Here is a 230,686-nt window from a genome sequence, read left to right as displayed (position 1 = left end):
CCATATATCTTCTCCAGCAAGTCACCCCATCTCATTCTGCTACCCAATCCGCTGTCTCCTGACCGCTCCTGATAACAAATATCCTTTTCTGGCTGCAATCCGATTCATGTCCCGAATTTGCCGAACTGCTGACCGCTGTGATCGATTCCACTGCGGGGAGCCAAACACGACCAATCCTGCAGGATCATCCTTCGAACGCCCTGCTCTGCCCGCCATCTGTACTAGTGAAGCTGCATCGAACAAGCGATCGTCTGCATCAAGAATGAATACATCGCTCATCGGTACCGTCACACCTCGTTCCAGAATCGTTGTCGTGACGAGCACACGAATGTTCCGTTCTCGAAATTGAATTACTTTATCCCCTCGGCTCTCATCAGCCGCTGACGTTCCATCGATATGGACACCGGGAATACGTTCGCGCAGCAGTCGTACAAGCGGATCTACTTGACGAATACGAGAAAGGAACACAAACAGCTGGGCACCTCTACTTACCGAATGATTCATGCGTGCCAGCAGTAGTGCTGGCAGCCCATGTGCAGATAAACACTGAGCAACCGAAGGCATTGTGATTCTCATCGGGATAGGAAGTGGATGACGATGGAAACGCACTGGCACCCTAGCATGAGAGAGCTTGCCTCTTCGAACATTCTGCTGCATCGCCTCTGGCGGTGTCGCGGATAAATAGACGAACACACCCCCGGGCGTACAAGCGCGTTCTGCTGTACGCTGCAGCATCGGATCATTATGATAAGGGAATGCATCCAGCTCATCGATAATAGCTAATTCGAAGGCCTCCTCGAAACGAATCAGCTGATGGGTGGTCGCGATAGTAATATCTCCATCTCGCCACCGTTCCGGGCTGCCTCCATACAACGTAACGACCTTCTGTGCAGGAAACGCCTTCTCTATCCTAGGCTTCAATTCCAGTACAACATCACGTCGCGGCGTGGCAATCAATACACGTCCACCATGTAGCAGCGTGTCCTCCACGAGCGGAAAAATCATCTCCGTCTTTCCAGCCCCAGTTACGGCCCATAATAAAAAGGCGCCCTTACGCAAATTGCCCCTTATTCCCTGTACCGTACTTCTATTTCCAGATGTATTCATCTCAGACAGCCTAGCAACTTGGTTCTTCGCACGAACTCCATCAATATAATCCAATGCCTGTCTACTCGCCTCTAACTGCGCTGGAGCAAGCCCCCATTTCTCCAACTGCTCCTCCCGATTCGAAATAAGCGCTACGGCACTATCGTCACCTCGATACAGTTTGCCAGCAATCAAAATAGCACAAGACCGGCAGCGCCCCACATTCAAGCATTGTGTACACGTCCAGCATTGTAAAGAATGGCAAGTCGAGCATGTGGAGCTGCTTAAACCCTCTGAACTCCCACAGCGTCCGCAGCAAATCGTAACCGAGGCTTTATAGAGGGATCGCATGACTCGTTTCAGCGGGGAAATACGGCTAGCAGTAGTAGGCAGCTTACCGCCGTCATCCCGGCGAGTAAATGACATCCCTGCCCTCAGCTCCACCCAGCCATGCAGCCACCCCCACTGGATGAGCGAATATCTGCTCGCAATTAAATGTTCCGCTCCCGCATCCCGCAGGAATTGAATCAATTCTTCATCCAAAAGCAATCGACCACAAATTCCATAGGCGATACGATAAGCATCAGCATGCAATGCGGACCATACTCCTGCCTGAGACACACCTTCCCCAAGGAAAGAAGCAGGCAGCCCAGATGAATTCGCATCCCATTGTGTTGTTGCATAGGCTACGGATTGTTCTGCAACCCGATACATAGGCTTCTGCTCTTCCATGACGAACAGCTTGGAGGTCGGCTCCGAATATGGCGCTTCGATAATCGCAACAGCTAGGTGCTCCTGCATCAGCCTCCGCTTAGCTTCTTCTTCTAACTCCTCCACACACGGGGAAAGAATATCAGCAAAATAACGAACCCAGCCCTGCTCTCCCCAACGCTCCATAGCTTCGCTTGGCTTGAAATGTTCCAGCACAGCGATGCCAACTTGAATCGGCAGCTGCTGATGCAAAACAACGAGTTTCGACCCACGGGATAGGCTCCCTTCCCCTGCTAACCAATAGCGTACATCAACACGCCAATCTACAGTGATGCCCGAGTGCCATCCGTACTCCGTGCGCACGGCATAAATTCTTACTTGCATGAATATTCCCTCTCCTTCGCCATACGGCTCACCGGAGCATGCTTGCTGCTTGATATCTGGATGCGCATCTGCTCAAATTACGCAAAAAAAGCACACCCCACCCGTGGAATCGGGTGGCATGTGCTTCATGCCCAGCGCCTTATCGTATTTGTATAAAATTGTATACGAATCGACGGATTCTGACAACCCTAAACTTCAGTAAACTCCCCAAATTTAACTGTATTTGTAGTGTTTATCGGTTTCAATATATTCCATATCTCCCCGAACAACACCGCTTACAAGGCACTTCGGGCCTTGAAGGGAATTTTCCGCCAATCTTCTGTACTCCGTGGCTCAATTACAATTAATGTCTCTTCCGCTGCTCGCTGCTTCAATCCTTGCAGTGTTGCCTCAAGCTCATTCCTTTGAATCACAAGTAAGTTCCAACTCACATCGTAGCCGCTCATTACACGTGAAGCAATTGGAAACGTAGCGTCCGTGGAACCGCTATCGACAAACGTGAAATGCAGCTTGCGTCCTTTCAGCCAAGCAAACCAACTATACGCACGAATCACCCATTCGATATGGCGTTCATCATTTTCCGTCACAAGCACGACATGCATCCAAGGCGCAGGTCTAGCGCCGCGTACGAGCTGCCTCCATTGATGAGCCAGATGAACGGCTGCTACCGCGAGTCCGAAGCATCCCACAATCCAACATAGCATTGCGATCATGCGGCCACCTCCTTACTACCAAGTGTATGCCGCAATAGATGCCGAGGTGACGGACAAACGCCAGCTAGCCTTGTGATTCAGTTCTAGGGACGGTATGCTATAAGGTTACCCAACCGTTCTTAATGGAATTGATGACCGCTTGGGTTCGATCATCAACCTCCATTTTCTGCAGGATGCTGCTGACATGATTCTTAACGGTCTTCTCACTAATAAATAGGAATTCACCAATCATCTTGTTGCTCTTGCCTTCCGCCATCAAGCGAAGTACTTCGGCTTCACGTCTTGTCAATGGATTATCTTCCGCAGCAATGAACTTCACGCCTGCATCTCTCGATTGACTGCTCACGATTCCGTTGCCGTCCAGCAGTGTCATCCGCCGAAGCTGCTGAATAAGCTTGCCCGTTACCTTCGGATGGATGTAAGCATACCCCGTTACAACCGAACGAATAGCATTAATTAAAGACTCAGCTTCCATATCCTTCAACAGATAGCCAGAGGCTCCTTTGCGCAGTGTTTCGAATACGTAGCTCTCATCATCGTGTATCGAAAGGATGATCACCTTTACATCCGGAAAAATATCACGCAATCGCTCTGTGGCAATCACGCCATTCTCAATCGGCATATTAATATCCATCAGAACAACGTCCGGCACTTCCTTATTGCAAAATTCCAGCACCTGAATGCCATCGCCGCATTCGCCGATGACCTCCAGATCGTCCTCCATATTCAATATACGCTTCAAGCCCTCACGAAAGAGCTGGTGATCGTCAGCAAGGAGTACTTTTATTGTTTCTATGTCCTTCTTACGATTCTCCATAAGGTTGCTTACTCCTCTCTCTTCTCCACATTCGTCGGAATTTGTATCACGATGCGAGTTCCACGGTTCTCCGCCGAATGAATTTCCATACGGCCTTCGAGCAGCTCCACCCGCTCCTGCATGCCCAGGAGGCCAAAATGAGCGTGCTCTTTCGATTTTTCTTCCAGGGACTCTACCTTGAAACCAAAGCCATTGTCACGAACGATCACGCGTACTTCCTCTTCGTCATACGTCAATTCACATGTAACGTAAGAAGGATGCGCATGCTTCGCTGCATTGGTGAAGGCCTCCTGGACCAATCGGTAAATCGCTGCTTCCATTGCTGAGCGCAGCCGGCGTTCAAGCCCTCTAACCTCGAATGAAGTCTTAATTCTGTGCTTGTCTTCATAGTCATGTATAAATTTGCGCAGAGTCGGTACAAGCCCTAAGTCGTCCAATGCCATTGGACGTAAATTAAAGATTACCTTGCGGATCTCTTCTAAGCCGAAACGAACCTGCGATTTTAAATCTACTATTTCGTTCTGCACCATTTCAAATTCCTGCTTATTTAGCATTCTTTCTACAATTTCCGTCCTAAGCACTAGATTAGCAAGAGATTGTGCGGGGCCGTCATGAATCTCACGCGCGATCCGCTTCCGCTCTTCTTCCTGTGCCAGAATGATCTTCAATCCGAGCAGCTGCCGAGTTTTGGCGGATTCCAAAATACGTGTTACCTGACTCAAATCACCGGATAAATATTCAAGCGCAACGCTCATCTGAGAGCCGATTGTCTCTGCTCGTTCCACAGAACCCTCAATCGCGCGCAATCGTTTCTGAATATCATCCCGCCGTGTCTTCAAGTAACCTTCCTTCTCCCGATACATCATCAGCTCAAGCTGCATCTGCGTCGCCTTTTCATAGGCCTGCTTGATATCTTCCTCGGTATACCGGACAAAATCACGGCTCACATCTGTCAAACGCAGACGAGCCAGACGATAGTTCCGCTCCAGCTCGTCCACCTTATCACAAATTTCAGCAGTCTGATCCATAACCATCTGCAGTTCTGCGTTCATAGCAATCGCTTCATTCCGAGACGAATCCAATATTTCATAAATCTGATATTTGCTCTCTTCCATCACTTTGATGGCGTTCTTAATGACGCGATCAATGACATCGACTTGATTATCCACTAACGTTCGGTCTCCTCGTTCATAAAAGGATGAATGGAATTTCAACCTTAATGATACCACATCAATGGATGGTAATGGACTTCGTATTTTGCTCCCATTTTACAGTTAGGCCTAATTGTTCCGATACAAAGCGAAGCGGGACTAAAGTCCGACCTTGTCGAATAATAGGTGCGACATCCGATGCAAGTCGAGAGCCGTTGCGAACGAATGCTTTTTGGTTCACGATCATTTCAAGGAAACGTTCACCGCGCATAATCGTGACCGTCTGCGCTGGACCATTCCAGAGTGCTTCGCCCCCAAATGCATCAAGCACAACTCGTACCGGAACGTAGGTAGAACCGTTCAGCACGATAGGTGCTACATCCAGGTTCTTCACAGTACCGTTCACCTTGGAAGACTTGCTGTTCACAGTCAAATTCATTGTAGCTGTAGGGAAAATATCCGATGAACCAGCAGGAAGCTGTGCGATCAGGTTATCAAATGCAACTGTTCCTTCTGTTGCACGTTCGTCCTGATCTTCCTTGAAGTTAACCAAATACATTCGTTTCAGCTTAGCCGGATAAGAAATACCCAATGACGATAAATCCGCTTCTACCGTCTTCCAACCTTCCCAATTTATCGATTCTACTACATTTACATAGTGAATTTTCTTATTCGCGTCATGGATCTCTAGTCGCAAATTGGTAAAGCTCTTGTCTCCATAGACGTCGAACTTCAGACCGCTAGTGCCATTAGGAAGTTCCATGCCTGTAGAACCATTCAATTCTGCATAGGCAAACTTATCAGCGCTGCCGCCCGCATTCATATCATAGGACAGCTTCAATACTTTGTCATTCGCACCGCGGCCGCCAAATCCGCCTTCGATGCTGACTTGCCCCTTCGTACTGCCCTTCGGCAATCCAGAGAAGGAGACACCCATATTTGTTTGATTGAAATTCTCTATTAATTTCTCCGATCCAAGTGTCAGAGGTATCATTGTTCTCAAGCCATCATAGCTTGCAATGGCATAGCCAATCTTCGTTCCTTCTGGGATCGAATTCACTTTAAGCACGCCATCCTCAACCTTACCGTTGAAGCCGCGAATCTCCCATTTCACAGCAGATGAAGGTACTGTCGCCTGATTGCCATTCAGCAAGGTAGCCTTCACGGGAACAGGAACACTTGCGCCGGCACTTAGTGGAGCTGAGCCGGTAGCGATTTGCAGGCTTGATAAGTCCTTCGCTCCGATGATCGTTACCTCTGCAGTCGTTTTCGCTCCTCCGGATGTAGCTACAATGGTAGCCTTGCCTGAGGATTGAGCGACGAATGCATCCTTATCCCACTTCATCTTGCCGTCCGCAGCGCTCCATTTCACATCTAAGTTAGAAGCATCTACCGGATTGTAATGCTCATCATAGGCCTTCATGCTGTATGTTGCACGCTGCCCGATAAATAGCGTTTTTTCTCCACTTAGGGTCATGCCCTTCACTTTGCCTGCTGGAGCTGTCGTGAACACACCAAGACCGTTGACAACAGAACGGACATTGTTACCTCCTTCTTTGGTTTCATGTGTCAGCTTCGTATCGAAATCGCCTAATGGCCGATTCGTCATCGTTGTGGAACCACCGCCGTCCAGGTTTACCGCTTTCCAGATACCTGCCTGTACAAGCGCCTGCTGGAATTCCTTCAATGTAAAGCCCGAGCTTACACTGTTCGATTCAGCTGTTACGATGTAAGCGTAACGACCATCCTTCGAGTAGCCGACTGCTGTACGAGCTGTTACACCACTGCCGCTAATGCCACTCGTATCACGCGTGAAGCTGGATGCCTTGCCGTTCTCAACGAGCATCGTATGACCGCTTATCATCATTTGGAAGGAGGACGGATCTACGGATTGGCCTGTCGACTGAGACAACAGTTTGTAATCAATCTTGAGAGATGTGCCTACCTGCATTGTGCGGCGCATGAATTCCGCAGCCTGCCCGTGTCCACGCAGAATAACGCCATCCTCAGGAACTTCCATTGGTAGCGCACCCATATCAGAGATTTGCTCTACGACCCCATTGCGTACAAGTACTTCGGTAGGCGTTGTGGTCGTATCATTTGGCCGCTTCGTTCCTTTCCAAGCGCTTGTGTAGATGTACATCGCATTGATATGACTATGCTGTTTCCCAGGCTCTTTATCATATTTCATCTTGTTGATGCCTGACAGCGGGAACGATTGACCGTCCGCCACGGCCACATTTCCTGTGAAGCGATACTGATCGATGGTAGGCGTACCATTCTTGGTGACGGCAAAGGCATACATGCCTGTCAGCTCTGCAGGGCTTGTAATCATGACTCCGTCCGAAATGGAGCCTCCCATTGGAACTTGGTCGGAGCCCATCATCCAATAGTCCCCGTTTACACCAGCAACTGCCCCAGTTTCCTTCGTCATCTTCGTGACTGGGTTCCCGGTAGCTGTCTTGCCGTCCTTCCCTGTCATGACATCCAGCTTAATATAGGGATTGCTTAAGTCGGCCTCAATCACATTCATTCGAGTCTTATACGTTTTCGTGCCTCGCTGCAGCGCGTATTGGTAGGTAACCAATCTAGCACCTGAGGTAAGTATCTCTTCGCTGAGCTTTTGCAATGAATTCAATGGTGCTGCATATGTATCCCCACTAGTCGAATCTATTGGTGCATCCGCATAAACATAGTTTCCCCATCCAAATGCAGGCTGAATGAACAGTGCGCTGGATAGCACGACTGCTGCCGCCTTTTTCCCCATCCGTCTTGTGTTGATGTGGCGGACAGTTTGATTTGATTTGCCCATGTGTCTCTCTCCCATTTCGTCCTATTATGTATAAATGTCAATATGTTCGCGTGTCAACTCTACTATTATATAGACTACCAAAATCGACAAAAAGTTGCGATTTTGTTACGTATTTGGTGGATTTTACGATATAGTCCCTGATCAAAGCCATGATGAAAACAAAAGAAGCCCTGCCTTCCCGGCTATTCGCCGTTAGTAGACAGGACTTCCTTCTTGTTATTTATTAATCCAACGTAATATAATCTACTTTTTTCAATAATCGAACTAGTAGAATGGCTGCCTGTGCACGTGTTGCTGAACCCTTAGGCTGGAAGCGGTTCGTGCTAACCCCTTGAATGAGTCCATCCTGTACGGCCTGTGCCACGATTGTTGCGCCTGCACGTGTAAATTCCTTATTGTCCTTGAATGACTTCAGCACATCTGTCGATGCAGCGGACATCCGATATCCTGCCGCTTGTGCAGCACGAACCATCATAAGCGTAATCTGCTCGCGTGTCACAAATTGCTTCGGCTTGAATGTTCCATCTGGGAAGCCCGTAATTACACCTGCACGGATGGCCGCACCAATGTAGGCTCCGGTCATATCTCCTTGATTCACATCGCGGAAACGCTTGACAGCTTCACTATCTGGTTCAAGACCTAGCGCTCGAGCAATCGAGACAGCAAATTCCTCACGCGTAATCGGCTTGTTCGGCTCGAACTTAGTTGTGCTGCGTCCACTCATAATCATTTTGGATACGAGGGCAGTCACATCCCCTTGTGCCCAATGTCCCTGTAAATCAATGAAGGATTGCTTCCCTACCGTAAAGAGAATAATCTTTGTCCCAACCATGTTTGTAATGGCTACGGTATCTAATCCTGCTCGAGACACCTTGGTTGGCAAGTATCCTAATTTCGAGTAATTCTTCATCCACTCTACTAATGCTGCCCGGCTGGCAGTTACTGACTGGGAAGACTTCATTTTTACAACGGTATCGATATTCAGCGCGCTACCAGTGCCATTGTTTACTACATTGAACAGCGCGAATTGATAAGCCTTCACCATTGCTGTCGCTTGTACACTTGCAAGCTCATTCGTAATCGTCGCTGTTTCATTGACCGAATCGATTTCAAAAAGAAGTGAAGAATTCGTGATTGATCCTTGCGTTCTTTGGATGATTTTGCTCATCGTATCGCGATTAAGCGATATTCCGTATACAGCTTCCTTATACTTCACGGTAAACCAGATCGCATCGGTTCGCGAATATGCCTTTTCAAAAGCTGCTAACGGCACTACGACCCGCGCGCCCGCTTCTGTGGATGGCACTTCGAATCGAAGCTGCTTATCCGAATCCAAAGATTGGCCAGCAAACTCAAATGCCGTCTTCACCTTAGTAGTATCAAGCGTATAACGATTGACCGTTACTCCGCTGCTTGTCCGGTCAGTAGTAATTTGAGCTGTATTCTGAAGCAGGACATACGCATAGTCTCCGAAGGAGCTGTCCTTGTCGCTTTTTACAAAGTAACTATCCAGCGACCCTGCTGTTGTTCCACCTGTTCCTGTACCCGTTGCTCCTACTTTTAAGTTGGAGAATGTCTTGATTTCGATTCCGGCCTCTGATTGAAGTGCTTTGGAACCTGTATTGTAGGTCACACTTAAGTTGCTTCCATCTGTTGGCGGGTACATTAACTCGATCGTCACTTGCGTTCCGCTGGCAGTTACTTGTTTAATACTCATCGCCTGATTGCCTGAAGTGACCAGAAACTGCGGATAATAGGACGCCGACATCGATTCAAGCCGCTTGTTAAACGTCAAGATGATTGAAGGGGACTTCCAGGTTATCGATTGGACAGTTGCAGCTTCACTATCTGTCGAATTCGAAGCAGATACAAGGTTCAAGTTGGATGCATAGTTGTAATTCCAATCGCGCAGCGGCGGATTTCCTCTTACATACGATACGGTTACATGATCTGTTTTCGATACCGCCGATTGCAGAGTCAGTTCCACTCGATTTTCCTTAATCTCAACCTTCGTGACGTAACGTGCCTTTTCATTCACGAGTACCGAGAATTGGTTCTTCATCGGAATGTTGTTCTTATCCATCGGTTTGTTGTACTTCAGAATCATCTTCGTTCCAAGTACCGTTACCTCTTTCAGTTCCGGCGGCTTATTGTCATAGCTGTTCCGTACGAAAAATTCATCGATTGTTCCTACCCTGCTGCCACGGGTATCCTCTAGTGGATAATTGCCCGGTGTGTAGCTGACCTTGACAATATCTCCGTTCGATACCGAACGGTTTAATGACAAGGTCACGGTAGACGAGCTGCTGTTATGCGATAGTTTATCAATTCCTACAGTGGAATCATTGTATGTGACGGTAAATTGACCGTCTGCATAGGAAGAAACACTTTTCAGAGAATCTGTAAAATATAAATACAAAGTAGAACCGGAAATATACCCATCTCGCAGCTTCGTTAATGTCGTGTCTACCTTGTTCTCTACCGCACGGGAGCTAAAGCTGGAAGCTACATTGCCTACCGTATCACGCACCGCGCGGAAGCGTGCCGCATAGCTAATCTTGACGTCTTGACCTACAGCAACGCCGCTCTCTAGCGATACATAGACATAATTGCTAGAGGTATACGCGCTGCTGACACGCCGCTCCTCGTTATTCACTAGTACGGTGAATTCGTTGGAAGGCGGATTCACGTTGCTGTCGAGCGTCTTGTTATATCGAATTTGAATTAACGAGTTGCTGTACATCGTTACATCTTCTACTGCTGGCGGATTCCGGTCCGTAATTGCCGTAGAAAACGACCATTCAGATAGACCTGCAAATTCATTGCCGGCTGTATCCTTAACGGCGCCCCTTGCAATGCTGACCGTATACACGGTGTTTTCCTGCAAGCTGGAGGCAGGATAAATCCACAGCTCCTTCGAATTGCGCACGTATACGCTGGCTGATTCTGAATAGGAGTAGGATTTGCGTCGCAAGTCAACACCTTTTCCCGTATACACAATTGGCTTACTAAAGGTTATAATTAACGTCTTGTTCGCCGGTACAGTCACACTGCCGGACGATGGATCGAAGCTGACAATCGTTGGCGCGGTTGTATCCGTTGATTGCGTACGGAACGACCATTCCGCAGCCTCCATCAGGTTTCCAGCAGCATCACGGAATGCTCCCTTGGGTATTGAGACTACATATGTGCGATTTGGTTCTAAAGACAGAACATTCGTGGACTGAATAACCGCAGAGCCGCCTCCCGTTATCGCTGAGGTAACAGGGAGCACAATATCTTGGCGTCCATCTGATTTAATCACAATATTGCCTGTTACTTGATAGACCGACTTATCGAATGTTAGTTCCAAGCGTGTCTGTGGGGGGACAGCTGTCCCATCCAGCGAGCGCTTTGTTATTTTTGGTGGATTCGTATCAACACCAGGCGTCGTTGTAAAGTTCCAGTACGTCTTGCCTGAGAAGCCTGCTACGGGAGTCCCGTCATCCAAATCCAAAAAGGCGCCTGCATCCATCGTGACATAGTACGCTGTTCCGGCTTCTAATCCATCCAATTTCATCGTTGCTGTAAGTCCATTCACTACGAAATCCTTCGCAGCGATTGTCTTCACGACACTGTTGTCACTGAACTTATTGATCTTGATGCTGCCTTGGCCCGCTTGGACAGGACGGTTAAACGTAATTTGTGCATCCGCAGGCAAAGCAATTCCTTGGCCTTGTGGCGAGAAGGATGCCGCTTCCTGCTGGGATTTAGTGGAAAATGCCCATTCTGCAGGTGTGGACAGTTCTTTAGAGGCTTCGCCCAAAAAGAGCTTTCCATCAACTTTTACAACATATCTTGTTCCAGCTTCAAAAGGCTGCAGCCCTTCCAGTTGGAATGTTACGTTATCAGCTGTTGCTATTTTTCCGACTCCATCCGCACTTGTTTCAGCAAAGCGCTGCTGTGCTCCTGTTTTTTCGTTCGTTACCGTAATGTACCCATTCGTCATGGATACTTTTTCGTTGAACGTAAATTGTATGCTTGATGGATTGATCGAGACTTCCTGCGCACCGTTAGCTGGCAATGAGCTGACTATCGCAGGAGGGGTAGCTGCGTGCACTTCGGGCACACCTCCCCATCCGAACACTCCTAAAAAAAGGACAAAGGCCATTGTGGCCGCAATCCATTTCTTCATTCTATATGCTCCTTTCATTCCGAAGACAGTTGTACTCTATTTGTCGGTAAAAAGGAGGAAATAGTTTAGATACATCACAACCGGTACGCAAAAAAGACCTCCTCCTAAGCCTGATAGCCCAGAAAGAGGTCTTGTATAAGCGCTCAAATAATAAAGGGTTAGATTATAAACCCGCTTGCTCACGCAGAGCATCTGCTTTGTCTGTACGTTCCCAAGGCAAATCCAAATCAGTACGGCCAAAATGTCCGTAAGCAGCAGTCTGCTTGTAGATTGGTTTGCGCAGATCAAGCATTTTAATAATGCCTGCAGGGCGAAGATCAAAATGAGATTGAATCAGTTCAACAATTTTTTCTTCATTTACTTTGCCTGTTCCGTAAGTATCCACGTTAATGGATACTGGAGTAGCTACACCAATGGCATAAGCCAATTGGATTTCACATTTGTCAGCCAAGCCAGCTGCTACGATGTTCTTCGCAACATAGCGCGCTGCATAAGCTGCAGAACGGTCAACCTTCGTTGGATCCTTACCGGAGAACGCTCCGCCGCCATGGCGTGCATATCCGCCGTACGTATCCACGATAATTTTACGCCCAGTCAAACCTGCATCACCTTGTGGTCCACCGATTACGAAGCGGCCAGTTGGGTTGATGTAGTACTTCGTCTTATCGTCGAGCCATTCACTAGGAACAACCGGAGTAATAACCAGCTCTCTGATATCACGTTGGATTTGCTCCAATGTTGTATCTTCAGCATGCTGTGTCGACACGACAATCGTATCTACACGTACTGGCTTATCTCCATCATATTCAATCGTCACTTGTGTCTTACCGTCTGGACGAAGGTAAGGCAATGTGCCGTCTTTGCGTACTTCGGACAAACGACGAGCAATACGGTGTGACAATGCGATCGGAAGTGGCATAAGTTCTGGCGTTTCGTTCGTTGCAAAGCCGAACATCAAGCCTTGGTCGCCTGCACCGATATTCTCGGTTTCTTGCTTGGCATCTTCAGTACGTGTTTCAATGCCAGCGTTAACCCCCTGAGCAATGTCTGGAGATTGTTCGTTAAGCGAGGTCAATACTGCACAGGTATTATAATCGAAACCATACTTCGCGCGCGTATACCCGATATCTTTGATCGTGTTGCGTACGATAGATGGAATGTCAACATAATCTGCCTTTGTGCTGATTTCTCCTATGACGAGAACTAATCCCGTGGCTACGGATACTTCACATGCAACCCGAGCATTCGGGTCGTTCGCCAAAAAGGCGTCCAATACCGCGTCCGAAATCTGGTCGCATATTTTATCCGGGTGTCCCTCAGTAACGGACTCGGACGTAAACAAGTGGCGTCCTTTCAATGACATAGGACTCGACCTCCTAACCTATAATATGGCTCTACCATGAGCAGCCTAAACAAAAAATGAACCTTTCCCGAATGGAAAAGGTTGTTATAGCAGCCTTCGAAAAATCATATTACTGTATTTGTCCGGTCATGTCAATGAAAGCGTCAAAAGTTGGATTACCTATTTTTGCTGCAGTGCTGTGGCAATGAGACGTTTTGTTATTTCTCCGCCTACCGAACCAGCATCACGCGAAGATAAGCTACCCCAATCAGCATGACTAGTCGTATGTTGAACCGGAACGCTGCCGAGTTCGGAAGCGAACTCTGTATCCATTCCAATATGCGCTCCATGATGAGAAACCGGAAGTCCGAACTCGGCTGCAATCTCATATTTCATACGGTGCAGGGCGTCTCTGCTGGCTGGCACTAACGTTTTTTTGCTCACGGTAATATCCTCCCTCGTTATATATGCATCAGTGATAATTATTGTGCCTCATTTGGGAGGATGCACCCGCAGGAAATGTTGCCCGCCCTGCCAGCTCATGTTAATTACTCAGTTTTTTGTACTACTGAATAGCCCCCGCGTACCATAACAATTAAACCATTCTCCTGCTGCGGATCTGGCATCACACCGCGTCCATCACGCGGGAACAACAACAAGTGGTTCGTCGCAACCGCTTGTCCGCTCTTGATATCTGTGCCTTCCGTTACATCCGGCACCCCATTCTCATCCGGGCTTGTGATGACAGCCTTTCCGTTGCGGACAATGACTTCAGTTCCAGCCTTAGCAATAAGCTTCTGACCACTTTTAACCGTTACGACTTTAAGTTCCGTATTGCTTGTTGTATCGCCCTCAGGCTGATCCTTCTTCGGGTTATCTTTGTCCTTGCTCGTAGTGTCATTGCCTGTATTGCCTTTCTTCATTTCAGCTTGAATAAGGGATTTAACTTGTTGATCCACATAACTCTTCGTTACAAGTGGATCTGAAGATGTTCCCGGCGTTGTATCTGCTGCGAATGCATTCACACCCAAAATAGAACCTGCCACAATCCCCCCTGTTATTAATGTTGTAGATAAAATAACCTTCGTAAATTTGTTCATTTTTTCCTCCTCCTACTTCTTATGCCAAAAACTCCCCTCTGCGAGGGGAGTTTTCTTTATTGTTTTAGTCCGCTGTTTTTGCGTTTCTAATGTTGTACGCACTACCATGGCTAGCTAGCTTGATCTTCTCTTTATCGAATACATCATACAAGGTTAGCTGGAAGCCACCGTTCTCGATTTTCTCAAAGAATGCGTCCGAAATAGAGGTTGAGAATGACTTATTCTTGCCTTCTGTAAATTCTTTAACAAAGTCAATCTCTTTTTCAAACCTCTTGCCACTTGAATCTACAATTTCAATGACTAACTTATGACCGTAGTCTCCCATGTTGTATTCCAATTGGCGAGCCATATCGTAAGAGAACTCGATAGACAAGTTCGATGATCTGTTAGCAGTCACGTAGAAATTGTATAAAGTCAACGAATAAGGGAATAGATCAAGATTTACAAAGTCTCGTTGAACCGTAGGCTGTACGACTTTCAAATCCATTGCTACTGCATTGATATATCCATCAGACTCACCCTTTGGAGGTGTCAGTTTATTCTCGGTAATTCCTTCACCGATAATAAGCTGCAAATCTGTTTTATTAACCGTTTTCGGTACTTTCACCCATGCCGTTACGACATTCAATCCTTGCGGACTCGTAGGGCCCTGCACTTGGGAAAGATTCGCTTTATAGTAACGTCCATCATCTGATCGATAGTATGCTACCATTTGAGATAAAATCGTCTGACGTTCTTCCTGGCTCTTCATAACGAGATCCGTGTAAATGATTTGTTCAACGGCACCTTCATATACCTTACTGTTCTTTACTTCAATATCCGCTTTGCGTCCTTGAGTAGTAAGATTGTATACTTTACCAAATTCAACGACAGGCAATTTGCTTAACTTGCCTCCATTCGTGAACTGAATGATTGGTGCACTATCCGTTTCCCCTATTTTCTCCATTAACGCCGTTTGGACTTGAGAGAAGTCCATATAACTTGGTACCTTCGTTACGATGTATACATCGACGACTTCCCTCGCTCCGATGATTAAAGCACCATTCGAGCTTATCACCTGTGTTTTACCAGATACACCGGAAGTATCCAATTTAAAGACACCTTCTAAAGCTGGCAATTGAATTGTTTTCGTTTCTTTGTTTTTAATTTTTAATTTTGCTGACAGTACATCCCCGTCTAACCAAGGTAGACGTTGTAGAGACTCTATTGTGATTCCAAGGTTGCCTTTGCTATGCTGCACATCGTATTCAATTCCCGTTTGATTACGCATGGATTGAAGATCAGGCAATTTATAAGTTCCTTCTGGGAACTTGAAATTCGAGTCCTTTTGATTCGTTTCGGGCTTCGTTGGATCCTTTTGTTCGGAATCTCCAGGCTTATTGAGTTGAAGTTTTAATTGTTCAAGAGGTACGTCAGTTGATACCATTGCACTCAATGTGATTGGTCGTTTCTCCATCGCTTTCAATGTCAAATTATCTAGTGATTTTGTGGGGATCGGCACGGATAATCCGTTTGGCCCTTTCAAAACAAATTCATATTTTGGTATCGTCACTGGACGATTCGATAAATTTTCAAATTGGAAGGTCAATGTAATATCATTTTCTTCAAAACTTTGGTTTGCCCAACCGTTCAAAATTTTAGTGCTTACCTTTGCCTTGTCGATCGTTATCACTTGCTCTTTATTCGCTGGAATAACAGAAGTGGCTGCATTCGAAGCTGGCAACTTTAAGGTTGCTACAGGCAGATTAATTTTTGCAGTCTCATCCTCTGTCAGTAGTTGAAGCTCCAAGTTTTTGATAACGACACTCTTAGGAATCGCCGTCATGAAATTCAATGTCTTTTTCTCGCTAGGCTGCAGCTTATACTCCTTACTTGCGCTATCTGGTACAAGAGGGTAACTGCTTCCGCTTGCTGTTTTAATTACGTATTTGTAAGTCGGATTCTCCAACGCTTTAAACCCTAAATTTTCTACATTTACTGCAACATTTACATAATTCATGTCTTCATTAAGCATCGAGGTTACTCGATCAATGCTTGTTTTTATAGGAATGTCATTCATTCGTACTGTGCTGCTTTTTCCAACTACAGTCGATGCAGTCATCCATGTAGGAATTTGAAAAGAACCCAATCTGTTTTCAAAACCAGCTTTGCTAAAATCCCACTTTATGATATCAAAAAATAAATCATTAATGGTAAGACCCTTCGCTACTTTTGCATAATAGGTAACACTCATCTCAGACAAACCTGGTACTGTTTTTTTCTCTTTATCCTTTGTAGTCAATACACTAGAATACACCGTACCACCTTTTGTCCGAACCTTCGTCCAGTAATCAATAAGAGGAACGCTGCGCTGCTCATTATTATAATAAGTTAACGTATACGTCAAAATATTACTTTCATCTTGTTTATACATGTTTACATCCGTCAGCTTAACTGCACTTTTAGCAGTCAAGCGAATTGGCTTTAACTCACTAATCGTATGTACTGGCGTCGGTTTAGCCGCAGGTTTTGTTTGCTTGCTCGTGCTTTGTTGTTTAGTAGCATTTTTTGTATCTGCAGCATAAATATTTGCCGTTGGGAAGGCTGACGCCCCTAAAATGAGGGACAACGATAACATTGTCGCAATGGCGGTTGTTCTTTTCAATCTACTTTCCTCCTATGCGTAGAATCTACATATATAGTATAACGCATAATGATAAGAGAAAGTTGCGATTTTCAGCAAGTTGGAGGGTTACATTGTTGTAAGCTTTGTATAAAAAAAGAAAGCCCCGAAGGGCTTTCTTTTTTTATATATTATTGCTGTTTAAATTGTGTAGATGCCCAGAAACCACTCATAGCAACATTGTGGTTTGTTGCATCAACAATAGCTTTGTATACATAGTTCTGTTGATCCAACAATTCAATTTGAACAGTATCTTCTTTAGTGAGCTTCTTGTCACCTGTCAATGTAAAGTTGACTGTCAGTACATTATCATTATTATTCTTAACATCAACTGTGCCAACAGTAGCTTTAACATCATCAGAACCGTTAATTTTCACAACGAAAATCTCTTTTGCTTTAGCTGCATCTTTTACTGTGATGTTTGTATTTACTGGAATGGAAGCAGTATAAGTTGCACCTGTAGCTGTTACAGTCAACGAGCTGATATTTGCTTCAGGACGTACGTCAGTGTTCTCGACATCTTTAGATCCTGTCTGAATTTTAACATTCAGCAAGTCTGCAGTAGTAGGATTCTCACGTACAAACAACTTAGCACCTGTCAAGCTAGCTGGCAAGATTGCATCATTAGTGAACTTAAGTGTCAAAACTGTGCCATCATTGCTCAACTCATAACCGTTAGGTTTGTAGTAAACAGTAGAATTAGCTGTTTTGATGGAGAAATCATCTTCACTTACATAGTTGATTTTTCCTGCAAACTCAACTTTAACTTCTTCACGGGAATTCGCTTTAACACTATTGATGGAAATGTGATTTGCAAATTTCTCTGCCACAGTACCACTGTACGTCAATGTGTAAGAGTTATCTTGCTTGATGTAATCGCCTTTAGCATTTTTAACTTGGCTTACAGACAGATCATTAACTCCATCTTTAATGCCCAGTTTACCTGCTTTAGCAGTAATGCGAACAGTGTCACCTGTCATCATAGAAATGTCATGATCTGTGATAGATTTACCGTTAAAGAGGTATTTCTCTTTAATCGTTACATCTCCATCTCCACTAGTAGCCATGTCTTCTTTGAACTGAACGAACAGGTTCTCTTCGCCACTTTCTTTAGTGATCCAAGCACGAACGATTCCGGATTTGGAAGTTTGCTTAGCTGTGAATGTTTGTGACCATGGTGCCATTGTGTTTTGCAATGCAGCAGTGTCACGGATACCAGTTACATCCAAGATGTAATCTGTTTGGTTATTCAATTTAGCATTCAAATTGATTGTAACCTTGTTATCCTTTTCATCGTAAGATGGTTTGGAAATTGGATGACCATCTCTATCTACACCATTGAAGTCTTTGTTTGTCAAGACTTTACCGTCTCTGTCTTTCAATGTGTAGTTTCTTACATTTTCAGCGGACTCTTTTTCAAGCTTTTTGTTGAATTCAAGAACCAACTGATGATTGTTAACTGCACCAACTTCTTTTACTTCGAACTTCACGATTTCTGGACGAGTTGTATCCAATGTAGGGTTTACTTTGATTTCACGGTCAGCTTTGTTACCGCTGTAATCAACTGCACCTTTTACATAGATCGTGTTGTCGCCGTTGTACATTTTGTTGCTGAATACAACTTTAACTTTGTTATCTTTGTACGTAATTTTACCAGTGTTACCGGAAGTGTTGTGGTACACTTTGTCAATGGAACGAACTGTTTCATTGAATTCAAGCTCAAGCTCATTCAAATCAGTTGTCTTTGCAGACACGATTTCAGGAGCTGATGTATCTTCAGCAATCGTGAATTCTTTGTCTGCTGGAATGCTCTTCAGACCGAAGAAGTCAGCAATGTTGCTTGCGCTCACTTTGTGAGTGCCAACGGACAAGTCTTTTTTCACGATTACTACATTTGGATACATGTAGTCAACGCTGCCGGATACGATTGCACCGTCAACTTTGTAGTTGCCAGATGCAACTGCATCGCCGCGCTTAACTGGCTCAGAGAATACGATTTTGAATGCTTTCGTTCCCAAACCAACAACTTCTTTGATTTCTGGAGTCTTCACATCAACTGGAGTGAATTTCTTTGTTTCGTTGAACGTTTTAGAACCATCTTCGTTCTTAACGTTTTTGATTTTCACTTCAGTTTCTTTTTGGTTCTTCAAATCGGAACCATTTTCTTCAAGCAAGATTGTGACAGAGTTTTTGTCTTTCGCCATTGTCACGCTGTCAATCTTCATATCTTTTACTTCATAGTTATTTTTGTTCTCAGCAGACTTTTGCTCGAGAGAACCGTCAAATGCGACAACGACTTCTTTCAAGTTTTCAGCTGTAACAGATTTAACGCTTTGAGCAGAAGTAATAGCGTAAGTAACTTTAGCTGTTACTTCTTTACCTTTATATTGGAATTTAACTTCAGTTTCTTTGTTAGCTTCCAATGCTTTTTCCAAAGTAATTTTCACAACTTCTTTGTCAGTCATTGTGAATTCAACTGTTTTGGAGTCGATTACTTTGTAAGATGCAACTTTAGGACCTTTAACGAGTTCGTCAGCTGCATATGCTGCTTCTACCAATTGAGTACGAGTTGCATTCGCTTTAGGGTTTGCATCTTTGGAGAACAAACCAGCGTCAACTGCCGCTTGGAAGAAACCTTTAGCCCATGAAGAAGCGTTGTTTTGAGCGTCTTTAACTTCTTCAAGTTTCAAAGCAGTAACCAAAGTTTTAGCTGCTTCTTCAACTGTGATTTTGCCGTTGAAGTCGAACAACTTCTTCTCCAAGTCTTTACCTTGCATCAAACCTTCAGCTGTTACAGCTTCGATGAATGGAGCTGCCCAGTTTTTAGCACCATAGTTTTTATCTTTGTAAGAATAAGTACCATTGATTTCTTTCAGACCGAACAATTTCACGAGTACTTTCGCGAATTCTGCACGAGTCATGTCTTTATCAAGGCCAGCTTCTCCATTTGGATAACCGTTAAATACACCTTGAGTTTTCAATGCATCAAATTTCTCTTGAGTTGTTTTAGCTGCGTCAGCACCGAAAGCTACGTTTGCGAACATAGAGAACGCCATAGCAACGGAAAGCAGAAGGGCCAATCTTTTCTTCATAACCTTTTTTTCTCCTCCTCTAAATTGCTTCGTTTGTTTAGTTTGTTGCGTAGAAGTTTGATAGTTCATTTCCCTCATTCGCCGATTCACCCCCTTCCTCAGAGTGAGCGAAATGTAATCTAAAAAGAAGTCTGCAACATAAGGACATGCCACAGAAACTAGTAATCGATTAGGAACAAATGAAAATAAATAGAAATGCTCATACCACTCTAGACATTATACAATGTCAACTGCCTAGCGTAAAGTATATTTTTGTGAAATACAGGGAACAATAATTAAATTAACCACTGTATTCGAGCTTCATCATATTAAACGCACAGGTTTCGAAAAAGTTGCGCTCTACGGAAAATTATTTTTAAATTTTTTCGCAGATTTCAGACAATGTCTTGCTCATTACATTCAGTAACGCATATACACGGATATGCTATACATATTGCAATACTTGAATTCATCTATATGTATGCATTAACGAATACATCTCCTAGTATAGCGCCAAGCTAAGAAGGAGTCACTGGCTAATGTTTTCCACTGAATGACAGATCACCCATGAATATGATCATAGGTAGATTCATTACATGTTTACCAGATCAATGATCCTAATAAAACGAATATCTTCTATTATATAAAGGAAGAGAGCCGCGCAAAATCGGCTCTCTCCTTATTACCCGAAGATCTACACGTTGAATCTATGTTACATCTTCGGCAACTTCTTCAAATCAATCATAGCACGCGCCATTATGAGAGCAGCATCGCCACGGAGCATATTCGCAGATGGCTGGAATACATAACCCTTCTTCGGATCAGATGGGTCAATCGGAACTCCTGTAATAAAGCCTTTCTTCGCGATAGCAAGCACCGCAGGCTGTGCATAGTAATCAATCTTATCCGCATCTTGGAAATACTTCAACAGATCCTTGCGAACTTTATCACGCTTCGTCTCAAGCTTCATATTCAATGCTTTCGCAAGCATAACCGCAGCATCCTGACGGATAATCGAGTAGTCCCCACCAAATTCATTCGGAGAAACACCACGAACGATACCATCACGTGCAGCCGTCTCTACATAGCGGAAGTCCCACAGCTGATTCACATTAATCGTATTCATCTTATCAGCCGCCGGTACAACGACATCATTGAAATGTTTCTTACCGTCATAATTCAATGGCATCTCTTTCGCACGAACAATCATACGAGTGAATTCACCACGAGATACATACATATCTGTACCAAACATGGAGAATGGATCAAATGGATTCATAACGCCTTTTGCAAATATCGTTTCAATGAAATCACGTGCATATGGATGTTGTACCACATCATGATAAGAGTAAGACATCTTACCAACAACATAGTATCCAAAGCGCGTAATTGGAACGGTTACGGTATGTTTCTTCGAATCTACAACACCGCCAATGTTTTCCCATTGCTGTAATTCCGAATCAAAACGGAAAACACTCACAGTGCGGCCACCATCATCAGTTACGTTTTTATCATAGCTCAGTGTTAATTTACCTGGTTTAGACATGATCAGTTCATTGCGCAGGTCGCGCTTATAGAACATCTCAATTGGCGAACCTGGATACTGATAAGGCTCAACACCATACTTAATTGGGTCATAAACAGACTCAGTCTTGATGTCATCCGCTTGACCTGGATCCATCCAAATAACTGGACCAGCCTTAATAAAGCGTTCAGGGAAGCTTGCTTCGAAAATGTTCTTTGCTTCTATCTTCGCCAAGTCATAGTTCGCTGGCTGATACTCAAATTCACGGCGATCTACTTCACCATCGAACGAATTCGCAATCGCGAACAGTAGGTTGTGACCACTAAATACTTGGTTTTTGAAGTTTTGCGGCACATTATAGTCGCGTCTTACGAGATTAGCACCTTTTTCGAACGTCAAGTTTACTATTCCTTCAAATACCTTATGTGATTTTTTCATTGGCTCCATATACTGAGCCCCTGGAATTGACGTAGGTACGTACTTCACCGTAATCGTATTTTTGAAGGTATCCTTGCCTCTTGAAATGGCAATTTCAATTTTATTGTCTTTATTTGCTTTAAGTCCTACGACAAATGCACGATACGCATTTTCGTATGGCTTTTGTGTCTTGTCATAGCTTGGGTAGTAAATAATTTTTTCTGCTGGAATTTTATTAATAACTACCTTTTCTGCACCTGGCGAGTCAATAATGACTTCAACAAAGTTTTGGTTAACCACTCGCTTTTCAAGCGCTGGCTTCAAAATCGTGTAAGGCACATCTACCGGCACAACTTCCAAACGGTATGTTGCACGAGGGCCACCTTCGCCACTGTTAAATACAGTCATGTTCATAGCGACAGGAGTTCCATCACCCGGAAGACTTATGCCCTTAATAATAAAGCTAAAGTATTGTTTATCATTATCGTAGTAAACAGAGATTCCGTTAACTACTGCACTCGAATTGTACGTATCCCCATTTTTGTCCGTGAACATATTCTCCAGTGTCCACTCGATTTTACCTAATGGGTTTTTGTCGTTTTTCAATACAGGCGATTGAATGACTAATTTATAATTTTGAAGCTCATTTTTTGTAGTACCACTGCCCCGCAAGCTAGTAAGCTTTCCTTCAATTTCAGCTTTATTTTTTCCGAGATCAACAAAGTCGAATGTACCGTATACATTCATCTGCGCTTCACGGGTCAGATAAACGCCGCCTTTTTTCTCAAAGCGAGGGTCATTTGGCTTCGGATCTGGATATGTTGTGCTGTATGGATAGATTCCGTCTGTCTCAGGTGCTGGAATAACCGGCAGGTTAGTCGGAATGAGCGTTACCGTGATTGTGTTCTCGTAATGCGATTTTTGGGAACGGAAAACAAATTTGATTTTGTTGTCTCCCATATACAACGCATTAAAGGCGTCTTTCTGGTTTACTAATTTGAACTTACTTTTGTTTGTTCCGCTTATTGGAGCCAGTTCCAAGGTTGTATTATTAATACTGAAAAATACCGTTTGATCTTTCCCTGAGTATTTAAGCTCTTCTTCGTTGGCAATATTGTAGATTTGACCCGCCAAGTCCTGCAATTCTTTCATGACTTGATCTTGACGATTAGCATCTGTTGTGTCCGTATAAATCTTTTGGCCATCAAATGCACCGTCGTATTTCACATATGGTCCATATAAAAGAGTAACCGTTGCCGTGTACGTTTCCGTAGAGCCATCCAAACCAAACACAATTGTTTGTTTCCCTGTGCTTGGCAGCTTGTCAATCAGGTATACAACCCGACTCATCGATGTCGGCACACCATTGATATTTTCAACTGTAACGTCCTCTGCCACAATCGTAGGATTTAAATTGTACGAACTCGTAGGTTGCGTTTTGCCTAACGCATCTGTTACAGATTTAATCGAAATTCTAGGACTGCTACCGTTAGGAACTAAAAATTGGATCGCAGCTGGCATGGAGAATAACTGCGCACCATCCAGCTTTCCGCCTTGCAACGCCACAGCTTCCCCAGGTGTCATTGCATTGTTATATCCGCTCAAGTAATTAGCAGCATAGATATATGGCTTGCCTGCATCCTTCAGCAATACGGAGAATCCGGACATACTCTGCAATGAAGGTGTAGACAAAGCATAGTTCGTTGAAGTCAAAGTAATGTTAGTACGAACATCTTGTTTAACAGCGCCTGGTATTTCAAATGAGTACTCCACAAATTTCGGATTCGAGGAAACCTCAACCACATTCGTTGCATTTCCGTTTGTTTTATTACCGCTACCCGTCTCAATCGTCTCATATGCGACACCAACGCTAGTCGGCTTAGCCTTGGTTGCATCGTATGGGATAAGAACGCGACCATAAATTACACCGTTAGTTGCGGCAGTAATCGTAGGACTTTGCGATAAATCATATTTTGTTGTTCCGCCACTTTCCTTCATGTGAACATCATGGAACGTCACATCACCATTGAAAAATGCCACTTCTCTTGTTGTTTCAACCGATTGTGTACCATTAAATACTTTAATCTTAACTAAGTTCCGGCCTTGCTCAATGGCAATTGGAGATGCAAAGAACGTCCAATCATTGCTTTTGGATACGCCGAAGGACCAGCTTCGTCCGTTCACTTCGATTTGTACCTTATCCGCATTCGGTGCTTTACCCGAGATGCTGACGTTCACCGATTTTTTCCCTTGGGAAGCATCGGAGTAAACAATTGTCGACTCATCTTCTTTCAAGTTATAGACATTCCCATCCAAGGATACGGACATGTCGTACATCGTTGGACCATTGCGATACTCGATGAAGATGGAATCATACACATCCGACATGCCTTGCAAGCCTTTGAATGTTACTTGGTTCAATCCAGGATACAACTGCAAATTATACAATTGGATTTTCGAACCATTGATCATAATGTTGGCCGTTTGGCCTTCACGTTTGTCGTTTTGATCCACTAAATACTTATCCGTCGCGTTTGGATCAGGATTTTTATTTAGCTTGTACACGCTATAAGAGATCGAATTTCCGTTAACGCCATTCAATGTTCCCTCTAGCGTCACACGTTCACTATTTGTTATACGTGCAGATGTAGGAGAATACTGTTCATTCGGAAATACGAAGTGGTTGGCGCTTGCTGCGAATGCCGTCGATACTGCTGTACCGAGTGATGCCGGGATAAGCGTAACGACAAGCGCGAGCGTCAACAGTATGGATACCAGTTTCTTCAACGCTAATAGCCTCCTTATTATAGAACCGTAGCTGAGTTGCCTCCATCGGCTCGTTCTTACTTGTTATTTCTGTTATCGGCTAATTTCGTCCTAAATTTTAGTCAAAACTCCGAAGTTTGTATTGAGAACAGACAAAGAGAAGGGAAAGGACACCTACTGTGGTGCTCGCGGAAGCAGAACTCTCAGAGGACTTTAGTTAAGAGGCACACATTGAGGGCAATTATTGAGCACTTACAGATGATAAAAAAAGAAGATTTAACAGACCTACTTACAAGATACTTGTAAAGGGTTCTTTTTGAGGTGTGTTTAAAAGGGAATAGCGAAGTAGTTGGATTGAATAGATTCACACTTCAATGGTTTACTAAAGAAGTTCATAACGATCCTATATGAGGTTGTTAAGAAAGAGGAAGAATAACTCTATAGAAGATAGGATTTTAATGGTTGATATAGAACCAGCAGCCCGACATAGAGGTACATATCATATTGAAATGCATATTGGACACTATAGACGAGTATAAAAAACCTTTGCCCCTAGTAGTTCAGGACAAGCCTGATCCACTCAAGAGCAAAGGTTCTATTTACAACATACATTATAATTACGTTCTTACTTCATCAAAGTCCCCATAAAAGACTTGTGGCTATCGTTATTTCGAACGTGATTCAGCGTGTACCTTCATGCGCAAGCGGTGCAGGATGTTCAGCATCGGCTTTCTTGTCTTACTTACGATACCAATCACTTCAGCCCCAAGCTGGAGCGATACGAGCAACACACAGATGACAACGAGCGTTACCCAGTTCGCATCATGCGATGCGGCTACGGATTGGATAACCGCCAGCAATCCGAAGAATGTAGCAATCCCGTAAATGATGAGCACTGTCTTGCGATGGCTGAAGCCCAGTTCGCGCAGGCAATGGTGCAAGTGACCTTTGTCTGGTGCGAAAATCGGCTTCTTCTGCAGCCAGCGGCGTACAATCGCGAAGAATGTATCGGACAGCGGCACACCAATAATAAGCAATGGTGTAATGAACGACATGATTGCAATCTGCTTGAAGCCCAGCATGGACAAGACAGCCAAGCTGAAGCCTAAGAACAAGGAACCGGAATCCCCCATAAAGATCTTAGCTGGGTGGAAGTTAAAGAAAAGGAATCCAATAATACTTCCAAGCAAGATCGCGCAGAGCAAGATGATTACCGGATTGCCCATAAAGATCGCCATGACGAGGATGGTAGCAATGGCAATAGCGGAAACACCAGCAGCCAGTCCGTCCAAGCCATCAATCAAATTAATTGCATTCGTCACACCAACGATCCAGAAGATCGTAAGCGGAATTGCAACCCATGTTTCAATAAATAAATATTTATCGCCAAACGGCACATTTACAAAGTCTACAGTTAAATCAAATCCGAATACCACGACACACGCAGCTACAATCTGACCGAGCAGTTTCGCTTTCGCGGACAGCTCAACACGATCATCCAGTGCACCAATCAGTATAATGATGGAGCCTCCGGCAAGCAGTGCCTTCACAAGATTCGCATCTCGCGATGAACCAAGCAGTGTATCAGGGATAAATAACATAAGTCCAAGCAGCGTCAGTACGAACGCCGCAAAAATAGCCAAACCACCCATGCGGGGCATGATGCGCGTATGCACTTTCCGCGCATTCGGTACGTCAACCGCACCTACTTTGATCGCGAACTTCTTCACTAAAGGCGTTAATCCTGTGGCAAGCAGCAGAGCTGCCAGGCAGCCACCAATTGCGTATACGGTCATCATCGGTAGTTTCAACCCCCATTTATGTTACCGGATCGAATTATACTCCGTTCAAAATGGAAACACCAATGCCGGATTCATGTGAAAACTTACGAAAATGAAAGATTAAGCGTCATTTTACTGCACTTTTGTGGGCTTATCTTTATCCCGCATCACTTTCCAAGCAAATTTAGGCAATGCCATCATTCGCATGAAGCGTTTCGGTTCCTTGACTAAGCGATACAGCCATTCAATACGCAGCTTCTGTACCCACATTGGTGCCCGCTTGGCCTTGCCTGAAATAACATCAAAGCTGCCCCCAACACCCATCATAAAGGGAACTTGCAGCTGTTGGCGATATTTTGCAATCCAAGGATCTTGTGTGTCGGCTCCGCGAGCAACGAACAATAAGTCAGGATTCGCCACACGAACTTGTGCAATAACCTCTTCATCTTCATCACTTTTGAAAAAGCCATCTCGGTATCCGACAATGGAGATGGACGGATACTGTTCTTGTAACCGTTCTGCTGCCGCTTGAACCACCTCTGGAGCTGCACCCAAGAGATACACCTTCCACTTGCGCGGTTCACCCATCTTCAGCAGCTCATGCAGCAGATCAAAGCCCGTTACTCGTTCAACGACAGGATCACCGAACTTATTTGCTGCCCAGACAATGCCTGTTCCATCTGGAACAACCAAGTCCGCCTGCTTCATGACGGCCATATTCTTATCATTCTCCAAGGCGGCCATCACCATGATGGGATTCGCTGTAATCACCTGAATGGAGCGCCCAGCGTCAATATGATCAACAAGAAGCTTTACGGTATCTTCCATATTCAACTTGGAAAAGGGAATGCCGTAAATCGAAACCTTAGGTACATCCTTCATTTCTAACATATCACAAACCACCTTACGCCTTATGACGCAGCCATTGCACAATTTGTTGCGCTGGCTGTTCTGCTTCTTGCTTCAATAAAGTTATTGCTTTTTGATGTTTCTCGCGCCAGCCATCTACATCATCGAGCAAGCAGCACATATGAGATGCAGCACGAGCAGCATCTAGCTTGGCTGTTGTGCCAATCGCCTCTTCCTGCAGTCGATGCAGGAATTGGTCGATCTTCGGATCATAAGAGATACCAGCAAGCGGCACCTCTTGGGAGGCCGCATAAATGAGAGAATGCAATCGCATTCCGACTAATACCCGGCATTGACTTACTTCCTGCAGCATGGACTGAGGATGCTCAAGCGGAGCGCATAAGCTCATCACTGTGCCAGCTTCAGAAGCAGCAGCTGATGGGCCGCCGCACAATCCATCTACTTCGGAAACCTCACACTCAAGCTTCTTCATGACATAACGGGATGCCTCTTCATCACTTGCTCCATGGAACGGCAAAAACCGCAAATGGACTTTCCGCATCCGACTAAGCTGAAGCAGCATATCAGCGATCGCATCCATATCGGATCGATCTTGATTCCAGAATCGAAGGGAAACCCCAACATAGGGGCGGCCTGCCGCATCGAACCCTGTCCCATAATCGAGTGCGGGCTGCCCAGGCTTAGATGACGGCAACCGAAGACCCATTACTGGATCAGGTACAACATGGATCGCATCTTGCCCTACTCCCATTCGCATCAAGAGCTCTGCAGACTCCCGATCACGTACAGACACATAAGCAGCTCGGTTAAATACGTGACGAATGTACGGATAGAAAGACTGGCTGTTTACCGGACCAACTCCTTGCGAATAAATGAACGTCGGCTTACGGAACCACTGTGCCAGTTTCAGCACACCTAAGTAATAAGGAATCGTCTTCGAACTGGTCGCATCCTGCAGCAAGCTTCCGCCGCCGCTAATCAACCCATCGCTGCTGCGAATCGCACCCAGCAAGGCTCCGGGCTTCATTCGATGCACAGCTTCTACCCCATACAACCGAGTCGTTGTCTCTGGATCACCAGACAATACGACAGGCTCGATTGCCATGCCAGCTTCTTCGCCAGCACGTTCCAAGGCGGTCAGTATCGACAACAGAACCGCCTCGTCACCACTATTATTGAATCCGTAATATCCGGATAGTACTATTCTTGTAGCTTTGGACGCCATGCATCCCAACACCTTTCAATGATAGTCCATACGAAAATGCCAATAATTCCGATAACCAGTCCAAGGCCAAGACCCAGGAGTGTGCGAATTGTCGACATGATGATCGGCGTATGGATATGAGCGAACGTATCAACCATAGACAACTGGCCAATAACAGCGATGATGAACGCATACAGAGCTATCCGATAACGGTATGCTGCAAATGCCGCAATCAAGAACAACGGGTGCGCCATCAAGAACTCTTTATTTCGCGGACGAACACCCAACGTATTCTCAAGCAAGGAACGGAATGATTTCTCCAAGGAAGATACGTTTCCAGCGTTCCCCGTACGCGATAGGTAGTACATTCCAACTACGCCCGCGATGCCAGCAGCCACGACCATCAATACCGTAACCGGCATCTTAAGCCAACGATTGGCTTCCTTCACAACAGAATCTCCACGGTAGAGGAAGATATACAATGCGGTAAGGCCAATCGGCAGAAAGTGCAGCAGACTGACTCCACGGAATTGAGTTATTACAAGGCTGTACGTAATGTTGTTAAGCAATGCAATCACGAACGGAATAGCCATCAGCGACAACACCGTCGTGCGCAAGAACAATCCAACCGATTTGCCAAAGCGAGCCTTGAAGCTTGTAACCGGAGGACTCATGTCCACTCTTCGAACAGCGAGCACCATCGCAATAGTTGGCGCACTTATCGCCACCCCAAGGGCAAGCACTTGCTCGAAGAAGGCTGGCTTCAATACGTACATTCCTGCGCTTCCAATCAAGCCCAGAACGAAGGCAGGAAGCATCACAGCCGGCACAAAATAAGAAAGCATCAGCGCGATTAATGCTACGCCGCCAATAACTACGATAATCTTCGCAATTTTCTGCCATGAAGCGTCAAATACCGTAAATGGTTCAGCTGTACCCATTGTAAATCCATTTTTCTCAATCGATGCAATTGCATCTCCAGGCTCTTTCAGAGTGTGAATCAGATTATCAATGGAAGTCACAATCTCAGACTTCTTCATATCTTTTTTCACACCTGCGTTCAAATAAATCATCCGAATATTGCGATCCTTCGTAGCAAGCGAGAAGCGATCAGCTAATACATCGATTTCATTGAATGACTCCTGATCGTTAATCGAATGAAGTCGAACTACATTATATTTCGTCAAATAAGCAAGCTTGTTCATCCCCTGCTGCGGCTTCTTCAAGCCTTCAATGGCAGCAATACCGATGTTGTGCTTATTTAATAAATCAGCAAAGCCTGTCAAACTTTTTTTCTCTGCATCATCATTAAAGCCTTTAACTGCATCGCCATCAAAGAGAATACGCGTTACGCCCAATGAATTGTAGTATTGCAGCAGCTCATCCATTTGCTCTTGATCATATTCCGAGCTGTCGGACAAACGCGGCATAATTGTATATCCTTTATCCACAAGCATCTGAATTGTGATTGGATCCTGTGGCATTGACTTCATTACTGCGGATTCAACCGGAGTTTCCAAGATCAATCCATTGTGGCCTTCATACTGCCACGTACGAACCTCTACACCCAAACGAAGGAAAGTCTTCTCAATCATAGGAGAAAGCTTCTGTTCGTTCTCAGATGACGTGAACAAAAGATATGTATAATTTTCATTCTGAGGCGGAAGCTTCTTCTGCAGCGTTGCTGCATCGCTAGAGTTGTAAATCAACAATCTGCGTGCGGACTTCATATCCGACAAATTGCTTTCGAACAACGCCATCGTGTGAACGCCTGCATCTTTTAAGCGTCCCAACTGCTCATCAATAAACTCATTTGGCTTGGGCATCAGCGCAGACATATCGACCAAATTTCGATAATTGAATACAATTTCAACCTTATTCGCCGACTGTTCTGTCTGTACGCGCTGCACTGCTACAGGAATAGCAGCTACCAGTCCGACAATGACCACAAGCCATAGCCACTTTTTCATTTGTCGGTTCCATTTCTCTACCTGTTGAAACACTTGTTTCCCTCCTTAAGCCATTCCGAATACATCATCATGTGGAATATCACAACGCTTCTACTGTGCATCATTCGATGAGTTCCGAGTCCATTCGACACCGATGGCACACAGCTAATGTTCAGCTCCGGTTATCCATAGAATAACCGAACTCTCTGCATTCATTGCAAATGATTCCACCTATGCTGTATTCTACTCGCGATCCGACAATGCGAACATTAATTCACCTTCAGCAACGACCTTATCGCCAACCTTGGCTGTAGCCTGTCCCTTGCCGATCGTCCCCTTCAATCGTGTAATCTCTACTGTAAGTGTAAGCGTATCGCCAGGTACGACTTGTCCACGAAAACGGAAATTGTCGATTCCAGCAAAGAAAGCAAGTTTCCCTTGATTTTGCTCCAATTTCAAAATAGCTACTGCACCAACCTGTGCGAGCGCTTCAACAATGAGAACTCCCGGCATAACCGGATAACCAGGGAAGTGACCTGCAAAATGCGGCTCGTTCATTGTAACATTCTTAATTCCGACGGCACGCTTGCCTTCTTCTACTTCAAGAATACGGTCAACGAGCAGAAAAGGGTACCGGTGTGGAATAATTTCCTGGATTTGCTCAACTGTCAACATAATACAATCTCCTCTCTTCCTCTGTCGTATAAGACGACAGCTATGCGTCAATACTAAGATCATCCTTCATGACTGCAGGCCTGAAGGTTGAGATAAGGGGCTTCCCGCAGCTTCGGCTGTTCGGGGAGCTCTCTTCTTAGAATCAGAATGCGCAACTTCCATGCAAGTCATTCTGTCTTAGCAAGACAAGTAAAGACAAGTAACTTGAAGGTAAAACAAATGACGAATCGTCATCAAGGTAAAAATAAACATTTCCTTCGTTGTCCACAAGAGACATGCCTGCATCATACCCGATGCTCAGCTTCTGCCTCTTCCTTGCGATTGATTCGAATAAACAAGAGCGCATACATAAAGGATGTAAGGAATGAGAATACGATAACCACCCATAAGAGCTCAACTGCATAAGTCCATTGGAAGTAGACGAACAGGATCGCGATATAATAGAAGACTGTCGTCAATTTCCCCATCCAATTCGCAGGCACTGTCTTCTTTCCCTTGAAATGAAATAAAGCGGAACATGCAATCATCCCTGCATCTCGAATCAGCATCGCTACAGCAGCCATCCATGGCATATCTCCAGACCATAGCAAAGAAAACATGACGGTCAACATCATAAGCTTATCTGCCAATGGATCCAACATCATGCCGATATTCGTTACTAAATTATGTTTGCGCGCGATATACCCGTCCAGAATATCGGTCAGTCCAGCGAGCAACCAAACTCCGAATGCGGCGTACCGCTCACCTATGAAGAACAAAGCCACATATACGGGGATGAGAACGAATCGAATCATCGTCAACATATTCGGTAAATTCAACCTCAAAACCCCCAGTTCCCCCCATTTTCATTGTTCCTCCAACTCATTATACATGCCCGAAAACAAAAATGAAACTTTATCAAATCGTATAGCTCCCTATAGCCCTCAAGGGGGGAGCGATGACGGACAAAGTCCTTTCGGCCACCAAACAAGCAAAAAATCCCCACAAAGTGGGGACTCCGTTATCCGAACACAAGTTGGAACAAGTGTGTCCATGTATTTATATTCAGTGCATCTGTAAAAGAGCCCTTACCTAACACGACAAATCCGGCAACCATTCCGCCGAATGTGGCTAGCACGCATAACAGTGGGACAATGGCCAGTCGAAAAATCCACTTCCCTGCCTTCGAACGACGAACCGGCTTCTGCTGAGGTGGCTGAGGTTCTTCCTGCTCCACCTCAGACGCTGGCTTAGCAGCATCCTTACCCTTGCGCAGACGCTGCTTGCGCCGCTCTTCGAATACTGGCTGCTGAGCAGGCTTGCCCACTACCGGCAATTCCTCATGAACGTCGGATTCGGCCTCCGTCTTCGTCTCCACATTCTCTGGTTCCGAGCCGGAATGAGAGCGGTGCAGACGCGCTAACGATATATCCTGTTGCAGCGGCTCGTACTCATAATCGAGCAGCTTCTTGTCTTTCCCTTCTTGGTCACTCATTATCTCACCTGCTTCGTTTACGCGCGAAGGTTATTCGCAAGCCCCCACATCGCGTCTCCGGAAGTCAAGGCCCGAGCGGACATCTGATACGCTCGCTGCGCTTGAATCAAGTCATTCATCTCGTCGATCAGCGATACATTCGATTGCTCAATCATGCCTTGCCGAACGTGAACCGCTTGGTTTTGTGTAAGATCAAGATCCTCCACAATAGCATTGCGGTTCGTATTTGGGGCCATTACGTAATAGTTGTTCTCTGTCTGAATAAGGAGTTCTGGGCTGATCGGCTTTACTACCTTCAGCGTAGCGATCGGATTCGGAACAACCGTCAAGCCGTTCTTCGTCGCGAATACTTGCCCCTTGTCATTAACCTGTATCTCTTGATCCAGTCCAATTCGGATCTCAGCGCCGTCTTTGTCCAGCACCTTATCCCCTTGAGCCGTCACAAGCACCTTTTCCTTCGTATTCGGATCAATCGTGTAATGAAAAGCACCTTCTCGAATCCAAGCAGATTGACCATTGTCCAGTTCGAGCTCGAATAGCGCGTTGCCTTCCAACGCAAAATCCGTGCTCACACCTGTTTGCTTCAATGCCCCTTGCGTGAAGTCTCGACTTAATGCAGTCAAATAAGATCCATAGCCAAGCGTATATCCCATCGGGGTCGCTCTTCCTGGTAGGCGGTAATCCTTATCATGCTGTCTTACATTCGTAAGCACATCAGCGAATGTCGCTGACTTCCGCTTATAACCGTTCGTATTTAAGTTCGCCATATTGTCCGCGACGATATCCAGCTTGCGCTGAATGCCATTCATCGAAGAGGCTGCAGAAATCATAGACTGGTTCATATCGTTCCTCCTATTCTAAGCGCTTAGACGCGCCCTACCTCATTGACCGTCTTTTCCAGCGTCTTATCAAAGAATTGAACGACTTTCTGATTCGCCTCATAGGCACGGAATGCCGTCATCATATCCGTCATCGATTGCGTAGGATCTACATTAGAACGCTCCAAATAACCTTGTTGTACCTGAATTTGCTGTTGATCACCAGCTGTCCACGCGACTGCTGCTGCTTGACCAGCCCCTGTTGCGTCCAGTCGGAAGCGGCCATTCCCCGTCCGAATAAGCTGATTCGGATTGTCGATACGGGAAATGAGCAGATCTGCCCCTCCAATCGCAGCGTTCGTTCGCGCATCATACATCCGGCCTGTCCCATCCAGTTTGATATCATCTATCGACACATTCGCCGGCAATACAATTGGAGCTTGATTCCGGTTCAGCACTAGTGCTCCGTCTGCCGTCGTCAGCTCATGGCGGGCATTCAAGCGAAAATGGCCATCACGCGTAAAACGCAACTCATTGCCTTCCCGAACCGTAAAGAATGCTTCCGGCTTATAAACAATATTGCCTTGCGCATCCCGTCCCTTGCCCGAAGCATCAAAGACCACGCCCGGGACGCCCAAATCCGTCAATAATGCAAAGTCGCCTGATTGATTCGTCTGCATCAGATCGCCTTGGCTGAACAGCATACGGCTCTCTTCCGCGAATACCCCTGTATTCAAGCGGCCAATGGTACGACCTGCCCCTTGATCTCCGCCCTGTAAGGACAGCATCATCTCAGGAAATGAACGCACTGCCCCTGTTACTGACTTGAACCCGGGCGTATTGATATTCGTTATATTATTCGTAACCGTATCATGCCGCCGTTGTTGGGTCATCATGCCCGAGGCAGCTGTATATAAACCTCTAATCATGTCGTTTCCTCCCGATCTGTCAAAGCATATACAATGTATATCGGATTAAACGAATGATTTCTTAACGACCTTGTCCAAATTATCCAGCATGATTCCGGTACCTTTGACGACGCAGTGCATTGGATCCTCTGCAATAAGCACAGGAACCTTCAATTCATCAGCCATCAGCTCGTCCAATCCATCAAGAAGCGCCCCGCCGCCAGTCAAAATGACGCCGCGATCGATAATATCCGCCGACAATTCTGGCGGTGTCCGTTCCAATACCGACTTCGCAGCAGCGACAATCGAAGAAATTGGATCCCACAAAGCTTCTCGAACTTCATCGGATGTGATCGTTACGGTATATGGGAGGCCCGAAACCATGTCACGTCCGCGGATGTCCATTTCCCGTTGTCCACCTTCACGCACCGTCCCGATGTTAATCTTAATATCTTCAGACGTACGCTCTCCGATTAGCAACTTATACTTGGATTTTATATATTTCATGATGGAGCTGTCGAACTTGTCCCCAGCAATTTTAATAGAAGAGGCGGTAACGATGTCTCCCATGGACAATACCGCCACGTCCGTCGTTCCGCCGCCGATGTCAACGACCATGTTGCCGCTCGGTTGGAAGATATCCATACCCGCGCCAATTGCCGCTGCCTTCGGTTCTTCTTCCAGGAAAACATCTTTGGCACCGCTCTTCTCAGCCGCTTCGCGAATTGCCTTCTGTTCTACTGAAGTAATATTTGTCGGCGCGCAAATCAAGATGCGTGGGTGCGAGTACCATTTGCGACCGCCGACTCGTGAAATAAAGTGCTTCAGCATTGCTTCCGTAACTTCGAAGTCAGCGATGACTCCGTCTCTAAGCGGGCGGATGGGTACGATATTGCCCGGTGTCCGACCAACCATTCTGTGAGCTTCTTCACCCACGGCGAGGACTCGCTTTGAATCGCTTTCGATTGCTACAACCGAAGGCTCGTTCAAGACGACCCCCTTCCCCTTGACATGGATGAGAACGTTTGCCGTTCCCAAGTCAATTCCAATATCCTTGCTAAGCATAAGTTCGAGAGCCTCCACATTCATTTTTCATGTCTAAATCGAGAAATTACGACCGTTTTCTGCAAAATATTTACTCATCGTTTACCATATCATACTTTCTCTGCTACGTTCAATGACAGATTGGAGGGCAGCTCACATTTTAAAAAGTTATTGGAATGGGGTGGTGGTTCAGGATTTACCCGCCGTCATCACCTCACGTTTTTTTGAAGTCGTCTTCTTATATTTGATCTTCGTTGCTTCTCCACCACGCAAGTGACGAACGGACTTATGGTATTCGAGAATGTGCTTCACCTGATCAGCCAGATCGGGGTTAATTTCAGGTAGCCGTTCGGTCAAATCTTTGTGCACCGTGCTTTTAGACACGCCGAACTCTTTAGCGATAGTACGAACCGTATGCTTCGTTTCGACGATGCAGCGGCCGATTTTGATGGTCCGTTCTTTGATGTAGTCGTGCACGTTCCCGCCTCCCTACTCGGTTTAATTGGTACATTATATGAGTGGGTCGCACACTTATGCGTTGTAACCGAGCCTGACAAGCTTGGCTTAGCCGATATTTTTGCCAAGGCTCTCATCGGACAAGTCGAACAACAAGGCAATCCAAGCAAAGTTAAAACAGGAAAAAAAGCTTAGTCAAGCGGAATTCCGCTTCTTGGTAATCCGTGAATTCGATCATTCATCATTGGAGTGGCGAGAACAAAAAAATATTAGAAAAAGTTCGTTTCAATTCCGCTATTCCTCCTAAAAATAAAAAACGGACGAATGCCCCTAAGACATTCGCCCGATGTTGTTACCATGTTTCACTGAATTAGTTTTTAACCAGAACCGTTGTCGGATTTACTGGCTTATTCTCATTGTACACCTCAAAGTGAACATGAACGCCCAGTTCCTTCTCCAATTCACTGCGACCTGCTGTAGCTAGCGCGTCGCCCTTCTTCACAACATCGCCTTGCTTCACTTTCACATCAGCCAAGCTCTGATATACTGTCTTCATGCCATTGCCATGATCCACTTCGACAACAAATCCATTCGTCGCATGCTGTTCAGCACGTGTTACTTTACCGCTCATTGCAGCTACTACATCAAATGCCTGCTTGTCCTTGCGCGCCAAGTCGATACCTACATTCGGAGTAAAGGTTTGCTTGTACTGTACCATTGCTGCCGCTTGCTCTTCCTTCGAAGCCTTCTCGTCATAGTACGGCATGACGACATCTACATCACCAGAATTCGCCACTGGCCAACCGAGTGTTTCGTTGGTTGCAACTACTTCGACTGCGTCCTCTTTGGTTCCAGCTGTTGTACCTGCAGTTGATTCGCCTTGCTTGATTGTTTGCCCTGCTTGCGTCGCATCCTTGTTTGGGTCGAGCGGTTTGTGATTCAAGTCTTGATAGACCCAGACTAGAGTTAGGATAATTGCTGCTGCGGCCATGTACAAAGCGGGGAATACCCATTTCTTCGACAACAGCTTTCTCCATGAGGATGTGTGAACCGCTTGAGCCCCTTGCATCGATTTGGAGGCTTCAGACGGATTTGCTGTGCTTGTCGTAGATGTATTCATCGTTGTTTTGTTTTTTGAGTTTTGATTTTGGTTTTGTTCACTCATTTGTGATCACCTCAGTAACCATTGTTACCGAGGCTAGTACTTTTATACGTAGAAATGCTAATTTTTAAGATATGAAGCTACCAATGCTTCTGCAAGAAGTCTAGCTCCTTATATAACAAGGGTTTTCCCTGCTTCTCTGCATAATTGATCTGCGTCTTGCTGAACTATCCTTTTAGTTTAGCCGATGCTAACTTCGAAGCTTTGTCCACCTTCACACCTTTATAATAGTACGTTACGATTTGTTCGGCAGTAGCCCCTTCTTTGGCCATTCCTTGCGCACCGTACTGACTCATGCCAACACCATGCCCGAAACCGTACGTAGTAATGACTAGTTTTCCATCCACCATGCTCCAATCGAATGCACTCGATCGCAGCCCTAGCTTCTCTCGAATTTCGCGACCTGTGAACTGTTCTGTACCGACTTGAACTTGACCAACTCTCTTACCGGGGGTACGGGATAAGATCCGGAGCTGATTCCGAATGGCTTGCGCGGATCCGGACTTATTTGATGTCCCGCCACCGGATTGCAGCTTCAATGCTTGCGCGGATACACCTAGTTCTGATAGAAGCGCCTCTACCTTATATGTAGTGCTCTCCGCAAATCGCGGCGCTACCCGTTCATCCCAAGGGCTTGCCACACTTTTCAAGTAAGCGACCGGGTTTCCCCAATAATCCTCGGCATTCTCGGTATATCCATTACTTGTGGAGAAAAATGCAGCCATAATCGGTTTGCCTTCATACGTAATGATCTGATCCTCTGTTTCCTCTACGGCGCGGCTCAGCTTCGCCGCCGCTTCCTTCGGCAGCCGCTCCATCTCTGTGAGCGGCTTATAGGCTTGATGGGCGACGGTATCGGTTACGTCGGCCCCCTCAGGTGCGCCGCTTGTATCCTGCGCCAGCAGGCGGCGCATAATGTACGTGCGGGCGGCCATCGCCTGCGCCTTGAGCGCTTCGAGCTCGAAGCTGCTCGGCATCTCTGCTGCGAGGACGCCGCGCACGTACTGCTCCAGCGTGACGCTCTCAACTTGGCGCGTGCCGCTCAGATACACGCGCACCGTGGGCTGCGCCGCCGCTGTGCTGGGCAGCGGCGACACCTTCGGCGCCTGCGGCGCCGCGCGCTCGCTACGAGCGCTCGTGCTTACCCCCTGCTGGTGCTCTTGCACCAGCAGGAGCGGCACGAGCAGCGCGAGCGCAATAAGCGCGCCAGCCCATATGGCGGTGCGCGCTAGCAGCGGCAGGGGGCGTCTTCGCAGGCCCCAGCGGCCCCTGCCGCCAAGGCGCAGGCGCGGCTTCAGCCAGCGCGCGAGCCGCCGCGCCTGCGCAGATAACATCGGTTGCGTTGCCATTGGTCTCACTCCTCTTTCTATTTTAACGATTCCTCTCACTTTCTTATCTAGCATTTCACGAAAAGAAAAGAATCAATCCTCCTCTTTCTCTACCCTATGCTTTTTTAAGAGAAGACAGAACCACATACCCTCGTCCCCCTTCCTGATTACGTGTAGAAGGTTTCTAGGTTCGACACGGATAACTACCAGCAACTCATCATCTATACATGCGAATACATTCGAAAAATCGTATACGTACCAGGACATCTTCATGCAAAACGGCACATACTCAAAACATCTGCACCCAAAATCATATACACGCAAAAAAGCCGCCTCTTCACGAGGCGGCTTTATATCTAGCCGGTACACCTTTTCTATCGATGCTATTGTCTATATGATCCAGGTGGAAGCTCCTTCTCCAGCTTTAGCTCACGATAGGCTTACGCCCAAGTTGGCTGTGCTCGAAAAGTCCCTTCTTCCTTCTCTTCTTTCACGCCTTGTGGCTCTTCATTCATCTTAACGCGGTAGATATCTGCTCCGAGCGAAGACAGCTTCTCTGCTAAGTGCACATAACCACGATCAATATGATGAACGCCTCCGACTTCTGTTGTGCCTTCCGCAATCAACCCTGCACAGATCAACGCAGCTCCAGCACGCAAGTCAGTTGCCGTTACCTTAGCGCCTCTTAGCTTAGCCGGGCCTGTTACTACAGAAGTACGGCCTTCAACCTTGATATTTGCATTCATCAGGTTGAATTCATCCACATGCATGAAGCGGTTTTCGAATACCGTTTCGGTCACTACAGATGTGCCTTCTGCTGCAAGCAGCAATGCCATCATTTGCGACTGCATGTCTGTCGGGAATCCAGGGTATGGAAGCGTCTTTACGTCGACAGCCTTTAACGGCTGTTCCGCACGGACGCGGATACCATTCTCATCCGGATCAATCGTAATGCCCATCTCTTCCATCTTCGCAATAACAGGACCAAGATGATCTGCAATCGCACCTTCCACATACACATCTCCGCCTGTCATCGCTGCAGCAACCATATACGTTCCTGCTTCGACGCGGTCAGGGATAACCGTATGCTCAGCACCATGCAAGTGATCCACACCTTCAATGCGGATAACGCCTGTTCCCGCACCGCGAACGACTGCGCCCATCTTGTTCAGATAGTTCGCCAAGTCAACGATTTCCGGCTCACGAGCTGCATTTTCAATAATTGTTGTACCTTCGGCCAATGTAGCGGCCATCATAATATTTTCCGTCGCACCGACACTTGCATAGTCCAAGTAAATCTTGGTACCCTTCAGTCGGCCGTTCACTTTCGCTTCAATATATCCTTGTCCAAGACCGATAACCGCACCCATAGCTTCAAAGCCTTTCAAATGCTGATCAATCGGACGACTCCCAATAGCGCATCCACCAGGCAGAGAAATACGCGCCTGTCCTGCGCGAGCCAGCAATGGGCCCATGACGAGGAATGATGCTCGCATCTTACGTACCAACTCATATGGGGCTTCAAAAGAATGAAGGTTCTCCGCATTCACACGAATGGTTTCGTCGGCATATGTAAGGCTTGCACCTAATTTTTCTAGTACATTGTGTATCGTTTTCACATCGTCAAGTGGAGGTGCATCGCAAATTACGCTAACGCCTTTTTCTCCCAGTAACGAAGCAGCGATGATCGGAAGTACAGAGTTCTTCGCGCCACTAACACGCACAGTACCCGTCAATCGGTTGCCTCCGCGGACGATAAATTTACTCATCATGTTTCCCTCCGCGCTTTATTTCGCCCCATTATCCGTATATCTGTAAAAAATGGTACGTTCTTTTGATTTCCAAATTACATCATACCACTGCTTTACAGCTATGGACAAGCGATATTTTTCGACAGACCCTTCCACATTTTCCTTGGGGCTATCATCCAGTGTTGACATCTTCATTCGATGTTATTCGACAAGTGCTTGAACCCTTGCCGGACGGGGTTTAATCAAGAGGAAATTACGGTATTAACCCCGTCGGTGTACCGCCGTCCAATTCCTCTTAACCATTATTGATGGTTTCAAAACAAAAAACGCAGTGATTGTGTCCAGCTCCAATAATCGACAAAAAACTGTGCCACTGCCCGGCCAACCAAAATGGCTAAAATCAAATGAACCATTTTGCCTTGTGGGCTCTGCGGATGCCGAATGAACAAATCGATCTTTACATTTTGCAGTGCCCACCACGCGAGTGCAATGCACATCAGTGTAATGATCATTTGAATCGCGCCACTCCAACCTACAGACGAGGTGACCTGTGTCCATGTTTCATTTCCGCCCACTTAGACTCCTCCTTACGATTTCCTATCCAAGGCAACGAGGAGCATCGCTGCGAACTCAGCCCGAGTCGCATCACGATCCGGCTCGAACGTATTGCCTTTATAACCATGCACGTACCCTTGTCGCTTCATCTCAGCCAGCATAGGAGCTGCCCAATGGACAGCAGGAACATCCGCAAACGGCCCCGTGCTTATCGCTCCGGCCTTCAGATGAAGTGCATTGCCGATCATTACCGCCATCTCCGAACGCTTCACCTTCTGGTTGGGCGCGAAGCGCTGGCCACCAATCCCCCCCGTAATACCGGCATTGGCAACTCGTGATACCGCAGAATACGCCCAATGCTTCGAAGTGACATCCTTGAATGAAGTTGTCTGCTTTCCCTTCGCATTCAACTTAAACGCATTGGCGAGAATGGACGCAGCCTCTGCACGAGTGATCGGCCGATCCGGGCCAAATTCCGCTTCAGGATAACCGTTAATCCAGCCTGACTTGACTGCTCGGACGATTGAATCCTTAGCCCAATGCTCCCCTATGTCTCGGAACCCAGCCACAAGTGGATCTGCCTGCACAGATAAGGAATAGAACTGTGTATCGAACTTATCGCTTGTCGTGAGTCGAACGTAGTACGTGCCCGGCTCCAGCTCAGTGCCCAATTCTACAGCGGATTCACCCAACCGGTTGCGTGCTGAGGCAAGCACCTTCTGCTCTCTCGACAGAACGGACATCGTCACCACACGATTCGAAGGCACATTGCCTATCCGAAAGTGCCCATACGCCTGCTCCTTCACCTTCCATTGGAACCAATCCACATCATTATCCTCATGGAAGACACCTTTATATTCCGTTCCTTCACTCATTGTGATCGCTTCGTATACTTTATCATTCGGCTCATTCGGATCCGTGAACTGAGTCAGGTATTCAATATGCAGCTTATACTCTCCCGCCACTGCTTCAGGACGAGCTGTTACTGCATTCTGCACCAATATATAATACTTGCCCGCGGGCAAGTCAGGCAGAACTACCGATTCAGCTTGGCCTTCCTTCTGTTCATCCACCCATCGCGTTTCCATCTGTGAACCGCGAATCTCTATCGCTGGGTCAATACGCACGGTGTCTGTGTCTAGTTTCAACCGAAGTGTCGCCTTGGTCGGCAGTTGAATCGTATACCAATCCAAGTCGGAAGCATGACTGAATGTCCCTACAATATCCTGCGTCCGTGCAGGCAGGGCATATGCTTGAAACTGCTTGTCATTCGGTTCGAACGGATCCTCATAAATGAGAAAGCGTGACGACAGTTTGTAAGATATGGCTGCGCCAGCTTCTTCCGCATAGAATCGAAACACATTCTTCCCTTTTTTAACTGGAACGGTGAGCGGCTTGCTAATAGGGTGACTATACGCGGTACCCGAACGACTATCTGCTAAGAAATGTGTGATTCCAATTTTGCTGGTTCCTTGTATTCGCTGCACGTTTAACTCTAGTGTTCCATCGTAGGGTGCATCTACGACGAACCAGTTATTCTTCTTCTTCCCGTTCAATTCTGCTGCTAAGGAAGTGTCAATCGGGAACATCCTTGCCTTATCACGAGTTGTATTCGTCCCAAATGGATCCTTCTCTACCGGATTCAAGAGCGCTTGATCGGCACGCAGCATCCCGTATCCGCTAAGCTGGTCCCAGCCTTGGGCTTCGATATCTTTCGCCGTCTTCCGCAAATGCTGACGAATTTGATATGGCTTAAGTTCAGGATATTGGCTCCACAGCAATGCCGCCACTCCAGCTACTTGGGGAGCCGCCATCGAGGTGCCTTCCTCAGCAGCATAGCCACCACCTAATGCTGTGGTAAATACATGCCACGGTGCAACGAGATCCACTTCTGGCCCCGTATTCGAACGCGGCTCTACCCGCTGCTGTCTTGTGTTTCCACCGATGGCGAGCACTGTAGGATAAGCAGCTGGATATTTGACCGCGATTTTTTCTCCGTAGCGTTTGCCATCATTTCCAGTAGCTGCAATGAGTAGAACGCCCTTCTGCTCGGCGTAATTCACAATCTCTTCCATGTACTTTGAATATCGGTATAGTCCAACCGACATGACAACGATTTTGGCACCGTGATCGACAGCGTATAGAATGCCCGCACCTAATTTATCCTCATCGCCATAGCCTCTAGCATCAAGTGCCTTAATAGGCATGATCTTGGCTGACCATAGAATTCCGGTTGTCCCCTTGTTATTATTGCCTACTGCTGCGATGACGCCGGCAACGCTAGTACCATGACCGTTATCATCTTGTGGGATACCTGTATCTAGCAGGTTAACCCCCTTCACGATATTCGGCTTCAAATCGGGATGGTTAAAGTCAACCCCCGTATCAACCAGCGCAATTGTAGTAGACAAATTGCTCCTTGTCTTCGTCCATGCCGCTTCAATTCCGATTTGCTGCAAATAGTGCTGCTGCCCGTATAACGTATCATTCGGCTTTATCACCGATTGCAGCGTGCGAACCGTATGATTCGGCTGGATGTATTCGATATCGTCCGAGCGCTTGGCATCGCGAAGCCAATCTCCCGACTTCTCTTCTTCCTTAGGTCGGACAACCATAATTCCTACTGATTCCTGCTCTGATTCTACTATACTGCGACGCAATAATGTGTCATCCTGTGCCCCTTGTTTCCACTTAATAATCCATGAAGTTGAGGTTGCTTCCTCCTCATGGTTCTCATTCCTGACAAGACTCGCAGATGGCGATAGCTGCTCATTCGTCCAGCTTCGCTGCGTCGCCTCCTCCAACCTTACCTCGTATATCGGCGAGATCGCTTGGCGCATGCCTGACGCTTCTATCAGCAGCATGCTTGATAGTACAATGATGGTGCCAGTCACGACGACGCGAGGCAATCGTTTCATAATGAATCCCTTCCTATTCTTGTTCCGAAGGCCTGTGCTAGAGGGTGTTAATACATGATTCCACGAGAAGATGACCAAATTCGTCACCGAATCCAATTCTTCCGACCTCTACCTTGCTCTTTATTCACGTCTATGAATGGTAAAGACAAGCAACCAACGTTTCTCCCATCCATTCAATCACAATATACCTTTACACGTTAAACGTTATAAAGTTTCGCCATGGAGACATGCTTTCCTGTTCGTATTGATCAATTTGAGTCCTGAGTCCTACATTTACAAAAAAAGAATCGAGGTCTCTCGTGAGAGACCTCGATTCTCCGCTAGCACATACTAGCCTATACGTCATTGCATGCTCCAACTAACCTGTGTTCCGATTACATGCGGATCAGCAAATCTACTCCAATTGAGAACACATGTTGAATGACCTTCACGACGAAGCCAGGGAACACACCGAGCAGCAGTACAATCAATACGCATATGATGATGACTGCTCGTTGAGTAATCGATATACGAACTTCATCCTCATTGCCAGCACGCATATACATCTGGCGTATGAAGCCGAAGTAAAAGTAGAAGGAGATTACGCCTGTTACCATCATGAGCACAGAGAGCCACACCGCATGGCTGGCAGCTGCTCCAAAAATGATGTACAGCTTACCCATGAATCCGGCTGTAACTGGGATTCCTGCAAGTGACAGCACAAGTACGGTCATTGCTACAGCTAGCCACGGAGAACGATAATACAGGCCGGCATATCCCTTCATTTCATCATGGCCTGCAGCGCGCTCCATAACCGTATGGACAGCAAACGCACCGATCGTCGTAAATAAATAGGCCAACAAGTAGAATAGGAACTCCGAGAAGTTCGATGAATGCCACGATCCATCCAACATATCGAGCCCAATCGGCACAAGCAGGTAACCTGCATTCGCAATACCAGACAAGGCTAAGAGCCGCTTGACATTCGTCTGCTTGAGCGCCATTGTTGTCCCGATTACCATAGACACCGCTGCTAGCACGAGAAGAATCGTTGCGAAGTCGTGATAGATGAGCATATCCCTATTGGCACCCAGACCAAAATACAGACTATAGAATATGCGGAACAAAATTGCCAAGCTCGCACCTTTGGATACAACTGCCAAGAAGGCAGCGACAGGTGTTGGCGCACCCGCATATACATCAGGTGACCAGGCATGGAATGGTGCTGCTGCAACCTTAAAACCGAAGCCCACCAGCATGAGTAGAAAGCTGACATAGATGAGCGGTTCGAAGGAATGAACTTGATCCGCCAAGCCTCTTGCAATCGCACCAAGCTGCGTACTTCCTGTCATGCCATATACAAAGGACATCCCGTATAAAATAAATGCAGACGCTACACTTCCCAGTACCGCGTATTTGAATGCACCTTCTGATGACTTCCGGTCATTCTTCTTCAACCCAACGAGAATGTAGGAAGTAATGCTCAACAATTCCAGACCAACATAAAGCGTAATTAGATCTCCCGATGAAGCCATGATCATCGCGCCAAGTGCAGCTGGAAGCAGCAAGTAATAATATTCGCCGCGATGAGGAATCTCCTTATCTCTTATATTGCCGATACTCATTAGCAGTATGAGTGCCGTACCGGTAAGAAATACAATTTTGAGCAGCAGGGCAAAATCATCAACGCGATAGCTTTGATTGAGCAGCTGCATAGATCGAGCCGCTTCCTCGTTAAGTAATGTTCGTTGATACAACTTCCATACCACGAAGCCAAGCGAAATTAAAACGCCCAGCAGGGACAGCCCCCCGATAATATCCCGGTTCACACGACGGGGCAGCGCCAAATCAATGAGCGAGATCACAATCGCTGCAATAACAAGCGTCAGCTCAGGTGCCAGCAGTGCGAGATCGCCCAATTGCAGCAGTTTAACTGTAGTCGCTTCCATGGGCCTACCCCCTCACCTTGAATAATTCAATGACATGCTCGACGCCATTATCAATCGGAGCCGTAACGAATGATGGGAACAATCCGATTAAAATAATGCATGCCGTCAGCACCATGATCGGCACGGCTTCGACAAGTCTGGCATCCTTCAAGCTTGCATAACGATCGTCTCTTGGCCCATAAGAGATTGCCAGTACCCCACGAAGCACATAGACACTGCTTAATATAATCCCAAGTGCAGCAAGAATGGCCGCCCATTTCATCGTTCCGAACAGACCAAGCAGGGACAGAAGCTCTGCTACGAATCCCGACAAGCCTGGCAAGCCTAACGACGCCAAGCCTGACAGCAATAAGATGCCGCACAAGAATGGCATGCCCTTCGCTAATCCACCCAGTTCGCCAATTTTTGTTGTTCCTGTACGCTCCAATAATGCGCCTACCAGCAGGAAGAACAACGCAGAGATAAATCCATGCGAGACCATCTGCACAACAGCACCTTGAAGCCCAATGTCATTCATCGCTGCGATACCAAGCAGAACGAAGCCCATATGACTAATACTAGAATAAGCTAAGATAAGTCTAAATTCTGTCTGCACAAAGGCGAGTATAGCCCCATACAGCACATTAATAACACCCAGTACTGCTAGTAGTACAGCCCAAGATGCGGTCTCCTTTGGAAGCAATGCTGTTCCGAACTGAATAAGACCGTAAGCACCCATCTTCAGCAATATTCCTGAGTGCAGCATCACCACAGGTGCCGGAGCTTCAGCATGCACGCGCAGCATCCATGTGTGGAATGGAAAGATCGGGAGCTTCACACCAAAGGCTACAATGAGCAAGAAAAAGACAAACGTCCGCATGCTGTCAGACAAATATACGCCGCTCTGCTCTTGATATATAAAAGAAGTCGCATCATTAATGTTCTTCATAATGACATCAAGATTGCCCGTATATACGTAATGGCCATTCGCCGCCATGTCCGGGTTAGGTGCAAAGCCTGCTGTCACCGTAAGTACAATGAAGGCAACTAAGAGAAGCGCAGAACCGAGCCCATTGTACAGCAGAAATTGATTCGCAGCCTTCTCGCGATGCATATAGCCCCAGATACCAATAAGGAAGTAAGTCGGTACCAGCGTCCATTCGAAGAACATGAAAAATAAGAACAAATCACGTGCCATAAAGACACCCAGCATGCCAACTTCAAGCAGCAGGAAAAGAATAAAATACGACTTCCAGCGTTTCTTCACATACAAGGAAGCAAACGCCGCCATCGAAGCTACGATCGTGGTCATTACCACGAGTGGCAACGATAGGGAATCTATCGACAAATGATATTGAATCGTAAATGCCCACGAGCTTAGCCCTTCAATCAATTCTGAATTGAGCGGAATCGATATCCATGACCATTGCTCTGCTATGGTTTTGCCTTGCTCGAGTGCATCGTAATTGCCATAAATGATAAGCGCTAGTAGAAGAGGCACGAATGTCGTTACAATGCCTGTCACCTGAATCGCACGTGTACGCCCCTGCGGAATGCACAGAAGCACAATGACTCCAAGAAGCGGAGAGAAGGTCAGCAGCGTTAGCAGCGGCATCGAAGAAAGAATATTCAGCATCTACCAGAACCTCCTTCCAAGTGCCAGCACGAGCAGAATCAATCCGACAAAGCCAAACAGGGATACCAGGCCATAGGTTTGCAGTTGACCGTTCTGCACACGTAGCGATGTTCGGCCAACACTGACTGTAAACCATGCTACCAAGCGTACCAGACCATCTATTACCCATTTATCGATTGCCTTCAGCAGTTGCCCAATACCCGATAGGCTACGAACAAATACAATTTGATATAGTTCATCAATATAATATTTGTTGGCAAGCAGACGATAGACAGGTGCCGCCGTATGTTCGAGCGTATCTTGACGCTTGCGACCAGGTCCGTACATGACATATCCAAGTCCAATACCCAATACACCGATAAGCGCCGATACAATCATTACCATGATATTTGCGTGCTCACCTACTTCTTCGCCTGTGAGCCAGGTGCCGAAGCTGCCCCCGAACGGAGTGTTGACGAATCCTGCAACCACAGCCAGTACACTGAGCACGATCAATGGCACTGTCATAGACAATGGCGATTCATGCGCCTTGGAAGCCTCGCTGTCTGCTGATGGAGCCCCCGTAAATACGAGGAAGAACAAACGCGCCATGTAAAAAGCGGTAAAGAATGCAGCAACTGCACCAATAATAAATAAGAGCCAATTATTCTGATCCCAAGCCGCTGTCAAGATCGCATCCTTAGACCAGAAGCCGGACAGAGGCGGAATACCAGACAGTGCCAGTGCGCCAATACCGAATGTCCAAGCTGTAACCTTCATATTGCGGCCAACGCCGCCCATCTTGAATATATCTTGTGTATGTACAGCATGAATGACGCTTCCCGCTCCGAGGAACAGAAGCGCCTTAAAGAAGGCGTGCGTAAACAGGTGGAACACCCCTGCGGTCACAGCCCCAAGACCAAGCGCCATCATCATGTAGCCGAGCTGACTAACCGTTGAGTATGCAAGGATGCGCTTCAAATCGCGCTGTGCGATTGCAATCGTCGCTGCAAAGATCGCAGTAAATCCTCCAACACTCGCGACAATCGTCATTGCCGTAGGCGACATGTGGAAAATATCAAACGTACGTGCAACGAGATATACCCCTGCCGCAACCATCGTAGCCGCATGAATGAGTGCTGAGATCGGTGTCGGCCCTTCCATGGCATCTGGGAGCCAGGTATGCAGCGGGAATTGACCCGACTTGCCAACCGCTCCTACGAATATGAGAGATGCAATCCATGTCGTCAGTCCGGCAGATATACCGCTCTGTGCCAGTGTATCTGCATTGCTGAACACATTGCTGATCGATCCGAAATCAAGCGCATGACCCGGCATGTACCAGAACAGAAGCAGCAGTGCTATAAATAAACCAACGTCTCCGATCCGTGTGACGATGAAGGCCTTCTTAGCCGCAGCACGTGCTGCAGGACGCTCATACCAGAATCCAACGAGGAGGAATGAGCATACCCCTACAAGCTCCCAAAAGATATAGAGCTGGAGCAAGTTTGGAGACAGCACAAGTCCAAGCATCGAGCTGGTAAAGAGCGCAATATAGGCGTAGAACACCGTTTGCCGCTCATCACCATGCATGTAGTCTTTGGAATACACATTTACTAGTAAGCTGACCAGCGTGACAATGACGAGCATTAGCGCGTTCAAGTTCGTCACATCGAATCCAAACTCCAGGCGGATGTCACCGAAGCGAATCCAATCAAAGCTCCGGGTATAGTCCTCCATCGTTCCGGACACCCGCTCCCACAAGAGGAGCGCAGACATAATGAACGCAGCAAGAGAGCTGATGACACCGAGCAGAACGGCTGCGCCTTTCATCTGGCGGCCAAATGCCGTCAGTATGAGGAACGCGAGCAGCGGAATGACCGGGATAGCCCATGCGAATTGCGAAAAGACGGATTCCATTGTCGTATCCTCCCTACCGATTATCTCTTCAAGTCGTCAAATTCGTCCACGTTGGCCGTTCCGCGATTCCGGTACAACGCGATAAGGATGGCGACACCAATTGCCGCTTCTGCAGCTGCAATCGCAATTGTAAAGAGAGAGAAAATTTGCCCCTTCAGGCTCGGTACGACCCCGTATTTCGAAAAGGCAATCAAGTTCAAGTTCGCCGCATTGAGCATCAACTCAATGGACAACAGCACAATAACAGCATTGCGCTTTGTTAATACACCATATAAACCAATACAGAACAATATAGCGGCAAGTGTTAAAAAGGAAGCAAGCATCGTACTCATCCTTCATCCGCCTCCTTCTTAGCCAGCACAATTGCTCCGATAAAGGCCACCGTCAACAGAACAGACAGCAGCTCGAACGGAATGACGTGCTCTGTGAACAGTTGCTTCCCGATATTCAGCGTATTATCCTGAACCAATGCAGCGTCTTGATGTACAGGAAACTCAGAGCTGCGAATAGAGAAGAATAGCACTCCAAACAGGGCAATACAGCCTATCGCGGCCAACGCTTCCTTCCATGGCTTGACGAATGCCTCATCCTGCTTATCGTGCTTGGTCATCATAATTCCGAAAATCATGAGTATCGATATCGCGCCTGTATAAACAAGCACCTGCACAAAAGCAACAAATTCAGCATCCAACAGCACGTACATCCCTGCCAACCCTAGGAAGGAGAAAGCAACAGAGACGACCATATGTACAACCTTCGTAAAGTTAAGCATCAATACCGCGCCGGAAATAATGCAGATGGCCAACACGAAGAAGACTATCGTCCCCCCCGTCCAATCCAAAGAGAAGTTAAACATTTTTCTTCGCGCCCCCCTTCGGCATGGCGGAGTTGTTCTCTTGACGAACATTGACATTATTGTCGTTCAGCCAGTTCAAATTTTTGAACAAGTCATCGCGACTGTATGTCGCCAGTTCAAAATTGTTGGTCATGACAATCGCTTCGGTCGGACATACTTCCGTACAAAGATCGCACAAAATGCAAATCTCAAAGTTAATATCGTACGTGTCGATCACTTTGCCCTTCTTCTCTGGATCTGGATTCGGTTTGCCTGTCAACGTAATGCATTCCGTTGGACAGATGCGGGCACATTGATTGCATACGATGCACTTATCCGGATCGAAATGCTGTATGCCGCGAAAACGGTCAGGCATTTCAAGCGGAACATCTGGGTATTTGTAGGTGACCTTCTTCGACGTCATCGCCTTGAATGTAACGCCTAGACCCTTCAACAGTCCTTTCACGGATCTCACCCCTAGCCTATTTGTTGAAAATTTCGATGTAAAACGCCGTCAAGAAGACGTTAAGCAGGGCAAGCGGCAGCAGCACCTTCCACCCAAAGCCCATCAATTGGTCTACACGTATACGTGGCATCGTTGCGCGCAGCCAGAATAGGAAGAAGACGCAGAATGAAAATTTCAGGATGAACCACAGCAGCCCCGGAATGAAGTCGAGGAACGGGAGCGGTGGATGCCAGCCGCCTAGGAACAAGACCGTCGTCAGTGCCGAGAGTGCGAATACATATACGTATTCCGCCAACATGAAGAAGGCGAATCGGAAGCCGCTATATTCAACATGATAACCCGCAACAAGCTCTGATTCTGCTTCTGGCAAATCAAATGGGGTACGATTCAACTCAGATACCCCCGCGATAATAAAGACAATAAATCCGATGATTTGCGGGATAAAGTTCCATTCCCAAAAATAGTTGCCTTGCCCTTCTACAATGGTACGCAAACTGAGCGATCCGTTCAACATGATTATACCCGCGACTGAGATAACGAGCGGAATTTCATAGCTAATCATTTGCGCCGCTGAGCGCATTCCGCCAAGCAGCGAGTATTTGTTGTTAGAGGCCCACCCTCCTAAAATGATACCAATGGTAGAGATGCTGGACAATGCGGCATAATATAACAGCCCTACATTTAGATCAGCAAAGCCTAGATTAGCGGCATAAGGAATCGTCGCAATGACCGCAAATGCCGGTACATACGTGATGACTGGAGCCAAGATGAATAGTGCTTTATCAGCCTTGCGAGGTATTGTGTCTTCCTTGAGTAGTAGTTTCAATATATCAGCAACCGTCTGCAGCAGTCCCAGCGGACCTACCCGTGTAGGACCATGACGCAGCTGCATCCAGCCGATGACCTTGCGTTCGAAGTAAATCGCATAGGTTACGAAGCCAAGGACGACGAAAAGAAGAACAACTCCCCATGCGATAAAAATTAGACCATTCTGCCACGTGAGCGTCTGATTCAACAAGTCCCCCACTATGCATCCACCTCCCCGACGACGATATCGATCCCGCCCAGTATGGTAATCATATTCGTCATCGTTTCGCCTACGAGCAGCTTCGGCAGTATTTGCAAATTAACGAAGGACGGCCGACGGAACTTCAACCGGAACGGCTCCGCCTTGCCCTTGGATACGATATAGCAGCCAATCTCTCCGCGCGGAGATTCAATACGAGCGTATACTTCACCAGCAGGCGGACGTATGACGCGCGGCACTTTGCCCATTGTCTCTCCCTCGCTCGGGAATTGCTCCACAGCCTGCTCCAAAATGCGTAAGCTTTGCCGTATCTCTTCAACACGAATCAAATACCGTTCATAGCAGTCCCCACGGGTTCCAAGTGGAACATCGAATTCGAATCGATCGTACAGGCTGTAAGGCTCCTGCTTCCTCAAATCCCAATTCACTCCCGTGCAGCGTAGATTGGCACCGCTAAGTCCATATGCGATTGCCGTTTCCGCATCATAAGTACCGATTCCTTTAATGCGTGACAGGAAAATTTCGTTGCCGCTTACGAGCTTGTTGTATTCATCCAGCCTTTTGCGCATGTATGGAACAAACTCGCGGACTTTGTCGATCCAGCCTGGAGGCGCGTCCCACTTGACGCCGCCGACCCGCATATAGTTGTATGTCAGCCGTGCCCCGCATAGTTCGTTGAACAAATCGATAATGATCTCCCGGTCGCGGAACGCAAATAAGAACGGGCTCATCGCCCCAATATCAAGCAAATACGTCCCCCACCATACCAAATGGCTTGCTACGCGTTGCAATTCCATAACGATAAGTCGGAGAAACTCTGCTCTCTCCGGAACTTCCAGCTGCATCAGCTTCTCAACGGCATGCACGAGTACATAGTTGTTCGTCATGGCGGACACATAATCCATACGATCGGTATAAGGAATAATTTGCGTATAGTTCAAGTTTTCCGCAAGCTTCTCCGTTCCGCGGTGCAAATATCCCATTACCGGGGTCGCTTCCTTGATCACCTCGCCATCAATCTTGACGACGATGCGGAATACACCGTGAGTACTCGGGTGCTGCGGTCCAACATTAAGCAATAGTTCTTCTGTACGAATCACAGGGTTACACCTCCGAATCTAACGGCACGTAGTCTTTGCGAAGCGGATGTCCAACCCAGTCATCCGGCATCATGATGCGACGCAAGTCGGGATGTCCCGGAAACGAAATGCCCAACAAGTCGTAAACTTCGCGCTCATTCCAGTTCGCAGTAGGCCATATAGGCGTTACCGATGCGATGGAAGGCACCTCGCGATCTGTCTTTACACGAACAGCAACCTCTGCTTTCGTGCTTAAATTGATAAGATGATAGATTACTTCTAAATGAGTTTCCTGGTCAATGCCGGATAAATTACGCAAATAGTCACACGACCAATCTTTATGTTCACGAAGCAGCTGAGCTGTTACTAGCCAATGTTCATTTTTCACCGTTACCGTTGGCAAATGATCATTGACTTCATTGATAGCCGCCTCTTCAACCGCATCCTCTGCGACTTCGGCCTTAAGCAGGACTATGAGCTGATCAAGAACTGGCTGTTTGGGTGAGGGCTCTTTCGGCTTTGGCGGTTCTTCGTCTGCCTTAACCCGAGGCGCTCGTGCGGGCCGTTCTGGTTTCTCCGCAGCATCCCCTGCACCGTCTTCCTTCGCACGTGCTCTTGGTGGACGAGCTGCTGCATCGGCTGTAGTCGATGTTTCACCACCGCCTTCTGCTGCCTTCGCCCGCGCCGCGCGCGCCTCAGCAGCCGCTTGAATTCGCGCAGCCTTCTCCTCTTCCGTCAAAGGGGCACGCTTCGGCTTCTCCGTTTCCGCAGTTACGGAAACCTCCTTCGTCGCATCCGCATGCTCCTGGGATTCAGCAGATGCAGAAGTCACTGGATCATCTTGTAGTGCTGCCGCTTCCTTCTGCTCTTTTACTGTCCCTTCGACCGTCTCTAGCTTCTGCGCTGGCACTGCAGGGACGGTCTCCACATCTGATGCCTCCCGAACTGGCACTTGCGGTTCATCCGCTTTCACTTCGGACTTTTTTCCTGCTGCGGTCTTGATTCCTTCACTTGCTGTTGCTTCATCTAAATCTGGTTTTGAACCTAGATTCGAATCTGCTTTCGATTCTGGAATCGAATTAGATTCCGTATTTGATTCCTGCTTCGATCGTTGCTCAGAGGATTGTTCTTCAGCTGTCTTTTCCTTCTCTTGTTCCTCGCTCATCGATTCGTCACCCGCTTTCCGGTTTTCGCCTCATAGCGGATTTTCTCTTGCAGCTTGTTGATGCCGTAGATAAGGGCCGCAGGATTCGGCGGGCAGCCTGGAATATAAACATCAACAGGCACTATCTGATCCACGCCTTTGACGACTGAATACGACTTCACGTACGGCCCTCCAGCCGTCGCGCATGATCCCATTGCGATGACCCATTTCGGCTCAGGCATTTGATCATACAGACGCTTCAAGAGCGGCCCCATCTTCTTCGTGACTGTACCAGATACGATCATAACATCCGATTGTCTTGGAGACGTTCGAAAGATAACGCCGAAGCGATCCAAATCGTAGTGCGACGCTCCCGTCCCCATCATCTCAATCGCGCAGCACGCAAGACCGAACGTAAGCGGCCATAGTGAATTGCTTCGAGCCCATGCCTTCAACTGTTCAAGCGTGCCAAAGAACACATTGCGTTCCAACTCCTGCCGTTCTTCCGGCGTAATTGATTCTAAAGTGAGTCCCATTGAAGCACCTTCTTTTTCCAGGCGTAAATTAATCCAACCAACAGCAATCCGACGAAAATCAACATTTCGACAAGTGCAAACAATCCAAGCTGATTGTATGCAACCGCCCATGGATACAAGAAAACGGTTTCGACATCAAAAATGACAAACATGAGCGCAAACAAATAGTACCGTACGTTGAATCGGACTTGTCCGACACCAACAGGTTCGTTACCGCTTTCATAAGTTGTTTGCTTCATATCTGTCGGCTTCTTTGGTCTAAGCCATCTCCCTACCGTCAGTGCGACAACCGGCAATAAAATACCGAGTGCAATAAAAATGGCCACAATGACGTAATTGTTGATGTACTGTTCCAAAAGTCATCCCCTCCGCCGCAGCAACTGCCATTTTGCAAAAAAATAGAGAATTTTGTAATAAACCCGCCACAATTATAACAAAACCTACCAACTCCGTCTATGCAATTAATACCACCTTTTGGACAGTTTTATGAAAAGTTGTTCGGTTTTGGTTATATACATATTCACATAAGGAGAACGATAGAAGATCAGCTGGTGAATGTTTTATGAACATCTGGGTGCTCGAGCAGCTCTGGAGTCTCAGGAGAGTAACCAATCAGCAGATATGCTTCTTCCTCTCACTGAATGCGACCACTGGCTGAGCTATGGAATTATATCTTTGTAAAAACCAAAAATGCACTCCTTATAGACATTCATCAGATATGACACAGAGCTGTCTACCCAATGACTGCTATAAAGAGTGCACTTCAGATTAGCAGATCCAAGAAGCGACTCAGCTTACTTCAACTATCGCGTGCATGCTGCTGTCGCCGTTCCATCATCTATCGTTTGGTTTATTTCAATGTAATGCCAAATTCCGAGCCTGGTGCACCAGCAAAGACGATTGTGCCATTCTTAGGCAGCGTAACTTCGTTATTGCCGCTGACAACTGTAAAGTTAACTGGTAGGCCTTGCTCGTTATAGACCACGAATCCCCCCTTCGCCGGAAGCGCAACAGTCATTGTCTTGCCCATGGCTACATCCGGAACTGTATACCATCTGGCGTGCCCGTTCGCTTGCAGCGTGGCAGTTGAGCTTTTTCCAGCATAGAGGGGATTAACGTTCGCACCGCTGATATACAATTTGCCAGCCTCCTCCATGTATTCGACTCCGTCTTGCGTGAAGAATCTAGATTCCGCCAGATCCCGACCGCCCAGCATGCCCGGAATATTAAGCTCGCTTGCGGCCGTGTTTGAACCTGTAATTTTTTTGTCCCCTAGATAACCCGGCAGTTCATCAGTAAGGGCTATTTGTATCGTCGGTTTCATCAAGAAATACAGAATGGAGGTATATTTCTCGTTTACTTGGTAGAACGCCATTCCTTGCCGTTTCGTCCAAGCATCGGCAGTCTCTTTCGAGAGCTTGTTCACTTCCAATTTTTCTGCCGCATAATGCGACAATACAAACTGTCCCAGACCTGGCATTGTCATATATTCTCTCACCCAGATGTATGTGCGGCCATTCTTCTCGGTTACAAAACTGACCTTGGAAGTTCCGCTCTCATTGATAAAGCTTCCATCGGCTGTGTACACATACTTTTCTTTCGAATGATCAATGAGAGTCATTAATGGCAAAAACAGTTCGCCTTCCTTTTTGATCTCAACCTTCACTTGCTGATTTCTAGTACCATAATAACCAGCCTGATTCGCCACCTCAGCAGGTATCTCCGCTTTTACCGGCTTGCCGAAGGATTTCTCCGGTTTTATCGTTTTAATTGCCCCCTTCTCCTTCAGCGCTTGCAGCAGCAAGTCGTTCGCCAGCAGCTCATTTGTCATGCTTGAACCGCCAGATGACAACACTGCTGCCGCCATCTTCTGTTCGGGAAGTACAACGAGGGAAGCATGATACAAAATCGTATCTCCGCCTTTGGCTAATCCCTTCATGCCGTATTCATTGAATGGAAACAGCTTCACGCTGTCCCAGCCGAGACCGTAATTGAAGCTATTATCCGTATCTTCCGGCCACAGGCCTTTCTTGTATTCCTCATTCGCCATCGCCTGTATCGCCTTGTCAGAGAGGACACCCTTCGTCTCACCTGTAAACAGTTGCGAGAATCTCACCAAATCTTCCGCCGTAGAATAAATCCCCCCTGTCCCGATCGCATTGACAGTTTCATTCGGAAGCTGACCTTGGTAGAAAGGGAAATAGAGCCCCGCCAACTTGTCTTGTTCTAATACGTCCTGCGATGTCTTCGTATGGCTCAACTTCAACGGTTCCGTAAAATAGTTGTGTATAAATGCTGTAAAGCTCATGCCGCTAACTCTCTCTACTAGAATCTCAGCCAATGTGAAGCCGTCGTTACAGTAAACAGAAAACGCGCCTGGATTCGCTTTTAGACTTTGCGTTGATAATTGTTTAAGCAGCGTATCATGCGGATAGGTATCATTGTCCTCGAACAGGAAGGCGTTGCCGTAACTGGAGCCTCCTTGCAAGCCAGAGGAATGGTTCAGCAACATGCGCGGAGTAATCTGCTTATACCGTTCATCCTTCATTGTGAAATCGGGAATATAGTTGATCAAGGGCGCATCGAGGTCAATCTTCCCCTCGTCCACTAGCTTCATTACGGCTGCGGCCGTGAACACTTTGCTCGTTGAGCCGATGCCATACATCGTATCCTCGGTCAACGGCTTCTTCCCTTCTCTATCGTTGATGCCAGCCTGGCCGGACACCGTAATCTTGCCGTTGTCAATCAGTGCATATTGTACACTGACTGTCCCCATTTTAGTGAGAAGAGCAGCTTTCTCCGCCGCGATCTGTTCTAGTCTCTGAGTGACTGCTGCGACATTACTATTGCCTGTTGGGGACGCCATTACTGCTGACGGAACAATCATCGACAGCGCAAGGGTTAGTGCAAGTATCCTATGGAATCTTTTTCTCATTACAAATTCCTCCTTATTGCGAATCTGTAGTTAGTACGATTTTCCTTTTTGATTCGTTCATTACAAAATTAAAAACAGAGAAACAATAAAGCCCCTTTCTGATCCTCAGATCAAAAAAGGGGCCAATAAATGCCCGCATTCCACGGGCCAGCTTCGACGCATTCCAATCAAGTTATATTCAACTTATTTTCAACTCATATAGCTGATTTTCAATTCAGCTCAGCCCTAACCTAGATTCACTCTATTGAGCAGTGACCATCCATTTATCTGGGCGTGGAAATGAGGGCAAAAAAAAGAGAGCTGCGATCCGGCCACAGCTCACGGAGGATGAGGAAACTACCTACAATTAACCAACCTACTGAAAATCAAAAGAACCAAGAAGAAGGTTATTTCACTTGATGTGACGGTTCAAGAAGCAGCCTTCCCGAACGTTCACTTGATGAGGTTAATTGATAACCTTCATTTGAGAATGATTATCAATATTAACTGTCTTTATTATAATCAGACCTCATACATGCGTCAAGCAATAAAATGATGTTTTCCAAAATTTATTTTTCGATGAATGACGGGCTATGTGAAAAATGGTTTTGAACTCTGCTACGTATTCGGTTTACAATATCCATACATCGGATCATACAACAAGGGGTTGAACGCCAATATGACACAACCGATGATTTGGATCGTCGGCGCCGGCTGCGGCATCGGACTTGGCATTGCCAAGTCATTTGGACAACGTGGTTACCTTCCCGTTCTCATTACGCGAGAATCGGATACGCTAGAGCAAATGAAAGACATCCTGCATGATATGAATATTGAAGCGACAGGGGCAGTCGCACTTACTAGCGACGAAGCTGCTCTTCGTCAAACACTGTCAGCACTTGAAACAGAGTACGGCACGCCTGAGGCCGTCGTATACAACGCCTCTGCCCATGCACCTGGACTTCCCTCTGAAGTACAGCCTTCTGATATGATCGAAGACTTCAAGGTTAACGTAGTAGGGGCGTTGACGACTGCCCAATGTATTCTTCCGGGCATGAAAATGCGTGGTACAGGTTCATACCTGCTGACGGGTGGTGGACAAGCACTGCAGCCGACAGCATCACTGGCATCACTCGGTGTCGGGAAATCTGGTCTGCGCAGCCTTGCCCTCAGCCTACATGATGAGTTCAAGCAATATGGTCTCTATGCTGGCACATTGACCGTCTGCGGCTTCGTCCAGCCAAACACCTCCTTTGACCCACAATTGGTCGGAGAAGCCTTCTACAGCATGCATACGAAGCGCTCTGAGGCTGAGGTTATGTTGAAGCCATAATCAAGTTCATATGAATGATGAAAAAATAATCCTTATGAAAAAAGAGCTGTTCCAAAACCTGAGGGGTTCTGGAACAGCTCTTCTTCGATTTATATCATGATTACCATTCTTTTTGCGAGACTTTAATCCGCGTCACGGCACGTTGGAGCGACAATTCCGCACGACGGAAGTCCAGGGAATCCTGCTTGCTCCGTGCAGCCATCGCCAGACGTTGCTCCGCCCGGGCTTTCGCTGCCTTGGCACGTTCCACATCGATGTCTTCCGGCATTTCCGCGCTTTCTGCAAGCACAACGACTTTGTCCTTACGTACTTCAACAAATCCGCCATGAACCGCAATCCAATGCTCCTTGCCGCCTTCTTTGATCTTCATCGGACCAATGCGAAGCGGCGTAACCATCGGAATATGGTTCGCCAAAATACCAAGATCTCCTTCGACGCCCTTGACGCTAATCATGTCCACCTGCTGTTCGAACACTTTGTGCTCCGGTGTAACGATTTCCAACAAAAAGGTGCTCAACTGCGGTTTCCTCCTTCCGTTCTGTCCACGCCTTAGCAATAGACAGCCCGTTTCACGTCAAGCCGCTTACAGCGTCTTTGCTTTTTCCACAGCTTCTTCGATTGTACCAACGTACAAGAAGGCTGCTTCTGGAAGGTCATCATGCTTGCCGTCCAGGATTTCCTTGAAGCTGCGTACTGTTTCTTTAACAGGTACGTATTTACCAGCAAGACCCGTAAATTGTTCCGCAACGTGGAACGGTTGAGACAAGAAGCGTTGAATTTTGCGCGCGCGCGCAACCGTCAACTTATCTTCTTCGGACAACTCGTCCATACCAAGGATTGCGATAATATCTTGAAGCTCTTTATAGCGCTGCAAGAGGCGCTTAACACCTTGTGCGACATGATAGTGCTCTTCACCTACAATGTCTGGTGCCAAGATCCGGGATGAGGATGCAAGCGGATCAACCGCAGGGAAGATACCCATCTCGGAAATTTTACGCTCCAAGTTCGTCGTTGCATCCAAGTGAGCAAACGTCGTAGCTGGAGCTGGGTCTGTGTAGTCATCCGCAGGAACGTAGATCGCCTGGATGGATGTTACAGAACCTTTTTTCGTTGAAGTAATACGTTCTTGCAACTGACCCATTTCCGTAGCCAACGTAGGTTGGTAACCTACCGCGGAAGGCATGCGGCCGAGCAAGGCGGATACTTCGGAACCCGCTTGTGTAAAGCGGAAGATGTTATCGATGAACAAGAGAACGTCCTTGCCTTCTTCATCACGGAAATGTTCAGCCATTGTCAGACCCGTCAAGGCAACGCGCAAACGTGCTCCTGGCGGCTCATTCATCTGACCGAATACCATCGCTGTTTTGCTGATAACGCCGGAATCCTTCATTTCATGGTACAAGTCGTTACCTTCGCGCGTACGCTCGCCGACACCCGCAAATACGGAAATACCGCCGTGCTCCTGCGCGATGTTGTTGATCAGCTCTTGGATCGTTACCGTCTTACCTACGCCGGCACCGCCGAACAGACCGATCTTACCGCCCTTCACATAAGGAGCCAGCAAGTCGATAACTTTGATCCCTGTTTCGAGAATTTCCGCTTGCGTGGAAAGCTCGTCAAACTTAGGAGCTTCTTTATGAATCGGGCTTACTGTTTCTTTTACCACGTCGCCCGCATTATCAATTGCTTCGCCAAGCACGTTGAATACACGACCCAACGTCACTTCGCCTACCGGTACTGTAATTGGAGCGCCAAGATCTGACGCTTCCATGCCGCGAATCAAGCCGTCTGTAGAAGACATCGCAACGCAGCGAACTACGTTGTCACCCAAGTGAACCGATGCTTCCAACGTCAAGTTGATGTCAGGCGCGCCGGCAGTTGTCGACTTCTGCTCAATCTTGATCGCGTTCAAAATTTCAGGCAGTTGTCCACGTTCGAACTCAATGTCGACAACCGGACCCATTACGCTAATCACGCGTCCTTTACTCATCTCGTTCCCTCCTACTGTCAAACATGCATTTCCGATTAAGCCTGAGCGTTTGCCCCTGCTACAATTTCCGAAATTTCTTGCGTAATCGCCGCTTGGCGTGCACGGTTGTACACGAGCGTCAGCGAGTTGATCATCTTCGTTGCGTTCTTCGTCGCACTGCCCATCGCGGTCATCTGCGCTCCGAACTCACTTGCCTTCGCATCGAGGAGCGCACTATAAATAAGTGTCTCCGCATACTTCGGCAGCAACTGCCCGAGCACTTCTTCAGCAGAAGGCTCATATTCATACGATGTTACTGGACCGTTAAACGCTTCATCATCAAGCGGCAAGAGTTTTTTCTCTACCGGCACCTGTGTGATTGCGTTCACGAATTCGTTATAGAACAGAATCAGTTCATCATACTTGTGCTCTTCGAAATATTTCACGGCGTTGTATGCGATAGACTTAATATCTGCAAATGTAGGCGTGTCCGGCAACTCCGTAACAGCCTCCACGATATTAAATCCTCTTCTGCGGAAGTAATCACGACCCTTGCGTCCGATGACGAATAATACGATATCATCCTTCGTCAGCTTGTTTTCCTGCATCGTCACCATGACCTTACGAAGCACGTTGGCATTGTAGCCGCCCTTCAAGCCACCGTCGGATGTGATAACGAGATATCCCGTCTTCTTCACAGGACGCTTCTCTAGCATCGGGTGGGAAATCCCTTGCGTACCAGCCGCAATGCTGGAGACGACCTCCTTCAGCTTATCCGCATAAGGACGAGCTGCCTCAGCCTTCGATTGTGCACGGCGCAGCTTCGCCGCACCAACCATCTCCATCGCCTTCGTGATCTGCTTCGTGCTCTGCACGCTCTTGATCTGGCGCTTAATCTCGAGAATTCCTTTAGCCACTTCCATCTCACCTGCCTTTAGCGCTTTGCGCAGGGCAAAGCGGACTTCTTCGAATGCGCACTGGGAGCCCTGAGGCTTCCCAGCTGCAGTCAACTTCTATCTATTACACGGACACGGCGAAGCTCTTTTTGAATTTCGTTACCGCTTCAACCAGTGCGTCTTCGTTTTCTTTTACCAAGTCTTTCGTATCGCTGATCGATTGGTAGATGCTATCTTGGTTACTTGCCAAGTAAGCATGGAATTCATTCTCGAAGCGTTGAATATCTGCAACTGGAATTTCATCCAGGTGCCCTCTCGTAGCTATATACAAGCTGACAACTTGCTTCTCTACTGGAAGCGGCTGGTTGACACCTTGCTTCAGAATTTCCATCAAGCGTTCACCACGGTTCAAGCGGGCAAGCGTTGACTTATCCAAATCGGATCCGAATTGAGAGAAGGCTTGCAATTCACGATATTGTGCCAAGTCGAGACGAAGTGTACCTGCTACCTTCTTCATCGCCTTGATCTGTGCGGAACCACCAACACGGGATACGGAAATACCTACGTTAATCGCTGGACGTTGACCGGAATAGAACAGGTCAGCTTCCAAGAAAATTTGTCCGTCGGTAATCGAGATTACGTTCGTCGGAATGTAAGCCGAAACGTCAGATGCTTGTGTTTCGATAAATGGCAATGCAGTCAAAGAACCGCCGCCATTCTCGTCGCTCAGCTTCGCAGCGCGCTCCAGCAAGCGGGAGTGCAAGTAGAATACGTCACCAGGATATGCCTCACGGCCTGGAGGACGGCGAAGGAGCAAGGACAATTCGCGGTAAGCCGCAGCTTGCTTCGACAAGTCATCATAGATTACGAGCACGTGCTCGCCTTTGTACATGAAGTACTCGCCCATGGAGACGCCTGCATATGGAGCCAAGAACAGAAGCGGTGCTGGCTCGGATGCCGATGCTGTAACCACGATTGTGTACTCCAATGCGCCATGACGACGAAGTGTTTCTACAACTTGTGCAACTGTAGATTGCTTTTGGCCGATTGCGACGTAAATACATTTCACGCCGTTGCCTTTTTGGTTAATGATCGTATCGATTGCGATCGTTGTCTTACCTGTTTGACGGTCACCGATGATCAGCTCACGCTGACCGCGGCCGATTGGAACCATGGAGTCAATCGCTTTAATACCCGTTTGCATCGGCTCATGTACCGATTTACGATCGATAACGCCTGGTGCATTGGATTCGACTGGACGGAATTCCGTCGTAGCGATTGGGCCTTTGCCGTCTACTGGCTGGCCGAGCGGATTGACAACGCGTCCAAGCAGCGCTTCACCGACTGGAACTTCCATGATGCGGCCTGTACGCTTTACTTGGTCACCTTCGCGAATGTCTTTGTAAGGTCCAAGAATTACGATACCAACGTTATTCTCCTCCAAGTTGAGGGCCATACCCATAACGCCGTTAGAGAATTCGAGCAACTCGCCGGACATACATTGCTCTAGTCCGTGTACACGGGCAATACCGTCACCAACATTAATGACCGTACCGACTTCCGCCACTTCGATCTCCGATTTATATTGTTCGATTTGACTTTTAATCAGTGTACTGATTTCATCAGGTCTGATGCTCAACTCGCTTCACCCCATTCTTCCGTGCTAAATAGTAAATGAGAGTTCAAAAACGGACTTCTTGAACAGTCTCGATAAGAACTACTGCGCTTGCGATTTCAATGATCTATTTAGGCGTTCCAACTTGCCGGACAAGCTGCCGTCATACAGATGATCCCGAATGCGGACTTGCAAGCCTCCGATTACGGATGCGTCAACAACGTTATGAACGCGAATCGTCTTGCCTAGTTTCTGACCGAATTCAGCAGCGACAGCTTCCTTCTCCGATTCATCAAGCGGATAAGCGGATGTCACTGTTGCATCCAGGACGCCGAGTGCTTCGCCAGCAATGCGAACATAGCTGTCCGCAATCTCGCGCAGTGCGTCAATGCGCCCACGTTCGATAAGCAGCTGAACCATGTTCAACACGATATCAGATACGTGACCGTCTAGTACTTTGCTAAGTACTGCTGACTTCTCGGCATGACCAATATTCGGCGACGTCAGAATAAGGTACAATTCATGATTGGCTTTCACCAATTCCGCAGTATCTTTCAACTGCTGTTCCGTTTCTGAGACCAGTTGACGCTCCTGAGCAAGTTCGAACAACGCTTTGGCATAACGCTTGGCGATTACGATGTTCTGGCTCATTGTTTGCCTCCTACCTCTTTCAGGTATTGGCCGACCAATTGCTCTTGATCTTTCTCGTCAACTTGCTTCTCCAAGATCTTCGATGCGATTGCAACGGACATGTTGCCCACTTCTTCGCGAAGAGCGGCAACTGCCTTGTTCTTCTCGCTCTCGATATCGCGAGCTGCTTCTTCCTTCAGACGAACAGCCTCGCTCTTCGCGCCGCCGATAATCTCGTCTGCTTGACGAACGCTCGTTTGTTTCGCTTGTTCGATGATGTCATACGCATCTTTGCGCGCTGTAGCAAGAGCTTCCTTCTGTTCTTCTACGTATACTTGTGCCTGTGAACGGCTATTCGCCGCTTCATCCAATTGCTGCTGCACGAGCTCGCGGCGTTTCTCCATCACGTCGAACAATGGTCCGAACGCGTACTTTTGAAGTAAGAAATATAGGATTAAGAAAGCAAGGATCGCCCACACGAAATTTTCCCAAACAAAACTCACTACAGTCACTCCTTTCCGTTAACATGACGTGCTAACAAAACGAAGGCGCGGATGGCATCGGCCTTCCCCGCCAAACCGTTTGTCTATTCATTAAGAAGAAAACATTGCCAAGAACGCGATAACTGTAGCTGCGAGCGGAATAACCTCGACGATACCAACACCGATAAACATTGTCGTTTGCAACATGTTACGAGCTTCTGGTTGACGAGCAATCGACTCAACTGTGCGGCTAACGATCATACCGTTACCAAGACCTGCGCCCAAGGCGCCCAAACCTACTGCAATTGCTGCTGCGATCAAATTCATTAGAAAAGTCCTCCTCAAAATTCATGTATTATTGAATTGCTTTGTTTATATGTCTCACCCGAAGTTGCCATACGAGTATGGGTCTCGGCAGAGTTTGTTAATGTTCTTCATGTACAGATGCCTGCGCGATGTATACCATTGTCAACATCGTGAAGATGAAGGCTTGGAGCGCGCCGATAAATATACTGAAGCCTTGCCATGCCGCGAGGAACGGTAGACCGAATACCCCTGCTCCAATGAGCGTGGATATCAGTACCTCACCCGCGAAGATGTTCGCGTACAACCGGATACCAAGCGCAATTGGCTTCGCCAAGTTCTCCACGATGTTCAATGGAAGGAAGATTGGGAATGGCTCGATATAGTGCTTCAAGTAGTGCTTCCGATTGTTCTTGAGGCCTAGGAAGTTCACGAGAATGAAAACCAAGAACGCCAGACCGAATGTTACGGATACGTCAGCCGTTGGCGACTTATACCACAACAAGTGGACGTGTTCAGGTTTACCCTTAGCTGCAAGCTCATCGAATGCCGCCTGACTAGTTGCTACAATCTCGTGACCGAAGATAGACACCGGATGGTGCGCTTCGGTAATCACTGCGAACGGCAATCCTAGTACGTTAGATACGAAAATAAACAAGATAAGCGTCATCCCTAATGAGATGAATGCCTTCCCCTTCTTCAGCGGCATCGCACTACCGATAATGCCGTGCACGAATTCGACAACCCACTCCAAGAAGTTCTGCATCTTGGAAGGCTTTTCAACCGAAAGATTGCGAACAGCGAGCCGGGCAATAATAAAGGTAATGATTCCGCTAAGAAGTAGCGTGAAGATGATGGACAAATCCAGGTGCAGTCCCATAACCTCGATAATCGGTGCTGAGTGCATAAATGTGTTCACCCCTTTCCAATAGACTGCTTACACTTTCTTTTTGCTTGCCCAAATTATACTAACGAAAATCGACAATAACTGAGTAATGAAAAATCCGACAATTGTCGCCACAAGGGATATGTGCTGTTCGAACTTAATGGCGAACATGACTGCCAAGAGTACAATGCACATCCGAGTTACAAATCCAAAGCTGTACCGCCTCTTCTCTTGACTAGCAGCCATCTCTGCAATCTGTCTAACTTTGATAGACAAATAGTGAGCATAGGCCAGCCCTGCCGCAGTTCCCAGTGTCAGTCCAGCCGTATATATCCGGTATTCCGGCGCTACAGCCCAACCGAGGATGAACGCAGACAACAAGAGGAGCGTTACTCTCGTAACGGCACGAACCATGGAAGCCATATCATTCATTTTGTTCCCCCATGAACTTCTTTACTAAGTAGATGATATTGACGATGCCAAGGCATAGCCCGACGATACTCCCTACTCCTAGCCAGAGCTTGGACCCATTAGACCCATTCGCGATCCACTTCCCCGCGTAAAAGCCTAAGAGTATGTACAAGGCAAGCAAGACACCCGCTCCACTAATAGAGAGGGCGACCAGCCATGGGCGATCGTTACGATTCGACATTTTCATAGCCTATAATTCCCATTCATTTTACTTAAGATTACGAGTCTTTGTCAATTGATAAAAACCGCGTAACAACAAGGATGAAAACGATATACATTCGCTTTCAAGCTTCGAAAATCCGCGTAAACCGTACAGTATCACTGTATGCTGGTGCCTTCCCTCATAGAAGAGTGTCATCTATCAATTTGTGAACTTTGTGTGAAATGGCTCCGGACGCTCTTCTTGAACCCCAAAACTGTGAAGAATCGCACTGACGATCCTTTGGGACGCTTTGCCATCCCCATAAGGGTTTGCAGCCTTGCTCATGCGTGCATATGTCGTTTCGTCCGACAACAGCGCCTTCGCACGCGCGTACACTTTCTCTTCATCCGTGCCGACCAATTCCAGTGTTCCTGCATCAATGCCTTCCGGTCGTTCGGTAGTTTCGCGGAGGACAAGCACAGGAATGCCAAATGACGGTGCTTCCTCCTGAAGACCGCCTGAATCGGTAAGGATGAGGTGCGTGTGCGGATAGAAGTTGTGGAGGTCAACCACATCAAGCGGTTCTATCAGCTTAATGCGCGGGTGATCTCCCAGCATCTCATGAGCCGGTTCACGTACAGCCGGACTTGGATGTACCGGATATACGATAGCGATGTCTTCAAATTCGTCTGCAATACGGCGAACAGCACGGAAAATGTTGCGATGCGGCTCACCTTGTGATTCGCGGCGATGTGCAGTCATCAATACTAGACGTTTGCCTTGCGCCCAATCGAGCACCTCATGCTTGTAGTCAGATCGTACTGTATATTGAAACACATCTGTAACTGTGTTGCCTGTGACAAATATCGATGCATCTTGCTTATTTTCTTTACGCAAATTGCTTGCCGACCAATCGGTAGGCGCAAAGTGCAAATCAGCCAAAACGCCTGTCAATTGGCGATTCATTTCTTCCGGGAACGGAGAAAGCTTATTCCATGTACGAAGTCCCGCTTCAACGTGCCCTACCTTAATCTGTTGCATGAATGCCGCGTAGCTGGCGAGGAACGTCGTCAATGTGTCACCATGTACAAGCACAATATCTGGCTTCGCTTCACGCAATACAGGCTCCAATCCTTGAAGGACACGCACGGAAATATCATTCAGCGTCTGACGCGCCTGCATAATGTCCAGATCATAGTCTGGCTTAATATTGAACACATCGAGCACCTGGTCCAACATCTGACGATGTTGGGCCGTGACGCATACGATGGATTCGATGTGTTCCGGATGCTTCTGTAATTCCAGAATAAGCGGCGCCATCTTAATTGCTTCTGGACGAACACCGAATACCGTCATTACTTTCACTTTGGACATAGTCTTATCCTCCGTCTTTCTTCTTGCATAATAGTCAATACATTATTGGCTCTAAAATCATTTTTTTGACCTCAAAAAGATCGCTTTTCAGCACCGAGAAGGTTGCAAGAACTCGAAGCCGAGCTTCCGAAGCGAGTTTTGCCGAGCAAAACTTGTAAGGAGCAGCAGAGTGCAGACAAAGACTACATGAGCAGCTAAAATGTTTCCGCAGGAAACATACTTCGTAAGCATAAGTTCTTCGAGAGTGAATGCATGATTCGATGCCGAATTGCCTCTTGAGTTGCTTCGTGATCAAAAGCGAATTCTTCTACTTTGTGCCGAACAAGCGGTCGCCGGCGTCACCCAGACCTGGAACAATATAGCCGTGATCGTCCAGACGCTCGTCCAATGCCGCCAAATAAATGTCGATGTCCGGATGTGCTTCTTGAACAGCCTTGACACCTTCCGGCGCTGCAATGAGGCACATCAATTTAATTTGCGTGCAGCTGCGCTTCTTCAGCACGTCAATAGCCGCAATCGCCGATCCGCCTGTAGCAAGCATTGGATCAATAACGATCAATTGACGCTCAGTCACGTCTGTAGGAAGCTTCGTATAGTACTCAACCGGTTGAAGCGTCTCAGGATCGCGGAACAAGCCCACATGTCCGATCTTCGCACCTGGAATCAGCTTTACAACGCCTTCTACCATACCTAGTCCAGCACGCAAAATAGGGATTAGTCCCAGCATGCGGCCAGCGATCATTTTGCTCTCTGTTTCGGCAACTGGCGTTTCGACTGTCACCGTTTGCAATGGCAGTTCACGTGTAATCTCATACGCCATCAAAGTTGCTACTTCGTCCACGAGCTCGCGGAAGTCCTTCGTCGTTGTCTTTTTGTCTCGAATCAATGTCAATTTGTGTTGAATCAGTGGATGATCGCAAATGACCAGTTTACCCATATTTCGTGTCCCTCCGCCTTTTACTCTCGTTGCTTTTAATCTCAATACGTGATGATTTGAACTGATATTCCTACTTTGAACAGCCGTACATGCCAAGCTTATCCGGCTTTATCTAAGCTAAACAGGCTCTATTATAACATTCCGAGCCTATCACTGCACGTTTTGCAGGCACTTTTGAGGTATTTTTCACATTTCCGACAACTCGGTGCAAAAGGATCACACTGTACTATTTCTAAGCATGTTGAAGACAGCTTATACATGGTCATGCAGCAAACATCGGAAATTGTCGAGATTCTACTCTGCTGAGGCTCTCGCATACTACCTAGGCATCCTATACTGAAATCGAGAGTTCTCCCTGCCTATTTACGCAAAAAAGAGCAGGTGATCATCTTCAAGAGTGATTACCTGCTCTGTCCATTAAATATGCAATAAAAGAGTCCTACCCGCCAAAAGGGCGTATCTTCCTACCTAATTAATATTTCAATGTAGAGTACAACGGGAACTGAGCTGTCAGATCGCTGACCATACCGCGTGCTTTGTTCAATACAGCCTCATCCTGTGGCTGCTTCAATGTCATAGCAATGACTTGGCCAATAACGCACATTGCTGCTTCATCCATGCCTCGGGATGTCGCCGCTGGTGTTCCGATACGAATACCGCTCGTTATGAACGGACTTGTCGGATCGAATGGAATGGCGTTCTTGTTCACGGTAATGCCAACGGAATCCAATACTTTCTCCGCATCTTTACCCGTGATATTGATATTGCGCGTATCGATCAGCATCAGATGATTATCTGTACCGCCAGATACAATACTCAAACCTTCCTCAACCAGCGTACTCGCCAATACTTGCGCGTTCTTGATCACTTGCTCAGCATACTGCTTGAACGATGGCTGCAGTGCTTCGCCCAATGCAACAGCCTTAGAAGCCACCACATGCATAAGCGGGCCGCCTTGTGTGCCTGGGAATACAGCCTTGTCGATCGCTTGCGCCCAAGCTTGACGGCACATAATCATACCTCCGCGCGGACCGCGCAGTGTCTTATGTGTTGTCGTCGTAACGAAATGAGCGTGCGGTACTGGGCTTGGATGAAGTCCTGCGGCAACCAATCCTGCGATATGCGCCATGTCTACCATGAACAGAGCGCCTACATCGTTCGCAATTTGGCCAAGTACTTCAAAATCGATAATACGTGGATAAGCGCTTGCGCCTGCCACGATCATTTTCGGACGATGCTTGAATGCTGCCTTGCGCACTTTATCATAATCAATACGGAACGTATCTTCTTCCACACCGTAAGCCACAAAGTTGTACAGCAAACCAGATGCATTCACAGGGCTTCCGTGAGTCAAGTGTCCACCATGCGCCAAATCCATGCCAAGCACGGTATCTCCTGGCTTCAATGCTGCCAAGTACACAGCCATGTTCGCTTGCGCACCGGAGTGCGGCTGTACATTGACATGCTCAGCGCCGAAGAGTTCCTTCGCACGGTTGCGGGCAATATCCTCAACAATATCCACGTGCTCGCAGCCGCCATAGTAGCGTTTGCCTGGATAACCTTCCGCGTATTTGTTCGTCAGAACCGTCCCCATCGCTTCCATAACCGCCTCACTGACGATGTTTTCAGAAGCAATCAGCTCGATATTGTTGCGCTGACGCTGCAACTCCAAGTCCATTGCTTTCAACACTTCAGGATCTGCTTGTCGTAAATGATCTACCATTGGCATAGCCCTCCCACATTTTCATTCCCTTATTGCAATGTATGACAACGCATCTGCGTTAAGGTTCTATCGTAGCAGTAATAAAAGTGCAACAGCGGCTCTCCCGCCCCACTGCAAATAATTGTGAACAGCCCGCATTCAAACACTGCTCCTATTCACATGAAGACAATCCATCCTCAGTTGGAAGCTGATAGACTGCCCGCTCCCCGCCTATAAGCTTCGGCCGCGTCTTCGCCATATTGACACGCGCCTTGCCAATATATCGCACTTCTGTACGCAGAGGAACAGCTACCCGGCGCAAATGCATGCCAATAAGCGTCTCGCCGATATCGATGCCAGCATGGGCACATATCTCTTCTGCGAGACATGCATCAGTCAGCTGGCGATACGCATAAGCGGCCATCGATCCGCCCGCCTTCCGAACCGGAACTGCCGATACTTCCAGCAGCCGGAGCCGCTCCAATGTGCGGCGTTCAACAACAAGTGCGCGGTTCAAATGCTCACAGCATTGGAATGCAATCTCGAGGCCATAGCTTGAGCGGAGCACGTCGAGACCGGCAAATATCGCCTGCGCGGTATCCGTTGCGCCCGAAGTTCCAATGCGCGCACCTGCCACCTCGCTTGTACTGCAGCCAATGACGACTAGCTGCCCAGGCTTGAGCCCTGCCTCGCGAACGAGGGCATGTGCAGCTGCCTCTGCTTGCTCGCGAACCTGCCCCATTTTCAAGAATGACGATGCTGGCCCTTGATGTTCGTTCTTCTCGATCTCATTCATACTGCCCATTCACCTCCACTCGCTACGCTTGCGAGTGATATTTATGTTCTACGTCCGCGACCTTGCGAAGACGTCCAATATGGCGCTCTCCTTGGCTGAATTCTGTACCCAGCCATACGCGTACAATCTCTTCAGCAAGTCCAGGTCCAATGACACGCTCACCCATAGCAAGTACATTCGTATCATTGTGCTCTCTCGTTGCCTTAGCAGAGAATAAATCATGAACAAGCCCGCAGCGGACGCCTGGCACCTTATTCGCTGCGATGGACATCCCAATCCCGGTACCACATATGAGCACGCCTCGATCTGCTTCGCCTGAGGCAACCATCTCTGCAACAGGTACCGCATAATCCGGATAATCTACTGATGTTGTACAATCGCAGCCTACATCAATGACGTCATGACCAAGCTCCTTGATGACTTGTACAATCCCTTCCTTAAGTCGTACGCCAGCATGGTCTGCACCAATGGCAATTTTCATTGTCGTACCCTCCATCCGTTGTCTTCAATTGTGCTCTCCGTCCATGTTACCATGCTCGGTATGCTACGGGTCTATTATAACGAATTTCCCGCATATTAGACGAGCCAATTGCACGTTACTCCCAGTGTAACATGTCTCATTGATTGAAAAAAAGAGCATAGCACGGCTCTCTATCCGTACACTGCTCTTCTGCCCAGGCGACCGGCCGTATGCTCCGATGCTCCACCGTGGTTCCCCACTTCCGTCGCCAGTTACATCGGATCCTCTCCATATAGAACGATCATAATGGATGTCGCAACCAATTGCAACCGTTATTTTCCTGCCCACTCATACACAGCATCCTACTGCTGCATTTGGCAGTGCCATAAACCCAACACTTAAACCGTCTATGGCTGAAGCTTATCAAGCAACCTAGTCAGCGCAGCCTGAATCTCCGCCGCTGTCATCCGATACTGCTCCAAAGAACCGCCATACGGGTCTGCCACATCCTGATTCGGCATAAGCCGCTGCAATTCAGCAAGCTGTACCAGCTCTTCTTCCGTTGGAGCTTGTCCCATAGCAAGCTTCAATTGAAGATCCGCAGCCAATGATTGCAGCTGTTGATATTGCTCCTGCTCTGAATCCGAATTGCTCACATATTCCTTAAGCGCAAATGTCTTGCTCGTTGCACCCGGGAACTGTTGAAGCACATGACGCTTGTGGCTAGTCGTCAATGTCAATATAAGATCTGCCCAATGCACACGCTCTTCATCCAGTGCAGCCGATCGAAAATCTCGATGATTGGCAATATTCTGCTCCTCCAGTACAGTAGAAGCGTGCTGTGACATCGCTGTGCCGTCCCATGCTGCTACACCTGCTGACTGAACATGAATGTCCAAGCCGCGTTCCTCTGCCATATGCTTCAGCATAGCCTCTGCGATTGGACTTCGGCATGTATTGCCTGTACATACAAATAAAATGCGTATCATATGACCCCCTCCCTTCATACCATGAAACCTATCTATAGGGTCGCGCATCTTCATCAATCTCATTCCTGCTTGCTTTGACTTCGCTCCAAAGCTTAAAAAGCTTAGAAAGGCAGCAAAAACAATACCCCAAAGGTAAGCAGGATCGCCCCACCTGCAGCCTCCCCGTACTCACCGAAATGCTTGCCTGCGTGGTGGCCAAGCAGTAAGCCAAAGATCGACATTGCACCGCCAAACAATCCAAAGGCAATGATCGTCATCAACAAATCAGAGCCGAACATGCCGAGCGATATTCCAACGGAAAAGGAGTCTACACTCACACTAAGTGCGAACAGCAGCATCCCCCATACCGTTGAAGTATTAATCATTTGCGAGGATTCACCCTTCAACGAGCTGTATATCATATGCCCCCCTAGCATAATAAGAAGGCCTCCCGCTGCCCATGTGGTTACTTCACCGAGCAGCATGCTCATATACATGCCTGTTGCAACACCCGCCAGCGGCATCAGTACATGGAACAATGCGATAACCCCGCTAATGCGAACTGCATCTCTTCGCCGTACCCCTCTCATACCGATACCTAGACACAGTGAAAAGGCATCTGAGCCCAATGCTGCCGCCATCAAAAAAATCGTGATCCATTGGCCGATTGGCGCTGCCGTTTCCCACATTGCCCCCACTCCTCGTCCCATAGCGTCTGTATCCAACGTATGCGGACAAGGATAGTTTCATGACAAGCAGCAAAGAGATAACAAGGCTTGTCTCTTATAAGCTACATTACCCAAACAAGGTTCATTCACACCAAATGATACGATGACCTGCTGCCTTCATCATACGGTTCATCACTGCAAGACCGATGCCTTCTGTAGTGCAAGCTTCTGCCAGTATATAAGTTGCGCCCGCTTCATCGAAATGCCGCAGGGCATCATATAGCAGTGCGGCTGCCTCTTCCAATACATGCACACTGCCAATCGTTGCTACAATATCAGCTCGGTATTGTTCTGCATGCTCTGCGAAGGCAAGTACACCCGTTGTCTCCCCACGCTGCTGCGCTTCATGCAGCATACGCTGAATGCATTCGGTCACTTGTTCCGCAGACTCCCCCTGCACGATATGCAGCTGACCTTGGGGAGCATAGTGGGTATATTTCATTCCAGGTGAGCGAGGCGCGTTCATCTGGATGTCATTCGCTTGCCCCATATGCCCCGAAGCAGCTTGAAGAGATACCGACTCCTCGCTAATCATGCCGCTCGCTGCTGCCGAAGGATCTGCTTCCTTGTTCACCAGCGGCGTAGACAAGGAATCTCGATCCCCCAGCGCAGATTCTGTAGTTGGTGGAACCTGTGCATGGATCATTCCCCCATTGGGATCGACCGCTGGATCAATCGTTACCTCGGAGGCCACCTCTTGCAGCATCGCTGTTGTTATCCCACCCGGGCGGAGGACATGCACACGACTGCCTATTAATTCTACAACAGTAGACTCTACCCCTACGCCTGTCGCACCGCCATCGACAATACCGTCGATAAGACCGTCCAAATCCTCCCGTACATGCTCCGCACGCGTCGGACTAGGACGTCCTGAACGGTTGGCGCTTGGAGCTGCCACGGGACATCCAGAAGCACGTATAAGAGCCAAAGCTGTATCGTGACCCGGCATCCGTACACCAACCGTATCCAGTCCCGCCGTCACGCGAGGGGATACAGCCCCCATTCGCACCGGCAGCACGATCGTCAACGGACCCGGCCAAAAGCGTTCCATAAGACGAGCAGCGATATCACTATAAGGCAGGACAAGCTCATCAAGCTGATTCCGTTCAGCAATATGAACGATTAGCGGGTTGTCGGATGGACGCCCCTTGGCAGCAAATATACGTTCAACTGCCTTCGTATCACGGGCATCCGCGCCAAGCCCATATACCGTCTCCGTTGGAAAGGCAACGGTGCCTCCGGCAGCTAGAATTGCCGCCCCCTCTGTTATTCCATGCTGCTGTTCAAGCGGCATATGTTCGTCTACCGACCACCACTTCGTGTGCAAACGTTGAGCGCTTCCTTCCGTCACGGTAGTCGCGCTGTCCTTCTGTTCCCGTTCATGTCGAGTATTCATTGAGTACATCCCTTACTTCGATATAGAGTGTATGCTCTCCCGCCCCGATGCCGACATCGACAATAAAAAAAGAAAAGGCGGAAGCAACGCAAGAAAGATGCCAAAGGAGCTTCGGCATCTTCATAAATTGAAGTTTCACACGTATTCGTACTTAATTCAAATCTATAAATAACTGTTGCTTATTTTAGTTGTACCATAATGACGGCAACACGTCCAGACGAGTGGAAGGCACACCTAGTGCATACAATTACTCGATTAGATTACCCAAATATTGCACTGAAAATGGAACCAATCAAACGAAACAATGCCTCTAGAGCCTCCCACAGGAAGAACTTCACTTCTGTCTCGCCTGATTCCATCGCGGCATTGGCTTGAGCCTTCCCGTCTGCAGCCTGAGCATCTCCCTCAGCTGATAGAGCGCCCTTGTCTTGTTCTCCACTCTTAGATGGCGCAGATGACTTGGACCTCGCATCACCAGCTTGTGCTTGAGCCGTACTCCCATCGACGAAGCAGAGCGGCGGGAACAGGACACACCACCAATTCTGTCCGCTTCCCTCGCCTAATGTAACAAGCAATGCTTCATACATCCCGGCAGGATATACTTCGCCTCCATACCACTTGGCCGGGAAGGATACTTCTCCAAGCTTCACCTTGACTCCATACGCCAGTCCTTTTTCGTTTAACACTTGCTCTGCCGTCTGCTTCAGTTCGTCCAAATGCCCTGCTATCAGCTCGCGTGCCTTTTCACGAGTATCCGGCTTCTCTTCTGTCTTAAGCCAGCCGTTAATCTGCTCCACAATCCGATCCCGAACCATGCGCTTCACACGCTGATCGTTATCAACGTCTGAGTTGGCCAATATTCGCAGCCGAATCGCATCCTCGGGAATATGATCCTGCTTCTCTATCTTTTGCTTCTGAATATTTTGATTATCAATGGCCTCCGCATGGCCATTTTCCCAACGCATCAAAGCTCCCGCTGCCAGTACGGCAATCGCGAGACCGAGTACGAACACGCGTAAGTTCATGTTCATCCTGCTCCTTGTGAGGTTGGGCGCGCCTCTTGTCTATCAGTATGTCCGTGAGCAGGATCCTTAAACCTATCAATAGTGGTTTTTTTGATAGATAGATAGATTCGTCAGAGTCTTAGGTGAAACTGGTGGTTATCAAACGGCCTATGAACCGATATCCAACTTTTGAATGCATAAAAAAGGACTGTCCTAGTCGCAGATACGTTCTGCGTCATGGAACAGTCCTTATAGAGTTAAATTTCTTCTAAGCGTCGAACACCAATCACATGGCGCTCAATACCAGCTAGGTCAGGCACAATGATCAACTTCTCATCATAACCTGCTTGCGCGAGCATTGCCGCCACATCTTGCGCTTGTCCTTGACCCACTTCAAAGCCAATCATACGTGGAGCCTTGCCAAGCTCGGACAACATGGTGACAAGCCGTCGATACGGATCCAATCCATCCGCTCCACCATCCAGCGCCGTACGCGGCTCATAGTCGCGCACCTCACGCATCAGATCCGCGATATCACCAGCCGGAATATAAGGTGGATTGGATACGAGAATGTCCAATTCACTACCAGCGAACGGCGCCAGCAGATCCCCCTGTTTCCACGACATCTGCTCTGCAACGCCAAGCCGCCCCGCATTTCGCTTCGCGACAGCAAGCGCCGCTGGCGAGATATCGCCAGCCGTGATATGCCAATGTGGACGCTCATGTGCCAATGTACAAGCAATTGCACCGCTGCCGGTACCAATATCCACAACATGAAGTGATTCATCTTGCGACCAGATCCGGTCAGCTTCAGTCAGAATTGCCTCCACGAGGAGCTCTGTCTCCGGCCTTGGGATAAGCACATCCGACGTCACTTCGAACGGCAAACCATAGAAGTAAGCATCCCCAATAATATATTGGGTCGGCTCACCCGCAGATCGCCGTGTCACTGCCGATTCAAAAGCATGGATTGCATTCTCAGGCATCAGCTCTGTCAATGCAACCAAGTAAGCGACTCGCTCCATACCCAGCACATGCCGCAGCAGCAGTTCGGCATGATGTGCAGCATCATCGACTCCATTCTCTGCTAAAAAAGAAGAAGCCTGCACCCAGGCTTCTCTTATTGTTGCAGGCCATGCGAGGCGATATGGAGCTCTGTCTGCCGCATTTAGCCGACTACGCTCCTCATTCCGTCCGCAAGGCTCACTCATGCTTGATTCTCCCTTTCCAGCAGCTCCGCTTGTTCAGTCAGCGTAAGCGTTTGGATGAGTTCCTCTACATCGCCGTTCATAATTTGATCAAGCTTATGCAGAGTCAAGCCGATACGATGATCTGTCACACGGCTCTGCGGATAGTTGTACGTCCGAATCCGTTCACTGCGATCACCCGTTCCGACCTTACTTTTGCGTTCGCCAGCGTACTTGGCTTCTTCCTCTTGACGCTTAATTTCATAGATGCGTGCACGCAAGACTTGCAATGCCTTCGCCTTATTATCGTTCTGAGACTTCCCGTCCTGACACGTAGCCATGATCCCTGTCGGAATATGTGTAACACGTACCGCCGATTTCGTTGTGTTGACGGACTGACCGCCCGCACCAGAAGAGCAGAATGTATCAACACGGATATCTTTATCGAATATTTCGACTTCTACTTCATCTACCTCTGGCATTACAGCTACAGTCGAAGTTGACGTATGAATACGTCCGCCTGATTCAGTTGCCGGTATGCGTTGAACGCGGTGCGCGCCGCTCTCATACTTCAGCTTGCTGTAAGCACCCTTACCGGATACCGAGAAGATAACTTCTTTGAATCCGCCCAGATCGCTCATGTTCGCTTCCATCAGCTCTGTACGCCATCCTTGTGAATCCGCATAGCGCGTGTACATGCGGTATAAATCAGCAGCGAAGAGCGCAGCTTCATCACCGCCTGCCGCACCGCGAATTTCCACGATCACGTTCTTGTCATCATTCGGATCCTTTGGCAGCAGCAAAATACGAATACGTTCCTCAAGTTCCGTTTGACGCGCACTCAGTTCCTCGATTTCCATCTTCACCATTTCGCGCATCTCATCGTCAAGCTTCTCTTGCATCATTACCTTCGCTGCATCCAGTTCGCTAAGTACATTTTTAAATTCCATAAATGCTTCATAAGCTGGCTGCAGATCGGATTGCTCCTTCGAATACTCACGAAGCTTCTTCGGCTCGTTCGCCACATCCGGGTCACATAGCAATTCACTCAACTTCTCATAGCGATCCGCAAGGGATTGCAGTCTATCTAACATCATACACGCTCACCTCTCTTCTCCAATTCGATACTACCACGTATATTCATGAACCTTGATTTGCGCAATCATGGTTCGTGCTTCAATAAATGAATGATTACGGCATTCCACCATAACCATTTCCGCAACCATTCCCTCGCTCAACCTGCATTACAATGCGCAGATGATCTCACTGCATTAGCTAAGCAAGCGAAGAAGCAGAAGCGCTATACGTTGAAGCGGAAATGCATAACATCGCCGTCTTGAACAACGTATTCCTTACCTTCCAATCTTAGCTTACCCTGTTCCTTCACCGCATTCATAGAACCGCCAGCAACTAGATCATTATAAGAGACCACTTCGGCACGAATGAAGCCGCGCTCAAAGTCGGAGTGGATAACACCTGCCGCTTGCGGGGCCTTCATCCCTTTGCGAATCGTCCAAGCGCGTACTTCTTGTACACCAGCAGTAAAGTACGTATACAGACCAAGCAAGCGATAGGCTGCCTTAATCAAGCGGTTCAGACCGGACTCATCCAGTCCAAGCTCTTCAAGGAACATCTCCTTATCTTCGCCCTCAAGCTCAGCAATTTCTGCTTCTACCTTTGCGCTAATCGGCACAACTTCCGCATTCTCAGCTGCGGCAAAGTCACGTACCTGCTGTACATATGGATTGCTATCCGCATCCTTCACGCCATCTTCGCTTACGTTCGCCGCATACAATACTGGCTTCATCGTGAGCAAGTGCATGTCGCGTACAAGCACCTTTTCTTCGTCGCTCAGTTCCAAGCTGCGTGCTGGCTTATCATTGTACAACGCCTCTTTCAAGCGCTCCAATACAGCAGCCTCTGCCGCATACTTCTTGTCGCCGCTCTTCATGTTCTTCTTTGTGCGATCAAGACGCTTCTCAACCGATTCCAAATCCGCCAGAACGAGCTCCAAATTGATCGTTTGAATATCGCTAACTGGGTCAACCTTTCCGTCAACATGCGTAATATTTTCGTCTTCGAAGCAGCGCACAACGTGTACGATTGCATCTACTTCACGAATGTGAGCCAAGAACTTGTTCCCAAGCCCTTCGCCTTTGCTCGCACCACGTACCAGACCGGCAATATCAACAAATTCAAACGCTGTTGGAACTGTACGGTTTGGAACAACCAACTCAGTCAACTTATCCAAGCGCTCATCTGGAACCTCTACCACGCCGACATTTGGATCGATCGTACAAAACGGATAGTTCGCCGATTCAGCCCCTGCTTGTGTAATCGCATTGAACAACGTCGATTTGCCAACGTTAGGCAGCCCAACAATACCTGCTTTTAATGCCATTTATAAGTACAACTCCTTAGACCGTATATTTGAATAACCATTGTTTCGAACATTACCTTACTATCATAAACCTAGTCTATCAATTATGTTTCATGTATCGTTAAGATGCGTGTAAAAAACACGCAAAAATTCCTTAACCATTATAACCAACAACGCAAAAAAAACCTAGTCATCGACTAGATTTTTTCCGTATTGTCAACTTTTGCTCACTTCAGGAGAGCAGAAAAGCCAGTAGAGGATTCTGCGATCTTAGCAATTTTTATTGTTCGGAATAATAAATCCTTACTCAAGAGCTGCTTGTCTGAAGCCAAGTACGTATCCATCCACTTGCAGCCAGATCTTAATTTTTTTGGAGGTAGCGTTGTCTGATATTTATCTATGTCAACCGTTTCCTTTACCTTGCCTTGGCTCTCCTCGGATAAGGAGACTGTGCACCGAACATACTATTGCTGTAGCTGGATCCAACATTCAATTTCCATCATTTTTGAGTAAAGTGAGGGGCACAACTATGGAGAATAAATCGCATCGTGGCAATTATAAAGGCACTACGGCAATGAAAGCGAAAAATCAAGATATGGCGTTCGTAAATGACACCATTGAAGGAGCAAAATCCGTAACACCTTTCTCCGAGAAAAAGAAAAAGACGGACTAGTTCCGTCTTGCCAGCTTCAATGTCCAATTGTGTATTCACATCATAACTTGTCCAATCGATCTACCTGCGTTTCACCGAAAGTAGGCTTAACCTAGCAAGGGTTCTCTTATGTGATGAATCGATACAGCGAACGAATCGTCATACCCGCTCCGTAGCGTTCTGCATTCGGCATATCGACTTGATTTTGCAAGCATAACTTAATGACACGTGCAGCTGCAGGATGGATCGATACCGTTCCATCTTCCTGCTTCTGCATAACGCTACCGTCTTGACCTGGCGTCTGGAATAAAGAATACAGCATCCCATCTGCAACAAGCATCGGGCTGTTCCAGTTCCATTGCAGCCACTCCTCATCCCACTGAACCGTTGACTCACCTATCTCCCATACTACCTGCCGTGAGCGGCGCTGATGAGCAGATATCGTCTTCTCCAGTGCTTCTTTCCAAAAAGCAGCTCGTTCGTCCAAGGTTGTCCCCTTACTTAAGGAGCGACATGCAGCTTGCGCACATACCGACGCAATAGCGCCGTCCGCCCACGGAAACTGAATGCGATCCATACGAGGCAGCGTACACCCCGATATGAGCTTGCTCATCTCCAGAAGACCGAGTGACTCAGGAGCGGTAACAGCTACGCATACAGCGCGAATCGCTTCGTGAAGCTCATCGTCTTGATGCTGTCCGAACGCTATGGATGGGTTGAATGGCTTACCGATACGGTGCCGATAATCTGCCAACGCAAGCAAGCCATTAAGGCGCACACGTGCTGTAAGGCCATGGAAGGAAGCCTCCTGCAGCGTATCCTCAACAGCCTCATCTGTCCATTGGAGCAAATGCAGCACATAAATGACCTGCACTGCTGTTCGATCATCTTCGTGAATGAGAGACGTCCAATCTGCATAGCGCTCGCGAAGTACGTGAAGCCAGTTCTGCTCCACCTGAAAGGCAATATCTCTAGTCTCCGCATCATCAGCATGTCGATATCGAGAGGGTGTCACCCCAAATGGGAGATGGCTGTCCATCACCGTTCGCAGTACTTGCGCAATCCCATTCAAGATGGATGCCTTCGCAACCGACTTATATCGTACGGTCAAAATATCCAAGAGCGGCTCGATTAGCGCACTAGTTGCTTCATGGACATCATGCTCCATGCACAGCTGCTCGAATAATGCTTGAGCCGCCTCCGCCGATTGCTCCATCGATCCGTTCTCCATGACACAGAGCAATTCCGGCACATTGTCTTCTGAGCCGAACGAATATACCGATCCTGCCCCATTAGCCAAGCCCATTTTCTCTACGCCTCCATAAGCCGCCCGAGTACAGGGGCTGTGGTTTTAATTTCCATTATATCATCTCATGTCAACTTTGGAATGGTTTTATCGAAATATGTCGAAAAAAAAGAATACAATAGCCGAAACAGCCCGCAGCCGTGCAAGTGTATGTTAAGAAATCATATTCAAAGATGATTCAAATCATCACTGAATGGTGAATGATAAGTAGCATGACATTCTCCCCCTTTAGATGAATAGGCAATACAAAACAACGCCCCGGAAGGCTCATCCAGCCATCTGGGGCGTTGTTCGGCATTTCTAATTTAGACCAAGCCGATCGACGACAAGAAAATCAATATTATGAGCACAGGAGCTATAATACGCATCGTGAACAGCCATATACTTCTCCACACGGGAGACAGACCCGTCTCTTCTCCGGACTGCTTCCATGCGTATCCGACAAGCAGCGTTACGAACAAACCGCCCAGTGGCAGCATTACATTCGAGGTCAGGAAATCAATCCATTGGAAGAAGTTACGGCCGCCCAGCGTCGCTCCCTCCAGAACCCCTCCTGCTGCCAGCGTGCACGGAAGACCGATGATGTACATGGCAGCAATCACATAAAAGGTTGCCTTGCCACGCCCCAAGTGGTAGCGGCGCATGATATAGGCTACAGGCACTTCCGCAAGGGCCAAGCAAGACGTAACCGCAGCAATTGCCAGGAGCAAGAAGAACAAGCCGCCGAACAATGCACCATAAGGCATCGAGGCGAATGCTGCAGGGAGAGCAACGAAGACAAGTCCCGGCCCTGAATCCGGTTCAATTCCAAATGTAAATATCGTTGGGAAGATGATCAACCCTGCAATAAGCGCATAGATTAAATCACCCGCTCCTACTGCGACAGTCGCAAGCGGTAGCGATTGATGCTTGTCTACGTATGCACCATACGTCAGCATGGCCCCCATACCAAGCGACAAGGAGAAAAATGCAAGCCCCAATGCCATCAGTGCGGAATGGAAGGTCAACTGTGAGAAGTCAGGCTTCAGGAAATAAGAGATTCCTTCAGCAGCGCCGTCCAGCGTAAGCGTACGCACCATCATAACCAATAAAATGATGAGCAGGCCCGGAATAACAATCTTATTGAACTTCTCAATACCACCAGATATCCCTCTGGCAATGATGAATCCGGTTAAGGCAAACACGACAATTTGCCAGACAATCGGCATCATCCCTCCGGTGAAGAGCTTGAAGTGTTCCGCATAATCGCCGCTTTGGAACAAGATTCCGGATACCGACTCAACTGCATAATGGAGCGTCCATCCCGCAATCGTGCTGTAATACGTCATAATCAGGAAGGCAGCCAATACGGCGATGAAGCCCAGTACGCCCCATCCTCTTTTACGTGATAAAGTGGTGAAAGCAGAGACTGCGTCACCGCGTCCGCCACGTCCAACAGCCAGCTCGCCAAGCAATACTGGCAAGCCAACAATTAAGAGACAGGCGATGAATAATAGGAAGAATGCTCCTCCTCCATTTTGCCCCGTAACGTATGGGAACTTCCACATGTTGCCCAACCCGACTGAACTGCCGATAGCGGCCAATATAAATCCTGCAGAGCTGAATTGCTCCGACTTATTTCCCTTCTGAGGATCTTGCTTTGATTGCTTATTTGACATAAATGGGTATGCCACTCCTTCTTTCCTGCTGTATTTTCTAGGGTGCCCCAAGGACTGAGATAAACTCCATTTTATTCAAAAATGCGCTCCGAATCGAATGTAATATTTCTCAAATCCTCCAACCTACTTCAAGCATACCAATCTCCATGCAGCATCCATATGAAAAAAGGCACCCCTTGTGCTGCGTGAGCAGCCAAAGAGCGCCTTAGATCGAGCTATTCACATCCATGCAGCCAAGAGTGGCTCTTACTTAATTCCTGAGTGCATGAAGCTGCTAATAAATTTGCGCTGGAACAGTAAAAATCCAAGAATCAGCGGCCCTACAACAAGCAATGTTGCTGCACTTACTTCTGCCCACTGCGCCCCCGTCTCGAAAGACTGAGCAAACATAGCAAGCCCTACAGTAAGCGGACGATTCTCTACGGAGTTCGTCACAATCAGTGGCCACAGGAAGTTATTCCACTGATAGCTGACCGATACAACCGCAAATGAGATATATACAGGCGCAGACAACGGCACGAAGATGCGCCACAAAATGCCCAGGCGAGAGCAGCCTTCCACCATCGCTGCTTCCTCCAATTCAAGCGGCAGCTGCTTAAATGTCTGGCGGAGCAGAAATATCCCGAATGCTGATGCGAAGTATGGTAGCATGATGCCCAGCTTCGTATCTAGCAAACCAAACTCCTTCAATACATGGTAGTTCGAGAAAATAAGAACATCCGCTGGTACCATAAGTTGTACCAAGAACAGCATAAATACAGCGTCTTTCCCGAAGAAGCGCAGGCGTGCAAATGCGTAAGCAGCCAGTGTTAGGCTGAGAAGCTGCGCAAGTAGCACTCCTCCTGCAATCGTGAAGGTGTTCAAATAATACTGGGCAAATGGAGCACCTTCCCATACCTTTGCAAAGTTAGCTAACGTCCACTCCCATGACCAGAATGAATTCATGCCCGCATCCTTGGGACGGAACGCCGTCCATAACATCCAGATGAGCGGTACAAACCATACGACGCTGACCACGAGCATAATCGCATGCCAGAGCCACTGCTTCATCCGTCGCTTCGTCCGTTCGATCTTCAAGGCTCGATCCGATAAAGGCGGCCTACGGCCTACGGCGCCTGTACTAAATTCTGTGTTGATCCCAACTGATTTGTCCATAAGGCGCCTCCTTTATTGATAATGGATTTTGCGATCCCAGCCGAAAAATTGTAGTGATGATAGTACCAAGAGCAGTGCGATCATAATGACAGTCATGGTCGCCGCCATTCCTTGATCGTAGAAGCTGAAGGCTGTGTCATAAATGTGATACAGAAGCAGGCTGCTCGCATTGTCTGGACCACCCTTGGTCATAATCCACAAATGATCCACAAGCTTGAATGCATTCGTCAGCGCTACAACTGCTACAAACAGCGTAGTAGGCATCGTCAATGGGATTGTAATCCGTGTCGTTACCTTCCAAGTACCAATGCCGTCTACCGAGGCCGATTCATATAAGTCCTTCGGAATATTCTGAAGTCCGGCCAAGTAGAAGATCATGAAGTATCCTGCTTCCTTCCATATCATCATGACGATCATAGCCCACATGACCGTATCGGGATGCCCCAACATATTCATGTCCGCCGACTGTCCAACCCACTTCGCCAGTTGAGCCAACAAACCATACTGAGGTGTGTATATAAACAGCCAAATATTCGCTACCGCGATCATTGGAATCATATTCGGATAGAAAAATGCCACACGAGAGAATGAACGTCCCGCTAGTGCCTTATCAGCGAACAGCGCCATAATGAAAGCAAGCGCCATGGAAGTAGGCACTGTGCCAATCGCAAACCATATATTATTGCTGAATACTTTCTGGAATACAGGGTCTTGGAACAGTGCGGTAAAATTATCAAGCCCTACAAATATCGGCTCTGGTGTAGCCAGGTCGGATTGATACATACTGAGCCAGGCTGTCTTCAGCATTGGATAATAGGTGAAGAGCATGAGGAACAACAGGGACGGGAGCAGCAGCGCCCATGCCAATGTATTGCGGGATAGACGTTCTTTCCATTTGGCGGTCATCATCCTGACCTCCTTCTCCAATGAATTCTAGTAAGTTCATGATGTATATAAATCGGCAGGGCTTAGGCCCTGCCGATACAGCACGCACATAAGGCATGCGATTGCATCTTGAGCGTGTATTACTTGTTGAACGGCTTCAGTGCGCGATCAGCCTCTTCCTGCGCCTTCTTCAATGCAGATGCCGGATCCGTCGTGCCTGTCAGCACCGCTTGCACTTGATCCGTCAATGCTTTGGAGACTTTACCATTGTTGTGCGTAGACAATTCCGCGTAAGCGTGCTCCAATTGATCGCGTGCAACAACTGCTTGCGGGAAATCAGCTGCATATTTCTTCATCACATCTGTGTCGTATGCTGACTTGCGAACGCCAACATAGCCTGTATCAATACTCCATTGAGCAGCTTGCTCCGGCTCTGTCATGAACTTGATGAATTCCCAGGCTGCTGCTTGTTTCTTCGGATCAATGTCCTTGAAGATATACAAGTTGCCGCCGCCTGTAGGTGAACCGTACTGCTTGTTCATCGGCAGGAATGCAACACCGAAGTCAAATTTAGCGTTATTCTTCACATTCGTCAGGTTGCCCGTAGTATGAATCATCATAGCAGTCTTCTGCTCTAAGAAGTCTGTAGGAACTGTTGCCCATTCTACAATACCTTCCGGCATTACCTTGTGCTTCTTCGACAGGTCTTGCCAATACTGCAATGCTTCTACATTCTCTGGTGTATCGAAGAATACTTTCTTGCCGTCTTGGGACATAAGGTTGCCTTTCGGATCAGCCATGTTCTGCAGGGAGAACAGTTGGAACATCCAATAAGCAAATCCGGATCCTGGCACCTCGATGCCTTGGCGACCGTCTTTTTTCAGCTTGGTTGCATATTCTGTAAGCTCAGCCCAAGTCTTCGGCGGTTGATCCGGGTTCAGGCCAACTTCTTTGAAAGCATCCTTGTTGTAATAAAGAACGATAGTACTGCGTTGGAAAGGGATACTGTATGTCTTGTTCTCAACTTGCGAATTTGCCATGAAAGCCGGGTAGAAATCATCAAGGAAACCGTTGCCTTCCTTCGCGATAAAGTCATCAAGCGGAAGGATTGCATTCGTATCCAGCATGCTGAACAGTTCCGTAGACAGCATAACCGCTACATCCGGCGGCTGCTTGGCTTGGATGCCAGCCTGAATCTTCGTCGTCGTATCTGCATAGCTGCCTGTATAAACTGGCTTCACTGTGATGTTCGGGTGCTTCGCGGTGAACTTCGCCGTCATACCCTCAACCACTTTCGTCAGTGGACCACCAACTGCGATAGGAAAATAGAATGTTAATTCCACATTCTCATCCTTCGATGTGGTTGCGTTATCGGCTGGAGCTGTTGTCGCCCCCTCCTGCGTCGCACCTTTCTCTGGCGTCTGTGTTCCTCCTGCTGTCCCTGACTGACCACAGCCGACCAGCAGCGTAAAGCACATAAACAGAAGTAGCATCCACTTAGAGCGCATTTGCATATCCCGTGTTCTCCCCTTTTTCAATATCGTCCTTATTGAGATGGTATGTCTCACACCACCCTTTCATACCATAACCTTGCTCTAGCAAGAGAGTGTTAATTCCATATAAATGTTTTGTTAATGATAGATTCTCAAGTAGATTCCTACGATTCCATTGATTCCATGATCCGGTATCAAAAAAAAAGAAAACACCCTCCCAGGTGTCCCAGATAGTCATGCACAGCATCATGCATGCTCTATCCTAGAGGAACCCAAGAGGGTGTATATACATTACGATTCCTTCGTTACGAATTCGTTAAAATGGATACCAAAATGTTCCGAACCCTTGCACTCGCCATATAATCGCTGCAGCAAGCACGAGTATGCTGACGCTGACCACGATATAATCCTTACGATGCCATTCCGTCGACGAGAACCACGTACGCTTCGAATGCTTCCCGAAGCCGCGCAAATCCATTGCATTGGATATCGTCTCAATGCGATGCAGCGAGGAGAGTACGAGCGGTGTCGTAATGGATACAAAATGCTTAAGCCTCTGCACAATCGTGCCCTCGCCCTTGCCGAATCCAAGTCCACGCGCCTGCATGGCATTCGAGATATGCCGGAATTCCGCCTGCAAATCTGGAATATAGCGGAATGCGATACTGAACGCATAGGCGATTTTGTAAGGAACGCCGATTCGATTCAAGCTGCTCGCCATCCGTGTCGGATGCGTCGTATAGATGAACAAGACGGTTATCGGCATAAGAGACATATACTTCATGGACAATGTAAATACATAGATAACAGTCTCCAGCGTCAATACGTTGTAGCCCATATCGAGAAGCACAGTAGTCGTACCTGTCAATGTACTGCCATAAGCCGGTGTAATTAATAAACTGAAAAAAGAATTGAATATATTAAATACGATCATCAGCCAGACGAGCAGCCGAATTCGCTTCCATGGCAACTGTGCATTGATAAGAAGGACAAGACCAATCCCAAACAGGGGCACGAAAATTCGCAAATCCTGAAATAAAAATACGATTACGGTCCACACAGCCAGCACAAGCATCTTCGCTGCTCCATCCATACGATGGAACAGCGTATCCCGTTCAATATAGAGCATACCTGACTTACTCATGACGCTTCACCCGCTTCTCGTGGTCAATGAATTTGCGCACAAGCGCCTCCGGCTCGCACAAGCCAGTCAGACGGGCAAGCGTGCCAAGTGAAGTCTCCTTCACATTGGCTCGTTCAATCGCCTCCATATGGGTCAGCACATGAGCGGTATCGCCAATTGCAATCAGCTCCCCATTGCATAATACAGCTGCACGCTCCGTATATTCCAAGGCTAAGTGCATATCATGGGTAATGAACAGGAAGGACATGCCGCTGTCCGCCAGCTCAGAAATAAAACTCATAAACTCCGTATAGTGCTTATGATCTTGACCTGCTGTCGGCTCGTCCAGAATCATAAGACTCGGCTTCATGGCTAAAATCGAAGCAATGGTCACCCGCTTCTTCTGACCATAACTGAGCGCAGATACCGGCCATTCCCGATATCCGTATAGACCGCATATACGCAGTGTCTCCTCAACGCGCGCCATGACCTTTTCTTCCTTCATGCCTCGCATACGCAGTCCGAAGGCTACTTCTTCACGAATCATAGGCTGTGTAATCATGTGGTTCGGGTTCTGCATCACATATCCGATATGTCGGCCCCTTTTTCGAATCGACCACGAGCGGATATCTTCCCCATTTAGTTTGATCGTGCCCGCCGTCGGCGCAGCTATTCCCGTCAACAAATGCGATAGCGTGGACTTGCCTGCGCCATTGTTCCCGAGCAGTGCCATTCGCTCGCCAGCACCAATCGTCAGCGATACTCCCCGAATCACTTCCCGTTCGCCATCATAAGAGAAGCGAACATTATCCATCTCCAGCATCGAAGTCCGTTCTGTCTGGCGAGTGGCATCCCCTTCGCCAGCGACCCAATTGGATAGGCATTCCCTTGCCTCATCATTGTTGCTAATCGCAAGAAGAGAAGAAGGCTTGTCCTCAGGCTTGCATACATAGCCAGCATATTTCAGCGCAGAGACATATAAAGGCTCTCTTAATCCATGCTGCTGCATGATAGAAGAAGCCAGCATCTCATCGGGCGTTCCGATCTGAACAATACGACCTTCTGACATGAGGACAATGCGATCAACATGCTGCTCCAGTACATCCTCAATCCGATGCTCAATAATAATAATCGTCTTATTTGTCTCGCTATGAATATGATCCATCAACTCGATGGCCTGCTTGCCGCTTGCCGGATCCAGGTTCGCAAGCGGCTCATCGAACAGCAAAATATCCGCATCCATCGACAGCACACCAGCCAGCGACACACGCTGCTTCTGACCGCCCGACAGTTCATGCGGACTATGATCGATATAAGGAAGCATGTCCACGACTTCCAATGCCTTCGTCACCTTAGGCTTCATATCCGCCGTTTTCATGCAATCATTTTCAAAAGCGAACGCTACGTCTTCCCCTACCGACAGACCAATGAACTGTCCATCCTGATCCTGCAGGATCGTCCCAACGCTGCGGCTAATCTCAAAAATGCTAAGCTCTGAGGGACGCTTCCCCTTAAGCGTGTACTCTCCCGTTATCGTTCCACTGTACGTAAAAGGAATTAGCCCATTCATACAATGGGCCAAAGTCGATTTGCCGCAGCCGCTTGGGCCGGCAATTAATATTTTTTCTCCTGGGTAAATATCCAGGTTCACATTTCGCAATGTCGGTTCGGACAAACTGCGGTATTGAAAGCTAAAATCTCGAAACGAGATAAGCGGTTCTTTCATTGAATCTGTAGCTCCTGTCTTCAAACTTGGGCGCTGCATTATTTCTGCACTCGCAGATTCGAGTTGTTGCGATTCATTTGAAGTAGTGCCAGCACAGCCAACAATCCAAGCACCAAGTGAACGCCAATATTCGCCAGCGTGGAAGCCGTGAACTGTACCCACATCTTATCTGCTGGCTCTCCGAACAAATACACATCTAAAATACTGGACACACCAAAGCCAACAGCAAGCGCAAGCGATCCGGTTATCGCCAATGCTACAATGCTGCCCTTCGAGGAGCGTCCTTCCTTAATGTTGAATGACGAATTCAAATACACAAGTCCCATCCCAAAGCCGGATATAGCCGACCCGAGCACCCATGTCCACCAGATTGTTCCGCCGCCCCAAGTCAAATCAGTAATGATATGCCCGATGGCTCCACTCAAAAATCCAACAACCGGTCCAAACATGGCACCGAAGATGGTCAGAATGGCAATTGCCGGACGCAATCCGGTCTGCGGCACTAACGGAATAGTGACTGTGCTTAGCAAGCCGTACAATGCTGCCCCGATGCCGATGGCGACTACCGTTTTGGTGTTAAAGTCGAAAATTGATTGCTTCATCCTTATGCAACCCTTCCTTCTCACTCAAAATAGGTATCGACGCTCGCCCGTTCGAGAGGTGGCCTCATCACGATTTATTAAATCCGAACGTTAGATTGTGATTCCAATCATAATATAAAGGATTTTCCATAGTATGGATACAGGTTTTTATTTCCAAAACCGAGTTTTTCTAGCCTTTTGCACCGAAAACTAGGGATTATTGGGAGGAAACCATATATTTTATCTATAAAAGCAATAGATATAACGATATTATTCCGTTTATCCCGAATTATGCCGATCAGATATTCAATCAACAGTGACGATTACAGCAGCCGAACCAAACGTTCGGTATGACGCAGTTCTTGTATCGTACGCACCCCAATGCCGAACATGGCAATCCGCAACTCAGCTTCCACCTGAGCCAGAACCTGATCAACCGCTTCTTCGGAATCTGCTGCTGCAGCAAGCAGTGAGCGCCCGAAACCAGCCACGTCGGCACCAAGAGCAATCGACTTGGCCGCATCGACTCCTGTATGTAATCCGCCGCTCGCGATAACAGGCTGATTCGGCAGTGCTTTGCGTACCTGCTGCACACTGACTGCGGTCGGAATGCCCCAATCGGCAAAGGCCTCCGCGGCACGCTGCATGACAGCATCGCGAGCACGCAGTTTCTCAACCTGGCTCCATGAGGTTCCACCCGCCCCTGCAACATCGATGAAGGCTACGCCTGCTTCCACAAGCTGCTTCGCTGTATCTGGCGCAATGCCCCAGCCAACCTCTTTCACGCCGACCGGCACGTCCAACTCGCGGCATAGCTGCTCGATACGGCGAAGCAGACCGGAGAAATTGACATCCCCCTCCGGCTGGAACACTTCCTGCATCGCATTCAAATGCAAAATAAGCCCGTCCGCCTCGACGAGCTCTACCGCACGGCGGCACTGCTCAATTCCCATCCCAACATTAAGCTGAACGGCACCAATATTGGAGTATAACGGAATGGTAGGGGCTAGGTCGCGGATGCGAAACGTACCCGCGACCTCGGGATTCTCCACCGCAGCGCGTACGGAGCCTACACCCATCGCCCAGCCCCGGGCTTCAGCCACGGCAGCCAGCCTGCGATTGATTGGCGCCGCATGACTGCTTCCTCCAGTCATAGAGCTAATCAGCAGCGGTGTGCGAACTTCCTTGCCAAGCCATTCTGTCTTCAATTCGATCTCCCGAAAATCAACTTCGGGCAGTGCCTGATGGACGAAGCGATATTGCTCCAGCCCTGTTGTTATCCCTACTCCGTTCACTGGTTGTTCGAGGCATATTCGAATATGCTCTGTCTTGCGCTGCTCGGTCAACGATGCCGAATCTGGCTGACGTTCCCGCATCGGCGCACCTCCTCACCTGATCGTATGTGCAGTTATGGCCTGTCAGCTACAGTTTGCAATTCTCCTTCATCCGCCGTTCAAGCCCCGATTAACCCTCTTCCTTCGGTTCTTCCGCACCGAAAATTTGCCGCTTCAATCGCTCTCCCGTTGGCGTAACCGCAAGCCCTCCGCGCGCCGTCTCCCGCATCGTCGATGGCATCGTCTGCCCAATGCGGAACATCGCCTCAATCACCTCGTCGCACGGGATGACACTCTCTACACCCGCCAGTGCCATATCTGCTGCGACCATGGCAATCGCTGCGCCCATAGCATTTCGTTTCACGCATGGCACTTCCACGAGACCTGCAACAGGATCGCAGACGAGACCCAGCATGTTCTTCAGTGCAATTGCCATCGCATGCGCGGATTGCTTAGGGCTTCCCCCTGCCAATTCAGCAATGGCAGCCGCAGCCATCCCAGCTGCTGATCCGACTTCTGCCTGGCAGCCGCCAGCTGCTCCGCTGATCGATGCATTGTTCGCAACGACAAGTCCGAACGCACCGGATGTGAACAAGAATTCCACCATCTGCTCGCGGGTAGGATTTAATTTGTCCTTCAATGCAAACAAGGTTCCTGGAACAACTCCAGCCGAACCCGCGGTCGGCGTGGCACAGATAAGCCCCATCGCAGCATTGACTTCATTCGTTGCGACCGCCTTGCTCACGGCATCTAGCAGCGTGTCCCCACAGAGGGACTGTCCAGATTGAATATATTGTTGAAGCTTTACCGCATCGCCGCCGGTCAGCCCAGAATGGGAACGAACGCCTGCTAAGCCGCGCTCAACTGCCTGCTCCATCACATCCAAGTTCCGCGTCATCTGCTCGATCACCTTCTCACGCGAGCATTGACGCACTTCCATTTCCTGCTCAATCATCACATCGGAGATTTTACACTGTCGTTCTTCAGTAATTGCGATTAATTCTGCCACATTGCGAAACATAACTGCTCCTCCTTCCTTCTATCGTATTTAGTCTTCCATTCGAAGCACACGATTTACTCCAGGGAGCTCTCGAATTTGCTGCAGGATTGGTTCGGCAATCGCCTCATCCGTCTCAATGACCATGAGCGCCATCTTCCCCTTCTCCTTGCGGCTTACTTCCATATGCCCGATATTCACCTGTTCTCCGCTCAATATATTGGTCACACCCGCAATAACTCCATACCGGTCATGATTCATAACGAGTATCGCAGGACACTGCCCAGAGAGCTTCAGACGGAACCCGTCCAGCTCTGTAATTTCAACCTTCCCGCCACCGATTGAGATTCCTGCAACCTCCATCTCATCGTGCTCGTCCGTCATCCGAATGCGGGCAGTGTTGGGATGCTCCGGTACAGCTTCCTCAGGTGTGATGATGACTTCCATTCCTGCGTCTTCTGCATATTTCAATGAGTCCGGCAATCTTGCATCGTTCGTATCGTAATCGAGCACGCCAGCAACAATGGCAACATCTGTCGCATGCCCCCGGTAAGTCTCAGCGAATGAGCCGTATAGGGAGATATGAACCCGCTTCGGCTGTCTGCCGAAAATACTTCGTGCCAATCGACCAATCTTTGCTGCTCCCGCTGTATGCGAGCTGGATGGCCCCACCATGATTGGGCCGATAATGTCAAATACACTGCGATATTTCATCGCGCTTCCCCCTTCGTCGACATCCCCTTCTCATCATGCACACGCTTGGTCACGATCTATCATTACATAGCTATTAGCGCACGAACAGCGTAGGATTGAGATACAATAAGATCCGCTTCTGCTTCTCACCTATCTGCTAATGCGCTGCAATGCTGTCGTTATCATTCCGTGCTAGGATTAGGTTCCACTACCTTCTATATTGTACGCAATCACGGCAGCTTTCTCTACGGCTAAAACCATCCAATACCAGCTTATTCAAAACTCATCCTAGCAGGGCTATCGCCGGATGACAACCCTGCTTCGGAACCATAAAGGATCAGAATGTGGACACGAATTTGTTTATGATAATTTCTCTACATGCTGCCCTCACTTGGATGCCATCGTATAACTGTTCATGTCATGCGAAAACAATAGGGTCGAAGCCTATAGGATTCGATCTCCAAGCAGGGTGCCAATCAACTCCAGCGCGAGCCGTGCCGTGCGATTGTCTGTATCCAGCGAAGGATTAACCTCGACGAATTCAGCGGAAGTCACAATACCAGACTCATGCAGAAGTTCGAGCGCAAGATGGGCTTCCCGATAGCTTACCCCACCCCGTACCGGTGTACCCGTTCCCGGAGCCTCAACAGGATCCACACTATCTACATCGAAGCTCAAATGAACCCCGTCCGTGCCATCACTGGCAATTCGGATGGCCTCCTTCATCACATGCAGCATGCCATAGCGATCAATATCATGCATCGTAAAACATGCAATTCCTTGCTCACGAATATAGGAGCGCTCGCCAGGATCTAAATCTCGGGAGCCAACAAGTACAATGTTCTTCGGATTTAGCGACTTGCCAGGCCAATTCCATTGACCTTCGGTCAAACTTGCTCGTCCCAGCGCCACAGCCAGCGACATTCCATGCACATTGCCTGACGGACTAGTCTCTTCTGTATTCAAGTCTGCATGTGCATCGAACCAGATCACACCTAATTGCTGATATTGCTGTGTCAGGCCTGCCAAGGTTCCAATGGCGATACTATGATCTCCGCCCAGTACCAGAGGGAAGCGTCCCGACTCTATAGATGCCTGTACCTGCTCAGATAAGGCGTCGCTCATCGCAATGACTTCATCAACATACTTGGCCTTGCGTACCGGGGCTGCGGTTGCTGCTGCCTCCGAATGTATAGCGGCAGCCGTACAGCCCACACGGCGTTCCTCGCCCACAGTAATCCCTAATTGATTGAGATGCCGCACCAGTCCAATCTGCATCAGGCATTCCGGTCCCAACTCCGCACCACGCCGTCCTGCCCCTAGACCGAATGGTACTTGAATAATAGATAATGGCATGTTCATCTGTCTGTCCTGTGCTGTCATACTGATCGCTCCCTTCGATATGACAATCCTGGAATATCCGTTCGAACTTCTACTTATTCACTGCGTCTATGATCATATCTATTACCTTCTCTAACTAAATAGGCATGACTTAAACCTTCTATCGAGTAAGCAGATTGCGATGTTGTCACCCTCTTGTTGTTCAAGCAATAATCGCCCCTGAGACCAGCACACTGCGAATACGCTCTACTGCCCAATCCAGCTGTTCTTCCGTGATGACCAGCGGCGGCGCAAAGCGAATGACCGTGCCATGCGTCTCCTTACAGAGCAGACCAAGACGCATAAGAGCCTCACAGTAGAGTCTGGCCCCCTCCGTTAGCTCCATGCCAATCAGCAGGCCACGACCACGAATTTCCTTCACAATCGGGCTGGATATGCTGGCAAGCTGCTTCTGGAAATATGCCCCGAGCCGTTCGGCGCGCTCAGCCAACTCTTCTTCGTCAAGTACGGTAAGCGCCGCTGAGGCCACCGCACAAGCTAGCGGATTGCCGCCGAAGGTTGAGCCATGCGAACCTGGCTCAAAGACGGATAAGATCGCTTCGTCTGCTGCTACAGCAGAAATCGGAAGCACACCTCCGCCAAGTGCCTTGCCCATAATGTACATGTCCGGTATCACCTGCTCCCAATCGCAGGCGAAGCGCTTGCCGGTTCGTCCGAATCCCGTCTGAATTTCATCTGCAATGAACAGCACATGATGACGGGTGCAAATCTCTCGCACCTTACGCAAATACCCATCTGGCGGCATTACAATTCCATTCTCTCCTTGAATAGGTTCAACGAGGAATGCAGCCGTGTTCGGCGTAATTGCACCTTCCAGTGCCTCGGCATCGCCGTATGGAATGATCGTGAAGCCTGGTGTAAAGGGGCCGAAGTCTTCTTTGTATTCTTCACTGGAAGAGAATGAGGTAACGGTAATGGTACGACCATGAAAATTGCCACTGCATACGATAATATCCGCTTGGTCGCGTGGAATGCTCTTATGGCGATATGCCCAGCGTCGTGCCGCCTTGAGAGCAGTCTCAACTGCTTCAGCGCCCGTATTCATAGGCAGTATCTTGGACTTGCCTGTATATGCTGCCAACTGTTCGCTCAGACGAGATAACGGTTCGCTATGGAAGGCGCGTGAGCAAAGCGTCAATTGGTTCGCCTGATTCACAAGAGCTTCGATCAGCTTCGGATGGCGATGACCATGGTTCAAGGCAGAGTAAGCGCTTAACATATCCATGTATTGGCACCCTTCTGGATCTTCAACCCACACTCCTTCTGCCTTCTCGATTACGACAGGAAGCGGATGATAGTTCCTCGCTCCGAATCGTTCCGCTGTCTGTATAATTTCCTCTGACCGTTTCATGTTCCGTCCTCCTCTGTCCTCAAAATCGATACTTCCCTACATCCTATTCCACAAGGGGTGTACACTCTCCTTTTCTCATACAGAAAAAGTTCCCATCATATTCCTTCTACGGAACATTTGGGAACCCTCCTGTACACAGCCCATTTACGAATATCTTACTTTCAAATCGCCGATTTCTCGGTGTCCTGCTTGCGCTTGGACGTCGAGCCAACGGTATGAGCCATTCCATACAAAAGGATAGCTAGCGATAGCGCGCTGAAAATCAGTACCATGTAAGGCAAGCCTATCGTATCCAGACTGAACCCTGCCGCAAGAAGCACCACTTGGAACATGACCCGATCCAGCATCGTCCTGAATGAGAAGAAGCGGCCATGCAGTTCTTTCGGAATCGACTTCTGAAAATACGTAGACAACAAGGGGAAGAAGAATCCAGCTGCAAAGCCAAAGAGTCCGAACGCCACAAGCGTCATCCATTTCACATGAGCGAAGAACAGCAGCCCTTGCGCAGCTGCGATAATGAAGGACAGTGCGAACAATTGCTTTAATAGATCGCGCTGACCGGATAAGCGTTTCACGAAGAATGCAGCCAGTATGAAGGCAACGCCTTCAGATGCGTAGAGCCAGCCCTTAATTTGCGTATCCTGATGCATTTCGCTAATATTAATGACCATCAAGTTGAAGCTCCCAATAAAGAACCCTGGAATAATCGATAGACAGAGCGCCATAAGAGCAACTGGCATCCCTTTGAGCATCGGGACAATCTCCTTAAATCCGCCGCCTTGCTTCTCTTTACGCTTCTGGCCGCGCTCTTCCTTAGGCTCCTCATCAATATCAAGGAAGTACGTGGAGACAAGCAGAAGTCCATAGGCGACGAGCGATGCCGTGTACAAAGCAGACAAACTCATGACAGACAGCATCATACCGGCTGCCACCGTTCCGATAATACGGGCAATCGTAGATGCGTTCATATGGACTCCGTTCAAAGCGATAAGATCTTTATCTTGAACGATAAGTGGAATGACCGATTGAAGCGCTGGAAAATAAAAGGCCGCGGATATTTGCAGACACACTGCAAACAAAATCATCCACCAGACCGAGCCTTGTGCAATGGCGAGAAACATGAAGCAAACACTTACCATCCGTCCGATACCCGCCCAGATAAGGACGCTCTTCTTGCGATGCGAATCGATTACTTTCCCTGCATATGGCCCAATGAGCACACCTGCGAGAAGGCCAGTGAATAAGATCAATGACTTCATAAAGTCTGATGGCACATAATGCTGCATAAATTCCAAATTCGCGATAATGGACGTCCAAAGCCCCAGGCCGGCGATAAATTCGCCACAGAGCACAATCCATACGTTACGATTGCTCCACAAATGAATGTCCCTCCGATGATCATATGTCATAATTGATAGTCCAAGCATATCAGTTGGAAAAAGAAGGGGCAATAAGGGTGCAAAAAAAGCCGTCTGGCAACGCCAAACAGCTTCTTAGATTTCCCCGTCCACATCTTTCTAAAGTTCATACTTCCTTTATACAGCGCTTGATTGCAGCATTGTGTTCGCTGCGCACTCATCCTTGCGTTCACAACGTTCACCGCAGATGCGCCCTTTGCCGCGCGGCACGCACATCGGTGTACCAAACAGCGGATCATCGCATACGATGCATTCCATGCAGAATACGTCCCTCACCATGTCGACCGTCAGCACATCTTCTGGAGCTCCCTGTGAATGAATGCCCTTATTGCGCACAGCTATAATATGATCCGCATACCGGCAAGCCAAGTTCAAATCATGAAGAACCATCACGATGGTACGGCCCTCATTCCGGTTCAAATCATACAATAAATCCAGTATCTCGATCTGATGGCTCAAGTCCAAATACGTTGTCGGCTCATCGAGCAGAACGATATCTGTATTCTGCGCAAGCGTCATGGCGATCCACGCCCGTTGTCGTTGACCGCCGGACAAGGCATCTACTGGCCGATCAGCCAATTCCTCAAGGCCTGTTACCTTCAGCGCATGGCGTACAAGCCGCTCATCCTCTTCCGACCACTGCTTCAGCCAGGTCTGGTATGGATAACGTCCTTGCTTCACAAGCTGATGAACCGTCAACCCTTCTGGCGCTGTTGGCCCCTGAGGCAAGATCGCCATCTTACGCGCAACTTCCCTCGTTCTGGAACGATGAATATCTTTACCATCCAGCAGAACCGTACCAAGCGTAGGCTTCAGCAAGCGGGCAAGAGAGCGAAGCAGCGTCGACTTGCCGCATCCGTTGCTGCCAATCAGCACCGTAATCTTGCCTTCAGGTATACTAACCGTTAAATCTTCTATAATAGAGGTTTCCCCATACGATAACGTAAGAGAGCGTGTGTTCAATACAGACATGATCGTTCCTCCCGCATTCCACAGATAATGAAAATCGTTCTCAAAAGGAGTTCTAACTAATCATGCCACAAACCACACATGGAGTCAATCTATTCCAACTGCCTCTATAGTCCACTTAGGCCTACAGCAGCGGTGAGAATAGACGTGCGGCCGATTCAAGAAAGCGCATGAACACTTTTTTGCGTGCGAACTGTTCTTCTACGATCGGTGCGGCCGACTGTAGATCAAGCTCGAACTCCTCTACGAGCTGCTGAACACTCTCTGTACGCATCAGCAGTGCATTCACCTCGAAGTTCAAGTGGAAGCTGCGCATATCCATATTGGCCGTCCCGATCGTCGCCATCTTTCCGTCCACAATAATGAGCTTCGAGTGCAGGAAGCCCTTCTCATATTCATAGATGCGAACCCCTGCCTCCATGAGTCCCGGGAAATAGGAGTGTGATGCCAGGAACGGCAGCCACTTATCCGGCTTAGCCGGGAACAACAGCTTCACATCCACACCAGACAACGCTGCTACACGCAAGGCTGTAAAGATATCCTCATCCGGAATAAAGTAAGGCGTTGCGATCCAGATTGATTTCTTGGCCGAAGTCAGCATCGAGAAGAATACATTTTTCATCGTTTTGAATTCTTGATCGGGGCCGCTTGCGATCATCTGGACCGCGCCTGAGGCCGACTCCGTAGGCTGTGGAGTCAAGTATTCTGGATCGTACAACTTGCATCCTGTCGTATGGCACCAATCTTGTAGGAAAATGATCTGCATCGTCTTCACCGCTTCGCCTCGGACGATCATATGAGTATCGCGCCAGAAGCCATACGTCTTGCTGCGGCTTAAATACTCATCTCCTACATTCAATCCGCCGATAAAAGCGACGTTGCCGTCCACGACAACAATTTTGCGATGGTTCCGGTAATTCACCCGATTCGAGAACAGCGGGAATTTCACAGCACCAAACACCGCCACCTCGACCCCGGCATTGCGCAGATCCGCCAAGAATGTCTTCGGCAGATGCATGCTTCCTACCGCATCCACCATGAAGCGAACCTTAACCCCAGCAGCTGCCTTATCAATCAGTATTCGCTTAAGCGATCGTCCGATGTCGTCATCTCGATAGATATAATACTCCATATGAATATGATGCTGCGCCTGATTCAATTCCGTAATGAGCGCAGAGAACGTCTCTTCCCCATTGTTCAAAATCCGCGTATCGGAGCCGAAGGATATCGGGCTCTTACTAAGTCGGCTCGTCAGTCGCAGAAGCTGGCGCTCATCAGGATTGAAGGTAGCGAATACCTGCTCCCTGCGTGTCAGCGATTCATTATCAATGAAGGCATACCCTTGCCGATCCTGGACAGCCTTGCGGGCATAACGGCGCCGCTTGCGATAATTTTGACCAAATAGCATATAGAAAATAAATCCGACTACAGGAACGAGTGCCAGCACCAGAATCCATGCAACCGTGCTGGAAGGATGCCGATTTTCCATAAAAATAATAACGGCAAGCGTGATGACCGCGAGTGTCGTCATAATACTTAAGGATGTAGCGATGGTATGCCCGAACGTATCGTTTATGTATAGACCTAGCGTCATCAATAAGATCAGAAACAAACCTACCTGCAATGCTCTCCTCATCCGCATGCTCCCCCATCTCTAAATATCTGTATCTAACATGCTTCTATCCTTATACAGCATCCTACTATATAATCCTGCAATATGTCTTAATCAAGAGGTGAAGGAAGAACAATCCATATTGAATTACTATACCCGAATTCTCCGCTTTCAAATATGTCATTGACAACGATTTCAACCGTGTGACATAATTTCATCGAACGAACGATAGGTAGTTATGGAACAGCGAAGAATGGAGGGTTTCCCTTTGACTGCCAACCGCATTCAACTTATCGCTCTATCCCATTTTGCCAAATATGGCTATGCCGGGACTTCCTTGTCCAAAGTTGCCGAGGAAGTCGGCATTAAGAAGCCATCTATTTATGCGCATTATAAGAGCAAGGAAGATCTGTTTTTGCACGTGCTGCAATCTGTATTTGTCGATGAGTTAAACTGGATCACGGACTTTTTCCACAAGCATGAGCATTTGCCGCTCTACGATCAGTTGAAGCTGCTGCTTGACTCCTACCGTCACCGGTACAGCCAGTATGATGTGCTCAAATTTATGCTGCGGGTCGCCTTCTTCCCGCCTCCATCGCTGCAAGAGCCTGTCCTTGAACGCATGCACTCCTTCATCGAGCGGCTGGAGAAGGGGCTCATCCCCCGCATGGCACAGGCGCTGCGCTCACAAGAAATTCACGGTGTTCATCCCGAGCAGGCAGCCAAGGCATTCATCTCGATATTGGACGGGCTGTTCGTACAGCTTCTGTACGGAGGCGTAAGCCGATTCGAGAGCAATCTTGAAGCCGCTTGGACGATCTATTGGCGCGGCATTACGTGCAAGTCCGTATAGAGAAGAAGGGACCTTTGTGTGGAAAGGTCCCTTGTCATATGCATAGATCTCGATTTCGTTCTATCTTACTGCATCAATATCGATACAGAATGTGCAACTATGCGATCTTCATCTGTTCTGCCCATGCGGCTTCTTTAGCGATGAACTCTCTTAGCAGCATTCCAATTGCCTTATAAATTGGATGTTCAGCATGCTGTGCCAAGTCCTCTGCGAAGCGTGGCGCCCAGCTCTTCAGATGATCCAACACGAATTCGCGCTGGCCATTCATATAACGCTCATAACGCTCTTTCGAGGCCACATTGTTCATCATCTTCTCGATGAGAACAGCCATGAATTCCAATTCTATGGAAATATGGTCGTCAGGCTCTCCGTTCATCTTCTTGAAATATAAACTGAATTCAGCATACATTTGCCGCACATCATGAGCGTATGACTTAGGCAACATTTGCTCGCTCGCACGATACATGGTCTCGCAAGGCGCTACAGGCAGCTGGCCTGAAGAGCCGAACAAGCGCAAATACTCGTCTCGCAGCGAGGAGTATACGGCGTACATTTCGTTAATCGACATGTTCGTGAGCATACTGCACAGCTTCTGGGCTCCTTCGGAACTGGATGACAACAACTTAAGCTCCTGCCCGTTCCGCCATGCCATGATGACATCTAGTGTTGGAACTTCTCCCAGGAAATCAGCCAGCAATTGATAAGCTGCTTTGCGCGTCTCCATTCGCTCCACGGTATCACCACTCCACTGTTCCAGCTGTTCTGCCGTTAACAACATCGTCCGTCCCCTCCATATGATGATTTCCAGCTTTCATCCATATTGTCCCATAACCGGACGATCAATTGCTGTGACGAATTGTGAACAACATGGCTGCTGAAAGCGTTATATGTGACACTTATGTGAATTCGAACTCAATTGCCCGGTAAATTGATACGATTCAACTGCATACATACTTTGTTCGTAAAACCGATTTATTTAGATACTAAAATACTGGTAAATTTTATTGTAACAAACGTCATAGCAAAGAGACAGTTCCAATTGTTGCCTCACTTTACAGTTGATTTTCACATTATTTGAGGAAGAAATCAGAGGAGAGAGCATGAAAAAAACTCTTAATAAAGGCTTTCTATTTGATCTTATTGTCGTAGCCTCCCTAGCATTGATTCTCATCATTATTTTCCTACTGGGAACAGGTAAAGAAAGAGAGACTCGCAGCCTGATTACGAAGCTGGAAAATATAAAGCCAAAAACGACGATCGATTTGTCACAGAACGGTTATCAAATTATTGAAGGAAAAATGACAGCTGCGGCTCCAACAGGAGATTCCGATTACGTTCAGCCTGCATTTGCACTGCTGCAAAGAGAAACTTACGTCCCCAACAAAAGGAAAGACTATCCTAGTACTCCCGATGAGATTAACAACTGGCTCGCAAAAGATGCAGCTGTAGCTGGATACCCGATTCGTTCTAATGAATGGCTGTTGCTGACCGGACATCTTATATTAACACCATCGATGGTATATGGAGCGGAGATTCAGGAAGAAATATACCTGATATGCAATGACGGAATTTTTTCAAAAGAAAATAGATGTGCCTATCGAGGCATTCGGCCTGGCAGAAGCTCAATTATTGCCGTCCACGTGCAAGAGGGACAGCTCGTCCCGCTCAAGGAGAACAAAACCATTCTCGTCTCTACCGATCAAGCTACCCTGCTAGCACAGCTAGAGGAGGATGCTAATCAAACTCTTTCGTGGTATCTGGGAGTAGGTGCTTACGTAGGAATTTTCCTCTTTGCCATTGGCAAGCATATCCTTTCGTCAAATAAGGAGGATTAAGAGAGATCAGGGCCATACTGCGAAGAATCAGAACCTCGCTACGCAGCTGCATTTCAACCAAGCATCATGTTAGACATACGTATGGTACACAAAGGAGTACATATGATGAATGCGAGTCCTATAGCATACAAAAAAGCAAATCATGCGCTCAATATATACGCCACCCAGATCGACTGCGGGCCTGTGCGCTATCGCGTCCATTACTGGGGCTTCATGCCCCAACATTACCATAACACGCTGCATCGACATTCTTTTTTTGAAATGTGCTACGTCATGGAAGGGAGCGGAGAATATATCGACGATGGCAAGCATTATCTGCTATCCTCAGGAACCGCCTTCTGTTCCCGACCTGGCATCTGGCATCAGATTCGCAGTGACGAGGGTCTTGCGCTATGTTACGTCGCCTTCGACATCATCGAATCAGATTCGGCAGATGCTTACGCTCGTGCCTATCAAGTACTGGCGCAAGATGCCGTCCCTGTTATTCCTTCAGCTGAGAAGTCAGCAACAGCAGCGCTGTGGGGCGCCTTGCTGTACATGTTCGATAACGGGAATGGGCAGGGACAAGCCGCTTACCCGATTGCGGTGCTGCAATCGACAGCTGGGGCACTGCTGTATTCGATGCTGCCGCTATTCGCGCCGCATACCTACCAGCTCCCGGAAGTGTCCATAGGCGCCGCGAACATGTCTATCGGCACGAATGATCTGTTCCGCAGAGCCTGTCTATACTTAGCGGATAACCTTAGTGAACCGCTGTCGCTTGAGATCGTGGCACAGCATTTGCACATTTCTCCCCGTCATCTATCCCGACTGTTCATGCAGCATGGCGGTCAGACGTTCGTCCATTATGTACAAGAACGGCGCATCCAATTGGCGAAGGAGCTTCTACTCGATACTGATGCAGCCATTAAGCATATCGCTGAGCAGTGTGGCTTCGAGTCGGTGCATTATTTTACAAGAGTATTCACTCAGCTGCTCGGAGTATCTCCTGCACGTTACCGTCGCCGTGATCTCCATCGCGCTCATCTCGATACAGATCCGAGTCAACGTCCGAACGCATAATGATGTCCGTATTTTACAAAAACAAAGCCAACCAGTCCAAATACAACCTTCCCACCATTTCTTACAATGAGGGCATACAGGAGAGAAGAGAAGACAGGGGTACACAATCTCTGCTCTTCGCTGCCATGTCACTGACCTTCTGAAGCCGGAATGGAGCGGAAGGTTTCTTTCATTACTTGTTACCTAGCTGAAATGGAATTGGAGGCCTTACATGATGAACATCGAACAGCATATCGCACGTGCGATAATCCCATCCCCGAAGCGGACTTGGACCATTTATGCGATACACCACTCCCATACGGACATCGGATATACGGAACGCCAGGAGAAGATCGAGCGCTATCACGTTGAATTTATTCGACAAGCGCTGAACATTGTACAGCAAGCATCGAACGGAATGAAGCCGGAATGGAGGGGATTCCGCTGGACTTGCGAGACATTCTGGGCAGTGGAACGTTTCTTGGAGCAAGCTTCGGAGAAGGAGCGCGAGCAATTCGCGGAGGCTGTGCGCAGCGGCAGCATCGAGCTGTCCGGTACGTATTTGAATATGACGGAGCTGCCGGACTATTCCTTATTGCATAGCATTCATCGTAAAGCACAGACATACGCAGAGTCGATTGGACAACATGTGGACTCAGCGATGACTGCTGACATTAACGGTTATGGATGGGGGTATGCCCAGAGCCTCCTCGACAATGGCATCAAGCATTTATTCAGCTGCATCCACACCCACCACGGCATGTTCGCACTTGGCCGCAAGCAGACGCCCTTCTGGTGGCAGGCGCCGAATGGCGAGAGATTGCTCGTCTGGAACGGAGAGCACTACATGTTCGGCAACGAGCTTGGCTTATGTCCCGGTGCACTCGGCAAGTATATGATCCAAGACGAATTCGATAACCAGTTAATAGATGCTCATCATGACGCTATTGCCCGTATCCGTATGCACCGTTATTTATGCCGGCTTGAGGAAGAAGGATATCCCTATGACTTTGTGCCGGTCATGCTGTCTGGTCTAGGCACAGACAATGCTGCACCCAACGGCCGGATTATGGAATTCATTCGTAATTGGAACGCTCAATACGGCGATTCGATACGCATCGAGATGACGACGCTTCATGATTTCTTTGCTAGATTGAAGCAGGAAGATGTAGACCAATTACCGGTCTATACAGGAGATTGGCCGGATTGGTGGTCTGACGGCGTCAGCTCAACTGCCATGCATACACAGCTGTTCCGTGACGCACAGCGCACACTGCGCAAGGTGAAGCGCCTCGATCCTAAGGCTAGCATCGTGGACATCTCGAAGCTGAATCAAGTCGAGCAAGCACTTGTCATGTATGCGGAACATACATGGGGCTACCACTCCTCCATCTATGAGCCATGGCACCCGAACGTACAGCTGCTCGAAGTACGCAAGCAGGCCTATGCAGCCGAGGCCAGCCGCCTTGCGCACCAAGCGCTGGATCAGGTGCTGTTCGCGCAAGGTGCTGCACCTCTATATCCTGAGCGTCCATTCCGCTATCGCATTGTGAACACGGAGCATGCACCCGCTGCCAAGCTTGTCACCCTATCCTTGGACGGATGGGAGCCTGCTCTATTCGAAGGTGGATTGGAAGTCGTACATGAAGGAACCGGGAATGTGCTTCCGCATCAGTCCCCTCACCCACAGTCCGTTGTCGTTCAAGTCACGCTCGGTCGAGGTGAAGAGTGCTTCCTGAACCTTCGTAAGGCACCAGCTCGCCCTACAAATCTGACAACATCCAATACCCGCCTGATGGGAAGTGATCGAGTCTATGATATGGAGGACTTGCATGCAGAAGAGTCTGCACATGGTCCTATTCGTATTGCTCAGCATTCGATTGAATCACCCTATGTACGGATTGAATGGAAGGAAAACGAGGGCATTATCTCTTGGATCGATAAACAAACGGGATGCGAAATGCTGGCAGCCAATCGCGAGCACGGTGCATTCACACCCATTTACGAGGTCACTCCGGCTGCTGATTCAAGCGATCAGAGCCAAGTCTGGGCTGTTCGCAGCCGGATGGGACGCAATCGCAAGGGTATAAACGTAGAGCGAAGCACCGGTCGCCTCGTCCGTGCACGTCCAATCGAGAATGGTCCGTTATATGCGACAATAGAGCTGACTTACGTGATCGAAGGAATGAGCTATTACGCACTATTCCTGAAGGTACATGCTGCATCGAATCGGGTCGAGATATCTGTTCGGCTTCACAAAGACAGCGTATGGCTTCCCGAGAACGTATATGTCGCACTGCCGTTCACGACTGGCGAACATCACAAAGATACCTTGTATGTAGAGAAAGCAGGAGCCATCGTACGTCCATGGATCGATCAGCTGCCAGGCACGTGCCTGGATTATACGTGCATTCAAGAAGGTCTGGCATGGTGCAATCATACGCATGCATCGCATCCTAATTCAGCTGATCCTAGCGATAAACCTCCAGTGACAGACTATACAGGTTCACAGTCCGAAGAGCTTACACTGCTTCTCGCTATGCCCGATACACCGCTGCTGCAACTGGGATCGCTTGAGCATGGCCGCAGACTTGTTCATACCCAGCAGTCGCTGGACGCTAAGCCGTCTACCTATGCTTGGTTAATGACGAACTATTGGGAAACGAATTTCAAAGCCACACTCGGAGGTTTCTACGAATTCTGTTATGCTGTGGAATTGCGTCATGATGTAAGCGCAGCGCAATTGTCCAATGAAATTTCCACGCTTGCCACATCGTTTACTGTCGCTCGCATGAGTTAAGGCTGCCGCATCTTTCAAAGTGCAGTATCATCCGCCCCCTGATGTCCACTCCCATCAAGGCATCAGGGGATTTACCCTTCATTAGCCATCACACACAACCTTGTCTCCTTAATAAAAAAAGACCCAAACGGGCTCCATTCTCTCCCATTCAGGCCTTCTTGGCATATTGTAAACTTACTCATGTACACGCTGATGCTGCAATTCAAATGCACACTGTACGGGTACTATGAATGTACGAGTACGTTGTACGGGGGTACGATTCGTTCGTTCAACGTGCGGGTTCTACGTTTGCTTACCAGCAGGCTTGACTATCGGATCAACCTTCTGCCTTCGCAATTTCTGCATCGAGATCGCGGCTCGTCAGGTCAGCGTTCATGAACGCTTCGGTCTCAGGGAAATGCATATGCACCTCTGACGGCTTGCCTATCTGCACGATGCCTGATTTAAGCTGCAAGTCCAGCACATGCCCGCCGCCTGTGCGCGCATCATCAACGAAGTGATGGTGATAGCCCGCTACAGCTATTCCTTGAGCAAATGCTGGCATGCGGAACGCTGCTACAGTTCCCTTTTTCTTCTCCAATGTGAATGTTGGCTGAGATTCGATTGCCTCCAAGAACGGGCGGAATGGCGGCTTCTGCTTCGCAACGGTACGTGTTACTACACATTCGAACTCCCCGTCAATACGAATCGCATAGAACAGGTTCAGGCTCGGGAGCAGGCTGTCTATCAGCTGCTCTAGCTGGCTGCGGCTCATTGGCTGGTTCACACGGAATGTCTTGACTGGCTGGAAGAACGTTACGGAAGCAAATGGAGTTCCGTCTTCCGGCTTCACGGGCGTTACACTGCTGTCGGAGCGCAGGCGATAATAGTCTCCATCGAAGGCGATTAATTCCCCATCCAATTCATTGAATGTGCCTATACCGAAGTCGCCATGCTGCTTCAGCTCAGCCATTGTCATGCTCCCCTCGAATACACCGTCGAGCAGGGCGCTCATGGTAGATGTCTGGAAAATGGTGCTCGGCTGCTCTGAGCGGTGTTCCGCTTCTCGTTCCGTTGTTGTATATGAGTCCGATGGACGTAATGTTTCGTTGAATGGATGTTCCAATACGGCATTCATCTTATCTGTTCCTCCTTGTAGCAAGCTGTACTTTCCCACGCTGCCAGATGCACTCTTAGTGGAATTGGTCTGGGAGTAGCGTATCTCCAAGCGCGATATTATCACTGTAATCGACCGGAATGTCGATAACGACGGGCCCTTCTACTTCAAGCGCCTTCCTCAGTGTCGGTACCAGTTCGGCAGGATCCGTGACACGGTAGCCAGTGGCTCCGTAGCTCTCTGCATACTGCACCATGTCCGGCTGGCCGAATTCGACACCTGCAGTCCGGCCATATTTCATTTGCTGCTGGAACGCAACCATATCGTACGTGCCGTCATTCCAGACGAGATGGACAATCGGCAGCTTCAAGCGTACGGCTGTTTCAAGCTCCATCGCAGAGAACAAGAAGCCCCCATCCCCTGATACGGATACCACCTTCTCATTCGGACGAACCAAGGCAGCGGCGATGGCCCAAGGCAAGGCGACGCCAAGTGTCTGCATGCCATTGCTGAACAGCAGGCGGCGCGGCTCATAAGAGCGGAAGTAACGCGCCATCCATATATAATGAGAGCCCACGTCACACGTTACCGTAACGTTGTCATCGATGACGCTGCGCAGACCATGAATAATTTGCAAGGGATGAACCGTTCCCGGCTTCACCTTCTGCGGCGGCTCGCACGCCTCTACCAGCTTCGCAAGCAAGGAATCGCACAGCAACTTCGCTTCTGGCGTCCGCTGCAAGCCGGCCAAGTGCTTCGTCAATTCCTGCACGGTACGATCGATGCTTCCGAGCAGCTCCATCTCAGGCTGGTAATCATGATCAATGTCGGCTTGGACATCATCGAGATGAATGATGTGGCGCTTGCCATCATGATTCCAGAACTTCGGATCGTATTCCACGGGATCGTACCCGATGGTCAGCACCACATCCGATTGTTCAATCAGCTCATCCCCCGGCTGATTGCGGAACAATCCGATACGGCCGAAGAAGTGAGCCTCCAATTCGCGAGAGATGGCACCTGCCGCTTGGAAGGTCTCTACAACCGGAATGTTGGTATGTGCGACCAACTGCCGAATCGCATAGACTGCTTCCGGCGAGCTTGCCCGCATCCCAAGGAGAATGACCGGGATGCGGGCACTGCGCAATGCTTCAGCCGCCTCGGCTATTCCTTCGGAAGGAGCCGCTCCAAGCCGTGGCGAAGGCAATGGCCCAATCGCCGATACCTGTACCGGGCTAGTAATTACATCCTGCGGCAGGCTGACGAAGGCTGCGCCCTGACGCGGCGAGGTCGCTGCACGGAAGGCGTTCGTCAGGACCTCCGGCAGGTTGTCTGGATGCTGCACTTCTGCGCTGTACTTCGTTACCGGCTGGAACAGTGCTGCATTGTCCATGGATTGGTGTGTCCGCTTCAAGCGATCTGCGCGTGATACAGCGCCACCTAAAGCAACCACCGGATCACCTTCCGCCGTTGCAGTAACAAGACCTGTTGCCAAGTTGGAGGCCCCTGGTCCAGATGTCACCAGGCATACCCCAGGTTTGCCTGTTAATCGTCCTACCGCGGCAGCCATGAACGCTGCGTTCTGTTCATGCCGACACACAATTAAAGAGGGGCCACGATCAACAAGTGCGTCAAAAACGCTGTCAACCTTAGCCCCTGGAATTCCAAATATATGAGTGACGCCTTGACGATTCAGGCAGTCTACGACAATGTCTGCTCCACGCATAGTGGGTGATTGTGAATGGGTAACGGAATCAACTCGATGGTTTTCAACGCGTTCGCTTGCTTGATGGTTCGTGCGAGTCTTCGTAGTGTTCATGACGGTCATTCCTTTCCTCATGGCGATAATTGGCATAATAATAGTACAGTATAGAACACATGTTGTGAAAACACATGAAAATAATCAGTCTGTATTATATATAATACTCCTTTTTTTTATTTTGTCTATTCGCAATTTTCAATCGGTCATGATACAGTCGAAAATAGAAGCAATAATAACAATGACCTTACACCACCTAATTCCAACGTACGAAAGGATAGATTTTCGATGAATGATAAATGGAACAAGCTCCATTCCGCCATGGAGCAAAGCGGCATTGACGTGATGCTGATTACCGATCCGAAACATGTCTATTATTTGACTGGCTTTGCTTGTGATCCGCATGAGCGCTTCCTTGGAATCGTAGTCCCTCAACAAGGCGAACCAACACTCATTGTACCTGTACTGGACGGGGACAAAGCAGCCGCTGTATCTGTGGTGCAACAGATTGCTACCCATACAGATACAGACAACCCCTATGACATCCTGAAGCAGCATCTGCCACAGCAGGCAGCTCGCTTCGCGATCGAGAAGGGACATATGTCCGTACAGCGCTATGAAGCATTAACGAGTGCCACAGCAGCGGAAAGCTTCGTAGATGCAGGCCCAATTCTGCAGGCGATGCGTGTTATCAAGTCGGAAGAAGAAGTCGTTCGCATGAAGGAAGCAGTTCGACTTGTCGAAGCTGTTCTGCTGGAAGGCGTAAGCCGAGTTAAAGTAGGCATGAGTGAAATCGAAATGGTGGCAGAGCTTGAATATTTGATGAAGAAGCTTGGTTCAGACGGTCCATCCTTCAGCACGATGGTGCTGGCTGGAGAGAATGCAGCACTCCCGCACGGCGTACCAGGTTCCCGCAAAATCAAGGAAGGCGAGCTTCTCTTGTTCGATATGGGCGTATACGCGAACGGGTATGCCTCTGACATTACGCGCACATTCGCCGTAGGTGAAGTGAATGATACTTGCAAGGAAATTTACAATACGGTGCTCGCCGCGAACATGGCAGCCATTGAAGCTGTGAAGCCAGGTGTTACGTTCGGCAGCCTTGATCGCACAGCACGCAAGGTCATTGCGGACAAAGGCTACGGAGATTATTTCACCCATCGTCTCGGTCATGGCCTCGGCATCGATGTCCATGAGTACCCATCTGTACATGAGCGCAACGAGGATGTGCTTGAGCCGGGCATGCTGTTCACGATTGAACCGGGCATCTATGTGCCGAAGGTGGCTGGCGTGCGCATCGAGGATGATGTCATCGTAACCGCAGACGGTGTTGAGGTATTGACTTCTTATCCGAAGGAACTAACGATCATCGGCGGGTAACGCATTTCTGTTCTAACCGATTCCATACACAACTTGGAGAAGCATTGTATGTACCTTACAAACCTCCAAAAACAAACACCCACCCTCCTGCTCATCTCAAGCATGGAGGATGGGTGTTCTTCTGCATATTCGATTAACCTCAACATTGTCCCAAATTTGAACAAAGATTACCATCAAATATCCATCACTCATCCATCACTCATGATTCATATTCTCGTTGCCATCGACAGATTCCCGGTTCGGGACATCTTTTAGGCGGTAGCTGAGCATGACGAACACGTATTCATCCTTGGTCGTCTGCTCTCGCAATTGTTCATCATTAGCAATCGAGGACTCGTCTGGATTGAAAGGTGGCGGCGTGTAATTAGCTGAGGTTGCTTGCTGTACATAATACGCTTTCTCCGCCCATTCCATCGGCGTCATGGACGAATAGGCAATCTTTGCTTCCGCAAGCAAGTCCTCTCCGTACTGTCCTTTTCGCATTCCGTCCTCGATTACATCTATACCTTGATGGGTAATGCGCAGAAGCTCTTGGACAATCAGACTGGAATGCTCCTGTGATAATTCCTTCCCCAACGTATAGCTACGCTTCTCTTGATTTGCAAGATAATACTTCTCGATTAGATTCCCCTGCTGCTTCGTCTCAACGAGCTCCAGCAGCCCAGCCTCCTCCAGCTTTTTCACATGGTAATACAGTCTGGATGGCTTCTCATCCATTATCTCTGCCATCTGCTTCACCGTAATCGGCTCGTCTTGCGCAAACCGCAATATTTGCATCCGGCGTGGATCCAGCATGATCTTCAACAGCTCGACATCGTTAATTACTCGCTGCTCTTGCAAGCTGTCCCCTCCCTTAGTCTGAAGAAGACATCGCCAGGTCTCCTCCCGTCATTTTCGCTTCGTTCGTAGTCCGAAGTGCTTGGTTATATTTTAACAGAGGGAAAATGACAACGACAATAACAAGCAGCAATCCGGCAAACGCGGTGGCCAGCAATACGCCGAACATAGAAGCGAATAACCCACCTATGCCTATGCCAAGAACCGTGCCGGCTTGCGACACAGAATCGAATACTCCCGATCCGCGGCCTCTCATTTCATCTGGCATAATGGTAATAAACAAACTGCTGAGCGGCACATTCGTGCAGGCAATTGATACGCCTAGACCAATCGACCATACATATACGCTGAGAACCCCGCTCGCTTGGTACAGCGAGTGCAATGGAACAATGAGCAAACAGAACAGGCCGATAACCCCGACAGCACCGAGCAGCAGAACATTGGAAGCCATCCGCTTCATGAGATGAGGTGCAGCGAGCGCCCCTAATATGCTGCCTACCGCAACCATACTCGAAATGAAGCCAAAATGCTCAGCCGGGATGCGGAAGGTTTGCAGCAAAGCCGCATTCAAGTTTGTATTAATAACACCAATGACAAGCATGATCGGCACAAGCAGCAGAAGGAGTGCAAATAATCCATCGTGGCGGTAAATCGTGCGCAGCCCCGCCTTCAAAGATTGCCAGTACGGCTCCTTCTCAGCAGCCGACTGCCCGGGCACCCTGCGTGTATCTTGGATATCTTCAAGAGTTCGATCAGGGGCAGGTGTTGCCTTGGACATCGCGTAAATAAACAAAGCAGACAGCACAAACGTAAGTCCATTAAAAAGGAATAGCCGGTCAAAATGACCTAGTGGAATTAGCAGCCCCGCAATCGATGGCCCCACCAGCCTCATAGCCATATAAGTAGCCTGCGAGAAAGAAACGGCCTGTGTGATGTTCTCTTTCCCAATAAGACTGGGCACAATAGCGGAACGCGCAGGCTCAAAAAACACGGTGCCGATGTTTTGCAGCAATACTAAAGCATAAATTCCGTATAAATTGTGCTGGGATGCGATAAGAAGGACAACAATGATCGCACGGTAGATATCAGCGGCCATCATGATGTGGCTGCGCTGGAAGCGATCAGCGATCGGGCCTACGAATGTTCCAAGGAGCATGCTTGGCAGTACATTAGCGAGTACGACAAGACTAATAGCCAGCGGATCGCTTGATAAATGAGCGACAAGAAAGATAACAACGAGCCGTGTAATACCGTCACCAAGCTCAGAAATGATTTGGGCAAGCCATAGAAATCGGAATGCGCGATTGTTTATGAGCAGCTTCATAAGGAACCCTCCACTAAGGTTGTTTTTATCGTTAAAATTTATTTTAGCGATAAAAATGTTTTTGTAAAGGGGGTATTTTCCTGTTCGCAAAATAAATATGAATTGCTGTGCAAGCTCATCTGACAACAAAAAAGACGCTTGCGAGTCTTCGCAAGCGTCTTCCCTATAATCATACGTATTATTTTTGGATACCGAGCGAGAAGATCTCAGCACTACTCAAGGCAACACTTACTTCACGGTTATTCGTGGAAGCAATGTTCTCTTGAACTTCTTCCATGATATTGCTGCGGTAGAAGCCTTTCGCAGCTTCTGGAAGCGATACGTTCAGAGAAGCTTCTTCATGCTTGAAGTTGAACCAACGGCCGACCATGTCGCCTGTCTCTTCTGCCATCTTCAAGGAGGAGAACGCTACGCCTTCGCCGTTCCATGCCAGGAATGCATGGTTCACTGGGAACTTGCCTTCCTGCACTTCTACTTGGCGTACAACCCAAGGCACTTGGAACGAATGTGCTTCCGCGTAAGCGCCAGAAGCAACTACGTCGCCAGCATGCGGGATGATTGCATATTCAGCCGTATGAACGCCGATGCACTGCGCTTCTGGTGTCGGGAAGTAGCCCCAGTCGCCAAGCTCGCCGGAAGAGCGAAGCAGCGTAACTGCAATCGTGTTCTTGTTGTCTTGCGATACTTCGTATTCGAACAAGCCCTTGTTCGCAACCGTCAAGCCCAGCTTGCCGTCGCTTACGCTGACAAATGTGTGCTGATGCTGATCGTTGCTTGGGTTCTCCCATTCCTTCGCTGGAATGTTGTTGCGGCGTGCCGCTTCGAAGATCGATTCCGCCAAGTGTGTTTCGGACTCAAAGCCGCTCGGGAACAACGCTCTTACGCGGTGATCCTTGGACTTGTTGTCCATCGTTACATGAACATCAACGCGCTTGGCACCGCGATCGAGCGTATAGCGAGTGATGATGCGGAATGTAACCAATTCAGTCGAGCGCTGTGCCTTGCGAAGGTTGAAGTCCACAATGTCGCGGCGCTCTTCTTCCAATTTATCGTCAGCGGATACTGGAATGCTCCAGTTATGCGCCACTTCGATTACCGCACGGTATGGCGTATTTTCTACAACCTTGCGCTCTGCCTTCAGCCCTGCCGTCGTAAGCGGCTTGGAGCCTGCAGGCATGCGGAACATGTACTCGTTCCCGATGTCGCCTGCATCTTCATATACGTTCAGACCAGCATGCGTATGGCCAGTCGACTTGTCTGTCAATGTAAGCGAACCATCTTCCGCAACGACTGCCTTCAAGCGATCATTTTCAAGTGTGAACTCGCCTGTCACAAGGCTAGCCCCTTGCTCCTTCGATGCGCCTGTCACCCAAGCAAGCGTCTTATAACCGAATGCAGGGATGTCTTGTACTTGCAAGCGCACCTTCACTGCACGCGCCATATATGGCTGACGGAATTTATCCTTCGGCAAGTCATAGCCGAAGACTACACCCGCATCTTCCCATTCGCAATCCAGCACGTTGCCGTCTGCGTCGACAACTGCGCCTGGTACGATTGGATCCTTCTTCATTTCCGCTGCCAGCTTCATCGGATGAGCTTCGCGGAAGTAGCGGCGAGACAATTCGATTGTCACTTCCACTACGCCGTCGCGATTGTATCCTGTCGAGTTGAATACGGTAAATGGCACAGCTTGCTTGCCGCTATATACGGATGTATCAATCTGCTTCAGCAGGCTGTCTACCGTTTCATTAATAATTGTCTCTGTTGTATGCTTCGACTTCTCGAAGCGTGTCACCATTTCACGGTGCACTTCGTCCACGCTGCAGCCGCAAATGCTATCATGCGGATGGTTCTGCATCAATGTCTTCCACGCATACACGAACAGGTGGTGTGGGTATGGCTTGCCTGCTTGGTGCGCAATTGCCGCAAGCGGCTCTGCTACCTTCTCAAGCAGCGTCTGGTTCTCTGCGTTCATTTGCTTCAAGTACACACGGGAGGACGCTGTATTAACGAGCGTATACCAGCCGTCTGTACGTTGGCTGCGCAATTCGCCGTGTACTGTCTGCAGGTTCTCAGGCAGCTCCTTGCGAAGCTCATCTACATAATCGTTGAAGTTGGAATGAACGAAATCCACATCCGGGAACAGCTTCTTTGCCACTTCAATCGCTTTGGACAGATCCGTTTGAATCGGCTGGTGGTCACACCCGTTCATGAACAACAAGTGGCGTGTAGATGCGAATTTCTCCGCATTCGGAATTTGCTTGTCCCAATAAGCGACTGCCTGCGGCTCATCAACAGGTACTTCCATTCCGTTACAGTACCAGTTCGCGAACAAAATGCCGATGACGCGCGAGCCGTCTGGGGATTCCCAGATCATCTCGGAGAACGGCGATTCATATGCTGCATCTTCCGATACTTGGTTGTTGAATCCAGTTGGCTTAACACCGCGGCCGAATACAGCCACATCAATGCCAGATTGCTTCAAAATCTGCGGCGCTTGGCCCATATTACCGAATGAATCCGGGAAGTAGCCAACCTTGGAAATGTTGCCGCCATACTGCTTCGCATCGCGATGACCGATTTGCATATTGCGCACATTCGCCTCGCTGCTTGTCAAGAACTCATCCTGCAGGATGTACCAAGGGCCGATATGAATGCGGCCTTCTTGAATGTACTTCGTCAGCTTCTCCTTCATTTCAGGGCGAACTTGCAAGTAGTCTTCCAACATGATCGTTTGTCCGTCCAGATGGAAGCTCTTGAAGCCTGGATCGTTATCGAGTGTATCAAGGAGCGTATCCATCAATTCAATCAATAAAGTGTGATGATACTCGTAAGGCATATACCATTCGCGATCCCAGTGTGTATGAGAAATGATATGGGCTGTCTTTTTTGTCATGTTGTTTCCCTCTCTTCCATGATGTGTGTGATAGAGGTGCCAGTATTCCTAATGATCTGACTTTGCTGCATGAGCAATTGGCTTGCTTATTGCTTATTCCCCTTTAAGCCAATGTTCGCGGAAAATCAGTTCTGAGAACAAGCTGTTCGACCAAGCGAACCATTCACGTGTGAACTGTGCAGGATCATCCACATGGAAGCCTTCATGCATGTAACCTGTGCCTGCATCTGTCGTTGTGAGTAGCTCGATCAGGGAAGCAATCTCTTCCTGCGAGTTTGCTGTCAAGCCTTGCATCGACAAGGCAATATGCCAAATGTATTGATCCGGCGTATGCGGGCTGCCGATACCCTTCGCTGCTTTACCAGAGTAGAAGTAAGGATTCTCTTCACTCAGAATGAAGCGGCGTGTATTTTGATAGATTGGATCGTCTGCCGTTGTATAACCAAGGTACGGAATCGCGAGCAAGCTAGGCACGTTCGCATCGTCCATCAGGTTATAGTTGCCGAAGCCATCTGTTTCATAAGCATAGATTTTGCCGTATTTCGGGTGGTGGAAGATGCCGTACGCTTGAATGCCTTCGTCGATTTCTTCCATCAGTGCGCGAGCCTTCGCGGCAAACGGCGCATCTTCATAAACCGTTGTTGCGATTTCTTCCAAGTACCGCAGCACAACAACCGCGAACATGTTGGAAGGAACCAAATAGCCAAATGTGCACGCATCGTCACTTGGACGGAATGCAGACCATGTCATGCCTGTATAGTTGACCGGCATACCCATGCCATTGTTCTTGAGCGTATCTGTCTTGCGGCAATCCATCCGCTCGAAGCGGTATGGCGATTGCGCAAAGTGACGCTGTTCCGTCGTCCACAGATCCATGATGATATGGGCAACCGTCTTATATTCACCGTCAAATAGGGAAGTGTCCCCTGTCTCTTTCCAATACAAATAGGACAATTGAAGCGGATAGCAGAGGGAGTCAATCTCATACTTGCGTTCCCATACCCAGCCGTTCAGCTTCGTTTGGTCACGGTGATGAATTTCATCCAGTGCTACTTCTTGTTCATTAAATGCATTTGCATAAGGGTCGATTTGAATATATTTCAGCTGCTTGCGCACTAATCCGGCAATGACGCGTCGCACATCCGCATCGTCCTTCGCAAGCGGCATGTATTGGCGTACCTGAGCGCTGGAATCGCGCAGCCACATGGCTGGAATATCTCCAGTAAAGACGTAGGATGTACCGTCTTCATGCAGCTTAGTTGTTGTTTGCAGCGTATTCGGGAAGCAGTTCAGGAACTGCTCCATCAATTTCGGGTTATAGGCCAATTTCGTCTTTGCTTCTTCCATCACGCGAAGCACGGCTTGTGGTAGACGTTCCATGTCGGCTCTCTCCTTTTCACTTATGATCACAACGCAAGTGAATTATTTGTATTATAGCAAATAAGATAATTAATATATCAATTATATTGTAATGATTAGGATGTGAAAAAACAACCAATTATTTGTCCAAAATAGTACACAATCAGGTGAAGCGAAGCGCTCCACCTGATTGGATACAAAGGGCTATTCATTTCGCTCTGCACGTTGTTGTCGCCATGCTCTAGTTGTCAAATCTGCTGCTGGGCGAAATTCAATCATGCCCCGATATTGATTACTTCTTGGATGCTTTCCACTCATCCAATTGTTTTTGCATTTCAGCCATTACTTTGTCCAAGCCAGCTTGCTTGAACTTCTCTACTGCTTTAGGAACGTAAACTTTAGGGTCTACAGAACCTGTATACAGAGATGCATAGAACTCTTCTTTTACGTTTGTCAAAGCCGTAATCTCAGTTTTCACGCTGTCAGCGTTGAAGTGGAAGCCGAGAAGCGGCGCATTTTTCGCGGAATCGTTGAATTTCGCGAATTGTTCCCATTTATCTTTAGGGTCAGAAGGCAACTTATCCAAGATGAAGAAGTTACCAAGTGTAAATGCTGGCATATCGTAACCTTCTGTCTTAGCAGGCAAGTATTCTACTGTGCTATCGTCAATACGTTTGTAGTGAACGTCTTCGATACCGTTGTTCACCAGGTTGCGCAAGTACTTGTCAGAGTTGAGCAAGTTCAAGAATTCCATTGCTTTCTCTGGGTACTTGGAGTTCGCGGAAATACCGTGCATCGAACCCATTACAGACCAGTTGTAAACATAAGGCTCTGTGTAAGGAGTAGATACAACTGGATAGCCGAGCGTTTGTGACCATTGGTTGTCTGCGAACGGTTGAGTGTCCGGCATGTCAACGAACCATTTGCCCGTTTTCATTTCATCGCCGTTTTGTGCTGTAGCCGCGTCTTTCTTTACGTAACCTTTTTTGTAGTATTCATGCATCGTCTCGAAGCTCTTCATCATATCTGGTTGTTCCAGAACGTTGACGAGTTTCAAGTCGTTCGTATCCGTCAATGCTACACCGATTGGCAAGTTTTCGTTAACCAAGTCGTAAGGAACACCGAACTTGAATTGCTTGTCAGCAGACACTGGATACAATCCAGGCTCGCCTGCTTTTACTTTTGCAAGAACTGGCTCCAAATCTTCCAAAGTCTTGATGGAGTTGATGTCGATGTTGTACTTATCAACATATTTCTTGTTGAAGCGGAATACTTTTTGAGCTGGTAGCTCTTTATTTACAGGAATCGCGTATGTTTTACCTTCGATTTTAGCACCTTCCAAGAAGGATGGATGAACGTTCTTTTTAATATCTTGACCGTATTTGTCTAACAGCTCATCCAGTTCATAGAACGCGCCTTTTTTAGCGTTCTGTACATAATCAAATGCCCAAGAGGACGTGAAAGCGATATCAAAAGGTTCCCCAGAAGCGGCGATTACCTGCATCTTTTGGTTGTAATCGCCCCAGTCGAACATTTTCATTTTGATTGTAGCGCCGATTTTTTCTTTCGTGTACTCGCTGACTTTCTCCATTACCTTGTCAACGTCTTTTTGCGGAGTACCGATCGTGTACCAGATCAGTTCTACTGGCTTTTCGTCTTTTTTGTCTCCTGCTGTGCCAGCCGCTTCATCTTTTTTATTTCCGCAACCTGCGAGAACCAAAGATGCAACCATGATGAGGCAGAATGTCATCATCAGCATTTTTTTTGCCTTAGCCATTTTGTTACCTCCCCTTTTTGTACCACGCTGAATGTTTATATTATTTCCAGAGGCGGCAATGATCATCGCCGCCATCCGGGAATAACCATAGGGTAAAGAGTTATTCTTTTACCGCACCAATCGTCAAGCCTTGAACGAAGTAGCGTTGGAAGAATGGATACGCACATGCGATTGGCAATGTTGCCAGTACGACAAGCGCCATCCGAGTTGCTTCCTGTGGCAATGTCCGCAGCATTTCGAGCGATTGACCGGAAGAGTTCAACTGTGCGTTCGACAGCAAGAACTGCATACTGTTCTCGATACGCATCAACATGGACTGCAATGGTACGAGCGACGGATTGTCGATATAGAGCAAAGCGTTGAACCAGTCGTTCCAGAAGCCAAGTGTCGCGAACAAGCCGATTGTGGCGATCCCTGGTAATGAGATTGGAAGTACAATCGTAATGAATGCCCGCAATTCACCAGCACCATCAATTTTAGCAGATTCGATAATCGCGTCTGGTACCGTCGTATTATAGAACGTACGCATGATGAGTACGTAGAACGCGTTCATGATGAGCGGCAAGATAAGCGCCCAGATCGAATCCTTTAACCCCAACACTTGCGTAATGACCATGTACGTTGGTACGAGACCACCGTTGAACAGCATCGTAAAGAATGCGATGAAGGAGAAGAATCCCCGGTACTCGAAGTTTTTGCGAGATATCGCATAAGCATACAAGCTGATAACCACCAAGCTAATCAACGTACCAATTAACGTAATAAATATCGTAATACCGTAGGAATTGAGCAACTGATCCCCAGCTTTGAAAATGTACTCATAAGCCGAGAAGCTCCATTTTTCAGGAAACAGTGTGTATCCCTTGCGTGCCAATGATTCTTCATCCGTTAACGAGATGACGATAACGAAAAGGAACGGATAGACACAGAGTAGAGCGAATCCACCAGCAATAATATTGAACAAAAGGTTCGTACCTCTGGACAACTCATGAACGTCGCGATGTTTAGTCTTACGCAAAGTCATTCCCCCCTAGCCTAGAACAACGCATTGTCTTTGTTGAATTTTCGAACGATCCAGTTCGAGGTCATGACAAGAATGAATCCGACTAATGATTGATACAAGCCAGCTGCCGTACTCATTGAAATTTCCCCTGTCGCCTTCAAACCGCGATATACGTAGGTATCGATTACGTTCGTTACCGCATACAATGGACCGGAGTCACGCGGAATTTGATAGAACAAACCGAAGTCTGCATAGAAGATACGTCCCACGGCGAGAAGCGTTAAAATCGTAATGAGCGGTGTAATCGCTGGAAGCGTAATGTGGCGAATTTGCTGCCACTTGTTCGCGCCGTCAATCATCGCTGCTTCATAATACGTCTTGTCGATACCAACAATGGCTGCCAAGTATACGACACTGGAGTAACCGACGCCCTTCCAAATATTCAGGAAGACGAGAATGTAAGGCCAATACGTCGTATCGGAGTACCAGGATACAGGGTCTTTGCCCATCCAAGCCAGGAATTGGTTCATTACCCCTTTATCTACACTCAAGAAGCTGAATGTAAAGTAACCGACGATAACCCAAGACAAGAAGTGAGGCAGGAACATCCCGGTTTGATACAATTTTGCCAACCGTTTATTCACAATTTCGCTCAAGATGATTGCCATTGCTACGGCACATACAAGACCGATAACGATGAAAACTACGTTGTATAGTATCGTGTTTCTTGTGATGACATAAGCATCATTCGTTTTGAAAAGGTATTCAAAATTTTTAAAACCTACCCATTCGCTTTGCTGCAAGCTGGCAAGGAAGCCGTCTCGGCTGAAACGATAGTCCTTGAAAGCGATCACAGTTCCGAACATCGGCAGGTAGGAGAAGAACAAAAACCACAAGGCTCCCGGAAGAACCATTAGCAGAAAGATTCGATTGCGGTTTAAGCTCCGAAAGGCATTTTTGATGAATTGCATCCCATCATCCCCCGTTGCTATGTTGTACTTATAGGGTAACTCAACTGATGCGCTTCCAATAGTCAATAAACTTTAGATTTGGTGTACAAAATAAAGAAAGGGCTTACACAGCGTCACTTCGCCATGGATGCCCTTTCCAATCCTGGTTATTATGCCAATTCATTCGCTGCACTATGGATCTCTCGATACTCTTTTGGAGAAATGCCAACATACTTTTTGAACTGCTTGTAGAAGTAGCTTTTATCCCAGTAACCAACCTTGGCTGCAATATCCGTCATCCGATAATTTGTCCCTGTCAGCATTTCCTTCGCCTTGTTAATCCGTGTCTTATTCAAAAAATCAGAGAACGTCGACTGGACTTCCTTCTGGAACAACTGTCCCAGATAGACCGGGTTAATATTGTACACCTGACTGAGCGTCTTAAGCGACAGTTCTTCCGCATAGCGTTCTTGGATATCATGGAGTACCTGTCTGACGACAGGACTCATGTCCTCCGGTTCACTCATCAATTCAATCACATGTGCCGCCACTTGTAGAACATGATCCTTCAAGGCATCAAGCGTCTGAATATGATACACGTCATCGAACCAATCGCGTTCATCATTCAATTGCAGCACCGCTGACCCCTTCACAGACTGTTTCCATGCGATGAGCAGCTCTACAGCGAAGTTCCGCATATCGCGCGGCGTGACACCGTCCGTATCCGACAAACGCTCGAAATCTGCTTCAAGCTGTTCGCGCAGCCCTTCCTTATTTCGTGCATAGAGCAGCTTCACGTAAGGTTCCGTCTCCGGCTGTACCGAAGAAGGACGCGAGGATCGATAACTCTCAATTTCATCACAATCTATAATACTGTCATCTACTCGAACGAGATGGTATGGCTGCACCTGCTTCGCATGATCGAAGCTGACAGAGGCTTTGGCATACCCCTCCTGCACGCTGCCGACAGTGACTTCCAGCACCGATTGCAGATTCTGCTCCGTCTCTGCCTTCCATTGCACCAGCTTCTCTATCGCTTCCTGCTTGTCCTCACGATTATATAAGCCAAGAACAATCGCCGTTTCTCCGTCCCACTCGCGCACGCAAAATCCACCGAACTTCTCATCCAACAGATGCTTCGCCTGAGAAGCAACTTCATCCTGCTTCATATAGTCCATTTCATTGTCCTTCCGAACCTCAGGACGAACAAGAACGACCATATAATAAGGATGCACGAAATGAATATCCAACAGATCCGCACGCTGCTGCAGCTCCTCCATATGAATGCGGTCACGCAGCCAGCGGAACAGCACGTTGTCGCGCAGGATGTCCCGATTGTGCAGCTCCACCATATGATGCATGCGGGATTGATCCAGCTTCTGAACTGTATTCTCCAGCGTAGAGCGGAATTCATCAATGTTGATTGGCTTCAACAAGTAGTTCTCAACCCCGTGCTTAATGCCTTCCTTCACGTAGACGAATTCATTGTACCCGCTCAAAATAATAAAACGTGTATGCGGATGCGCCTGCTTCACCTTCTCAATCAACTGCAAGCCTGTCATCTTCGGCATCATAATATCAGTCACAACCAAATCGACAGGGTGATCTTTCAGAATGTCCCAGGCGGCCTCTCCATTCTCCGCTTGCCCAACAATACGGAGACCGTAATCATTCCACTCTAATATAGATTGCAATCCTTCAATAATAAACGGCTCATCATCGACTAAGAATACATCGTACATCTATATCCCCCCCAACCCTAGTCACACGAAAGTTTGTCTGCTTTCCATTATGAAGTGGTACTAGAAGTGTTCACCACGCTATTATTGCAGCGGCACCCGAACGGTTGCCGTCGTACCTACATGCAAGGTACTGTCTATCGTCAATCCATATTCATTCCCATACAGAATGCGGAGGCGCTCCTGCACATTCTTCAGACCAAGCGAACCGTGATCCTGGATTTGCGGCTGCTCCAGATCATTCTGAATCTCCTGCAGCCGTTCTGGTTCAATCCCCTTGCCATTATCGCTCACCCGAATGATCAGATCTCCCTGGTGCTGCGTAACCTCAATGCGGATATGATTATCCTTCCGATCCAAGACAATGCCATGTACGAGATAATTCTCGATGAGTGGCTGAACCGACAGCTTCATCGTATTATAGCCGCCAAGCCGCTCATCCATATGAATGGTGAATTGCAGCTTGTCTCGATATCGTATTCGGGTCAGCTCCAAGTATCGGCGGCAGTTCTCAATCTCTTCGTTCACGGTAATGATCGTCTTGTCCTTGACCATATGACGGAACATCGCTGCCAGGCTGTAGATCATTTCCCCGACATCATGAGCGCCCTTGGATACTGCCCGCATCCGGATAACCTCTAACGTGTTATATAGGAAGTGCGGCTTAATTTGCGCCTGCAGCGCTATCAGTTCCGCGTGTTTCTGCTTCAATTCGGACTTATACACCTTATTAATGTACTGCTTCAAATCCTCACACATCTGATTGAAACTACCCGCGATGAGACCGAGCTCATCTTCACGCGTAACGGGCAACCTTGCGTTCAAATTGCCTTCCTGCACTTTCTTCATCGCCATCACAATCGTCTGCGTACGGCGGGATAAATGGAGTACCGATAAATAGGTCACCATCAGAACGGCAAATATACAGATTATCGTCACAATGCCAATCGTATTCTTCAGTCCAGACAAATGATCGGTAATGGCTGCCTCCGGCAATGCGCCTACGACATACAGCCCCAGCTTATTCGTCTGAGAGACCGTTACATAGGAGGACTTCCCATCTACCTGAATCGACTGCGGCTTATTGCGCTCGAGCTTGGACAGTTCCTCAACATCGGCCCATGTCGACGTCCCCTGTGATTGGGAAGACGGATAGATGATCTCACCTTTTTGATCCAGTACAATCCATTGCTCACCTCGAAGGGAATACCCAATCTGACGCCCAATTCCGTTCGCATTGAAATCAATCGTAATGTGTCCTGCTGTCAGCAAAGATTCTGGACTGCTCACTCGATTCGTGAAGCTGATAAGCGGCAGCTTCTCCGACTCTGACTTAATCACATTGGTCTTTGTAGGAATAGAAGCCTGAGCCTGCTTCTCTAATCGCTTGGATCCATCTTGGTCAAGCATATCGACCAAGCGATCCGAGTGGCGCAGTAACGGTATATCTTGTATATCGGCTGAAGTTTCTTCCTTTTTACTCTGATTCGTATATGAAGAGACGCGTTCACCATAGCGATTCATCTTCCACTGCGTATTCATCTGCGGATCTTGGCTCCAGTCATAGAGCCCGCCCTTCACTCCATCACTTGTATACATATAAGCGAACTGCTTCGTAGGGCTGATGAGATTAATATTTTGCAAATCGGGATCCTTCCAGAACTGGAGCATGAAGAATTCCTGCATCTTGCGCACATAGAACATGTTGCTCGAGCTGTAGGCATCCAAGCGATAGCGGATATATTGTTCATATCCCTCATTCAGCAAGTAGACGGTATCCTGGATGAGCAGATTATCCTGATACACCTGCTGGACGATCGCCTGGGCTAGATCATTCTTCTGATCAATGTATCGGTTAATGGTATCTACCGTGCGCTGCTGCTCCATGAGTGCGTTGCTGACATCCTTGCGCGCAAAGAACTCATAGGCAAACACAGATACCGTCACTAAGGAAGCAACTGCAATGAGTGAATATATCGCAATTAATTTATTGAATAATTTCTTCTTAAAGTGCTTCTGATACATCTGGTGAAACGGTTTCAACAAGGCCTATACCTCCATCCCTTGCCGGCACACGAGCACGGTAGCGGTTCGGTACCGCTTTCTTTTTCCTATACTTCACATTCACAGCGAAGGATAATCACCCTATTCAGCTGCGTGTCTTCAAGCTTTATAATATCATAATCAATATATTGAACATAACTCAAAGTGTGAATCTATTGTTGCATGAGATGGATCTTCGCCCTACCTCTATGATTACATATATACGACACAAACGATATCTTTTAGAATTATTAATATATTCCAATTGAGGGTGTATGAAGAAACCCAGCATCCTATAGAGGGTGCTGGGTTTTATTGCGGCTCATTCATTCGTTCGCAAGCCGATCAGCAAAATACATTTCAATCTCTTTGTTCACCAGTCTTAGCAGTGTACAAGTCGTCCGCACTGCACTGAATACTTCGTCGCGTTCTTCTTTCTGAAGTCCAGCTGCTGTTATGTGAAATGTAACGTACAGGAGCTTGCCCTGATCACTCACTTCATCCACCGCATCGACTTGAAGGGACTGTAAATCCCATGCTTTCTCCGTTGCATAACTGCGAATCGATTCCGCAACCGCGAATGCTAAGCTCATCATCCATAGGTCGAAGGGCCTATTTAATGAAGCAGATCCAGACGAATCTGCCTGTTGCCTGATCATGATTTGATTATTGCCGCAACTACCGATCCATTCATGTGGTTTCATTTCCTTTACATGGACTTGCAAGACTGTCACCTCTCCTCTGCTCTATTTCACTATTACAGCGTTCTCCGCGCCAGGCCTGAGTTTGCTGCACCTGTTTTCAGTCGAATTTCGAATAAATTGCAACAGAAATAACATCTACTTACATTTCCATTATTATTTCTTTCATAATTCGTATTCAGTTCAAATTCCCCAAATCCCTTGCAGTATAAGGGTTAACACTTTGGTTACAGTTTAGTTACAGTTTTGTCATTTTTAATACTTCCAGACTATTGCCAGCTTTTTTAAAATTATGTTAGTCTGGTTTTGTCGATTTTTTAGTAATCAATTTACATTTTTAACAGCTGAGGAGGAGATGTAGTGAAAACCGCCATACGGACTGCTCTTGCAGCAAGCGCAGTCATCGGATGCTTGCTGTTTGCAGATAGCACACTAGGTACGAAGGCTTTTGCTGCCGACGCGCCTAAGCAAGCCACGATCCACGTCAACGGTAATGCCTTACAATTTACCGATATTATTCCCATTATTGATGAAAATCAAAATATGTATGTCCCAGTCCGCGCCTTCGCGGAGCAAATGGGTTACTCCCTGTCTTGGTCCGCTGTCAACTCCAGTGTGAACAACATTGAATTCTCGAATGGTACGACGACTGTCCGTTTCCGTACAGACAGCGCTTCTGCCGATGTGAATGGCGAGACGATTGACATGGGTGGCAAGCCTTGGACATACAGAGATAATACATATATTCCGTTTCGTTTTTTGATGAACGCTTTTGATTTGGATTTTGAGTGGACACCCGATTATTTGAAGAGTATTCCTCGCGTTGATCGCGTTCCGCAAAAGAAGTCTGTCACGACCGCTTCTGTACAAAGCGCAGCTTCTCGCATCATCAACACCGGACGCAGTTACCTCGGCGTACCGTATGTATGGGGCGGATCAACACCTAGCGGCTTCGACTGCTCGGGATATATTCAATATATATTCCGTAAGAACGGCGTATCGCTGCCAAGGACATCCCGAGAGATGTATAATGTCGGATATCGCGTAAGCAATCCAATACCTGGCGATCTCGTATTCTTCGCGAACAATGGCAGCACAATCTCTCACGTTGGTGTCTATATCGGCAATAACCAATACTTGAATGCTTCTTCAGGCAGTGCATACCAAGTCGTAGTGACCAGCATGTCATCTTCATGGTCCAAGCGCACGTATGTCGGTGCCAAGCGCGTTCTATAGTCATCCTACGAGACATTCTTCAGCCCGCAGCTTTTGCGGGCTTTTTATTTTCCCGCTGCCAATCTCAATATGTGCAATCGTCCGTATTCTGAAGATACAGTGCGTTCAAGTATTCATTTAATATGAAAACGGTGTCATTATGGCGAATTTAGCACATTGTCCACGCTTACACAATCTGCTACTCTCGAATCAAACTCACTTCCCATACCATCTCACAGATGAAATACCGAGTTTCAAGTTCATTATTCCCAAGATACGAAAGCAAGCTCATCACCTTTCGCATAAGGAGGAACAGCATGAAACTATCTATTGGCGGATTTTCGTTCAATAATTTGCGAGTTGAGGGCAAGATGGATATTTTCGCTTATATTGCAACTGTCCATAAACGGTACCAATTGCAGTCCATTGATTTCTGGAACGCCTTTTTTGCAGATACGACACGCCCGCTATGGCAGGTTGTGGATGATGATATGCTGCAGCGAATTCGTGACGCACTTATGGAGCGTGAGATGGCTCTCGTGAATATTGCGGTTGATCGAGCCCACATCTGGGATCCCGATCCAGAAATACGCGAGGCACTGCATCAGAATGCACTTGCCCATCTGCGCGCAGCCGAAATCATGGGGGCACAGTCTGTACGTATTGATGCTGTTCACCATGGAGATGATGTGCTCAGCGATGAGGCATTTGAATACATCACGATGCGATACCGTGAGTACGCACAGCGCGCTGCTGAGGGAGGGTACTGGGTTGGGCCTGAGAATCATACCGGCTGTGCGCTGCAACCTGACACGCTGGTTCGCATATCTGAAGCAGTAAATCACCCGAACTACGGAATTCTACTTCATCTTGGGCGATGGAAGCCTACGGGAGATTCCTTCTCACTTCGCATGACGTCATCGGACACATTAGACGCTTATGCCGCGGAAGGCGACCTGCAGGCTGCGCCATGGGTACGACATACCCATGTTGATTATCGCTTGATTGAATCACCGCAGGCCAAGGAACGATTGGCATCATTGAAGAAAGCTGGTTATGACGGGTATTGGGCAATTGAGTACAATGCGCCACATGAACAGCTAACTGCTATGGAAGAGGCTATCGGGAAGCTGAAGGGTCATCTGGCTTCATTGCCCGCCTAACAGGGAGAGCTCCGTGTAATTCCTGTTACGCTGCGCCCCCGCAACAGCGCTCCCGCATGCAGATGCAGCCTAGCTGCTTAGAACAGAGTACCAAGGGGGAGAACGATGGAATCAAAACGTATTGCCATCATTGGCGTCGGACAAATCGGCAAGCATCATCTGGATGAATACGCCCGCGTCAGCGGTGCAGAAATCGTTGCTGTGTGCGATGTGAATGAAGCAGAAGCTCGGAAAGTAGCCGAGCAGTATCAAGTCCCGCATGTGTATACGGACTTCCGCGAGCTGCTGAAGCGTGATGATATCGAGGCTGTTGATGTATGCCTGCACAACAACTTCCATGCGCCAATCACCATAGCAGCATTGGAGGCAGGCAAGCATGTATATTGCGAGAAGCCGATTGCCGGTTCTTATTATGACGGTGCAGCCATGCTTGAAGCTGCCAAGGCAACCGGACGCATGCTGCATATCCAGCTGGCTACCTTATATAACGCAGAGACGAAGGCCGCAAAGACGCTAATTGAGGATGGGCAGCTAGGCAAGCTGTACCACGCTCGTTCAACGGGCTTCCGCCGCCGTGGACGCCCTTATGTTGACGGCTATGGCACTCCGTCCTTCACACAGAAATCCATCGCTTCTGGAGGCGCCCTATACGATATGGGCGTATACCATATCTCTCAGCTGCTTTACTTGCTTGGTATGCCTCAGGTAACGCGGATTAGCGGACAGACCTATCAAGAGATGGAGATGCTCCAGGAACGCCGGGAAACTAGCAAATTCGACGTTGAAGAGCTCGGCCTCGGTCTCGTAAAATTCGAGGGAGGCTTAACGCTCGATATCATCGAAGCGTGGGCAATCTACTTGGATGGCTTCGAAGGAAGCAGCATAGTGGGCTCCAAGGGCGGACTTCGCATGCCATACCAAACGAGCCAAGGACAGCATCCGTTCAGCTTCCATCATACTGTGTCAGATATGGATCTCAACGCAACAGTGGACGTCCAAGCGATGAATCGTCGCAGACACCTTCTTAATCCGAATGAATGGGCTTATGATTCTTCCCAAGGTCATTGGGTTGCAGCGCTGAACGGGATCGTCCCCCTGCTTCCTACCGCAGAGCTGGCACTGAATACGATGCTGATCAGCCAAGGCATCTATATGTCCAGTGCGCTAGGACGCGAAGTCACTGCCGATGAGATTATCGCTGAATCGGTATCTACCGCAGTTCGTCTATAGGAATAGGGATCGGATAATCGATTGCATAAATGGCAGAAAGGCAGGATCGGTAGTGAACTGCACCCCAATTGTTAGACACCATCTAGCGATTGGAGGTGCAGTTCATAGCGCTGTTCCTGCCTTTCCTGTTCATTCCGTATACATGATGAAGATGCTACTTCATCCCTCTCAGGACTCCGACATCATCTCACGCATCATCTTTCACGTACAAGCAGCTTATGATTTCACATTACTCCATACATTAAGGGCAAATACCAAAGCCGCCAGCACTGAAATCACTCCGCCCCCGATCAACAAGGCCGTCGCAGCCGCTACCTCATTAACCGCTAATGCTAATCCAACAAGAAAAATTGGAAGTCCGATGTTGTGCAGCCAGAAATGCACGTTGCCAAGCGAACTATCCCCCGCCTTCGGGAACTTCACGTATACAAGTCCGCTGATGGCGAGCGATACCCATCCCAGCAAGCCGATATGCGCGTGAAGCGACTCATATTGAAATTGCTTCGTTGCGCCTGCAATCAGCCCTGCAAGTACGCCGATAACGAAATAAAAAGCAGCCACCTTAATAAATCGCGCTCCTACAGCCATCCTCATCCCCATCCTTTACGTAATCTCGTGATTATACGTATGAATGAAGAAAATCTATTATTCCACACCTCTTGATATGTTCATTCTGCCTGTCTTTACATCTGGTTCCATTACTAGATAGAATCCTTGCCCCTTACATAAAAAGCAAAGACCGGACTCTCCGCAGAGAATCCGGTCTTGTGGGCAGCTCCATCATTGAGCTGTTGCTATGCAACTTGAGCCTAACGGCTATCCAATAGTCAGCACTTCATGACTGGCTGCTAGTTCGACGAACGTACCCATGCCAGAGATTTGTCCTGCTGCCAGCTTGTCTGCAATTCCATAATGATCAGCACATGTCTTGCAAGCAAGCACTGGCACACCGAGCTTCTCCAGCTCAGCAAGCTGCAAGGATGCGAGCGATTGAGAAGTCAGCGCAAGCACTCCGCGATTCATGCAGAACACTGCGGCTGGAAGCTGTTCCTGCTGCTTCACAAGTGTCAGGAATGTCTCCAGAATCGTTGCTCCAAGGCCATTCTCAGCAGCACCAATTGTATCTGATGTTAGTAATACGACTTTGCCTTTCATCGAAAGACCTCCTTCATCTTCACGCCTGCTAGATGCACTGTTTCACTATCGATCATACCGCACAGCAGCAGGTGTCTATCGCGTCAAGATGCGGCGCTATAGGGGACACAAGGTCACCCCCCGTTATTTCTTACTGCTTCGGTAATGCGAACGAGCTCTTCAAGGATACCGTCAAGTTGAACACAGGCTTGCCTGGTTCTGAGCTTTTCGGATCCACATTGAAGTATCCGTGACGGAAGAATTGGAACTTGTCATGCGGCTCCACATCCTTCATATTCGGCTCGATGAAGCCTTGCTCCACCACGAGGGAGTTCGGGTTAATGCGCTCCAAGAAGGACGCGGACTCGTCCTCTTCCTCTTGCTCATCAAGAATGAGCGGCTCGTACAATCGGAACTCAGCCGGAACTGCATGTGTAGCATCCACCCAGTGAAGGGTCCCTTTCACTTTGCGGCCGGTAAACCCGCTTCCGCTCTTCGTCTCAGGGTCGTACGTACAATGGATCTCTACTACATTGCCGTTCTCATCCTTCACGAAGTCGTTGCATTTGATGAAGTAAGCATGCTTCAAGCGCACTTCATTGCCTGGGAACAGGCGGAAGTACTTGTTCGGCGGATTCTCCATGAAGTCATCTTGCTCGATGTAAATCTCGCGAGAGAATGGGATCTGACGAACGCCCATTTCCGGGTTCTCCGGATTTACTTCCGCATCCAGCCATTCTACTTGTCCTTCCGGATAGTTCGTAATGATGACCTTAAGCGGCTTCAATACGCCCATTGTCCGTGGCGCCTTCAGCTTCAAGTCTTCCCGCAGGAAGTGCTCCAAATATTTAAAGTCAATAACACCGCTCGACTTCGTTACCCCGATCTCGCGACAGAACGTACGGATCGACTCTGGTGTAAATCCACGGCGGCGAAGACCGGAAACAGTCGGCATGCGCGGATCGTCCCAACCGTCTACAACATTCTCGTCTACGAGCAGCTTCAGCTTGCGCTTACTCATCACGGTATTCGTCAAGTTCAAGCGCCCGAATTCATACTGATGCGGCGTCTTCTCCATCTCGCTTTGCTCGACGACCCAGTCATACAACGGACGTTGATCCTCGAACTCAACCGTACAGATCGAGTGCGTTACACCTTCAATTGCATCCTCAAGCGGATGTGCGAATGCATACATCGGGTAGATGCACCATGCATCGCCTGTATTGTGATGAGTAGCGTGCGCGATACGGTAAATAACCGGGTCACGCAAGTTAATGTTCGGTGACGACATGTCGATCTTGGCACGAAGCACCTTCTCGCCGTTGCCGAATTCGCCACCCCGCATACGAGCGAACAGATCAAGATTCTCTTCTACCGAACGCTCCCGGTACGGGCTGTTCTGTCCAGGCTCTGTGAGCGTACCGCGTGTCTCGCGAATTTGATCCGCAGACAGATCGTCTACGTACGCAAGCCCCTTCTTAATCAGCAATACTGCACGATTGTACATCTCTTCGAAGTAGTCAGACGCGAAAAAGAGTCCGTCCCACTTAAAGCCGAGCCACTCCACATCTTTTTTAATGGACTCGACGTATTCAGTATCTTCCTTCAGCGGATTCGTATCATCGAAGCGCAGATGCGCACGGCCTTTGAACTCACGCGCCAGCTCAAAGTTCAAGCATATCGACTTCGCGTGTCCGATATGCAAGTAGCCGTTCGGCTCAGGCGGAAAGCGTGTAACGATATCGTTTACGCGGCCTTCCTTCAAGTCATCAACAATGATGTTGCGTATAAAGTTGGAGCTATGATTTGGATTCGGATTGTCCACCAGTCATCAACCTTTCTTTGCCCTAACACACTTTGTTAATAAATATACCCGTATCGTCCAGCGAGTTCAACACCGATTGTCCACTCCTCGCGTACTGCGAGTGCAAACTTGAACCCTTGAACACTTCTATCATCCAAGTACTATCCGATTACACCAGAAGATCGAACAGCGTCTTGTCTTTGTTCACCTCAATGTATTGGATGCCCCTCTTGTTCATCCGCTCAATGAGCGGCTCATAATCTTCCTTATACTTCAGCTCAATGCCGACAAGCGCAGACCCATTGTCCTTGTTATGCTTCTTATTATACTCGAAGCGCGTAATATCATCGTTCGGACCGAGCACATCCTGCAAGAACTCACGGAGGGCTCCTGCCCGCTGCGGGAAGTTCACCGTGAAGTAGTATTTCAGGCCTTCATAAATGAGAGAACGCTCTTTAATTTCCTGCATGCGATCAATATCGTTGTTGCCCCCGCTAATAACACATACGATATTTTTACCGCGAATCTGTTCCCGATACAGATCCAAGGCTGCAATCGGCAGGGAACCCGCGGGTTCAACTACAATCGCATTCTCGTTATACAACTGAAGAATTGTCGTACAGGCCTTGCCTTCCGGTACCTGAATCACATCATCCAGCAGATTCGAGCAAATTTCATAAGGCAGTTGTCCAACCCGCTTGACCGCAGCGCCATCGACGAACTTATCGATCGTATCCAGCGTAAGCACTTCCTTGCGTTCCAATGCCGCAGTCATCGACGCTGCTCCCTCTGGCTCCACACCGATGATGCGAGTTGTTGGACTAACGGTCTTCACATAGGTGCTTACCCCCGCCGCCAAGCCGCCACCGCCAATCGTTACGAACACATAGTCTGCCGCGCCTTCCAGCGACTCCATAATCTCCATGCCTACCGTTCCGTTGCCCGCCACGATATAAGGATCATCGAACGGATGGATGAACGTACTGCCCTTCTCGTCACAGATGTTCATAGCTGCCTCGTACGCATCGTCATACGTATCCCCAGTCAGCACGACATTGACATATGATCCACCGAAACGCTTCACCTGCGTTACCTTCTGGCTTGGCGTCGTGCTCGGCATTACGATCGTGCCTTGAATTTGCAGTGCTTGGCAGGAATAGGCGACTCCCTGCGCATGGTTGCCTGCGCTTGCACAGACGATACCGCGCTCAAGCTCCTCCTCCGTCAGGTGGCGAATCATGTTATAGGCGCCGCGAATCTTGAATGAGCGGACAATCTGCAAATCCTCACGCTTCAAGTACACGTTGCAGTCATACTTAGCGGACAATATGGGGTCACGCTGAAGCGGTGTCCGAACGATGACTTCTTTGAGCACGTGATGTGCACGAACGATATGTTCCATAGTAACTGCAGGTGCTGCTTGGGTCGTTTCCATTGTCGGTTCCTCGCTTTCGATCGAATATACGTATTTTGTACACAGTGATAATGAAAGTACAACCTCTACAAATAGAAAAAACTCATCCCTAAGAAGGGACGAGTTTGAGCTCGTGGTACCACCCTTGTTCTGCAGCTGTACATCGCTCCCTCTCCGGAAATCGACCTGTTCTGCTGCAGCGCTTGGCCGCGTATTCATCGCGAATCCGGGTAACGGTGGAACTGCCGTCCTTGCTTACTCAAACGTCTGTGCCCTGCAACCCCAAAGAATAGGAGGCGCACAGTTCGCATTCAGCAGGGAATCTCGGAGAGGATATTCGGCCATGTCAGCCATCGACTCGCACCACCCGTCGACTCTCTTCAGACTGCTTCATAGCGTACTCGTTCTCGTCATCAATTGTTGACCTGTCTTGCAACTATTATCCCTATATTATGAACACGCGGCGTACCCAATGTCAATGGGCCGCCGCAGTTGTTCCGATATTCTATTCGAGCAGGATTCGTGTAAGTCTGTTACGGACAAATAGAATCAGCATCTCTCGTATTGAAAAGCATTAGCCTTCCGTACCTGTAGTCCGCTGAAGCGAATCATTCGGTGATGGCTTGCGCGTAAGCAAGATTGGAAGCATCACGAGAATACCCAATATGAAGAGCACGGTTGCTACCTCATATATAAATACAATAGAAGTAAGCTGCTTAATACCTCCTGATAATGACATCGTCAGTACCATGGCACCCGTGAACATCGGGCTAAGAATACCATTAACGCGACCGATGAAATCACCTTCAGTATTTTGCAAAATCATCGTGTTGATCCCGATTTGAATGCAAGGCAAGAACAATCCACTGATGAACTGAGCAACCAGCGTCAGCCACAATTGCGTAGAGAGGCCTGCCATCAGCATGCCTCCGCTGCTCATCAGCATCCCTACAGCCAGCATGTGCTGCGGAAGCAGCTTCTTCGAAATGCCCATGGCTAGCGCACCGCCAATAAGCATTGCACCCCCGTTAACCATCACCAAGTAACTAAGATTCTCCTTCGGCAATCCAAGCCGTTCAGTTACAAGGAAGGCACCCATCGGTTGAATCAATCCAATTGCCAATCCAGCAAAAGCAAAACAACCGCCAAGCGGCTTCAATAGGCGACTCTTCATGACATAGCGGAAGCCTGCCGCCAGTTCCTGCGCCACATTCGTTTGCTTATGCTTCTCTTTGTCCTCTGCATGATCAGCAGGAAGGAACAGAAGTGCTACTGCTGACAGAATGAACGCAATCCCTGTAATCACAAGCGACACTTGTATCCCATAATGTTGGAAAATGGTCGTGCCGATTGCTGGACCTAGAACCATGAACAAGGCTACCATCGTCTGGAATATCGACATGCCGGCCTGCAGCATCTCCTCTGGTACGTGCTGCTTGAACAGCTTCATGGATGAAGGCTGCGAGAATTGAGACAAAATAGCTGAAATAAAGGTCGTGAAGAAAACGGCATGCCAATCTCCTAAGACGATCGTCCACATCACGGCGAACACAGACAAAGCACTTAGGAAGTCACACCATATCATGGTCCGCTTTGGACGCCACCGGTCTGCGAATGTTCCTCCGATAAAGGAAAAAATAAAGATAGGCGCAAACTCAGCTACGGATACCATTGAAACGGCGAACGGATCTCCATTCGTCATTTCCATGACAAACAAAAGGACAGCAAAGTTCCGTACCCATACCCCAATTTGCATAAATAGACCCGCAACCATAATCGCTTGGACAAAGCGATTGCGGAACAAACTAAAGACGGACTTGTTCTCGCCCGACTGTACATTCCCAGATTGTGCATGAGTCATAGACAACTCTCCCTCCACATATAACAAATAGCAGTTCATTTATCTCTAATTTGACATGAACTTTATTAGTGTATAGCAATCAGGCAAAGATCACATCAGTTCGAAGACGGATATTATTAGTAATTTTTGTAAAGAACACATCGTACGTTAAAAATACAAAGAGGTTGAGCGTTACAGGAAATGATTGTACGTTGCTATGGTAAAGTGGTAATGTTTTAATTAGGTATTATAGTGACGCAAACGTAAAGTTGAAATAAAGGTGGCATCAGACGATGAATGCAGTACTACTATCATTGGCAATATTATTCGGATTAAGTATGCTTCGCGTACATGTTGTACTTGCGATGCTGACAGCTACTGTTGTAGGCGGGCTAGCAGGAGGCCTTAGCATATCTCGCGTACTCGATGTCTTCGGAGAAGGACTGAAAGACAATGCCGGAATTGCTCTAAGCTACGCACTGCTGGGGGCATTCGCCACTGGCTTGACGGAAACAGGATTGCCGGACAAGCTGGTGCGCGGCGCGGTAAGCTTAGTACAGGGAAAGGATAGCACGAAGGCTCCTCGTGCCGCTGCACGGTATCTCGTGTTGGCCGCCATTGCACTCATTGCTTGCATGTCGCAAAATGCTGTTCCCGTGCATATCGCCTTCATTCCCGTGCTCATTCCACCGCTGCTCGTGCTGTTCAATTCACTGCACATCGATCGGAGAGCCGTTGCATGCGCGCTTACATTCGGTCTTATTACACCATACATGCTTCTGCCTGTTGGATTCGGGGCAATCTTCCACGACACTGTAGCAGGCAATATAACCAAGAATGGCCTTGCAGTCGATGCATCACTGCTCCCACGAGCCATGCTGATTCCGGCTGTTGGTATGGTGATCGGATTTATTGTCTCACTTGCAATCTCTTATCGCAAGCCGCGTCAATACACAACAATAGAAGGGACAACGCAGCCTGGATCTTCTCCCATCCCAGGTCAAGACGGAGTAACAAACAAGTGGGCAGCTTGGTCAGGACTCGCTGCTATCGCGGCAATGCTGACGGTACAGCTCAGCACGGGATCTATGATCTATGGGGCGGCCGCCGGATTGGCAATCCTCATCCTATCACGTGTCATTCCATGGAGCAGAGCAGATCGTGTCCTCACAGACGGCATGCGGTCGATGGCCTATATTGGTTTCGTCATGATGTCAGCCTCTGGATTCGGCGCTGTACTGCGGGATACGGGACATATTGAGACACTTGTGCGGGCTTCTGTGGAGGCAGTTGGCGACAACCGAGCAATAGCTGCGCTGTTAATGCTTGCGATCGGCCTGCTTGTTACACTTGGCATCGGTTCCTCGTTCTCCACCATTCCGATTATCGCCACTGTATTCGTGCCGCTGTGCATCGGACTAGGATTCAGCCCGCTAGCCACTGTTGCCCTTATCGGAACAGCAGGTGCACTGGGTGATGCTGGTTCACCTGCCTCGGACAGTACACTTGGTCCTACGGCCGGCTTGAACGCAGATGGGCAGCACGATCATATCTGGGATACCTGCGTGCCAACTTTCCTCCATTACAATGTGCCGCTTCTTATCGCGGGCTTCATTGCTGCAATGGTGTTGTAATGGATTGAAAAGCATCTTGCAGCGAGCAGCGCATGGTACCACCACCTCGTAAAAGCAAGGGATTGTCTGTGCTTCGTCGGAGCAGTGACTCGTATGGACAATCCCCTGCTATGTACCGTAAATACGCCATCTCATATTCAGCGAATATCCTATCTACAATCATCTAACCTTATTGACACAGCCAAGCTGCATGCTTGCTGCATCAACATGTGTTCCTTCTACCTTTATACCCCGTAACAGCGCCGCGCATTCGCACGCAGCAGCTTCGAAGCTTCCAATATGTCCATACCTTGCAGTGCAGCCCACTCGATGGCAACATCGCGCGCCATCATGGGCATCGTATGTCGGCCTGTATACAACCCTTCGAATGGCCACGGCCCATCCGTTTCCGTCATCACCTGCTCCACTGGATACTGTCTGGCCAACGCCCGGATCTCATCCTCATAATGGATGTCTGGCGTAAATGAGATGAAATAACCGTTGTCAGCCATGCGGGATATCGTCTTCCCATCTCCCTTGAACCAGTGAAAATGCGCGCGACGCACACTATATCGCTCAAGTAAATCAACGACAATCGGAGCGTCATCGTACACGGCGTGAAGCACAATTGGCAAATCCCATGCAGCAGCCCGCTCTACAAACAATTCAAGCAGCTCTATATAGGGCAAGCGGTCAAATGAGTCGCCGCGCTTCTGCGACTCCTCCCGCATATAATACGGCAAACCAACCTCACCAATGGCAATCATGCTCTCCTTATGCAGCTCAAGCCAGGCCAGCAGCCCTTCCTGCTCGTCAGCACTTGGAAGAGCTTGCTCAGGATGGAATCCGTATGCAGGGAGTACCTTGCCGGGATAACGATTTGCCCATTGCTCGGTGTGGTAGCAAGAGGCAAGATTCATAGACACCGCAATCACATAATCCAAGTATGGATGGTTTAGTGACGCTTCCAGTTCTGCGAGTTCTGCTTGCTTATATCCATCAATATGTATATGTGCATCCACAACATGCACTTCATATTCGTTCATTGTGTTCAACCCCCATCTCAAAAAACGCCGCAGGCGTCACGTCTTAGACGAGTATCCTGCGGCGATTCACTTCAAAGGCTACGGCCTTGCTTTCTTTACATTTCTCCGGCTCTCAATTCACTTGCCTCATTCGAATTTCCGCCACGACCCTGACCTTGATCCCCTCGAATCATCCGAGCATTCCCCATAAGCGCAATACATACAAGCGCACATGCTACTGGGATGAGGGCCCATTGGAAGGTGCTAGCAATCGAGTCCGCGAGAGCCGTTGTCAGACCCCGGGCCACTTCAGGCGGAAGATCGCCCATCTGTCCGCTCATTAGTGTCTCGGGTTTAAGCTCCATCGCTGGACCGCCCGCAGGCATTACCTCCTGTAAACGCCCTTGGAACATATGCGACTGGATCGTACCGAACAAGGTGATACCAATCGTCATCCCAAGCGAGCGTGAGAAGGAAGCGGTCGAGTTCGCTGCGCCACGCTGATGAAACTCCATGCCGTGCATAGAGGACATGCTGAGCAAGGAGAAGGAGAAGCCAACACCAAGTCCCGTTAAGACCATATATAACGTCAACAACGTACGCGGTGTATCTGTCGAAATCGTACTGAGCGCGAACATACCGCCGATGAAGAAAATACCGGATACGATCATCAAACTGCGGTAGCTGCGCTTCGCAACCATAATACCGGCAATCGAACTCGTCACAACGGAACCGATCATCATCGGTGTCAAGACGAGACCACTATCTGTTGCCGAGCCTCCATATACCCATTGGACAAACAGCGGGATATATACGGTAGCAATCACGAACGACACCCCGTAGAAGAAGCCGACACCCTGGCTTGCCGCAAACAAGCGGCGCTTGAACAGATTGAACGAAATAATCGGTTCCTGCACCCGTGTCTCAATGATCAAGAAGGCGATCAAGAACACAAGGAATATCGCAAATAGACTTATAATAACTGTTGAATCCCAAGCGTACTCTTTGCCTCCAAGCTCAAGCGCGAACATAAAGCTGACGATTGCAACGACGAGCGTAATGGCTCCGCCCCAGTCAATGCGCTGCTTCTTGTTCGTAGTCTTCTCCTTATAGAACTGCATAATGAACCATAGGGAGATAAGGCCAAGCGGCAAGTTGATGTAGAATACCCACTCCCAACCGATATACTGGGTAATGTATGCGCCAAGCAGAGGGCCCGCCACACTCGATACTCCGAACACCGCACCAAATAACCCCGTCATCTTGCCCCGCTTCTCAGGCGGGAACACATCGAAAATAATCGTAAACGCGATCGGCATGACGGCACCGCCGCCAATCCCTTGAATCGCGCGGTAAATTGCAAGCTGAATCATGCTGTCCGCTGTTCCGCACAGCGCACTGCCGACCAAGAAGACGAGCAAACCAAACACATAGAACCGCTTGCGGCCATACATGTCGGACAGCTTTCCGAAAATCGGCATCCCTGCCATTGTCGCTACCATGTAGGCTGACGTCACCCACACGTACAAATTGAAGCCGCCCATCTCGCCTACAATCGTTGGCATCGCCGTTGCAACAATCGTATTGTCCATGGCTGCCATCAGGATACCAAGCAGCAGGCCGGCAACGACCATCCGCAGATTGCTTTCTTTCGTAATCATTTGAATTCATTCCTCCTCAGGACACACCGTCATCTCTATACAGCAATGCACAGAGTTGCGGCTATCCATGTCTAACGAGATTTAATTATAATCTTTGCCTCTAACTTTTTCCACCAGAAAATGAACAGCGGGTCATTCCAGGCAGCGGGCAGGATACATATATAAGATTTGAAATGGATAGACAATAAGGGATTAGAAAGGGCTGCATCTCATCTCTATATTCTCCCCAAAAAAAGCTGCCTCTTATTAAGAGACAGCTTCACGCTTCAACGTATAGGAGATGAAGATTGTATACTACGCAGCAGATCGGACAGTTCGCGCTTCATGCGGACGAACTCGGCCTCAGAAGCCAGCGCTTCCGTTCGCGGCCGCGCGAACGGAACAGTAACTCGCTCTAACACTTGCGCGGGGCGGTTGGATAGTACATATATCGTATCTGACAGCAGCAGCGCTTCCTCAATGCTGTGGGTAATGAACAGCACCGAGCGGCGATTGCGTTCCCACAGGTCAATGAGCCAGCGCTGCATATCACTGCGTGTTAGCGCGTCAAGTGCACTGAACGGCTCATCAAGCAGCATCAGCTCATGGGGGCTCATCATTGCGCGTAGGAAGGCGACACGCTGCTGCATGCCACCGGACAGCTCATGCGGATACGAGCGTTCATAACCCGTCAATCCAACATTGCTTAGCCAGCGGCGCGCTTCCTCCCGCGCCTCCTTCTTCGGCTTGCCTGCAATTTCTGGAGCGAGGATAACATTGTCCTCCACCGTTCTCCATGGGAACAACGCGGGCTGCTGCGGCATATAGCTGATATGGCCTGTCTGACCAACCACGTTCTGCCCATGGACGAGAATATCCCCTTCTGATGGACGAAGCAGACCGCCAATGAGATGGAACAGTGTGCTCTTCCCCGATCCGGATGGGCCAATAATTGAGACGAACTCTCCTGCTTGCACCGTAATGGATACTTGATCGAGCACATGAAGCCGTCCCGCTCGACCGTCAAATGACATGCTGACATCACGCAGCTCAAGAGCGGCCTGCTTCTGTACTGCCTCATGCTGATGCACATGATCAGCATCTCGCTGGGCAACTGGCTGTTGTTCGTTTGTTGTGATCATCTTTAACGCTCCCCCTTCACCCCTGTTTATTGTCACGGCGCCAATGAATGAGCAGCCGTTCCAATGCACATACGAGGCCGAACATGGCCAAGCTCAATAGAATGACAACTGCGATTGCCACGAACATGCGATCCGTGCGATAGGCTGCTTTTTGCAGTACCATGTAGTAGCCGATCCCTTTGTCCGTCCCGAGCCACTCGGAAATAATCGCACTCATCACGCTATACGTCCCTGCTATTTTCAAGCCTGAGAAGACAGATGGAAGTGCATGGGGCAGCTCCAGCTTCCAGAACAGCTGCGACCGGCTTGCGCCTGCCATACGCATATAATTCATCATCGTGCGGTCTGTCTGGGCAAGACCATCCAGGGTAGCCACGCATACGGGGAAGAAGCATACCAGCGTAATGGTGACAATCTTCGGCATGAGACCGAAGCCGAACCAGATCATAAGCAGCGGAAGCAGCGCAATCGTCGGGATATTCTGACTGACTATGACAAGCGGATAGATCGCCCGCTTCAGCCACGGCATCGGATGAAGCGCACAAGCCAGCAGCAAGCCAACAGCCGTGCCTACACAGAAGCCAATGAGCGTCAACTGAACAGAAGCCCATGTGTGCATAAGCAGACCGCCCCCATTGCTTACAGCCTCTTGTGCAATATCGAGCGGACTGGGCAGCATCCATTTCTCAATGCCTGACAACATTACTCCTGCCTGCCATATGGCGAGGAATATAATAAATGCAATGATCGGGGGGCCGATCTTCGCGATTCGACGTCCACTCATGGCCGGTACTTCACTGTCAATTCATCCATCGTAATGCCAGATGGCTTATACACAATCTTCACTTGCGACAACACATTGCTGCTTCCCATCTCAATCATGGCCTTGTTCATATCCTCAATAATACGGAAGAGTTCGCTAAGTTCGCCTTCCATCGTTGTCTCCAGTGGATTTACCTGATATTTCACACCCGATGCTTGAATGACTTCGATTGCACGATCTACATAGGGAATTACGTCTTCCCCATTTTTCGTCTTCGGAACGATCTGAATGCTTACTAAACTGTTCGCCATCTTGCTTCTCCTCCTCTTTCTCAATCCTCATGTAATGATCAACTTGTAACGGTCTTGGTGACGATTATCTCGTATCGATATCATGTAACGATATACACAGGTAACGATATACAGCAAAAGGGCGCATATGCGCCCATTGCCTATTCCTATAACCGTATAGGCTTATGAAGCTGGCAAGAAGTCATTCGTAAACGCCTTGTCTACATCAATGCTCTTATCCATTAATTTGTTCCCCACGAGCCAATTCATGTAATTTGCCCATACGTCACGCTTTTGCTCGCCCCAGCGAGGTGCATCGTCCTTATACTTCGGACTCAGCCATTTCTGGCTTGCGATAACCAGATCTTTGTTCAAATCCGGCACAGCTTTAAGCAGCAGGTTGGCTGCATCTTCTGGATTGTCAATCGCATATTGATAGCCCTTGGACGTAGCACGCATGAATGCCTTAATCAATTCAGGATCTTCCTTGATCAGCTTCTCGCTTGTCGAAAGAACCGGCGTATAATAGTCGAGTTCCTTCGCATATTGATTGACATACAGCATATCAATCGGCTCACCACGAAGCTCTGCTTCAATACCTGTCCAAGCATAAAAGATCCACGCGAAATCAATATCCTTCTTCACGGCTGTAAAGTAATCGGCATTGCCCATGTTGACGCTCTTCAGCTTGCTATAGTCGCCGCCGTCCTTTTCCATAATCGTGCGGATAATCATCTCCTCAACCGGAGAGCCCCAGCCGCCATACGTTTTGCCTTCAAAGTCCTTAGGTGACTTGATGTTCTTGTCCTTCGGCGCGGCAAAGCCTGATGTATTATGCTGAATGATCGCACCAATCGACACGATCGGAACATTTTGTTGTCGAGCCATCGTAATACTTTCCTGAACACTAACACCGAATTGCGCTTCTCCCGATGCGATCATCGCCTCTGATGCGCCAGTACTCGGCTGCAATATCTCAACATTCAGACCTTCTTCCTCATAGTAGCCCTTCTCCTTAGCGACATACAAGCCAGTATGGTTCGTATTCGGCGTCCAATCAAGCACAAGCTTAATGTCGCGTTTCTCCTTCGACTTATCCGTTCCTTGCTCCTGAGTCGTGTTCCCCTCTGCCTGGCTCCCTTGTCCTGCTTCTTGACCCTTGCCGCCGCAAGCAGCGAGCGCAAATGTCATCATGATAACGAGCGCCAGCATCAACCCTCGTGTAAAGCGTGTCCGTTGCATATGATGAATCCCCCTTCTCTTCCTTCCCTCACTAGTGGAGAGCCGATCATGAAATTAGAAAGTGCTTCGATAACGCCTGCCGCGTTCACCAGTTGGACGATCCGCTCGATCGTATATGTGTGGATGAGCAAGTTCCCGTCCCGCCGTCCTGCAACACGATTCAGATCCACAAAAAAAAGCGCCCCCTCTGGGACGCTTTGTGTGCCGTTCTACGCGTATATGCGAATGTGCATCATACGATGAATCACGTCAATAAGGTCATCCGGCATTCGTTCATCCGTACAGCAATTATGTCCATTCTGCCCAAAGCAGCGCACATTCATGCAAGCATGACGAATAATCAAGCAACCTAATTATAACAATAATGACGCGGTTCAACGTCTTTCCTACGCTGGCATTACCCAGATCAGGTGTAAGGGTCGGTATCTTAATGGGATACAATCTCAGCCGGCCAAATTCCAGCACCCCTAGCGTGCATATGCAGTTATCGAAGCTACCATATTACACGGGTAATTATAGTCCTCATCCATCAGAAAGTCCAGTGACAAACAGAAATTGCAAAGTGTCCGCTGATCATTGAGGCAATGCTTATATCTCCCATCAACTTCGTTATTCGTATGCTTTATGACAGCAGATTGCTCATATTCACTAGATTCCTGTCGAAAAAAGTTCCATGTGAAACAAGGGACAATATTCCATTTTAACCCAAATAATTACCTCATTGATTTCTTGGCGTAGAGGATGTCTGTATGATACGATCACCAAATATCAATTCAATTCGAATACCGGATTCGAGCAAGGGGATGAAGAGTAGTATGACAGAAGCGTTAATCGGCAGCACCATTTCCGCCTTATCCACAGGCATCGGGGCCATCCCGATCTTGTTCATGAGGAGCATGTCTCACCGTATGAGGGATATCCTTCTCGCCTATACAGCAGGGATCATGACAACAGCTTCAATGTTCAATCTTATCCCCGAAGCGCTTGCCAGCTCTAATGTGTTCGTGATTGCATTCGGCCTGCTGCTTGGCTGCTTCGTGCTGCTGTGGCTGGAGCATTCCCTGCCTCATATGGATTTGGAGAATCCGAATCAACGAATTCGCATCAATATCGAACAGAAATCATTCCTTATCATTGCGGCCATCACCCTTCATAATTTGCCGGAAGGCTTGTCTGTCGGCGTCAGTTATGCGAGCAGCAATGATACACTTGGGCCGTTAATCGCGTTTTCCATTGGATTGCAGAATGCACCAGAGGGCTTCCTCGTCGCCTTATTCCTCGTCAATCAGAACATCAATCGCTGGAAAGCGCTTGGCATCGCTACCTTAACAGGCGTCGTTGAGATTGTCACCAGCATGCTCGGATACACACTTAGCTCTTATGTGAGCAATCTGGTTCCATATGGGCTGTCCTTTGCAGCAGGGGCAATGATGTTCATTGTGTATAAAGAACTGATTCCTGAAAGTCATGGAGACGGACATCAGCGGTCGGCCACCGTCTCCTTCATTCTTGGCCTTATTACGATGATTGGATTGACAGACTGGTTCTAAACAATGATGCTTCAATCGTTTAATAGAACATGTTCATCAATCAAGCTCATGCAAGGGCTACCAATGGACTAGGCAGCGTTTTATATCATTACTTAACCGGCGTAATATTTGCTGTTCTGCTTGGATTATCCCACTTTACGCTGGCTCCCATGACTTTCGAAATAAAGCTTAACGGAACAAAGGTGCGTTCCCCGTTTTTTTCAACCGGACCATCGAGTTGGATCTGTTGATCACCTGCCAACGCGGTTTTACCTCCCACGTTAACTTGTTCCATTCCACTGTTGCACCCAAACCCTCTGAAACGAAACGTACAGGAACATAAATGATGTCGGCTTTGGATTTATAATAAGGATACTCTTCACTTTGAATCGGATTACCTTTAACATTGACCTTGACATCATAATAAATGTCATCTTTATCGCTTACAGTATCGAGAATCATACCAGCCTTCACATCCACTCGAGAAATAGAGAGATCGCGATTAAGGACAAAAGCAAAGTTTCCATCCTTGCTGAAGCTGATCGCTTGCCGGGGCTCTGAAAATCCTTTAATGATCCCGATGCTGCTGTTGTCGGAGGTGCTGATTATATTAATGGAGTTATCCAGCTTGTTGCTGGCAAAAAGGATCTTTCCATCAGGAGAAAGGGATGCGCCGTAAGGATCGCGCCCAACCTTTACCTCGCCAATGATTTTGCCTTGTGAGATGTCCACTATGGCAATACTATTACGCCCGCTGTTTGCCGCATACATGGTAGAGCCATCGGCGGATATTGAAATCGCTCGAATCTTCGAGAATCCGTGGATCTCATGGACGATTGCATTGGTTTTGACATCCACAACCGATACCTTGTCTCCCTTGAAGTTAGTAACAAACACATAACGACCGTCGGGAGATACTTTTATCCCTTGACGAGGTTGGGAGAATCCCGGAATGACAGCGGTCGTCTTATGCTGCCCGATATCAACAACCGTTACTGTACTTTTGGCTTCATTGTTGACATACATGGTATTTCCGTCCGCGGTGACATCAGTTCCAAATGCGCCTTGACCCACTGCAACCTCATCCTTCAATGCCAGGTCTTCCGTGTTGTAAAATCGCAGGGTGCCCAGTGTGCTATCCGAAACGACAAACTGCAAACCGCCGTTAATGAACATAATGTTTCTTGGTGTGACAAAGCCGCGGATCTCTTTACGCAAAGTTCCTTTGGCAAGATCATAGACTCGAATCCATGGCTGACGACTATCCGAGACAACCGCAGTTTGCTCGTCGGGACTTACGGCCAGTGAGTTATTGATAATCTCGCCGTCAAAGGGGCGGATTGCCGCAATGGTGTTGTTTCCTGAAGCCGAGATCGAAGCCAAATTGTTATCAGCAGCCAAAATAATGGCCGGTTGAATAACGGAAAGTACCATTCCGACAAAAAGTACAGGTTTTATCATTTTGTTTACCATCATTCACTCATCGCCTCTCTGAAAAGGTTTTGAGCCAACGTAAGACGGGGCTCTTGACCAATGTAACGGAGAATTGTAAAGATCATATAAAGAACACGAGAGCATCATGTCTGATAAAATGATAGCCGTGGAGGTGAATGTTCCGATGGATAAGCTGCAGCTTGAAGGTCCTATTCTGATTGCGGACGATGATGCTTCGCTCGTCTCGTTTTTGCAGGAATACTTTGGGGCACTGAACTGCCGAGTGCTTGCCGCGAGCGATGGGCAGCGAGCTGTTGAACTGGTGAAAACTAAGGCTCCATCTTTCATCATTCTGGATATTATGATGCCTTTCATGGATGGTACTACGGCATGCTGGGAAATACGCAAAATCAGCAGCGCGCCTATCGTCATGCTTACGGCTAAAATCGAGGAAGAGGACAAAATCCGGGGTTTGGAACGTGGAGCCGACGATTACTTGTGCAAACCGTTCAGCCCGCGAGAACTCGTCGCCCGGATGCAGGCAATTCTACGCCGGATGCGTACGTCGGAGCGGAAAGCTTCGGGGCTCATTTTGAACAATAACGCGAATTTGTTATACGAATCCGAAAGCCATCGGTTTTATTGGAAGAAAGCACCCCTGCAATTCACGTACCAGGAAGCTCAAATTGTCATCACCTTGCTCAAAATGCAAGGGAAAGTCTGTACCCGCGAGCATTTGCTGAACGTGCTGTATCCGCTGGGCGATAAAGATGTTGTCGACCGCATCGTGGATGTGCATATCGGCAATATCCGGCAAAAGATCCGTGATACTGATCCCGGATTCGATCTCATTGAAACCGTCCGGAGCATCGGCTACCGGTTAAAGGAAGGGTAAACGGTGAAAATCAAACTCATTTACAAGCTCCTTGCGATTAACGCGATAGTATTAATTTTGCTTGTAGCCGGAATCAGCATCGGATTTAGTCAGTACACGCTTCAACTAATAGAAGAAAACCGCTTAATGCTGTACCAAAATTTCCTCATGTTCCAATCGGCTACGGGGCGTTATCTTTTATATACCAGTCTAGCCATCATCCCCCTCTCCATTGGGATTAACTGGCTGTTCACCCGTTCGATCATCCGCCCCTTGTCCGGGATGCGGAAGCTGACTGAACGAGTCGCGAGCGGGGATTATACCGTGAGGGCAAAGATTCGATCGAACGACGAAATCGGCGATTTGGCTCGTTCATTCAACCAAATGGGCAAGGAACTTGAGAGGATCGAACAACTTCGAAGAAGCCTTGTGGCGGACGTAGCCCACGAGCTCAGAAATCCGCTATCTACGGTACGGGGCTATATGGAAGCGATGAAAGACGGCGTCCTCTCCGCAAAGCCCGAAACGCTCGATAAATGTTACCACGAAGTAGAGCGGCTCGTTTGTCTAGTGGAGGACATCCACCGTCTGGCTGTGGCGGAGAGCGATTTGAAAGCGGCCATTCCCTCAAATCCGGTCGATCTCCGATCCGTTGCCCAAGAAGCCGCTTCAAGGTATATGCCGAAATGGGAGGAAAAAGCAATTGTTTTTCAAGAGGATGTACCTTCCTCCCCGGTCTGCGTCATGATCGACAAAGTTCTCGCCCTACGCGTATTTGAGAATCTGTTCGACAACGCGATGCGCTATACGCCGAATGGTCATTCGGTTCATTTATCGATGCAAGCAAACGCTAAAATGCTCCGCGTGGAGGTTACGAATACTGGAGCGGAGATTGCACCTGAGCATCTGACGCTTTTGTTCGAACGTTTTTACCGGGTTGATCCTTCACGCTCGCGCACGTACGGTGGTGCGGGCATTGGGCTTTCGATCGTGCGCGACATCGTGGAACGGGCAGGCGGACGCGTTTGGGCAACGAGCGGGAATGGTTCCGTGACGATACATGCGGAACTGCCGGTTGATTCGTGATCATAAAAAAAATCCCTCAGGGAGCGAACCGCTCGGACAAACTCCCTATACAAAGACCCCAACACCATGATAGGCTCCCATCACTTGACAGGGAGAACTTCATATCGGTATCGGGGTCTTCATTTATTAAGAAAGCTAGAACCGGTTTACCAAGTCAACCATTGGCGCTCCCTACTTCGCTTGCTGCCCTTCCACATCTTCACGAACAGGGAAGCTTCTAGCCCAATATAGAACTGGTGTCGACAACACCGAGATGATGAGCTTAATGACATAAGTAGTAATAAAGATTTGGAACCATACATCCCAAGGCACCATGCCAGCAAACGCAATCGTACAAAATACGAGCGAATCCGCCATTTGGCTAATTCCTGTACTACCATTGCTTCGAATCCACAATTGACCTGCCTTCGGGTATCGTTCCTTCACCCAACTAAAGAGCTTCACATCTAAGAACTGACTGACGAAATACGCGGTCAAGCTTGCTACGACAAGGCGCGGCATCAAATCAAAAATATTCGACAGCGATGCTTGTGCCGTACGCGCCATATCAGAAGCCTCAGGCGTAAAGCGAAGAGCCATCTGCATAATAATCGTCGTCATAATCAACGTGAAGAACCCAAACCACACTGCGCGCTTCGCTTCCTTACGGCCGAACTTTTCATTCAACAGATCCGTTGTCAAGAACAGCGTTGCATTCGCCGTGTTGCCAAGCGTCATGACAATGCCGAACATCTCAATCGTCTTGCCAACTTGGATATTAGCGATGACCGTCATTACACCAATCCAAGCATATAGTCCCGACTTGCCAAATGCCCGGTAGCAAATCAAGAAGAAGGCAAAGTTCGCAAGGACGAACAAAATGCCCCAAGTAAAGTTGAACATATAATAAAATTCCTCCCTAGTTTTGATTACGCGGGATGGTTACGAACCGCGGCGCTTAGGCGCAAGCCATAACTTTACCATATGCATATCGTTCATGCCAATAGAAAAATATCACTGAACAGCGATGCAATTATCCCTTATATTAAGTGGAAGCAATTATTTTACATGGATGGATGAACGTTACCGATGCCCCTCTCGTATATTGTGAGCGATATGGAGGGAATATATTGTCATACATAGCCGCATCGTCAATGCGCAGCTAATAAACAGTCGTGGAAAAAGTTTGGTTTAGTTAAAGATTTACCCTTTATGTGTGACATATATCACATTAAATAGAGGGAGTTAATGTTAAAATGACATTGTAAATCGGTTAGTTATAATTTTCACAAAGTAATTTTGAACTAAAGAAAAGGTGGGGACTCTTTATGAAAAAGAAACTTGTACTGTTACTATCCGCAGTATTGGTAGTAGGTATGTTGGCTGGTTGTGGAGATAAGAAAGAAGAAGCTGCAAAACAACCTGAAACAAACACATCAACAGAAGCGAATAAAGACGCTGCTCAAGTAACATTGAAAGACGGCGACTTCCATGCAGAATCTCCTGATTTCGATGAGAAATCCGGTTGGAAAGAAACAATGGACATCACAGTTAAAGACGGCAAAATCACAGCTGTAAACTGGGATGGCGTTCATAAAGACGGCGGAGATTCCAAGAAAAAGCAATCTCAAGACGGCAAATACGGTATGAAAGCTGGCGGTGCTTCTTCTGAATGGCACGAGCAAGCTGAAAAAATGGAGCAAGAACTTATCGCTAAGCAAGATCCAGCTGCGATCGCTGTAAACAACGAAGGTAAAACAGACGCTGTATCCGGCGTATCCATCCACGTTGGCAGCTTCGTGAAACTTGCTCAAGAAGCACTGGCTAAAGCAAAGTAAGATAAGTCTACTCCTTCCTTGATCACATAGAGATAACACGGAAGCTCCGCAGTAGGAAAGCAAAATGGGCACAAGCAGCGTATGAATGCTTGAGAGCCATATATCGCTTTTTTATTCGCGGAGCTCCCTTGTTCGCATTAGATAGTTCAATTTTTAAATATTGACAAATAAGCATTACAACGGGGTGAAACCATGAAAGAGATCGTTGTATTGGGCGGCGGTTATGGTGGCGTACTGACAGCGAAAAAGCTGGCGAAGCGTCTGAAGAAAGACAAAGACATTCGCATTACGCTCATCGACCGTAAACCTTTCCATACGATGATGACGGAGCTGCACGAGGTTGCAGCATGCCGCGTCGAAGAAGAAGCAATCAAAATGGACCTGAAGCAAATCTTTGCAGGTCTGAAAGTAGACGTTGTGCTGGATGAGATCGAGAACATTGATTTCAACGGACAGAAGCTGCATGGCAGAAAGAAATCCTACAATTACGACCATCTTGTTATCGGTACAGGTTGTAAGCCATCCTTCTTCGGTATCGAGGGTGCAGAAGAGAATTCCTTCTCCCTCTGGTCGTTCGAGGATGCAGTTAAACTGAAACAACAAATTCGTCAAATGTTCATGGACGGGACGAAGATCTCAGATCCAGAGCTGCGCAAGCAAATGCTCACATTCGTCGTTGTTGGCGCCGGCTTCACTGGTGTCGAAATGGTCGGCGAATTGGCGGAATATCGCGAAGAGCTGTGCCATGAGTTCCATGTGGACGAGTCTGAGGTTCGCCTCGTCGTAGCAGATATGGCTCCGAAAATCCTGCCAATCCTGCCGCAAAAGCTCATTGACAAAGCGGACAAGTATCTCCGCAAAATGAAAGTTGAAATTATCACAGGTGCGAAGATTTCCGGCGTTACGCCGAATTCCGTTGTCCTTGGCGATAATGAAATCAAATCGAGCACGGTTATCTGGACTGCCGGTGTCGAAGGTTCTGACCTTGTAGGCAACCTCGATGTTCAGCAGCAAGGACGCAAGCGCATTTTGACAAATGACAAATTGCAGTCCGTTGATCACAAAAATGTGTATGTTGTCGGCGACAACATCTTCTATATTCCGGAAGGCGAAGAGCGTCCTGTACCGCAAATGGTTGAGAACGCCGAGCACTCTGCTGGTCTTATCGCACATAATATCGTGGCTGACTTGAAGAATGGCACACATAAGTCGTATAAGCCAACCTTCCACGGTACGATGGTATGTATCGGTGGACGCTACGGGGTAGCCGCTATCGGCACGCCGAAGAAAATGTTCCACTTCACTGGCTTCATGGCCATGTTCTTCAAGCATATGATTAATATTGTGTACTTCTTGCAAGTACTTGGCTTCCATAAGATCTGGTCTTACATGATGCACGAATTCTTCCATGTGAAGAATCGCCGCAGCTTCGTCGGTGGACATTTTGCTAAGCGTTCCCCGAATTTCTGGCTTGTTCCGCTTCGGATCTATATCGGTTTCATGTGGTTATCCCAAGGTTGGGAGAAGGCATCGAAATTGCTGAAGGATCCTTCGCAGATGTTCCTCATCCCGCCTAAGGCGATGGATGGTGTGACTGCAGCTTCTCAAGCGGTTGATGCAGTTCATACAACGGTTGACGCACAAACAGCAGCATCAGCTGTTGAAGGTGCAAGTACGGCTATCAAGGCGATTCCAGTGCCTGATTTCGTCAAGGGCATTGTCGATTGGTCGATGGATTTGATGTTCTATACAAACGATGGCGGCTATACAGCAATGGCTTACATCTTCCAAGGCTGCATGGTTGCAGCTGAGGTTATCTTCGGTATTATGTTGATCTTGGGCTTGTTCACAGCGATCGCATCGATCGGAACTGTTGCGATGGGCGTCATGATCTACACGTCCGGTATGGCTCCTTATGAAATGTTCTGGTACTTCTTCGGCGGCATCGCGCTTATCGGCGGTTCCGGCAGCACGTTCGGTCTGGACTACTACCTGTATCCACGCCTGAAGCGCATTTGGAAGAAGATTCCGTTTGTGAAGCGCTGGTACCTGTATACGGATTAATTGCTCAACAAGAATAGATGGTATGGTGTACTGGAAAAGTAATGTGTACTTCGTGTCACATTACTTTCCTTATTTCTGAGGGAAGCGGGGGGTTCCCATGAATCGGCAACTATTGAATCAAACAAGTGACCTTCTGGCACAGCATCTCCCGCCGATCACCGGCATTCAATTGGCGGCTGGAACGGATGAACATCTGCTGCTCGACATGGCTCGCATGCTGAATGCGTACGATATGCAGCAGCAGGAACGTCAAGTGCTGCTCGGCTGCTACTGGCTGCTTCGTCAAGCACTGCGTACACATCAACATGTTCCGCAGGATGAACAGCTCGCGGGCAAGGCTGTGTTGGACGGTGATTTCCTGCTCAGCCTGTACTATCAATTCGCCGTTCGCCACGGAATGACACAGCTCATTATAGACTTGGCAACGACGAACAAGCGCATCCAGATTCGCCGTGTCGAGGGCACTGCCTCGGATATGATGCTTCATCAACGAATGGGCCGTTTCGTGTCCACTCATTATAAGCAGGTGGCTTCCTATGGCATCATTTAACGGTACGCTGAGCGATCAGCTGAACATCTCCCTACGGCGAATTAATCGGGATTTGGAACGCGTTATTCTGCACGATCCGGATGTCCCCTCCCGATCCATTGTCGCGAAGAGCGTGTTGGATCTCATCCGTGCAGGAGGCAAGCGTCTTAGACCTATGATGACAATCGTAGGCAGCCGCTTCGGCACAGACGTGGAATCCGAAGATGTCTTCCGACTTGCCTCTGCTGCCGAGCTTATTCATGTAGCGTCACTTATTCACGACGACATCCTGGATCAGTCTGATACGCGCCGAGGCCAGCCAGCGCTGCACTGCAAGACAGGCATCTATGACGCGGTTCACATTGGCAACTACATTATGTGCCGTGTCATCGAATTGCTAACAGCTAGCGGCAAGGATCATGAGCCTTACGCACATGATCTGGCGTCGATTACAACGACGCAGCTGTGTCTAGGTGAATATCAGCAGATGGAGTTGAAATACAACTTCGACCTGTCGCTTGATGCGTATTGGGAGAAGACGCGCAACAAGACGGCACTCTTGATGGCAACTTGCCTGCAGCTAGGTGCGAAGGCAGCAGGCGCTGATGAACACGTAATCGATCAGTTGTATGCATTCGGCGATCAGCTCGGGATGGCATTCCAAGTCAGAGATGACATTCTCGACTTCACCCAATCTTCGGAATCACTCGGCAAGCCTGCTGGGGTCGATCTGCGAAACGGACATGCAACGCTGCCGGTCATTCTGGCCATGCGTGACGCATCGATCGCAGCGAAGATACATGAGTTGAAGGCAGATTCACCAGATGATGCATTCGACGAGGCAATTGCGCTTATTCATCGCAGTGGCACATTGGATGAAGCGCTCCAGATGAGTCATGAGTTCATGAAGCAGGCTTGGAATATAACGGAGCAGCTGTCTTCTTATCCTGCCCACCGGGATTTGAAGGCGTTGTGGCATTATTTCGAAGCCCGCACCTACTAATAATCTACGCGAAATGGCCGAATCCTTGTTCAAATAAGGGTTTGGCTATTTTTTTAGTATCAATTGTTTACAAATTGTACCGTTTACTCTTTTGTGCGTTAGGGCAAGGTGGTATTATAAATATGTACAGGCTGCTTGTCTGTCACTTACACCATAGATGAAGGAGGTTGAGGTACGACGATGAAGCCTCGCCAATTCGTAATAGAAGCAGTCATGCTGGCGGTCTATGGTCAACTGTCTGTGCCAACGCGTCCAGTCGAATATATAATTCCATACACGACGATACTCGAGCTGTACGAAATGCGTCTGGAAGGTGACCAGGTCATGCCTGATCCCGAGGAAGACGTATATGCCAAGCAGCAAATTGAGGAGCTCATCTCCTACTTCGAGAGCGAGCTGAACAAGAAGAAGATCGAACGTGCACTGACAGCCCCTTGGCGCCACAGTCCACCGCTTATTTTGCAGGGCAACGTATCCTGCATTGTCGTCAATGCGATGGATAACGCCCGCTATGGCGAGACATTTGACCCCGTCGAAACGGAACTTATCCTTACCGCTATACGTGAGCAGGCTCCCTTACTTACTGATCAGTTCGAATATGTAGATCGCCTGATTACGAACGAAATCCCGATTCCCATTTACGATATCGATGATTTTGAATATGCAATGGAGCACGAAGAAGTGTCCGGTGATTCCAGTACGAAATAACAAGAAACCTGCCCCTATTGTTAAGGAGGCGGGTTTCTTGTTTTATATGGCTCTTCAATTCGGAGCAAATGGCCACAGCATTTGAGAATATGAAGGGCTTAACCGTCCTGCTCACCTGTTCCACGATTTCTCTGAGTATCCGTTTCCCCCATACTCCAGGTATCTTCATCCCATTCCTACCTACATACACTTGCTTCTCTCTGCTCTGAAGCATATCCCAGCTACTCTCCAAAACACCCAATTAACAGCATCGAAAAAAGAGTGATGAATACCTCAGTCATGTGGAATAGTAATATTGGAAGAGGCATATTTATTTTTACTTATATTGCTATCTGTGGATGGTTGCTGTAAAACCACAACAAGTATTATAATTAATTTACACTCATTATTATACAATTCGCTGCAGCAGGATATCGACATCAAAGGAGAGTTGTTATGCCCAATTATGATAAGAAGAAGATAATAGAAAGTGTCCCACAACAAGGGTTTTTTGGACATCCTAAGGGCCTTTTCACCCTCTTTTTCACTGAGTTCTGGGAGCGATTTTCCTACTATGGGATGAGGGCTATCCTTGTATTCTTTATGTATTATGAGGTGACGCAGGGCGGACTTGGATTGCCGGAAGACATCGCGCTTGCCATCATGTCCATTTATGGATCACTCGTATATATGTCAGGAATCATTGGAGGTTGGTTGGCTGACCGAATATTCGGTACGTCGAAAGCGGTTTTTTATGGTGGAGTCTTGATTATGTGCGGGCATATCGTGCTGGCCATACCGGGAAATACCGCTCTTTTCTTTGTATCTATGATCTTGATTGTATTAGGTACAGGACTGTTGAAACCAAATGTATCCAGTTTAGTGGGGGATATTTATAAGGAAGAGGATAATCGCCGAGATGCGGGCTTCAGTATTTTTTATATGGGGATTAACCTAGGAAGCTTCCTCGCTCCTCTGGTTGTAGGAACAGTTGGGATGAATAATTTCCACCTTGGCTTCGGTCTTGCCGCTGTCGGGATGCTGCTAGGTCTAATTGTTTTCGTAGTAACTCGTCCTAAAAATTTGGGTATTGCCGGTACAGTCGTCGTTAACCCGCTGTCACCTGCCGAGAAGAAAAAGGTATTTACCATTCTTGGTGTAAGCATTGTTGTTCTCGCTGCTTTAATTACGATTGCGATACTATTAGGCGCACTTACGTTTGACACCTTTATCAAGCTTGTTGGCGTGTTGGGAATACTGATTCCAACCTTGTATTTCGTCGTGATGTACCGCAGTCCAAAAACAACGCCCGTTGAGCGTTCCCGAATCATTGCGTACATTCCTTTGTTTATTGCTGCGATTATGTTCTGGGCCATTCAGGAGCAAGGATCTACGATTCTAGCTAACTACGCGGACAAGCGTACCCAATTGGACTTCGCGGGTATTCATCTTTCACCGGCTTGGTTTCAATCGTTGAATCCACTATTCATCATCCTATTCGCACCTGTATTTGCGTGGCTGTGGGTTAAGCTCGGCAATCGCCAACCGACTGTACCGCAGAAGTTCTCTCTGGGCTTGCTGTTTGCTGGTCTGTCCTTCTTGATCATTTTGCTGCCGGCTTACTTTGGCGGTGCTGGTTCGCTCGTTAACCCATTGTGGCTCGTCCTCAGCTACTTCGTCGTTGTACTCGGAGAGTTGTGCTTGTCGCCAGTTGGCCTCTCGGCTACCACGAAGCTTGCACCTGCGGCCTTCTCGGCTCAGACCATGAGCTTATGGTTCCTGTCCAACGCCGCTGCTCAAGCCATTAACGCACAGATTGTGAAGTTCTATACGCCCGAGACTGAGATGCTATACTTCGGAGTTATTGGTGGAGTGGCCCTCGTGCTGAGTCTGGTGCTTTATTTGCTGTCACCTAAGATTCAGAGCTATATGAAGGGTGTTAAGTAAGCAGCTCAGTTCTTCATAAAGAGTTGCCTGCCGATTATTCCAACCACCAAAAAATCAGCAAACCTGCCTCTTAAGATAAAGGGGCGGGTTTTTTAATAGCTAATGTCCATTTTTTCAAATTAGAGTGACACAGCCTTTACTTACGCTGGATTTGGGAATCACGTAGCTTCCTACCTATACCTGACCATGGCTCTACCTATCCCTTTTACCACAAAGAAAAACAAAAAACATAATCACCCCAATAACCACATACGAGGTACACAAGATATAAAAAAGAACAGGATACTCCACTCTAAAACTAGGGCGCGCAACAATCACAATTATCCCGAAAAGCGACATAGTCACGTTTGATCTATTTATTCCGCGGAATCGAATAAGTCGCATTACAAGTAGTAAAAGTATGATAAAAGCCGAGGTAATAATAAGTCCATCCACAGTTGAATCCCCCTTTAATTAGGAGCATGTTAGGAAATACCCGTAAGATGGGAAATGGTTTATGAGGTACGCTGCATATTACATGCACTATCAACCCTTAGGTGTGGTGGGAGCAGAATATCTATACAAATAAAATACTTAATACGACGATTAGAAAAGAAGCAGCACCGGCTAATCTCGTAGGGTGGGTGAGCTTATAATTGTGGAAAGGTGCAATTCGATTAACAATAGCGAAGAATAACAACGTCCCAACAGATAGGAGCAAACCACCAATGAGCATATTGCCCATTGCATTTGCAATGCTGACCATTCGCTCCGAAAAAAGAACCCATAAATACCCTAGAAAAGCATAGATAATAACGGAGAGTGCGATTTCTTTCATCTTCATTTTCTAACGCCCCCTTTTACAAGAAACGTGTTCTTAACTGCTCATATTATCTCGATGTCCGCACGTTCCAAATATTTACTATTCATTGCAACTATTATAACAAACGTGTGCCGAATATGATCAAACTCAATAAAGAAAAACAGGAGCAATGTCATTGAGACAAAACTCCTGTTCTTATCCTAATTCTTATTTCAAGAAAAAATCAGCCATCGTACAGAACAGAATGGTCATGCTGATGACTTGATTCAAGTTGTACGACGCGACATTCATCCTTTTGCGGCTGGATGGCTTGATGATGTTGTGTTCCAGCATCAGCAATATGACCGCGATACCGATGCCGATTAAGTAAACGGTGCCTAGACCCCGAATGACGAACAGTACGAGCAGCAGCACGACCATGATCGTATGCAATGAACGCGCGATGAAGAGCGAGTCTTCGTAGCCGAAGATGCTCGGCACCGACCATAATCCGGTCTTGCGGTCGAACTCAATATCCTGCGTCGCATAGATGATATCGAATCCCGCAATCCACAGCATGACGATTGTGCCCAATATAAACGGCGTTACGGCAAACTTCCCAGTCACGGCGAACCAAGCACCAATAGGAGCTGATGCAATCGTAAAGCCCAAGTACAGGTGGCACAGCCAGGTGAACCGCTTCGTAAACGAGTACGAGCAGATAAGTACAATCGCCACAGGCGACAGCCATAGGCAGAGAGGGTTCAGCATCCATGCCGCTGCGATAAAGATCGCAAAGTTGATGATGACGAACAGCGTCACTTCACGCCCATGCAGCAGCTTCTGCGGCATATGCCTATGCGCCGTGCGCGGATTCGCTGCATCGAATGGCAAATCGGCCAAGCGATTGAACGCATTCGCTCCGTTGCGGGCTGCTACGAGCGCAATGAGCGACCAGAGCATGACATGGAAGGAGGGAACCCCTCCTGCTGCCCATACCATCGAGATAATGGCGAACGGCAGTGAGAACAGCGTATGGGAGAACATAACCAGTTCTCCGAACATGCGCGTTTTGCGAATAACCTTTTGAATAATAACCATAGCTTACATACACCCCATGAGTGTTCAAATATCTATATCTATTGTCCTTAACAGGCACAATTCCAACCTGCTAGATGCGATCATGTTGCCCTGCTAGGAGCTCTCTATTCAACAGAGTCAAATGGACGTTTCCGAATCGAGGCGAAGCAGCCTATTGAACCGCCTCCGCCAATACTGCGTCCAGTTCCTTCAGCATCCCCTCAATATCTTGCTCGTTCATCACGAGCGGCGGCTGGAAGGCTAGTACGTTGCGGCCAATGCCGTTTTTCCCAATAATATAGCCGCGATCCTTCATCGCTTCCAATACGTGATCCGTAAGTGCTGCGCTATCTTGTTCGTCTGTACCGTGCAGCTCCGCACCAAGCATCATGCCCTTGCCGCGTACATCAACGAGTACCGCATGCTTCGCCTGCAGTGCCTGCAAGCCTGACTTCAACTGATTCCCGAGCCGTTCTGCACGGCCTACCAAGTCTTCCTGCTCAATATAATCGAGTACAGCCAGCGCAGTAACAGAAGATACCGGATTTCCGCCAAATGTCGATGCCGACGCACGGTTGAAGCTTGCCGCGATCTCATCTGTTGTCGCAAATGCACCGATTGGCACACCGTTGCCTAGTGCTTTTGCCATCGAAATAATTTCTGGCACAACGCCGTAATGCTCCATGGCAAATATACGGCCTGTACGACCGAAGCCGGTTTGGATCTCGTCGGCTATCATCAATACGCCATGCTCCTCAAGAAGCGCCTTCACCTCGCGGAAATACCAATCTGGCGGTGCAATCATGCCTCCATTGCCTTGAATCGGTTCCACGAGCATCGCTGCAAATGTATCTCCCTTCTCCTCCAGCACCTGCTTCAGCGCCTCAATCGAGCGGCGTGCCGCCGTCTCATCGTCTGTCTCTGGATCGTATGGACGCGGGATGAAGGTCACTCCGCTGTCCAAATAATCATCAGCACGCCACATCGGGATGCCCGTTACGCCCATCGTCAGGAATGTGCGCCCGTGCAGGCCATACTCCAGCGCAATGAAATTGCGGCGCTTCGTATGCAGTCTAGCAAGCAGCATCGCACCTTCATTCGCTTCCGAGCCGCTGTTGCAGAAGAAAGTACGCTTCAGATCACCCGGCAGGACGCCGTTTGCGAGCCGCTCCGCCAAATCAACCATCGGCTGCGTCAAATAAATCGTCGTCGTATGCTGCAGCGTCTCCAGCTGCTTGATCGTCGCCCCAGTAATCGCCGGATTGCAGTGGCCGCTCGCCACGACTGATACCCCTGCGAAGAAATCAGTATATTGTGTGCCCTTCTCGTCATACAAATATTGCATCGATCCGCGTACAATTTGCGGAGGGTTGCGATAGAAATGATGCGTGCACGGGAAGAAATATTGCTTCCGCTTCTCTATGATACCTTCTGGTCCGATATATGTCGTTTGCTCCTTGCTCACGTCATTGCCACCCTTTCTCTTCTTGAACTGGAGAAACGGCAGACTGTAACTTGGCCATTCAAGTCAAGCCCTGCCGCTTCTTGTTCTCTCTACTCCATTACTGCCTTTATTCTCTTATTTATCCATCATTACTTTATCTCTATTCATGATGTCATGCGTACTTCCAACTCATTCGTTCATCCGAGATTAGGAAAGAGAAGAAGCGCATTCTCTACCACAGGTACAGAACCGATATAGAAAAACTATTTAGGACACCGTAATAGCAAAATAAGAAGCCTAAGCCCGCCGCTATAGATCTATTAAGAATGCAAACTAAGCATGAACTGGCTGCAAATCAATCGACAGCGCTTCGCCGAATTGCAGCGACCCTAGTGTGTAGCCTGCATATTCCGGCTTCATGCCGGCATACAATTCACCACAGAGCGACAAGTCCTGCAACGCTGTACGGTACGTGCCTACGATGCTGCGCAGCTGCTCAGTTGTGTACGACTTGCCCTCGATACGGAAGTGGTTCACGCCCGCTTCATGCAGTTCCTTCAAGAACGGCAAGTAACACAGTTCCTTGGCCAATGCCAAGTGGTTGCGTCCGCTCCAATCGCGGTACACCGGATTCTCGCCCTTGTCTGTCATCAGCACCAGGTGCTGATTGTCGACGTACTTGTTGTCCTCCTGCATGATCGGCTCTATCGCGACTGTATTTTCATACAGATCCAATTCCAGATACATGGCGATTGGCGAGCCGTGAACGATCATTTCGACAGGTACCTGCTCTGTCTCTTGCAGCAGGTTCGCCAGGTCGTTCAGCGGAAGCTCAAGTGATGCATGTACGCGCTCCAAACCGAAGTGTTCATGGTACAGCTTCGCCGACATATGATTATATACGTTTAGATTGAAATCGCCAACCATCGGTAGACCGATGTCACGGAACTTATGCATAGCTCCGATATTGGTGACGAGCAATCCATCAAGTCCATAGTGACCTCCAAGCAGGAAGTGATTGTACTGCTCCATATGCAGCTCATTCATCATACGAGGCATACCCAGAATGATTTGCGAAGACCCCTTCATCGCTGTCAACATCTCAATATCTTGGCGAGTGAACGGCACATCAGGCTGGAATACGTCTCCTGTCAAATAGACAATGTCTGCACCCGCTTCGAGCACCGTCTTCGCCTGCTCTGCATTGTTGACATGTACAGACAATTGCGGCTGCTTCATCTTCTCCGACTGACGAACTCCCGCCAAGGCATCACGAACCTGTTCCAGTCGCTCTGGCTTCACTTCACGCTCAGCCGTTGGTGTACTGAATACTTTACCTGTGCTATAAAATTTCCCCGTTCCCTCATAACGCGTGTTGATATAATCAAGCCCTGGCTTGCCGAACGCATAGGCCGTCGAGAAGTCCCGCTTGCGGTTCTCATACAGCGTGTCGCTGTTCTCCTTCCGATCATAGCCGAGCGGATCCGCAATGTAGCGATCGATTGCATCGCCATAGCTGTTCACAATCATCTTCAGGAACTCCAAATCCCGCATCCGTCCCTCTAGCTTGAATGAAGTAATGCCCGACTTGATCAGCTCTGGAATATGCTCATACATGTACATATCCTTCGCCGCAAGCGGATATTCCGTTGGATATACATTGCCGTCCTTCTTCACCCGGTAATCCCAGCGGCATGGCTTCATGCAGCGTCCACGATTCGCACTATTGCCATACAACATCGAGCTGTAGAAGCAGTTTGCACCATGCACCGTACACATATCCCCATGGACGAAATATTCAAACTCCATGCCTGTCTTCGCTTGCAGCAGCTCTGCGGTATGCAGATCCATCTCGCGGGATGCCACAACACGTGTAACGCCCATTTCCTTCAATGCCTCGATCATCTCTAAGTTGTGCACGTTCATCATAACTGAAGAGTGAACCGGTACATTCGATAAATTCATGTCTTGGATGAGTGGGAATACGGCCAAATCTTGCGCAATAATCGCATCTGGACCTACCTCGTTTAAGAACGACAGGTAACGCTTCGCTTCGTCCAGATCACCTTCATTGAGCAAGTTGTTCACAGTAATATAGGCGCGCTTGCCGCGTTCATGCGCCATGTTCACGGCTTCATGTACTTCTTCATAGCTAAGATTGTAGCCCTTGCGCATCATCCGCATGTTCAGAGACGGTCCCCCGAAGTATACAGCGTCGCAGTTCATATCAATGACAGCTTTGAAGATGTCAAACGTTCCGGCAGGTGCCAACAATTCAATTTCTTTCCCATTAAAATATCTAGCCACAGTCGCTCTCCCCCAAGTCCATTCGTTTCAAGTAGTAGTCACTTCTAAGGTATCGCCTTGCGTTCTTTCGAATAACCAAATATTTATATTCTAAATATAACATATTTAAACTGTTATTGTGACAATTTTCACAATATATACAATAAATACGCGCAATCCGCTGCCGCTCCTCTTTTTCTTAGAGGAAAGCAACGGATTGCGCACCGATCTACCATAGTAGAATAAGCACTAACATTCCAATAAATAACGCCATGAACCAGGTATCAGCCTGCTTCCATTGCAGTTGGCGCAGCGACGTACGCGGTGCATTCAATACATAGCCACGCGCCTCCATCGCCTGTACCAGTTCCTCCGCACGGCGGAAGGCACTCACGATGACTGGCACCATTAGTGTCATAACCAGCTTGCCCTTCTGCGTGAAGGACAAATCCGCGTAATCCGCTCCACGCGAAGCCTGCGCCTTCATTACCTTCTCCGCTTCCTCGAATATGGTTGGAATGAAGCGCAGCGATATCCCTATCATCATCGACCAGCGCTGCGGAGAGCCTCCTACGAATCGAATTGGCTTGAGTACGCGCTCAAGACCCAGATTCAGTTCAACGGGTGCTGTCGTAAACGTTAATATCGCAGTCAGCGTCACGAGCAGCGCCATTCTCCATACGGCATATGCCCCATAAGTAACGCCGCCTGTCGTAATCTTCAAGCCGCCTACTTGGACAAGTGCACTGCCGCTTGAATCAAATAGAAGATAGAAAATAAACATGAAGGCCATAATGAGCCACAGCGGCCGGGAGGCGCGGAAGTAGCGGTATAGCGAGATACGCGAGCTTATCATCATGAGCAGCGCGAACACCGTAAGCGCCGCAAGCTCAGCGAACTGCTCTGCAAGAATGACCGCGATTAGATAGATGACCATCGCAGTCAGCTTGGCGCGCGGATCAAGACGATGAATCCATGAATCGGCTGCCACGTAGCGGCCGAGCATCATTTTCGCCTGCATAAGGCTACTCCTCCTTCTCCTCCAATGAATCGGCCTGCTGCTCCAACTGCTTGCCTGCAAAATGTGATCTTCCTTCGAGCCCTACGCCTGCAATCGTGGCAGCGAGCCATTCCGTCCATCCCTCTACCGAGCAAGGAAGCTGATCCATTGGCACACCTGATCGCTCCATAACAAGTGCTGCTAGACGCATCGTTGCAGGCAGAAGAATTCCTGCCTCCTCTAGTCGTTCCGGCTGCGCCATGAGCTGCGAACGCGTGCCTTGAAAGGTTACTTGCCCATCCTTCATTAAGGCGAACGAATCTGCATAGGCAAACAGCTCATCCAGACGATGCGTTACCATAATGATCGTCTTGCCCTCTTCCTTACAGAGCTTATGCAGCAGCTCAATGAGCTCTGCTCTGCTCACCGGATCAAGGGTAGCCGTCGGCTCATCAAGTACGACAATCTCGGGATTCGAGGCGAGAACGGTCGCAATCGCTACCTTGCGAATCTGTCCGCCGCTTAGCTCAAATGGACTAATCTGCAGCAGCGATTCAGGCAGACCTACCTGCATCATTGCCCTGCGAGCGGATGCCTTCGCCTCCTCCTCGCTCTGTCCGAACTGCAAGGGGCCGAACAAGACATCCCGCTCCACCGTTTCCTCGAACAGCTGCTGCTCCGGAAATTGAAAGACAAGCCCAACACGGCGTCTAAGTTCCTTCAAGCCGCGCTCTGGCGTGCCTCCTTGGAAGGTGAACTCTAGTACCTTCAAGCTTCCAGAAGTCGGCTGCAAGATCCCGTTCAAATGCTGAAGCAAGGTTGACTTGCCCGAGCCGGTTGAACCGAGAAGCGCGATGAATTGTCCTTCATCGAACGTGACATTCAATCCATCTAGTGCGGGGACACCATGCGCCCCTTGCCCTTGATAGCGATACGTGACCCGTTCCGCAGTTATGATCGCCATAGTGCATTCACCAGCTCTCTCTCGTCATTCGTATCCGGCACGTCCATGCCTCTTGCTTGCAGCGCCTTCGCCAATTGGAGGGTAAATGGCGCCTGCAAGCGGCACTCCTTCATGAGTGCTTCGTCTGCGAACAGCTCAGATGGCGTTAGATCCGCCGCTATCGTTCCGTCCTTAACGACAATAACCCGATCCGAAGCGAGTATTTCCTCTGCATCATGCGTAACCGATAGAATCGTGTAGCGCCCAGACGCATGCAAGCTCTGAAGCTGAGCGGTCAGCTCCCGCTTCGAACGCTCATCCAGCATCGAGGTTGCTTCATCAAATATCAAAATGTCCGGATTCAGTACCATCATACCTGCGATCGCCACACGCTGCTTCTGTCCCCCCGACAGTTCCGCGGGATGCCGATCGAGCCATTCCCGCACACGGTACTCATCTGCTACCTGCTCAAGTCGGCGTTCCATGTCAGCAAGCGGCAGTTGGCGGTTCTCCATGCCGAACGCAATATCATCGCGCACCGTTATGGCGAAGAACTGATTGTCTGGGTTCTGGAACAGAAAGCCGACTTGGCGGCGAATATCTGCAACGCTCTCTTCATTGAGGTGCTCCCCGTTGACATAAATATGCCCAGCATGCGGAGTGAACAATCCATTGATAAGCTTCAACAGTGTCGACTTGCCCGAGCCGTTAGGCCCAATTACGGATACCCACTGCCCGCGCGGAACTTGAAGCGATATCCCATGGAATAAAGGAGAGCGGTGCGGATATTGGAAATGGATGTTCTCCATAAACACTGCATTTTCATATGCAGAACTGGCATGGGCAGTACCAACATCATTGGCAGTCCCCGCAACAGCAGTAGTAACATTAGCGGCACTATCTGCACTTGTCTCCTTGCCATGCGCCACCCCAATTTGTGGAGCAAGCGAGTCGAACAGCGGCAGCTTCGCCAGTGCTGCGACAATGTATTTCACTGCGATGCCGATAAAGATGCCTGTTACAACACCCGTAATAAGCAAGACCGGCAAGTAGTAGAAAATATTTGCCGTACCAAACACAATATACGCCGCAGTCAGCTGACCGGCGTTGTGCGCGGCGCCGCCTACGACGCTAATACCAATCAGGCTGACGTTATCGCGGCCAATTTTCAAGATGGCGTACATCACCATGAAGCTGAACAAAGATCCTAAGAAGCTGAATAGGAAGGCAGAGAAGGTCCCCAGCATGAGCGTCATGAGCAGTGTCTTCAAGATGACGAGCGTCAATGCGTCCCTTCCGTTCAAGAAGTATAAGCACGCCAAGATCATTACATTGGCTAATCCGAGCTTCGCCCCCGGGATAGGCAGAATCGTCTGCACCGGGAGCATGGCCTCTACGAAGCCGAGAACAACAGCAACAGCGCTGAAAATGGCGATAATGACCGCCTTCTTCAACGCTTCGGACTGTTTGGACACGGCAATACGATTCGTATTATTGTACGACGGCATCGATGTCACTCTCCTGGCCAGCATCGCCCTCGCTGAACAGCTCGACAAGCACGCGATGAGGCAAGCATACGATTGTATCATTCGGTCTTGATACGAAGCCGAACGACAGGCACACCTTGTCGGAGCAATCGGCATCAATCATTTCGATCCCCTTATCATGCACCTTCAATAGGTTGAAGCCATGATCGGTTTCGACGCGAATAGTTTGTTCTTCCTCGGTTAATTCCACTTGTTTATAAGGTTTCCCATCTACAGAAATATGAGCGACCACCTTGGAATTGTGCAAATTTTCACTTTCGTTTTGAAAGAACCACTTCGGCACAAGAAATGCGAGCGCCGCGACAATAATGACTCCGATGAGAATCAGATCTCCACGTTTCATCTTGTTGACTCCTCGGGTTACATTTTAATTTTGAAGCTATTTTTATTATACCTCTTCGTGAAAGAAGGTTCAATGTTCGTCCATGTCATAACCGTGAACTTCAGCGGAATATGCACGTGATAGTCTGCATTTCTGTGATATGCTTGGTTTGCAACTTTTTGGGGAACTGCTATAATAAAATGCTTGGTTACGAGCCTATTTCCTTAATACAAGGATGTTCAAATCCTGTCTATTTCATTACACATATATATGGAGGAATCGCCTTATGATACGTTCACGCAGCCTGCTTCGCAGTGCCATCGTTCTGTTCTCTGCTTGCGCCCTTATTTTGAGTGGTTGCGGCAGCAGTAAAGATGCATCTGGAACGAGCGATACTGCAAGCCAGAAATCCGCCATTAAGCAGCAATCCTACTTTATTTTTGATACGATCGTTACCGTCAAGATTTATGATGAGCGAGCGAATCAAAAACAATTCAAAGATATCGAGAACCTGTTAAAAGAAATCGACTCCCGTCTGAACCGTACGAAGGACACGAGCGAACTGGCCAAGATCCATGCTGCATCCGGCAAGCAAGCTGTCGCGGTTACGCCGGAATCCTATGATCTGATTGCCAAGTCGCTCGATTACGCGAAGCGTACCGAAGGGCGATTCGATCCAACCGTCGGCCCAATCGTGGACTTATGGAATATTGGCCATGAGAATGCGAAAGTGCCGGATGCGAAGAAACTCGCAGAAACCTTGAAGCTGGTTGATTATAAGGATGTTACGCTCAACCCGGACAAGCATGAAATTAAGCTGAACCGTGAAGGCATGGAGCTGGATATGGGCAGCATCGGCAAAGGCTACGCTGCAGACCGTATTGCTGACTACTTGCGCACGAACGGCTTCCCTAGCGCCATTATTGACCTTGGCGGCAATATTTTTGCCGTTGGACCGAAGCCTGGCGGTTCCGACTGGACCATTGGCGTCCAAGACCCGGATGAATCTCGCGGCAACCAAATCGGCAAGATGAGGGTAACTGATAAGACGATTGTTACATCAGGTGTCTATGAGCGTTACTTTGTGGAGAACGGCAAACACTACCACCACATTCTTGACCCAGCTAACGGGTATCCGGTTGACAATGGTCTTAGCAGTGTAACGATTGTGACGAACAACTCGACGGATGCCGATGCGTTGTCTACCTCTTTATTCGCACTCGGTGTAGAGAAGGGATTGAAGTTCGTCGAGGCAGATCCGAATATTGAAGCCATCTTCATCACTACGGATCATAAGGTGTACGTTACATCAGGCATTAAGAAAATTTTCGAGCTGACGAACGATAAATATAAGATTGTGAATTAACACGAGAGTCCTCGTGAACATAGAGCGCCCGCTGTCTCAACTGACCTGCTGCATACAGACGATCATTGAGGGCGGGCGCTTTTTTTTGCTTATATATTACATTCACTCATTCAAATGCAAATGGGTCGCAAGCAAGTCGCACTGAACAACGAACCGGAAGATTCCTGCTATCCACGCTATCCCCACATGCTGATCAAGGCCATACCGGCTGCTACGACCCCCGAAGTCGCAATTCTCGTCCAGCCCTGCTGTTCCTTCAACACAACGATGCCGAGCAATGTCCCGATCACAATGCTGAATTCACGAATGGGCGCCAAGTGTGCAAGCGGACCAAGCGTCATCGCGAACAAGAACAGCAAGTAGGAGCCTGGAGAGACGACGGAGCCAAGTACAATCGTGCGCCAATTGATGCGCCATTCCTCGCGCAGCCGCTTCGTTCTCAGGACAGAAGGCGCTAAAAATAGGAGTGCACCTAAGTTCGAAATTTGAATCAGACCCAAGGGGCTGAAGAACTGCACCACCATCTTATCCGTCAGCGTATAGCTGGCCGTACACAATCCTACCGTCGTCGTAATTGCCAAGGTAAGCCACCATGTCCTGTCACGCGGCTCCTTCGAGGAGAACATGCCGCTAAGTGCGAACAAACCTCCAACAATGAGCAGCCAGCCGAGCCAGCCAACAAGAGACAGGCTCTCTTGGTATAGCACCACACTAACAATTGGCACAATGAGTGCGGCCGTTCCACGCATCATCGGGTATACCTTGGACAGATCCCCAATCTGATAGGCCTTGGATACGAGCCAGAGGTATATCCCTTGCAGCAGTAAGGACACGACAAGCAGCAAGCCATTCGTCCAAGTCCAGTGCATGATCACAAGATCATGGATAAAGAATGGCATGAACACGACGGTTGCCAACCCATGTAAGCAAAATAAAAAGGATTCCTTATGAATGCTCCGCTTCGCGAACATATTCCAAGCTGCATGCGCGAAGGCTGAAGCAATAACTAGTAGGAGGGCGTATATAGCCAATCTAGCATCTCCTTTGCAGCAGATATCTTCCATCATCCGATTTCACATCGTATAAAAGGTGAAGCTCCATCATGCCTAGCACCACAACAACAAGAAAACCCGGGTCGTAACCGACCGGGCCCCCTCGCTGCTGTATACAGCAGCCTATTACCATAGTTCGCTGTAGTAGCATCGTGCTTGCCATCGAACCTTGCACATGTCTCCTGCAAGCACGATAAGGTATTTACATCCCATTGACTTCGCTGCCTGGCGATATTAGATTGCCGAGAACACGGTACCCGTCACCATGCGATGGAAGAACGGCTGATGTGCGATGCGATCCCCTGCCACTGGATCATCACTGTAGAATGGCAGACGTTCTGCATCAAGCTCCTCCAAGCGATCTACGCGGCCTTCCACGAAGTCGAGAATCCGATCTTCCGCCGACTGCAGCCGTGCAAGCACGGTACCATAGCGGCTGTCGAGCACTTCCCAGCCGAATGGCTTGCTTGTCGCCATCCATAATGCACGATGCGCCTTGCGCGCTTCATCGACCAGCGGACGAACGGACGGAATGACATCAGCGGCAATGCGGCGAAGCTCATCCTTATCACCATTCTGGTACGCGCGCGTGACCTGCACGCCAAGCATCGACTTTGCGCCAACAGCCTTGGACAACTTCGCATACATATCAAACACGAGCGCATGATCTCCTGCGGTATTGTCACGTGCAGCCACGAGGCGTTCAGCAAGCTCACTGTAATGCTTCGGCAGCTGCGACTCCAGCTCTTCTGTCAAATAGATATCAAACAACCCGATCAATGTGTCTTGGAACAACAGGAACTTCGAACCGTTCGAACCGTGCATGTTGTTCTTCGTTACACCCGGTGTCTCATCCAAGTAAGTGAGCTGCCAGTAATCATCGAAGCTCTGTCCGGTGCACAGCTGGAAGCGTTCCTTCATCTTCGCTTCATCGACTTCCCCTTCGGTATAGCCGTGCTCAGCGAACAATTGCAAGCCTGGCAGAATTGTCATATGATTCGTCTCCTGCCCGTTGTCGCCCCATGCTGTCGCGAACACTTCCTTAATGCCCTTCGACTTGCAGGCAAGCAGCGCTGGATTCGTATTCTGCCACGTCTTCCCGTAGTTCGGACTCATCGCGCCCCATACCCAGACGCCTCCAGCGAATACCGGATCAGAGCCCAGTTGGCGATGCTTCTCGATAAATTCCTCGTAGAAGCCTTGATCATCATGGTAGTAATCCCAGTAGACGAATTGTACGCCCTTCGGAATTTGATCAACAACTTCATTCGAGAAGTTAATGTCGAGATCATAGTAGTGGCCGCCGTTTTTCATAAGCAGGTGGAAGTACATATCACTCCACATCATCGGCGTAAGGCCATGTTTGCTCGTAATCTCTAATACGCGCGCCAAATGCTCGTTCATAATATCGAATCGCTCTCGGAAGCCATGCTTGTGCATATATTTGCCTAGACCAAGCCCGAACGCCTCATCCATCCCGATGTGAATGCGCTTGGAACGCAGCGGCTTCGTTGACGCTACAATCATATCCTCAATGAATCGATAGGTCTCCTCTTCTCCTACAAGAAGGACGTCCTCTGTATCCTTCATCTCATTCGCATAGTCCCACTTCAGCGCCTGCGCCAAGTGACCAAGTGTCTGAATGCATGCCACTACCTCAATTCCGAACAACGCGGCATACTGGTCAATCTCATAGAGTTCCTCCGCGGTATAGCGTCCGCGCATGTAGCCGAAATACGGACGACCTGGAACCTCATACGTATCTTCGGTATATATCATTGCGCCGTTCAAGCCCATTAACGCCATTGAGCGCAGCGTCTGCTTCATCATATGTACATTCGGAACTGCGTTCCGAGATGCATCAATCATCGTTCCGTTATACGTGAATTGCGGATGCTCTATAATATCGAATGGCTGCCCCTTGCGCAGCTGCTCAACGAACAAGCCCAGTGCACGGAAGAAATGAATATCCGACTCATAGCGGATCAAGCCTTCTGCACCATCCCATGCGGCACGAAGCGACCCCTCTCCCTGCTCTACGCGAACTGTAGTGCCTTCTGTCCCCACTTCCACCTTCAATAATGACTTCAATTCGAGAATCCCTGGTAATACATGTTCGATACTGCCCGTAAAATGCAACTTCACAGCCAGATCCCTCCCCACGAGTTAGTTGGATACGCTTACAGATACAGCGAGGTATCGGTATCTTTTTATAGAATGCGAAATGCGGAAATAAATTTGTCACCCGTAGTTTACCACATCTATCCCCTGCGTAAGTGACAAGCCCGTGAATTCCTATGAAAAAAACGTCATATCGATGACGCAAAAAAGGCCTAGCCTCGATGGACTAGACCTTACCTATCTTCTTTTTCAACATCACTTGGCATGCTCTAATCCCAATACCCTCTAATGGACAGGTGCACTTGCACTTCCTGACGATGCCACCTTGCTTGCATTGCCCACTTCTTGCACATTCGTTGATGTGTTTGAGACACCTGCCGCAGCTGCCTGCTTCTGCTCTTGCTGCGAACGCAAATATACCATATAGTAAGCCCCTGCAACGAACACGACGCCTCCAACCAAATTGCCCAGCCATACCGGCACGAAGTTCGTCAAATATTGTCCCCAGCTAAAATGACCCTCAAAGATCGCAGCCGGAATTACGAACATATTCGCTACAACGTGCTGGAAGCCAATCGCAACGAACGCCATCGTTGGGAACCATATCCCCATGATTTTCCCACTGAAGCTCTTTGCTCCATAGGCAAGCCATACCGCTAGTGCAACTAACCAGTTGCAGCCAATCCCACTTACAAAGGCTTGAATGAAACTATCGTCCAGCTTATGCGCAGCCACATCTACCGTTTTCTGCAAATAAACGCCGGAACCAGTCAAACCAACCACGTGACCGAAGAAGTATGCCACGAACAGCGCACCTAAGAAGTTGGCAATCGTAATGACGACAAGATTGCGAATGACCTCTACCGTAGATATGCGTCCCTTCATCCGAGCAAGTGGTACAGCCATCATATTCCCTGTCAACAGCTCACCCCCTGCTAACAAGACCAGAATAAGACCAACCGGGAACAGCGACGCTCCAATTAGGCTATTGATGCTCCCCCATTCCGCAGGTGCTCCAGCTGTTACACGTATATATAAGAGATAACCAAGCGCAATAAATGCGCCGGCAAGGAATCCTAGAATCATCATGGCGGACAATGGGTTCTTCGCCTTAATCGTTCCGGTATCTACTGTCGCTTCCGCAATTTGCTGCGGCTTCAAATAACCTGACATCGACATGACCTCCTGCTTATGCTTATTTGGATGCAAGCCCCATCATTTCCAAGGCCACACCCCATCCGCACCTACTCAGATACGAATAATTCCAGTTGGAATGTCAGCTGAACAGGTTGCAAATTCATTGTAACGGAGCCCCAATTCCGATGTTGTGCATTTTATCACAAAGCATCTTTCAAATATTGTCCATTTTGCGTATAACCCCGTACATGACCGCTCTACGCAAAAAAGCCAGTAAGTCTCACGATCGACTCACTGGCCATAAGCTGTATATGTTGTTGACCTGCAATGTGAAATTATGCCCCGCGCTTTGCAACAATGCTCCGTGCAATGTGTACACCTGCAGCACCCGCTTGTGCGAGCCCACGCGTAATGCCCGCGCCATCTCCACCGCAGTACAAGCCATCAATTTCGGATTCCAATGTCGTATCCAGCTTCGGACGAGCGGAGTAGAATTTCGCCTCAACCCCATAGAATAACGTGTGCTCAGAAGCGATGCCTGGTGTTACGCGATCAAGCGCTTCAACCATTTCGATAAGGCTCTTCATCGTATTATACGGAAGCACAAGACCCAAATCTCCAGCAACAGCTTCTTTCAAGGTAGGCTCCAAGAAGCCCTCTTGGATGCGCTTCTCCGTGGAGCGGCGGCCGCGAATGATATCCCCGTACTTCTGAACGATAATCCCGCCTCCGGACAAATCATTTGCACGCTTGCAGATTTCACGAGCGTACTCATTTGGCTTGTCGAACGGTTCCGTGAACTTGTGCGAGACAAGCAATGCAAAGTTCGTATTCGCAGAACCAAGCTTCGGATCCTTGTAGGAGTGCCCGTTGGCACACATGATCCCACTGTGATTCTCGACCACGACATGGCCAGATGGATTGCTGCAGAAGGTACGCACTTGTGTGCCGACAGACGTATTGAACACGAATTTCCCTTCATACAGGTGCTCGTTGATTTCGCGCATGACGATATCCGATGTCTCCACACGCACCCCAACGTCCACTTGGTTGTTGTACATTTTCAAGCGGCGCTTCTTCAATATCTCCGTCAGCCACGCAGAACCGTCACGTCCTGGTACGATGACCACTTGATCCGCTTCATGCTTCTCGCCGCTCTTCAGTTCAATCCCCTTCACAATATGGCGTCCATCCTGCTTCTCTGTAATCAGATCCGCTACTTCGGTCTTATAGGCCATATCGATACGAGTCTTCAAATATTCATAAATGGATTTCAAAATCTCCAAGTTCTGCTCAGTGCCCAGATGTCGAACTTGTGCGCGAAGCAGCTTCAAGCCAGCAGAATATCCAAGCTGCTCAATACGGCGAACCGTTTCTGTCGTTGGATCGGTAATGTCCGTCGTCGCTCCGTGCTCCAAGTTGATTGCATCTACATATTTAATCAAGTCCAGTACTTGCGAAGCTGGCAAGAAGTCTGTCAGCCAACCCCCGAACTCTGTAGTTACGTTAAATTTCCCATCACTATATGCCCCTGCTCCACCGAAGCCGTTCGTAATCGAACAAGCTGGAAGACAACCAGCAAAGTCCTTCTTCCCTGCCGCTGGAGGACACTTCTGAATCTTCTCCTCCAAAATCGGACAGTTGCGGCGATAAATATCATGTCCCTTATCTACAAGCAAAACCTTCAATTGCGGTGCCTTCAAAGATAATTCATAACAAGTGAAAATACCGGCCGGACCTGCTCCTACAACAATTACATCATATTTACTCATTGTTTCCTCCTCGATGCTCACGATGTCTCGGTCTATTTCTCTTCTATCCGATGAGCCTGCACCTATTTGGGCAAAAAAAATATCCCGTTACGTTCAGGTATGCCAAAGCATACCTACTCGTAGTCAGGAATTTACGGCTCCTGGTAGAGACCCCTAGACCTTATCTCTGGGATATACGAACAGGATAAACAAAAAAATGGCCAATCAATCCTTGCCACCCACTTCTGTGGGAGCAACCTTATTGTATCGAAATTTAGCGAACAAGTCAACATCATTCCCGCCCAATGTTCGTAAATTATTTATAAATATCATTTTTATTCACATTGGTAAATGACATTATGGTCGAAATCCGAACATTAACAACACCTCCCCTTACTTAATGTCTTACTCTATCTCTCCCCCCAGCAAGGAAAGTACATATTAGTCAGGTTAATATCTACCCAAATCTAGGTTCTCGATATATCATTTACCTATATGATCTATCTCACAACAATGAATGGGCATACTGATTGGAGGTTCGCGTATGAACGCGCAGGAACCCCCCTACGGGGAAGGACTTATTATTGATAAGTTATATGTGACGAAGGGCAATTCCACACTGTTAGATGCGCTGAGCGTACAAATACATCCCGGGCAATGCATTGCAGTGCAAAGCAACCATATTACGGGACAGTTAATTATCGATCTGCTTATGAATCGAGCTAAGCCCTCTGCCGGCAGTGTAACCTGGCGTGGAGTGCCACTCTCCTCTGCCTCACTCGCCTCCAAGATCGGCTGGATTCGGCAGGGCGATCCCCTCTACGAGCGATTAACACCGAAGGATGCCCTTATCTTCTATATGAAGATGTATGGAGCCTACCATAAAGATCGACTTGAGCAGCTATTGAAGTTAACCGGTCTGCATGAGTGCGTGAATACACCGCTTGGCAAATGTACGTTATCTGAGCAGCGCCGATTCCACTTGGCGAGAGCCGCTGCTCATCGTCCGGAACTAATCGTCATCGAGGATCCCGAATTCCACATGGATTTGGAGAGCAGCTACCTGCTTCGGCAATGGATCAACACTATGTGCGAAGAAGGCGCTTCAATTTTCATGACCGTGCCTTCCTTAGAAAGCGCGCTTACGATGACCAATCATGTCGTTCGCTTAACACCATCGGGCTTCAAGTCCGTTATCATTGAGGATGAGGCACCTGAAACAGGGGCACTTCCGGAAGTTGAGATCATTGAAAATGACGAGCACACAACCGATGCTGTTCAGCAAGTGCTAGCAGCGGTAGCCGAAGATGGTGGACAAGAAGGCACCGGAACGACGGAGTCTCTGAATGAAGATGTTAGCAGCCTACCATCAACCAAGGACAAGAAGTCCACAATACAAGCCGCTGAGAACGAAGAGGATGAGCCTGAATCCTCTTCAGCTGGAGCTGGACAACGCTTCGTCCCTCAAATCAGCTTCGATAAGATTCCAGCGCGCATCGAAGACAAAATCGTGCTTATCGATCCACTGGAACTGAATTATATTGAAAGCCAAGACGGGGCTTCCCAGCTTCATATGCATTCGGGTTCCCTCCCCTGTACAATGACGCTGACGGAACTGGAGCGCAAGCTTAAGGCATTCGGATTTTTCCGCTGCCACCGTTCTTACTTGGTCAACCTGCAGCGTGTACGCGAGGTCATTATTTGGTCGCGCAACAGCTACAGCCTCGTCCTCGATGATGAGAATAAGAGCAAGGTACCACTCTCCAAGAATAAATATGAAGAAATGAAGGCCATTATGGGGATCGGATAATTCATCGACTGCGCCATTCATCAGGAAAGCTGTATTATCCACTCTCTCATTGGCTCCATTCCCCCCGCGAAATGCTCCATTCAACCTCTGGAGCACTCTATTCGCGGGGTTTTTGAGGTGATGATCACCCTTTCGCGATACGATAAGGATGTCGACAGGGACGGCAGCGCAGCAATGAGCCGACTCAGCCGCAAGCGAATAATAGCGGCACCGGCTTTCACATCGTACACAATATCATTTATATAAAGCGAGGGTCACTCACATGGAACCAATTATCGAAGTAAGAGCAATGACCAAGACATTCGGCAATAAGCAAGCCATCAAGCCAATTGACTTCACAATTGAACGCGGTGAAATCTTCGGATTTCTGGGACCTAGCGGCTCCGGCAAGACAACAACCGTTAAGATACTGACTGGTCAACTGCTTCCTACGTCAGGCACAGCCCGCGTATTTGGCGTAGACATCGCAAAGATGAAGGATTCGGAACGCCAGCAGCATCTATCTCGCATCGGCATATTGACGGATAACAGTACCTTGTACGATCGGCTCACCATTGAAGACAATCTTGTATTGTTCTGCAAGTTGTATAATGTGCCAACGAGCCGAGTACAGGAAGCGCTGGAACAGGTTAACTTAACGAATGAACGCAAAACGGCTGTTAAACAGTTGTCCAAAGGGATGAAGCAGCGGGTAACACTCGCACGTGCCTTGCTCCATAAGCCCGATATTTTGTTCTTAGATGAACCGACATCTGCTCTTGATCCAACAAATACAAAACGAATTCATGAGGCGCTGCGCGAACTTAACCGCATGGGCACAACCATTTTCCTGACGACACATGACATGGAAGAAGCAGAATCGCTATGCGATCGCATTGCATTCCTCCATAATGGATGCATTGCTGCCATGGATACACCTCAGCAGCTGCGGCTAGCCCATATGGATCATGGCATTACGGTTGTTACAACAGATGGAACCCACACCGTTGAGCGCGACGATAGTGGAGCCAAGCGCATTCATGACTGGATGACTTCCGGCAAGCTAGTATCGATCCATTCGAACGAACCGACATTAAGCGATATTTTCATTAAAGTGACTGGAGGCGTATTACAATGACATTTTCGATAAATCGTGTATCTGCAATGATTCAGAAGGAATGGAAAGACGCTCTGAAGAATCAAATGCTTTTAATCACTGCCGCTTTGCCGCTTATTTTCGCTTTTATGTTCAGCAAAGGAGAAGCCAGTGATGGCGCCACTCTTCTGATGATGCCAGTTAATATGGCGCTGCTCATGACCTGTTTATTTGTTCAATCTATGATCGTTGCGGAAGAGAAGGAGAAGCATACGCTGCGCGTACTGATGCTGTCCCCTGCCAAGCCGATCGAAGTATTGCTGGGCAAGAGCGCAATCTCCGTATTCTTGACCGTATGTGCGCTTGTCGCAACATTTCTGATTGCAAATACACCAGCTCTTCCGCTTGTCGGTCTTGTTATGCTGATTGTACCAAGTCTCATCATGTATGTAGCATTCGGAACTCTTACCGGTTTGCTTTCCCGTACGATGATGGAAACTTCTTTTGTAGGTATGCCGCTGATGATCATCTTCTTGATGGGGCCAATGTTCAAGTCTATCTTTAATAGCACCCTGGTAAATACGATTGTGGATTACTTGCCAACATCTCAATTGTCAGCAGCAGCCGAGAAACTGTGGGATGGACAAGGAACATCATCCATTTTAATCCATACTGGCATCATCTCCATCTGGATGGCTGCAGCGATTATCATTACATTGATTGTATATCGCAGCAAGCGTTACGACGCATAATGAGCTTGTCCGACAGGAACACCATTATTTCCCGAGAAATATACGGCGGCTTTCTACTCAAGCTGCAACACGAACAGCACAGCCCTGGAAGAGTACACGCTCTCGGCTGTGCTGTCTTTGTGTGATGCAGGTATTACTTGGATTGCTCTTCTACAGATTGACCCTCCTGCTTGCGTTCGAACAAGTCGCTAAGACCCCATCTGCTCTTCTCCGCGGTCGATTCATCGATGCCAAAATGCTTCACAGCCCTCACGCACGGCTCAGAAAGCAGCTTCTCCAGCAGCTTATCGATATGCCATGTACGGCATTTCAATGTTACCTGCAGCAGCACACAGCAATAGCTATCTAGTTCACTTGATTCCTCTACTAGTGGATAGACGGTTGCTCTAGCCTCCGCTCCTCGATCCACAGGTTCAATGGAAATGTCCGATATGGCAATGTTCTGTTCCTTCAGAATAAATAGAACCTTCCCGATATGGCGCGGTCCGTCCGCAATAACAAGTGCAAGCTGCCTTACAGAGGCTGATTTCGAGAAGAGCGAGAATTTTTTCTCCAGCTTGTTCAACATGAATAAGCTGAAGAATGCTGTAAATGCGGTCAGTAGCGCTCCGTAGTAGAAGCCTGCTCCAACCGCCAAGCCTATCGCGGCAACTACCCATAAAGAGGCGGCAGTCGTTAGTCCTGATACGGTCATGCCCGTCCTAAGTATCGTTCCCGCACCAAGAAATCCGATCCCACTAATCACTTGAGCTGCTAGCCGGGCAGGGTCCATGCGTACATTCGTTTCATAAATAAAGCTTGAAAAGCCGTAACTCGACAACATCATAATGAGCGCAGAACCAAGACAAACGAGAATATGCGTACGGAATCCAGCCGCATGCTCCCCAAATTCGCGCTCCAATCCAATTGCTCCGCCCAACACAACGGCAGTGACGACACGCAGGGTAAGCTCCAGCATGCCGATTTGCCATACTTCTGGATGAACGCCTAATTCCATAATTCGTATCAGCCTCATTCGTAGATGCCCTGTTCCAACCGCAGATCAAATAGTGGAGAATGAGTATGGGCACATTGTTATTATTTTTTGTAAGCGCTTCCTATAAGAGTTTTGTTAACTCCTCTCACCCCCGCACTACATCTGGATGCAGCTTCTCAAGCAATATCCATGTTGAACATCATCGTCTCTTCGAATAAACCTTAGAGTTCCTGCTCCATATAAGTAAGGCTGGAAAATCGAGTATATAATCTGGATTATATGCGCTTGTCACCAAAGTAGAACGAATCGTTTATTATTCTTCATTCGATAACATGACACTTGAAGCTATGAAGCGGTTCATACATTCGCAGTCCTATTGTTGCGTATTTTCTCGTCTATTAAATTCCTTTTTCTCCCATGTTAGAATAATATTGATCATAAATTATCGAAAAATGAGAGAAGGTGTCTTATTGGATGGTACAAATATTGTCCATAGGTGAACTCATCCACACGTACAGACACAAGCAAGGCATGGCGTTGTCCCAATTAACAACATTGACAGGTATACATAAAGCCATCATATCCAAAATCGAAAACGGCGAGGTCAGGCGACCCAAATGGATTTACAGAAGCATTTACGATGACGTCAGAGTGCACAACCACGGGGATTTTTCTTTTTCTTACTGTTGTTCAGATTTGCGCATTTTAGCATAGACGGACTAATATTGGAACAACGAGAGATTATACTCTCACTTACAAAAAATTCTTGTTGTTACCTGTTTAACTGTATTTCGTACCAAAAGTAGAGTGCCATACACGATAAAGACATTTACCGCATATAAATCAAGCCTCCATGAACATTCTACTGCATTTCTCCATAAAAAACTTCACTTGCATGACCTAACGGCTCCTTTGGACCATAAAAAACAAAGGGAACCGGAAATCCTAATTGTTTGCCATTATTTCCAATTAGTAATAATAGAATAGGCAAGATCAAGCTAACAACAAAAATAAATTTACTTTTCATCAACACAATCTCCTTTTTACCATTGAAATTTACATATACACAAAAAATTAGGAGAGTATTACATGTCTAAAAACTTACTTCATTGTTTTTTCACTAGTACCGATTTTTTTACTGGCAAGTTCTGCGTTTGCTGAAGAAGGAAAAAATGTTTTAACGTTCGAGCAGAAGGAGCAATTGAAGGATATTGAAAAAAAGTATACGGCGATGTTGAAATTTTCTTTCCTGATTCTATTGGATCAGAACAGTTATCCTTGAACTCTACCGACTCTTCGGAAAGAATGAAATTCAATTCCGTAGAAGAACTTGAAGCATTGGAGACATTAGTACTTTGGGGTCATCTCCATTATATACTGGACATGTCAAATGGTATGCAGCTTTATTGGGTGGAACGTTTTCTTGGAAAAACATCGATTATATGTATGAAGTTAATTTTGACAGAGACGGTAATGGGTACATGAGCAGAATTTATGATGTTACTTCTTACTTAAGCCTATGCAGCTCAGCGCTTCTGCTCTACTGCTCCCCTGTTCGTTATTTCAAATATGTTTCCATCCCCCCTCCTATTGCTCCTTTCAACCGACAAAAGACACTTTTCAACCGGAATATAAGGAATGAACATATAGATGCCTATAGAATAAGGGTATCAAATCAATCGAGGGGACGTTGAAACAAATGATGAAGAAGCAAAATGAAAAGAACACTTGGACTTGGAGCGCATTGAAATCGAAGAGAGCATTTTGGTTATATTCCGGAATCGCATTAGGTGCGGTTTTGGGTCATCTTACTAATAATCTGGGTACATTCGTGGCTGTTGGCTTATGTACCGGTGAGGCCATGTGGAAGACGTATCAGAGACAAGTTAGCACACAGCATGCAGAAGGATAAGCTGTACATAAATGAAGCGAGACTGCCGAACACGGCGAACGGTCTCGCTTTTTTAGTGTTATCAGCCCTGCTTAACCGCCTTATTTCTGAAATAAGCGCGCTTTGCAGGCTCGCATCTGCCTTCGTAGGACGGAAGGCAATATAATGATATTTCGCCACACCATGTACATAGAAAGGATCCTGCTCGATATAGGAGCGAGCTTCCTCCTCTGTCTGCGCATCAACGACGATAATTCCGCCTGTACGAGGCTCCTTCGGCCCGGATAGCAGAAATGCACCGCTCGAATAATGCTCGTCCAAAAAGGCACGATGGGCATCCAAATGTACATCCACATCGCTCATCGGCTTCGTATAGCTTAGCTCTACAACATACATGCTTGTACTCCTCCCTGATCTGCTTCATACATAGAAGCAGCCGATGCATCAAGTATTTCGCACGAACCGAATGAAGTCAAGAACTGCTCTGTTGACTCCTAGGTATACCTCGCAATGAATGACTTAGAAGAGATTATCAAAACATAGAAAATACAGGTGTGCTGCACCTTATTTTATTGTCACTTTTTGCTAACCATTCAACTCTTGGAATTCAACTCTATTTGTATTAAAGTAAACGATGTTGCATAAATATACCGCACTCCAAGGAGACTTATTTATACATGATAGCTAAGAACGACAACAATCAGCAAGATCCCTTGCATTCCCAGCAATTGAATATGGGTGGTCTGCTGCATTTCGCAATTCCATCCTTGCTCGGATTGTTCCTCTTCGTCATTCCGATCCCATGGAATGGTGAAGTGACCGTACCCATTGCATTTCTGGCCAAGCTCATCGGACAATGGCTTGCGCCGTGGCTCCCGCTTGCCGCTACAGTCATCATTGTATTGGCGTGGCTGGGGACGGCTTATACTTACTTGCGGAAACCGGCTAATCTGCTGCAACTGCCATTATGGAAGGCGCTGTTCGCCATCTCTCCCTTCTGGTTCGCTGCACGGACGGTAGGCATGATATTTGCCTTCATCACCTATTTCCAGATTGGGCCTGAATGGATATGGTCGGAGCATACTGGAGGCATGCTGCTTACGAGCTTGATTCCAGGCTTGTTCGTCGTATTTATGCTCGCTGGCCTGCTCCTGCCGCTATTGGTTGATTTCGGACTGCTTGAATTTTTCGGTACGCTTATGACCAAGATTATGCGGCCTATCTTCACCTTGCCGGGCCGTTCTTCCATCAACTGCATGGCATCATGGCTTGGCGACGGTACAATCGGAGTCATGATGACAAGCAAACAGTACGAGGCTGGGTACTATACGAAGCGTGAAGCTGCCGTAATCGGCACAACATTCACAGCCGTATCTATAACTTTCAGCTTCATCGTTTTAAGCAACGTGAACCTGGCGCATATGTTTCTTCCGTTCTATGTGACGGTCACATTAGCTGGCATGATCGCAGCCATCATTATGCCGCGCATACCGCCGTTGTCGCGCAAGCCAGACACGTATGCGCCAGGCGCAACCCCAGCAGAGGATGAATCGATCCCATCTGCATGGAGCCCTTGGCAATGGGGACTTCGTCAAGCGGTAAGCAAGGCACGACAACATGAAGGAGCCGGTTCCTTCATGCGGGAAGGCTGTAAAAATACGATTGACCTATGGATTGGCGTGATTCCCGTTGTTATGGCCATCGGCACCATCGCCGTAGCCATTGCAGAGTATACCCCAATCTTCCAATGGCTCGGCGCACCGTTCATCCCGATTTTGCAGCTGTTGGGACTCCCCGAAGCAGCGGCGGCTTCGCAGACGATATTGGTTGGATTCGCGGACATGTTTCTGCCTACGGTGCTGGGTTCTGGCATCGAAAGTGAGATGACCAGGTTCGTCATTGCCGCTCTATCCGTCACGCAGCTCATCTATATGTCTGAGGTAGGTGGATTGCTGTTAGGCTCCAAGCTGCCTGTTAATATGAAGGATCTATTTATTATTTTCCTGCTCCGTACGTTAATTACATTGCCGATTATCGCAATCGCTGCACATCTACTGTTCTGATTGTGAAAATCTAAGATATGGCTCTGTCTTGCGAGATATTTTCTAATTTTCTCCAAGATAAGGGCCATTTTCTATATTGCAACAATGATCAAAAACGATTATCGTTACATCATTCCATCCTTATGACAATCGTTCACCTTAGAAATAGATTTTCTCTCACCCTTGAAACTTCATCTTATTAGAACTATGAACCACCGGCTGAGCCGACAAGGCAGCTCTTTCGCCTGATTTCCAATGTCGATCACTGCTCTGCTATGGATTCGCCTCAGGAAAGGAGTTCTTCCATGGACAACAAATCATCTTCATCATCTATTGCAGCATCCTCACAGGGACATTCGCCATCACGAACGGAGTCCCCAAGCTTGGAGCCAAAAGCACATCTTCAAGCGGACACCATATTCCGCATTCTGCTTGCGATCAGCTTCGTTCACTTGTTCAATGATTCGATTCAGGCTGTTATTCCAGCAATCTTCCCTATCCTCAAGTCATCGATGAATCTTACATACGCCCAGATCGGTTGGATCTCCTTTGCGATTAACGTGACTGCCTCCCTGCTTCAGCCTGTGGTTGGGTATGCTGCGGATCGCAGACCAACACCTGCACTGCTTCCTATTGGCATGTGCTTCACCTTCGCTGGTGTATTGCTGCTTGCCTATGCACCGAATTATATTCTGGTGCTGCTTGCCGTTGTGCTCGTCGGCTTCGGATCAGCCGCCTTCCATCCAGAAGGGATGAGAGTAGCCCATATGGCTGCCGGCGCCCGCAAAGGGCTGGCCCAATCCATCTTCCAAGTTGGCGGCAATGCAGGGCAATCCCTTGCACCGATGCTGACCAAGTGGATATTCATCCCCTTCGGACAATCAGGCGCGCTCGTATTTACATTCGTTGCAGGGGCAGGTATCGCGGTACAAACCTATATTGCACGCTGGTATCGAGCTATGCTCGATAGCGGTTATGCATTCAAGAAGCGGCACCAGGCACGCACGATGGATCCATCGAAGCGCAGCCGTATTCAATCCGCTACAATTATTTTAGTTGTGCTCGTCTTCGCGCGTTCGTGGTACACTGCCGCCATTGGCAGCTATTATTCGTTTTACTTGATGGAAGCCTATCATTTGACGCTCGATGATGCGCAAATTTATATTTTCTTATTCCTCGGAGCAGGGGCAGTGGGAACATTCTTCGGCGGTCCGCTTGCTGATCGTTTTGGAAGACGCAATCTTATTCTAGCATCGATGCTCGGCACTGCTCCCCTTGCCCTTGTACTGCCTTATCTGCCGCTGTTCTGGGCCGGTGTTGTGCTCGCGATTACAGGATTCATCCTCTTATCCAGCTTCTCGGTTACCGTAATATACGCGCAGCTGCTGCATCCCGGCAACATCGGAACCGTATCGGGGCTAATTACGGGATTTGCCTTCGGAATGGGCGGGATTGGCGCATTGGCACTTGGTTATTTCATTGATACATGGGGGATTGAAGCTGTAATGATCGTGTGTGGATTCCTCCCCTTAATCGGCCTCCTGACTTGGATGCTGCCAAGCGACAACACGCTCCATCAATGGGCAAAAGAAATATCGTAGCATGTCGTTATCAGCTCCAATGAACAACACACCTCTTATGTCCCGATGCTATCCGGCACTTGATCGAACAGGTGCTGGGTAGCATCGGCTATTCGTGCAAATTCACCCTTTGAACCTTCCCTTGCAGCAAATCGAATTTAATATTATTAGAAAATGGAAGCCCGCTTCCCCTTGCCCCAGACGCGATGTAGGTCTACAATATTGTCAACTTCACTTGAGGGGTTATTGCCATTCATTGCAGTCTAAGAGACGATGTCCTCCCATAGATAAGTGAAGGAATGAACCCGAAACCGGACACATAACGATGAGGACTGATTAGGTATGCACGTCAATCCATCATTTCAACAATCATGGATTTGCAATGCAATACAGACAACAATGGAGTACATCATGGAGGTGATGGAGGATGCCACAAGTAGACAATGAGGAACGAGAACAAGCCACGGTGAATGAACAGCCGAGTGAGACCGCTGAAGAGCAAGCCACAGCTGAGGAAGTAGAGGCTAGAGTCCGTCTCCAAGAGGCGATTCATCACGTGAATGAATTATATCAGAAGCAGAGATACCAAGAAGCACTGGAGGAAGCGATGCGTCTGCAGCAGCAGTATCCAGAGCACCCGACCGTCATGGCGCTGACAGCAGTCGTCCATAAGCCTGTCGCACCCGATCAAGCGCTCTATTGGGCCTCTGAAGCGTTGAAACGCGATACAAGACTGCCTGATGCCTGGCGCGTGCGCATGTCCATCTATTACGAGCGTCAAGAATGGCCAGCCTTCGAGACTGCTGCGAGGCAGCTTGCTGCGGTAACTGAGGAAGATCCTACGCCTCATCTGCTGCTTGCACAGTACCAGCTGCGCAAAGGCGCACTGGATCAAGCTCTCCTGTCGCTGGAACGCAGCATTGACATCGAGCCTGCCGGCATTGCTTACGCTACCTATAGCTATGTACTGGCGCAATTAAAGCGTTATCCAGAATCCCGAGAAGCAGAACGCAATGCATTAGCATGGCAGGAAAGACATTCCTACACGCTTATGCAGCTTGCTTGGGCAGCGGATCAGCGCGGTGAGCCCGAACGCGCCATGCAATTCATGCAAGATGCCATACGTCTTAATCCTGAAGATAATCAGGTAAGAGTAGAATATATGGATGCCCTGCAGAAATCTCACCCTTGGTTCCGCTTCGTATGGTGGCCTGCGCAGATGCTGCAGAAGCTGTCTCCATGGATTTTAGTCATATTATGGGCTGCATTTGCAATTATTCAACCCACATTGCTTATCGCATTTATCGTGCTTCATGTATCGACATATTGGATTAGCCGCGGATTCGTAAATTGGAAAGTATACGGAAAATTATGGGTGTCTTGAGCGGCACCCTACTCTCCTTAAACCCTCGACAGCATGCCATCCCATCATTTGAGCACATAAGATAACATCCGAACAACGCTCCACACCTAAGTACATGCTCATAACTCAAGCGGCTCGATTTAAAACGTTAGTCCGAATGCAACCCGTTTCCTCATTTCTCTTTGACCCGATAAGCACTCTCCCAGTGCCTCTCCACAGCGTCACCTTCTCTTCACTTTCCCATTCAGATCTATCACGTCTCGACCCCTTATGAACTCACTTCGCCGACTGCTCAACTGCCCTTGCAATGCTCTTTATAAAATAGGAAAATGTTCGTAAATGAAAATCGACCATTTACATCCACTCTGGGGAACGATATACTAGTGAACGTTTTGGAAAATGATCGACTCGAATGATGATCCAACGTACGCAAGATATTGAAACAGGATTCGATCCTTCCTCACTACTTATTTATGGCTAAAGGAGACGTTCACATGACTTCATGGAGAAAACGGACGATGCATTGGACGCCTGCCCGTGTGCTGGTTCTTGGTTTTTTGTCCATTATCACAATCGGGACATGCATCTTGATGCTGCCGATATCATTGGCAGCTGGACACTCCCTTTCCTTCATTGATGCCTTGTTCACCGCTACTTCAGCGGTATGCGTAACCGGTCTGGTTGTTGTTGATATTGGGACAACCTACTCTGCATTTGGACAAGGCGTAATTATATCACTCGTACAAATTGGCGGCATCGGCTTCATGTCCGTGGCCCTGCTCTTCTATCTCATGCTCGGCAAGCGCATTTCCTTGCGGGAACGCCTTATTTTGCAGGAGTCGATCAACGCAAATAGCATGGAAGGCATTGTACGGACCATTCGCCGCGTGATTATATTTGTTTTTATCATCCAGGGAACGGGAACCATTATACTGACATTGCGCTGGGCATTCGACATGCCGCTGCTGCAATCCTTCTATTACGGACTATTCCATTCGATCTCCCTATTCAACAACGGGGGATTCGATCTGTTCGGTTCCAGCTTCCAATTGCATGTTGATGATTTCGTAACGAATGTAGTTGCCATCTTCCTCGTGCTATCTGGCGGACTTGGCTTCATCGTACTTGCAGAATTGTATGAATTTCCGAAATCGCGACGATTGACGCTGCACTCGAAGGTGGTTTTGTCCATGACCGGTATTCTGGTCGTCGCAGGAGCTATCTTCATCTTTATCTTCGAGTTCCAGAATGCATACACGCTAGGATCGCTCAATTGGGACGGCAAAATATACGCTTCCTTCTTCCAGTCCATCTCCGCTCGTTCCTCGGGAACGACAACGGTAGATGTGTCTCATATGAAGCAGGTCACACAGTTCGGTCTTATTATTCTTATGTTCATCGGCGCCTCTCCAGGCTCTGCAGGCGGCGGAATTAAGACGACGACGTTCGCTATCCTATTGGCCGCCGTATATGCGATGCTGCGTGGACGCGAAGATGCGGTGCTGTTCCGTCATCGGCTTGCTAAGGATCAGATCATCAAAGCGTTGACGATTATCTTCCTTGCCATCTTCATGGTGCTCGGTGTATCCATGCTGCTGGCGATAACGGAAGATCAGCCGTTTATTACCTTGCTTTTCGAGACAGTGTCCGCTGTAGCAACAGTAGGATTGTCTATGGGGCTTACACCTGAAATGTCGGCATTCGGTAAGTTCGTCATCTGTGCCACCATGTTCATCGGCCGGATTGGTCCAATGACACTCGCCTATGCGCTCGGCAACCGCAAGGAACAGTCTCTGTATCGTTATCCAGAGGGCAAGATCATGATCGGATAGAACAACACAGCAAAAGGCAGCAAGCATCGCTTGCTGCCTTCTTTATTTCTCTGTATATATGACTACTATTGAATTACGCAAAACGTACTTCAGATTGAACCATAAGCACACAAGGTTCTACTAGGCCGTCTGTTCCCCGCCAGAACCCACCCCAGTGGATTCCGCCACTCCCTTCTTCTTGCCGCTTGGGATGACCAAATTCAGAATCAATGCCGCCAGCGCCCCGACAGTAATACCGGAGGACAATACGTATACCGCGAAATCAGGCAGACCCGTCAAGGCGCCCTCAGGAAGTACAGTTACAGCCATCGTAAGCAGGATTGGCACACCAATAATCATCATCGCACGCTCATCCAAGTCAACGAATTGAATAACCTTCAATCCATTCACGACAATGGCTACACAGACAACACCGAATATGCCGTTAATAACCGGCTCTGGAATGCACGTAATCGCTGCAGACAGCTTCGGCATCAGACCAAGCGCTATCAAGATACCGCCGCCTGCCATAATTGCCATCCGGCTTCCTACGCCTGTAACCGCGATCAGTCCTGCATTGGAAGAATAGCCTGTCATTGGCGTTCCTCCGAACAATGCCCCAACGAAGCAGCCTAGCCCTTCCCCAGCCGCAGCACGGTTCAAGCGCTCATCTGTGAGTTCCTTGCCTGTAATGGAAGAAATAACGAACCACGTTCCTGTTGTTTCAATCAGAATGATGAAGTAGACGAACATCATCGTCATAATCGCACTGAGATTGAATTCAGGCGCACCGAATGGGAAAAAGCTAGGAATCGAAAATGCGTCAGCCTCTGCTACCCGTGAGAAATCAACCTTGCCAAACATGGATGCAAACAGCGTACCCGCGACAATAGCCACAATGACCGAAATGAGGCGCGATACCGTACCCAGCTTCTTCGATTGCCGTCCAAGAAGCATACAAACAATAAGAATCCCCGCTGATACAGCAGCGATGAGAATATTCGTCCACAAGTCGCCTTCTGCACGATAAATATTGTTCATTCCCGTTGGCATCAAGGAAATACCGACAATCAGTATTACGGTTCCCCCTACCAGCGGTGGAATCATACGGCGTACAGCCTTCGCGAACCATTTCATCGGCATGCCGAGCAGCATCATGAGCAATGCCCCCGGTATTAAGCTCCCTGTCATGGCCCCTAATCCAAGCTTGCTTCCAATCGCCCCCATCGCGCCGATAGGCACATAGGACGGCCCCTGTACGACTGGCAGCCGTAAGCCGAAGCCCGTTTGGATTAAGGTCGCAATTCCTGTTCCGATAAAGCACATTTGAATAAAGAATGATGTGTCAGTTGCATTTAGTGACAGCAAGCCTGCAATAATGATCGGTGCGATGTACAAATCCATAGCCAACACGTGCTGGAGTCCTAATAAAAAGGCCTTCCCGGCGCCAATCTTATCATCCACCCCAACGACAAGCGTGTTCGACTTCGCTGATTGTTCCATGTGTGCTCATTTCCCCCCACGTATGCTGTAACGTTCGTTATGATTTTGATCACACCCTGATTATAGAGGGAACATTTCATTTTGTATAGACAAATTACGAATATTAATTATTGATATTTAATTATTGTTCGTGTTTTATATTGACTCGCTCCAATATATTTCCTAAAATAGTTGTGTAACTAGCAATAATACGAAGATTTCTTGTATTTCATCCAATAGATTAAGAACATTACATTCGGATTCAGCTATGGATACCCGGATCATTAAAAAGGAGACTGTCTACATCATGATCGTAAATGATGCCGTATTGCGTAATGAATGGATTGTTGCTTGCCGTGCACAGGATGTGCAGGAGAAGCCGCTGCAGGTGCTGATAATGGGAGAGCGTGTTGTCATTTTCCGGACAGAAGAAGGCGTGCATGCGTTCAAGGATTTGTGTGTGCATCGCGGGGCTGCGCTGTCGCTAGGCTGTGTGAAGGATGGGAAGCTTGTCTGTCCGTATCATGCATGGGAGTTCGAGGGCTCCGGCGCTTGTTCACGCATTCCACAGCTGCCAACGGATCAAGCCATTCCGAAGAAGGCGCATGCGATTACGTACGGTTGTGAGGAGCGCTATGGCCTAATTTGGGTCAACCTTGGCAACACGGAGACACCATGGTTCCCATTTGAAGAGTTCGGTGCCGAAGGCTGGCGCAATGTGATATGGGGGCCGCAATCCGTAGAAGCCAAGCCGCCGCGCATTGTAGAAAACTTCCTAGATGTTGGTCATCTCGCTGTTGTCCATGAGGGCTACTTAGGCGTAGAAACGCATACAGAGATTGGAGATTACCGGGTTCATCGTGTACCGGAGGGCATCCGTTCCGAGGAGATTGAAGTATTTCAGCCCGATCCAGACGGTTCCGGTCAAGCGAAGAATGTCTATTATACGTACGAGATTGCCCGTCCGCTTACAGTGAAGTTCACGAAGCGCGATAAGGAGACCGGACATCTCATGTCCATTCTGCTTACGGTGCAGCCGAAGGATGCAACGACCTCTGTAGCTTACGGGGTTCTGTCCTTCAGTTATGATCCGGGCCTATCAGACGAAGAGATCGTAAAGTTCCAAGACATGATATTCGCGCAGGACAAGCCAATCGTAGAAAATCAGAAACCAGAGGATCTGCCGCTTGATTTGCAAGTCGAGCTGTCACTGAAATGCGACCGTGTCAGCATCGCCTACCGCCAATATCTGAAAGAGCTTGGTGTTGTGTGGGGAACGGCGTAATGTAACCGGAATGTTGAGATGTCTATCCTTTCATGCCTTGTTGCGATTAATTCTTGTTGCAGGGAAATAGAGAAAAGCCTGGGAGTGGGGTTCCCAGGCTTTTAGCGTTACATACAATCGCAGCATTTCTGCTGTGACAAACATAAGCTTAGACATATGAATATGGATTAGCTCAAGCTTCCAGGTACAGACTTGGACAAGCGTCCAGTCTTGATGGATGTTGGCTTCGCTGCTGGCGAATCACTTTCACTTTCTTACTCACCTCCTTGCGATCATTGGATGTTCAGCATATGCAAGACCCGCTGTCAGAATGACAAGGCCTAGGTCGCTATTGTTATTGAATAGCTGACATGTGCTCTACAGATTGAAGCCAAATCGTACGCAGCACCTGCTTAATTTGCCGCTTCTCATAGGAGCATGGCCGCTCGCCTGACCGCATCCGATATAAAGGGCAGTGATTGCCCTGACAGGCTGGGCGGAAGAAGCAGGATTGACAGTTCTCATCTGTTTCTTCACCGGAAGTGGTCCAGACGGCCATTTTGTCCATATCGAGCTCTAATGTCCCATCTCCATGAATACACCCTAATTGATTGTTCGCTTGTTCAAGTGCTACCGAGCACTTATACAAATTGCCATCTGATCCGACAATCATCGAGTTCGGCTTCGCCGCATAGCAGACCGCCCCTGTCGGCAGCAAAATGTCCTTAATGAAGGAGCTTACTTGCAAGCCTGCCTGGATAGCTTCTTCATTCAATGCCCATATCTCCTTATCCTTAGTGCGGGCATCACATACCGAGAGCATCAGATCATTCTCTCCCCCCATGCAGCCGACTGGACGAAAGTAGACGGAGAACCGCTTGTCATCGCCGAACAAGTCATGCAGCACAGGGATGAATGCATGAACCGCATCCAGATTGCTATTGTCAAAGTTCACACGAATATTAATCTCGAATGGGCGCTTCACCTGCTTAAGCGAGAGCAAATTCGCAATGATGCGCTCATAGGTATCTCCGCCCCCAAATAATCCTCTTCGCGCATTGTGCACTTCAGCAGGACCATCAATCGTAACCATGTACCGATCAATATGTAAATCTAACAGTTGTTCGAACAGCCGCCGTGTTAAGTAATATCCATTCGTGGATATTTCCGCTTGATAAGCAACATCGTATTTGTCGCAAACATCGATGAACGCGGTCGACAGCTGCTCGATCACATGCGGAGCAAGCAGCGGCTCACCCCCATGCCAGCTGATGGTCAAGAAGTTGAGCGTCTTGGCCCGCTGCTCCATATAGGCGATTAATCCCTCTACGACTTCGTCCCGCATATTGCCCCGTGGGAAGTATTCGTAACAGTAGTTGCAGCGGAAGTTGCACGCTTCTGTTACAAGCAGTACCAAATGCATCGCATCAAGCTGGTGCATCGCCTGATGAAGGAACTGTGCGCGCCGCATCTCGTCCGTGTAAGCCGGAACAAGGAAGCCATGCTCCAATAAATCGCGATAGACGGCATTGTTCGGTTCCACCTCAGCCTGTCCCGGCCGCAGCCAAGACAGCACTCGTGTCTGTTCTTCCGCAGAGAACGAAGCAATTGCTCCAGAATAGCTGTTATATAGTACGAGCCCTCCATCATCAACCTTAGTCTGCGCATTGAACCGTGAAGGACGCCAAGTCACCATTGGCTGACTAGAAGAAGCCTTGTCAGCTGCATATTGGCTATTACAATGAGTGGTTGAAGTTGAAGCTCCTTGTGAACAGGTAGAGGCGCCCTCATTGTTTTCTGAATTCGGCTCTTGTTTCGCGCAAGCCGCACCCTGATAAGGCTGCTGCATGTTAGATGAGGAAGCTTGCCGAGAAGTATGTTGTGAGTCTTGTTGTGCCATGTCGTAATCCCATCCTTTTTCCTGTTAGCACACGTGCTTCTAGTCCTTCCATGATGACGCTCAGCACACAACAGGACAATGACACCCGTCACGTACTCGTGGATAGATACTCAAATCCAGCTATCATCCGTCCGTTTAACACAATGCAAAAAAGCTGCACCCAACCTTACAATGAAGGTGGGTACAGCTTCTTATTTACCTTAACCTCTCAACAATTGTTACTGCTCCACTCTCTCTGCCATCAGCTTCTTATACTGCATCATCATAGCCAAGCGCCATGGCAGCAGCATGCCGAATGCCAAAATAAAGAACATGGACGCACTCTGTGAGATTGACACATACTGCTCCACAACATCATGCAGAATGAGCCGCAGTACGAGCAATCCAACAATGACGACAATGAACATATTCGATCGCTTCAAATATACTTCCTCGCCAATTCGTTCGAACCGGGAGGTGCGAATAAGCGGATAGGCGAAGATCAATGCCCCTGCGAGGAAAGCTCCGATCGCCCATAGCCACGGTATACGCATCGCAGGTATTATGAACATACCGAATCCAGTTGCCATACCGATAGGCGGCATGATTATCTTCTTCATTGAGGTCGGCTTGTTCGCCGCACGCAGACGCAGTACGATTACCCCCGTCCCCGCACACAAGGACACAATCAGTGACATCAACTGTGATGACACGAGTGCATGTGACATGCACCATCACCTCCACTAAGTACAAGCCTATAGTTATCGTTATTACTACCTACTATTCATTAGACCCGTTGGTCATTTCCTGTATGATCTATTATATCGAATTTTATATTCACATACCAATAGCCAGTGAGGGATCTTAACATTGCATACCCAAGTCTATTTCTTATCCGGAGCCGGTCTGGTGCGCCGGGTCGCAATCGCCTCTAGAGGATTATCCGGCCAATAATGTTTGGGATAGCGCCCCTTCAAATCCTTCTTCACGTCAAAATAAGTCGTCGCCCAGAAGCTGGCCAAATCCTGCGTTACCTGTACAGGCCTCTGTGCTGGCGAGAGCAAGTGCATCGTCAGTGCCACTCGTCCGCCCGCAATGCGCGGCGTATCGTGCAGGCCGAATACTTCCTGCAGCCGTACAGCCAGCAGCGGACGATCAGGATCCTGATAATCGATCGCAATGCGCGAACCGCTGGGCACTGCAATATGTGTCGGCGCCTCCTTATCAAGCTGCTGGCGCTGTTCCCACGTCAGCATCGACTCGAAGACCGTCGTAAGGCTAAGCTTGCCAAGTTCATCACGACTGCGCATACCGTATATATGCGAGCCTAGCCACTCCTCCAAGGTGGCTAAGAGGGCTTCTTCACTGGCATCTGGCCATTCCTCAGGCAGGTGCCGGTGCATGAATTGGAGCCTCGCCTGCCACTGGCGCGCCGGCTTCGTCCATGGCAGGAGGGCAAGCCCCTCTTGGACGATGCCTTCCAGCAAGGCATGCTGCACCGCATCTGCATCAGGTGCGCTGTGCGGCATATCCTTAAGCGTGAGCGCCCCTAGACGAACGCGTTCCCGAGCTCGAACCGACTGGGTCGTCCGATCCCAAGCAATCAGGTCTTCCCGTGTAAACTCGCTCGCGAAGTAACGCTCCAGCACCGCCCTGCCAAGTGACGCTGCAAGCACAATTCGACCATCGGTGCCAGCATCGTCAAGCTGCACCGCCACAATATAAGGCGACTGTGCCAGCAGGCTTCCGCTTGCAGCAGCTTGCGTAAAGGCCGCGCCACGTCCATTGCGCAGCAAATAGCGCCCATCTGAACGACGCTCGGCAATCCGATCCGGATAAGCGAAGGCAGCAAGCAAGCTCCATGCATCCTCGTCGGCCAAATCCGCATTGCGCTGTACCTGTTGCTTATCATCCTGCCCCATACGGAAGGCCAGTCTGTACTGCTTCGCCTGCTCATGAATCCGTCGCAGCACACTCTCATCGACATCCCCTTGACGAGAATGACGTGATGGTGAATGTGTTCCTAACGTCAACAGTTCCATGCGCAGTCCTAAATCGGGGTTCAACGCTGCAGGTGTCTGTCCCGCTTGCCCGAATCCCCCCCTTGAGTTAGCACTGCTACCACTATGGCGAATGACATCCCGCTCCTCCAGCAGCGCAGCTAGCGTACATGCTGCTTCTCCCAGTCCAAGCTCCATCCCCTTCACGATCATATGTGCGAAGCGAGGATGAAGCCCCAACTTGGCCAGCGTACGACCGTGCGAAGTCAGTGTGCTGGACTCGGACAGCGCTCCGAGCTGAACGAGCAGTTCTTCCGCTTGTTGCAGTGCTGCAGGAGGCGGCGGAGTCAGCCACTTCAGATCAGATGCCTCCGTCCCCCATGCAGCCAGCTCCAATGCTAACGAGGCGAGATCAGCCACAAGTATCTCCGGCACATGATGTGCAGGGAGCTGTCTCTCTTCTTCTCTCGTCCACAATCGGTAACAGACCCCAGGCCCAAGACGACCCGCACGACCGAGGCGCTGATCGGCTGAGGCACGTGACACCGGAACCGTCTCCAGCCGCGTAAGGCCTGTCCGTGGAGAGAAGCGCGGCACACGCATCTGGCCGCTGTCGATCACGATCCGGACTCCTTCCACAGTTAGACTCGTCTCTGCTATGGCAGTAGCCAGCACGATCTTGCGCATCCCATTCGTTGAGGGGCTAATCGCAGCATCCTGTGCAGCCGCTGACAGCTGTCCATATAACGGGGCAATATATGCACGTTCAATCCACCCGTTCTTCGTCAACTCCTGCTCCAGAGCAGTCTGCACGCGCCGAATCTCCCCCGCTCCAGGAAGGAATACCATGATGTCTCCTTCATGACGATGAAGCACCAGCATAATCGTCCTTACGATACGCGGCTCAAGTAGAGAATCTTCACGCCGTTCAGCATATATCGTCTCGACCGGATAACTGCGACCCTTGCTGACCACTATTGGCGCTCCTCCCAGCATGGACGCGACTGGTTCTGCCTCAAGCGTCGCCGACATCACGAGGATACGGAGATCCTCGCGCAAGACAGATTGTGATTCGGCGGTGAGGGCCAAGCCGACATCTGCATGCAAATGCCGCTCATGGAACTCATCGAATATGACGAGTCCTATCCCTTCCAAGGAAGGATCCTCTTGGAGCATGCGAGTCAGAATTCCCTCCGTAATGACCTCAATGCGCGTCTTTTCACTTATGCACGTATCCAAACGTACGCGATATCCTACTGTCTCACCGGCCTGCTCACCCAGTGCACGAGCCATGTAGCGTGCAGCAGAACGCGCTGCAATACGCCGCGGCTCCAGCATGAGAATCCGCAGTCCTTGGAGCCATGACTCATCCAGCAGCGACAGCGGTACACGGGTCGTCTTCCCCGCACCTGGCTCAGCTACCAATACCGCCCCTGTATGGCTGCTCAGCGCCGATTTCAATTCTGGCAATACATCATCTATCGGTAAATGATTCCCGCTCATTTCCATCCTCCATACGATAAAAAAGCTGTCTCATCCATCATAGACGAGACAGCTTCCCTACATCAAGATTATCGAAAATACACTTCATTGATTCCGATCATCAATTATTATATACGCTCTTGCCGTTAGCCTTCATCGTCTGCGCTGGTTCTACTCCGCTCATGCTTATGGAGAAGGTCTGCTTATGGCGGCGCTTCAGCAAGCTCAAGCCGAACACGGCTGATACAATGATCACGCTGATGACAATGAGCGAGGACGACACTGGCAGCGCATCCGTCAGCACTCCTCCAGCGATTGGTCCAAGCATCATCCCCGCCGCATGAATCATATTGAATAGGGCATACGCCACCCCATAATCACCGCCCGATGAATCGCCATCCACGATGGCACCTAATGTTGGCAATGTCGGCGAAAGCGTAAATCCTACTGCTGCCCCTACCAAGCAGCCTGCCATCATCAATAGAGTCACATTGCCTGCAAATGCGATTAATGGTAACGTGAGCGCCAAACCAACAAGCCCTATTAGCATGAGTCGGAAAGAATTATGCTTAGCTGTAAGTGTTCCCGCTATTGGAGCGATCATTCCATAGCTCAGTGTCATGACACCGAACAGCATGCCAAGCGCAAGCGGAGACATCTGGAATTGCTCAGTAACATAGACCGGAAGGAGCGGCTCCAGCATCGTCAATGTCGTCTCAGCAAGCAGGATAATCGAAGCAACGAACAGAATCGTCCGATGCCGCAGCAGGGAGAACGTGCCTCCTCCTTCGGCCTGACGCTCCTCTCTGACAGGTTCGCGCAGTGCAAACACGACAATGATCGAAATAACTGCCGTCAATGCTGCTGCGAACCAGAATGGCGTATGGTGATCGCCAATCTCAAACAACCAGCCTCCAATTGGAGCTCCGAGCAGGGAGCCCGATGATATCCCTGTCATGGCGAAGCCCATTGCCGCTCCGCGTACCGGCCCAGAGAACAGATCAGCCAGCAGCGCCATTGCTGCTGTCCATGACGCAGCCGCAGCTAAGCCTTGCAGGAAGCGAGCCGTAATGAGCATTGCCGTCGTTTGCGAGAATACGAACAGCATGGTAGATATCATCATGAACACAAGACCCGTTAAGATCGTCTTGCGTCTGCCAAATTTATCTGCAACCCGCCCGAAAAAAGGCGTGGTAATGAACAGAGCTGCTGCATAACTGCCGAACAGAATACCAAGTGTGGTCGAAGACATCGCATACTCGGTTGTAAAATACGGCACGACTGGAATGAACAAACTGTACAACAACATGTCAATAAATAAAATACCGATAACGAGCACGAGGCCAATCCACTGTGCGCGACTAATCTGCCTCATGAAAGACATAATCCCACTCCTAAAACTAATTTGTTTTTATAAGTTTTCTTAGGCAAAAGACTGAGCCTAATGGTTCAGTCGATATAACCTGATGATTCCAATATGAACGACCTCATGTCCCCAGTGTGAAGCATGAGCCTTGCATTAGCGATAAGATAAATCCCCTTGCATGGATTATCTTTGTTCCTCAGATTGATCTCTAGCAACAAGCCCATACAGCATAATATCTGCAATCGACTTTAATGCATCCGGCAGCGAAATGTTCTGCTTAGCAAAAAATCGCTGATCCAAGGTTGAATTGAACGCATCCGTAATTACCTTCACGATAAAGGCCGCATTATGCCTTAATATGATGCCTTCCTCCATCCCCTGCTCCAGCAAGATTCGCAGCATCTCCCAATCATCCCGGAGAGCCTTATCAATCTTTGACCACTGCTCAGGGTATACGCGCTTCATTTGCTCCAAGATTCGGTTGTCATACAGCTCAAAGTGATTCGGAAGCACGGTCATTACCGCTTTCAATTTATCCAGAAGCGACAAGGTGTCATTCTTCATGATTTCTTCAGTCTTCGCATCACTTTCGTGCATCGTCTGTTCTATGATCGTATCTAGCAGTTCCGCTTTTGAAGAGAAATGCTCATACAAAGTGCGCTTGCTCATCCCAAGTCGACGCGCCAAATCATCCATCGTGAATTTGATCCCTTTGTCTTGCAACTCCTCTATAAATGCCTTCATAATCCGTTCGCGCATGAAATTCCCTCCATTCACGCCGACATAAAACTATAAAAACAAAAGTAGTTTTCTTAGTTAATGTTACTATTATACCCTACCTTTTTGACAACAAGCAAGGCCGCGCACCCCTCTTTTTCACACAGAAAAACAAAGAAAACACACTCCGTATGATAAGAAGTGTGTCTGCTATATTATTTGCGTTTACCATTTGTGATTTTCTCAATTTTATATGTCTCTGCGTACACTGTTACTACTTGCTCTTGAGTTGAAGCAAAGGCCCATATGTTATTCTTGGAGTCTTTAAATCGAACTGCACGCCCAACCAATTCAACTTTTTTGCCCATTTCCTTCTCCAGTGCTTGTTTTGCTGCATGTACAGCGTTTTGATCAGCATCCTCTAGTTCATATATCACTTCGACTCTTGGAGACTTGTCCTCATCAGATTCCCAACTCACATTGAATCCTTGCCCCGCTACGTAATAAATTTCCTTTTTGTTATCTAATTCATTCAAATTAGATACTCGAGTGATTCTTGCTTGTTCAATTTCAATATTCGCATCTCCCACTACCGTTCGAAGCGCGCTTACTGCTTTTTCTTTTTTCGACTTCTCCCAATTGTTAAATGGGATGGTAAATCTAAAAATCCCTGATGTGGATGTAATCAATTCCACCGAACAGTTTCCATCCTCCCAAGGTATGACGATTTCTTTACCGTCCAAGTATGGTTTCGAGAAAGTAACCGACTTCCCAGCAATTTTTTCTACAGTCGGCCTTAACGCTTGGATAAACGCTTCATCTACCCACTTTATCTTTTCGTCTTGCTTCTGTGCTGGCGTTTTCCCCATCGGCTTCTCCATAATTGATGTTAACTCTACTGCTGAAGTCGGTTGAAGTGCTTGCGTTGCGGAAGGAGAAGGAGCTTGTTTGGTTTGTTGCCCCCATATTACCACTGCCATCGTTGTCCCGATAATAATCAAAAATATACTTCCCCATACCCAAATTGATTTTTTCCTCACGCAGTTCTGTCCCCTCTTAATTGATATGTAATTGTGTAGTTTGCACTCAACAACACACCAGAATTTTATCTCCCAAAATATTCCTACCCAATTATAGGTTCCCTCTTAGATAGATTGCAACCTCAATCTCCCTAAGCAAATTCTTGATAATTGCATTGCATGTGCCCAACACAAAAAGAGCCTGCCCGTCTTATGACGGAACAGGCCTTAAGGTAGGAGCAGGAGCCTTCCCATGAACTGAAATCACCTTGCTGTGGACCAATGCATATGTTGGAGTACATCTTACCAGCTACATGACTTATCGAATCGGCTTAATTGCAGATACCGCTTCAACTTTCCGTGCTGTCATCTGGATGCCTTGCGGAGATTGCGGCTTCGCATCACTCTGAATGACCTTGATTGGGCTGCTGACCTTATTCATCTGGTTGCAGAAGCACATCATCTGTCACCTCCATTCCCTATATCCGTTTCTAGCATATGCAGTCTCTCACTAGATGGATTGGACATGTCGACATCTGCCAAGCGGAAAGGAGAATGTATGATGATCACCTGGATTGAGCTGTTCATATTAGCGCTGGCTTCCTTTCGCCTGACCCATCTGCTCGTCTATGACGACATTATGGAATGGCTGCGCAAGCCTTTTTTGTCTGTTACGTATGTAACCGATGAGAATGGCAATGTGTCGCGAATTACGGAACCAAGAGGCAAGGGGCTTCGCTATTGGCTGGGCTCACTAATAAGCTGCCATTGGTGTACAGGCATTTGGTGTGCCACCTTGCTGACAGCACTGCAGTTCTACGCCCCCGTCACCTATCCATTTATCGTATTATTAGCTGTCGCTGGCATTGCCGCGCTAATCGAGACCTACTTGCTGCGAAAGATGTAATGTTGCACGCTTGCTAGGCAAGCACACAAAAAAGGAGCCCAAGCTTTTTAGCTTGAGCTCCTGTCCTATTCATAAATACGCATCTTATCGATTGTTCTTGCCCAGCCTTGCGATCATCGGCAAGATCAAGCCTAAACCAAGCAAAATGAATGGCGTGATGACGTTCAGCATTAGCTGGAAGTACCATTCTGACGTAAATGCCTCAACTTTAGGGAACATCCCCATAATACAAGCGAAAGCCGTAAAGACGAAACACCACAAACCGATCACGAAGCCGACCTTGCGATTTTTCACAAATTTATAATCGGATTGGAACTTGTCCCCTAGCTTCATGAGCGCCATGAAGGCTGCGAATACCCATAGGTAACGAAGCGGCATTACGATCGAGTTCAGATCAAGCAGCCAGTTGAAGAGCGAGTTCATGTTGCCAATTCCGATCGCCGGAATAACAATCAGAATCCCTACAAGTACTGCTGTCATAATGTATCCATTGACTGGCGTGTTGCGCTCGTTCGTCTTCATCAGCTTCTGAGGCACGAACTTCTTGTCCGCATCAAGCAGCAATACTTTCAGCGGTGCATCGATAGAGAAGGCCAACGCCGAAATTTGTGCAAGTGTGTTCGCTATCGCATACAGCACGAGGAATGTATTGCCGATTCCATAATATTCACCAAGCATCTTGAACGCATAGTACTGTCCGTTCATCTTCAAATCTGCCGGAATGTTGTTCGAATCGAACATCATGCCCATTGCGAACGAACCGAGCAAGGCACATACAGCAACCATCCCCGCCAGAATCAGCATCCCGCGAGGGAATTCCTTCGAAGGATTGTTTGTATTGTTGACGTATGGTGAGATTTTCTCCGCTCCACCTACGGCAAATACGAGCATGGACAATGTCGTGAAGTATGCGAAGTTAAAGTCCGGAATGAACGAGCTGACCGACATATCTGCCGTCGCAATCGTCGCGCCCGTCAGTGCAGGTGCTGTCACCGCAAGTACAATGTACAGAAGCGACATAATGAAGATGGACATCCCTGCAATCGTACCGATCTTCTTCAAGGAATTGAGCCCGCGGGAAGCAACCCACAGGAATACGAGAAATACGGCCAAGCAGATAAGCTGCAGCGTCAATGTGGAAAACTGATTAATAAAGTTCCCACTGCCTGTTACTGTCCAGCCGAGTGCGATCAGGATCCCTTGCGGCTTCTGAGCCAGGTATGGAATGTGAACAACCCAGTACGTCCAAGCAGCCAAATAAGCGACTGTAGGTCCCATCGTTTCTTTTACCCAGGAACTAACGCCGCCTTGATCGTTTTTGAATGTTGAACCCATTTGTCCAACCATCAGTGCGTAAGGCACGAAATACAGCGCGATAATAAGTATCCAAGATGTTACAACCGTTAACCCTTGGTTTGCATAGTTATTAACAACGTTGCCAAACCCCCACACGGAGACGAAAGCTATCAAGGCAATGTTATACCATCGAAGCTTTTTGTTATCGTCGTTGCGGTTCATGTTGCAAAAGCTCCTCTCACTACTTGTGGAAATATGTTACAATTATGTGTGCAGACACTTTATTAGTATACAATTATCAAGATATGGATTCATAAAGAAACTTCTTCATTTGTTGGATCATATTGGGGCATCCACATTACCTATAAATTGCCCAGTTCGTGTACACTTTATGCCACTACGACCACTCCTAGCCTATCAGACGACTTACAACAAATAGGGGTTTGATCCGAATTCAAAAATATAAAAAAGCCCCGGAGCTGAGTTCCGAGGCTTTTCCTTACGATATTGGATTCCTGCCAACAACCTTAGTGGGCTGGGAAGAAAGCCATTTGAATAGCGAAAATTACGCCAAATACATATAGAATCGGATGGACTTCTTTCCCTTTGCCGCTGAATAGCTTCATAAGCGGATAGGTAATGAAGCCGATCGCAATCCCAGTAGCAATGCTCGAGGTAAGCGGCATGCTGATTAGAATCGCGAATGCCGGGAAGGCTTCGTCGAACTCTTTCCATTTAATACGTGCTAGCCCGTCCATCATGAAACAACCAACAATAATAAGCACTGGAGCTGTAATCGCTGGCAAGGATGAAATCCCTGCGAGAACCGGCGAGAAGAATAGAGACAGGAAGAACAACCCTGCTACAACAACGGAGGTCAACCCTGTACGTCCACCAGCAGCAACACCTGCCGAAGATTCAATGTACGCACTGGATGGTGTCGTTCCCATCAGAGAACCTGCTGTTGTCGCAAGCGCATCCGCCATCAATGCCTGTTTCGCACGCGGAAATTGATTGTTCTTCATTAGACCTGCCTGCTCCGCTACCCCAATCATCGTACCCGTTGTATCGAAGATCGTAACGAGCAAGAAGGCGAATACAACTGTGTATAGGCCATGAGAGAATACACCCGCTATATCCACATCGAACAGCACTGGTGCTGTTGGAAGCGCAATAAAGCCGTCAAACTTCATCAAGCCCATGAAGTAACCGATAATCGCCGTAGCTGCCATGCCGATGAACAAGGCACCCTGTATCTTACGGGCCATCAGGATAAGCGTGATGAACAATCCCGCCAAGGTTAGCACCGTTACCGGTTTATGCAAATCCCCGAAAGCAACCATGGTTGCCTCATTCGGCACGACAATACCGGAGGATTTCAAGCCGATAAAAGCGATAAAGAGGCCAATGCCTGCCGTAATCCCAAACTTCAACGAACTGGGAATTGACTCAATAAGCGTTTCACGCAGCTTCGTAAACGTCAGCAACAAGAAGATAATACCTGCCAGGAACACTGCTCCAAATACAGCCTGATAGCTCACACCCTGTGAAGCTACTACAGAAGCAAAGTATGCATTCATCCCCATTCCTGGTGCTACAGCAATTGGGTGATTCGCGAACAAAGCCATATATAACGTACCGATAATTGCCGAGATTACCGTTGCGGTAAACACTTGCTGGAATGGAACTCCAGCACTCGACAATATCGCTGGATTCACGACAACGATATATACCATCGTTAAGAACGTTGTAATGCCCGCCGTCACTTCTGTGCGCGCGTTCGTTCCGTTTTCTTTCAATTTAAACCATTTTTCCATTGTATCAAGCTGCTCCTTTCATAAGCAACAAAACTAACACTTAGGCATCTTATTAGAAAGGCGATTCTTTGTCAATAAATTTGTACATTTATTCGTTTTTAGGTCACATATATTCCAATATAACACAGAAAATCAGCCAGATAACCCGGCTAAATACGAACATTATGTTTATCAATCAATTTCATCACAAGCCGAGTAAGCCCATCTTTACCAATTGTGACTAAATGAAACAACGATCTATATAAGTGTTCCCTTCCATGCGAGAGAGATTCTTCAATGCTTGTCTGCTCCCCTTATGGATAGTATGTCTACAATTGGAGTCCTCACATTCTTCAAACACCGTTTTTCCGGGGCATTTCGACAATGTCCACATAGAATCATCATTTCTATTCATCCCCCGAACTGCTCCATTCATCCCAGAAGCTGCTCTATTCAAGCAGAATATACGGCAATTGCCTTCCATTTAGGATATGCTTGGATCATCAACGACACGAGAGGAGCCCGGGAGTTTATGAACAAGACTATAACGAAGATGGGTCTGCAATTCTTGCTTGCTTGCGGAGTATCAATACTTGTCGTATACGTCATCAAACATATGGCTTAAACCAATCTATTCCTGCTACAATCATATTCACCGGTATTTCCCGGAAAATAATATCAGTTTACATACTCATCACTATAAATCGTAAGGAGACATCATTTTATGAAATCATTTTCGACGACTTGGAAACGAAAAAGCATTCCTGTATTGTTTGCATCCGTCCTTGCGTTAGGCTCAATGCTTAGTTGGCAGTCAACTGTACATGGTCAAGCCGCAACAGCAGCAACTAGCATGCAAAGCACAACAATTGCCGGAACATCTTCAACAAAATTTACAGAGGATTGGCACAAATGGATTAAAAATAATGCTTATACATTAGATACCATTACCCCAGAGAGCACGAAAGACGGGGCCGTCACAGGCGAGCGTTTCAAAGACTTGGACATGCTGAAACCGCTTTTGTCGGATAAACGCATCGTATACTTGGGCGAAAGCTCTCATGGTGTAGGCGAATTCAATTCCGCCAAGACACGATTAATTCAATTTCTCCATCAGGAGCTTGGGTTCAATGTCGTCGCCTTCGAATCACCGCTCGGTAATGCAGCAACCGCGTTCGGCAATGTAAAGACAAGCGAGGCGGAGCAATTGATGAAGAAATCCGTATTTCCACAATGGTGGGCTACAGAAACGACTCCATTGTTCCAATACATCCAAGATTCACAGTCAACGGAAACGCCGATTAAGCTTGCCGGATTTGACATGCAATCCTTGGGACCATTTCTCAACGGAGAGATCCTGAAGGATGAAAAGCTAGCAACGCAATTTGCTGAAACCGAGAAGAAGCTGTTCCGCTGGACCAATTCCGAAGACCTTGCTGCTTACTCCGCAGTGAAGCCGGAATTGCAAAAGCTGTACAAAGACGTTAAGACAAAGGTTGCAGCCAACGAAGCTCATTTGAAGGCCATGTACCCGGACAATCCGCATCTCGTTGCAATGGTGAACCGAACGCTGGATGACCGCCTTCGCGTCGTAGATGAGTACATCGAGCTGTCGATCAAATCGAATATTGCTGCGCAGACTGGCGACTATGCAGTAGCGACGAAGATGATGGAATGGCGGGATAAGGCGATGGCCGACAATCTGCTCTGGCTGGCAACTGAAATCTATCCAATGGAAAAGATTATCGTCTGGGGACACAATGCCCATATCAGCAAAGCTGAATCTAAAATGGAGCAATCATTCATGCCTGTCGCAGGGCGATTCATGGGTGAACTTATGCAGGACTCGATGTTTGGTCCTTATAGCTACACGATTGGTCTCTATGCAGGAAGCGGAACTACCCATGACAATTTGGGCGAGCCGTTAGAGGTTCAACCGCTCCCGCCTAGCTCCATCGAATCCATTATGAAGGCAGCTAATCAGCCGTATTCCTTCGTCGATATGCGCTATGCAATGAAAGGCTCTGGGACATCATGGATGGACGAGCCGCGTACCGCACTGTACTTCGGAGTGCTGCCAGAGGTATTCGTACCTCGCGAGCAATACGACGGGATTCTCTACATCGACAAGGTACAGCCGCCAACACCGATTAAGTAACAACTGCTTGCACCGATAGATGCATCGAACGATTGAATGAAACCGCAGCCGGTAAGCGAACAATGCAACACAATGAATCGCAGCTTCGATACCTAACACTTGGAGGACAATCCGATGAAATCAAAAAAAGGAACATGGAAACGTCAAAGCCTATCTCTAGCTCTCGCTTCCGTTATCGCACTTGGTACAATGCTCTCCTTCGGAGCCCCTATACATGCTCAGGCTTCATCTGATAAGCAGGGAGATCAGCTGGAGCAAGCACGTACCAGCTCACAAACACGTGAAGATTGGAAGAACTGGCTGAGCGACAACGCAGTCTCGCTGAATTCGATCAATCCTGAACAGACTGGATCAGACGCACGAATCGCACCCGAGAAATTTGCCGATTTAGAGGCCTTAAAGCCATTACTGCAAGGCAAGCGAATCGTCTATTTGGGCGAGAGTTCACATGGGGCAGCTCAATACAACTCCGCCAAAACACGTCTCATTCAATATTTACATCAGGAGCTTGGGTTCAATGTCATCGCCTTCGAGACGAACTTAGGCAATGCAGCTGGCGCTTATGGCAATGTAAGCTCGCAAAAGCCGATTGCGACAATGAAAGATTCCATATTCCGCATCTGGCAAGCACAAGAGACCGTGCCACTGTATCAATACATTCAAGATACGAAACGTACCGATAAGCCGCTCACGCTGGCCGGCTACGATATGCAGCCGCAGGGCGTCATGTTCGCTGCTGATTGGATGGGCGATGCAAAGCTTGCCAAGCAGTTTCAGGAGATTGAACTAGCACTGGACGAATGGGAAATGAGCTCGAATCTGGAGGGGTATCAGAAGGTAAAACCAGGCTACTTGAAGCTGTATGAACAAATAAAAGCGACCATTCCAAAGCGTGAACAGGCGCTGCGCAAGCAGTTCCCGGACAACCCGCATATCGTACAGCTTGTACAACGCGCAATCGACAACCGAATTCAAATTGTTCGTGAATACATGGAACTGACAATTAAGTCTACTCTATATATGGAGGGCAAAAACCTCGATTATATGTCCATGATCCAATCATGGGAGTATCGCGACCAAATGATGGCAGATAACTTGGTATGGCTCGCTGACAACGTCTATAAAAACGAGAAAATCATCGTATGGGCACACAACGGACACATTAGCAAGGCACATTCCAAAGAGTTTGGCCAAGCATTGCCGCTTCGCAATATGGGCGAAATTATGCAGACGACCAAGTTCAAGGATCAAGGATATGTAATGGGCTTATTCCTAGGCAAAGGAAAGAATGCGCATGTCACACGCGAAATCTATGACGTACTTCCGCCTATGCCGCATTCTATAGAGGAACTTATGACAAGCATCGGCAAGCCTTACTCGTTCATCGATATGAGCCATGCTCCAGCCGTTCCAGGCACTACATGGATGTCGCAGCCAATGACGTCATACGTAACAGGCATCTCGCCAATAAGCAGCATTCCGAGCGAGCAATATGATGGCATCTTGTTCATCAACGACGTCACACCTCCAACATATTTGGAGAAATAAAAAAATAAATAGTTATCAAGCTCCGAAACTTCATCATTAAGAAGCTTGCAGCTAGGTACGCTGATAAGCAATCGCGGCCCAGCTTATGCAGCATTGTAAATGCATAAAAAAAATTAGGATAGAGGGATTCAACTGCTTCTGAATCCCCTATCCTTCATTAATCCACTGCTACTAATCGATTGCGGCCAGACTGCTTCGCCCGGTACAGCTTCTGATCCGCCATGGCAACCAGCGTATTCGGTTCTGAGTCCTGAATATCCTCAATGCTGCAAGATGCAACACCAAGCGAGCAGGTCACAACTAGACTCACCTCTGAGCCAGCGTGCGGTACTTTAAGCGACTCTACATGAAGACGAATTTGCTCACCGATGGCCTCAGCCTGACGAAGATCCGTCATTGGCAAGATCACGCCGAACTCTTCCCCACCGTATCTGGAAACAACGGCAAGCGGCGGTGTAACCGCATTCTGAACTGCCTGCGCTACTCGTCGCAAGCATTCATCCCCAGCTAGATGGCCATACGTATCGTTATATTTTTTGAAATAATCGACATCAAGCATAATTAGTGATAGTGGACTTTTCTGCAGCTTAACCCGCTCCCACTCCTGATTCATCATCTGATCGAAGTATCTGCGGTTGTAAACCCCGGTTAACCCGTCGGTATAGGAGAAATCAGTTAGGAGCCGATTCGCCATTTGCAGCTTCTTATTTGCTTCCTTCATCTGCTCTTCCGATACAATCCGTTCAGTTACATCATGGAAGTACACCGACACCCCGTTGCGAGACGGAAATACGCGATGCTCCAGCCATCTGCCATGCAGCTGATCAAACTCCGTAATCTCCGCCGGTTCTCCCCGCTCCATGACTTGGTGGCACACCTCGTACAGCTTGGTCTGCTTCAAGTGGGGATTAATATCCCAAATGGACCGTCCTTTTACAACTTCGAAGGAGAACCCCAAATACTTCTCCGCTTCCTTATTCATATACGTATAGCACCACTGCTTGTCTACTGCAAGAAAGGCATCGGTAATGCTATCAAGAATAATTGCAATTTGTTCCTGTGAATTGTGGAGCGCCCTTTGAGAATGATGGAGCTTCACATTGAGCTGATTCATCTGATAAAAGAAGACAAATAGTACAACTGTTGCCGACAGCAATGAGTTAACGCATGCCACGTACCAGCCAAGCGTGTATCTATCGTTGGCCAGCAAAGTGATCGACACATCCAAAAAGAATGTGAAAACAGACAAAAGAAGCCATAAGTGCAGCAGGCTCCTTCCACGAGTTACCACATACAAATACATACAAGCCACAAGACTAATTACCCATACAATAGGGCCTATCCCTGTTGAAAGGAGAAGACCTTGGCTGCTATCCGAAATAAGCGTAGGCAGCCATTCATGCTGACCTGCCAATATATACGTAATCATCCCGACAACCAGCACTACAACAATAAACATCACAGTTGAAGCAGCCGTCTTATTCTTGTGCTCTGATCGCGAATAGGACTCCTTCTGGATACTGAACGTATACAGCAGTATCCCTGCTGGAAATCCCGCATGCCAACATCCCCAGAACCATACCGAAGCCCGAGACCCTGCGTACAGAACCCCCTTATCACTGAATATGCCTGGGAAAGTCAGAAGATGCGGAATCATAATTAGCCCTGTAAAAAAAAACGTCCCCGATAAAATCAAGATTGGCTTATAACCAGTTGCACGATATTGAATATAAAGCAAATGCGAAGTCATGAAATCACCAAACATGTTCCATGCAATAAAGATCGGGAAAAAGGGAGTTACCCCCCATAGCGGCGTTGATGCATACGGTATAACCACAAGAGTGCTAACCAGCGTGACGAAGCCAATAGTCAAGGCTATCCATTTCTGTTTAGGCACAGTCGGTATACTAAATAAGCTTGCCAGTGGATCTCGTATGCGATGCATTGATGCTCTCAACCTTTCCGCCTATCACTTGTTTCAATCCGAATCCTGTTGTGATTAGTAACATAGTATCATATATCTACAGGAAGACAGGCTCAAATTCTAACAATTACAAGACATGAAGATACCTTAGCCCCAAGTAACTGCCACATTTGTGTCCTTTTTACTATATAACGAAATCAGCCTGCTGTTGAAACAAAAGCAACTGTATCACCATGGGCAAAAGGGCTGCCCAATTTGAGACAGCCCTCCTATTATAACCGCCTTACACGATTATTGTATTTAAATGTAACATGCTCTATCGGGAACGACGTCCGCCGCCACGACCGGATGAGCGACCTCCACCTTGGCTCGAACGGCCGCTGGATTGGCCACCAGACTTGCCGCGGCTCTCTTGGCGACCAGCGCCTTGGCTTGACTGCGACCGGGAACTACGGCCCTGGCCTCGTCCATCGCGCGCACTGCTGCGTCCGCCATGGCCTTCATTTCTCGCTTCACGCCGTCCGCTACGGCCACCCGCATCACTGCCTTGCTTGCCGCGAGCAGCACCGCGTCCACCTCGACCTGCACCTTGACCGCGTGCATCCTTCGCGTCGCTTCGTGTTCCACGACTATTGCCGCGTCCGCCACGTCCGGAACTGCGTTCATTGTCTGACTTCTTGCCACGACCAGTCCGAACATCGCCAGCAACCTCAGTGTGCTCCCCATCTTGATTACGACGCTCCAGCTTCTGTCCGATGCCGCGCTCGATCAGCTCCACAGCCATACGATCTCTAGGAGAAGCGAATGTGATCGCGATCCCTTGCGCACCTGCGCGGCCTGTACGGCCAATGCGGTGGATATAGCTCTCTGCATCCTGAGGGACATCATAGTTGAACACATGTGTAATACCCTCTACATCCAGCCCTCGTGCCGCAACATCCGTCGCGACAAGCAGTTGCATCTTCACCTTGCGGAAGCGTTCCATAACCTGCTCCCGCTTCGACTGCGACAAGTCGCCATGCAGTTCGTCCGAATCATAGCCCATTTCAAGCAATTCTTCATTCAGCTTGCTTGCTCTGCGCTTCGTCCGGCAGAAAATAATGGCTTGATAAGGGCGATGCTCATCAATAAGCTTGCACAGAGTCGCCTGCTTCGCACGATCTGTCGTTTGCACGACAATCTGCTTCACGTTCTTCACGGTAATACGCTCGCTCTGCACATGGATATCAATCGGACTGCGCATAAATCGCTCAGCCAAGCGTCTTACATTCACTGGCATAGTAGCAGAGAACAGCAGCGTCTGGCGATTCGTTGGAATCTGGCGAATAATTTCCTCTACTTCCCCTAGGAAGCCCATATGAAGCATTTGATCCGCCTCATCCAATACCAATGTCTTCACTTTCGACAGCGAGATTGTCCCGCGTCTCAGATGATCAAGCAATCGACCTGGCGTTCCGATGACAAGCTGACGACCGCCCTGGAGCTTGCGCATTTGACGTTCTACATCTTGTCCACCGTATACGGCTAGCACGTTCACACCTTCATAAGCCTCAATAAGCTTCTTCGCTTCTGCCGTAATTTGCAGAGCCAACTCCCGCGTAGGTGCAACAATCAATGCCTGAACATGTGTTGAACTTGCATCAATGCGTTGAATAATTGGCAGCAGGAAGGCAAGCGTCTTGCCTGTCCCCGTCTGCGCCTGTGATACAACATCTTCTCCTGACAGTACGACCGGAATCGTCTCAGCCTGAACCGGTGTTGGCACCGCAATTCCATGTTGATTCAATGTGTGCACCAATTGCTCCGTTACTCCCAATTGTGCGAATCCTCGTTGATTTAAGCCCGTCAGACAGGCCACCCCATTTCTGTATGATTCAATCTAGTCCCTATCTTGTGATGATGTATGGAAAATCGACTTCACTCTGCCTACTTGTCCATCCTGCAGGCGTACCTTGATGCCATGCGGATGAGATGGAGAATTCGTCAGAATATCCTTCACGATACCTCTTGTCGTCTTGCCCGTACGCTGATCCTGTTTTAGCACAATATCCACCTCAAGACCAGCAAATATATGCTTTCGCTGCTGCCCATTCTGTTCCATGAAGACACTGCTCCTTGCTCATTCTATCCTTACCTGCTGACTTGCAGCAGAACCGATTACGCCAACATTTTCATGTATGTGAACGACAACGGTATCCACATATTATACACGGAAACGTCCCTATGGTATAATGGACCATCAAGATCGATTCCATCGTATAAATTCAGGAGGTAACATGCTGACGTTTGAACAGAAACTAGCGGTTATCGAATCGTTCCCAGAGCTTGAGCGTAATAATGTATCACTGGGACGAGTGAACTTCCACTATGAAGACAGCATTGTGGAGAAGAAGACTGTCGTCTATCACCTGCATCCGAACGGCAACGGATTCGTCTATGCCGGCTATGTATCGGGTTATGATACAGATGCCAAGGGCATGGTCAACATCCGTGAATACTCGGAAGAGGAGCTTCGCAAGCTCATTCGCGCCTCCATTGATTCCATGTCGCCTGCTTCACAGGAGGCTGACGTCGAGATGGAAGACACTGCTGAAGAGAGCAGCAGAGAGCGCTATATCAATGACAACAACGAGACACTATGGCTCGAGTACGACTTTGAGTTGTGGAACATCTATGCGGGCGAGAGCCTGGAAATGACATTCGAGACGCGTGAGGAAGCAGAGGAGTACTTGCAAGAGGAAGGCTTCTCACCTGCAAATTCATAGCAGCCAGCGAAGGGGGAAAGAAGTGCCGTACAGACTCAGGCAGCATCTTTCCCCTAACTTTATGATTTCTTGCATATTCAGCTTACTATATGCCTCCTTGACTTCATGCATATCCAACCATGGATATCACTACCGTACACACTCACGCTTCACCTCTTTGTCAAACAGACAGGGGGAACGACGCTATCAAGCAATTTACTCATACATATAGAGTAGCCACCATGCGCAATCCCCATCAATCCTCCCGCCTAATGGAGGCAGAAGCACAGGGCGTTAAGCAGCGGCTCAACATTCAAGCGCTCGATGTGACAGATTCGAATAGCATTGCCGCCACTGCACAATATATCCTTGACACGTATGGGAGCGTTCGTCTTCTCGTGAACAATGCTGGATTTGCAATAGCCGGAAATAAACGACTAGGACAAGGAGCAGCCTGTTTCCTTAATCGCCCCAACATGCCCGATACGTAGTATGCGAACAAGCACAATTTATAAGAATGAAAATCAATTGTATTATCCATAAAACGTTCATTTGAGAAAAAAGCGAGGTATGGATACAATACATCATACTCATTCCTGTATGAGAATTTTACTTTAATAAAAAGGATGGTTCCTTATGACTCACCACGACTACCACCATCTCAACCATGTGAAGGAACAAGTCACTTCGAAGCGTACATTGTGGATTACATTAGCCTTGACCCTATTCTTCACCATTGTTGAAATTGTGGGCGGGCTTCTGTCCAACTCACTTGCTCTCTTATCCGACTCTGCTCATATGATATCGGATGTTATCGCGTTAGGTCTCAGTATGACCGCCATTTACATGGCAACTCGGGAACCCAACCAGCGATATACGTTTGGCTATCTCCGATTCGAAATTATTGCATCCTTCCTAAATGGACTGGCTCTGATTGTGATTGCAATTGGAATCGTTGTCGAAGGTGTTAAGCGGATGGTTCATCCGCAAGATGTTGATCTGCGGCTGATGCTGATTATCGCTACGATCGGCTTGATCGTAAATATTGTCCTGACGCTCGTATTGAGTCATAGCACGAAGGAAGAGGATAACCTGAATGTAAAGAGTGCCTTGTGGCACTTTATCGGTGACTTACTCAGCTCTGTAGGTGTTATTATATCGGCCATTCTCATCTATTTCACAGGACTGTACGTGTTGGATCCATTGATTAGTATGGTGATTGGAGCCATCATTTGCATTGGCGGCGCGAAAATCATTCGCGAATCCATCCTCATATTAATGGAGGCTGTCCCTGACAAATACGATCTGGAGGAAATACGTGCGGAAATGAACCAGGTGGAAGGAGTAGAAGATGTCCATGAGCTTCATCTGTGGGCGGTATCCACCGATCACTATTCATTGACAGCGCATGTCTTCATCCGTGAGGATATTCAGCCCTTCTGCGTCATTCTGGCTATCAATCATATGCTTAAGGCGAAGTACGGCATTGAGCACACCACGATTCAAATTGAGCATCCTGCCATGCATGATCATGGTGAATATGGCAAGCAATTTTTGCAACAAGCTGAGAGCGCAGAAACTAACCCAGTGTAAGAGATAAGCCTCACGAGTATCCTAGTCGCCACAATGGAAAGCAGCCTGCCGAGTTACTGCTCAGCAAGCTGCTTTCTTTGTTAGGATATAAGGGATATAAACAGCATCAACCGACTTCTTGCTCGCCTATATGACTTACATGATAAATATACGACCCAGGAATTGATTTCATCTGTTCGATCACACCATGATAGGTAGCGTAATCGATCATGTACACATAGGCCCCTGGTAAATCCAGTTCTTCCGCACATTTGTCCGTAAATTCGGAGAGCCACTCTGCCTCTTGGCCAGCAGCCTCCTGCGGTACGTCAACAACTACCCCATATAGGTACACTCCATATTGATCAGGGAAATGCTCCAATTTCTTCTGAACCAGATACGCTTCTTGGATGATAGGGATAGAAGCAAGCTTCTCTCTGGTATCCTTCAGCTCTTGCTCACTCAGCCCATGATGGATATAGGTGTTGTCCTGAAAGGTTAGATGCGTACGTTCCTCAATCGCATCCTTGTTCTCTTCCATCCAATCCATCGCGCGTTCCGCATAAGAATCAGCTTCCTCATATCGCCCCATGTGAACCAGATAATTGTAGATCCACCGGCACATCTGATTCGTCCGGAACATATCCAGCTTCATCACTCGTTCAAGCAGATGAATTCCGCCTTCATCTAAATACTGCAAGCGGATGCGCCCTTCTTCTTGCAGTGGCTCAATCTGATCCACATACTCCTCATTAATACGTTCTAGAAGAGGAAGAGCTTCTTCGCCGCCATACAGCAATTCCGTTGTATGCGCATAACGGCACCCCTGCTCGAAGCTCAGCTTGCCTTGCTGCTGAAGCTCTTGCTTCAGCTCTTCATGCTCCGCCCGTACCGGCGCATATTCGTGGTGTCGCTCTTGCCAGCTTGTTGCAATTTGTGCAATCCAGCGGTTGTCCACTTCTTCCAGCAGCACCTTGTACAAGCTGCCTAGAAAATATTCTGCCGCCGTAGAGCCGCTTAATGGTTCCCAAGAAGGAACATGAGGCGCCTCAGAAGACTGCTGAATCGCCTGCAGCCGATCCGACAAGGACGGGTGCGTGTCCGTCAGTCCCGTTCGTTCAGCTAGTGCCGCCTGCCCCCATTGCCGCACCGTACGTTCTGGAAGGCCCTCTTGCAAGAAACGTTCCAACGAAACGTAAATACGAGGAGGTTCCGATACGCGCTGTGCAGCCCGATACTGCTTCGGCCAAAATACTTCCGACAAATAAGCGCCTAACACATGGACCTTATACAGGGAGGAGACCGTTACTTCAGCGCCAGCCAGCTGCACTGAGGCGCGGTCTGCACTATATTCGTTCGCCCGCCGCAGTACGAATGTATATGCGGAGTAGTAAGGATAGAACTTGTTAAAGAATTTCTTGAACAACCCTGTACCGAACTGATTTTTCTCCTCCAGCTTCCCTACAATCGTTCCCCATGTCTTCACGACCCGGTATACCCAGCCTGAGAACCGGCTGTCACCGCCAGACAAATGGCCAAGCTCATGCGCGATTGTCGAACGGAACTCTTCTGGCGTAGAGGCCATCATGTAAGGCAATCCAACAATCAATATATTTTTGTGCCAACCAAACATACCTAAGCGAGGATGCTGCAGCATCGCAGCATTGAATTGTTCATCTACGATGATGCTGTCCACGCGAGGGGCCTTTAATTCACGCGCCATTCGATCGACCTCTGCATACAGTTCCGGCACTTCCGAACGCAACAATACGCGCCCTTCCGGCTGCTCGAAGCGAACCCATAATGAACGTAGAATAATAAGCGCAAGCGGAATAAGAATAATGAATAGCTTTACTTCACCCGCATTGACTCGTCCAGTGGAGATGGAATACCAGATGAGACCGCCTACTAAACCAAGCAGAATTGCTAAAATGAGATAAATATAGCTGAATCCAAGCACTGTTAATCCAAGTACGCGCAGCTTGTATCCTTGCGGAGAGCGCTTCGCGGACTTCTCTAGACGTTCGATGAGAGCTGCGAACTTCTCGTAATCGACTTCCATTCTGTTATGCACCTGCTTCTTATGTAGTCATACATACGATATCTATCATGCTGCTTCCTTCAACCCTTCACATCCAGCGTACTGAAGCCGCAGACTGATCCGCACGTTCCATATCCTGAATATACCGGAGCAGCTCTTGCTGACGCTCCGTCAAGAGGCGCCTTCGCATGACAAGCTCTGATTGGAATTTGCTTAACCGCTGCTTCATCTCATCAGCAGAGATACCAACCCAATCCTGAAGCCTCGCAAGCTGCTGCTGAACATACTGCTCATTGCGCTCTAGCAGTTCTGCTAACTGACCAATCTGCTTGTGCGCTTGGCGCAAATCATTCAATTCGACCAGGATACGGTCGTTCATCATATTCCCTCCTTTGCTTCTCGACCTTCCATTCATTTCATTAAGCCAAATCAGCTGCCTTGAACTCATTGGCCTTGCGATCAATATAGCCTGCAAGCTCCTGCACTGCAGTCGCATACCATTCCGTCATCTGCGTAAGTTCTTGCGTGGTGTTCTCTGCTATCGATACGATGCGCTTGCTCTGACTCGTATGAATCAACTTCGTAATACTGCCAACTACCGAGCCCGCCTGATCATGGAATTGTCCAACATGCTGCTCTAGCGTTCGCGCAACACTGCTGAGCTCTTCGGGGCGAAGCGCAATCAGCTTGCCTCCACCTAGTCCCTCCATGGCCGCGCTTAACGCAGCTTGAACGAGCCCCCCGCCTAATGACATCCCCGCAAGAAGAACGGAATCTCCTTCAAGCAGCGCACGCGGCGAAATCGTCAATTTTTCCCCTGTCGCCCGATTGATCAGCTCATTCTTGATATCGCCATCCTTATTGAACTTGTATTGATCCAAGGAATGAAAATTTTTATCGCCGGATATGGTATCAATAAACCGTTTAATCCGTCCCTTAATACCCTTGTATTCGCTATTCGCGGTCTTAAAATCTTCGCCAAGATAATACGTTGAGCCAACATGGCTATCATACTCTTTGAGCGGTCCCGCTCCTATCGAATCGCTCGGGTGCACATAATTGATAATTTTGTCGTCAAACTCTCCATTTTTGGCCTTTTCCGCTAATTTGTCAGGCAGCAGATTCGTTACGCTTGGTGCACTGTACGTTACCGCACCAACACTATTTTTAGCGCCAGCATACTGCGCCAAGCCGCCGCCAAGGGAGTGTCCGGTCAACGTAACCTCATATTCGGGATACTCCTCCTTCACCTGCCTCACGAGCACATCAGCTTGCCGGAACTGATTATGCTTGTAGTCATGTATATCTTGCTCCATATTTTTCCTCGGGTCTAGGTACGAGAGAATTATATTTTCCCTGGAACTGAATCGTTCCTCCAAATCCTTCGCCTTGCCGAGAACAACATCATTTAAATCCGTCTTGAAATCAGGTAGTGAACGATCAAGGCTTGATGACCCTTCTGTACCTCGAAATCCAACAACTACTTGCTTCGTATCCTTATTGCGGAACACGACTGCATCGAATCCAGATTCAGAATCATGCAGCATCGTGCCCTTCGGCTCAACAACCTCCCACGAGCCACTTGCGCCATCATATGCGCCAGGTGGAACCTTATCATAAGCTGAACTGGACATTTTCCAATAATCTTCATCTGATATGCGTGTTTTTTGGGCCATAGGATTCTCCTGTCTTTTCATTTTTTGGTATCTATCATACAATATTATAAAAATACTTCCTGTAGGAGTGAAGACGTTATGCAAAAAAATGTCCGCTATACAGGTTTTTTGATTCTCATTTTTGCAATCTTAATAGGATGTGAAGCCGCTATGAACCCTGAACAAAAGCAAGCAGCTGTTCAACAAGCAATGGCAACAGGAACTGAATATTTTAAGGACAAATACGGTTTGGAGACGGAATGGACAGAGCATCAATTCCAGCCTGAGCATGCCTCCAGTCACATTGCGTTATACGGGCATGTCAAGGATAAGCCTGAGGACAACATTTACATTCTTATCAATTACAAGACGTTCGAAGTGATCAGTTCGGTGCACCCGAAGGAAGAAATTTCATAAAACTAAAAAAGTAGATTCATCTTGAATCTACCTGAACCGATGCACAAAGAACCCTCATCATGAGGGTTCTTCCCTTATCAGTAAGCTCATATTTACAACGCCACAGACATGCCGCCCCATTCCAATTCCTCTTGGTAAACAGGCTGTACCAGATTGCGCAGGTCACCCTTATATACAAGTTCCAGCATCTCGGAGCTGCGGAAATCATCGGGCTCTACAGCTGCCGCAGGCTTACCGACGACGTTCAGGCCGCATTCCTCGAATAGCGAAGCGACGAATTGAGAACAGAAAAATGCCTTCTCCCGCTCAACCTGCAGCTTGAATGGAATGCCTAGCACACCAAGCAAGTTATACGAATATTTAGCTTCATTGAACATCATGGTGATGATGCGGGCACGAATCATATGGTATTGCGCAGCATTCACCATACAACGGTACATGGCGCATATCGTCGGCTTACCGTCAGCACGCAGTAGATCACGCTCTACCTCTTCACGCATGAAGCCTGCTGTTAACGGAATTCGGGAAGGCTTCTGTCCGAAGCTATATACTTCCCGCAATGCCGGATCGAAGGCAACGGATACGTGATTTAGCGGTGCCTTGGTGTACATTCGAATGAGTTTAGAAAACAGTGTTCCTGTATCGGTCAGTACAATATAAATCGGATACCTCTTCGCATCACCCTGTCCTGTGCCCTTACCCGCATTGATTATGCTGTCCATCCATTCAGCCATGCTACATTCGCCCCTATCGCTCTCTGTATTGCTGCTACTTCCATTTTAGATATTGAACATATACCCCGACACGTGCTGGCGACGGGTTCTGAACTGGACTTTCGTCGGGTGATCACATCCAACCTGCTTTTTTCCTCTCAGATTCTTAAGCAGCAGCCACTCATTAATAGCGGCTCCTCCCACACTGTATGGCCAGCCATTTTATTATTCGTGCATATGAATTCCTAGATCCCTCCATGTACACAAAAGGAGCCCAATTCCTAAGAATTGGACTCCTTCACCATTCCGAATGTTCCATTGTGTTCTACATCTTAACGCAGTCTGGCAGCTGGCCCGCAGCTCTCCCGCACGATCAGCTCTGTTGGTATCATAACCTTCTTGCCAATGATCCGCTGCTTCTCCAGCCGCTCCATCATGAGCTCCAGCGCCGTATCCCCGATACAGTCACTATGCAGTCTTACTGTGGTAAGCGCAGGGGTCATGAATTGAGCAACCGCAATATCATTGAAGCCAACCACACTAATATCCTCCGGCACTCGCAAGCCACGCTCCTGTATGGCTCGAATCGCACCGATCGCCATAGAGTCATTCGCCGCAAGGACGGCGGTACAGCCGCGTACAGATGCAATTAGCTCCTTCGTCAAACGGTAGCCATCTTCGGCTGAGAAGGTTCCGACACGCACCAAGGATGAATCAAAGATTCCCGCTTCCTTCATCCACCTCTCGTAGGCGACCTCGCGCCGATCCGCTGTCGAGGCTCCGTCCAGCACGTCTCTTCCGCCTACATACGCAATACGCTCATGTCCTAATGCACGAATATGCACCAGTGCCTGCTCTACAGCATCATGCAGATCGACCGTCACAATATCCGATTTGCGATCCCAAGGGACATCATCCACATATACGATTGGAGAAGAGGAGAGCTGGAGTTCATGCAGCTGACCTGACCCAATCGGTCCAACCACGATGAACCCCGATGCAGCAGAAGCAGGAAGGGAGCGTTCTCCCTTCTTGCCTACCTCTACAAGCTGCACGCCTCTCTCCCGAGCTGCTTCTTCTATCGCAAGCCGCACCGTTAAATAATACGGATCATTCAGCTCCTCACTCTTGTCATAGGTCATGACAACTCCGATCGTGTTCTGACTCGCCCTAATTTGCACAGGAGCAGGCGGTTCCGCTATCGGTACGGGCATCGAAGGCTCCGGCGCAGCCATCTCCATCGTCCGCTTCTTCCGCTTGTACTTGTTATAGCCGAGCTCTTCAGTCGTTTCCATAATGCGGCGCCGCGTCTCGTCTGATACCGACAATGTCTCATCGAAGTTCAGCACGCGAGACACCGTGGATATCGACACACCAGCCCGCTCCGCAATTTGTTTCAGGGTAGCCATTTCGCCCTCCAATCGTGATGCGTCGCCAGCAATCCGTCATTCCGTTATTCCGTCATTCTTTCATTTCCTTACGATTGTACTGTATTCTTGCCCAAAAGCATAGAGGAAAGCCTCGCGATTGCTAGTTGCGGCGCAGCGTTTCCTTCGCCTTCATCACATCTGAGATTTCCTTATTCGAATATACAGACAGCTTCAGATTCAGCTCGAACGGCTCAAATCCACTGCGATATTGACTCAGCTGGCGCTGTCCGCAGGAATTCGAGCCTAGACCGTTCTGCTTCGCATCGAGATGCAGCACAATGTAATCCCGCTTCTTCAAATCAACCGTATGCTTGGCAGCATCCAAATCCTTAACTTCATAATAAGAAGCACTGAAGTCCATCTTCGGATACGCAACTGCCATGATCCCTACCCCATAACGATCCGCCAAGCGAACCCAGCGGCAGTCCGTATGATTGCCATTTTCCTGTGGATGCACGTAATTCGTGAACATTTCATCCACCGTCCGCTCATAGACTCCGAACTGATTTGCCTGCTTGGAATCTACATACGACTCCCCAGGGCCTCTGCCATACCATTTTCCATTCTCACAAGCAGCACGTACACGAAGTTCCACACCAACGCGCGGAATCATCTCCGGCGCCTGCTCCTTCACGCCACCCGGCTCGCCGCTCACATCGAGCAGCACATCGCCATTCGGGTAGATGCGATAATCATAACGGGAACGGTAATGCCAAGCGGCGTTCGTCGTTCCATTCAAGACAGACACCGTCACACGGACAACATTGCCTTCCTGTGCATAGGTGACACCTTCTATAATTTCATGCATCAAATGCATAAATGTCTTAGTTCGGTAATCATCCACGACATACATATCATTATCGATCGGTGCGCGCCAGAACTGCAGCTTCGGGCCCTCTTCCACAACCGTAGTGCCATGATGTGTCCATGAGGTCATGCGGCCCTTGACTGTATCGAAGCGAATGCTGAATTCTTCCCCGCGGACGATGAGCTCACAGTGTCCCTCTTCCATCGTAAGCGTGCCGCTCGGCTCGATGTACAGCATCTCAGCGGCAATTGGCAGGAGGAATTGCGCCGTCGCCAATTCATGTCCTGCTTGTGCCCAGGCGCAATCACTCTTCAATGCATAAGAAAGATTCACATAGTAGTCCGTTCCCGGTTCAGGTGAGAAATCGAGCGAGTACCCCAGCTCCACTTCCTTGCATGTACGCGCAGCGATGCCAGTAATGTCCGCTTCGCCTGTCTGCAAAATGCAGTCATCCTTCACAATCGAGTAGCGAAGTGCCAATTGATCTAGCGATGCAAAATCGTACTTGTTGCTGACACGGATCAAGCCGCGCTGCAAATCAACCTCATGCGTATGAACAGGCTCAATGACCTTCTTATATTCCTGCAATCCCGGTGAAGGGGTACGATCAGGCATGACAAGTCCGTCAATACAGAAGGCTCCATTCGTCGGATCGTCACCGAAGTCTCCGCCATAACGGTAATAGACGCGGCCCTGCTCATCGATCGTCTGGATGCCATGATCACACCATTCCCAGACGAATCCGCCTTGCAGCTTATCATGTGCGTAGAATAGATCTTGATACTCCTGCATATTGCCTGGGCCATTGCCCATTGCATGAGCATATTCGCACAAAATGTGCGGCTTTGCAGAGTTCTCAATAATATACTGCATCGTCTTCCGCTCCGGATGATCCAGCCACGTATACATCGTCGAATATACGTCCGCAATATCCGTATCTCTGTCCCCTTCATAATGAACGAGGCGTGTCGGATCCATTTCCTTCGCACGGAGACCCATCGCTCTGAAGTTGCGGCCATAGCCTGATTCGTTGCCAAGCGACCACATGATAATACAAGGATGATTCTTATCCCGCTCAATCATGCGCTCAATACGATCGACGTATGCTTTCTCCCATGCCGGATCATCCGTAATCCAATTAAAGTTGTCTGTCAGCTCGAAGCCGTGGCACTCCAGATCCGTCTCATCGATCACATACATACCATACACATTGCACAGCTCATATAAGCAAGGCGAATTCGGATAATGCGCCGTACGGATCGCATTAATATTGTGCTGCTTCATGAGGCGAATATCCTTCTCGATATCATCGCGCGATACAACACGTCCTGTAATCGGATGCGCATCATGGCGGTTGACACCCTTCAGCTTGATGGCAATCCCATTGACGGTGAATGTGTCCCCCTTCAATTCAACAGCACGGAAACCCACCTGCTGTGGAATGACCTCAATGACCTCATCCCCGTCTGTTAAGGTGAAGAGAAGGGTATATAAGTACGGCGTCTCCGCACTCCATAACTTCGGAGCCGCAATTGGGACAGCAGTCGCGATGCGTTCGCCCGCAGGCATATCGCCGCAGGCTACCCGTTGTCCAACTGCATCAAGCAGCTCGTAAGACAGCGTGTGTCCCTGCTTCGCACCACGAATATCTGCGCTCAGGCGCAGGATCGCATTCGTAAAAGTAGAATCCAGTTCTGTGACCACTGTAAAGTCTTCAATCCCCGCAAGCGGCTGGGCATACAATTCGACATCACGGAATATACCGCTAAGCCACCACATGTCCTGATCTTCAATGTACGTTCCATCCGACCATTGATACACGCGGACACACACTTCATTCTGCCCTGCTTCTACATAGCTTGTAATATCAAATTCACTCAGCAGTCTTGCACCCTTGCTGTAACCGACTTCCTGCCCGTTCACCCATACATGGAATGCGGAATCAACGCCATGGAATCGCAAAATCACCTGCTGATTGTTCAGCCATTGCGGGCTAATCGCAAAGCTGCGCTTATATATTCCTGTCGGGTTGTCTGTCGGCACATAAGGCGGATTAATCGGGAAGTTGTACCATAGATCCGAGTAATGCATATTGCCATAACCCTCAAGCTGCCAGTTGCTCGGCACCGTAATATCGTCCCAGTTCGAGCAATCAAATGATGGCCGCTCGAATCCCGGCGGCGAATACTCAGGCGCTTCCAAATAAGCGAACTTCCATGTACCATTCAAGCTCTTCCATTGATGCGCATACTTCGGCTCGTCTAGCAAGGCTAGTTGTCGATTCGGATAGGAGCGAAAGTACGCTCTCCCTTTCATACGGTTACAATTTGTAACACCCACATTTTCCCACTGCTTCATCACACGCATAGTACGGCCTCCTGCCACGGGGATTCCTCACACGAACGATATCCATTTCCATCCGTCTCACCATTCGTTCCGTCTGAGATGTTGGATGAATCACATCTTCACTTTCTAATAAAATTTTACCTGAGCTTAGTAAAATTCACAATCGTTTTAGTAAAATAATTTACTGATCATTTATTTTTTTACTAACCATCACACGGTGTTAGTAAAACTTTTAGTAAATACATGTTTTCCCTTTAAAATGGGTAATAACAACAAAAAGAAGAGCGGAGACGTTTTGTCTCCGCTCTCGCAACCTTGATTTTACTATTATTTTACCTAAATTTTACTCAACTTCGACTGTCTGCCATCGACTTTCCTTCACGTCTTCGCGACCATACGGTCCACGCCATGTCCACCCAGAAATAAATGACGAACATCGGGCATACCATATTCCAGATTGCTGAAATTTGCACGTAGCCAGCCTCTAGCAAGGGATGCAGTCCGTACACAACCGCTAGCGATAAAAACATCCAGCATAGTGAAAAGGAGAGACAAACATGGCCTTGAAGCTGTATCCGATATGAAGAATAGTCCCACCATTTGCGATAAAATACCTTCTCCAGCATTAAGCCGCTCACATATTCAACAGACGTCGGAATGACGAAGCTCAGCAGCAGAATGAGGATCCAATTGCCACCTTTTTCGACATAAGGTAGCAAGAGAAGGGGAGCAACTCCATACATAGGTTTGAATGGCCCTTGCAGGAAGCCCTCCTTCCAGAAACGGCCCGTTGTTAACTTACTGTATATGTTCTCAAGCAGCCACCCTCCGAACGAGTAGACCATAAAATAAAAAACGGCAGCCAATGCATCATTGGCTGCTGCTCCTGTAACTTGCAGCGGAACTGGCACATGTGCCACCATAACGCATAACCTCCTTATGCCTGCATCAGCGGCATATCTCAAGCTACACGTAGTATGGTTGTATTCCGCACCACATATTCCCTGTTGTCTCGATTATTCAACGATAATAAGGCTAGCGTGCGACTGTCCTGGAAGGGAGAAAGTCATTGCCAGAGAGTGGAAGGCCTTCACTTTCTGCCCTTCCTTCAAATCCGCCAATTTCAAAGCTACACCTTGCTTGTCCATAATGTATGTTTCTTTCGAGATATTCAAAACGACGTCATTATTAATATTGCCATCATTATCAACATCGACATGAACACGACCATTCACATCGCCATCTGTTTTTGTTACTGTCAGCACTTTGCCTTCCTTAACCACTGTTTCACCTTTAACAACGATTTTTTCGGCACCAACCGTACCCGGGAATGTCATTAACATAATTGGTCCATACTGAACCTCTACAACTGCGCCTTCTTTCAAGGCTTCCTTGCTGAGCGTCTGTCCCTTCTCGTTCACGATAACCGTGTTGTCTTGTACATTAATATGCAAATATTGTTGACCACGGAGAACAAATTTACTTCCGTTCCCCGACTCAATAATTCCTTGTGATGTCACATGTTCTTCTGGCAATGTCGAGCCCTCCTCTACAGGGTGAGACGATACGACATGACCTTGAATGGTCTCAGCAGCTACTGCTCCAGCGAATGGTACGCTAAGTACCGCCATAATTGATGCAATTGCCAAGCCTTTGTTCCATTTTTTCATTTTAAATTCCTCCTCTAATCTCATGTTGTTAGGGCACACCTATGTACCTACTTCTTGATGCCTTACGATTATTCGGTTTGTCTTCATAGACGGAGGAAGTATGCATAATGTTGCATAAAAAATAATTTGAATATGTATTCAATCCTATATGTGTCTTGCTTATGTCCAGTCCTGCCCTTACTAGCTTTACCGCTAGCATATAAAAAGGTGCCAGAGGGAGAGCACACGATCCCCCTTTGGCACCTTATTCCTTATTATCTGTTCGTTCCTACTGCTCACCAATACGACGTTGAATAAATGAATCTACCGCCGTCTTAAGCACTGCAACAACTGGGACGGCAATGAACATGCCCAAAATACCGAACATAGCGCCTCCAATAATAATCGCAAAGATAATCCAAATGGGACCTATGCCCACTTTATTACCTACAATTTTCGGACCGATATAATAACCGTCGAACTGTTGGACAATGAAAATAAACAACGTAATCCATAGCGTCTGTTCTGGTGATACGAACAACGTAATGATACCGACGAACAACATCCCCATAAATGGACCGAAGTACGGGATCACATTCGTTACGGCCACAAGCAAAGCGGACAACAGCGCATATGGCGCTTGAATAATAAGGAGTCCAATGAATACGATACTGCCTACGACCGTTGCATCCAAAATGACCCCTACAAAATATTGCGAGAAAATTATATCCATTTTTCTCACGAAATCAATGACGCCTTCAGCCCGTTCCTTCTTAAGCAGGCCATGTAAAGTGCGCTTCGCGCCTGTCCCAATCTTCTCCTTGTCCTTCAACAAATAGATCGAGACGATAAAACCGATAACGAGATTCAACAGCGCAGACGTAAAGGTAAACAAGCTGGACAGCAAATTATTCAGCATCAGCTTCAAGAAGTCACTAATTTGACTGGAGACGGAGCTGAAATGCTCGCTAATGCTGCTCGAGATTCCGGATTGAATGAACCATTCCTTACTCATGACATTGGCCTGCAGCCATATCTTCGTACTCTCCATATAGATCGGCATATCTGCCAGCAATGTGCTTACACTCTCAATCACCCGCGGTGTAATAACCGTAATCAGCAGTACAATAATGCCGAAAAACAAGGTATACACGGCTATAATACTAACGAATCGCTTCGATTTTGTCCTAGCTAGCAGCCTCTTCTCCAATAGATTGACAAGTGGGCGAAGAAGGTAGGCAATAAAACAAGCGATAAAAAACGGTGTAAGCATAGACAATAAGGCTACAACTCCACTAAGCACATAAGCAATATTGTCGATGAGCTTGTACACTATCACTGCAATGGTGAATAGCCCCAAGTAGCGCAGTGTTCTTCGATTCTTAAGCATGGCATCCCCCTGATTGCTAATTCGTACACGTATAACTTAGTATAGCGATTTTCTCAAGAAATGAAATAAATATGAAAAAAGCATTTTCTCATCGACATCATCGATGAGAAAATGCTTCTTATTTCGGTCTTATTGAGCTGCCTTGCTGCGACGGAACAATACGCGATCAAGCGAGTAGTCCGCCCCTCCGCTTACTACTAAGTACAACGACATGGCTGCAAGCGCAATATCCAATTCATAGCCGCCTACGAAGCCCATTTGCAGCTTCACCGTGAAGATAGCCATAAGCATAATGACGGTAAACGCCGCCCCAATCCATCTTGTACCCAGACCAACGATGAGCAGAAGGCCTCCAATCAATTCAACAGCCGCGACAACGTATCCCATGAATCCCGGAATACCCAGACTTTCGAAGAAGCCTGCTGTATTGTCGAGACCCCCTTGGAACTTCTCTAGGCCGTGAATGAAGAAAATAATCCCTAACGCAAGCCTGATGAACAATGTACCTAATCCTTGATTTACTGACATAATAAAACGCCTCCTATTTAACATAATATGTGTTAGTATGGTTAATTCATGAATCTTCAATTAAAACTACACATTGTAGTGTAAAACTCTAAAAAAAATTAAGGCATAGCAGCAAAGAACAATAAACATAATGCAAGCAATACTTGCAGCGACACAATAGCCGGCGTAAACGGCAGCTTCATCGGAATATCTGTATCTGGCTCCAACAGCTGACGAATCCGGTAATTAATCGATGTATCTGCGAATGAGACATACGCAAATGGCATGCGCGGTGCCTTGCCTTGCTTCAACATCTTGAGCAGTGCGCTTCCTAAGTGTGCCGATGTTCCGAGACGTCCAATGGCGTAATGATCGGCCAGCACTTCACGGATGATGTTATACTGCTGCTTCGACCATCTCATAATTGGCATATACCACATGACCGAAGCGAGAAGAGACATAATGAACATCCGCAATGGATCTCGGTGCATCTGATGGAAAGCCTCATGATGGACAACAGCTTCCAGCTCATCGTCATCAAGCAGTTCCATTAAGCCGGTCGATACGACCACGATTGGCAACCATAGCCCCATCGTGAACGCGATCGGGGAAGCATGCTCGACAATCATCATTCGCTGCTTGCCTTCATAGAACCGACTATTCATCTGAAGCGTCAGCTCCTGACTGCGATACGCATGCAGCTTCCAGTATGCTTTGCGAGACAGCCACATCTGCTGGATGAACAGGATCAGCACGCTAATAAGCGTACAGAACACATAGGCATCAAGCACGTACACGAACTTGGACAATCCGTAGTTCTGCATGAGCGTGGAGCACGCCTCGACGAGATTGAAGTGCAGTTCCCATCCGGCAAGCACCTTCATCGCATATAGTACCATTTGACAGAACAACACGGCTGCAATTAGAAGCATCGAACTGAAAATGAACGTAGATCGATTTTTCCACATTGTCTATTTATCCTTTTTCAATTGCTTGATTTTTTGTTCCAATTTGTCCAGCAGCCCCTCATCTACATCCTCCAAGGCATCCAGCATGTGATTCACGACAAGCGGACCGAATTCATCCATCAGCTCATGCGTTAATTCCTTGGACTGCGTATCGAGGAAGGCATCCCGACACAATACTGGTCGGAATAAGGAAGAACGCCCCTCCGTGCGCTTGACCAGGACTCCCTTATCCACGAGTCGGTTCATGACCGTCATGACGGTGTTGAAGTTGACGCACTTCTCTGCCTCAAGCTTCTTCTGCACGTCCTTAATCGTCATTTCAGAACCTTCCCACAGGACAGACATAACCTTGGCCTCCAGCGGCCCGAAGAACCGGTTCAATCCACTCTCGTGGAATTTGAAGTTATGAATTTTCATCGTGGAATTCCTCCCACTACAAATTGTAGTGTGATCGCAACTCGATGTCAAGTATGTCCATAATTAGGTATTACACATTATAATATCGGCGACACCAGACGTGCGATGGATTCTACAAATCGGTGACGGATTGACCGCTTCTGGTACGTATCCCAATTTAACGCGATAGACTCCTTCATATCCTGCTCGAACAACTTGTCGAGCTCTCCCGCTACCGCTTTGTCATAGAGGAAGGCATTAACTTCGAAGTTCAAGCTGAAGCTGCGATGATCCAGATTCGCCGTACCAACCGTAGCAGCCCATCCATCTACAACCATCGTCTTGGCATGCAGGAAACCCTTCTCATACCAATAGCACTTGGCACCAGCACGAAGCAATTCACCAAGATACGCATTTGATGCCCATTGTACCAACTGACTGTCCCCCTTCTTCGGAATCATGATGCGTACATCAACCCCAGATTGTACGGCAACCTTTAACGCGATGAGCACACTATCATCTGGCACGAGATACGGTGTCTGCACAGAGATGCGATCCTTGGCTTCAAATATTAGCTTAAGCAGTCCATTTCGGATTTGTTGCTTATCTGAATCCGGCCCACTGGCGACAATTTGGACAGCGGTAGTCCCAGTGTGAACGGGTGCAGGGAAGTAATGCTCATTAAAGGCAAGATACTGTTCAGACGCAATGGACCAATCGAGCAGGAATTGCCCTTGAAGCCGATGAACAGCCCCTCCTTGCAGCTCAAGATGAGTATCACGCCAATGTCCAATCTTCGGATCGAGTCCGACGTACTCATCACCGATATTAAATCCGCCAACAAACCCAACCTTACCATCCATAACCGCGATTTTTCGGTGATTGCGATAGTTGACACGCAAATTAAGATAAGGGATCCGCGATGGGAAGAAGCGGTATACTTCTCCACCTGCTTCACGCAGAGCTGCAAGATCCCTATCCTTCAAGGCAGGCGATCCAATATCGTCATACAGCAGCCTTACCTCGACACCATTCGCAGCGCGCTCCGTCAATGCGTCAATGATTCTGCGTCCGGTCGAATCCCCAGCAAGCTTGTAATACAGCAAATGGACATGATCTTCAGCATTTTGAATTCGATCAACTAGCCGATCCATCATCTCGTCCCCGTCTGCAATGACATTCACCTTGTTGTCCTGTGTTAAAGGAGAGTAGCTGCTTACCAAGTTCATATAAATAAGCGGTTCATAGTATTTCACGCCATCATCCTGATATTCGAAGGTTCCCTCCCGAATTCGCCGCACTTGAGCTGCAATTTCATCTCGAACAAGACGTTCATTCCGAGGCTTGATTCGATAGACCTTCCGTCGAGCCAGATTCTGACCGAACAAAATATAGAATAGGAATCCGATGAATGGGAGCAGCAAGAGGAGCATTAACCATGCCCACGTTCCCCCTACATTGCGTCTCTCTAGAAAAATAACGATTGCCGCAAATAATAAATTAATTATCGGTATCCATATCGCCGCCAGCTCCAATAGATGTGTCCACATAGATAAGCCGCTCCTGTTCCTTAAGATGACTCCATTGTACCATGAGAGAGGTGCATGCTCAGTCATTCATGTACTTAGCGTTCAGGAGGAGATGTTCGTCCACTGCTTGGCCGAAGAGCAGTAGGAGCATCATCCATGGGCACATCACTTCCGCCTCCTTTATCAATGAAGGTGGATCCGTTCTCAATCGCAGCCCCTTGCTCTTTGCATGATTCATTCTGAGGAGCACTCTCTTCTTGCTGTGTCTTCGCCTGAGCGTTGGATCGGTACGTATCAACTAACAGCAGGAGCAAGGGCAGGACAAGCCCGGGCAGAAGCGCATAGGTCGCCCAATGATCGAGCAGCTTGCTAAGATAGGGAGAATTCGGGATGAATAAGATCGACCAGCTGACCGTGATCATCCCTAGCGGAATGATGAGGAAGCGGTGTTCAGCTAGCTTCAAGGATTGGGCGAGGCCTACCGCAGTCGCATACAGAAGCAGCGCCATTCGGAAGTAGGTCGTCAAAAACCAAATGACCGCCATTACCGCCTCGATCCGCTCCAAAAAATTACCGATGCTGATTTTTTTGGCCAGCGCATAGGTCGGATACATATGCCGTGCCGTACTATCGGCTCCAAGGGTCAATATAGACAATAACGTTGTAATGATCAGGAACGCCCCGCCAATTATGCATCCCCACAGTAAAGCATTTGCCACTTTGCCTTGGTTCTTAACTGAAGGAAGAATCAGCAGCAAGATTGCCATGTCGAGGAAAGGAAAGCTAAAGAAGGTCAATCCCCCGCGAATGACCGGCACAAAGCCACGTTCGAGAACCGGCAAGAACTGCTTCACTTCAACTTGCGGCATTACAAACAAAATAAAGCAAATAAATAGAAGCAGTACCCATGGGAAAAATATCTCAGCTCCTCGCGCAAACACTTCAATTCCAAGATAGGCACCGAAAATGATGATGAACATAAAAACAATATGAGTCGCCACAGCCGGTGTCTCCGGCATAATCTGCATCGTTATGAAATCGCCGATATCCCGCAGGGTAAGCGCCGCTGTGGTAAGTGCAAATCCGATAATGAAGCAAAGCGAAGCTGCCTTGCCGAGCACCTTGCCAAGGATCAACTCACAATATTCTGCTATCGATTGTCCCGGGTATCTTCGGCATAGGGCGGAGTACAGGGGGACGACGAGCAGGCCAAGACCTAAGGATAATAGAGCGGATAGCCATCCATCCTGCCGGGCTTCTTCCGCTAGGCTCGATGGGATAATCAAAATCGCACTTCCGATAATAAATAGTGCCGTCAAGATTGTCAGCTGACGAATACTTATGATGGATTGATCCTTCATCCGCCCTATCACCTCCTTGATGCAGCATCTCACTAGCTTGCTTGTCGTTATTTACTACAGAAATCGCCTCAAAGGCTTAAACACCATCATGATCCAATCCATAGGATTCGGTATCCTCATTTTCATCCCAAGGATGATACCAAACCCAGCAGCGATGAGCAGCATGATCAGCAGCACCCAGCGTTCCTTGGATAATTGCTGCCGCTTCATACGAGAGGATTCAGACAGGAAGGTGATCGCCGCGATTACAATTGAGCCAATACTGATCCACATCTCCCCTACTCCTTCACGTCATGCAAGAATGAGTTGCCAATTGTCCCTGTCCGTACGATCTTCAGATCCACTTGAATGTTGACAGGTAGCTCCTTGAACAGTTCCGACCACCGTTCCTTATGCTGATTCCAGTAACCCGGGTATGCCCGGTGGACAGCTTCGCCGAATCCGAATATATCTGCACCTACTGCCTGCGCTCGCTGCAGTGATTTGGTTGAATGGCTAATCATCACTTGTTCTGCCGCCTGCTCCAATTGATGTAAGGTAGACTGCTGGCTAGTATCCATTTCGCATTCAACATCCGCAACATTAGCCTCTGTTCGTATGAAGACGTTGATTTCTGGTCGATTATTCGTAACCTTTGCCTTCACCTTGGTCTTGGAATGAATAACCTCCACCCCCGCCTTCCCCCCAGACTTGCAGGGAATTTGAACATAGGTGTTCTGCAAATTATCGGTCAGGTTGCTGTATCCCTTGCTCTCCACCTCGTTCATCCATCCCATGAGCTTGTCGCCCTTGAAGATAGCTATGCCTGAATACTTTAATAGCGCCTGAGTCTCGATTAGCTCTACATTCTTCTTCTTTTTCCCTGCCTCACGGTCCCCTTGAATCAATATACCTGTCAGCACTGCATCCTTCCCGTAACTGGTCATATTCGTTATCAAATCATCCAACCGAACACCAACCGTCGGTGCCCATGTCTTATCCGACACCTCTAGCGACTTATACATTTTATTGGCAGGTATTTTATCGAGCGGCGTATAGAAGTTCAATATATCCCTCGCCGTAGTCCCCTTAGCAACCACGAGATAAAAATCAGTACGCAGCTCTTGATCACGCGATAAGAAATCAAGCGGCTTGCTGATGCCCTCGCGCGCCATTTCTTCTCCAAAAACAAAAATTCGCAGATGCGAGAAATACACCTTGCGAGGTGTAATCGTGGTCATGCGTCGTATCGCTTGGAACACCGTACTTCCCTTTGCGCTATACAGCGTTACAGGCGCTCTGTCGCCGCTAGGCTTGCGTGCCGACACCCCGCTTGGATCCACAACCTGTACAAATACCTCATACTGTCCATTGTCCGCTTTATCAATTCCCATTCCTACCGCAATGGCCAAATCATTCATCTCACGCCGATTCCAACAGCCGGAGACGAGCAGACCAAGCAGCAGAAGTAACAAGCAGCTGAGGAGAACGGATCTCCGCTTCATGACTGACGCCCCCCTTTTTTTCACTTGATGGTGTTGTTATTTTGTTGGCTTGGGCTTAGCTTGTTCCGGAGGCTGCTGCCGATTCTTATTGTTCGGGCTCATATAGCTTGGTCTTGTCCGCATTGCCCACTGCGGGAGCCGAAAGATTGTGTCTTTCTGATCTTTGATAATGATGGGTGCCAGCGGACTCATATAAGGGACACCAAAGGAGCGCAGGCTGCACAAGTGGAGCACAATGGCGACCAGACCGATGCATACCCCGAACAGCCCAAAAGATGCAGCGAGCAGCATGAGTGGAAAGCGAAGCATACGGAACGCATTTGACATGCTGTATGCAGGAAATACGAAGCTGCAAATCGCCGTCGTCGACACAACGATGACCATCGCAGCAGAGACGATACCCGCATCGACCGCAGCTTGTCCAATGACGAGCGTTCCCACAACTGACACTGCTGGCCCAATCATTCTTGGCATTCGGATTCCAGCTTCCCGAAGCAGCTCGAATAGAATCTCCATCATAATCGCCTCGATGACAGCAGGGAAAGGGATCCCTTCCCGCTGTGCCGCCAAGCTGATCAGCAGCTGCGTTGGAAGCATCTCCTGGTGGAATGTCGTAATTGCAACATATAGTGATGGCCCTAACAGTGCGATGAAGATACCGATATAGCGAAGGATACGAACTAGACTGCTAATATCTGAACGGAAGAAGTAATCCTCAGCCGCATGGAGGAAAGATACGAATAGCGCAGGAACTACAAGCACGGACGGTGTGCCATCTACGAGAATCGCAATCTTCCCTTCCAGCAGCTCTGCTGCAATGACATCTGGGCGTTCTGTATTGTACACGGTTGGGAAGGGCGTGAACGTCTTGTCCTGAATCAATTCTTCGATGTATCCACTCTCCAGAATGCCGTCAATATCGATTCGAGCCATACGGTCTCGTACCTCTTGTACGACCTTGTCATTGGCGATCCCTTGAATGAACATAATTGCGACATTCGTTTGTGTGAGACGACCGAACGACTTCGTCTCCACGCGTAAATCCTGATGCTTGATCCTTCTCCGAACCAGTGATGTATTCGTTCGTAGTGTCTCAGAGAACGCCTCACGAGAACCTCGAACAGATGGTTCTGTTGTTGCCTCTACTACACCGCGATCCTTCCATCCCTGTGTGCAGGCCGACAACCCCGTTGTATAACCATCCAGGAGCAATACTGTATTGCCAGACAGCACCCCTTGGAATACATCGTCGAAGCAGGTAACAGGCTCAATTTTCCCCACTGCAAGCACTCGCTCTTGCAATAGATTAATCATATCTGAAGACCCACCCGCCCCAGGCTGCGTGCCTTGTTGCGAACCTTGTTGCGCACCCTGTTGCAAACCTTGTTGCGAACCTTGTTGTGTTCCTTGTTGTGAGTCTTGTTGCATGCCTTGTTGCGGGCCTTGCTGCGCACCCTGTTGCCAGCATTGTTGCGGGTCTTGTTGCATGCCTTGTTGCGTACCTTGCTGTGTGCCTTGTTGCGTACCTTGTTGCATACCTTGTTGCGTGCCTTGTTGTGAACCTTGTTGCGAACCTTGTTGCATGCCTTGTTGCATACCTTGTTGCGTGCCTTGTTGTGAACCTTGTTGCGAACCTTGTTGCATGCCTTGTTGCATACCTTGTTGCGTGCCTTGTTGTATGCCCTGTTGCGTGCCTTGTTGCGTGCCTTGTTGCGAACCTTGTTGCGTGCCTTGTTGTGAACCTTGTTGC

188 protein-coding genes, 1 pseudogene, 3 riboswitches and 1 other annotated feature (1 of these 193 only partly in view) are annotated in these 230,686 nt (G+C 48.2%); of the genes and pseudogenes, 36 read left to right on the top strand and 153 right to left on the bottom strand.

The features are described 5' to 3' along the window. From BP95_RS0123895 to BP95_RS0123690, 41 genes are all read right to left on the bottom strand, one after another. Positions 1-47, bottom strand: partial view of a ComF family protein gene (locus BP95_RS0123895; RefSeq protein ID WP_139170717.1) — the beginning only. Its footprint begins 856 nt before the window's first position; 47 of the gene's 903 nt are visible here — the first part of the coding sequence; its start codon is at positions 45-47; the stop codon falls past the left edge of the window. Continuing rightward, a complete protein-coding gene (locus BP95_RS0123890; RefSeq protein WP_028533403.1) occupies positions 40-2,181 on the bottom strand; it encodes a DNA/RNA helicase in 2,142 nt (713 codons plus the stop codon). The genes BP95_RS0123895 and BP95_RS0123890 overlap by 8 nt, the downstream gene beginning before the upstream one ends. A 275-nt stretch (positions 2,182-2,456) precedes the next feature. Further along, positions 2,457-2,894 (bottom strand): hypothetical protein, encoded by a 438-nt coding sequence (locus BP95_RS0123885; protein ID WP_021257132.1) that lies wholly within the window; start codon positions 2,892-2,894, stop codon positions 2,457-2,459. Positions 2,895-2,991: 97 nt separating this feature from the next. Continuing rightward, on the bottom strand, positions 2,992-3,711 hold the full coding sequence (locus tag BP95_RS0123880) for a response regulator (protein WP_021257133.1): 720 nt from the start codon (positions 3,709-3,711) through the stop codon (positions 2,992-2,994). 8 nt (positions 3,712-3,719) lie between these two features. Beyond that, the gene (locus BP95_RS0123875; protein WP_021257134.1) at positions 3,720-4,880 is read right to left on the bottom strand and encodes a sensor histidine kinase; all 1,161 of its coding nucleotides are present in this window, start codon (positions 4,878-4,880) and stop codon (positions 3,720-3,722) included. A gap of 61 nt (positions 4,881-4,941) precedes the next feature. Then, the gene (locus BP95_RS0123870; RefSeq protein ID WP_021257135.1) at positions 4,942-7,674 is read right to left on the bottom strand and encodes a stalk domain-containing protein; all 2,733 of its coding nucleotides are present in this window, start codon (positions 7,672-7,674) and stop codon (positions 4,942-4,944) included. 223 nt (positions 7,675-7,897) lie between these two features. Next, positions 7,898-11,848 carry an Ig-like domain-containing protein gene (locus BP95_RS0123865; RefSeq protein WP_028533402.1) on the bottom strand — a complete coding sequence of 1,317 codons (3,951 nt, stop codon included), beginning with the start codon at positions 11,846-11,848 and terminating at the stop codon, positions 7,898-7,900. Between the two features lie 163 nt (positions 11,849-12,011). Beyond that, positions 12,012-13,211, bottom strand: a complete 1,200-nt coding sequence (gene metK, locus BP95_RS0123860) for a methionine adenosyltransferase (protein WP_005544758.1) — start codon at positions 13,209-13,211, stop codon at positions 12,012-12,014. Between the two features lie 159 nt (positions 13,212-13,370). Next, a complete protein-coding gene (locus BP95_RS0123855) occupies positions 13,371-13,634 on the bottom strand; it encodes an alpha/beta-type small acid-soluble spore protein (protein ID WP_021257138.1) in 264 nt (87 codons plus the stop codon). 104 nt (positions 13,635-13,738) lie between these two features. Then, positions 13,739-14,290: a hypothetical protein gene (locus BP95_RS0123850; protein ID WP_021257139.1), complete on the bottom strand. Its 552-nt coding sequence runs from the start codon at positions 14,288-14,290 to the stop codon at positions 13,739-13,741. A gap of 64 nt (positions 14,291-14,354) precedes the next feature. Continuing rightward, a complete protein-coding gene (locus tag BP95_RS0123845) occupies positions 14,355-16,934 on the bottom strand; it encodes a hypothetical protein (RefSeq protein WP_028533401.1) in 2,580 nt (859 codons plus the stop codon). 149 nt (positions 16,935-17,083) lie between these two features. Next, a complete protein-coding gene (locus BP95_RS0123840; RefSeq protein WP_028533400.1) occupies positions 17,084-20,122 on the bottom strand; it encodes an Ig-like domain-containing domain in 3,039 nt (1,012 codons plus the stop codon). 613 nt (positions 20,123-20,735) lie between these two features. Further along, positions 20,736-24,752, bottom strand: coding sequence for an S-layer homology domain-containing protein (locus tag BP95_RS0123835; protein WP_021257142.1), 4,017 nt, complete (start codon positions 24,750-24,752; stop codon positions 20,736-20,738). Positions 24,753-25,396: 644 nt separating this feature from the next. Next, positions 25,397-26,530 (bottom strand): MraY family glycosyltransferase, encoded by a 1,134-nt coding sequence (locus BP95_RS0123830; RefSeq protein WP_021257143.1) that lies wholly within the window; start codon positions 26,528-26,530, stop codon positions 25,397-25,399. A 114-nt stretch (positions 26,531-26,644) separates the two neighbouring features. Next, positions 26,645-27,403, bottom strand: a complete 759-nt coding sequence (locus tag BP95_RS0123825; RefSeq protein ID WP_028533399.1) for a WecB/TagA/CpsF family glycosyltransferase — start codon at positions 27,401-27,403, stop codon at positions 26,645-26,647. Between the two features lie 13 nt (positions 27,404-27,416). Next, entirely contained in the window at positions 27,417-28,607 is a 1,191-nt protein-coding gene (csaB, locus tag BP95_RS0123820; RefSeq protein ID WP_028533398.1) for a polysaccharide pyruvyl transferase CsaB, read from the bottom strand. Further along, positions 28,583-30,589: a DUF5693 family protein gene (locus BP95_RS0123815; RefSeq protein WP_021257146.1), complete on the bottom strand. Its 2,007-nt coding sequence runs from the start codon at positions 30,587-30,589 to the stop codon at positions 28,583-28,585. The genes csaB and BP95_RS0123815 overlap by 25 nt, the downstream gene beginning before the upstream one ends. 189 nt (positions 30,590-30,778) lie before the next feature. Beyond that, a complete protein-coding gene (gene fabZ / locus BP95_RS0123810; protein ID WP_021257147.1) occupies positions 30,779-31,210 on the bottom strand; it encodes a 3-hydroxyacyl-ACP dehydratase FabZ in 432 nt (143 codons plus the stop codon). A gap of 284 nt (positions 31,211-31,494) precedes the next feature. Continuing rightward, the gene (locus BP95_RS0123805) at positions 31,495-32,028 is read right to left on the bottom strand and encodes a CDP-alcohol phosphatidyltransferase family protein (protein WP_021257148.1); all 534 of its coding nucleotides are present in this window, start codon (positions 32,026-32,028) and stop codon (positions 31,495-31,497) included. 182 nt (positions 32,029-32,210) lie between these two features. Beyond that, the gene (locus BP95_RS32755; protein ID WP_021257149.1) at positions 32,211-32,684 is read right to left on the bottom strand and encodes a DNA-directed RNA polymerase subunit beta; all 474 of its coding nucleotides are present in this window, start codon (positions 32,682-32,684) and stop codon (positions 32,211-32,213) included. A 17-nt stretch (positions 32,685-32,701) separates the two neighbouring features. Continuing rightward, positions 32,702-33,526: a flagellar hook-basal body protein gene (locus BP95_RS0123795; RefSeq protein ID WP_021257150.1), complete on the bottom strand. Its 825-nt coding sequence runs from the start codon at positions 33,524-33,526 to the stop codon at positions 32,702-32,704. A gap of 23 nt (positions 33,527-33,549) precedes the next feature. Next, positions 33,550-34,431: a flagellar hook-basal body protein gene (locus BP95_RS0123790; protein ID WP_021257151.1), complete on the bottom strand. Its 882-nt coding sequence runs from the start codon at positions 34,429-34,431 to the stop codon at positions 33,550-33,552. 45 nt (positions 34,432-34,476) lie between these two features. Continuing rightward, positions 34,477-35,475, bottom strand: a complete 999-nt coding sequence (locus BP95_RS0123785) for a rod shape-determining protein (RefSeq protein ID WP_021257152.1) — start codon at positions 35,473-35,475, stop codon at positions 34,477-34,479. Positions 35,476-35,643: 168 nt separating this feature from the next. Continuing rightward, on the bottom strand, positions 35,644-35,931 hold the full coding sequence (gene spoIIID, locus BP95_RS0123780; protein WP_021257153.1) for a sporulation transcriptional regulator SpoIIID: 288 nt from the start codon (positions 35,929-35,931) through the stop codon (positions 35,644-35,646). A 349-nt stretch (positions 35,932-36,280) separates the two neighbouring features. Further along, positions 36,281-37,075: a M23 family metallopeptidase gene (locus BP95_RS0123775; RefSeq protein WP_021257155.1), complete on the bottom strand. Its 795-nt coding sequence runs from the start codon at positions 37,073-37,075 to the stop codon at positions 36,281-36,283. 164 nt (positions 37,076-37,239) lie between these two features. Continuing rightward, positions 37,240-38,421, bottom strand: coding sequence for a stage II sporulation protein D (gene spoIID, locus BP95_RS0123770; RefSeq protein ID WP_028533396.1), 1,182 nt, complete (start codon positions 38,419-38,421; stop codon positions 37,240-37,242). A gap of 419 nt (positions 38,422-38,840) precedes the next feature. After that, entirely contained in the window at positions 38,841-40,169 is a 1,329-nt protein-coding gene (murA, locus tag BP95_RS0123760) for a UDP-N-acetylglucosamine 1-carboxyvinyltransferase (protein ID WP_021257158.1), read from the bottom strand. A gap of 296 nt (positions 40,170-40,465) precedes the next feature. Beyond that, positions 40,466-40,726 (bottom strand): DUF1146 family protein, encoded by a 261-nt coding sequence (locus BP95_RS0123755; protein ID WP_021257159.1) that lies wholly within the window; start codon positions 40,724-40,726, stop codon positions 40,466-40,468. A 12-nt stretch (positions 40,727-40,738) separates the two neighbouring features. Further along, the gene (locus tag BP95_RS0123750; protein WP_021257160.1) at positions 40,739-43,624 is read right to left on the bottom strand and encodes a S8 family serine peptidase; all 2,886 of its coding nucleotides are present in this window, start codon (positions 43,622-43,624) and stop codon (positions 40,739-40,741) included. Positions 43,625-43,998: 374 nt separating this feature from the next. After that, positions 43,999-45,552 (bottom strand): NADH-quinone oxidoreductase subunit N, encoded by a 1,554-nt coding sequence (locus BP95_RS0123745; protein ID WP_021257161.1) that lies wholly within the window; start codon positions 45,550-45,552, stop codon positions 43,999-44,001. A gap of 4 nt (positions 45,553-45,556) precedes the next feature. Further along, positions 45,557-47,167, bottom strand: a complete 1,611-nt coding sequence (locus BP95_RS0123740) for a complex I subunit 4 family protein (RefSeq protein ID WP_021257162.1) — start codon at positions 47,165-47,167, stop codon at positions 45,557-45,559. Further along, positions 47,168-49,066: an NADH-quinone oxidoreductase subunit L gene (gene nuoL / locus BP95_RS0123735; RefSeq protein WP_021257163.1), complete on the bottom strand. Its 1,899-nt coding sequence runs from the start codon at positions 49,064-49,066 to the stop codon at positions 47,168-47,170. 20 nt (positions 49,067-49,086) lie between these two features. After that, positions 49,087-49,398, bottom strand: coding sequence for an NADH-quinone oxidoreductase subunit NuoK (gene nuoK, locus BP95_RS0123730; protein WP_021257164.1), 312 nt, complete (start codon positions 49,396-49,398; stop codon positions 49,087-49,089). Further along, positions 49,395-49,922 (bottom strand): NADH-quinone oxidoreductase subunit J, encoded by a 528-nt coding sequence (locus BP95_RS0123725; protein ID WP_021257165.1) that lies wholly within the window; start codon positions 49,920-49,922, stop codon positions 49,395-49,397. The genes nuoK and BP95_RS0123725 overlap by 4 nt, the downstream gene beginning before the upstream one ends. Beyond that, complete coding sequence (gene nuoI / locus BP95_RS0123720; protein WP_021257166.1) at positions 49,915-50,367, bottom strand: NADH-quinone oxidoreductase subunit NuoI; 453 nt, start codon at positions 50,365-50,367, stop codon at positions 49,915-49,917. Before nuoI ends, BP95_RS0123725 begins: the two co-directional genes overlap by 8 nt. A gap of 16 nt (positions 50,368-50,383) precedes the next feature. Continuing rightward, the gene (gene nuoH / locus BP95_RS0123715; protein WP_021257167.1) at positions 50,384-51,394 is read right to left on the bottom strand and encodes an NADH-quinone oxidoreductase subunit NuoH; all 1,011 of its coding nucleotides are present in this window, start codon (positions 51,392-51,394) and stop codon (positions 50,384-50,386) included. Beyond that, positions 51,394-52,494, bottom strand: coding sequence for an NADH-quinone oxidoreductase subunit D (locus BP95_RS0123710; protein WP_021257168.1), 1,101 nt, complete (start codon positions 52,492-52,494; stop codon positions 51,394-51,396). Before BP95_RS0123710 ends, nuoH begins: the two co-directional genes overlap by 1 nt. Before the next feature lie 4 nt (positions 52,495-52,498). Next, the gene (locus tag BP95_RS32750; protein ID WP_021257169.1) at positions 52,499-53,638 is read right to left on the bottom strand and encodes an NADH-quinone oxidoreductase subunit C; all 1,140 of its coding nucleotides are present in this window, start codon (positions 53,636-53,638) and stop codon (positions 52,499-52,501) included. Beyond that, positions 53,635-54,153 (bottom strand): NuoB/complex I 20 kDa subunit family protein, encoded by a 519-nt coding sequence (locus BP95_RS0123700; protein WP_021257170.1) that lies wholly within the window; start codon positions 54,151-54,153, stop codon positions 53,635-53,637. The genes BP95_RS32750 and BP95_RS0123700 overlap by 4 nt, the downstream gene beginning before the upstream one ends. Then, positions 54,138-54,509 (bottom strand): NADH-quinone oxidoreductase subunit A, encoded by a 372-nt coding sequence (locus BP95_RS0123695; protein ID WP_005544817.1) that lies wholly within the window; start codon positions 54,507-54,509, stop codon positions 54,138-54,140. The genes BP95_RS0123700 and BP95_RS0123695 overlap by 16 nt, the downstream gene beginning before the upstream one ends. 494 nt (positions 54,510-55,003) lie before the next feature. Continuing rightward, positions 55,004-57,088, bottom strand: coding sequence for a serine hydrolase domain-containing protein (locus BP95_RS0123690; RefSeq protein WP_028533394.1), 2,085 nt, complete (start codon positions 57,086-57,088; stop codon positions 55,004-55,006). A gap of 658 nt (positions 57,089-57,746) precedes the next feature. Between BP95_RS0123690 and BP95_RS0123685 the strand changes: the two genes are divergently transcribed. Further along, on the top strand, positions 57,747-58,400 hold the full coding sequence (locus BP95_RS0123685) for an SDR family NAD(P)-dependent oxidoreductase (protein WP_021257172.1): 654 nt from the start codon (positions 57,747-57,749) through the stop codon (positions 58,398-58,400). 100 nt (positions 58,401-58,500) lie between these two features. On the opposite strand, the gene BP95_RS0123680 is transcribed toward BP95_RS0123685, so the two are convergent. From BP95_RS0123680 to ychF, 22 genes are all read right to left on the bottom strand, one after another. Continuing rightward, positions 58,501-58,917 (bottom strand): F0F1 ATP synthase subunit epsilon, encoded by a 417-nt coding sequence (locus BP95_RS0123680; protein WP_005544821.1) that lies wholly within the window; start codon positions 58,915-58,917, stop codon positions 58,501-58,503. A 66-nt stretch (positions 58,918-58,983) separates the two neighbouring features. After that, the gene (gene atpD / locus BP95_RS0123675; protein WP_021257173.1) at positions 58,984-60,390 is read right to left on the bottom strand and encodes a F0F1 ATP synthase subunit beta; all 1,407 of its coding nucleotides are present in this window, start codon (positions 60,388-60,390) and stop codon (positions 58,984-58,986) included. A gap of 35 nt (positions 60,391-60,425) precedes the next feature. Then, positions 60,426-61,286, bottom strand: a complete 861-nt coding sequence (atpG, locus tag BP95_RS0123670) for an ATP synthase F1 subunit gamma (protein ID WP_028533393.1) — start codon at positions 61,284-61,286, stop codon at positions 60,426-60,428. Positions 61,287-61,389: 103 nt separating this feature from the next. Next, a complete protein-coding gene (gene atpA, locus BP95_RS0123665) occupies positions 61,390-62,904 on the bottom strand; it encodes a F0F1 ATP synthase subunit alpha (protein WP_021257175.1) in 1,515 nt (504 codons plus the stop codon). A gap of 78 nt (positions 62,905-62,982) precedes the next feature. After that, positions 62,983-63,531, bottom strand: a complete 549-nt coding sequence (locus BP95_RS0123660; RefSeq protein ID WP_028533392.1) for a F0F1 ATP synthase subunit delta — start codon at positions 63,529-63,531, stop codon at positions 62,983-62,985. Then, on the bottom strand, positions 63,528-64,013 hold the full coding sequence (atpF, locus tag BP95_RS0123655) for a F0F1 ATP synthase subunit B (RefSeq protein WP_005544831.1): 486 nt from the start codon (positions 64,011-64,013) through the stop codon (positions 63,528-63,530). Before atpF ends, BP95_RS0123660 begins: the two co-directional genes overlap by 4 nt. Before the next feature lie 90 nt (positions 64,014-64,103). After that, positions 64,104-64,319: a F0F1 ATP synthase subunit C gene (atpE, locus tag BP95_RS0123650; RefSeq protein WP_021258908.1), complete on the bottom strand. Its 216-nt coding sequence runs from the start codon at positions 64,317-64,319 to the stop codon at positions 64,104-64,106. Positions 64,320-64,416: 97 nt separating this feature from the next. After that, entirely contained in the window at positions 64,417-65,202 is a 786-nt protein-coding gene (atpB, locus tag BP95_RS0123645; protein WP_028533391.1) for a F0F1 ATP synthase subunit A, read from the bottom strand. Between the two features lie 30 nt (positions 65,203-65,232). Beyond that, positions 65,233-65,613, bottom strand: a complete 381-nt coding sequence (locus tag BP95_RS0123640; protein WP_021257179.1) for an ATP synthase subunit I — start codon at positions 65,611-65,613, stop codon at positions 65,233-65,235. Then, complete coding sequence (locus BP95_RS0123635; RefSeq protein WP_021257180.1) at positions 65,606-65,839, bottom strand: AtpZ/AtpI family protein; 234 nt, start codon at positions 65,837-65,839, stop codon at positions 65,606-65,608. Before BP95_RS0123635 ends, BP95_RS0123640 begins: the two co-directional genes overlap by 8 nt. Positions 65,840-66,013: 174 nt before the next feature. After that, a complete protein-coding gene (gene wecB / locus BP95_RS0123630) occupies positions 66,014-67,168 on the bottom strand; it encodes a non-hydrolyzing UDP-N-acetylglucosamine 2-epimerase (RefSeq protein WP_021257181.1) in 1,155 nt (384 codons plus the stop codon). A gap of 307 nt (positions 67,169-67,475) precedes the next feature. Continuing rightward, positions 67,476-68,105 (bottom strand): uracil phosphoribosyltransferase, encoded by a 630-nt coding sequence (gene upp, locus BP95_RS0123625; protein ID WP_005544846.1) that lies wholly within the window; start codon positions 68,103-68,105, stop codon positions 67,476-67,478. 472 nt (positions 68,106-68,577) lie between these two features. Continuing rightward, positions 68,578-69,828, bottom strand: a complete 1,251-nt coding sequence (glyA, locus tag BP95_RS0123620; protein ID WP_028533390.1) for a serine hydroxymethyltransferase — start codon at positions 69,826-69,828, stop codon at positions 68,578-68,580. A gap of 151 nt (positions 69,829-69,979) precedes the next feature. After that, positions 69,980-70,549: a TIGR01440 family protein gene (locus tag BP95_RS0123615; protein ID WP_036592722.1), complete on the bottom strand. Its 570-nt coding sequence runs from the start codon at positions 70,547-70,549 to the stop codon at positions 69,980-69,982. Positions 70,550-70,625: 76 nt separating this feature from the next. Further along, positions 70,626-71,084 carry a ribose 5-phosphate isomerase B gene (rpiB, locus tag BP95_RS0123610; protein ID WP_021257184.1) on the bottom strand — a complete coding sequence of 153 codons (459 nt, stop codon included), beginning with the start codon at positions 71,082-71,084 and terminating at the stop codon, positions 70,626-70,628. Between the two features lie 184 nt (positions 71,085-71,268). After that, positions 71,269-71,349: riboswitch (ZMP/ZTP riboswitch) on the bottom strand. Between the two features lie 121 nt (positions 71,350-71,470). Next, the gene (locus tag BP95_RS0123605; protein ID WP_021257185.1) at positions 71,471-72,052 is read right to left on the bottom strand and encodes a low molecular weight protein arginine phosphatase; all 582 of its coding nucleotides are present in this window, start codon (positions 72,050-72,052) and stop codon (positions 71,471-71,473) included. Positions 72,053-72,153: 101 nt separating this feature from the next. After that, positions 72,154-72,720 carry a manganese efflux pump MntP gene (locus BP95_RS0123600; protein ID WP_021257186.1) on the bottom strand — a complete coding sequence of 189 codons (567 nt, stop codon included), beginning with the start codon at positions 72,718-72,720 and terminating at the stop codon, positions 72,154-72,156. Between the two features lie 121 nt (positions 72,721-72,841). Further along, entirely contained in the window at positions 72,842-74,164 is a 1,323-nt protein-coding gene (locus BP95_RS0123595; RefSeq protein WP_028533388.1) for an L-threonylcarbamoyladenylate synthase, read from the bottom strand. Between the two features lie 251 nt (positions 74,165-74,415). Next, positions 74,416-75,180, bottom strand: coding sequence for a stage II sporulation protein R (gene spoIIR, locus BP95_RS0123590; RefSeq protein WP_021257188.1), 765 nt, complete (start codon positions 75,178-75,180; stop codon positions 74,416-74,418). 236 nt (positions 75,181-75,416) lie between these two features. Then, positions 75,417-76,370 carry a peptide chain release factor N(5)-glutamine methyltransferase gene (gene prmC, locus BP95_RS31250; RefSeq protein ID WP_021257189.1) on the bottom strand — a complete coding sequence of 318 codons (954 nt, stop codon included), beginning with the start codon at positions 76,368-76,370 and terminating at the stop codon, positions 75,417-75,419. Further along, positions 76,367-77,440, bottom strand: a complete 1,074-nt coding sequence (prfA, locus tag BP95_RS0123580; RefSeq protein WP_021257190.1) for a peptide chain release factor 1 — start codon at positions 77,438-77,440, stop codon at positions 76,367-76,369. The genes prmC and prfA overlap by 4 nt, the downstream gene beginning before the upstream one ends. A 206-nt stretch (positions 77,441-77,646) precedes the next feature. Beyond that, positions 77,647-78,747, bottom strand: coding sequence for a redox-regulated ATPase YchF (gene ychF, locus BP95_RS0123570; protein WP_021257191.1), 1,101 nt, complete (start codon positions 78,745-78,747; stop codon positions 77,647-77,649). Positions 78,748-79,255: 508 nt separating this feature from the next. Here ychF and BP95_RS33625 point away from each other — a divergent pair. After that, positions 79,256-79,399, top strand: coding sequence for a hypothetical protein (locus BP95_RS33625; RefSeq protein ID WP_021257192.1), 144 nt, complete (start codon positions 79,256-79,258; stop codon positions 79,397-79,399). Positions 79,400-79,505: 106 nt separating this feature from the next. On the opposite strand, the gene BP95_RS0123560 is transcribed toward BP95_RS33625, so the two are convergent. The 16 genes from BP95_RS0123560 to cls (BP95_RS0123480) form a co-directional block, all read right to left on the bottom strand. Continuing rightward, entirely contained in the window at positions 79,506-80,684 is a 1,179-nt protein-coding gene (locus tag BP95_RS0123560; RefSeq protein ID WP_028533387.1) for a hypothetical protein, read from the bottom strand. 305 nt (positions 80,685-80,989) lie between these two features. Continuing rightward, on the bottom strand, positions 80,990-82,342 hold the full coding sequence (locus tag BP95_RS0123555) for a sodium-dependent transporter (RefSeq protein ID WP_021257194.1): 1,353 nt from the start codon (positions 82,340-82,342) through the stop codon (positions 80,990-80,992). 246 nt (positions 82,343-82,588) lie between these two features. After that, positions 82,589-83,392, bottom strand: coding sequence for a carbohydrate ABC transporter permease (locus BP95_RS0123550; RefSeq protein ID WP_028533386.1), 804 nt, complete (start codon positions 83,390-83,392; stop codon positions 82,589-82,591). A gap of 117 nt (positions 83,393-83,509) precedes the next feature. Further along, positions 83,510-84,403, bottom strand: coding sequence for a carbohydrate ABC transporter permease (locus tag BP95_RS0123545; protein WP_028533385.1), 894 nt, complete (start codon positions 84,401-84,403; stop codon positions 83,510-83,512). A 119-nt stretch (positions 84,404-84,522) separates the two neighbouring features. Beyond that, entirely contained in the window at positions 84,523-85,896 is a 1,374-nt protein-coding gene (locus tag BP95_RS0123540) for an ABC transporter substrate-binding protein (protein WP_028533384.1), read from the bottom strand. A 295-nt stretch (positions 85,897-86,191) separates the two neighbouring features. Beyond that, a complete protein-coding gene (locus tag BP95_RS0123530) occupies positions 86,192-87,019 on the bottom strand; it encodes an energy-coupling factor transporter transmembrane component T family protein (protein WP_021257198.1) in 828 nt (275 codons plus the stop codon). Next, positions 87,012-88,724 carry an ABC transporter ATP-binding protein gene (locus BP95_RS0123525; RefSeq protein ID WP_021257199.1) on the bottom strand — a complete coding sequence of 571 codons (1,713 nt, stop codon included), beginning with the start codon at positions 88,722-88,724 and terminating at the stop codon, positions 87,012-87,014. Before BP95_RS0123525 ends, BP95_RS0123530 begins: the two co-directional genes overlap by 8 nt. A 38-nt stretch (positions 88,725-88,762) precedes the next feature. Further along, the gene (locus tag BP95_RS0123520) at positions 88,763-89,326 is read right to left on the bottom strand and encodes an ECF-type riboflavin transporter substrate-binding protein (protein WP_028533382.1); all 564 of its coding nucleotides are present in this window, start codon (positions 89,324-89,326) and stop codon (positions 88,763-88,765) included. Positions 89,327-89,628: 302 nt separating this feature from the next. After that, positions 89,629-90,681, bottom strand: coding sequence for a type 2 isopentenyl-diphosphate Delta-isomerase (fni, locus tag BP95_RS0123515; RefSeq protein ID WP_021257201.1), 1,053 nt, complete (start codon positions 90,679-90,681; stop codon positions 89,629-89,631). An 88-nt stretch (positions 90,682-90,769) separates the two neighbouring features. Continuing rightward, positions 90,770-91,660, bottom strand: a complete 891-nt coding sequence (sdaAA, locus tag BP95_RS0123510; RefSeq protein ID WP_021257202.1) for an L-serine ammonia-lyase, iron-sulfur-dependent, subunit alpha — start codon at positions 91,658-91,660, stop codon at positions 90,770-90,772. A 27-nt stretch (positions 91,661-91,687) separates the two neighbouring features. Then, positions 91,688-92,350 (bottom strand): L-serine ammonia-lyase, iron-sulfur-dependent subunit beta, encoded by a 663-nt coding sequence (gene sdaAB / locus BP95_RS0123505; RefSeq protein ID WP_021257203.1) that lies wholly within the window; start codon positions 92,348-92,350, stop codon positions 91,688-91,690. A gap of 423 nt (positions 92,351-92,773) precedes the next feature. Next, complete coding sequence (rocF, locus tag BP95_RS0123500) at positions 92,774-93,712, bottom strand: arginase (protein WP_021257204.1); 939 nt, start codon at positions 93,710-93,712, stop codon at positions 92,774-92,776. 160 nt (positions 93,713-93,872) lie between these two features. Further along, on the bottom strand, positions 93,873-95,081 hold the full coding sequence (locus BP95_RS0123495; protein WP_021257205.1) for an ornithine--oxo-acid transaminase: 1,209 nt from the start codon (positions 95,079-95,081) through the stop codon (positions 93,873-93,875). 161 nt (positions 95,082-95,242) lie between these two features. Beyond that, positions 95,243-96,460 (bottom strand): MFS transporter, encoded by a 1,218-nt coding sequence (locus tag BP95_RS0123490; RefSeq protein WP_021257206.1) that lies wholly within the window; start codon positions 96,458-96,460, stop codon positions 95,243-95,245. 156 nt (positions 96,461-96,616) lie between these two features. Beyond that, entirely contained in the window at positions 96,617-97,471 is an 855-nt protein-coding gene (locus BP95_RS31245; RefSeq protein WP_021257207.1) for an ABC transporter ATP-binding protein, read from the bottom strand. A gap of 121 nt (positions 97,472-97,592) precedes the next feature. Further along, a complete protein-coding gene (gene cls / locus BP95_RS0123480) occupies positions 97,593-99,104 on the bottom strand; it encodes a cardiolipin synthase (RefSeq protein ID WP_021257208.1) in 1,512 nt (503 codons plus the stop codon). Between the two features lie 244 nt (positions 99,105-99,348). Here cls (BP95_RS0123480) and BP95_RS0123475 point away from each other — a divergent pair, with 244 nt between their 5' ends. Further along, a complete protein-coding gene (locus BP95_RS0123475) occupies positions 99,349-99,933 on the top strand; it encodes a TetR/AcrR family transcriptional regulator (RefSeq protein WP_021257209.1) in 585 nt (194 codons plus the stop codon). A gap of 97 nt (positions 99,934-100,030) precedes the next feature. Here the strand turns inward: BP95_RS0123475 and BP95_RS0123470 are convergent, their stop codons facing one another. Beyond that, positions 100,031-100,711, bottom strand: coding sequence for a TorD/DmsD family molecular chaperone (locus BP95_RS0123470; RefSeq protein WP_021257210.1), 681 nt, complete (start codon positions 100,709-100,711; stop codon positions 100,031-100,033). 322 nt (positions 100,712-101,033) lie between these two features. On the opposite strand from BP95_RS0123470, the gene BP95_RS0123465 reads away from it, so the two are divergent. From BP95_RS0123465 to BP95_RS0123455, 3 genes are all read left to right on the top strand, one after another. After that, a complete protein-coding gene (locus BP95_RS0123465; protein ID WP_021257211.1) occupies positions 101,034-101,768 on the top strand; it encodes a hypothetical protein in 735 nt (244 codons plus the stop codon). 102 nt (positions 101,769-101,870) lie between these two features. After that, complete coding sequence (locus tag BP95_RS0123460; RefSeq protein WP_028533381.1) at positions 101,871-102,830, top strand: AraC family transcriptional regulator; 960 nt, start codon at positions 101,871-101,873, stop codon at positions 102,828-102,830. Between the two features lie 211 nt (positions 102,831-103,041). Beyond that, on the top strand, positions 103,042-105,609 hold the full coding sequence (locus tag BP95_RS0123455; protein ID WP_231515182.1) for a glycoside hydrolase family 38 N-terminal domain-containing protein: 2,568 nt from the start codon (positions 103,042-103,044) through the stop codon (positions 105,607-105,609). Between the two features lie 316 nt (positions 105,610-105,925). On the opposite strand, the gene budA is transcribed toward BP95_RS0123455, so the two are convergent. Further along, positions 105,926-106,726: an acetolactate decarboxylase gene (gene budA / locus BP95_RS0123450; protein ID WP_021257215.1), complete on the bottom strand. Its 801-nt coding sequence runs from the start codon at positions 106,724-106,726 to the stop codon at positions 105,926-105,928. A 55-nt stretch (positions 106,727-106,781) separates the two neighbouring features. Further along, a complete protein-coding gene (alsS, locus tag BP95_RS0123445) occupies positions 106,782-108,431 on the bottom strand; it encodes an acetolactate synthase AlsS (RefSeq protein ID WP_051614181.1) in 1,650 nt (549 codons plus the stop codon). A gap of 321 nt (positions 108,432-108,752) precedes the next feature. Between alsS and BP95_RS0123440 the strand changes: the two genes are divergently transcribed. Next, positions 108,753-109,844 carry a M24 family metallopeptidase gene (locus BP95_RS0123440; protein ID WP_028533378.1) on the top strand — a complete coding sequence of 364 codons (1,092 nt, stop codon included), beginning with the start codon at positions 108,753-108,755 and terminating at the stop codon, positions 109,842-109,844. A 195-nt stretch (positions 109,845-110,039) separates the two neighbouring features. Here the strand turns inward: BP95_RS0123440 and BP95_RS0123435 are convergent, their stop codons facing one another. The 10 genes from BP95_RS0123435 to BP95_RS0123390 all read right to left on the bottom strand — a co-directional run bounded on the left by BP95_RS0123435 (position 110,040) and on the right by BP95_RS0123390 (position 124,497). Then, complete coding sequence (locus BP95_RS0123435) at positions 110,040-110,684, bottom strand: ArsR/SmtB family transcription factor (protein ID WP_028533377.1); 645 nt, start codon at positions 110,682-110,684, stop codon at positions 110,040-110,042. 13 nt (positions 110,685-110,697) lie between these two features. Beyond that, positions 110,698-112,005 (bottom strand): MFS transporter, encoded by a 1,308-nt coding sequence (locus BP95_RS0123430; RefSeq protein WP_028533376.1) that lies wholly within the window; start codon positions 112,003-112,005, stop codon positions 110,698-110,700. A 178-nt stretch (positions 112,006-112,183) separates the two neighbouring features. Next, positions 112,184-114,901: an alpha-mannosidase gene (locus BP95_RS0123425; RefSeq protein ID WP_028533375.1), complete on the bottom strand. Its 2,718-nt coding sequence runs from the start codon at positions 114,899-114,901 to the stop codon at positions 112,184-112,186. A gap of 93 nt (positions 114,902-114,994) precedes the next feature. Next, positions 114,995-116,281 (bottom strand): glycoside hydrolase family 125 protein, encoded by a 1,287-nt coding sequence (locus BP95_RS0123420; RefSeq protein WP_021257221.1) that lies wholly within the window; start codon positions 116,279-116,281, stop codon positions 114,995-114,997. Between the two features lie 271 nt (positions 116,282-116,552). Beyond that, entirely contained in the window at positions 116,553-118,037 is a 1,485-nt protein-coding gene (locus tag BP95_RS0123415) for an ABC transporter substrate-binding protein (protein WP_028533373.1), read from the bottom strand. 100 nt (positions 118,038-118,137) lie between these two features. Then, positions 118,138-119,061: a carbohydrate ABC transporter permease gene (locus BP95_RS0123410; RefSeq protein ID WP_028533372.1), complete on the bottom strand. Its 924-nt coding sequence runs from the start codon at positions 119,059-119,061 to the stop codon at positions 118,138-118,140. 11 nt (positions 119,062-119,072) lie between these two features. Beyond that, positions 119,073-120,011: an ABC transporter permease gene (locus BP95_RS0123405; RefSeq protein WP_021257224.1), complete on the bottom strand. Its 939-nt coding sequence runs from the start codon at positions 120,009-120,011 to the stop codon at positions 119,073-119,075. A gap of 149 nt (positions 120,012-120,160) precedes the next feature. Continuing rightward, a complete protein-coding gene (locus BP95_RS0123400) occupies positions 120,161-121,732 on the bottom strand; it encodes a response regulator transcription factor (protein WP_021257225.1) in 1,572 nt (523 codons plus the stop codon). Between the two features lie 81 nt (positions 121,733-121,813). Next, a complete protein-coding gene (locus BP95_RS0123395; protein WP_021257226.1) occupies positions 121,814-123,775 on the bottom strand; it encodes a sensor histidine kinase in 1,962 nt (653 codons plus the stop codon). A gap of 323 nt (positions 123,776-124,098) precedes the next feature. Continuing rightward, positions 124,099-124,497, bottom strand: coding sequence for an OsmC family protein (locus tag BP95_RS0123390; protein ID WP_028533371.1), 399 nt, complete (start codon positions 124,495-124,497; stop codon positions 124,099-124,101). A 336-nt stretch (positions 124,498-124,833) separates the two neighbouring features. On the opposite strand from BP95_RS0123390, the gene BP95_RS0123385 reads away from it, so the two are divergent. From BP95_RS0123385 to BP95_RS0123375, 3 genes are all read left to right on the top strand, one after another. After that, positions 124,834-125,709 (top strand): C40 family peptidase, encoded by an 876-nt coding sequence (locus BP95_RS0123385; RefSeq protein ID WP_028533370.1) that lies wholly within the window; start codon positions 124,834-124,836, stop codon positions 125,707-125,709. 296 nt (positions 125,710-126,005) lie between these two features. Next, positions 126,006-126,851 (top strand): sugar phosphate isomerase/epimerase family protein, encoded by an 846-nt coding sequence (locus BP95_RS0123380; protein ID WP_028533369.1) that lies wholly within the window; start codon positions 126,006-126,008, stop codon positions 126,849-126,851. A 105-nt stretch (positions 126,852-126,956) separates the two neighbouring features. Next, positions 126,957-128,081 (top strand): Gfo/Idh/MocA family protein, encoded by a 1,125-nt coding sequence (locus tag BP95_RS0123375; protein WP_021257230.1) that lies wholly within the window; start codon positions 126,957-126,959, stop codon positions 128,079-128,081. A gap of 216 nt (positions 128,082-128,297) precedes the next feature. On the opposite strand, the gene BP95_RS0123370 is transcribed toward BP95_RS0123375, so the two are convergent. The 5 genes from BP95_RS0123370 to BP95_RS0123350 form a co-directional block, all read right to left on the bottom strand. Then, positions 128,298-128,669 (bottom strand): hypothetical protein, encoded by a 372-nt coding sequence (locus BP95_RS0123370; protein WP_028533368.1) that lies wholly within the window; start codon positions 128,667-128,669, stop codon positions 128,298-128,300. A gap of 228 nt (positions 128,670-128,897) precedes the next feature. Next, positions 128,898-129,236 carry a DsrE family protein gene (locus BP95_RS0123365; RefSeq protein ID WP_021257232.1) on the bottom strand — a complete coding sequence of 113 codons (339 nt, stop codon included), beginning with the start codon at positions 129,234-129,236 and terminating at the stop codon, positions 128,898-128,900. Positions 129,237-129,366: 130 nt separating this feature from the next. Further along, complete coding sequence (locus tag BP95_RS0123360; protein WP_021257233.1) at positions 129,367-131,040, bottom strand: glutamine--tRNA ligase/YqeY domain fusion protein; 1,674 nt, start codon at positions 131,038-131,040, stop codon at positions 129,367-129,369. Positions 131,041-131,188: 148 nt separating this feature from the next. After that, entirely contained in the window at positions 131,189-132,454 is a 1,266-nt protein-coding gene (gene ilvA, locus BP95_RS0123355; protein WP_021257234.1) for a threonine ammonia-lyase IlvA, read from the bottom strand. A gap of 91 nt (positions 132,455-132,545) precedes the next feature. After that, positions 132,546-132,856 (bottom strand) — a binding site (T-box leader). A 151-nt stretch (positions 132,857-133,007) separates the two neighbouring features. Further along, positions 133,008-134,294 (bottom strand): MFS transporter, encoded by a 1,287-nt coding sequence (locus tag BP95_RS0123350; protein ID WP_021257235.1) that lies wholly within the window; start codon positions 134,292-134,294, stop codon positions 133,008-133,010. A gap of 272 nt (positions 134,295-134,566) precedes the next feature. Between BP95_RS0123350 and BP95_RS0123345 the strand changes: the two genes are divergently transcribed. Beyond that, entirely contained in the window at positions 134,567-135,907 is a 1,341-nt protein-coding gene (locus tag BP95_RS0123345) for a Na+/H+ antiporter family protein (protein ID WP_028533367.1), read from the top strand. Between the two features lie 224 nt (positions 135,908-136,131). On the opposite strand, the gene BP95_RS0123340 is transcribed toward BP95_RS0123345, so the two are convergent. The 7 genes from BP95_RS0123340 to BP95_RS0123310 all read right to left on the bottom strand — a co-directional run bounded on the left by BP95_RS0123340 (position 136,132) and on the right by BP95_RS0123310 (position 142,158). After that, positions 136,132-136,932: a TatD family hydrolase gene (locus BP95_RS0123340; protein WP_021257237.1), complete on the bottom strand. Its 801-nt coding sequence runs from the start codon at positions 136,930-136,932 to the stop codon at positions 136,132-136,134. 95 nt (positions 136,933-137,027) lie between these two features. After that, positions 137,028-138,572 carry an MDR family MFS transporter gene (locus BP95_RS0123335; protein WP_021257238.1) on the bottom strand — a complete coding sequence of 515 codons (1,545 nt, stop codon included), beginning with the start codon at positions 138,570-138,572 and terminating at the stop codon, positions 137,028-137,030. A 266-nt stretch (positions 138,573-138,838) separates the two neighbouring features. Next, positions 138,839-139,693 (bottom strand): ABC transporter ATP-binding protein, encoded by an 855-nt coding sequence (locus BP95_RS0123330; protein ID WP_021257239.1) that lies wholly within the window; start codon positions 139,691-139,693, stop codon positions 138,839-138,841. A 16-nt stretch (positions 139,694-139,709) separates the two neighbouring features. Continuing rightward, complete coding sequence (locus BP95_RS0123325) at positions 139,710-140,477, bottom strand: ABC transporter permease (protein WP_021257240.1); 768 nt, start codon at positions 140,475-140,477, stop codon at positions 139,710-139,712. Beyond that, positions 140,474-140,767 (bottom strand): thiamine-binding protein, encoded by a 294-nt coding sequence (locus tag BP95_RS0123320; protein ID WP_021257241.1) that lies wholly within the window; start codon positions 140,765-140,767, stop codon positions 140,474-140,476. The genes BP95_RS0123325 and BP95_RS0123320 overlap by 4 nt, the downstream gene beginning before the upstream one ends. A gap of 162 nt (positions 140,768-140,929) precedes the next feature. Continuing rightward, positions 140,930-141,988: an ABC transporter substrate-binding protein gene (locus BP95_RS0123315; protein WP_021257242.1), complete on the bottom strand. Its 1,059-nt coding sequence runs from the start codon at positions 141,986-141,988 to the stop codon at positions 140,930-140,932. Continuing rightward, a complete protein-coding gene (locus BP95_RS0123310) occupies positions 141,958-142,158 on the bottom strand; it encodes a hypothetical protein (protein WP_021257243.1) in 201 nt (66 codons plus the stop codon). The genes BP95_RS0123315 and BP95_RS0123310 overlap by 31 nt, the downstream gene beginning before the upstream one ends. A gap of 195 nt (positions 142,159-142,353) precedes the next feature. Next, positions 142,354-142,467, bottom strand: a riboswitch (TPP riboswitch). 336 nt (positions 142,468-142,803) lie between these two features. Here BP95_RS0123310 and BP95_RS0123305 point away from each other — a divergent pair. After that, on the top strand, positions 142,804-143,538 hold the full coding sequence (locus tag BP95_RS0123305; RefSeq protein WP_021257244.1) for a ZIP family metal transporter: 735 nt from the start codon (positions 142,804-142,806) through the stop codon (positions 143,536-143,538). An 88-nt stretch (positions 143,539-143,626) separates the two neighbouring features. On the opposite strand, the gene BP95_RS34655 is transcribed toward BP95_RS0123305, so the two are convergent. Then, complete coding sequence (locus tag BP95_RS34655; RefSeq protein WP_442952339.1) at positions 143,627-143,779, bottom strand: stalk domain-containing protein; 153 nt, start codon at positions 143,777-143,779, stop codon at positions 143,627-143,629. Beyond that, positions 143,707-144,993 (bottom strand): beta-propeller fold lactonase family protein, encoded by a 1,287-nt coding sequence (locus tag BP95_RS31240; protein WP_231515181.1) that lies wholly within the window; start codon positions 144,991-144,993, stop codon positions 143,707-143,709. Before BP95_RS31240 ends, BP95_RS34655 begins: the two co-directional genes overlap by 73 nt. A gap of 103 nt (positions 144,994-145,096) precedes the next feature. Between BP95_RS31240 and BP95_RS0123295 the strand changes: the two genes are divergently transcribed. Then, positions 145,097-145,846: a response regulator transcription factor gene (locus BP95_RS0123295; RefSeq protein WP_081819963.1), complete on the top strand. Its 750-nt coding sequence runs from the start codon at positions 145,097-145,099 to the stop codon at positions 145,844-145,846. A gap of 3 nt (positions 145,847-145,849) precedes the next feature. Then, complete coding sequence (locus tag BP95_RS0123290; protein ID WP_021257247.1) at positions 145,850-146,911, top strand: sensor histidine kinase; 1,062 nt, start codon at positions 145,850-145,852, stop codon at positions 146,909-146,911. 171 nt (positions 146,912-147,082) lie between these two features. Here BP95_RS0123290 and BP95_RS0123285 read toward each other — a convergent pair whose 3' ends face one another. Further along, a complete protein-coding gene (locus tag BP95_RS0123285; protein ID WP_021257248.1) occupies positions 147,083-147,793 on the bottom strand; it encodes a queuosine precursor transporter in 711 nt (236 codons plus the stop codon). A gap of 425 nt (positions 147,794-148,218) precedes the next feature. Between BP95_RS0123285 and BP95_RS0123280 the strand changes: the two genes are divergently transcribed. From BP95_RS0123280 to BP95_RS0123255, 6 genes are all read left to right on the top strand, one after another. Beyond that, the gene (locus BP95_RS0123280) at positions 148,219-148,728 is read left to right on the top strand and encodes an FMN-binding protein (RefSeq protein WP_021257249.1); all 510 of its coding nucleotides are present in this window, start codon (positions 148,219-148,221) and stop codon (positions 148,726-148,728) included. 192 nt (positions 148,729-148,920) lie between these two features. Then, complete coding sequence (locus BP95_RS0123275; RefSeq protein WP_028533364.1) at positions 148,921-150,792, top strand: FAD-dependent oxidoreductase; 1,872 nt, start codon at positions 148,921-148,923, stop codon at positions 150,790-150,792. Between the two features lie 97 nt (positions 150,793-150,889). Further along, entirely contained in the window at positions 150,890-151,342 is a 453-nt protein-coding gene (locus BP95_RS0123270) for a hypothetical protein (RefSeq protein WP_021257251.1), read from the top strand. Beyond that, positions 151,329-152,324, top strand: coding sequence for a polyprenyl synthetase family protein (locus BP95_RS0123265; protein WP_021257252.1), 996 nt, complete (start codon positions 151,329-151,331; stop codon positions 152,322-152,324). The genes BP95_RS0123270 and BP95_RS0123265 overlap by 14 nt, the downstream gene beginning before the upstream one ends. Positions 152,325-152,504: 180 nt before the next feature. Continuing rightward, positions 152,505-153,032 carry a hypothetical protein gene (locus tag BP95_RS0123260; RefSeq protein ID WP_021257253.1) on the top strand — a complete coding sequence of 176 codons (528 nt, stop codon included), beginning with the start codon at positions 152,505-152,507 and terminating at the stop codon, positions 153,030-153,032. Between the two features lie 435 nt (positions 153,033-153,467). Continuing rightward, the gene (locus BP95_RS0123255) at positions 153,468-154,958 is read left to right on the top strand and encodes a peptide MFS transporter (protein ID WP_021257254.1); all 1,491 of its coding nucleotides are present in this window, start codon (positions 153,468-153,470) and stop codon (positions 154,956-154,958) included. 556 nt (positions 154,959-155,514) lie between these two features. Here BP95_RS0123255 and BP95_RS0123245 read toward each other — a convergent pair. The 8 genes from BP95_RS0123245 to BP95_RS0123205 all read right to left on the bottom strand — a co-directional run bounded on the left by BP95_RS0123245 (position 155,515) and on the right by BP95_RS0123205 (position 164,382). Next, positions 155,515-155,781: a hypothetical protein gene (locus BP95_RS0123245; RefSeq protein ID WP_021257256.1), complete on the bottom strand. Its 267-nt coding sequence runs from the start codon at positions 155,779-155,781 to the stop codon at positions 155,515-155,517. 186 nt (positions 155,782-155,967) lie between these two features. After that, positions 155,968-156,840 (bottom strand): UbiA-like polyprenyltransferase, encoded by an 873-nt coding sequence (locus tag BP95_RS0123235; RefSeq protein WP_028533362.1) that lies wholly within the window; start codon positions 156,838-156,840, stop codon positions 155,968-155,970. A 151-nt stretch (positions 156,841-156,991) separates the two neighbouring features. After that, positions 156,992-158,284 carry an aspartate aminotransferase family protein gene (locus tag BP95_RS0123230; protein ID WP_021257258.1) on the bottom strand — a complete coding sequence of 431 codons (1,293 nt, stop codon included), beginning with the start codon at positions 158,282-158,284 and terminating at the stop codon, positions 156,992-156,994. A 312-nt stretch (positions 158,285-158,596) separates the two neighbouring features. Next, positions 158,597-160,570: a peptidase U32 family protein gene (locus tag BP95_RS0123225; RefSeq protein WP_028533361.1), complete on the bottom strand. Its 1,974-nt coding sequence runs from the start codon at positions 160,568-160,570 to the stop codon at positions 158,597-158,599. A 208-nt stretch (positions 160,571-160,778) separates the two neighbouring features. Then, positions 160,779-161,570 carry an energy-coupling factor transporter transmembrane component T family protein gene (locus tag BP95_RS0123220; RefSeq protein ID WP_021257260.1) on the bottom strand — a complete coding sequence of 264 codons (792 nt, stop codon included), beginning with the start codon at positions 161,568-161,570 and terminating at the stop codon, positions 160,779-160,781. 4 nt (positions 161,571-161,574) lie between these two features. Then, on the bottom strand, positions 161,575-162,513 hold the full coding sequence (locus tag BP95_RS31235) for an ATP-binding cassette domain-containing protein (RefSeq protein WP_021257261.1): 939 nt from the start codon (positions 162,511-162,513) through the stop codon (positions 161,575-161,577). Further along, positions 162,501-164,000: an energy-coupling factor transporter ATPase gene (locus BP95_RS32115; protein WP_028533360.1), complete on the bottom strand. Its 1,500-nt coding sequence runs from the start codon at positions 163,998-164,000 to the stop codon at positions 162,501-162,503. Before BP95_RS32115 ends, BP95_RS31235 begins: the two co-directional genes overlap by 13 nt. After that, positions 163,984-164,382 carry a NusG domain II-containing protein gene (locus BP95_RS0123205; protein ID WP_021257263.1) on the bottom strand — a complete coding sequence of 133 codons (399 nt, stop codon included), beginning with the start codon at positions 164,380-164,382 and terminating at the stop codon, positions 163,984-163,986. The genes BP95_RS32115 and BP95_RS0123205 overlap by 17 nt, the downstream gene beginning before the upstream one ends. A gap of 265 nt (positions 164,383-164,647) precedes the next feature. Here BP95_RS0123205 and BP95_RS0123200 point away from each other — a divergent pair, with 265 nt between their 5' ends. Beyond that, positions 164,648-165,727, top strand: coding sequence for an FAD:protein FMN transferase (locus BP95_RS0123200; protein ID WP_021257264.1), 1,080 nt, complete (start codon positions 164,648-164,650; stop codon positions 165,725-165,727). A gap of 176 nt (positions 165,728-165,903) precedes the next feature. Here BP95_RS0123200 and BP95_RS0123195 read toward each other — a convergent pair whose 3' ends face one another. The 4 genes from BP95_RS0123195 to BP95_RS0123175 all read right to left on the bottom strand — a co-directional run bounded on the left by BP95_RS0123195 (position 165,904) and on the right by BP95_RS0123175 (position 171,809). After that, entirely contained in the window at positions 165,904-166,758 is an 855-nt protein-coding gene (locus BP95_RS0123195) for a DMT family transporter (RefSeq protein WP_021257265.1), read from the bottom strand. A gap of 255 nt (positions 166,759-167,013) precedes the next feature. Further along, positions 167,014-168,924 (bottom strand): beta-N-acetylhexosaminidase, encoded by a 1,911-nt coding sequence (locus BP95_RS0123185; RefSeq protein ID WP_021257267.1) that lies wholly within the window; start codon positions 168,922-168,924, stop codon positions 167,014-167,016. 261 nt (positions 168,925-169,185) lie between these two features. Continuing rightward, positions 169,186-170,073, bottom strand: a complete 888-nt coding sequence (locus BP95_RS0123180; RefSeq protein WP_021257268.1) for a formate/nitrite transporter family protein — start codon at positions 170,071-170,073, stop codon at positions 169,186-169,188. A gap of 299 nt (positions 170,074-170,372) precedes the next feature. Continuing rightward, positions 170,373-171,809: an NAD(P)/FAD-dependent oxidoreductase gene (locus tag BP95_RS0123175; protein ID WP_021257269.1), complete on the bottom strand. Its 1,437-nt coding sequence runs from the start codon at positions 171,807-171,809 to the stop codon at positions 170,373-170,375. Between the two features lie 100 nt (positions 171,810-171,909). Further along, a riboswitch (purine riboswitch) is annotated at positions 171,910-172,008 on the bottom strand. Between the two features lie 324 nt (positions 172,009-172,332). On the opposite strand from BP95_RS0123175, the gene BP95_RS0123170 reads away from it, so the two are divergent. The 3 genes from BP95_RS0123170 (at position 172,333) to BP95_RS0123160 (ending at position 175,425) form a co-directional block, all read left to right on the top strand. Next, a complete protein-coding gene (locus BP95_RS0123170; protein WP_021257270.1) occupies positions 172,333-173,598 on the top strand; it encodes a LytTR family transcriptional regulator DNA-binding domain-containing protein in 1,266 nt (421 codons plus the stop codon). Positions 173,599-173,860: 262 nt separating this feature from the next. Continuing rightward, positions 173,861-174,715, top strand: coding sequence for an ABC transporter ATP-binding protein (locus tag BP95_RS0123165; protein ID WP_028533359.1), 855 nt, complete (start codon positions 173,861-173,863; stop codon positions 174,713-174,715). After that, positions 174,712-175,425, top strand: a complete 714-nt coding sequence (locus tag BP95_RS0123160; protein WP_021257272.1) for an ABC transporter permease — start codon at positions 174,712-174,714, stop codon at positions 175,423-175,425. Before BP95_RS0123165 ends, BP95_RS0123160 begins: the two co-directional genes overlap by 4 nt. 133 nt (positions 175,426-175,558) lie before the next feature. On the opposite strand, the gene BP95_RS0123155 is transcribed toward BP95_RS0123160, so the two are convergent. The 3 genes from BP95_RS0123155 to BP95_RS32745 all read right to left on the bottom strand — a co-directional run bounded on the left by BP95_RS0123155 (position 175,559) and on the right by BP95_RS32745 (position 178,688). Further along, positions 175,559-176,440: an MgtC/SapB family protein gene (locus tag BP95_RS0123155; protein WP_414813126.1), complete on the bottom strand. Its 882-nt coding sequence runs from the start codon at positions 176,438-176,440 to the stop codon at positions 175,559-175,561. Positions 176,441-177,263: 823 nt separating this feature from the next. After that, positions 177,264-177,428 (bottom strand): hypothetical protein, encoded by a 165-nt coding sequence (locus BP95_RS33325; protein ID WP_155987348.1) that lies wholly within the window; start codon positions 177,426-177,428, stop codon positions 177,264-177,266. 816 nt (positions 177,429-178,244) lie between these two features. After that, entirely contained in the window at positions 178,245-178,688 is a 444-nt protein-coding gene (locus tag BP95_RS32745) for a YciI family protein (RefSeq protein WP_081819962.1), read from the bottom strand. Between the two features lie 281 nt (positions 178,689-178,969). On the opposite strand from BP95_RS32745, the gene BP95_RS0123140 reads away from it, so the two are divergent. The 4 genes from BP95_RS0123140 (at position 178,970) to BP95_RS0123125 (ending at position 185,109) form a co-directional block, all read left to right on the top strand. After that, entirely contained in the window at positions 178,970-180,355 is a 1,386-nt protein-coding gene (locus BP95_RS0123140) for a YjiH family protein (protein WP_021257277.1), read from the top strand. A 284-nt stretch (positions 180,356-180,639) separates the two neighbouring features. Continuing rightward, positions 180,640-181,935, top strand: coding sequence for an MFS transporter (locus BP95_RS0123135; protein WP_021257278.1), 1,296 nt, complete (start codon positions 180,640-180,642; stop codon positions 181,933-181,935). A 406-nt stretch (positions 181,936-182,341) separates the two neighbouring features. Next, complete coding sequence (locus BP95_RS0123130; RefSeq protein ID WP_021257279.1) at positions 182,342-183,298, top strand: tetratricopeptide repeat protein; 957 nt, start codon at positions 182,342-182,344, stop codon at positions 183,296-183,298. 473 nt (positions 183,299-183,771) lie between these two features. Next, positions 183,772-185,109 (top strand): TrkH family potassium uptake protein, encoded by a 1,338-nt coding sequence (locus BP95_RS0123125; RefSeq protein ID WP_028533357.1) that lies wholly within the window; start codon positions 183,772-183,774, stop codon positions 185,107-185,109. A 120-nt stretch (positions 185,110-185,229) separates the two neighbouring features. Here the strand turns inward: BP95_RS0123125 and BP95_RS0123120 are convergent, their stop codons facing one another. Beyond that, positions 185,230-186,591: a nucleobase:cation symporter-2 family protein gene (locus tag BP95_RS0123120; protein WP_021257281.1), complete on the bottom strand. Its 1,362-nt coding sequence runs from the start codon at positions 186,589-186,591 to the stop codon at positions 185,230-185,232. A gap of 286 nt (positions 186,592-186,877) precedes the next feature. Between BP95_RS0123120 and BP95_RS0123115 the strand changes: the two genes are divergently transcribed. Further along, positions 186,878-187,855: an aromatic ring-hydroxylating oxygenase subunit alpha gene (locus BP95_RS0123115; protein WP_028533356.1), complete on the top strand. Its 978-nt coding sequence runs from the start codon at positions 186,878-186,880 to the stop codon at positions 187,853-187,855. Between the two features lie 334 nt (positions 187,856-188,189). Here the strand turns inward: BP95_RS0123115 and BP95_RS0123110 are convergent, their stop codons facing one another. From BP95_RS0123110 to BP95_RS33320, 7 genes are all read right to left on the bottom strand, one after another. Beyond that, a complete protein-coding gene (locus BP95_RS0123110; protein ID WP_036667561.1) occupies positions 188,190-189,530 on the bottom strand; it encodes a radical SAM/SPASM domain-containing protein in 1,341 nt (446 codons plus the stop codon). A 422-nt stretch (positions 189,531-189,952) separates the two neighbouring features. Further along, positions 189,953-190,441 (bottom strand): CcdC family protein, encoded by a 489-nt coding sequence (locus BP95_RS0123105; protein WP_021257284.1) that lies wholly within the window; start codon positions 190,439-190,441, stop codon positions 189,953-189,955. Positions 190,442-190,597: 156 nt separating this feature from the next. Beyond that, a complete protein-coding gene (gene hrpB / locus BP95_RS0123100; RefSeq protein WP_036667523.1) occupies positions 190,598-193,216 on the bottom strand; it encodes an ATP-dependent helicase HrpB in 2,619 nt (872 codons plus the stop codon). Between the two features lie 100 nt (positions 193,217-193,316). After that, positions 193,317-194,579 (bottom strand): MFS transporter, encoded by a 1,263-nt coding sequence (locus BP95_RS31220; protein WP_036667521.1) that lies wholly within the window; start codon positions 194,577-194,579, stop codon positions 193,317-193,319. A 165-nt stretch (positions 194,580-194,744) separates the two neighbouring features. Next, a complete protein-coding gene (locus BP95_RS0123090) occupies positions 194,745-195,320 on the bottom strand; it encodes a TetR/AcrR family transcriptional regulator (RefSeq protein WP_021257287.1) in 576 nt (191 codons plus the stop codon). 173 nt (positions 195,321-195,493) lie between these two features. Then, positions 195,494-196,318, bottom strand: a complete 825-nt coding sequence (locus BP95_RS0123085) for a hypothetical protein (RefSeq protein WP_028533353.1) — start codon at positions 196,316-196,318, stop codon at positions 195,494-195,496. A gap of 298 nt (positions 196,319-196,616) precedes the next feature. Continuing rightward, a complete protein-coding gene (locus BP95_RS33320; RefSeq protein WP_155987347.1) occupies positions 196,617-196,760 on the bottom strand; it encodes a hypothetical protein in 144 nt (47 codons plus the stop codon). A gap of 99 nt (positions 196,761-196,859) precedes the next feature. Here BP95_RS33320 and BP95_RS0123075 point away from each other — a divergent pair, with 99 nt between their 5' ends. Beyond that, on the top strand, positions 196,860-197,204 hold the full coding sequence (locus BP95_RS0123075) for a DUF1360 domain-containing protein (RefSeq protein WP_021257289.1): 345 nt from the start codon (positions 196,860-196,862) through the stop codon (positions 197,202-197,204). 84 nt (positions 197,205-197,288) lie between these two features. Here BP95_RS0123075 and BP95_RS0123070 read toward each other — a convergent pair whose 3' ends face one another. Beyond that, a complete protein-coding gene (locus BP95_RS0123070) occupies positions 197,289-198,722 on the bottom strand; it encodes an amino acid permease (protein WP_028533352.1) in 1,434 nt (477 codons plus the stop codon). A 305-nt stretch (positions 198,723-199,027) separates the two neighbouring features. After that, the gene (locus BP95_RS0123065; protein WP_021257291.1) at positions 199,028-200,317 is read right to left on the bottom strand and encodes an NCS2 family permease; all 1,290 of its coding nucleotides are present in this window, start codon (positions 200,315-200,317) and stop codon (positions 199,028-199,030) included. A 703-nt stretch (positions 200,318-201,020) separates the two neighbouring features. Between BP95_RS0123065 and BP95_RS0123060 the strand changes: the two genes are divergently transcribed. Together BP95_RS0123060 and BP95_RS0123055 are read left to right on the top strand one after the other, a co-directional pair. Next, on the top strand, positions 201,021-202,454 hold the full coding sequence (locus BP95_RS0123060; RefSeq protein WP_028533351.1) for an erythromycin esterase family protein: 1,434 nt from the start codon (positions 201,021-201,023) through the stop codon (positions 202,452-202,454). Between the two features lie 114 nt (positions 202,455-202,568). Next, complete coding sequence (locus BP95_RS0123055; protein WP_028533350.1) at positions 202,569-204,002, top strand: erythromycin esterase family protein; 1,434 nt, start codon at positions 202,569-202,571, stop codon at positions 204,000-204,002. 157 nt (positions 204,003-204,159) lie between these two features. On the opposite strand, the gene BP95_RS0123050 is transcribed toward BP95_RS0123055, so the two are convergent. The 3 genes from BP95_RS0123050 to BP95_RS0123040 form a co-directional block, all read right to left on the bottom strand. Further along, on the bottom strand, positions 204,160-205,947 hold the full coding sequence (locus BP95_RS0123050; protein ID WP_028533349.1) for a sensor domain-containing diguanylate cyclase: 1,788 nt from the start codon (positions 205,945-205,947) through the stop codon (positions 204,160-204,162). A gap of 295 nt (positions 205,948-206,242) precedes the next feature. Further along, a complete protein-coding gene (locus BP95_RS0123045) occupies positions 206,243-207,742 on the bottom strand; it encodes a DEAD/DEAH box helicase (protein ID WP_231515180.1) in 1,500 nt (499 codons plus the stop codon). 63 nt (positions 207,743-207,805) lie between these two features. Continuing rightward, complete coding sequence (locus BP95_RS0123040; RefSeq protein ID WP_021257296.1) at positions 207,806-208,027, bottom strand: YwbE family protein; 222 nt, start codon at positions 208,025-208,027, stop codon at positions 207,806-207,808. Positions 208,028-208,202: 175 nt separating this feature from the next. Between BP95_RS0123040 and BP95_RS0123035 the strand changes: the two genes are divergently transcribed. From BP95_RS0123035 to BP95_RS0123025, 3 genes are all read left to right on the top strand, one after another. After that, a complete protein-coding gene (locus tag BP95_RS0123035) occupies positions 208,203-208,691 on the top strand; it encodes a hypothetical protein (protein WP_021257297.1) in 489 nt (162 codons plus the stop codon). Between the two features lie 221 nt (positions 208,692-208,912). Beyond that, entirely contained in the window at positions 208,913-209,161 is a 249-nt protein-coding gene (locus BP95_RS33315) for an SDR family NAD(P)-dependent oxidoreductase (RefSeq protein ID WP_021257298.1), read from the top strand. Positions 209,162-209,306: 145 nt separating this feature from the next. Next, entirely contained in the window at positions 209,307-210,263 is a 957-nt protein-coding gene (locus BP95_RS0123025) for a cation diffusion facilitator family transporter (RefSeq protein ID WP_028533347.1), read from the top strand. A 106-nt stretch (positions 210,264-210,369) separates the two neighbouring features. On the opposite strand, the gene BP95_RS0123020 is transcribed toward BP95_RS0123025, so the two are convergent. The 3 genes from BP95_RS0123020 to BP95_RS0123010 all read right to left on the bottom strand — a co-directional run bounded on the left by BP95_RS0123020 (position 210,370) and on the right by BP95_RS0123010 (position 213,959). After that, on the bottom strand, positions 210,370-212,304 hold the full coding sequence (locus BP95_RS0123020; RefSeq protein ID WP_028533346.1) for a M48 family metallopeptidase: 1,935 nt from the start codon (positions 212,302-212,304) through the stop codon (positions 210,370-210,372). Positions 212,305-212,371: 67 nt separating this feature from the next. Next, on the bottom strand, positions 212,372-212,662 hold the full coding sequence (locus BP95_RS0123015) for a hypothetical protein (RefSeq protein WP_021257301.1): 291 nt from the start codon (positions 212,660-212,662) through the stop codon (positions 212,372-212,374). A 40-nt stretch (positions 212,663-212,702) separates the two neighbouring features. Further along, positions 212,703-213,959: a Tle-like phospholipase domain-containing protein gene (locus BP95_RS0123010; RefSeq protein WP_028533344.1), complete on the bottom strand. Its 1,257-nt coding sequence runs from the start codon at positions 213,957-213,959 to the stop codon at positions 212,703-212,705. Between the two features lie 78 nt (positions 213,960-214,037). Between BP95_RS0123010 and BP95_RS31215 the strand changes: the two genes are divergently transcribed. Continuing rightward, positions 214,038-214,355, top strand: a complete 318-nt coding sequence (locus BP95_RS31215; protein ID WP_036667514.1) for a hypothetical protein — start codon at positions 214,038-214,040, stop codon at positions 214,353-214,355. A gap of 92 nt (positions 214,356-214,447) precedes the next feature. Here BP95_RS31215 and BP95_RS31210 read toward each other — a convergent pair whose 3' ends face one another. The 15 genes and pseudogenes from BP95_RS31210 to BP95_RS34105 all read right to left on the bottom strand — a co-directional run. Further along, positions 214,448-215,089, bottom strand: coding sequence for a hypothetical protein (locus BP95_RS31210; RefSeq protein ID WP_231515179.1), 642 nt, complete (start codon positions 215,087-215,089; stop codon positions 214,448-214,450). Positions 215,090-215,400: 311 nt separating this feature from the next. Then, entirely contained in the window at positions 215,401-216,477 is a 1,077-nt protein-coding gene (locus tag BP95_RS0122995) for a LacI family DNA-binding transcriptional regulator (protein ID WP_021257309.1), read from the bottom strand. 121 nt (positions 216,478-216,598) lie between these two features. After that, positions 216,599-219,673, bottom strand: a complete 3,075-nt coding sequence (gene ebgA, locus BP95_RS0122990) for a beta-galactosidase subunit alpha (protein WP_090514421.1) — start codon at positions 219,671-219,673, stop codon at positions 216,599-216,601. 326 nt (positions 219,674-219,999) lie between these two features. Next, positions 220,000-220,575: a putative ABC transporter permease gene (locus BP95_RS0122985; protein ID WP_028533342.1), complete on the bottom strand. Its 576-nt coding sequence runs from the start codon at positions 220,573-220,575 to the stop codon at positions 220,000-220,002. A gap of 93 nt (positions 220,576-220,668) precedes the next feature. After that, on the bottom strand, positions 220,669-221,322 hold the full coding sequence (locus BP95_RS31205) for a hypothetical protein (protein ID WP_051614175.1): 654 nt from the start codon (positions 221,320-221,322) through the stop codon (positions 220,669-220,671). Positions 221,323-221,590: 268 nt separating this feature from the next. Continuing rightward, positions 221,591-222,691 carry an AI-2E family transporter gene (locus BP95_RS0122975; protein ID WP_021257313.1) on the bottom strand — a complete coding sequence of 367 codons (1,101 nt, stop codon included), beginning with the start codon at positions 222,689-222,691 and terminating at the stop codon, positions 221,591-221,593. 129 nt (positions 222,692-222,820) lie between these two features. Further along, complete coding sequence (locus tag BP95_RS0122970) at positions 222,821-223,219, bottom strand: DoxX family protein (protein ID WP_021257314.1); 399 nt, start codon at positions 223,217-223,219, stop codon at positions 222,821-222,823. 98 nt (positions 223,220-223,317) lie between these two features. Next, the gene (locus BP95_RS0122965; RefSeq protein WP_028533341.1) at positions 223,318-224,166 is read right to left on the bottom strand and encodes a M56 family metallopeptidase; all 849 of its coding nucleotides are present in this window, start codon (positions 224,164-224,166) and stop codon (positions 223,318-223,320) included. Positions 224,167-224,169: 3 nt separating this feature from the next. After that, positions 224,170-224,583 (bottom strand): BlaI/MecI/CopY family transcriptional regulator, encoded by a 414-nt coding sequence (locus BP95_RS0122960; RefSeq protein WP_021257316.1) that lies wholly within the window; start codon positions 224,581-224,583, stop codon positions 224,170-224,172. Positions 224,584-224,660: 77 nt separating this feature from the next. Next, a complete protein-coding gene (gene cls, locus BP95_RS0122955; protein ID WP_021257317.1) occupies positions 224,661-226,112 on the bottom strand; it encodes a cardiolipin synthase in 1,452 nt (483 codons plus the stop codon). Between the two features lie 74 nt (positions 226,113-226,186). Next, on the bottom strand, positions 226,187-227,452 hold the full coding sequence (locus tag BP95_RS31200; RefSeq protein ID WP_021257318.1) for a GerAB/ArcD/ProY family transporter: 1,266 nt from the start codon (positions 227,450-227,452) through the stop codon (positions 226,187-226,189). A gap of 54 nt (positions 227,453-227,506) precedes the next feature. Further along, complete coding sequence (locus tag BP95_RS0122945; RefSeq protein WP_021257319.1) at positions 227,507-227,725, bottom strand: hypothetical protein; 219 nt, start codon at positions 227,723-227,725, stop codon at positions 227,507-227,509. 5 nt (positions 227,726-227,730) lie between these two features. Further along, entirely contained in the window at positions 227,731-228,936 is a 1,206-nt protein-coding gene (locus BP95_RS0122940; protein WP_021257320.1) for a Ger(x)C family spore germination protein, read from the bottom strand. A gap of 36 nt (positions 228,937-228,972) precedes the next feature. Beyond that, positions 228,973-230,253: pseudogene (locus tag BP95_RS31195) on the bottom strand (spore germination protein); the annotation flags it as partial. Further along, positions 230,247-230,686, bottom strand: a 440-nt coding sequence (locus BP95_RS34105; protein WP_231515178.1) for a hypothetical protein, incomplete at its 5' end; no start/stop codon positions are given. The pseudogene BP95_RS31195 and the gene BP95_RS34105, both read right to left, overlap by 7 nt.

Origin of the sequence: Paenibacillus sp. UNC217MF (assembly GCF_000686865.1) — a bacterium.
In the GTDB taxonomy this organism is placed as follows: Bacteria; Bacillota; Bacilli; order Paenibacillales; family Paenibacillaceae; genus Paenibacillus_B; species Paenibacillus_B suaedae.
Note: the sequence above shows the minus strand (reverse complement) of the source record. Positions and strands in the feature narration are given on the sequence as shown.

Coding starts and splice junctions, on each gene's coding strand:
- BP95_RS0123775 (WP_021257155.1), bottom strand. CDS start 37,075: ATGAGTGAACAAAACCAAAATCAAAACTCAAAAAACAAAACAACGATG.
- BP95_RS31240 (WP_231515181.1), bottom strand. CDS start 144,993: ATGATGGTAAACAAAATGATAAAACCTGTACTTTTTGTCGGAATGGTA.
- murA (WP_021257158.1), bottom strand. CDS start 40,169: ATGAGTAAATTTATCGTCCGCGGAGGCAACCGATTGACGGGTACTGTG.
- BP95_RS0123235 (WP_028533362.1), bottom strand. CDS start 156,840: ATGGTTATTATTCAAAAGGTTATTCGCAAAACGCGCATGTTCGGAGAA.
- BP95_RS0123090 (WP_021257287.1), bottom strand. CDS start 195,320: ATGCGCGAACGGATTATGAAGGCATTTATAGAGGAGTTGCAAGACAAA.
- BP95_RS0123595 (WP_028533388.1), bottom strand. CDS start 74,164: ATGTACTCAATGAATACTCGACATGAACGGGAACAGAAGGACAGCGCG.
- sdaAA (WP_021257202.1), bottom strand. CDS start 91,660: ATGTTTCGCAATGTGGCAGAATTAATCGCAATTACTGAAGAACGACAG.
- BP95_RS31215 (WP_036667514.1), top strand. CDS start 214,038: ATGCAAAAAAATGTCCGCTATACAGGTTTTTTGATTCTCATTTTTGCA.
- BP95_RS0122985 (WP_028533342.1), bottom strand. CDS start 220,575: ATGGTGGCACATGTGCCAGTTCCGCTGCAAGTTACAGGAGCAGCAGCC.
- BP95_RS0123035 (WP_021257297.1), top strand. CDS start 208,203: ATGCTGACGTTTGAACAGAAACTAGCGGTTATCGAATCGTTCCCAGAG.
- csaB (WP_028533398.1), bottom strand. CDS start 28,607: ATGGCGTCCAAAGCTACAAGAATAGTACTATCCGGATATTACGGATTC.
- BP95_RS32745 (WP_081819962.1), bottom strand. CDS start 178,688: ATGTATGTTGTAGAGCTAAGCTATACGAAGCCGATGAGCGATGTGGAT.
- upp (WP_005544846.1), bottom strand. CDS start 68,105: ATGGGTAAACTGGTCATTTGCGATCATCCACTGATTCAACACAAATTG.
- BP95_RS0123170 (WP_021257270.1), top strand. CDS start 172,333: ATGAACGCGCAGGAACCCCCCTACGGGGAAGGACTTATTATTGATAAG.
- BP95_RS0123560 (WP_028533387.1), bottom strand. CDS start 80,684: ATGGGCTTGGCTAATGGGGCAGGATCGGTATATTCGTTCGGCTCAGAA.
- BP95_RS31220 (WP_036667521.1), bottom strand. CDS start 194,579: ATGTCTTTCATGAGGCAGATTAGTCGCGCACAGTGGATTGGCCTCGTG.
- hrpB (WP_036667523.1), bottom strand. CDS start 193,216: ATGAGCGGGAATCATTTACCGATAGATGATGTATTGCCAGAATTGAAA.
- BP95_RS32755 (WP_021257149.1), bottom strand. CDS start 32,684: ATGAGTGACCAAGAAGGGAAAGACAAGAAGCTGCTCGATTATGAGTAC.
- BP95_RS0123545 (WP_028533385.1), bottom strand. CDS start 84,403: ATGACCGCCAAATGGAAAGAACGTCTATCCCGCAATACATTGGCATGG.
- BP95_RS0123040 (WP_021257296.1), bottom strand. CDS start 208,027: ATGGAACAGAATGGGCAGCAGCGAAAGCATATATTTGCTGGTCTTGAG.
- BP95_RS0123880 (WP_021257133.1), bottom strand. CDS start 3,711: ATGGAGAATCGTAAGAAGGACATAGAAACAATAAAAGTACTCCTTGCT.
- BP95_RS31245 (WP_021257207.1), bottom strand. CDS start 97,471: ATGTCTGTATTGAACACACGCTCTCTTACGTTATCGTATGGGGAAACC.
- BP95_RS0123785 (WP_021257152.1), bottom strand. CDS start 35,475: ATGCTTAGCAAGGATATTGGAATTGACTTGGGAACGGCAAACGTTCTC.
- atpD (WP_021257173.1), bottom strand. CDS start 60,390: ATGAGTAAAGGACGCGTGATTAGCGTAATGGGTCCGGTTGTCGACATT.
- BP95_RS32750 (WP_021257169.1), bottom strand. CDS start 53,638: ATGAGCGAGGAACAAGAGAAGGAAAAGACAGCTGAAGAACAATCCTCT.
- BP95_RS0123870 (WP_021257135.1), bottom strand. CDS start 7,674: ATGGGCAAATCAAATCAAACTGTCCGCCACATCAACACAAGACGGATG.
- BP95_RS0123540 (WP_028533384.1), bottom strand. CDS start 85,896: ATGCAAATGCGCTCTAAGTGGATGCTACTTCTGTTTATGTGCTTTACG.
- sdaAB (WP_021257203.1), bottom strand. CDS start 92,350: ATGAAATATCGCAGTGTATTTGACATTATCGGCCCAATCATGGTGGGG.
- BP95_RS0122965 (WP_028533341.1), bottom strand. CDS start 224,166: ATGTGGAAAAATCGATCTACGTTCATTTTCAGTTCGATGCTTCTAATT.
- BP95_RS0123455 (WP_231515182.1), top strand. CDS start 103,042: ATGATGAACATCGAACAGCATATCGCACGTGCGATAATCCCATCCCCG.
- atpE (WP_021258908.1), bottom strand. CDS start 64,319: ATGAATTTGATCGCAGCAGCAATTGCAGTAGGTTTGGGCGCCTTGGGC.
- BP95_RS0123075 (WP_021257289.1), top strand. CDS start 196,860: ATGATCACCTGGATTGAGCTGTTCATATTAGCGCTGGCTTCCTTTCGC.
- BP95_RS0123415 (WP_028533373.1), bottom strand. CDS start 118,037: ATGGCTAAGGCAAAAAAAATGCTGATGATGACATTCTGCCTCATCATG.
- BP95_RS0123465 (WP_021257211.1), top strand. CDS start 101,034: ATGAAAAAAACTCTTAATAAAGGCTTTCTATTTGATCTTATTGTCGTA.
- prmC (WP_021257189.1), bottom strand. CDS start 76,370: ATGAGTGAGCCTTGCGGACGGAATGAGGAGCGTAGTCGGCTAAATGCG.
- BP95_RS0123660 (WP_028533392.1), bottom strand. CDS start 63,531: ATGAGCCAGAACATCGTAATCGCCAAGCGTTATGCCAAAGCGTTGTTC.
- rpiB (WP_021257184.1), bottom strand. CDS start 71,084: ATGAAAATTGCCATTGGTGCAGACCATGCTGGCGTACGACTTAAGGAA.
- ilvA (WP_021257234.1), bottom strand. CDS start 132,454: ATGGAAACGACCCAAGCAGCACCTGCAGTTACTATGGAACATATCGTT.
- BP95_RS0123120 (WP_021257281.1), bottom strand. CDS start 186,591: ATGGAACAATCAGCGAAGTCGAACACGCTTGTCGTTGGGGTGGATGAT.
- BP95_RS0123530 (WP_021257198.1), bottom strand. CDS start 87,019: ATGAGTAAGTCAGGTATGCTCTATATTGAACGGGATACGCTGTTCCAT.
- BP95_RS0123265 (WP_021257252.1), top strand. CDS start 151,329: ATGGCATCATTTAACGGTACGCTGAGCGATCAGCTGAACATCTCCCTA.
- BP95_RS0123125 (WP_028533357.1), top strand. CDS start 183,772: ATGACTTCATGGAGAAAACGGACGATGCATTGGACGCCTGCCCGTGTG.
- BP95_RS0123605 (WP_021257185.1), bottom strand. CDS start 72,052: ATGATACGCATTTTATTTGTATGTACAGGCAATACATGCCGAAGTCCA.
- fni (WP_021257201.1), bottom strand. CDS start 90,681: ATGCGGGAACGTCAGCCAGATTCGGCATCGTTGACCGAGCAGCGCAAG.
- BP95_RS0123690 (WP_028533394.1), bottom strand. CDS start 57,088: ATGAGAAAAAGATTCCATAGGATACTTGCACTAACCCTTGCGCTGTCG.
- BP95_RS0123520 (WP_028533382.1), bottom strand. CDS start 89,326: ATGAAGCAATCAATTTTCGACTTTAACACCAAAACGGTAGTCGCCATC.
- BP95_RS0122960 (WP_021257316.1), bottom strand. CDS start 224,583: ATGAAAATTCATAACTTCAAATTCCACGAGAGTGGATTGAACCGGTTC.
- BP95_RS0123495 (WP_021257205.1), bottom strand. CDS start 95,081: ATGAAACGGTCAGAGGAAATTATACAGACAGCGGAACGATTCGGAGCG.
- BP95_RS0123280 (WP_021257249.1), top strand. CDS start 148,219: ATGAAAAAGAAACTTGTACTGTTACTATCCGCAGTATTGGTAGTAGGT.
- BP95_RS0123295 (WP_081819963.1), top strand. CDS start 145,097: ATGTCTGATAAAATGATAGCCGTGGAGGTGAATGTTCCGATGGATAAG.
- prfA (WP_021257190.1), bottom strand. CDS start 77,440: ATGTTAGATAGACTGCAATCCCTTGCGGATCGCTATGAGAAGTTGAGT.
- BP95_RS0123700 (WP_021257170.1), bottom strand. CDS start 54,153: ATGGGACTCACTTTAGAATCAATTACGCCGGAAGAACGGCAGGAGTTG.
- BP95_RS0123140 (WP_021257277.1), top strand. CDS start 178,970: ATGATAGCTAAGAACGACAACAATCAGCAAGATCCCTTGCATTCCCAG.
- BP95_RS0123600 (WP_021257186.1), bottom strand. CDS start 72,720: ATGTGGGAAACGGCAGCGCCAATCGGCCAATGGATCACGATTTTTTTG.
- rocF (WP_021257204.1), bottom strand. CDS start 93,712: ATGACAGCACAGGACAGACAGATGAACATGCCATTATCTATTATTCAA.
- BP95_RS0123020 (WP_028533346.1), bottom strand. CDS start 212,304: ATGGAAGTCGATTACGAGAAGTTCGCAGCTCTCATCGAACGTCTAGAG.
- BP95_RS0123050 (WP_028533349.1), bottom strand. CDS start 205,947: ATGCATCGCATACGAGATCCACTGGCAAGCTTATTTAGTATACCGACT.
- BP95_RS0123015 (WP_021257301.1), bottom strand. CDS start 212,662: ATGAACGACCGTATCCTGGTCGAATTGAATGATTTGCGCCAAGCGCAC.
- BP95_RS0123130 (WP_021257279.1), top strand. CDS start 182,342: ATGCCACAAGTAGACAATGAGGAACGAGAACAAGCCACGGTGAATGAA.
- BP95_RS0123110 (WP_036667561.1), bottom strand. CDS start 189,530: ATGGTGACTTGGCGTCCTTCACGGTTCAATGCGCAGACTAAGGTTGAT.
- nuoL (WP_021257163.1), bottom strand. CDS start 49,066: ATGGAATCCGTCTTTTCGCAATTCGCATGGGCTATCCCGGTCATTCCG.
- BP95_RS0122995 (WP_021257309.1), bottom strand. CDS start 216,477: ATGGCTACCCTGAAACAAATTGCGGAGCGGGCTGGTGTGTCGATATCC.
- BP95_RS0123795 (WP_021257150.1), bottom strand. CDS start 33,526: ATGAACCAGTCTATGATTTCTGCAGCCTCTTCGATGAATGGCATTCAG.
- BP95_RS0123255 (WP_021257254.1), top strand. CDS start 153,468: ATGCCCAATTATGATAAGAAGAAGATAATAGAAAGTGTCCCACAACAA.
- ychF (WP_021257191.1), bottom strand. CDS start 78,747: ATGGCATTAAAAGCAGGTATTGTTGGGCTGCCTAACGTTGGCAAATCG.
- BP95_RS31200 (WP_021257318.1), bottom strand. CDS start 227,452: ATGAAGGATCAATCCATCATAAGTATTCGTCAGCTGACAATCTTGACG.
- BP95_RS0123405 (WP_021257224.1), bottom strand. CDS start 120,011: ATGCAATTCATCAAAAATGCCTTTCGGAGCTTAAACCGCAATCGAATC.
- BP95_RS0123685 (WP_021257172.1), top strand. CDS start 57,747: ATGACACAACCGATGATTTGGATCGTCGGCGCCGGCTGCGGCATCGGA.
- BP95_RS31235 (WP_021257261.1), bottom strand. CDS start 162,513: ATGGCGATCATAACTGCGGAACGGGTCACGTATCGCTATCAAGGGCAA.
- BP95_RS0123635 (WP_021257180.1), bottom strand. CDS start 65,839: ATGAAAATGTCGAATCGTAACGATCGCCCATGGCTGGTCGCCCTCTCT.
- BP95_RS0123440 (WP_028533378.1), top strand. CDS start 108,753: ATGAATGATAAATGGAACAAGCTCCATTCCGCCATGGAGCAAAGCGGC.
- BP95_RS0123365 (WP_021257232.1), bottom strand. CDS start 129,236: ATGAAAGGCAAAGTCGTATTACTAACATCAGATACAATTGGTGCTGCT.
- BP95_RS0123400 (WP_021257225.1), bottom strand. CDS start 121,732: ATGTACGATGTATTCTTAGTCGATGATGAGCCGTTTATTATTGAAGGA.
- BP95_RS0123165 (WP_028533359.1), top strand. CDS start 173,861: ATGGAACCAATTATCGAAGTAAGAGCAATGACCAAGACATTCGGCAAT.
- BP95_RS33320 (WP_155987347.1), bottom strand. CDS start 196,760: ATGATGTGCTTCTGCAACCAGATGAATAAGGTCAGCAGCCCAATCAAG.
- BP95_RS0122970 (WP_021257314.1), bottom strand. CDS start 223,219: ATGTCAGTAAATCAAGGATTAGGTACATTGTTCATCAGGCTTGCGTTA.
- BP95_RS0123850 (WP_021257139.1), bottom strand. CDS start 14,290: ATGAACAAATTTACGAAGGTTATTTTATCTACAACATTAATAACAGGG.
- BP95_RS0123275 (WP_028533364.1), top strand. CDS start 148,921: ATGAAAGAGATCGTTGTATTGGGCGGCGGTTATGGTGGCGTACTGACA.
- fabZ (WP_021257147.1), bottom strand. CDS start 31,210: ATGTTGACAGTTGAGCAAATCCAGGAAATTATTCCACACCGGTACCCT.
- BP95_RS0123740 (WP_021257162.1), bottom strand. CDS start 47,167: ATGCTGAATATTCTTTCTTCGATGCCGCTGCTAACGCTGCTGACCTTC.
- BP95_RS32115 (WP_028533360.1), bottom strand. CDS start 164,000: ATGCCGTCGTACAATAATACGAATCGTATTGCCGTGTCCAAACAGTCC.
- BP95_RS0123460 (WP_028533381.1), top strand. CDS start 101,871: ATGATGAATGCGAGTCCTATAGCATACAAAAAAGCAAATCATGCGCTC.
- atpB (WP_028533391.1), bottom strand. CDS start 65,202: ATGCACTCAGCACCGATTATCGAGGTTATGGGACTGCACCTGGATTTG.
- BP95_RS0123420 (WP_021257221.1), bottom strand. CDS start 116,281: ATGGAACGTCTACCACAAGCCGTGCTTCGCGTGATGGAAGAAGCAAAG.
- cls (WP_021257317.1), bottom strand. CDS start 226,112: ATGTGGACACATCTATTGGAGCTGGCGGCGATATGGATACCGATAATT.
- BP95_RS0123345 (WP_028533367.1), top strand. CDS start 134,567: ATGAATGCAGTACTACTATCATTGGCAATATTATTCGGATTAAGTATG.
- BP95_RS33325 (WP_155987348.1), bottom strand. CDS start 177,428: ATGAAAAGTAAATTTATTTTTGTTGTTAGCTTGATCTTGCCTATTCTA.
- BP95_RS0123790 (WP_021257151.1), bottom strand. CDS start 34,431: ATGATTAGAGGTTTATATACAGCTGCCTCGGGCATGATGACCCAACAA.
- BP95_RS0123750 (WP_021257160.1), bottom strand. CDS start 43,624: ATGAAACGATTGCCTCGCGTCGTCGTGACTGGCACCATCATTGTACTA.
- BP95_RS0123010 (WP_028533344.1), bottom strand. CDS start 213,959: ATGGCCCAAAAAACACGCATATCAGATGAAGATTATTGGAAAATGTCC.
- BP95_RS0123245 (WP_021257256.1), bottom strand. CDS start 155,781: ATGAAGATGAAAGAAATCGCACTCTCCGTTATTATCTATGCTTTTCTA.
- BP95_RS0123840 (WP_028533400.1), bottom strand. CDS start 20,122: ATGAGGGAAATGAACTATCAAACTTCTACGCAACAAACTAAACAAACG.
- BP95_RS0123370 (WP_028533368.1), bottom strand. CDS start 128,669: ATGGCTGTAGGAGCGCGATTTATTAAGGTGGCTGCTTTTTATTTCGTT.
- BP95_RS0123380 (WP_028533369.1), top strand. CDS start 126,006: ATGAAACTATCTATTGGCGGATTTTCGTTCAATAATTTGCGAGTTGAG.
- BP95_RS0123550 (WP_028533386.1), bottom strand. CDS start 83,392: ATGAAGCAGTGGCTCTGGCATGCGATTATGCTCGTGGTCAGCGTCGTA.
- BP95_RS0123830 (WP_021257143.1), bottom strand. CDS start 26,530: ATGATGACCGTATACGCAATTGGTGGCTGCCTGGCAGCTCTGCTGCTT.
- BP95_RS0123305 (WP_021257244.1), top strand. CDS start 142,804: ATGACAGAAGCGTTAATCGGCAGCACCATTTCCGCCTTATCCACAGGC.
- ebgA (WP_090514421.1), bottom strand. CDS start 219,673: ATGCGTGTGATGAAGCAGTGGGAAAATGTGGGTGTTACAAATTGTAAC.
- BP95_RS0123725 (WP_021257165.1), bottom strand. CDS start 49,922: ATGTTTAACTTCTCTTTGGATTGGACGGGGGGGACGATAGTCTTCTTC.
- BP95_RS0123890 (WP_028533403.1), bottom strand. CDS start 2,181: ATGCAAGTAAGAATTTATGCCGTGCGCACGGAGTACGGATGGCACTCG.
- BP95_RS31205 (WP_051614175.1), bottom strand. CDS start 221,322: ATGAAAAAATGGAACAAAGGCTTGGCAATTGCATCAATTATGGCGGTA.
- spoIID (WP_028533396.1), bottom strand. CDS start 38,421: ATGGCAACGCAACCGATGTTATCTGCGCAGGCGCGGCGGCTCGCGCGC.
- BP95_RS0122940 (WP_021257320.1), bottom strand. CDS start 228,936: ATGAAGCGGAGATCCGTTCTCCTCAGCTGCTTGTTACTTCTGCTGCTT.
- BP95_RS0123330 (WP_021257239.1), bottom strand. CDS start 139,693: ATGATCACAACAAACGAACAACAGCCAGTTGCCCAGCGAGATGCTGAT.
- BP95_RS0123325 (WP_021257240.1), bottom strand. CDS start 140,477: ATGAGTGGACGTCGAATCGCGAAGATCGGCCCCCCGATCATTGCATTT.
- BP95_RS0123340 (WP_021257237.1), bottom strand. CDS start 136,932: ATGAACGAATATGAAGTGCATGTTGTGGATGCACATATACATATTGAT.
- BP95_RS0123065 (WP_021257291.1), bottom strand. CDS start 200,317: ATGGAAAAATGGTTTAAATTGAAAGAAAACGGAACGAACGCGCGCACA.
- BP95_RS33315 (WP_021257298.1), top strand. CDS start 208,913: ATGCGCAATCCCCATCAATCCTCCCGCCTAATGGAGGCAGAAGCACAG.
- BP95_RS0123335 (WP_021257238.1), bottom strand. CDS start 138,572: ATGATTACGAAAGAAAGCAATCTGCGGATGGTCGTTGCCGGCCTGCTG.
- BP95_RS0122945 (WP_021257319.1), bottom strand. CDS start 227,725: ATGTGGATCAGTATTGGCTCAATTGTAATCGCGGCGATCACCTTCCTG.
- BP95_RS0123525 (WP_021257199.1), bottom strand. CDS start 88,724: ATGAAAGAACCGCTTATCTCGTTTCGAGATTTTAGCTTTCAATACCGC.
- wecB (WP_021257181.1), bottom strand. CDS start 67,168: ATGTCCAAAGTGAAAGTAATGACGGTATTCGGTGTTCGTCCAGAAGCA.
- BP95_RS0123060 (WP_028533351.1), top strand. CDS start 201,021: ATGAAATCATTTTCGACGACTTGGAAACGAAAAAGCATTCCTGTATTG.
- BP95_RS0123470 (WP_021257210.1), bottom strand. CDS start 100,711: ATGTTGTTAACGGCAGAACAGCTGGAACAGTGGAGTGGTGATACCGTG.
- BP95_RS0123135 (WP_021257278.1), top strand. CDS start 180,640: ATGGACAACAAATCATCTTCATCATCTATTGCAGCATCCTCACAGGGA.
- BP95_RS0123070 (WP_028533352.1), bottom strand. CDS start 198,722: ATGAACCGCAACGACGATAACAAAAAGCTTCGATGGTATAACATTGCC.
- BP95_RS0123055 (WP_028533350.1), top strand. CDS start 202,569: ATGAAATCAAAAAAAGGAACATGGAAACGTCAAAGCCTATCTCTAGCT.
- BP95_RS33625 (WP_021257192.1), top strand. CDS start 79,256: ATGGAGAATAAATCGCATCGTGGCAATTATAAAGGCACTACGGCAATG.
- BP95_RS0123105 (WP_021257284.1), bottom strand. CDS start 190,441: ATGTCACATGCACTCGTGTCATCACAGTTGATGTCACTGATTGTGTCC.
- BP95_RS0123425 (WP_028533375.1), bottom strand. CDS start 114,901: ATGACAAAAAAGACAGCCCATATCATTTCTCATACACACTGGGATCGC.
- BP95_RS0123825 (WP_028533399.1), bottom strand. CDS start 27,403: ATGTTAGAAATGAAGGATGTACCTAAGGTTTCGATTTACGGCATTCCC.
- BP95_RS0123640 (WP_021257179.1), bottom strand. CDS start 65,613: ATGAATGATATGGCTTCCATGGTTCGTGCCGTTACGAGAGTAACGCTC.
- BP95_RS0123615 (WP_036592722.1), bottom strand. CDS start 70,549: ATGGGGCAGGTTCGCGAGCAAGCAGAGGCAGCTGCACATGCCCTCGTT.
- BP95_RS0123315 (WP_021257242.1), bottom strand. CDS start 141,988: ATGCAACGGACACGCTTTACACGAGGGTTGATGCTGGCGCTCGTTATC.
- BP95_RS0123285 (WP_021257248.1), bottom strand. CDS start 147,793: ATGTTCAACTTTACTTGGGGCATTTTGTTCGTCCTTGCGAACTTTGCC.
- metK (WP_005544758.1), bottom strand. CDS start 13,211: ATGTCATTGAAAGGACGCCACTTGTTTACGTCCGAGTCCGTTACTGAG.
- BP95_RS0123180 (WP_021257268.1), bottom strand. CDS start 170,073: ATGTCAGGTTATTTGAAGCCGCAGCAAATTGCGGAAGCGACAGTAGAT.
- BP95_RS0123175 (WP_021257269.1), bottom strand. CDS start 171,809: ATGAGTAAATATGATGTAATTGTTGTAGGAGCAGGTCCGGCCGGTATT.
- BP95_RS0123025 (WP_028533347.1), top strand. CDS start 209,307: ATGACTCACCACGACTACCACCATCTCAACCATGTGAAGGAACAAGTC.
- BP95_RS0123200 (WP_021257264.1), top strand. CDS start 164,648: ATGATACGTTCACGCAGCCTGCTTCGCAGTGCCATCGTTCTGTTCTCT.
- BP95_RS0123865 (WP_028533402.1), bottom strand. CDS start 11,848: ATGAAGAAATGGATTGCGGCCACAATGGCCTTTGTCCTTTTTTTAGGA.
- spoIIR (WP_021257188.1), bottom strand. CDS start 75,180: ATGAACTTACGCGTGTTCGTACTCGGTCTCGCGATTGCCGTACTGGCA.
- BP95_RS0123555 (WP_021257194.1), bottom strand. CDS start 82,342: ATGTCAAATAAGCAATCAAAGCAAGATCCTCAGAAGGGAAATAAGTCG.
- BP95_RS0123350 (WP_021257235.1), bottom strand. CDS start 134,294: ATGACTCATGCACAATCTGGGAATGTACAGTCGGGCGAGAACAAGTCC.
- BP95_RS0123430 (WP_028533376.1), bottom strand. CDS start 112,005: ATGAAGCTGCTCATAAACAATCGCGCATTCCGATTTCTATGGCTTGCC.
- BP95_RS0123745 (WP_021257161.1), bottom strand. CDS start 45,552: ATGGAAGCGACTACAGTTAAACTGCTGCAATTGGGCGATCTCGCACTG.
- BP95_RS0123375 (WP_021257230.1), top strand. CDS start 126,957: ATGGAATCAAAACGTATTGCCATCATTGGCGTCGGACAAATCGGCAAG.
- BP95_RS0123205 (WP_021257263.1), bottom strand. CDS start 164,382: ATGAAACGTGGAGATCTGATTCTCATCGGAGTCATTATTGTCGCGGCG.
- BP95_RS0123155 (WP_414813126.1), bottom strand. CDS start 176,440: ATGAGGCTGATACGAATTATGGAATTAGGCGTTCATCCAGAAGTATGG.
- glyA (WP_028533390.1), bottom strand. CDS start 69,828: ATGGTAGATCATTTACGACAAGCAGATCCTGAAGTGTTGAAAGCAATG.
- BP95_RS0122975 (WP_021257313.1), bottom strand. CDS start 222,691: ATGCTTAAGAATCGAAGAACACTGCGCTACTTGGGGCTATTCACCATT.
- budA (WP_021257215.1), bottom strand. CDS start 106,726: ATGAATGCCGTATTGGAACATCCATTCAACGAAACATTACGTCCATCG.
- BP95_RS0123885 (WP_021257132.1), bottom strand. CDS start 2,894: ATGATCGCAATGCTATGTTGGATTGTGGGATGCTTCGGACTCGCGGTA.
- BP95_RS0123220 (WP_021257260.1), bottom strand. CDS start 161,570: ATGCAGGCGAAAATGATGCTCGGCCGCTACGTGGCAGCCGATTCATGG.
- BP95_RS0123160 (WP_021257272.1), top strand. CDS start 174,712: ATGACATTTTCGATAAATCGTGTATCTGCAATGATTCAGAAGGAATGG.
- BP95_RS0123410 (WP_028533372.1), bottom strand. CDS start 119,061: ATGACTTTGCGTAAGACTAAACATCGCGACGTTCATGAGTTGTCCAGA.
- cls (WP_021257208.1), bottom strand. CDS start 99,104: ATGAGGAGAGCATTGCAGGTAGGTTTGTTTCTGATCTTATTGATGACG.
- BP95_RS0123320 (WP_021257241.1), bottom strand. CDS start 140,767: ATGGCGAACAGTTTAGTAAGCATTCAGATCGTTCCGAAGACGAAAAAT.
- alsS (WP_051614181.1), bottom strand. CDS start 108,431: ATGCGTGGAGCAGACATTGTCGTAGACTGCCTGAATCGTCAAGGCGTC.
- BP95_RS31210 (WP_231515179.1), bottom strand. CDS start 215,089: ATGGCTGAATGGATGGACAGCATAATCAATGCGGGTAAGGGCACAGGA.
- nuoK (WP_021257164.1), bottom strand. CDS start 49,398: ATGAGTACGATGCTTGCTTCCTTTTTAACACTTGCCGCTATATTGTTC.
- BP95_RS0123270 (WP_021257251.1), top strand. CDS start 150,890: ATGAATCGGCAACTATTGAATCAAACAAGTGACCTTCTGGCACAGCAT.
- BP95_RS0123260 (WP_021257253.1), top strand. CDS start 152,505: ATGAAGCCTCGCCAATTCGTAATAGAAGCAGTCATGCTGGCGGTCTAT.
- BP95_RS0123115 (WP_028533356.1), top strand. CDS start 186,878: ATGATCGTAAATGATGCCGTATTGCGTAATGAATGGATTGTTGCTTGC.